The 230686-nt window shown below is 73.0% G+C and carries 203 protein-coding genes, 1 tRNA gene, 2 pseudogenes and 1 riboswitch (2 of these 207 cut by a window edge); of the genes and pseudogenes, 123 read left to right on the forward strand and 83 right to left on the reverse strand.

Annotated elements, in window-relative coordinates:
- A protein-coding gene (locus ABZY20_RS01590) for an aminotransferase class V-fold PLP-dependent enzyme (protein WP_356434997.1) crosses the window boundary here: on the forward strand, positions 1-1116 show its 3' portion. It extends 252 nt beyond the left edge of the window; 1116 of the gene's 1368 nt are visible here — the last part of the coding sequence; the start codon falls outside the window, past its left edge; it ends in the stop codon at positions 1114-1116.
- Here the strand turns inward: ABZY20_RS01590 and ABZY20_RS01595 are convergent.
- The 7 genes from ABZY20_RS01595 to ABZY20_RS01625 form a co-directional block, all read right to left on the reverse strand.
- A complete protein-coding gene (locus tag ABZY20_RS01595) occupies positions 1071-2279 on the reverse strand; it encodes a glycerate kinase (RefSeq protein ID WP_356434999.1) in 1209 nt (402 codons plus the stop codon). The genes ABZY20_RS01590 and ABZY20_RS01595 overlap by 46 nt on opposite strands.
- A gap of 16 nt (positions 2280-2295) precedes the next feature.
- Entirely contained in the window at positions 2296-3711 is a 1416-nt protein-coding gene (locus tag ABZY20_RS01600; protein ID WP_356435002.1) for an SLC13 family permease, read from the reverse strand.
- Positions 3712-3768: 57 nt separating this feature from the next.
- Positions 3769-4434, reverse strand: a complete 666-nt coding sequence (locus ABZY20_RS01605) for a response regulator transcription factor (RefSeq protein ID WP_356435005.1) — start codon at positions 4432-4434, stop codon at positions 3769-3771.
- A complete protein-coding gene (locus ABZY20_RS01610; protein ID WP_356435007.1) occupies positions 4431-5948 on the reverse strand; it encodes an ATP-binding protein in 1518 nt (505 codons plus the stop codon). Before ABZY20_RS01610 ends, ABZY20_RS01605 begins: the two co-directional genes overlap by 4 nt.
- A complete protein-coding gene (locus ABZY20_RS01615) occupies positions 5872-6201 on the reverse strand; it encodes a small secreted hydrophilic protein (RefSeq protein WP_356435009.1) in 330 nt (109 codons plus the stop codon). The genes ABZY20_RS01610 and ABZY20_RS01615 overlap by 77 nt, the downstream gene beginning before the upstream one ends.
- Before the next feature lie 87 nt (positions 6202-6288).
- Positions 6289-6570: an Lrp/AsnC ligand binding domain-containing protein gene (locus ABZY20_RS01620; protein ID WP_030848030.1), complete on the reverse strand. Its 282-nt coding sequence runs from the start codon at positions 6568-6570 to the stop codon at positions 6289-6291.
- Positions 6567-7328 carry a rhomboid family intramembrane serine protease gene (locus tag ABZY20_RS01625; RefSeq protein ID WP_356435011.1) on the reverse strand — a complete coding sequence of 254 codons (762 nt, stop codon included), beginning with the start codon at positions 7326-7328 and terminating at the stop codon, positions 6567-6569. The genes ABZY20_RS01620 and ABZY20_RS01625 overlap by 4 nt, the downstream gene beginning before the upstream one ends.
- Positions 7329-7487: 159 nt before the next feature.
- Between ABZY20_RS01625 and ABZY20_RS01630 the strand changes: the two genes are divergently transcribed.
- The 5 genes from ABZY20_RS01630 (at position 7488) to ABZY20_RS01650 (ending at position 12847) form a co-directional block, all read left to right on the forward strand.
- Positions 7488-7727, forward strand: coding sequence for a hypothetical protein (locus ABZY20_RS01630; protein WP_003989675.1), 240 nt, complete (start codon positions 7488-7490; stop codon positions 7725-7727).
- 37 nt (positions 7728-7764) lie between these two features.
- Complete coding sequence (locus tag ABZY20_RS01635) at positions 7765-9114, forward strand: NYN domain-containing protein (RefSeq protein WP_356435013.1); 1350 nt, start codon at positions 7765-7767, stop codon at positions 9112-9114.
- A 248-nt stretch (positions 9115-9362) separates the two neighbouring features.
- Entirely contained in the window at positions 9363-10403 is a 1041-nt protein-coding gene (locus ABZY20_RS01640) for an NlpC/P60 family protein (RefSeq protein WP_356435015.1), read from the forward strand.
- 212 nt (positions 10404-10615) lie between these two features.
- A complete protein-coding gene (locus tag ABZY20_RS01645; protein WP_356435017.1) occupies positions 10616-11629 on the forward strand; it encodes an NlpC/P60 family protein in 1014 nt (337 codons plus the stop codon).
- 33 nt (positions 11630-11662) lie between these two features.
- The gene (locus ABZY20_RS01650; protein WP_356435018.1) at positions 11663-12847 is read left to right on the forward strand and encodes a hypothetical protein; all 1185 of its coding nucleotides are present in this window, start codon (positions 11663-11665) and stop codon (positions 12845-12847) included.
- Between the two features lie 297 nt (positions 12848-13144).
- On the opposite strand, the gene ABZY20_RS01655 is transcribed toward ABZY20_RS01650, so the two are convergent.
- Positions 13145-14383 carry a glycosyltransferase family 87 protein gene (locus ABZY20_RS01655; RefSeq protein WP_356435020.1) on the reverse strand — a complete coding sequence of 413 codons (1239 nt, stop codon included), beginning with the start codon at positions 14381-14383 and terminating at the stop codon, positions 13145-13147.
- 117 nt (positions 14384-14500) lie between these two features.
- On the opposite strand from ABZY20_RS01655, the gene ABZY20_RS01660 reads away from it, so the two are divergent.
- Positions 14501-15643: a glycosyltransferase family 4 protein gene (locus tag ABZY20_RS01660; RefSeq protein ID WP_356435021.1), complete on the forward strand. Its 1143-nt coding sequence runs from the start codon at positions 14501-14503 to the stop codon at positions 15641-15643.
- Between the two features lie 236 nt (positions 15644-15879).
- On the opposite strand, the gene ABZY20_RS01665 is transcribed toward ABZY20_RS01660, so the two are convergent.
- Positions 15880-17676: an AMP-dependent synthetase/ligase gene (locus ABZY20_RS01665; RefSeq protein ID WP_356435024.1), complete on the reverse strand. Its 1797-nt coding sequence runs from the start codon at positions 17674-17676 to the stop codon at positions 15880-15882.
- 339 nt (positions 17677-18015) lie between these two features.
- On the opposite strand from ABZY20_RS01665, the gene ABZY20_RS01670 reads away from it, so the two are divergent.
- The 6 genes from ABZY20_RS01670 to ABZY20_RS01695 all read left to right on the forward strand — a co-directional run bounded on the left by ABZY20_RS01670 (position 18016) and on the right by ABZY20_RS01695 (position 23102).
- The gene (locus ABZY20_RS01670; protein WP_356435994.1) at positions 18016-18771 is read left to right on the forward strand and encodes a metallophosphoesterase; all 756 of its coding nucleotides are present in this window, start codon (positions 18016-18018) and stop codon (positions 18769-18771) included.
- 110 nt (positions 18772-18881) lie between these two features.
- Entirely contained in the window at positions 18882-19322 is a 441-nt protein-coding gene (locus tag ABZY20_RS01675) for an SRPBCC family protein (protein ID WP_356435026.1), read from the forward strand.
- Positions 19323-19377: 55 nt separating this feature from the next.
- Positions 19378-20547, forward strand: a complete 1170-nt coding sequence (locus tag ABZY20_RS01680) for an ArsA-related P-loop ATPase (RefSeq protein ID WP_356435028.1) — start codon at positions 19378-19380, stop codon at positions 20545-20547.
- 61 nt (positions 20548-20608) lie between these two features.
- Complete coding sequence (locus ABZY20_RS01685; protein ID WP_356435031.1) at positions 20609-21109, forward strand: DUF5304 domain-containing protein; 501 nt, start codon at positions 20609-20611, stop codon at positions 21107-21109.
- A gap of 174 nt (positions 21110-21283) precedes the next feature.
- Positions 21284-22237 carry an ROK family glucokinase gene (locus ABZY20_RS01690; protein ID WP_356435034.1) on the forward strand — a complete coding sequence of 318 codons (954 nt, stop codon included), beginning with the start codon at positions 21284-21286 and terminating at the stop codon, positions 22235-22237.
- Between the two features lie 106 nt (positions 22238-22343).
- On the forward strand, positions 22344-23102 hold the full coding sequence (locus ABZY20_RS01695; RefSeq protein ID WP_356435036.1) for an endonuclease/exonuclease/phosphatase family protein: 759 nt from the start codon (positions 22344-22346) through the stop codon (positions 23100-23102).
- On the opposite strand, the gene ABZY20_RS01700 is transcribed toward ABZY20_RS01695, so the two are convergent.
- Positions 23099-23749, reverse strand: a complete 651-nt coding sequence (locus ABZY20_RS01700; RefSeq protein WP_356435038.1) for a hypothetical protein — start codon at positions 23747-23749, stop codon at positions 23099-23101. The two genes, ABZY20_RS01695 and ABZY20_RS01700, sit on opposite strands and share 4 nt — an antisense overlap.
- The gene (locus ABZY20_RS01705) at positions 23742-24539 is read right to left on the reverse strand and encodes an alpha/beta fold hydrolase (RefSeq protein ID WP_356435040.1); all 798 of its coding nucleotides are present in this window, start codon (positions 24537-24539) and stop codon (positions 23742-23744) included. The genes ABZY20_RS01700 and ABZY20_RS01705 overlap by 8 nt, the downstream gene beginning before the upstream one ends.
- Positions 24540-24740: 201 nt before the next feature.
- Here ABZY20_RS01705 and ABZY20_RS01710 point away from each other — a divergent pair, with 201 nt between their 5' ends.
- The 3 genes from ABZY20_RS01710 to ABZY20_RS01720 are packed head-to-tail and all read left to right on the forward strand — an operon-like array spanning position 24741 to position 27503.
- Entirely contained in the window at positions 24741-25553 is an 813-nt protein-coding gene (locus ABZY20_RS01710) for a lysophospholipid acyltransferase family protein (RefSeq protein ID WP_356435043.1), read from the forward strand.
- 25 nt (positions 25554-25578) lie between these two features.
- Positions 25579-26814 carry a DUF5931 domain-containing protein gene (locus tag ABZY20_RS01715; RefSeq protein WP_356435046.1) on the forward strand — a complete coding sequence of 412 codons (1236 nt, stop codon included), beginning with the start codon at positions 25579-25581 and terminating at the stop codon, positions 26812-26814.
- Complete coding sequence (locus ABZY20_RS01720) at positions 26811-27503, forward strand: response regulator transcription factor (protein WP_356435048.1); 693 nt, start codon at positions 26811-26813, stop codon at positions 27501-27503. The genes ABZY20_RS01715 and ABZY20_RS01720 overlap by 4 nt, the downstream gene beginning before the upstream one ends.
- A gap of 106 nt (positions 27504-27609) precedes the next feature.
- Here the strand turns inward: ABZY20_RS01720 and ABZY20_RS01725 are convergent, their stop codons facing one another.
- Both ABZY20_RS01725 and ABZY20_RS01730 read right to left on the reverse strand, forming a co-directional pair.
- Positions 27610-29529 carry an anthranilate synthase family protein gene (locus ABZY20_RS01725; RefSeq protein ID WP_356435051.1) on the reverse strand — a complete coding sequence of 640 codons (1920 nt, stop codon included), beginning with the start codon at positions 29527-29529 and terminating at the stop codon, positions 27610-27612.
- A 95-nt stretch (positions 29530-29624) separates the two neighbouring features.
- On the reverse strand, positions 29625-29681 hold the full coding sequence (locus tag ABZY20_RS01730) for a trp operon leader peptide (RefSeq protein WP_356435997.1): 57 nt from the start codon (positions 29679-29681) through the stop codon (positions 29625-29627).
- 97 nt (positions 29682-29778) lie between these two features.
- Between ABZY20_RS01730 and ABZY20_RS01735 the strand changes: the two genes are divergently transcribed.
- Positions 29779-31131 carry a class II 3-deoxy-7-phosphoheptulonate synthase gene (locus ABZY20_RS01735; protein ID WP_356435054.1) on the forward strand — a complete coding sequence of 451 codons (1353 nt, stop codon included), beginning with the start codon at positions 29779-29781 and terminating at the stop codon, positions 31129-31131.
- Positions 31132-31279: 148 nt separating this feature from the next.
- Complete coding sequence (locus ABZY20_RS01740; RefSeq protein WP_356435057.1) at positions 31280-31513, forward strand: (2Fe-2S)-binding protein; 234 nt, start codon at positions 31280-31282, stop codon at positions 31511-31513.
- Between the two features lie 8 nt (positions 31514-31521).
- On the opposite strand, the gene bfr is transcribed toward ABZY20_RS01740, so the two are convergent.
- Positions 31522-31998, reverse strand: coding sequence for a bacterioferritin (bfr, locus tag ABZY20_RS01745; protein ID WP_356435060.1), 477 nt, complete (start codon positions 31996-31998; stop codon positions 31522-31524).
- Between the two features lie 175 nt (positions 31999-32173).
- On the opposite strand from bfr, the gene ABZY20_RS01750 reads away from it, so the two are divergent.
- Positions 32174-32824 carry a sulfite oxidase-like oxidoreductase gene (locus tag ABZY20_RS01750; RefSeq protein ID WP_356435063.1) on the forward strand — a complete coding sequence of 217 codons (651 nt, stop codon included), beginning with the start codon at positions 32174-32176 and terminating at the stop codon, positions 32822-32824.
- 33 nt (positions 32825-32857) lie between these two features.
- Here the strand turns inward: ABZY20_RS01750 and ABZY20_RS01755 are convergent, their stop codons facing one another.
- The 5 genes from ABZY20_RS01755 to thiO form a co-directional block, all read right to left on the reverse strand.
- Entirely contained in the window at positions 32858-33736 is an 879-nt protein-coding gene (locus ABZY20_RS01755) for a deoxyribonuclease IV (RefSeq protein ID WP_356435066.1), read from the reverse strand.
- Positions 33737-33788: 52 nt separating this feature from the next.
- Complete coding sequence (gene pknB, locus ABZY20_RS01760) at positions 33789-35723, reverse strand: Stk1 family PASTA domain-containing Ser/Thr kinase (RefSeq protein WP_356435068.1); 1935 nt, start codon at positions 35721-35723, stop codon at positions 33789-33791.
- 94 nt (positions 35724-35817) lie between these two features.
- Entirely contained in the window at positions 35818-36615 is a 798-nt protein-coding gene (locus ABZY20_RS01765) for a thiazole synthase (protein WP_356435071.1), read from the reverse strand.
- 2 nt (positions 36616-36617) lie between these two features.
- On the reverse strand, positions 36618-36818 hold the full coding sequence (thiS, locus tag ABZY20_RS01770; RefSeq protein WP_356435074.1) for a sulfur carrier protein ThiS: 201 nt from the start codon (positions 36816-36818) through the stop codon (positions 36618-36620).
- Positions 36815-37981: a glycine oxidase ThiO gene (thiO, locus tag ABZY20_RS01775; protein WP_356435077.1), complete on the reverse strand. Its 1167-nt coding sequence runs from the start codon at positions 37979-37981 to the stop codon at positions 36815-36817. Before thiO ends, thiS begins: the two co-directional genes overlap by 4 nt.
- A riboswitch (TPP riboswitch) is annotated at positions 37979-38090 on the reverse strand. (Overlaps the previous gene by 3 nt.)
- A 51-nt stretch (positions 38091-38141) precedes the next feature.
- Between thiO and ABZY20_RS01780 the strand changes: the two genes are divergently transcribed.
- The 6 genes from ABZY20_RS01780 to ABZY20_RS01805 all read left to right on the forward strand — a co-directional run bounded on the left by ABZY20_RS01780 (position 38142) and on the right by ABZY20_RS01805 (position 43199).
- On the forward strand, positions 38142-38492 hold the full coding sequence (locus ABZY20_RS01780; RefSeq protein ID WP_356435080.1) for a hypothetical protein: 351 nt from the start codon (positions 38142-38144) through the stop codon (positions 38490-38492).
- A gap of 32 nt (positions 38493-38524) precedes the next feature.
- On the forward strand, positions 38525-39766 hold the full coding sequence (locus tag ABZY20_RS01785; RefSeq protein WP_356435083.1) for an FAD-dependent oxidoreductase: 1242 nt from the start codon (positions 38525-38527) through the stop codon (positions 39764-39766).
- Positions 39767-39855: 89 nt separating this feature from the next.
- Positions 39856-40221, forward strand: a complete 366-nt coding sequence (locus tag ABZY20_RS01790; RefSeq protein WP_356435086.1) for an Rv2175c family DNA-binding protein — start codon at positions 39856-39858, stop codon at positions 40219-40221.
- Between the two features lie 313 nt (positions 40222-40534).
- Positions 40535-41197: a thiamine phosphate synthase gene (thiE, locus tag ABZY20_RS01795; protein ID WP_356435088.1), complete on the forward strand. Its 663-nt coding sequence runs from the start codon at positions 40535-40537 to the stop codon at positions 41195-41197.
- A 95-nt stretch (positions 41198-41292) separates the two neighbouring features.
- A complete protein-coding gene (gene metF, locus ABZY20_RS01800) occupies positions 41293-42216 on the forward strand; it encodes a methylenetetrahydrofolate reductase [NAD(P)H] (RefSeq protein WP_356435091.1) in 924 nt (307 codons plus the stop codon).
- A gap of 56 nt (positions 42217-42272) precedes the next feature.
- Positions 42273-43199 (forward strand): hypothetical protein, encoded by a 927-nt coding sequence (locus ABZY20_RS01805; RefSeq protein ID WP_356435094.1) that lies wholly within the window; start codon positions 42273-42275, stop codon positions 43197-43199.
- A 21-nt stretch (positions 43200-43220) separates the two neighbouring features.
- Here ABZY20_RS01805 and ABZY20_RS01810 read toward each other — a convergent pair whose 3' ends face one another.
- The 4 genes from ABZY20_RS01810 to ABZY20_RS01825 all read right to left on the reverse strand — a co-directional run bounded on the left by ABZY20_RS01810 (position 43221) and on the right by ABZY20_RS01825 (position 48962).
- Positions 43221-44711 (reverse strand): NAD(P)/FAD-dependent oxidoreductase, encoded by a 1491-nt coding sequence (locus ABZY20_RS01810; RefSeq protein ID WP_356435097.1) that lies wholly within the window; start codon positions 44709-44711, stop codon positions 43221-43223.
- Between the two features lie 558 nt (positions 44712-45269).
- Positions 45270-45899: a TetR/AcrR family transcriptional regulator gene (locus tag ABZY20_RS01815; RefSeq protein ID WP_356435100.1), complete on the reverse strand. Its 630-nt coding sequence runs from the start codon at positions 45897-45899 to the stop codon at positions 45270-45272.
- Positions 45900-45979: 80 nt separating this feature from the next.
- Entirely contained in the window at positions 45980-48064 is a 2085-nt protein-coding gene (locus tag ABZY20_RS01820) for a YhgE/Pip domain-containing protein (RefSeq protein WP_356435102.1), read from the reverse strand.
- Positions 48036-48962, reverse strand: a complete 927-nt coding sequence (locus ABZY20_RS01825; protein ID WP_356435105.1) for an ATP-binding cassette domain-containing protein — start codon at positions 48960-48962, stop codon at positions 48036-48038. The genes ABZY20_RS01820 and ABZY20_RS01825 overlap by 29 nt, the downstream gene beginning before the upstream one ends.
- Before the next feature lie 165 nt (positions 48963-49127).
- On the opposite strand from ABZY20_RS01825, the gene ABZY20_RS01830 reads away from it, so the two are divergent.
- From ABZY20_RS01830 to ABZY20_RS01840, 3 genes are all read left to right on the forward strand, one after another.
- Positions 49128-49691 carry an SAV_6107 family HEPN domain-containing protein gene (locus ABZY20_RS01830; protein WP_356435108.1) on the forward strand — a complete coding sequence of 188 codons (564 nt, stop codon included), beginning with the start codon at positions 49128-49130 and terminating at the stop codon, positions 49689-49691.
- A gap of 213 nt (positions 49692-49904) precedes the next feature.
- On the forward strand, positions 49905-50711 hold the full coding sequence (locus ABZY20_RS01835; RefSeq protein WP_356435110.1) for a methyltransferase: 807 nt from the start codon (positions 49905-49907) through the stop codon (positions 50709-50711).
- 277 nt (positions 50712-50988) lie between these two features.
- Complete coding sequence (locus tag ABZY20_RS01840; RefSeq protein ID WP_356435113.1) at positions 50989-51387, forward strand: DUF3040 domain-containing protein; 399 nt, start codon at positions 50989-50991, stop codon at positions 51385-51387.
- Between the two features lie 274 nt (positions 51388-51661).
- Here ABZY20_RS01840 and ABZY20_RS01845 read toward each other — a convergent pair whose 3' ends face one another.
- The 4 genes from ABZY20_RS01845 to ABZY20_RS01860 form a co-directional block, all read right to left on the reverse strand.
- The gene (locus ABZY20_RS01845; RefSeq protein WP_356435115.1) at positions 51662-54055 is read right to left on the reverse strand and encodes a DUF3488 and transglutaminase-like domain-containing protein; all 2394 of its coding nucleotides are present in this window, start codon (positions 54053-54055) and stop codon (positions 51662-51664) included.
- Complete coding sequence (locus ABZY20_RS01850; RefSeq protein ID WP_356435118.1) at positions 54055-55416, reverse strand: DUF58 domain-containing protein; 1362 nt, start codon at positions 55414-55416, stop codon at positions 54055-54057. The genes ABZY20_RS01845 and ABZY20_RS01850 overlap by 1 nt, the downstream gene beginning before the upstream one ends.
- On the reverse strand, positions 55416-56432 hold the full coding sequence (locus tag ABZY20_RS01855; protein ID WP_356435120.1) for a MoxR family ATPase: 1017 nt from the start codon (positions 56430-56432) through the stop codon (positions 55416-55418). The genes ABZY20_RS01850 and ABZY20_RS01855 overlap by 1 nt, the downstream gene beginning before the upstream one ends.
- Positions 56433-56817: 385 nt before the next feature.
- Positions 56818-57366 (reverse strand): carbonic anhydrase, encoded by a 549-nt coding sequence (locus ABZY20_RS01860; RefSeq protein ID WP_356435121.1) that lies wholly within the window; start codon positions 57364-57366, stop codon positions 56818-56820.
- A gap of 397 nt (positions 57367-57763) precedes the next feature.
- Here ABZY20_RS01860 and rsmH point away from each other — a divergent pair, with 397 nt between their 5' ends.
- The 16 genes from rsmH to ABZY20_RS01940 all read left to right on the forward strand — a co-directional run bounded on the left by rsmH (position 57764) and on the right by ABZY20_RS01940 (position 75534).
- Positions 57764-58762 carry a 16S rRNA (cytosine(1402)-N(4))-methyltransferase RsmH gene (gene rsmH / locus ABZY20_RS01865; protein ID WP_356435123.1) on the forward strand — a complete coding sequence of 333 codons (999 nt, stop codon included), beginning with the start codon at positions 57764-57766 and terminating at the stop codon, positions 58760-58762.
- Positions 58763-58797: 35 nt separating this feature from the next.
- Positions 58798-59247 carry a septum formation initiator family protein gene (locus ABZY20_RS01870; RefSeq protein ID WP_356435126.1) on the forward strand — a complete coding sequence of 150 codons (450 nt, stop codon included), beginning with the start codon at positions 58798-58800 and terminating at the stop codon, positions 59245-59247.
- A gap of 5 nt (positions 59248-59252) precedes the next feature.
- The gene (locus ABZY20_RS01875) at positions 59253-61214 is read left to right on the forward strand and encodes a penicillin-binding protein 2 (RefSeq protein WP_356435127.1); all 1962 of its coding nucleotides are present in this window, start codon (positions 59253-59255) and stop codon (positions 61212-61214) included.
- 177 nt (positions 61215-61391) lie between these two features.
- On the forward strand, positions 61392-62912 hold the full coding sequence (locus tag ABZY20_RS01880) for a UDP-N-acetylmuramoyl-L-alanyl-D-glutamate--2,6-diaminopimelate ligase (RefSeq protein ID WP_356435129.1): 1521 nt from the start codon (positions 61392-61394) through the stop codon (positions 62910-62912).
- A gap of 28 nt (positions 62913-62940) precedes the next feature.
- On the forward strand, positions 62941-64356 hold the full coding sequence (gene murF, locus ABZY20_RS01885) for a UDP-N-acetylmuramoyl-tripeptide--D-alanyl-D-alanine ligase (RefSeq protein WP_356435131.1): 1416 nt from the start codon (positions 62941-62943) through the stop codon (positions 64354-64356).
- The gene (gene mraY, locus ABZY20_RS01890; protein ID WP_356435999.1) at positions 64356-65447 is read left to right on the forward strand and encodes a phospho-N-acetylmuramoyl-pentapeptide-transferase; all 1092 of its coding nucleotides are present in this window, start codon (positions 64356-64358) and stop codon (positions 65445-65447) included. Before murF ends, mraY begins: the two co-directional genes overlap by 1 nt.
- Complete coding sequence (gene murD / locus ABZY20_RS01895; RefSeq protein ID WP_356435133.1) at positions 65429-66871, forward strand: UDP-N-acetylmuramoyl-L-alanine--D-glutamate ligase; 1443 nt, start codon at positions 65429-65431, stop codon at positions 66869-66871. The genes mraY and murD overlap by 19 nt, the downstream gene beginning before the upstream one ends.
- Before the next feature lie 134 nt (positions 66872-67005).
- A complete protein-coding gene (gene ftsW / locus ABZY20_RS01900; protein ID WP_356435135.1) occupies positions 67006-68370 on the forward strand; it encodes a putative lipid II flippase FtsW in 1365 nt (454 codons plus the stop codon).
- Between the two features lie 6 nt (positions 68371-68376).
- Complete coding sequence (gene murG, locus ABZY20_RS01905) at positions 68377-69474, forward strand: undecaprenyldiphospho-muramoylpentapeptide beta-N-acetylglucosaminyltransferase (protein WP_356435137.1); 1098 nt, start codon at positions 68377-68379, stop codon at positions 69472-69474.
- A gap of 26 nt (positions 69475-69500) precedes the next feature.
- Positions 69501-70295 carry an FtsQ-type POTRA domain-containing protein gene (locus ABZY20_RS01910; protein ID WP_356435140.1) on the forward strand — a complete coding sequence of 265 codons (795 nt, stop codon included), beginning with the start codon at positions 69501-69503 and terminating at the stop codon, positions 70293-70295.
- Positions 70296-70583: 288 nt separating this feature from the next.
- A complete protein-coding gene (gene ftsZ / locus ABZY20_RS01915) occupies positions 70584-71777 on the forward strand; it encodes a cell division protein FtsZ (RefSeq protein WP_356435142.1) in 1194 nt (397 codons plus the stop codon).
- A 10-nt stretch (positions 71778-71787) separates the two neighbouring features.
- Complete coding sequence (gene pgeF, locus ABZY20_RS01920; protein ID WP_356435144.1) at positions 71788-72519, forward strand: peptidoglycan editing factor PgeF; 732 nt, start codon at positions 71788-71790, stop codon at positions 72517-72519.
- Positions 72520-72524: 5 nt separating this feature from the next.
- Positions 72525-73244, forward strand: coding sequence for a YggS family pyridoxal phosphate-dependent enzyme (locus ABZY20_RS01925; RefSeq protein ID WP_356435146.1), 720 nt, complete (start codon positions 72525-72527; stop codon positions 73242-73244).
- A gap of 128 nt (positions 73245-73372) precedes the next feature.
- Positions 73373-74014: a cell division protein SepF gene (sepF, locus tag ABZY20_RS01930; RefSeq protein WP_102907744.1), complete on the forward strand. Its 642-nt coding sequence runs from the start codon at positions 73373-73375 to the stop codon at positions 74012-74014.
- A 60-nt stretch (positions 74015-74074) separates the two neighbouring features.
- Positions 74075-74359: a YggT family protein gene (locus ABZY20_RS01935; RefSeq protein WP_007448661.1), complete on the forward strand. Its 285-nt coding sequence runs from the start codon at positions 74075-74077 to the stop codon at positions 74357-74359.
- Between the two features lie 53 nt (positions 74360-74412).
- Entirely contained in the window at positions 74413-75534 is a 1122-nt protein-coding gene (locus tag ABZY20_RS01940) for a DivIVA domain-containing protein (RefSeq protein ID WP_356435149.1), read from the forward strand.
- A gap of 196 nt (positions 75535-75730) precedes the next feature.
- Here ABZY20_RS01940 and ileS read toward each other — a convergent pair whose 3' ends face one another.
- Positions 75731-78874, reverse strand: coding sequence for an isoleucine--tRNA ligase (gene ileS, locus ABZY20_RS01945; RefSeq protein ID WP_356435152.1), 3144 nt, complete (start codon positions 78872-78874; stop codon positions 75731-75733).
- Positions 78875-79480: 606 nt separating this feature from the next.
- Here ileS and ABZY20_RS01950 point away from each other — a divergent pair.
- The 5 genes from ABZY20_RS01950 (at position 79481) to ABZY20_RS01970 (ending at position 84658) form a co-directional block, all read left to right on the forward strand.
- On the forward strand, positions 79481-80725 hold the full coding sequence (locus tag ABZY20_RS01950; RefSeq protein ID WP_356435154.1) for a TraR/DksA family transcriptional regulator: 1245 nt from the start codon (positions 79481-79483) through the stop codon (positions 80723-80725).
- An 89-nt stretch (positions 80726-80814) separates the two neighbouring features.
- The gene (gene lspA, locus ABZY20_RS01955) at positions 80815-81471 is read left to right on the forward strand and encodes a signal peptidase II (protein WP_356435156.1); all 657 of its coding nucleotides are present in this window, start codon (positions 80815-80817) and stop codon (positions 81469-81471) included.
- Positions 81472-81533: 62 nt separating this feature from the next.
- The gene (locus tag ABZY20_RS01960; RefSeq protein WP_356435159.1) at positions 81534-82478 is read left to right on the forward strand and encodes an RluA family pseudouridine synthase; all 945 of its coding nucleotides are present in this window, start codon (positions 81534-81536) and stop codon (positions 82476-82478) included.
- Complete coding sequence (locus tag ABZY20_RS01965; protein WP_356435162.1) at positions 82475-82945, forward strand: GNAT family N-acetyltransferase; 471 nt, start codon at positions 82475-82477, stop codon at positions 82943-82945. Before ABZY20_RS01960 ends, ABZY20_RS01965 begins: the two co-directional genes overlap by 4 nt.
- A 126-nt stretch (positions 82946-83071) precedes the next feature.
- Complete coding sequence (locus ABZY20_RS01970) at positions 83072-84658, forward strand: Na+/H+ antiporter (protein WP_356435165.1); 1587 nt, start codon at positions 83072-83074, stop codon at positions 84656-84658.
- A 124-nt stretch (positions 84659-84782) separates the two neighbouring features.
- On the opposite strand, the gene ABZY20_RS01975 is transcribed toward ABZY20_RS01970, so the two are convergent.
- Positions 84783-85943: a mechanosensitive ion channel domain-containing protein gene (locus tag ABZY20_RS01975; protein WP_356435168.1), complete on the reverse strand. Its 1161-nt coding sequence runs from the start codon at positions 85941-85943 to the stop codon at positions 84783-84785.
- A 107-nt stretch (positions 85944-86050) separates the two neighbouring features.
- On the opposite strand from ABZY20_RS01975, the gene ABZY20_RS01980 reads away from it, so the two are divergent.
- Complete coding sequence (locus ABZY20_RS01980) at positions 86051-86620, forward strand: dienelactone hydrolase family protein (protein WP_356435170.1); 570 nt, start codon at positions 86051-86053, stop codon at positions 86618-86620.
- 13 nt (positions 86621-86633) lie between these two features.
- On the opposite strand, the gene ABZY20_RS01985 is transcribed toward ABZY20_RS01980, so the two are convergent.
- The 4 genes from ABZY20_RS01985 to ABZY20_RS02000 all read right to left on the reverse strand — a co-directional run bounded on the left by ABZY20_RS01985 (position 86634) and on the right by ABZY20_RS02000 (position 91402).
- Entirely contained in the window at positions 86634-88304 is a 1671-nt protein-coding gene (locus ABZY20_RS01985) for an alkaline phosphatase D family protein (RefSeq protein ID WP_356435173.1), read from the reverse strand.
- An 85-nt stretch (positions 88305-88389) separates the two neighbouring features.
- Positions 88390-89214: a thioredoxin domain-containing protein gene (locus ABZY20_RS01990; protein ID WP_356435175.1), complete on the reverse strand. Its 825-nt coding sequence runs from the start codon at positions 89212-89214 to the stop codon at positions 88390-88392.
- Between the two features lie 94 nt (positions 89215-89308).
- Positions 89309-90004 carry a hypothetical protein gene (locus tag ABZY20_RS01995; protein WP_356436002.1) on the reverse strand — a complete coding sequence of 232 codons (696 nt, stop codon included), beginning with the start codon at positions 90002-90004 and terminating at the stop codon, positions 89309-89311.
- 69 nt (positions 90005-90073) lie between these two features.
- Positions 90074-91402 carry a DUF2252 domain-containing protein gene (locus tag ABZY20_RS02000; protein WP_356435177.1) on the reverse strand — a complete coding sequence of 443 codons (1329 nt, stop codon included), beginning with the start codon at positions 91400-91402 and terminating at the stop codon, positions 90074-90076.
- 216 nt (positions 91403-91618) lie between these two features.
- Between ABZY20_RS02000 and dnaE the strand changes: the two genes are divergently transcribed.
- Positions 91619-95158: a DNA polymerase III subunit alpha gene (dnaE, locus tag ABZY20_RS02005; RefSeq protein WP_356435178.1), complete on the forward strand. Its 3540-nt coding sequence runs from the start codon at positions 91619-91621 to the stop codon at positions 95156-95158.
- A gap of 103 nt (positions 95159-95261) precedes the next feature.
- Here dnaE and ABZY20_RS02010 read toward each other — a convergent pair whose 3' ends face one another.
- The gene (locus tag ABZY20_RS02010) at positions 95262-95426 is read right to left on the reverse strand and encodes a hypothetical protein (protein ID WP_356435181.1); all 165 of its coding nucleotides are present in this window, start codon (positions 95424-95426) and stop codon (positions 95262-95264) included.
- Between the two features lie 222 nt (positions 95427-95648).
- Between ABZY20_RS02010 and ABZY20_RS02015 the strand changes: the two genes are divergently transcribed.
- From ABZY20_RS02015 to ABZY20_RS02030, 4 genes are all read left to right on the forward strand, one after another.
- A complete protein-coding gene (locus tag ABZY20_RS02015) occupies positions 95649-96860 on the forward strand; it encodes an NYN domain-containing protein (protein ID WP_356435183.1) in 1212 nt (403 codons plus the stop codon).
- A gap of 122 nt (positions 96861-96982) precedes the next feature.
- Positions 96983-97957: an ABC transporter ATP-binding protein gene (locus ABZY20_RS02020; protein WP_356436005.1), complete on the forward strand. Its 975-nt coding sequence runs from the start codon at positions 96983-96985 to the stop codon at positions 97955-97957.
- A gap of 91 nt (positions 97958-98048) precedes the next feature.
- The gene (locus ABZY20_RS02025; RefSeq protein ID WP_356435186.1) at positions 98049-98870 is read left to right on the forward strand and encodes an ABC transporter permease; all 822 of its coding nucleotides are present in this window, start codon (positions 98049-98051) and stop codon (positions 98868-98870) included.
- 56 nt (positions 98871-98926) lie between these two features.
- Positions 98927-99628, forward strand: coding sequence for an AAA family ATPase (locus tag ABZY20_RS02030; RefSeq protein WP_356435188.1), 702 nt, complete (start codon positions 98927-98929; stop codon positions 99626-99628).
- Between the two features lie 102 nt (positions 99629-99730).
- Here the strand turns inward: ABZY20_RS02030 and ybaK are convergent, their stop codons facing one another.
- The 4 genes from ybaK to ABZY20_RS02050 form a co-directional block, all read right to left on the reverse strand.
- On the reverse strand, positions 99731-100234 hold the full coding sequence (gene ybaK / locus ABZY20_RS02035) for a Cys-tRNA(Pro) deacylase (RefSeq protein WP_356435190.1): 504 nt from the start codon (positions 100232-100234) through the stop codon (positions 99731-99733).
- 10 nt (positions 100235-100244) lie between these two features.
- Positions 100245-100985 (reverse strand): LON peptidase substrate-binding domain-containing protein, encoded by a 741-nt coding sequence (locus tag ABZY20_RS02040; RefSeq protein WP_356435193.1) that lies wholly within the window; start codon positions 100983-100985, stop codon positions 100245-100247.
- Between the two features lie 11 nt (positions 100986-100996).
- Positions 100997-102031, reverse strand: a complete 1035-nt coding sequence (locus tag ABZY20_RS02045) for a hypothetical protein (protein WP_356435195.1) — start codon at positions 102029-102031, stop codon at positions 100997-100999.
- 121 nt (positions 102032-102152) lie between these two features.
- Positions 102153-103730: an oxidoreductase gene (locus tag ABZY20_RS02050; RefSeq protein ID WP_356435198.1), complete on the reverse strand. Its 1578-nt coding sequence runs from the start codon at positions 103728-103730 to the stop codon at positions 102153-102155.
- A gap of 201 nt (positions 103731-103931) precedes the next feature.
- On the opposite strand from ABZY20_RS02050, the gene hisD reads away from it, so the two are divergent.
- From hisD to ABZY20_RS02100, 10 genes are all read left to right on the forward strand, one after another.
- Positions 103932-105257, forward strand: coding sequence for a histidinol dehydrogenase (gene hisD / locus ABZY20_RS02055; RefSeq protein ID WP_356435201.1), 1326 nt, complete (start codon positions 103932-103934; stop codon positions 105255-105257).
- Positions 105254-106360 (forward strand): histidinol-phosphate transaminase, encoded by a 1107-nt coding sequence (locus ABZY20_RS02060; RefSeq protein WP_356435204.1) that lies wholly within the window; start codon positions 105254-105256, stop codon positions 106358-106360. Before hisD ends, ABZY20_RS02060 begins: the two co-directional genes overlap by 4 nt.
- Positions 106357-106950 carry an imidazoleglycerol-phosphate dehydratase HisB gene (gene hisB / locus ABZY20_RS02065; RefSeq protein WP_030248649.1) on the forward strand — a complete coding sequence of 198 codons (594 nt, stop codon included), beginning with the start codon at positions 106357-106359 and terminating at the stop codon, positions 106948-106950. Before ABZY20_RS02060 ends, hisB begins: the two co-directional genes overlap by 4 nt.
- A complete protein-coding gene (locus ABZY20_RS02070; protein WP_356435206.1) occupies positions 106947-107111 on the forward strand; it encodes a hypothetical protein in 165 nt (54 codons plus the stop codon). Before hisB ends, ABZY20_RS02070 begins: the two co-directional genes overlap by 4 nt.
- Positions 107102-107752, forward strand: a complete 651-nt coding sequence (gene hisH / locus ABZY20_RS02075; RefSeq protein WP_356435208.1) for an imidazole glycerol phosphate synthase subunit HisH — start codon at positions 107102-107104, stop codon at positions 107750-107752. The genes ABZY20_RS02070 and hisH overlap by 10 nt, the downstream gene beginning before the upstream one ends.
- On the forward strand, positions 107749-108474 hold the full coding sequence (gene priA / locus ABZY20_RS02080; protein WP_356435210.1) for a bifunctional 1-(5-phosphoribosyl)-5-((5-phosphoribosylamino)methylideneamino)imidazole-4-carboxamide isomerase/phosphoribosylanthranilate isomerase PriA: 726 nt from the start codon (positions 107749-107751) through the stop codon (positions 108472-108474). Before hisH ends, priA begins: the two co-directional genes overlap by 4 nt.
- A complete protein-coding gene (locus tag ABZY20_RS02085; RefSeq protein ID WP_356435213.1) occupies positions 108471-108875 on the forward strand; it encodes a RidA family protein in 405 nt (134 codons plus the stop codon). The genes priA and ABZY20_RS02085 overlap by 4 nt, the downstream gene beginning before the upstream one ends.
- A complete protein-coding gene (gene hisF / locus ABZY20_RS02090) occupies positions 108872-109627 on the forward strand; it encodes an imidazole glycerol phosphate synthase subunit HisF (protein WP_356435215.1) in 756 nt (251 codons plus the stop codon). The genes ABZY20_RS02085 and hisF overlap by 4 nt, the downstream gene beginning before the upstream one ends.
- A gap of 120 nt (positions 109628-109747) precedes the next feature.
- On the forward strand, positions 109748-110374 hold the full coding sequence (locus tag ABZY20_RS02095; RefSeq protein ID WP_356435218.1) for a helix-turn-helix domain-containing protein: 627 nt from the start codon (positions 109748-109750) through the stop codon (positions 110372-110374).
- The gene (locus ABZY20_RS02100) at positions 110352-111581 is read left to right on the forward strand and encodes an MFS transporter (RefSeq protein WP_356435221.1); all 1230 of its coding nucleotides are present in this window, start codon (positions 110352-110354) and stop codon (positions 111579-111581) included. Before ABZY20_RS02095 ends, ABZY20_RS02100 begins: the two co-directional genes overlap by 23 nt.
- 28 nt (positions 111582-111609) lie before the next feature.
- Here the strand turns inward: ABZY20_RS02100 and ABZY20_RS02105 are convergent, their stop codons facing one another.
- Positions 111610-112245 carry a TIGR03085 family metal-binding protein gene (locus ABZY20_RS02105; protein WP_356435223.1) on the reverse strand — a complete coding sequence of 212 codons (636 nt, stop codon included), beginning with the start codon at positions 112243-112245 and terminating at the stop codon, positions 111610-111612.
- Positions 112246-112367: 122 nt separating this feature from the next.
- On the opposite strand from ABZY20_RS02105, the gene hisI reads away from it, so the two are divergent.
- The 11 genes from hisI (at position 112368) to lgt (ending at position 121087) form a co-directional block, all read left to right on the forward strand.
- Entirely contained in the window at positions 112368-112763 is a 396-nt protein-coding gene (gene hisI, locus ABZY20_RS02110) for a phosphoribosyl-AMP cyclohydrolase (protein WP_356435225.1), read from the forward strand.
- Between the two features lie 11 nt (positions 112764-112774).
- Entirely contained in the window at positions 112775-114256 is a 1482-nt protein-coding gene (locus tag ABZY20_RS02115; RefSeq protein ID WP_356435226.1) for an anthranilate synthase component I, read from the forward strand.
- A gap of 41 nt (positions 114257-114297) precedes the next feature.
- Complete coding sequence (locus ABZY20_RS02120; protein ID WP_356435229.1) at positions 114298-114939, forward strand: TIGR02234 family membrane protein; 642 nt, start codon at positions 114298-114300, stop codon at positions 114937-114939.
- Positions 114940-115050: 111 nt separating this feature from the next.
- Positions 115051-115302, forward strand: a complete 252-nt coding sequence (locus ABZY20_RS02125) for an HGxxPAAW family protein (protein ID WP_356435231.1) — start codon at positions 115051-115053, stop codon at positions 115300-115302.
- Positions 115303-115381: 79 nt separating this feature from the next.
- Positions 115382-115816 (forward strand): DUF2752 domain-containing protein, encoded by a 435-nt coding sequence (locus ABZY20_RS02130; protein WP_356435234.1) that lies wholly within the window; start codon positions 115382-115384, stop codon positions 115814-115816.
- A 139-nt stretch (positions 115817-115955) separates the two neighbouring features.
- On the forward strand, positions 115956-116765 hold the full coding sequence (gene trpC / locus ABZY20_RS02135) for an indole-3-glycerol phosphate synthase TrpC (protein WP_356435237.1): 810 nt from the start codon (positions 115956-115958) through the stop codon (positions 116763-116765).
- A gap of 21 nt (positions 116766-116786) precedes the next feature.
- Complete coding sequence (locus ABZY20_RS02140) at positions 116787-117002, forward strand: tryptophan synthase subunit(beta) (protein ID WP_356435239.1); 216 nt, start codon at positions 116787-116789, stop codon at positions 117000-117002.
- A gap of 57 nt (positions 117003-117059) precedes the next feature.
- Entirely contained in the window at positions 117060-118343 is a 1284-nt protein-coding gene (gene trpB, locus ABZY20_RS02145; RefSeq protein ID WP_356435242.1) for a tryptophan synthase subunit beta, read from the forward strand.
- The gene (trpA, locus tag ABZY20_RS02150; protein WP_356435245.1) at positions 118340-119158 is read left to right on the forward strand and encodes a tryptophan synthase subunit alpha; all 819 of its coding nucleotides are present in this window, start codon (positions 118340-118342) and stop codon (positions 119156-119158) included. Before trpB ends, trpA begins: the two co-directional genes overlap by 4 nt.
- 86 nt (positions 119159-119244) lie before the next feature.
- Positions 119245-120021 carry a thioredoxin domain-containing protein gene (locus ABZY20_RS02155; protein WP_356435248.1) on the forward strand — a complete coding sequence of 259 codons (777 nt, stop codon included), beginning with the start codon at positions 119245-119247 and terminating at the stop codon, positions 120019-120021.
- A gap of 82 nt (positions 120022-120103) precedes the next feature.
- Positions 120104-121087, forward strand: coding sequence for a prolipoprotein diacylglyceryl transferase (gene lgt, locus ABZY20_RS02160; protein ID WP_356435250.1), 984 nt, complete (start codon positions 120104-120106; stop codon positions 121085-121087).
- Between the two features lie 74 nt (positions 121088-121161).
- Here the strand turns inward: lgt and ABZY20_RS02165 are convergent, their stop codons facing one another.
- The 6 genes from ABZY20_RS02165 to ABZY20_RS02190 are packed head-to-tail and all read right to left on the reverse strand — an operon-like array spanning position 121162 to position 128091.
- Positions 121162-121974, reverse strand: coding sequence for a CoA ester lyase (locus ABZY20_RS02165; RefSeq protein WP_356435252.1), 813 nt, complete (start codon positions 121972-121974; stop codon positions 121162-121164).
- A complete protein-coding gene (locus ABZY20_RS02170) occupies positions 121971-123191 on the reverse strand; it encodes a CoA transferase (protein ID WP_356435254.1) in 1221 nt (406 codons plus the stop codon). Before ABZY20_RS02170 ends, ABZY20_RS02165 begins: the two co-directional genes overlap by 4 nt.
- On the reverse strand, positions 123188-124570 hold the full coding sequence (locus ABZY20_RS02175) for an ADP-ribosylglycohydrolase family protein (RefSeq protein ID WP_356435256.1): 1383 nt from the start codon (positions 124568-124570) through the stop codon (positions 123188-123190). The genes ABZY20_RS02170 and ABZY20_RS02175 overlap by 4 nt, the downstream gene beginning before the upstream one ends.
- Positions 124558-125727, reverse strand: a complete 1170-nt coding sequence (locus ABZY20_RS02180) for an ADP-ribosylglycohydrolase family protein (protein WP_356435258.1) — start codon at positions 125725-125727, stop codon at positions 124558-124560. Before ABZY20_RS02180 ends, ABZY20_RS02175 begins: the two co-directional genes overlap by 13 nt.
- A 7-nt stretch (positions 125728-125734) precedes the next feature.
- Positions 125735-127033: an ADP-ribosylglycohydrolase family protein gene (locus tag ABZY20_RS02185; protein ID WP_356435261.1), complete on the reverse strand. Its 1299-nt coding sequence runs from the start codon at positions 127031-127033 to the stop codon at positions 125735-125737.
- Positions 127030-128091, reverse strand: a complete 1062-nt coding sequence (locus ABZY20_RS02190; protein ID WP_356435264.1) for an ADP-ribosylglycohydrolase family protein — start codon at positions 128089-128091, stop codon at positions 127030-127032. Before ABZY20_RS02190 ends, ABZY20_RS02185 begins: the two co-directional genes overlap by 4 nt.
- A gap of 248 nt (positions 128092-128339) precedes the next feature.
- On the opposite strand from ABZY20_RS02190, the gene ABZY20_RS02195 reads away from it, so the two are divergent.
- From ABZY20_RS02195 to ABZY20_RS02205, 3 genes are all read left to right on the forward strand, one after another.
- Positions 128340-129071: a VIT1/CCC1 transporter family protein gene (locus ABZY20_RS02195; protein WP_356435266.1), complete on the forward strand. Its 732-nt coding sequence runs from the start codon at positions 128340-128342 to the stop codon at positions 129069-129071.
- Between the two features lie 381 nt (positions 129072-129452).
- Positions 129453-134045 carry a glutamate synthase large subunit gene (gltB, locus tag ABZY20_RS02200; protein WP_356435268.1) on the forward strand — a complete coding sequence of 1531 codons (4593 nt, stop codon included), beginning with the start codon at positions 129453-129455 and terminating at the stop codon, positions 134043-134045.
- Positions 134038-135501, forward strand: a complete 1464-nt coding sequence (locus ABZY20_RS02205) for a glutamate synthase subunit beta (RefSeq protein WP_356435270.1) — start codon at positions 134038-134040, stop codon at positions 135499-135501. The genes gltB and ABZY20_RS02205 overlap by 8 nt, the downstream gene beginning before the upstream one ends.
- Positions 135502-135633: 132 nt before the next feature.
- On the opposite strand, the gene ABZY20_RS02210 is transcribed toward ABZY20_RS02205, so the two are convergent.
- The 4 genes from ABZY20_RS02210 to ABZY20_RS02225 all read right to left on the reverse strand — a co-directional run bounded on the left by ABZY20_RS02210 (position 135634) and on the right by ABZY20_RS02225 (position 143878).
- A complete protein-coding gene (locus ABZY20_RS02210; protein ID WP_356436007.1) occupies positions 135634-136530 on the reverse strand; it encodes a chitosanase in 897 nt (298 codons plus the stop codon).
- Positions 136531-136840: 310 nt separating this feature from the next.
- Complete coding sequence (locus ABZY20_RS02215) at positions 136841-137824, reverse strand: ABC transporter ATP-binding protein (RefSeq protein ID WP_356435271.1); 984 nt, start codon at positions 137822-137824, stop codon at positions 136841-136843.
- On the reverse strand, positions 137821-140550 hold the full coding sequence (locus ABZY20_RS02220; protein WP_356435273.1) for an ABC transporter permease: 2730 nt from the start codon (positions 140548-140550) through the stop codon (positions 137821-137823). The genes ABZY20_RS02215 and ABZY20_RS02220 overlap by 4 nt, the downstream gene beginning before the upstream one ends.
- Before the next feature lies 1 nt (position 140551).
- Positions 140552-143878, reverse strand: a complete 3327-nt coding sequence (locus ABZY20_RS02225; RefSeq protein ID WP_356435276.1) for an FtsX-like permease family protein — start codon at positions 143876-143878, stop codon at positions 140552-140554.
- A 139-nt stretch (positions 143879-144017) separates the two neighbouring features.
- On the opposite strand from ABZY20_RS02225, the gene ABZY20_RS02230 reads away from it, so the two are divergent.
- The 3 genes from ABZY20_RS02230 (at position 144018) to ABZY20_RS02240 (ending at position 147270) form a co-directional block, all read left to right on the forward strand.
- Positions 144018-144749, forward strand: coding sequence for an ABC transporter ATP-binding protein (locus tag ABZY20_RS02230; protein ID WP_356435279.1), 732 nt, complete (start codon positions 144018-144020; stop codon positions 144747-144749).
- Positions 144750-144761: 12 nt separating this feature from the next.
- Positions 144762-145496, forward strand: coding sequence for a VWA domain-containing protein (locus tag ABZY20_RS02235; protein ID WP_356435282.1), 735 nt, complete (start codon positions 144762-144764; stop codon positions 145494-145496).
- Positions 145497-145614: 118 nt separating this feature from the next.
- Positions 145615-147270 (forward strand): cytochrome bc complex cytochrome b subunit, encoded by a 1656-nt coding sequence (locus ABZY20_RS02240; RefSeq protein WP_356435285.1) that lies wholly within the window; start codon positions 145615-145617, stop codon positions 147268-147270.
- A gap of 156 nt (positions 147271-147426) precedes the next feature.
- Here ABZY20_RS02240 and ABZY20_RS02245 read toward each other — a convergent pair whose 3' ends face one another.
- The gene (locus ABZY20_RS02245) at positions 147427-148311 is read right to left on the reverse strand and encodes a hypothetical protein (RefSeq protein WP_356435287.1); all 885 of its coding nucleotides are present in this window, start codon (positions 148309-148311) and stop codon (positions 147427-147429) included.
- 123 nt (positions 148312-148434) lie between these two features.
- Between ABZY20_RS02245 and ABZY20_RS02250 the strand changes: the two genes are divergently transcribed.
- The 6 genes from ABZY20_RS02250 (at position 148435) to ABZY20_RS02275 (ending at position 155655) form a co-directional block, all read left to right on the forward strand.
- Entirely contained in the window at positions 148435-148887 is a 453-nt protein-coding gene (locus ABZY20_RS02250; RefSeq protein ID WP_356435290.1) for a GNAT family N-acetyltransferase, read from the forward strand.
- 45 nt (positions 148888-148932) lie between these two features.
- Positions 148933-149283: a chorismate mutase gene (locus tag ABZY20_RS02255; RefSeq protein WP_356435293.1), complete on the forward strand. Its 351-nt coding sequence runs from the start codon at positions 148933-148935 to the stop codon at positions 149281-149283.
- A gap of 126 nt (positions 149284-149409) precedes the next feature.
- Entirely contained in the window at positions 149410-149967 is a 558-nt protein-coding gene (locus ABZY20_RS02260) for a response regulator (RefSeq protein ID WP_356435296.1), read from the forward strand.
- A 67-nt stretch (positions 149968-150034) separates the two neighbouring features.
- Positions 150035-152530 (forward strand): aminopeptidase N, encoded by a 2496-nt coding sequence (pepN, locus tag ABZY20_RS02265; RefSeq protein ID WP_356435299.1) that lies wholly within the window; start codon positions 150035-150037, stop codon positions 152528-152530.
- A gap of 243 nt (positions 152531-152773) precedes the next feature.
- Positions 152774-154216, forward strand: a complete 1443-nt coding sequence (locus ABZY20_RS02270) for an aminotransferase class V-fold PLP-dependent enzyme (protein WP_356435302.1) — start codon at positions 152774-152776, stop codon at positions 154214-154216.
- Positions 154213-155655: a SidA/IucD/PvdA family monooxygenase gene (locus ABZY20_RS02275; RefSeq protein ID WP_356435305.1), complete on the forward strand. Its 1443-nt coding sequence runs from the start codon at positions 154213-154215 to the stop codon at positions 155653-155655. Before ABZY20_RS02270 ends, ABZY20_RS02275 begins: the two co-directional genes overlap by 4 nt.
- Positions 155656-155668: 13 nt before the next feature.
- Here ABZY20_RS02275 and ABZY20_RS02280 read toward each other — a convergent pair whose 3' ends face one another.
- The gene (locus ABZY20_RS02280; RefSeq protein ID WP_356435307.1) at positions 155669-157474 is read right to left on the reverse strand and encodes a 5'-nucleotidase C-terminal domain-containing protein; all 1806 of its coding nucleotides are present in this window, start codon (positions 157472-157474) and stop codon (positions 155669-155671) included.
- A 163-nt stretch (positions 157475-157637) separates the two neighbouring features.
- Here ABZY20_RS02280 and ABZY20_RS02285 point away from each other — a divergent pair, with 163 nt between their 5' ends.
- A complete protein-coding gene (locus ABZY20_RS02285) occupies positions 157638-158357 on the forward strand; it encodes an SIMPL domain-containing protein (RefSeq protein ID WP_356435310.1) in 720 nt (239 codons plus the stop codon).
- Positions 158358-158547: 190 nt separating this feature from the next.
- Positions 158548-159969 (forward strand): pyruvate kinase, encoded by a 1422-nt coding sequence (pyk, locus tag ABZY20_RS02290; protein WP_356435313.1) that lies wholly within the window; start codon positions 158548-158550, stop codon positions 159967-159969.
- Positions 159970-159976: 7 nt separating this feature from the next.
- On the opposite strand, the pseudogene ABZY20_RS02295 reads toward pyk, so the two are convergent.
- Together ABZY20_RS02295 and ABZY20_RS02300 are read right to left on the reverse strand one after the other, a co-directional pair.
- A pseudogene (locus ABZY20_RS02295) lies at positions 159977-160102 on the reverse strand (transcriptional regulator); the annotation flags it as partial.
- 100 nt (positions 160103-160202) lie between these two features.
- A tRNA-Leu gene (locus tag ABZY20_RS02300) sits at positions 160203-160277 on the reverse strand.
- A 102-nt stretch (positions 160278-160379) separates the two neighbouring features.
- Here ABZY20_RS02300 and ABZY20_RS02305 point away from each other — a divergent pair.
- Entirely contained in the window at positions 160380-161036 is a 657-nt protein-coding gene (locus ABZY20_RS02305) for a response regulator (protein ID WP_356435316.1), read from the forward strand.
- Positions 161037-161107: 71 nt separating this feature from the next.
- Here the strand turns inward: ABZY20_RS02305 and ABZY20_RS02310 are convergent, their stop codons facing one another.
- The 8 genes from ABZY20_RS02310 to ABZY20_RS02345 all read right to left on the reverse strand — a co-directional run bounded on the left by ABZY20_RS02310 (position 161108) and on the right by ABZY20_RS02345 (position 171447).
- Positions 161108-161824: an ABC transporter ATP-binding protein gene (locus tag ABZY20_RS02310; RefSeq protein WP_356435318.1), complete on the reverse strand. Its 717-nt coding sequence runs from the start codon at positions 161822-161824 to the stop codon at positions 161108-161110.
- The gene (locus tag ABZY20_RS02315) at positions 161821-162684 is read right to left on the reverse strand and encodes an ABC transporter ATP-binding protein (RefSeq protein WP_356435321.1); all 864 of its coding nucleotides are present in this window, start codon (positions 162682-162684) and stop codon (positions 161821-161823) included. Before ABZY20_RS02315 ends, ABZY20_RS02310 begins: the two co-directional genes overlap by 4 nt.
- 5 nt (positions 162685-162689) lie before the next feature.
- Complete coding sequence (locus tag ABZY20_RS02320; RefSeq protein ID WP_356435324.1) at positions 162690-164504, reverse strand: branched-chain amino acid ABC transporter permease; 1815 nt, start codon at positions 164502-164504, stop codon at positions 162690-162692.
- 4 nt (positions 164505-164508) lie between these two features.
- Positions 164509-165438: a branched-chain amino acid ABC transporter permease gene (locus tag ABZY20_RS02325; protein WP_356435327.1), complete on the reverse strand. Its 930-nt coding sequence runs from the start codon at positions 165436-165438 to the stop codon at positions 164509-164511.
- A 138-nt stretch (positions 165439-165576) separates the two neighbouring features.
- A complete protein-coding gene (locus tag ABZY20_RS02330; protein ID WP_356435330.1) occupies positions 165577-166806 on the reverse strand; it encodes a branched-chain amino acid ABC transporter substrate-binding protein in 1230 nt (409 codons plus the stop codon).
- Positions 166807-167629: 823 nt separating this feature from the next.
- Positions 167630-168502, reverse strand: coding sequence for a trypsin-like serine protease (locus ABZY20_RS02335; RefSeq protein WP_356435333.1), 873 nt, complete (start codon positions 168500-168502; stop codon positions 167630-167632).
- A 119-nt stretch (positions 168503-168621) separates the two neighbouring features.
- Positions 168622-169110, reverse strand: a complete 489-nt coding sequence (locus ABZY20_RS02340) for a hotdog fold thioesterase (RefSeq protein WP_356435336.1) — start codon at positions 169108-169110, stop codon at positions 168622-168624.
- A 57-nt stretch (positions 169111-169167) separates the two neighbouring features.
- Positions 169168-171447 carry an FdhF/YdeP family oxidoreductase gene (locus ABZY20_RS02345; protein WP_356435339.1) on the reverse strand — a complete coding sequence of 760 codons (2280 nt, stop codon included), beginning with the start codon at positions 171445-171447 and terminating at the stop codon, positions 169168-169170.
- A 562-nt stretch (positions 171448-172009) separates the two neighbouring features.
- On the opposite strand from ABZY20_RS02345, the gene polA reads away from it, so the two are divergent.
- Positions 172010-174736 (forward strand): DNA polymerase I, encoded by a 2727-nt coding sequence (gene polA / locus ABZY20_RS02350; protein WP_356435341.1) that lies wholly within the window; start codon positions 172010-172012, stop codon positions 174734-174736.
- A 638-nt stretch (positions 174737-175374) separates the two neighbouring features.
- On the opposite strand, the gene ABZY20_RS02355 is transcribed toward polA, so the two are convergent.
- Positions 175375-176244, reverse strand: coding sequence for a DUF4184 family protein (locus ABZY20_RS02355; protein WP_356435344.1), 870 nt, complete (start codon positions 176242-176244; stop codon positions 175375-175377).
- A gap of 365 nt (positions 176245-176609) precedes the next feature.
- On the opposite strand from ABZY20_RS02355, the gene ABZY20_RS02360 reads away from it, so the two are divergent.
- Positions 176610-178373, forward strand: coding sequence for a lytic transglycosylase domain-containing protein (locus tag ABZY20_RS02360; RefSeq protein WP_356435346.1), 1764 nt, complete (start codon positions 176610-176612; stop codon positions 178371-178373).
- A 156-nt stretch (positions 178374-178529) separates the two neighbouring features.
- On the opposite strand, the gene hrpB is transcribed toward ABZY20_RS02360, so the two are convergent.
- Both hrpB and ABZY20_RS02370 read right to left on the reverse strand, forming a co-directional pair.
- Positions 178530-181109, reverse strand: coding sequence for an ATP-dependent helicase HrpB (gene hrpB / locus ABZY20_RS02365; protein ID WP_356435348.1), 2580 nt, complete (start codon positions 181107-181109; stop codon positions 178530-178532).
- A 105-nt stretch (positions 181110-181214) separates the two neighbouring features.
- A complete protein-coding gene (locus ABZY20_RS02370) occupies positions 181215-182090 on the reverse strand; it encodes a class I SAM-dependent methyltransferase (protein ID WP_356436009.1) in 876 nt (291 codons plus the stop codon).
- 299 nt (positions 182091-182389) lie between these two features.
- Between ABZY20_RS02370 and rpsA the strand changes: the two genes are divergently transcribed.
- The 4 genes from rpsA (at position 182390) to ABZY20_RS02390 (ending at position 186184) form a co-directional block, all read left to right on the forward strand.
- Entirely contained in the window at positions 182390-183889 is a 1500-nt protein-coding gene (rpsA, locus tag ABZY20_RS02375) for a 30S ribosomal protein S1 (RefSeq protein ID WP_030246602.1), read from the forward strand.
- A 172-nt stretch (positions 183890-184061) separates the two neighbouring features.
- On the forward strand, positions 184062-185000 hold the full coding sequence (locus ABZY20_RS02380) for a PAC2 family protein (RefSeq protein WP_356435350.1): 939 nt from the start codon (positions 184062-184064) through the stop codon (positions 184998-185000).
- A 141-nt stretch (positions 185001-185141) separates the two neighbouring features.
- Positions 185142-185753, forward strand: a complete 612-nt coding sequence (gene coaE, locus ABZY20_RS02385; RefSeq protein WP_356435352.1) for a dephospho-CoA kinase — start codon at positions 185142-185144, stop codon at positions 185751-185753.
- A 50-nt stretch (positions 185754-185803) separates the two neighbouring features.
- Positions 185804-186184 carry a tetratricopeptide repeat protein gene (locus ABZY20_RS02390; RefSeq protein WP_356435355.1) on the forward strand — a complete coding sequence of 127 codons (381 nt, stop codon included), beginning with the start codon at positions 185804-185806 and terminating at the stop codon, positions 186182-186184.
- A 118-nt stretch (positions 186185-186302) separates the two neighbouring features.
- Here ABZY20_RS02390 and ABZY20_RS02395 read toward each other — a convergent pair whose 3' ends face one another.
- Positions 186303-186563, reverse strand: a complete 261-nt coding sequence (locus ABZY20_RS02395; protein ID WP_356435358.1) for a DUF6343 family protein — start codon at positions 186561-186563, stop codon at positions 186303-186305.
- 69 nt (positions 186564-186632) lie between these two features.
- On the opposite strand from ABZY20_RS02395, the gene ABZY20_RS02400 reads away from it, so the two are divergent.
- From ABZY20_RS02400 to ABZY20_RS02410, 3 genes and pseudogenes are all read left to right on the forward strand, one after another.
- Positions 186633-187586 carry an acyltransferase domain-containing protein gene (locus ABZY20_RS02400; RefSeq protein WP_356435361.1) on the forward strand — a complete coding sequence of 318 codons (954 nt, stop codon included), beginning with the start codon at positions 186633-186635 and terminating at the stop codon, positions 187584-187586.
- Between the two features lie 211 nt (positions 187587-187797).
- Positions 187798-188481 (forward strand): annotated as a pseudogene (locus tag ABZY20_RS02405) (class I SAM-dependent methyltransferase); the annotation flags it as partial.
- Positions 188482-188600: 119 nt separating this feature from the next.
- Complete coding sequence (locus tag ABZY20_RS02410; RefSeq protein ID WP_356435363.1) at positions 188601-189119, forward strand: DoxX family protein; 519 nt, start codon at positions 188601-188603, stop codon at positions 189117-189119.
- A gap of 91 nt (positions 189120-189210) precedes the next feature.
- Here ABZY20_RS02410 and ABZY20_RS02415 read toward each other — a convergent pair whose 3' ends face one another.
- Positions 189211-189786 carry an RNA-binding S4 domain-containing protein gene (locus tag ABZY20_RS02415; RefSeq protein WP_356436012.1) on the reverse strand — a complete coding sequence of 192 codons (576 nt, stop codon included), beginning with the start codon at positions 189784-189786 and terminating at the stop codon, positions 189211-189213.
- 139 nt (positions 189787-189925) lie between these two features.
- Positions 189926-190597, reverse strand: coding sequence for a hypothetical protein (locus tag ABZY20_RS02420; protein WP_356435366.1), 672 nt, complete (start codon positions 190595-190597; stop codon positions 189926-189928).
- Between the two features lie 83 nt (positions 190598-190680).
- Here ABZY20_RS02420 and ABZY20_RS02425 point away from each other — a divergent pair, with 83 nt between their 5' ends.
- Genes ABZY20_RS02425 through ABZY20_RS02435 form a run of 3 tightly spaced genes read left to right on the forward strand, consistent with a single transcriptional unit; the run spans position 190681 to position 193474 of the window.
- Positions 190681-191421, forward strand: coding sequence for a helix-turn-helix domain-containing protein (locus ABZY20_RS02425; RefSeq protein ID WP_356435368.1), 741 nt, complete (start codon positions 190681-190683; stop codon positions 191419-191421).
- On the forward strand, positions 191418-192764 hold the full coding sequence (locus tag ABZY20_RS02430; RefSeq protein ID WP_356435370.1) for an MFS transporter: 1347 nt from the start codon (positions 191418-191420) through the stop codon (positions 192762-192764). Before ABZY20_RS02425 ends, ABZY20_RS02430 begins: the two co-directional genes overlap by 4 nt.
- On the forward strand, positions 192764-193474 hold the full coding sequence (locus ABZY20_RS02435; RefSeq protein ID WP_356435373.1) for a uracil-DNA glycosylase: 711 nt from the start codon (positions 192764-192766) through the stop codon (positions 193472-193474). Before ABZY20_RS02430 ends, ABZY20_RS02435 begins: the two co-directional genes overlap by 1 nt.
- A 126-nt stretch (positions 193475-193600) precedes the next feature.
- On the opposite strand, the gene ABZY20_RS02440 is transcribed toward ABZY20_RS02435, so the two are convergent.
- The gene (locus ABZY20_RS02440) at positions 193601-194215 is read right to left on the reverse strand and encodes a gamma carbonic anhydrase family protein (protein WP_356435376.1); all 615 of its coding nucleotides are present in this window, start codon (positions 194213-194215) and stop codon (positions 193601-193603) included.
- A 214-nt stretch (positions 194216-194429) separates the two neighbouring features.
- On the opposite strand from ABZY20_RS02440, the gene ABZY20_RS02445 reads away from it, so the two are divergent.
- Entirely contained in the window at positions 194430-195206 is a 777-nt protein-coding gene (locus ABZY20_RS02445; protein WP_356435378.1) for a nucleotidyltransferase domain-containing protein, read from the forward strand.
- Between the two features lie 119 nt (positions 195207-195325).
- On the opposite strand, the gene ABZY20_RS02450 is transcribed toward ABZY20_RS02445, so the two are convergent.
- Positions 195326-196291, reverse strand: a complete 966-nt coding sequence (locus tag ABZY20_RS02450; protein WP_356435381.1) for an expansin EXLX1 family cellulose-binding protein — start codon at positions 196289-196291, stop codon at positions 195326-195328.
- 576 nt (positions 196292-196867) lie between these two features.
- Here ABZY20_RS02450 and ABZY20_RS02455 point away from each other — a divergent pair.
- Positions 196868-198760 carry an FUSC family protein gene (locus tag ABZY20_RS02455; RefSeq protein WP_356435384.1) on the forward strand — a complete coding sequence of 631 codons (1893 nt, stop codon included), beginning with the start codon at positions 196868-196870 and terminating at the stop codon, positions 198758-198760.
- On the opposite strand, the gene ABZY20_RS02460 is transcribed toward ABZY20_RS02455, so the two are convergent.
- Positions 198728-199264: a class I SAM-dependent methyltransferase gene (locus ABZY20_RS02460; protein ID WP_356435387.1), complete on the reverse strand. Its 537-nt coding sequence runs from the start codon at positions 199262-199264 to the stop codon at positions 198728-198730. The genes ABZY20_RS02455 and ABZY20_RS02460 overlap by 33 nt on opposite strands.
- The gene (locus ABZY20_RS02465; protein ID WP_356435389.1) at positions 199261-200208 is read right to left on the reverse strand and encodes an endonuclease/exonuclease/phosphatase family protein; all 948 of its coding nucleotides are present in this window, start codon (positions 200206-200208) and stop codon (positions 199261-199263) included. The genes ABZY20_RS02460 and ABZY20_RS02465 overlap by 4 nt, the downstream gene beginning before the upstream one ends.
- A 134-nt stretch (positions 200209-200342) precedes the next feature.
- Between ABZY20_RS02465 and ABZY20_RS02470 the strand changes: the two genes are divergently transcribed.
- The 3 genes from ABZY20_RS02470 (at position 200343) to ABZY20_RS02480 (ending at position 202876) form a co-directional block, all read left to right on the forward strand.
- On the forward strand, positions 200343-201707 hold the full coding sequence (locus ABZY20_RS02470) for an amidohydrolase (RefSeq protein WP_356435392.1): 1365 nt from the start codon (positions 200343-200345) through the stop codon (positions 201705-201707).
- A 132-nt stretch (positions 201708-201839) separates the two neighbouring features.
- Entirely contained in the window at positions 201840-202538 is a 699-nt protein-coding gene (locus ABZY20_RS02475) for a DUF899 domain-containing protein (protein ID WP_356435395.1), read from the forward strand.
- Between the two features lie 155 nt (positions 202539-202693).
- Positions 202694-202876, forward strand: a complete 183-nt coding sequence (locus ABZY20_RS02480; RefSeq protein WP_311683532.1) for a hypothetical protein — start codon at positions 202694-202696, stop codon at positions 202874-202876.
- A 6-nt stretch (positions 202877-202882) separates the two neighbouring features.
- Here the strand turns inward: ABZY20_RS02480 and ABZY20_RS02485 are convergent, their stop codons facing one another.
- From ABZY20_RS02485 to ABZY20_RS02495, 3 genes are all read right to left on the reverse strand, one after another.
- The gene (locus ABZY20_RS02485) at positions 202883-204772 is read right to left on the reverse strand and encodes an ABC transporter ATP-binding protein (RefSeq protein WP_356436015.1); all 1890 of its coding nucleotides are present in this window, start codon (positions 204770-204772) and stop codon (positions 202883-202885) included.
- Positions 204773-205217: 445 nt separating this feature from the next.
- The gene (locus tag ABZY20_RS02490) at positions 205218-205646 is read right to left on the reverse strand and encodes a hypothetical protein (RefSeq protein ID WP_356435398.1); all 429 of its coding nucleotides are present in this window, start codon (positions 205644-205646) and stop codon (positions 205218-205220) included.
- Entirely contained in the window at positions 205643-206404 is a 762-nt protein-coding gene (locus ABZY20_RS02495; RefSeq protein ID WP_356435401.1) for an ATP-binding protein, read from the reverse strand. Before ABZY20_RS02495 ends, ABZY20_RS02490 begins: the two co-directional genes overlap by 4 nt.
- A gap of 243 nt (positions 206405-206647) precedes the next feature.
- Between ABZY20_RS02495 and ABZY20_RS02500 the strand changes: the two genes are divergently transcribed.
- From ABZY20_RS02500 to ABZY20_RS02510, 3 genes are all read left to right on the forward strand, one after another.
- Complete coding sequence (locus ABZY20_RS02500; RefSeq protein WP_356435404.1) at positions 206648-207508, forward strand: helix-turn-helix transcriptional regulator; 861 nt, start codon at positions 206648-206650, stop codon at positions 207506-207508.
- Complete coding sequence (locus ABZY20_RS02505; RefSeq protein ID WP_356435406.1) at positions 207509-207763, forward strand: DUF397 domain-containing protein; 255 nt, start codon at positions 207509-207511, stop codon at positions 207761-207763.
- Between the two features lie 81 nt (positions 207764-207844).
- Positions 207845-208657, forward strand: a complete 813-nt coding sequence (locus tag ABZY20_RS02510; RefSeq protein ID WP_356435409.1) for an SAM-dependent methyltransferase — start codon at positions 207845-207847, stop codon at positions 208655-208657.
- Positions 208658-208700: 43 nt separating this feature from the next.
- On the opposite strand, the gene ABZY20_RS02515 is transcribed toward ABZY20_RS02510, so the two are convergent.
- Positions 208701-210143 carry a PLP-dependent aminotransferase family protein gene (locus ABZY20_RS02515; protein ID WP_356435412.1) on the reverse strand — a complete coding sequence of 481 codons (1443 nt, stop codon included), beginning with the start codon at positions 210141-210143 and terminating at the stop codon, positions 208701-208703.
- A 47-nt stretch (positions 210144-210190) separates the two neighbouring features.
- Here ABZY20_RS02515 and ABZY20_RS02520 point away from each other — a divergent pair, with 47 nt between their 5' ends.
- Positions 210191-210685, forward strand: coding sequence for a carboxymuconolactone decarboxylase family protein (locus ABZY20_RS02520; protein ID WP_356435415.1), 495 nt, complete (start codon positions 210191-210193; stop codon positions 210683-210685).
- 207 nt (positions 210686-210892) lie between these two features.
- Here ABZY20_RS02520 and ABZY20_RS02525 read toward each other — a convergent pair whose 3' ends face one another.
- From ABZY20_RS02525 to ABZY20_RS02535, 3 genes are all read right to left on the reverse strand, one after another.
- Complete coding sequence (locus ABZY20_RS02525) at positions 210893-212383, reverse strand: glutamate synthase subunit beta (RefSeq protein WP_356435418.1); 1491 nt, start codon at positions 212381-212383, stop codon at positions 210893-210895.
- 198 nt (positions 212384-212581) lie between these two features.
- Positions 212582-213061 (reverse strand): anthrone oxygenase family protein, encoded by a 480-nt coding sequence (locus ABZY20_RS02530; RefSeq protein ID WP_356435421.1) that lies wholly within the window; start codon positions 213059-213061, stop codon positions 212582-212584.
- Between the two features lie 214 nt (positions 213062-213275).
- Positions 213276-213974 carry a DUF2293 domain-containing protein gene (locus ABZY20_RS02535; RefSeq protein ID WP_356435423.1) on the reverse strand — a complete coding sequence of 233 codons (699 nt, stop codon included), beginning with the start codon at positions 213972-213974 and terminating at the stop codon, positions 213276-213278.
- 108 nt (positions 213975-214082) lie between these two features.
- Between ABZY20_RS02535 and ABZY20_RS02540 the strand changes: the two genes are divergently transcribed.
- A complete protein-coding gene (locus ABZY20_RS02540) occupies positions 214083-214715 on the forward strand; it encodes a uridine kinase (protein ID WP_356435426.1) in 633 nt (210 codons plus the stop codon).
- A 291-nt stretch (positions 214716-215006) separates the two neighbouring features.
- A complete protein-coding gene (locus ABZY20_RS02545; RefSeq protein ID WP_356435428.1) occupies positions 215007-215435 on the forward strand; it encodes a CBS domain-containing protein in 429 nt (142 codons plus the stop codon).
- Positions 215436-215481: 46 nt separating this feature from the next.
- Here ABZY20_RS02545 and ABZY20_RS02550 read toward each other — a convergent pair whose 3' ends face one another.
- On the reverse strand, positions 215482-216609 hold the full coding sequence (locus tag ABZY20_RS02550) for a magnesium and cobalt transport protein CorA (protein WP_356435431.1): 1128 nt from the start codon (positions 216607-216609) through the stop codon (positions 215482-215484).
- A gap of 402 nt (positions 216610-217011) precedes the next feature.
- Between ABZY20_RS02550 and ABZY20_RS02555 the strand changes: the two genes are divergently transcribed.
- Positions 217012-217806, forward strand: coding sequence for a methyltransferase domain-containing protein (locus ABZY20_RS02555; protein WP_356435434.1), 795 nt, complete (start codon positions 217012-217014; stop codon positions 217804-217806).
- A 28-nt stretch (positions 217807-217834) separates the two neighbouring features.
- Here the strand turns inward: ABZY20_RS02555 and ABZY20_RS02560 are convergent, their stop codons facing one another.
- The gene (locus tag ABZY20_RS02560; protein ID WP_356435437.1) at positions 217835-218776 is read right to left on the reverse strand and encodes a sugar kinase; all 942 of its coding nucleotides are present in this window, start codon (positions 218774-218776) and stop codon (positions 217835-217837) included.
- On the reverse strand, positions 218773-219681 hold the full coding sequence (locus ABZY20_RS02565) for a pseudouridine-5'-phosphate glycosidase (protein WP_356435440.1): 909 nt from the start codon (positions 219679-219681) through the stop codon (positions 218773-218775). Before ABZY20_RS02565 ends, ABZY20_RS02560 begins: the two co-directional genes overlap by 4 nt.
- 106 nt (positions 219682-219787) lie before the next feature.
- Between ABZY20_RS02565 and ABZY20_RS02570 the strand changes: the two genes are divergently transcribed.
- Complete coding sequence (locus tag ABZY20_RS02570) at positions 219788-220216, forward strand: VOC family protein (protein ID WP_356435443.1); 429 nt, start codon at positions 219788-219790, stop codon at positions 220214-220216.
- A gap of 13 nt (positions 220217-220229) precedes the next feature.
- On the opposite strand, the gene ABZY20_RS02575 is transcribed toward ABZY20_RS02570, so the two are convergent.
- Positions 220230-220784: a methylated-DNA--[protein]-cysteine S-methyltransferase gene (locus ABZY20_RS02575; RefSeq protein ID WP_356435446.1), complete on the reverse strand. Its 555-nt coding sequence runs from the start codon at positions 220782-220784 to the stop codon at positions 220230-220232.
- Between the two features lie 52 nt (positions 220785-220836).
- Positions 220837-221715 (reverse strand): glycerophosphodiester phosphodiesterase family protein, encoded by an 879-nt coding sequence (locus tag ABZY20_RS02580; RefSeq protein WP_356435449.1) that lies wholly within the window; start codon positions 221713-221715, stop codon positions 220837-220839.
- A gap of 293 nt (positions 221716-222008) precedes the next feature.
- Here ABZY20_RS02580 and ABZY20_RS02585 point away from each other — a divergent pair, with 293 nt between their 5' ends.
- From ABZY20_RS02585 to ABZY20_RS02615, 7 genes are all read left to right on the forward strand, one after another.
- Positions 222009-222881, forward strand: coding sequence for an MHYT domain-containing protein (locus ABZY20_RS02585; RefSeq protein ID WP_356435451.1), 873 nt, complete (start codon positions 222009-222011; stop codon positions 222879-222881).
- Between the two features lie 40 nt (positions 222882-222921).
- Entirely contained in the window at positions 222922-225066 is a 2145-nt protein-coding gene (uvrB, locus tag ABZY20_RS02590; RefSeq protein ID WP_356435454.1) for an excinuclease ABC subunit UvrB, read from the forward strand.
- A 139-nt stretch (positions 225067-225205) separates the two neighbouring features.
- Entirely contained in the window at positions 225206-225784 is a 579-nt protein-coding gene (locus ABZY20_RS02595) for a TerD family protein (protein ID WP_356435457.1), read from the forward strand.
- A 76-nt stretch (positions 225785-225860) separates the two neighbouring features.
- Positions 225861-227879, forward strand: coding sequence for a TerD family protein (locus ABZY20_RS02600; RefSeq protein ID WP_356435459.1), 2019 nt, complete (start codon positions 225861-225863; stop codon positions 227877-227879).
- A gap of 222 nt (positions 227880-228101) precedes the next feature.
- The gene (locus ABZY20_RS02605; RefSeq protein WP_356435462.1) at positions 228102-229103 is read left to right on the forward strand and encodes a TerC family protein; all 1002 of its coding nucleotides are present in this window, start codon (positions 228102-228104) and stop codon (positions 229101-229103) included.
- 128 nt (positions 229104-229231) lie between these two features.
- On the forward strand, positions 229232-229534 hold the full coding sequence (locus tag ABZY20_RS02610; RefSeq protein WP_356435465.1) for a hypothetical protein: 303 nt from the start codon (positions 229232-229234) through the stop codon (positions 229532-229534).
- A 72-nt stretch (positions 229535-229606) separates the two neighbouring features.
- Positions 229607-230686 carry the 5' portion of an ionic transporter y4hA gene (locus ABZY20_RS02615; protein WP_356435467.1) on the forward strand. 21 nt of this gene lie beyond the right edge of the window, so 1080 of the gene's 1101 nt are visible here — the first part of the coding sequence; its start codon is at positions 229607-229609; the stop codon falls past the right edge of the window.

Consider the following 230686-nt stretch of genomic DNA (forward strand, 5'->3'; position numbering starts at 1 on the left):
ACCGTCGCCGACTTCCTGGACTGCCGGGACGGCGACCAGGTGGTGTTCACCAGGTCCACCACCGACTCGCTCAACCTCCTCGCCTCCGCCCTCCCGGCCGACTGCCAGGTCTTCGTCTTCGAGACCGAGCACCACGCCTCCCTGCTGCCCTGGCGCTCCGCCCGCGTCACCTGCCTGGACGCTCCGCGCAGCCCCCGCCAGGCGGTCGAGACCCTGGAGCGGGCCCTCGCCGGGCGGGAGCCGCACGGTCCGGCCCTGGTCTGCGTCACCGGCGCCTCGAACGTCACCGGCGAGCTGTGGCCCGTACGGGAACTCGCGGCCGCCGCGCACGCGCACGGCGCGCGGATCGTGCTGGACGCCGCCCAGCTGGCCCCGCACCACCCGGTGTCCGTGAAGGACCTCGACGTCGACTGGGTCGCCTTCTCCGGGCACAAGCTGTACGCGCCCTTCGGCTCCGGCGTGCTGGCCGGGCGGGCCGACTGGCTGCGGGAGGCCGAGCCGTACCTCGCGGGCGGCGGTGCCAGCCGCACGGTCAGCCGGCGCGCGGACGGGGGAGTGGACGTGGCGTGGCACGACGGCGCGGCCCGCCATGAGGCCGGGTCGCCCAACGTCATCGGCGCCTACGCCGTCGCCTCGGCCTGCAAGGCGCTGACCGAGGCCGGTTTCGACACCCTCGTCGCCCGCGAGCGGCACCTGCTCCGCACGGTGCGCGAGGGCCTCGCCGACGTGCCCGAGGTGCGGTTCCTGTCGCTGTTCGGGGACGACGCGCCACGGGTCGGGGTGCTCTCCTTCGTCGTCGAGGGCTGGAACAGCTCGCACTTCGCCGCCGCCCTGTCCGCCGAGTACGGCATCGGGGTGCGCGACGGGCTGTTCTGCGCCCATCCGCTGGTGCGCACGCTGCTCGGCAGCGACCCGCGGACGCAGGGCGCGTGCGGGTCGCCCGAGGCCGCGCCGGGGGAGAAGTCGCTCAACGCCATCCGGGTCAGCTTCGGCGCGGGCACCCCGGACGAGCACGTGGAGCGGTTCGTGCGGGCCGTCAGGGAGCTGGTGGGCAACGGGGCGCGGTGGACCTACCGCACCGTGGACGGGCGCTGCGTGCCGGACACCTCCGCCTGAGCCGCCGCGGCCGCGACCGGCAGGCGGGTGCCCAGGACGATCATCCGCAGGGCGCGTTCGGTGGCGTCGGTGAGCAGCTCGCGCGCCCGGAGCAGGGCCTCGGCCAGGTCCATCGGGGCGGGCAGGATGCCGTGGCAGGCGTCGACCCCCGGCACCTGGTGGGCGCCCTCGCCGAGCGTGCCGGCCAGGGCCAGGACCGGACGGCCGTGCAGCTTGGCCCGGCGGGCCACCTCGGCCGGGACCTTGCCGTGCGGCGTCTGGTGGTCCAGGGCGCCCTCGGCGGTGACGACCAGGTCGGCGCGGGCCAGCCGGGCGTCCAGGTCGAGGTGGCCGAGCAGCACGTCGAAGCGGGGCAGGAGCCGGGCGCCGAGGGCGGCGAGACCGGCTCCCAGGCCGCCGGAGGCGCCCGTGCCGGGGGCCGAGCGGAGATCGGTGCCGGGCACGGCGGCGTCGCGGGTGAGGACGGACGCCCAGTGCTCCAGGGCCGCCGACAGCTCCTCCACCTGAGTGGGCGTGGCACCCTTCTGCGGCCCGAAGACCCGGGCCACACCGCGCTCGCCGCACAGCACGTTGAACGGGTTGCAGGCGACCAGCAGTTCGGTGCCCCGCAGCCGGGGGTCGAGGCCGGTGGGGTCGACGCGGTGCAGCCGGGTCAGCTCCCGGCCGCCGCGGGCCAGTTCCCGGCCGTCCTCGTCCAGCAGCCGGGCCCCCAGCGCCTGCAGGGCGCCCGCGCCCCCGTCCGACGTGCCCGAGTCGCCGCAGCCGACGAGGATCCGCCGTACGCCCCTGTCGAGGGCGGCGCGGATCAGCTCGCCGACGCCGTACGTCGTCGTGGCGCCCGGGTCGCGCAGGCCGTGCGGCACGAGGGCGAGACCGGCGACCGCCGCCATCTCCACCACCGCGGTGTCCCCGCCGCCCAGCAGGGCGAAGTGCGCGGCGACGGTCTCCCCGACCGGGCCGGTCGCGGGAACGGTGACGATCCTGCCCCCGGTGGCGGCGGCCAGGGCCGCCGCGGTGCCCTCGCCGCCGTCCACCAGCGGGGCGAGGTCGATCTCGGCGCCGGGCAGCACGCGGCGCACGCCCGCCGCGATGGCGTCGGCGGCCGACTCGGCGGACAGCGACTCCTTGAAGCCGCCGGGGGCCACGAGGACACGGGTCAGCATGGAGGGCTCCTTGACGTCAGCGGGTGACGGACACGCCGAGCAGCGGCCACACCGCGACGGCGAAGAACAGCACGAGCGCGGCGGTCAGCGGCGCCAGGACGGCCGACAGCCGCAGCAGGTCGCGCGGGGTGTAGGTGGGGGTGCCGGGGATCTGCGCGAAGAGCGCGACCGGTTTGGCGGAGGCGGGCAGGGTGTGGCAGAAGCCCGCGGCGGCGGTGGAGGCGAGGGCGGCGGCGACCGGGTTGACACCGGCCCCGGCCGCGGCGGCCACCACCAGCGGCACCAGCACCGAGGAGCGGGCCGAGCGGGACTGCAGGACCAGGTGGGCCGCCGTGCTGACGGCGATGACGATCGCCAGGAACACCACCGGGGAGCGGCCCGCCGGCGCCCCGCCGACCAGCCACGCCGCCGCTCCCGAGTCGGCGAGCGCCACGCCCATCGCCATCGTCGCGGCCATGAACAGCAGCAGCGACCACGGCACGGTCCTCAGCGCGTCCTTCAGGCGCACGGTGCCGAGCGCCGGCGAGGAGGCGATGACGGCGCCGATCAGCGCGACCAGGGCGGGCGGCACCCGGTGCAGCGGCTCGCTGCACCACAGCAGGACCACGGTGGCCAGCAGCAGGACGCAGCGCTTCTCGGCCTGGCTCCAGGGGCCGGTGACCGGCTGCTCGCTGTGCTCCTGGATCTGCCCGGGGGTGATGTGCACCGGGCCGGTGCGGTCCGCCCGCCGGGTCGTCGTCAGCAGCACCAGCTCGGCGGCCAGGTGCGAGGACACCACGGCCGGCGGCAGCCCCAGCAGCAGCCACCGGGTGAAGCCGATCTGCTGCCCCGTCGTCTCCCACAGCACCGACACCGTGATCAGATGCGCGCCCGCGCCGATCAGGGTCGCCAGCGCCGACAGAAGGATCACGGTCGGGAACAGCAGCGCCAGCATCACGACCAGTCGTCTCCGGTCGGCGAGGACCTTGGCGAGGGCCAGGAACACCGGCAGCGCGAGCGCGGCCCGGCCCGAGGTGGCCGGCACCGCGAACGCCGAGACGACCAGGGCGGCCGTCGTCAGGTGCACGAGCTGCCGTACGGTCCGCGCCCCGCCGACCAGGAACACCGCCGCCCGCCCCGCGAGCCCGGTCCGGCTCACGGCCGCCGCCAGCACGAACGCGCAGATCAGCAGCCAGACCGTGGCGTCCCCGAGTGTCCCGAACAGGGTGTCGCTGCTGATCACCCCGGTCACCGTGAGCGCCAGCCCGGCGCCCAGCGCGATGTAGGTGTCGTCGATGGGCGTCCCGATCCACGCGCAGGTCGCCAGCGCGAACACGGCGAGCGTCAGCCGGGCGTCGCCGCCGAGCCCGGGCACGACGTGCGGGACCGCCAGCGGGGCGCACAGCGACAGCGCCACGCACAGGGCGGCGAGAGCTCGTGGGTTCCATGTCACGCCTTCGAGGCTCCGCCCCGGGGGTGAGCCGCCGATGAGCCGCACATGAAGGGAACTTCACCCGGCGGGCAGCCGGTACCCCATCCCGCGCACCGTCTCCACCCGCTCCGCTCCGAGCTTCCGGCGCAGCGTGCGGACGTAGACGTCCACGATGTTGGACCCGGGGTCGAAGTCGTAGCCCCACACGTGGGAGAGGATCTGCTCGCGGGAGAGCACCTGCCCCGGGTGCCGCAGGAACAGCTCCAGCAGCACGAACTCACGGGCCGTCAGGTCCACGGTCCGCTCCCCGGAGCGGGCCCGGCGGGTGCGCAGGTCGAGGCTGAGCGAGCCCGACCTGAGCACGGTCACCTCCGGCGCCCGCGCCGCCGTGCGCAGCCGCAGCCGCACCCGGGCCAGCAGCTCCTCGAAACGGAACGGCTTGGTCATCCAGTCGTCGGCGCCGCCCTCGAGGCCGGCCACGGTGTCCCGGACGGAGTCCCGCGCGGTCAGCACGATCACCGGCACCGACACCCGCGCCTCCCGCAGCTCGCGCAGGACGGTGAAACCGTCCCGGCCGGGCAGCCCGATGTCCAGCACCACCAGGTCGAAGCCGCCGGTCAGGGCGTACGCGAAGCCCGCGTCCCCGTCGGCGGCGACGGTCGTGGTGAAGCCGTTGGAGCGCAGCCCCTTCTCCACGAAGGAGGCGATGCGCTCCTCGTCCTCGACGATCAGGATGCGGTTCACGTGGGGTCCCCTTCCGGTGCCCGGTGTGCGTGCAGGACGAGGGCGAAGGTGGCGCCGCCCCCGGGCGTGGCGTGCAGCCGTACCCGCCCGCGGTGCCCCTCGGCGATCGCCTTGACGATGGACAGCCCCAGCCCGGCCCCCGAACCGCGGGTGCCGCGGCGGGCGGTGCCGCGCCGGAAGCGTTCGAAGATGACCTCGGCGTCCTGCGGCTGCACCCCCGGCCCGGAGTCGGCGACGTAGAGCTGCAGGTGCGGCCCCTCGGCGCGGGAGCCGATGCGGATGGTCTGGCCGGTGGTGGTGTGCTGCACGGCGTTCTGCGCGAGTTGCACCATGGCCTGGGTGATGCGCTGCGGATCCAGCTCGGCCTCCAGGTCGGCGACTTCCGCGAGCTGCCAGTCGCGTGTGCCGAGGGTGCGGGCCTTGACGTAGACGTCGGCGGTGAGTTCGGCGACCTGGACCGGCTCGGGCGTGACGAAGTCGGGTCGTTCCGCCTTGGCGAGCAGCAGCAGGTCCTCGACGATGCGGCTCATCCGGTCCAGCTCGTCGGTGACCAGCCGGACCGTCTCCTCGCGTTCGGCCGGGTCGTCGCCCATGACCTCCAGATGGCCGCGCACGATGGTGATGGGCGTGCGCAGTTCGTGCCCGGCGTCGTCGACGAACTCGCGCTGCGCGGCGAAGGCCCGCTCCAGCCGGTCGAGCATGCCGTTGAACGTCTCGGCGAGCGCCGCTATGTCGTCGTGGCCGTGCACCGGGATCCGGCGGGTGAGGTCCTGCTCGGTGAGGTCCGAGGCCGCGGCGCGCACCACCCGCACCGGCCTGAGGATCCGCCCGGCGACCGCCCAGGCGATGCCGGTGGTCAGCAGCAGCGCCACCCCGGAGATGCCGAGCAGCGTGCGGAACACGGTGTTCACCCGGGCCTGCTCCCGCTCCGGGTGGAAGGCCACGACGAACGCGGCGTCCGGCTCCCGGCCCGGCCGGCCCACGGTGACCTTGGCCCAGCGGATCTCGCCCTGCGGCCGCCGCAGCACGCCGGAGGAGTCCGGCGAGGCGAAGATGAGGCGCCGCGCGCCGGGGTCCCGGTGCAGGGGCAGGGCGACGGGCAGGGGATGCGGCTGGCGGATCTGCCGGGGAGCGCCGCCCGCCCCGCCGACCAGGCCGATCAGCTCCTGGTCCGTGTCCGGGTACTGCCGTTCGAGGAAGACCGTCAGCAGCCGGTCCGCGTCGGTGAACGGGCGGCCGGTCTGCGGATCCCCGCCGCGCTCCTCGAAGTTGGCGAACTCGCCGGTCTCCTGGGTGAGCAGCCCGTTGATCCGGTTGTCGACGTCGCGCAGCAGGAACGAGCGGGTGGTCATGGCGACCGAGGCGAGCGCCACCGTCATCACGAGCAGCAGCCACAGCAGGATGCGGACCCGGGCGGAGACGCGCCGGCGGCCGGTCTCAGGTGTCGGTGCCGGGGCCGTCGTCGTCGCCGGGCCCGTCGTCCGAGGTGTCCCGGCCGCGGTCGTCGTCGTCATCGTCACTCGCAGGGCTGTCGGTCACCGGGGGCCGCGAGACGACCTCGTCGCCCGGCGCGCTGCCGCCCGGCGTGGGCGTCGGGGAGGGCGCGAGCGTGGCGGAGGGCGTGGGCGGGGTGCGGTCCAGCTCCACCCGCTGGGAGGGGACCTCGGGCGGGGGAGGACCGTCCGCCAGGGCGTAGCTGGTCGCGGCGATGCCCAGCGGGATCAGCACGACCGCCGAGAGGCCGGCCATACGACGGGAGAATGCCATGGGCCCGATCCTGCGGCCGGAACCCGGACGGCGGCATGAAGCCCGGATGAAGAACCCTTCATCCGGGACGGGCCCGGACCCGGCGGCCTAGTTGTCCAGGCCGATCGAGAACGCCGCCTCCAGGTCGTGCTGCGAGTACGTGCGGAACGCCACGTGGGTGTCCGTGCCCTCGACGCCGGGGATCTTGCTGATCCGGCCGGGGATGACCTCCGCCAGGTCCTCGTGCTCCTTGACCCGGACCATCGCGATCAGGTCGTAGGTGCCGGTGACGGAGAAGACCTCGCTGACGCTGTCCAGCGCCGCGATCGACTCCGCGATCTCGGGGATCCGGTCCACGCTGGTCTTGATGAGGACGATCGCGGTGATCACGGCTGGTTCTCTCCCTCGGGGGCCGGAGCAGGGGCGGTCTTCACTCTAGTAGGGCCGGTCGGGCGGCCGTAGCGCACCGACGCGTAGCCGAAGCCCAGCCCGAAGCCGATCAGATGGGCCAGGTAGGCCACGCCCGGGCCGTCCGAGGCCCGCCCGGCCGCCAGCCACTGCAGCGCCGCCCAGAACGGCAGCACGATCCACGCCGGGAAACGCACCGGCAGGAAGAACAGGAACGGCAGGAGACTGGTCACCCGGGCCCGGGGGAACAGGTACAGGAACGCGCCGAGGACCGCCGAGATCGCCCCCGAGGCTCCGACCAGGGACTGCGCGGAGTGGGCGTTGGCGACGGCGTAGCCCAGCAGGGCCAGGTAGCCGCAGCCGACGTAGAACAGGGTGAACTGCACCCGTCCCATCCGCTCCTCGGTCATCGCCCCGAAGACGTAGAGGAAGAGCATGTTGCCGAGCAGGTGCACCCAGCTGCCGTGGACGAACAGAGCGGTCACCGGGGTCAGGGCGGAGGCCCCGGGCCCCCCGGATCCGTCGAACAGTTCTGCGGGGATCACCCCCCAGCGGCGGAAGTAGGCCCGCTGCGCGGCGAGCAGTTCGTCGCCCGAGCCGTACACCGGATTCAGGCCGGAGGCGGGCCCGAGCAGGAAGACCGCGCAGCACAGGGCGATCAGGGCGTACGTCACCGGCGCCGCCGACCCCCCGGCCGGTCTGCAGGCCCGGACGATCGACGCGCTCCACCTTCTGATCATGGACACAGAGCATGACGTAACCGGACGCAACCGCGCAGACCGCCTCGCCGCCGTGGACGGGCGGGCGGCGAGGACCCGCCAGGCCGTAGGGTTACGGACCACACGCACCGGGGAAGCCGGTGGCGTCACGGACACTAGAAGGAAAGAGAACAGGTCACGATGACGGTTCCCCTGCCGACCGCCGAGACGCGGTGGCGCTGCACCCTCTGCGGCAACCTCACGCGGTTCGACGTGACCCGCTCGTCGAAGGTCGTCGAGTACGTCCACCTCGACCTGGCCGGAGAGCCCAAGGTCGAGGAGCGCGAGGTGCTCAGTGAGACCATCGAGTCGGTGCGCTGCCGCTGGTGCAACGCGGTGGACCAGGTGGAACTCGTGGACAGGCCGGGCGCCGGCTCCTGACGGGAGCGGGCCCCGCACAGGCATTGGGGTGTGACGGATGGCGGAGACCACGGGCGGGGGGCCGGGCGACGGCGCCGCCGAGGTGCTCGACCGTCCGATGCCCGACGGCGTGCGCCGCAGGGTCGTGCAGATCGTCTCGGACGGCTTCGGCTCCCTGACGGTCGGCGAGCTGCCCGCACAGCTGCGGCAGTACGCCCGGTTCGCCCCCAACCGCCGGGCCAAGTTCGCCGGCAACGCCATGGCCGCGGCCCTGGAGACCGATCCGCTGTTCCGCCAGCGCATCGGGGAGAAGCTCAGAGAGGCCCAGCCGGAACTGGCCGGCGCCCTCGACTCAGGCTCCCCGCCCCCGGCCGCGGACCCGCTCGACGTGGCGGCCGCGGCCTACGTACTGCGGCCGCCGGGCTGGGTGAAGCTCGTGACGGCCGCGGGCGAGGAGGCCCAGCGGGCCGACGCCGAGCGCGCCGACGAGGAGAGCCGGGCGGAGCTGGAGCGGCTGCGCGCCGAGCTCGCCCGGGCCCGCGACCACACCCGCGCCGAGACCGAGCGGCTGCGCGCGGAGCTGGAAGCGGCCAAGAAGGAGACCGAGTCCCTGCACCGCAAGCTGCGCGCCGCCCTGAGCGACGTCAAGCGCGGCGAGGCGGCCCTGCGCAAGGCGCAGGGCGAGATCGAGGCCGTCCGCGCCGAGGGCCAGGCCCAGGTGTCCGCCGCCGAGAGCGAGACCCGGCGCCTGAAGGCCCGGCTGGGCGAGAGCGAGGCCGCCCTGGAGGCCGCGCGCCGGGCGGCACGCGAGGGCCGCAGCGTGGAGGACATGCGGGTACGGCTGCTGCTGGACACCCTGCTGGACGCCACCCAGGGGCTCCGCCGCGAGCTGGCCCTGCCGCCGGTGTCGGTCCGGCCCGCCGAGACCGTCGACGCCGTCGAGCCGGGCCGGATGTCCCCCAAGGACATCGCCGCCCGCGCCCTGTCCGAGAACGACCCGCAGGTCCTGGACCAGCTGCTGGCGCTGCCGCAGGCCCATCTGGTCGTCGACGGCTACAACGTCACCAAGACCGGCTATCCGCAGATGCCGCTGGAGAAGCAGCGCCTCCGGCTGCTGGGCCAGCTCTCCCAGCTCGCGGCGCAGAGCGGCGCGGAGGTGACCTGCGTCTTCGACGGCGCCGAACTGGTCGCGCCGGTGCTGCTCGCGCCGCCGCGCGGTGTCCGGGTGCTCTTCTCCAAGCCGGGCGTCACCGCCGACGAGCTCATCCGCCAGCTGGTGCGCGCCGAACCGCCGGGCCGCCCGGTCATCGTGGCCTCCACCGACCGCGAGGTCGCCGACGGCGTGGCGCGGGCGGGCGCCCGGCCCGTGGCCTCGGCGATGCTCCTCAAGCGTCTTTCGCGCGCCTAGGAACCGTAACGGGCGATGCGTAACGTCCGGGCGTGATGCCCGAATTGATGGGACCTGTGGGCCACGTTAAGTCAAGTGCGGCGCACCGCCTGTGAGTCCGGGGAAAAAGTTCGCCTCCTGTGACGCGATTTTTCATCTGAGGATTTGAACTGATCACAGGAAGGTCACTAGGGTCAGGCCCCGAACCTCCGCTCGGGTGATCACTCATCGGGAGAGACGGCGGAGGGGCCAGAAGGAGCTTTTCACCCGTGGCGTCCCACCGTCGTCCGAAGCAGCCCAGCCGCGCACGTGTGACCGTGCTGACCACCGCCGCCGCCGCTGCCGTCGCCTTCAGCTCGCAGGCCGCCAACGCGGCCCCCAGCGAGAAGCCGAGCAAGGACGAGGTCAAGGCGAAGGTCGACAAGCTCTACGAAGAGGCCGAGCACGCCACCGAGAAGTACAACGGGGCCAAGGAGAAGCAGGAGAAGCTCCAGAAGGAGATCTCCACGATCCAGGACAACGTCGCCCGCGGCCAGGAGGAGCTCAACGAGCTGCGCGACAGCCTGGGCCTCGCCGCCGCGTCGCAGTACCGCACCGGCTCCATCGACCCCTCGGTCCAGCTCTTCCTCTCCTCGGACCCGGACGACTACCTCGACAAGGCCTCCACGCTCGACCAGTTGAGCAGCCAGCAGGTCGAGGCGCTGAAGAAGGTCCAGGAGAAGCAGCGCGAACTCGCCCAGCAGCGCGCCGAGGCCTCCGAGAAGCTCAAGGACCTCGCCTCCACCCGCGCCGAACTGGGCAAGAAGAAGAAGGAAGTCCAGGGCAAGCTCTCCTCCGCGCAGCGGCTGCTCAACACCCTCACCGCCGCCGAGAAGGCGCAGCTCAAGGAAGAGGAGAACCGCGCCAGCCGGACCGCCGAGCGCGACGCCCTCACCGCCAAGACCCCGCCCGGCTCCGGCCGCGCCGCCGCCGCCTTCGCCTTCGCCCAGAGCCAGCTCGGCAAGCCCTACGTCTACGGCGCCACCGGCATGAGCTCCTACGACTGCTCCGGCCTCACCTCCCGGGCGTACGCCGCGGCCGGCGTCCAGATCCCGCGCACCTCCGAGGCCCAGACCGGGGCCGGCACCAAGATCTACTCGGTCAGCCAGCTCAAGGTCGGCGACCTGGTCTTCTTCTTCAACGACCTGCACCACGTCGGCCTCTACGCCGGCAACGGGCAGATCATCCACGCCCCGCGCACCGGCACGGTCGTCCGCTACGAGTCGATGGACACCATCGGCGGCCCCTTCATGTTCGGCGTCCGGGTCTGACCCACCCCCCCGGCCGCCCCCGCGACCGGGACGCCGTTCCGCCGATCGGGCGAATCACGGCGGCCCCGAGTGAGCCCACGCCCCGCCCTTGACCTGCGTCAGCGGCGGGGCGTCCTGCTGCGCTCCCACGGACGGTCGTTGGCGGCCCCCCGCCGCGGGGCTACTGTCTGCCGCGTTTCCACCGTCCGCCAGCGGAAGGAGAGCGGTTTCCCGTGGGGTCCCATCGCCGCCTTGCATCGCCCGGGTTCGACCGGGGCGCCAGCGCCGCCGTCAGCCTCCTGTCCGTCGCGGCCGCAGCCCTGGGCGCGGTACCGGCCCTGGCCGCGCCGCACGACGACACCCGGGCCACGGTGGACCGGCTCTACGAGCAGGCCGAGAAGGCGACCGAGGCCTACAACGCGGCCGGCGAGCGCGCCGACGCGCTGCGCCGCCAGGTCGGCACCGCCCAGGACCGGATCGCCCGGCAGCAGCAGCGCGTCAACTCCATGCGGGAGTCGCTCGGTTCGGTGGCCGGCGCCCAGTACCGGTCGGGCGGCCTCGACCCGTCCCTGGCCCTGCTGTTCTCCGACGACCCGGACGACTACCTCGACAAGGCCTCCCGCCTCGACCGCCTCACCGCCCGCCAGGCCGGCGCACTCAAGGACCTCCGGGGCGCCCTGCGCGAACTCGCCCAGGAACGCGAGGAGGCCGCGGGCAGGCTCCGGGAACTGGAGCGCAGCCGCAAGGCCGTCGCCGCCCACAAGAAGACCGTCGAGGCCAAGCTCGCCACCGCCCGGCGGCTGCTCGACTCCCTGCCCGAGGGCGAACGCGGGCCCTACGACCGGGCTTCCCGCTCCGGCCGCACGGGCCTGCCCGACCTCGGCGGCGCCACCGCAGCCTCGGGCCGCGGCGCCGCCGCCGTGGCCGCCGCCCGCAGCGCGCTCGGCAAGCCCTACGTGTGGGGCGCCAACGGTCCCACCGGCTTCGACTGTTCGGGCCTGATGCAGTGGTCGTACGCCCAGGCCGGGGTGGCCCTGCCGCGCACCTCGCAGGCCCAGCGGTACGCCGGCCGGCAGATCCCGCTGTCCGAGGCGCGCCCCGGGGACCTGGTCGTCTACCGGGCCGACGCCAGCCACGTCGGGATGTACATGGGCAACGGCCAGGTCATCCACGCGCCCTACCCGGGCGCGCCCGTGCGCTACGACCCGGTCGGGATGATGCCCGTCTCGTCGGTCACCAGGGTCTGACCGGGACCGGCCCGCGCCCGTACGATCGGGAACGTGGCTGGTCGAAGGTGGGGGTCCGCGGTGGTGGCGCTGGTGCTGCCGCTCGTCGCCCTGACGGGGTGCGGCGGGCCGACCGCGGCCGACAGCGCCACGGCCGACGTCCAGCGGCTGCTGGACCGGCGGGCGGCGGCGGTCCTCGGCCGTGACGAGCGGGCCTACGAACGGACCGGCACGGACGCCGATTTCGCCCGGCTGCGCGCGCTGCCTCTGGCCTCCTGGTCGTACCGGGTGACCGGGCTGCGCCGCACCGGCGACACGGCCACCGCCGACGCCGAACTGCGCTACCGCGTCGCCGGGTACGACCGCGCCCCCGTGACGGCCGGCCGCACCCTGCGGCTGAGCCGGGACGCGGCCGGGCACTGGTCCGTCGACGCCGACCGGCCCGCGAGGAAGTCCGCGCAGCAGCTGTGGGACCAGGGCGAGGTGCGGCTCGCCCGGGGCACGCGGAGCCTCGTCCTCGGCGTCGGGCAGTCGGCCCGGTCGCTGCGCGGCTTCGCCGGCCTGGCCGACCGTGCGGTGCCCGCCGTGTCGGAGGCGTGGGGCACGGACTGGAGCCGGCGCGTCGTCGTGCTCGTTCCGAAGTCGCTGGAGGGCATGGCCGGGCTGCTGGGCTCACCGGCCTCCTCCTACCGCGGGATCGCGGCGGTCACCACCGGCGAGACGGGCGCCCGGGACCGGTCACCCGCCGACCGGATCATCGTCAACCCGGACGCCTTCGCCCTCCTCGGCGACGTCGGCGAGCAGGTCGTCGTCACCCACGAGACGGCCCACGTCGCCACCCGCGCCCACACCACCGCCGCCACCCCGCTGTGGCTGTCCGAGGGCTACGCCGACTGGGCCGGCTACCGCGCCGCCGGCCGCACGCCACCCGAGGCCGCCCCCGAGCTGTCCCGTGCCGCCGGCCGGGGAGAACTCCCGGCCGGTCTCCCCGCGGACGAGGACTTCGGCTTCACCGGCGACGCGAGCCGCCTGGCCCGCGCCTACGAGAGCGGCTGGACGGCCTGCCTGATGATCGCCGACCGCTGGGGCGAGTCCGGGCTGCGGGACTTCTACCGGGCGGTCGGCGAGCACCGGGAGCGCTCCGGAGCCGTGGAAGAGGCGATGCGGGACGTGCTGGGCACCACCCCGGAGGACTTCACCCGGCAGTGGCGGGAGTACCTGCGGGACCGGCTGGGCTGACGGGCGCCGTCCGTGCGGGAGGGGCGGCGGGGACCGGCGCGAGCGGTCGAGCGGGTCGACGGCCTCCCGCAGCCGGGCGCGTCCCGCCTCGCCCGTCGCACGGGCGACCGCAGAGCACGGGGCGGGGCGTTCGAACGGCGGCGGCGCTGCTGCGGGTGGCCGGGTGCGGGTGGCCGGGTGCGGGACGGCCGGGTGCGGGACGGCCGTGCGGCTGGAACCCGGCCACGCGCTGAGGGGGCCGGGGCTGCCCGGTGTCCGCCTCGCGCCGGAGGGACCGCTGTTCCGGCGGGTCCCGGCTCAGGAGGAGACGGGCGTCTCGCCGGTACGGGCGGCGGGCTCAGGGTGCTCGGGGGCGGGGAGCGTGCGCGGCACCGACGCCCGCCACAGCGCCCGGGCCGCGATCAGCGAGGCGGCCACCAGCAGGCCGTTGCGCACGAACAGCAGGGTCAGACCCAGGCCGTCGCTCGCCACCACGTTCGCGAAGTACAGCGGGAACTCCAGCACCGTCACGAAGCACGCCACCAGCACCAGGGCGACCGGCAGCCGCATCCGGCTGCCCGGGAAGCACAGGCACACCGCCGCCAGCCCGACCAGCCACACCATGTACTGGGGGCTGATCACCCGGCTCGTGGTGGTGAACAGCAGCACCGCCACGAAGGCCGCGTCGGCGAGCGTGTGCTCCTCGAACCGCCGCGCCAGCAGCCGCCACAGCACCAGCCAGGCGAACGCCGCCCCGGTCAGGAACAGCGCGCCCGTGCTCACCTCGGTCACGTACGGCCCGAGGAACTCGATCGAGCCGTAGTTCAGCAGCACCTCGCCCTGCCAGCCGAAGTGCCGGGCGACGTGGAAGACCAGCGCGCCCAGCGACTCCACCTCGGTGCCCCGGTCGCGCTGGAAGGTCAGGAAGGCGAACGGTCCCGGCATGGTCAGCAGGAACAGGGCCGTCACCACGAGACCGGTGCCCAGCGCCGACACCCAGGCGCTGCGCTGCCGGGCGGCCAGCAGCAGCATCGCCGGCCAGACCTTCAGCAGGGCGCCGAAGGCCGCCAGGGCGCCGAGCGCCCTCGGGTGCCGGGCGCCCGCGAGCAGCGCCGCGACGGCCACCGCCGTGACCATCACGTCGTAGCGCGCGTACACCGTCGGCCCCAGCAGCGGCACGCCGATCACCCACACCCAGGCGCCGCGCGGCGTCCGGCCCGGGCGCCGGCCCGCCCGGGCCAGCAGCGCCAGCACGACCAGGTCGGTGACGCAGATCAGGGCGAAGAAGGCGGTCGCGTAGTCCCAGAAGGGCAGCAGGCCGGGGGAGAGGATCGCCAGCGCGGCGGCGGGCGGGTACTGCCAGGTGACGTCCTGCTGAGGGAACGTTCCGGTGCGCAGTACGTCGTACCAGCCCTGGTAGATCACGTGCACGTCGCTCGTGACGTCCGGGCCCGGGAAGACGTACACCTTCAGCACGAACAGCAGCAGCACCAGCCTCGTGAGACACCAGATCGCCGGCAGCCATGCCGTGGACCGCCTCGTGCCCGTCGTCTCCACCTGATCCCTGCCCGTTCGCGCGCCGTGTCGAAGGGCCATGATGGGCCCGCCGGCTGTGAGCGTGCCACACGAGCCGCCGCGCGGGACGCCGAGGGGCGGTTCGGTAGGGTCGTCGCCGTGCGCAAGACCCTGATCGTGACCAACGACTTCCCGCCCCGGCCCGGGGGCATCCAGGCGTTCCTGCACAACATGGCGCTGCGGCTGGATCCGCAGCGGCTCGTCGTCTACGCCTCGACCTGGAAGCACGGCAGGGAGGGCGCCGAGGCGACCGCCGCCTTCGACGCCGAGCAGCCCTTCCCCGTCGTACGGGACCGTACGACCATGCTGCTGCCGACCCCGGGCGCCACCCGGCGGGCCGTCGGGCTGCTGCGCGAGCACGGGTGCACCGCGGTGTGGTTCGGGGCGGCCGCCCCGCTCGGGCTGATGGCACCGGCCCTGCGCGCCGCCGGCGCCGAGCGGCTGGTCGCCACCACGCACGGCCACGAGGCCGGCTGGGCGCAGCTGCCCGCCGCCCGGCAACTGCTGCGCCGCATCGGCGACTCCACCGACACGATCACCTACCTCGGCGAGTACACGCGCTCGCGGATCGCCTCCGCCCTGACGCCCGGGGCGGCCGCGCGCATGGTCCAGCTGCCGCCCGGAGTCGACGAGAAGACCTTCCACCCCGGCTCGGGCGGCGACGAGGTGCGCTCCCGCCTCGGCCTGACGGACCGCCCGGTCGTGGTGTGCGTCTCCCGGCTGGTGCGGCGCAAGGGCCAGGACACCCTTATCCGGGCCATGCCCAGGATCCTCGCCGCCGAGCCGGACACCGTGCTGCTGATCGTCGGCGGCGGCCCGTACGAGAAGGACCTGCGGCGCCTCGCGCACGAGACGGGCGTCGGCTCCGCCGTGCGCTTCACCGGCGCCGTGCCCTGGTCCGAACTCCCGGCCCACTACGGCGCCGGCGACGTCTTCGCGATGCCCTGCCGGACCCGACGCGGCGGCCTGGACGTCGAGGGACTCGGCATCGTCTACCTGGAGGCCTCCGCGACCGGCCTGCCGGTCGTCGCCGGCGACTCCGGAGGCGCCCCCGACGCGGTCCTGGACGGCGAGACCGGCTGGGTGGTCAGGGGCGGCTCCCCCGAGGAGGCGGCCGACCGCGTCGTCGCCCTGCTGGGCGACGCCGAGCTGCGCCGCAGGATGGGGGAGCGGGGGCGGGCCTGGGTCGAGGAGAAGTGGCGCTGGGACCTGCTGGCGGAGCGCCTCAAGACCCTGCTGTAACGGCCGGCCCCTCAGGGGCGCGGGGAACTGCGCGACCAGCCACGACGCATACGCGGCACCCCGTGCTCAGGGGCGCGGGGAACTGCGCGACCAGCCACGACGTACCGGCACCCGCCCACGGCGCGTGCGCGGCACCCCATTGGGCGGTACCCGCCGGCCGAGGGACGACCGCGCCCGCCGAACGCACGAGGGCGCGGGTCCTCGCCGAGGACACCGCGCCCTGGGGGCCCGGAGGGTCACTTCGCGTACAGCGCCTCGATCTCGTGCGCGTAGTCCTTCGCCACCACGTTCCGCTTCAGCTTCAGCGAGGGGGTCAGATGGCCCGAGTCCTCCGTGAACTGGGAGGGCAGAACACGGAACTTCCGTACCGATTCCGCCTTCGACACCGCGGCGTTGCCGTCGTCGACCGCCGCCTGGATCGCGGCCAGCAGGTCCGGGTCGTCGCACAGCGAGGCCGCCGTCGAACCCTCCGGCTTGCCGTGGTCCGCGCACCAGCGGCCCAGGAACTCCTCGTCGACGGTGATCAGCGCGCCCACGAACGGCCGCCCGTCGCCCACGACCATGCACTCCGCGACCAGCGCGTGCGCCCGGATGCGGTCCTCGATCACCGCCGGGGCGACGTTCTTGCCGCCCGCGGTGACGATGATCTCCTTCTTGCGGCCGGTGATCCGGAGGTAGCCGTCCTCGTCCAGCGTGCCGATGTCACCGGTGTGGAACCAGCCGTCGGCCAGCGCCTCCGCGGTCGCGCCCGGGTTGTTCCAGTACTCCTTGAACAGGTGCTCGCCGTGCAGCAGCACCTCGCCGTCGTCGGCGATCCGGACCACCGAGCCGGGCAGCGGCTGCCCGACCGTGCCGATCTTCTGCCGGTCCCAGGGGTTGAACGCGGTCGCGGCACAGGACTCGGTCAGGCCGTAGCCCTCCAGGACCGTGAAGCCGATGCCGCGGAAGAAGTGCCCGAGACGCTCGCCGAGCGGGGCGCCGCCGGAGATGGCGTACTCGCCCCGGCCGCCGAGGACCGCGCGGAGCTTGCCGTAGACGAGCTTGTCGAACGCCTTGTGCTTGATCCTCAGGCCGAGGGACGGGCCCGAGGGGGTGTCCAGCGCCTTGCTGTAGGCGATCGCCGTGTCGGCCGCCTTGTCGAAGATCTTGCCCTTGCCGTCCGCCTGGGCCTTGGCGCGCGCCGAGTTGTAGACCTTCTCGAAGACGCGCGGCACACCGAGGATCAGGGTCGGGCGGAACGCGGCCAGCTCGTCGGTCAGGTTCTTGATGTCCGGGACGCAGCCGAGCTTGATCGGCGCCATCATCGGCGCGATCTGCACCAGCCGGCCGAAGACGTGCGCGAGGGGCAGGAAGAGCAGCACCGAGCACTCGCCGGTGCGGAACAGCGGACGCAGCCGCTCCACGATGTTGCCGCACTCCGCGAAGAAGCTGCGGTGGGTGAGCACGCAGCCCTTGGGCCGGCCCGTGGTGCCGCTGGTGTAGACGATGGTCGCCGGGTCGTCGGCCCGGGCGATCGAGCCGCGCTCTTCGACCGTCTCGTCCGTGACGTCCTGGCCGAGCCGGCGAAGCTCGTCCAGGCCGCCGCCCTCGATCTGCCACACGTGCTTGAGCGCCGGCAGCCGGTCGCGCACCGACTCGACGGCGGCCGCGTGGGCCTCCGACTCCACGACGCACGCGGTGGCGCCCGAGTCGCCGAGTATCCACTGCACCTGCTCCGGCGAGCTGGTCTCGTACACCGGCACGGTGACCGCTCCCGCGCTCCAGATCGCGAAGTCGAGCAGCGTCCACTCGTAGCGCGTGCGGGACATCAGGCCCACCCGGTCGCCCGGCTGGACCCCGGCGGCGATCAGGCCCTTGGCCGCCGCGTGCACCTCGGTGAGGAAGGTGGTGGCCGAGACGTCCTGCCAGCTGCCGCCGACCTTGCGGGCGATCACGGCGACGTCCGGGTGCTGCGCGGCGTTTCTGCGGACGATGTCCGTCAGGTTCCCGTCCGCGGGGACCTCGTACAGGGCCGGAAGGCTGAACTCGCGCAAGACTGCTGCTCCTCATAGGGCGCCGGCGCCACGACGTTGTGTGCTGCGACGGTGCGGTCCAAGGCTCGGGCAGGTGCTCCGGCATTCACTTGTTGAAATGCAGAGCACGACTGGACTGCCCGGACGTTACCCGCCGGTATGGCTTCTCCGACAGGGGGTCCCGTCGAGATGTTCGCTGCGTCACACAGTTGGGTATTCCTTCGCGCACAGTAGTCCACGCACGGAAACAGTGGCCAGTAACCGCAGGTAGGGCCGCCTCTGTTCACCGGCGGCGCGCCGGACCTACCCTTGATCACCATGGCACCCACACCAGCCGCAAACAGCAAAACGCGCGTGCACGTGGTCAGCGACGTACACGGCAACGCCCGTGACCTGGCGCGCGCCGGGGAGGGCGCCGACGCGCTGATCTGCCTGGGCGACCTCGTCCTCTTCCTCGACTACGCCGACCACTCGCGCGGGATCTTCCCCGACCTGTTCGGCGTCGAGAACGCCGACCGCATCGTCGCCCTGCGCACCGCCCGGCGCTTCGAGGAGGCCCGCGCGTTCGGCGCCCGGCTGTGGGCCGGCATCGGCGAGGACCGCGCCTCGGTCATCGAGAAGGCGGTCCGCAGGCAGTACGCCGAGATGTTCGCCGCCTTCCCCACGCCGACGTACGCCACCTACGGCAACGTCGACATCCCGCGCCTGTGGCAGGAGTACGCGGGTCCCGGCACGACCGTCCTCGACGGCCAGCGGGTGGAGATCGGCGGCCGGGTCTTCGGCTTCGTCGGCGGCGGCCTGCGCTCACCGATGCGCACGCCCTACGAGATCAGCGACGAGGAGTACGCGGCCAAGATCGAGGCGGTGGGCGAGGTCGACGTGCTGTGCACGCACATCCCGCCCGAGGTGCCCGAACTGGTCTACGACACCGTCGCGCGCCGCTTCGAGCGGGGCAGCCGGGCCCTGCTGGACGCCATCCACCGCACCCGCCCCCGCTACTCCCTCTTCGGACACGTGCACCAGCCGCTGGTGCGCAGGATGCGGATCGGGGCAACCGAGTGTGTGAACGTGGGGCACTTCGCGGGGACCGGCACGCCGTGGGCGCTGGAATGGTGAGGACGCCCCAGGTGGGGTGAGATCGGCCGGTCCCGTGCGCGGTAGCCTTCACGCTGCACACACCGCGCAGCACCACCTCATACCGGCCCGCATCTGGAGGAGCCACAGCGATGGCGGAACACACCAGCTCGAGCATCACCGTCGAGGCGGCCCCGGCCGATGTCATGGCGGTCATCGCCGACTTCGCGCGTTACCCGGACTGGACCGGCGAGGTGAAGGAGGCGGAGGTCCTCAAGACCGACGCCCAGGGCCGCGCCGAGCAGGTCCGCCTCGTCATGGACGCCGGCGCGATCAAGGACGACCAGGTGCTCGCCTACACCTGGACCGGTGACAACGAGGTGTCCTGGACGCTGGTGAAGTCCCAGATGCTGCGTTCCCTCGACGGCACCTACCTGCTCAAGCCGGCGGGCACGGGCGGCACGGAGGTCACCTACGCGCTGACCGTCGACGTCAAGATCCCCATGCTCGGCATGATCAAGCGCAAGGCGGAGAAGGTCATCATCGACCGGGCGCTGGCGGGGCTGAAGAAGCGCGTCGAGTCGGGCGTGTGACCGCCCCGGCGGCGACACCGGGTCCCTCGTCGCACGCCGGGTACCGTTCCGACCCATGCGCACCCTCCTGATCACCGGCCCCGGCGGCAGCGGTCGTACCACGCTCGCGGCCGCGACCGCCCTGGCCGCGGCGGCGCGGGGCACGAACACCCTCGTGCTCGGCACCGACCCCGCCGACACCCTCGGTGCCGCCCTCGGCGTGCCGACCGGCCCCGTCCCGGTCCGGGCCGCCGAGCACCTCACCGCCTGGCGCCCCGACGCCGCCCGGGACTTCCGCGAGGACCTCACCGCCCTCCAGGACCGGGCCTCCTCCGCCCTGGACCTCCTCGGCGCCTCCCGCCTCGACACGGAGGAGCTGACCGCCCTGCCCGGCGCGGAGGAACTCGCCCTGCTGCGCGCCCTGCGCGACGCCGCGCTGTCGGAGCGGCACGACCTCCTGGTCGTCGACCTGCCCCCGGTGCCGCGGGCGCTGGCCCTGCTCGCGTTGCCGGAGGAACTCCGCCGCTACCTGCGCCGCCTGCTCCCGCCCGAGCGCCAGGCGGCCCGCGCCCTGCGCCCCGTGCTGGGCCGGCTGGCCGGCGTCCCCATGCCCGCCGAGTGGCTGTACGAGACGGCCGCCCGCTGGGACACCGAACTGGCCGCCGTCGAGGCGGTCCTCGCCGACCGGGACACCGCCGTCCGGCTGGTCGCCGAGCCGGGCCCGGCCGGCGACGACGCCCTGCGCACCGCGGGCCTCGGCCTCGCCCTGCGCGGGCTGCGCACCGACGTCGTGATCGCCAACCGGGTCCTGCCGGAGGCCTCCCCCGACGCCTGGCTGGCCGGACCGGTCGCCCAGCAGCGCAAGACACTGGAGGAGTGGCGGGAGACGCACGACGTCCGCACGGTCGCCCACCTCGGCCGGGACCCGCGCGGCGCCGACGACCTCACCGCCCTCGACGTCCCCGGCGCGGCCGGGCCGGCCCCGGCCGTCGCCTGGCCCGTGACCGACCGGATCGCGGAGGAGGGCGTGCTGGTCTGGCACATCCCCCTGCCCGGGGCCATACGCGACGAACTCGACCTCGTCCGGCGCGGCGACGAACTCGTGGTGGGCGCCGGCCCGTTCCGCAGGATCGTCCCGCTGCCCTCCGCGCTGCGCCGCTGCACCGTCGACGGCGCCGCCCTGCGCGACGGCGAGCTGCGCGTCCGCTTCGCACCCGACCCGAAGCTCTGGCCGCAGGCCCGGTGACGGAGGCCGGTACGCCCGTTCGGGTAACGTCGTAGGGACGAACCGTAGTCAGGAGTCCGTCATGAGCGAAGAGCTCCCCCCGTCCGGCGACGCCCGCGAAGAGGCCGTCGACGAGGTGCGGGCCGCCGACGCCGACGCCTGGGCGACCGCGTGCGCCGAGGACCTCGAAGCGGAGAAGGCCCGCCGCCGCACCCAGTACGGCCAGCCTCCCGGCTCGGCGGCCGAGGAGCTGAAGAAGTTCGTCGACGCCGTCGCGGACAAGCTGTCCACCCTGCAGTCCCCGCTGTTCGGCGCGGTCGCCGGACCCGCGGCCCAGCAGGTCGTGCGGCAGGTCGTCCAGCAGGCCAAGGCCGCCGTGGACCCGGTCATCGAACGCAACCCGGACGTCTTCGACCACCTGGCAAGCGCCGGCAGCGAACTGCTCGCGGCCTACCGCTCCGCCGTCCAGGCCCAGGAGCGCCGCTGGACCGGCCGCGACGACCAGGACGACCCCCGCGACCAGGACGAACGACGCGACCCCGGGGACGACGCCGGTCCCGGGGAGCGCATCGACCTGGACTGAGCCCCCTCGACCTGGACTGAGCCCCCTCGGACCGGACTGAGCCCCCTCAGACCCCGGCGGGCGGACCCCGGCCCACCGCCCCCGGACGTGCCCAGCGTGCGGACGACAGGAACCCGACCCCAGGGCCTCGGGTACCGTTGCCCCTAGCGGGGCTCGACCGAAACTGAGGGATTCATGGGACTCACCATCGGCGTCGACATCGGCGGCACGAAGATCGCGGCCGGCGTGGTCGATGAGGAAGGCAACATCCTCTCGACCCACAAGGTGCCGACCCCGGGCACGCCCGAGGGCATCGTGGACGCCATCGCCTCGGCGGTGGACGGAGCGCGCGTCGGACACGACATCGTCGGCGTGGGCATCGGCGCCGCCGGCTACGTCAACCGGCAGCGCTCCGAGGTGTACTTCGCGCCCAACATCCACTGGCGCAACGAGCCGCTCAAGCAGAAGGTCGAGGCCCGTGTGGGCCTCCCGGTGGTCGTGGAGAACGACGCCAACGCCGCGGCGTGGGGCGAGTACAAGTTCGGCGCGGGCAAGGGCCACCGCAACGTCATCTGCATCACCCTCGGCACCGGCCTCGGCGGCGGCATCATCATCGGCAACAAGCTGCGCCGCGGGCACTTCGGCGTGGCCGCCGAGTTCGGCCACATCCGCATGGTGCCGGACGGCCTGCTGTGCGGCTGCGGCTCGCAGGGCTGCTGGGAGCAGTACGCCTCGGGCCGGGCGCTGGTGAGGTACGCCAAGCAGCGCGCCAACGCCACCCCGGAGAACGCCGAGACGCTGCTCAGCCTCGGCGACGGCACGCCCGACGGCATCGAGGGCAAGCACATCTCCATGGCCGCCCGCCAGGGCGACCGCGTGGCCGTCGACTCCTACCGCGAGCTGGCCCGCTGGGTCGGCGCGGGCCTCGCCGACCTCGCCTCCCTCTTCGACCCCTCGGCGTTCATCGTCGGCGGCGGCCTCTCCGACGAGGGCGAACTGGTCCTGGGCCCGATCCGCAAGTCCTACAAGCGCTGGCTGGTGGGCGGCAACTGGCGCCCGGTGGCCGAGGTCCGCGCCGCGGAACTGGGCAACAAGGCGGGCCTGGTGGGCGCGGCCGACCTGGCCAGGGAGCCCGACCCCATCATGTGACGCCCTGCTCGCGCTCCTGGGGGCGCGGGGACGCGCGACCGGCCGCACACGGCCGGTACTCGCGTACAGACCCCGCGCCCCGCGCTCTCGGGCGTAGATTGATCACATGCCGCTGCTCCCCGACTCCCGTACCGAACCCGACGGTTCCGCGGTCATCAGGGTCCTCAGCTACAACATCCGGTCGATGCGGGACGACACGGCCGCCCTGGCCCGTGTCATCAGGGCCTGCGCGCCCGACCTGGTCCTCGTCCAGGAGGCCCCCCGCTTCTTCCGCTGGCGCAAGAAACTCGCCCGGCTGGCCCGTGCGTCCGACCTGGTGGTCCTCACCGGCGGCGCCACCGCCGCGGGCCCCGCGATCCTGTGCTCCCTGCGGGCGGCCGCCGAGCGGACCGAGGACGTGCTCCTGCCCCTGACCCCGGGTCTGCACCGCCGGGGCTTCGCCACCGCCGTCGTCCGCTTCGCCGGCACCCGCCTCGGCGTCCTGAGCTGCCATCTCTCCCTGGACAAGGACGAACGCCAGGAACAGGCCGGTCTGCTCCTGGACCGGCTGGCCGGCCTGGGCGTGGAGCACGCGATCGCCGGCGGCGACCTGAACGAGCGCCCCGAGGGCCCCGCCTTTTGCCGGCTGTCCGGGCGCCTGACCGACTGCCGGGCCGCCGCGCCCTGGGGCGGCGAGCACACCTGGACCCCCGCCGACCCCTACCAGCGCATCGACGCGATCTTCGCGACCGGGGGGATCGAGGTGCTGGGCTGCGGCGTCCCGCTCGGCCATCCCGGGGTGAGCGAGGCAGACCTGAGGGCGGCCACGGACCATCTCCCGGTCCTGGCCGCCCTCAGGGTGCCGGCTTCCCGGACGGCTTCCTAGACGACCGCTCCGCGCCCCGGGTCGTCGTCCTCCTCGTCGTCCGTCCGCATCCGCATCACCAGCGTGGCGCACCCGCCGATGAAGCCGCCGATGCCCAGGGTCGCCAGCCACCAGGTCATCTCCCACCCGAGCAGCACGGCCAGCAGGAGCAGCACCGGGCCGCCGAGCACCCCGAGCCAGGCGAACTTCGCGGTGGCGTCGGCGGTCGGCAGCGGCGGGGGCTCCGGCGGCACGAAGTGCCCCTCGTCGTCCGCGTCGAAGTCGTCCTCGGTGGGTTCGGGCGCGGTGTAGTCGCGCGGGCCGACACCGGGCGCGAAGGACACCGAGCCGCCCAGCGGCCTGACCGGCTCGTCCGCCGTGGCCCCGGCGTCCTGGGCGCCTTTGGCCTCCGGACCGTCCGGCTCGCCCGGCTTGCGGGCGCCACCGGCGGCCGGTCCGGCGCCCGCGGCCGGGGCGGGCCGGTCGTCGTTGGTCGGGGACTCCAGCAGCGCGAGGTCCTCCACCGACTTGAACGGCTTGGCACCCGGCGGGTCCGGCGGCTCCTCGCCGTACCCGGCGACGATCGCCGCCCACGCGGCCTCCTCGTCGATCGGGACGCCCTTCTCGTCCGGCTCGCGGCCCTCGCGGTCGGAGTCGTGCTCAGCCACCTGCGGTCGTCCCTTCCTTGCCGAGACCGGGCTCCTTGACGAGGCCGGACGCGAGCCGGCCGATGAACGCGAGGCTCTCCTCGTGGATCCGGTCCGCGTCATGGTCCAACGTGGCGACGTGGTAGCTCTGTTCCAGCAGGACCTCCCTCACGTCCGTCGACGAGATGCGGCCGAGGATCCGGGCCGAGTCGGCCGGCGGCACCACGTGGTCCTGCGGGCTGTGCAGCAGCAGCACCGGCTGGGTGACCTGCGGCAGCTCGCCGTCGACGATCCGGAAGAACTGCCGCAGGGAGTGCGCCGCGTGCAGCGGCACCCGGTCGTAGCCGAGCTCCCTGCTGTCGGGCTTGGCGATGTCGCTGGCGATGCCCTTCGTCGCCGGGACGAAGTGGCGCACCACCGGCAGGGCGTGCGCGGCCAGGCCGTGCACCTTGTTCGCCGGGTTGACGACGACCACGCCGCTCACGGCGTCGCCGTGCTTCGCGGCCAGCCGCAGGGCGAGGGCGCCGCCCATCGACAGGCCGGCCACGAAGACCTTCTCGCGGCGCTCGAGCAGCAGGCGCAGCGCGCGGTCCACCTCCGCGTACCAGTCCTGCCAGCCCGTGATCCGCAGGTCCTCCCAGCGCGTGCCGTGCCCGGGCAGCAGCGGCAGGGAGACGGTCAGGCCGTGGTCGGCGAGGTACTCCGCCCAGGGGCGCAGTGACTGCGGGGAACCGGTGAAGCCGTGGCAGAGGAGGACGGCGACCTCCCCGCCCTCGTGGTGAAACGGCTCGGCTCCGGCGAGGACCGGCACCTTCGGCCTCCAGGTCGTGAGAAGGGACGGACACGATCACGGATGTCACGGAACGTCATGGAAGGGGTCGCACGGCGTTCGCGGGACCTTCACCGTACGCGACCGCACTGACACCGACCAGGGCCGTCGGCGCCTTTGACGGCGCTCCGGGTTAAGGTCTGACCGACACATACAGGAGGCACTCGGTTGTTGTACGGCGCGATGAAGGTCGCTGTTGGGGGACCGCTCAAGGTCGCCTTCAGGCCCTGGGTGGAAGGCCTGGAGAACGTTCCCGCCGAGGGCCCGGCGATCCTGGCGAGCAACCATCTGTCCTTCTCGGACTCGTTCTTCCTGCCCGCGGTGCTGGACCGCAAGGTCACGTTCATCGCGAAGGCCGAGTACTTCACCACGCCCGGGGTGAAGGGCCGGCTGACGGCCGCCTTCTTCAAGGGGGTCGGCCAGCTGCCCGTGGACCGCTCCGGTGCGCGCGGCGCGGGGGAGGCCGCCATCAAGAGCGGCATCGACGTGCTGGAGCGCGGTGAGCTGTTCGGGATCTACCCGGAGGGCACGCGCTCACCCGACGGCCGGCTCTACCGCGGCAAGCCGGGCGGCCTGGCGCGCGTGGCCCTCGCCACCGGCGCGCCCGTCATCCCGGTCGCCATGATCGACACGGAGAAGATCCAGCCGCCGGGGAAGGTCGTGCCCAAGCTGATGCGGCCGGGCATCCGGATCGGCAAGCCGCTGGACTTCAGCCGCTACCAGGGCATGGAGCACGACCGGTTCGTGCTGCGCGCGGTGACCGACGAGGTCATGTACGAGATCATGAAGCTCTCCGGCCAGGAGTACGTCGACATGTACGCGACGGCCATGAAGCGGCAGCTCGCGGAGGCGGCGAAGGCGGAGAGGGAAGCCGAGAAGGCGGCCCGGGCCGCGCAGGCACGGGCGGAGAAGGAACGGGCCGAGAGGGACAAGGCCGAGAAGGACAGGGCCGAGAGGGAACGGGCCGAGACGGAACAGGGGCGGACCGAGCCCTAGTCGGGCTCGGCCGGGGGTGGGGGACATGGCCAGGCGCGAGCGTGTGATGAGGATGTCGGTCGAGCAGCCGCTGTGGCGTGCCCTCACCGCCTACCGGGTGCTCACCATGCTGTACGCGGTCGGCCTGTTCGCCACCGCCCACGACGAGTTCCCCCGCCCCTGGATCGCCGTCGCCTACTACGTCGTGCTGGCCGGGTGGACCCTGGCCACCCTGCCCCGGGTCGCGAGCGCCGCCCGCTGCACCAAGCGGTTCCTCGCCGCCGACCTGACGGTCGCCCTCACCGGCATCCTCCTCACGCCGGTCGCCGACGCGCACGAGCGGGTCCAGGCGGGCGGCCCGACCCTGCCGTCGATCTGGACCGCCGGCGCCGTCCTCGCCTTCGCCATCAAGGGCGGCTGGCGCTGGGCGGCCCTCGCCTCCGGCCTGGTCGCCGTGGCCAACCTGGTCGAGCGCGGCACCCCGGCCCGCGACACCGTCCACAACGTCATCCTGGTCTGCATCGCCTCCATCGCCATCGGCTACGTCGTCGAGGTCGCCCGCGCCTCCGAGCGCACCCTCGCCCGCGCCCTGGAGATCGAGGCCGCCACCCGGGAGCGCGAGCGGCTCGCCCGGGACATCCACGACAGCGTGCTGCAGGTGCTGGCCATGGTGCAGCGCCGCGGCGCGGTGATCGGCGGCGAGGCGGCCGAGCTGGGCCGGATGGCCGGCGAGCAGGAGGTCGCGCTGCGCACCCTGGTCTCCGGCGGACTCGTGCCCGTCTCGCGGGTCTCGGAGGACGCCGCCCAGGGCGCGGTCGTCCGTGCCGTGGAGGAGGAGCCCGAGGAGGGCGGACCGGTCGACCTGCGGGCCCTGCTCGCGCCGTACGCCGGGGCCAGGGTCAGCCTCGCCGAGCCCGGCGCGCCCGTGCCGCTGGCGCCGGCCGCCGCCCGGGAGGTGGCCGCCGCGGTGGGCGCCGCCCTGGACAACGTCCGCGAGCACGCCGGGGAACAGGCGCGGGCGTGGATCCTGGTCGAGGACGAGCCGGACGAGGTGATCGTCACGGTCCGCGACGACGGCCCCGGCATCCCGGAGGGCCGGCTCGCCCAGGCCGAGGGCGAGGGCCGGCTCGGGGTCGCCCTGTCGATCCGCGGCCGGCTGCGCGACCTCGGCGGCAGCGCGGAGCTGATCTCGGTGCCGGGCCAGGGCACGGAGGTCGAGCTGAAGGTGCCGAAGGACATGAAGGACACGAAGGACGCACGGGGGAAGGCGGAGCAGCGATGACGGAGACCAGCCGGGACCGGCAGGACGGCCCGATCAAGGTCATGGTGGTCGACGACCACCCCATGTGGCGCGACGCGGTCGCCCGGGACCTGGCCGAGTCGGGCTTCGAGGTGGTCGCCACCGCGGGCGACGGCGAGCAGGCGGTGCGCCGCGCCCGGGCCGCCGGACCCGACGTCCTCGTCCTCGACCTGAACCTGCCGGGCAAGCCCGGCGTCCAGGTCTGCAAGGAGGTCGTCGCCGCCGACCCCGCCCTGCGCGTGCTGGTGCTGTCCGCCAGCGGCGAGCACGCCGACGTCCTGGAGGCCGTGAAGTCCGGGGCGACCGGCTATCTGCTGAAGTCGGCCTCCACCGAGGAACTGCGGGAGGCGGTCCGCAGCACGGCCGCCGGCGACCCCGTCTTCACCCCCGGCCTGGCGGGACTGGTCCTGGGCGAGTACCGCCGCCTGGCCTCCGAGCCCGCCCCGGCCGCCGACACCGACGAACCGAAGGCGCCCCGCCTCACCGACCGCGAGACCGAGGTGCTGCGCCTGGTCGCCAAGGGGCTGAGCTACAAGCAGATCGCCGAACGCCTGGTCATCTCCCACCGCACGGTGCAGAACCACGTCCAGAACACCCTGGGCAAGCTGCAGTTGCACAACCGCGTGGAGCTGGTGCGGTACGCGATAGAGCGCGGCCTCGACGACGAGTGAGCCGCACGCCGGGTCCGGTCGCGGTGGGACCGGCCGGGACCGCGCGACCCCGGCCGGGACCTGCCTACACCGCGGGCGTGCCCGCGAGACCCCGGCCGGGACCCGCCTACACCGCGGGCGTGCCCGCGCCCCGCAGCTGCCCCATCAACTCCCGCACGATCCGCGCCCCGTTCAGCGTCAGCACCGACTCCGGGTGGAACTGCACCCCCGCGAAGCCGGGCCCGCGCAGCGCGTGCACCTCCCCGTTCGCCGCGCGGGAGACCTCGACCCCGCGGGCCGTCAGCCCGGCCGCCGCCTCGTCGTCGCAGCGCGCCACGAAGCTGTTGTAGAAACCGACGGTCTCCCGCCGCCCGAACAGCCCGATCTCCGTCTGCGCCCCCTGGTGGGGCACGTCCTTGCGCACGATGTCCAGGCCCAGCTCTGCCGCGATCAGCTCGTGCCCGAGGCAGACGCCCAGCACGCCCTGCCTCCCGCCCCGGATCACCTCGGCCGTCAGGGCGCGCAGGAACCGCATCTTCGGATCCGCCGGGTCGGACGGATCGCCCGGCCCCGGCCCCAGCACCACCGGCCCCTCGTGCTCCAGCACCGCCTCGCGCAGCCCCGGCTCGTCGTACCGCCGCACGCTCACCTGCAGCCCGCCCGAGCGCAGCACGTGCGCGAGCATCGCCGTGAAGGTGTCCTCCCCGTCGACCACCAGGGCGTGCCCCGCCGGCTCCCCGGACGGTTCCCGCATCCGCAGCCAGAACGGCGCGAGCGAGGCGCGGCGCCCGTCCAGCGCCGCCCGGACCCGCGGGTCGTCGGCCAGCCGCGGCCGTGCGGCCCCGTCGCGCGGCCGGGAGGGGCCGACCCCCAGCGCCGCCAGCACTCCGGCCGCCTTCGCGTGGGTCTCCGCGACCTCGCCCGCCGGGTCCGAGCCGCGCACCAGGGTCGCGCCGACCGCGACCCGCAGCCGCCCGTCGGCGTCGATGTCGGCGGTGCGGATCAGGATGGGGGAGTCGAGGGTCTGGGCCCCGCCCGCGTCCCGGCCGACGAGCGCCAGCGCCCCGGAGTAGTAGCCCCGCCCGCCGGTCTCGTGCCGCTCGATCACCCGGCAGGCGTTCTGCACCGGCGAGCCCGTGACGGTCGCCGCGAACATGGTCTCCTTCAGCACCTCCCGCACGTCCAGCGAGGACCTGCCGCGCAGCTCGTACTCGGTGTGCGCGAGGTGCGCCATCTCCTTCAGCCGGGGCCCGACCACGACCCCGCCCCGGTCGCCGACGGTGCACATCATCTTGAGCTCCTCGTCGACGACCATCGACAGCTCCTCGATCTCCTTGCCGTCGGCGAGGAAGTCCAGCAGGTGCCCGGGCGTCGGCCCCTCGGCGGGATAGCGGTAGGTGCCGCTGATCGGGTTCATGACGACGGTGCCGCCGGACATCCGCACGTGCACCTCCGGGCTCGCCCCGACCAGCGTCCGCCCGCCCGTCTCCCGCCCCCGCCCTTCCGGGGAAGATCCTTCGGGCCCTTTGCGATCTCCGGTGTGCACGACGAACGTCCAGTACGCGCCCCGCTCGCCCTCCAGCAGCCGCCGGAACAGCGCCAGCGCGTCGGCCCGCCCGAACCCGGGGATCTCCCCCTGGTACGTCCGCCGGATCACGAAGTTCGCGCCCTCGCCCCGGCCGATCTCCTCCTCCAGCACCCGGCCGACGATCCGCGCGTACTCCTCGTCGGTGATGTCGAAGTGCCCGCCGTTGACGCGCACCTCGTGCGCAGGGAGCTGCTCCAGGGCGTCGGCGAGCGGGACGGTGTACGACTCCTCGGGCGTCAGCGCCAGCAGCGGCGTGCCGTCGTCGCGGACGTCGAAGCCGCGCTCGCGGATCTGCCGGAAGGGGACGAGCGCGAGGCTCTCGCCGGGCAGGTCGGCGAGCCGCTCGTGGGTGGTGACCGGGCCCACCAGGACCTCGACCAGCGCGTGGTCGTGGCCGGGGGTACGGCGGCGGAGCAGGGCGAACGGACGGGGGTCGTCCAGCAAGCCGAGCAGGTTCATGGGTCCGTGCTCCTTCTCGGGGAGAGAGGAACGGACCCCGGAAACACCGAAGGCCGCCCCTCGGGCGGCCTTCGCGAAGTCTGGGATACGCGCAGTCAGCGGGCCGCCGGATGAGCGGTCCACCACCAGGTCTGGATCGAGTGCGCGTACATGCGACGCACCCTATCCCATGTCCGAGGGGTGTACGGCGTGTCTCACTTCCTGGGCATGGGCTCGGGACGCCCGACGGGACCCCGTAGTGTTGGCGTCGTGACCGTGAACGCTAAGACCAGCACGAGTGCTGGCAACACCTGGCGAAACCTGCCCGCGGCGCAGCAGCCCGAGTACCCCGACCCCGAGGCTCTGCGCGCAGTCGTTGCGGACCTCGAGTCGTATCCGCCGCTCGTCTTCGCGGGCGAGTGCGACCAGCTGCGTGCCCGGTTGGCGGCCGTCGCCAAGGGAGAGGCGTTCCTCCTCCAGGGCGGCGACTGCGCCGAGGCGTTCGACGCGGTGTCCGCCGACCACATCCGCAACAAGCTGAAGACGCTGCTCCAGATGGGCGCCGTGCTGACGTACGCCGCCTCGGTGCCGGTCGTCAAGGTCGGCCGCATCGCCGGCCAGTACTCCAAGCCGCGCTCCAAGCCGACCGAGACCCGCGACGGCGTGACGCTGCCGACGTACCGCGGCGACTCCGTCAACGGCTTCGAGTTCACCGAGGAGGCCCGCGTCCCGGACCCGGAGCGGCTGAAGCGGATGTACCACGCCTCCGCCTCCACGCTGAACCTGGTGCGCGCCTTCACCACCGGTGGCTACGCCGACCTGCGCCAGGTGCACGCCTGGAACCAGGACTTCGTGAAGTCGTCCCCGTCGGGGCAGCGCTACGAGCAGCTGGCCCGCGAGATCGACCAGGCGCTCAACTTCATGCACGCCTGCGGGGCCGACCCGGAGGAGTTCAAGACGGTCGAGTTCTACGCCTCGCACGAGGCGCTGCTGCTCGACTACGAGTCCGCCCTGACCCGGGTCGACTCGCGCACCGGCCGGCTGTACGACGTCTCCGGTCACATGGTGTGGATCGGTGAGCGCACCCGGCAGCTGGACCACGCGCACATCGAGTTCGCCTCGAAGATCCGCAACCCCATCGGCATCAAGCTGGGTCCGACGACCACCGCCGAGGAGGCGCTGCAGTACATCGAGCGCCTCGACCCCGAGCGGGAGCCGGGCCGGCTGACCTTCATCGTCCGCATGGGCGCCGACAAGGTCCGCGACAAGCTCCCCGAGCTGGTCGAGAAGGTCACCGCCTCGGGTGCCACCGTGGCCTGGGTGACCGACCCGATGCACGGCAACACCTTCGAGGCGGCCTCCGGGCACAAGACCCGCCGCTTCGACGACGTGCTCGACGAGGTCAAGGGCTTCTTCGAGGTCCACAAGGCGCTCGGGACGCACCCGGGCGGCATCCACGTGGAGCTCACCGGCGACGACGTCACCGAGTGCGTGGGCGGCGGCGACGAGATCTTCGTCGACGACCTGCACCAGCGCTACGAGACGGCCTGCGACCCGCGGCTCAACCGCAGCCAGTCGCTGGACCTGGCGTTCCTGGTGGCGGAGATGTACCGGGACCAGTGACGGGTCCGCCCCTCACACGGGCACGGACTGGGGCGCGGATCACACGATCCGCGCCCCTCTCCACTGTTGCGGCCCCGAGCCGGCAGGTAAGGTTAGGTTAGCCTCACCGATCAACGGGGACGGCATCACAGAACGACCCCGTCGGGAGGTGGACCGCGTGTACGTCTGCAGTTGTTTCGGGATCACCGAGCAGCAGGTCAAGCAGCACGCGGACGGCGGTGCCTGCACTCCGCGCCAGATCGCCTCGGCCTGCAAGGCGGGCACGGACTGCGGGTCCTGCGTCCGCCGGATCCAGGCGATCCTCGGCAGGGGCGCCTGCCCCCGCCGCGAGGCGGCCGACCAGGGCCGGCCCGTGCTCGCGGGGCTGGAGGACGCCGCCTGACGGCGGTCTCAGCTCGGCTGCTCGATCTGCTGCGCGATGTACAGCGCCTCACCGAGCTTCTCGATCAGCTCCAGCTGGGTGTCCAGGTAGTCGATGTGGTGCTCCTCGTCCGCGAGGATCTCCTCGAAGATGTTCGCCGAGGTGATGTCGCCCTTGCTGCGCATGACCTCGATCCCGCGCTTGAGGCGGTCGATCGCCTCCACCTCGATCTGCCGGTCAGCCTGGAACATCTCGGCGACCGTCTGCCCGACCCGCACGTGGAAGAGCCGCTGGTAGTTGGGCAGGCCGTCGAGCATCAGGATGCGCTCGGTGATCCTGTCCGCGTGTTTCATCTCGTCCATGGACTCTTCACGCGTGTACTTGGCGAGCTTGGTCCAGCCTTTGTTGTCCTGGATCCGGTAGTGCAGCCAGTACTGGTTGATCGCCGTCAGTTCGCCGGTCAACTGCTCGTTCAGGAATTCGAGGACCTCGGGGTCGCCCTGCATCGCAGAGGCTCCTTCCAACGCGGGGGACTGGCAGGTTGCGCCGCATGATTCCACTGGGCGCGAAGATCGTCCAGTAAGTGTTCACTTAGTAAGTAAGGGCATGCTTAGTTCTTTTTGTCCGGCTTTGGGGTGACCCTGGTCCGGGGCATCACCCGGGGTCTGTCAGGATGGAGTCATGGGTCAGCCGCTGGGACACGAATCGGGAGAAGGGCGCGATTCGGCAGGAGCGACGCAGCCCGGGCTGCCCCCCGGACAGCGCTTGCAGCGCGGCTGGCCGGTCACGCACTACGGGCCCGTCCCCAAGTTCCGGCCCGAGCGCTGGGAGTTCCGGGTCTTCGGCGCCACCGCCGAGGGCGGCAAGCACTGCTGGACCCACGAGGAGTTCACGGCCCTGCCCCACACCACGGTCGTGGCCGACCTGCACTGCGTGACGAAGTTCAGCATGCTGGGCGCCGAGTGGGAAGGCGTTCCCGCCCGCACCATCCTCGACCTCGCCCCGCCCGCGGACGACGTCACCCATGTGATGGTCTGGGCCGAGTACGGATTCAGCTCCAACCTCCGGCTGTCCGACTTCGCCTCCGAGCACGTCCTGTTCGCCACCCACAAGGACGGCGAACTGCTCACCGCCGAGCACGGCTTCCCGCTCCGCCTGATCGTGCCGCACCTGTACGCCTGGAAGGGCCCCAAGTGGGTGCGCGGCGTGGAGTACATGACGACCGACCGGCGCGGCTTCTGGGAGGAGCGCGGCTACCACAACATCGGCGACCCGTGGCGGGAGCAGCGCTACTCCTACCAGGAGCAGCCGGGGGACGGCCCCGACCTCTGAGGCCGCCGCAGGCACCCGGAGGGCTCCGGCCGGTCAGCCGTCGCGCAGCTTCTTCAGCCGCTCCACGTCCGCGGCGTGCCCCTGCTTGCCGCCCGGCGTCTCGATGACCAGCGGCACGCCCTCGGTCGCGGGGTGGGTCATCAGGGCCCGGAACGGGTCCTCGCCGATGTGGCCGACGCCGATGTTCTCGTGCCGGTCCTTGTGGGCGCCCACCACGTCCTTGGAGTCGTTGGCGTGGATCAGCTTCAGCCGGCCCTCGCCGACCGTGTCCACCAGCAGGTCCAGTGTCCGGTGCATGCCGGCCGGTCCGGTCAGGTCGTGCCCGGCGGCGAAGACGTGGCAGGTGTCCAGGCACACGCCCAGCATCGGGTGGGCGTCCAGGGCCTCGAAGTACGGGCCGAAGTCCCAGGTCCGGCTGCACAGCGAGGAGCCCTGGCCGGCGGTCGACTCCAGCAGCAGGAACGGGTCGTCGTCGTGGGTCAGCTCCTCCAGCAGCGGCAGCAGACGCTCCCGGACCTGCCTCAGCGCCACCGCCCGCTCCCGGCCCCCGGTCGCGCTGCCGGTGTGCACGACCACGCCGCGCGCCCCGATCTCCCGCCCGCGCCGCAGCGAGTGCCGCAGCGACTCCACCGACCGCTCCACGGTCGCCTCGGTGTGCGAGCCGAAGTTGATCAGGTAGGGGGCGTGCACGTACGCCGGGATCGACCCGGCCTCGCACGCCGCGCGGAACGCCTCGTCCTCCCGGGGGTTCCCGGCCGGTGTGGCCCAGCCGCGCGGGTTGGCGACGAAGACCTGGACGGTCTCCGCCTTCAGGTCACGGGCGTACGACAGGCCGACGCGGTGGAGCCCGCCGGCCACGGGGACATGGCTGCCCACAGGGTTGCGGGACGGGCCGGACAGCTGATGGTTCACCCGTTCAGGGTGTCATGCGTCCGGCCCCGCCCCGTCCACGGGCCACTAGCCGTCACCTGATCCTGATGGTGATCGTCGAGCCCTTGGGCGCGGTCTCGCCGCCCTCGACGGACTGGCCCTTGACGGTGTCGCCGAACAGGCCGAGCAGTCCGCGGTCCTCGTCGACCTGGAATCCGGCGCCCTCCAGCGCCTGCCTGGCGTCGTCGACGCTGTCGCCGACCACGTCCGGCACCTCGACCATCTCGGGGCCCTTCGACAGCGTCAGCGTCACCGTGTCGCCCTCGGCCGCCCGGCCGCCCGGCGCCGGGGTCTGGCGGACGACCTGGCCCTTGCCGAACTCCGAGGAGTGCACCCGCTCGGTGGCGATCCTCACCTCGAGCCCGGCGTCCTGCATCTCCGACCGGGCGTCGGCCAGGTCGGATCCGGTGACGTCGGGGACGTCGACGGGGCTGCCCTTGCTGACGACGAGGGCGACGGCCGAACCCGAGCGCACCTTCGTGCCGTCCGCCGGCCGCGCCGAGATGACCGAGCCGCGCGGCACCTCCTCGCTGAACTCCCGGGTGACCATGCCCGGCTCCAGCCCGTCCTCCTTGAGCTGGGAACGGGCCTCGTCCAGCTCCCGGCCCGCCAGGGCGGGCACCCGGACCGTCTCGGGGCCGTCGGAGACGGTGATGCTCACCGCGTCGTTGCCCCTGATGCGCGCCCCGGGCTCCGGGTCGGTGCTGATGATCTGCCCGCGCTCCACGGTGTCGCTGTAGGCGTGCTCGACCGTGCCCAGCTCCAGCCCGGCGTCCGCCAGCCGGTCCTCGGCCTCCGCCTGGGTCTTCGTCAGCAGCGGGGGGACCTTGGTGAACTGGCCCGAGTTGATGTACCAGATGCCGCTGCCGAGCCCCAGCACGAGCAGCACGGCGGCGACGATCGCCATCGGGCCGCGCCCCGAGCCCGCGCGGCTCCGGGACGGGGGAGGCGGGGCCGGGGACGCGAGGCGGCTCGTGCGGTGGAGCGCCGCCCCAGGCGCCTCGTCCCCGTCCACCGGCAGGGGGCGGGGCGTGGTCAGCGCGCGCGGGATCACGCTCGTCCGGTCGTCGGCGTTGTCGTGGTCCGCCGCGAGCGCCTGGGGCGGCACCGCGTCCAGCTGCTCCTCGCTCAGCCGGCCGCGCCCGTCCCGGACCCGCGCGAGCAGGGCCACCGCGTCGTAGGGGCGGATCTCCGGGGAGCGGGCCGTCGCCGAGGCGACCATCTCGTCCAGCTCGTACGCCAGACCGGGCACGGCGGCCGAGGGCGGCGGGACGTCCTCGTGCAGGTGCTTGTAGAGGATCACGGCCGGGGAGTCGCCGTCGTGCGGCTTGTCGCCGGTGAGCATCTCGTAGAGCATCACGCCGCAGGCGTACACGTCGACGCGGGGGTCCGCGGTGCCGCTCTCTATCTGCTCCGGAGCGAGGTATGAGACCGTGCCGAGGACCGTGCCCGTGGTGTTCGTCACCGTGTCCACGGCGCGGACGAGGCCGAAGTCGGCGACCTTGACCCGGCCGTCGTCCCCGATCAGGACGTTCTCCGGCTTCATGTCGCGGTGCACGAACCCGGCCCGGTGGGCGGCGCCCAGCGCGGCCAGCACCGGCTCCAGGATGTCCAGGGCGGCGCGCGGCTGCAGCGCCCCGCGCTCGCGCAGCACGTCCCGCAGGGTGCAGCCCGCGACGTACTCCATCGCGAGGTACACGTACGCGCCGTCGGTGCCCTGGTCGAAGACCTGCACCACGTTCGGATGGGCCAGCCGGGCCACGGACTTCGCCTCGCGGATGAACCGCTCGACGAACGAGCCGTCGACCGCGAGCGAGGGGTGCATCACCTTGAGCGCGAGGACCCGGTCCAGCCGGGTGTCGACGGCCCGGTAGACCGTGGCCATCCCGCCGACCGCGATCCGCGCGTCGATGCGGTACCGGCCGTCGAGCACCTGCCCGACCAAGGGGTCCTGAAGGGTCGTGTCCACGCAGGCGAGTGTACGAGTCACCGCCGACACCCCGGTCCCGCCGCCGGAATTCGGGGCGGGACTGCAGCCGACCTGTGACGTGCCCGGCGACCGCCTACCGGAAGGCGGGCCGCTCCGGATCCAGGACGGCCATGCCCTCCGCGGGAGAGGACGCCTGGGCGAAATGCCGCCGCGGGATGCGCCCGGCCCGGTACGCCAGCCGGCCCGCCTCCACGGCGTGCCGCATCGCGTCGGCCATCAGCACCGGCTCCTGCGCCCGCGTCACCGCCGAGGCGAGCATCACCCCCGCGCACCCCAGCTCCATCGCCAGCGCCGCGTCCGACGCCGTCCCGGCCCCCGCGTCCAGGATCACCGGCACGCGCGCGTGCTCGACGATCAGCTGGAAGTTGTGCGGGTTGCGGATGCCGAGCCCCGAGCCGATCGGCGAGCCCAGCGGCATGATCGCCGCGCAGCCGGCGTCCTCCAGCTTCCGCGCCAGCACCGGGTCGTCGTTGGTGTACGGCAGGACCGTGAAACCGTCGTCCACCAGCGTCTCGGCCGCGTCCAGCAGCTCGATCGGATCCGGCAGCAGCGTGCGCTCGTCGGCGATGACCTCCAGCTTGATCAGGTCCGTGCCGAGCGCCTCGCGCGCGAGGCGGGCGGTCAGGACGGCCTCGCCGGCGGTGAAGCAGCCCGCCGTGTTGGGCAGCACCCGGATGCCGAGCCGGTCGAGGACCGACAGCACCGAGCCGTGCACGGAGGCGTCCACGCGGCGCATCGCGACCGTCGTCAGCTCCGTGCCGGAGGCCACCAGCGACCGTTCCAGCACGTCGAGGCTGGGTGCCCCGCCCGTACCCATGATCAGGCGGGACGTGAAGGACGTGCCACCGAGGACAAACGGATCGTCGGCCATGGTCAGCCTCCTTGGACGGCGGTGAGGACTTCCACGCGGTCCCCTTCGGACAGGGGCGTGGCGGGCCACTGCGCGCGCGGGACGACGGTTTCGTTGAGGGCGGCGGCCACCCCGGAGGGCGAGGCGGTGAGCGACCTCACGACGGTGTCGAGAGCGGTGCCGGGCCGGACGTCCCGGGGCTCCCCGTTGACGGAGATGTTCATACGGGCTGCTCCGTGAGTGCGGTGGCGCCGAAGCGCCGCGGGGTGAAGGGCCGGGCCTCCTCGGGCAGTTCGCCCGTGACCAGGGCGTGCGCCAGGGCGTCGCCGGTGACCGGCGTGAGCAGGACGCCGTTGCGGTAGTGCCCGGTGGCCAGCAGCAGGCCGTCCAGATCGGTCGGGCCGAGCAGCGGGGCGTTGTCCGGGGAGCCGGGCCGCAGTCCGGCCCGGGTCTCGGTGAGCGGCAGCTCGGTGATGCCCGGGACCAGCTCGTGCGCGTCGCGCAGCAGCTCGTAGACGCCGCCGGCGGTCACGGTGGTGTCCCAGCCCAGTTCCTCGGTGGTCGCCCCGATCACCAGCTCGCCGCTCTCGCGCGGCACCAGGTAGACGTGGCTGCCGCGCACCACCGCGCGCACGGTCCGGCTCAGGAACGGCCCGTGCCGCCGCGGCATGGTCAGCCGCACGACCTGCCCCTTCACCGGCCGCACGGGCGGCAGCACCTCCTGAGGGACGCCCGCGAGCCTGCCGCTCAGGCTGCCCCCGGCCAGCACGACGCGTCCGGCGGCCAGCTCGGTCCCGGCGCTCGTGACGGCGCCCGTGGCCCGGTCCCGTACGACGGTGAGCCGCTCCGCCCACTCCCGGTGGACCACCACGCCCGCCCGCTCGCACGCCTCGACCAGGGCCGTGGCCAGCCGCCGCGGGTCGATCTGGTGGTCGCCGTCGACCCGCAGCCCGCCGCGCACGCCGGGCGCGAGCATCGGCTCAAGACGGCGGCACTCCCGCCCCGACAGCCACTGCGACTCCAGCCCCGACTGCTGCTGCAGCGCGTGCAGTTCACGCAGATGGGCCCGGTCGTCGGCGTCCAGGGCCACGGCGAGCGTGCCGCAGCGGCGGTAGCCGAGGTCGCGGCCGGTCAGCTCCGCCAGCTCCGCGGCGAAGTCCGGGTAGCGGCGGGCGGAGGCCAGATTCAGACCGAGCAGGGTCTGCTCGCCGTAGTGCAGTTCCGTGACGGCGGCCAGCATCCCGGCCGCCACCTGGGCGGCGCCGCCGCCCGGCTCCGGGTCCAGCACGGCCGTTGCGAGCCCGCGCTGCGCGGCCCGCCAGGCCGTGACCAGGCCGATGATCCCGCCCCCGATGACGAGGACGTCTGAGGTCGGCGTACGCGACATGGGCGTCCAGCCCCTCCCTTCGCCGGCATGACCCGGATCAGGTTCGTACGGTCGGAGGCCGCCAGCCTCCCTCTCAGCCCGGTGCGTCCGGGCTCCCGCGAGTGCTCTACGTTGGCCACCCTAGCCCGCCCCGGTACACCGCAGTAAGGGAGCCTCGCCCATGGCCCGATCGCTCGACGGTCTCGTCCTCGCCCCGGTCGCCGACCAGGCCCCGGGCCAGGTCGGGACCCGCACCCGGTTCGCCTACCACGAGCAGGACGGGCGGATCTGGGCCGACTACGCGGGCGGTGACGTCGTACGCGGGCATCTGGTGGGTATCCGGGAAGGTGACAGGCTGGATTTCCGGTACGTCCAGCTCAAGCGGGACGGGTCCACCTCCTCGGGGCACTGCGTGTCGACGGTCGTGGAGCTGCCCGACGGGCGGGTGCGGCTGGAGGAGACCTGGGAGTGGGAGTCCCAGCAGGGCAGCGGGACGAGCATTGTGGAGCAGGTCACGGCGCACGAGCACTGACTGACGGAGTGTCAGTTGTCTATGGTGATCAGGTGAGCGAGCAGACGCAGGAACCAGGGTCCTCCGCGCCGCGGCGCGTGGTCGTGGCGGGCGCGGGCATGGCCGGGGTGCAGACCGCGGTCGCCCTGCGCGAACGGGGCTTCGCCGGCGACGTGGTCCTGATCGGCGCCGAGTCCCACCAGCCCTACGACCGGCCGCCGTTGTCCAAGGCCGTCCTGCTCGGCAAGTCCGAGGGCTCCGCCTTCGACGTCGACTTCGCGGCCCTCGGCATCGAACTGCGGCTGGGCAGCGAGGTGCTGGGCCTGCGCCCCGGCGACCACGAGCTGGACACCCGCGACGGGCCCGTGCCCTACGACGTCCTGGTCGCCGCCACCGGGGCCGAGCCGGTCCGGCTGCCCGGCTCCGAGGACATGCCGGGCGTGCACCTGCTGCGCACCCTGGACGACGCCCAGCGGCTGCGGCCGGTGCTCGCCGCGCAGGGCGGCATCGTGGTCGTCGGGGCGGGCTGGATCGGCGCGGAGTTCGCCACGGCCGCCCGGGAGGCGGGCTGCGCGGTGACCGTCGTGGAGGCCGCCGGCCGGCCGCTGGCCGGGGCGCTGCCCGCCGAGGTCGCGGCCCCGATGGCCGGCTGGTACGCCGACGCGGGCGCGGTGCTGCGGACGCACGCGCGCGTGGAGCGCGTCGAGCCCGGCGCGGTGTACCTGGACGACGGCTCGCGGCTGCCCGCGGACGCGGTCGTCGTCGGCATCGGCGCCCGTCCCGCGACGGGCTGGCTGGCCGGGTCCGGTGTCGAGCTGGGCGCGCACGGCGAGATCGTGGCCGACGAGCACCTGCGCGCGTCCGTGCCGGACGTGTACGCGGTCGGCGACTGCGCCTCCTTCCCCTCGGGCCGCTACGGCGAGCGCCTGCTGGTGCACCACTGGGACAACGCCCTGCAGGGGCCGCGCACGGTCGCCGTGAACATCGCGGGCCGGGCCACCGGGGAGACCCCGGCGGTCTACGACCCGGTGCCGTACTTCTGGTCCGAGCAGTTCGGGCGGTTCGTGCAGTACGCCGGGCACCACGCGGGTGCGGACCGGACGCTGTGGCGGGGCGACCCGTCGGGCCCGGCCTGGACGGTCTGCTGGCTGCGCGGCGCACGGCTGGTCGCCCTGCTGGCGGTGGGCCGGCCACGGGACCTGGCGCAGGGCCGGCGCCTGATCGAGTCGGGCACGCCGATGAACCCGGTGCTGCTGGCGGACCCGGCAAGACCCCTGAAGGCGGCCGCGGCGTAGGGCTGCGGAGCCCGGATCGGCCCCGCGCGTTGGCCCGAGTGGACCGGGTCGGTTTCCGACTGTCAGTGGCGGATGGCAGGCTTGTTTCCGTGACCGAGATTGACGCAAAGATCGATGCTCTCGTCCCCGCCTGGCTCACGCTCCCCGACATCGCCGAGATGCTCGGCGTCGAGGTGACGCGCGTCCGGCAGCTGGTCAAGGAGGGCCAGCTCATCGCCGTACGCCGCGGTGAGAACCGCGCGCTGCACGTCCCCGCCGCCTTCATCGACGGGGACAAGGTCGTCAAGGGCCTGTCCGGGACCCTGACGCTCCTGCGGGACGACGGCTTCACGGTCGAAGAGATGCTGGAGTGGCTCTTCACTCCCGACCCCAGCCTGCCCGGCACCCCCGCGCAGGCCCTGAGTGAGAATCGCGGCACGGAGGTGAAGCGCCGCGCCCAGGCGCTCGCTGTCTGACCCGACCTCGACGACCGACAACCGCCCGGTGCCGCGTGCGCGGAACCGGGCCCGAACGACCCCCCGGTGTGGGGCCGTGGCCCACGCGGGCCACGGCCCGGGGGCGGGCCGTGCCTTTCCCAGCCATGCCCTTTCCCGGGCCGTGCCCCGTCCGGGGAGCAGGCGTGGAGCGGGCGTAAGGTGCCCGGGGCGGCCGCAGCGGCACCGGGGCGCATCCGCGCGGCACGCCACCTGCCCGAGCGGCGCGGCCGCCGGGCATGCCGACGATCCGAGCGGGCGCACCCGTGCGCCACCGAACACCCAGGGGGACCCCATGCCCGGCACCGCCGCCACCGCCGCCCGAGCCCGCCTCGCCGACGCCCGGGTCTACCTCTGCACGGACGCCCGCAAGCGGCAGGGCGACCTCGCCGCGTTCCTGGACGCCGTGCTGGCGGGCGGGGTGGACATCGTGCAGCTGCGCGACAAGGGCATGGAGGCGGCCGAGGAGCTGGAGCACCTGGCCGTCCTCGCCGACGCCTGCGCCCGGCACGGCAAGCTGCTCGCGGTCAACGACCGCGCGGACGTCGCCCACGCCGCCGGCGCCGACGTGCTGCACCTCGGCCAGGGAGACCTGCCGGTTCCCGCGGCGCGGGCGATCCTCGGCGACGACGTCCTGATCGGCCGCTCCACCCACGCCGGGCCGGAGGCCGCCGCGGCCGCCGCCCAGGAGGGCGTGGACTACTTCTGCACCGGCCCCTGCTGGCCCACCCCCACCAAGCCCGGCCGCCACGCCCCCGGCCTGGACCTCGTCCGGTACACCGCCGCCCTCGGCACCGACCGCCCCTGGTTCGCCATCGGCGGCATCGACCTCGGCAACCTCGACCAGGTCCTGGAGGCGGGCGCCCGGCGCGTCGTCGTCGTACGGGCGATCACCGAGGCCGACGACCCCGGCGCGGCGGCGGCCGCCTTCGCCGCGCGGGTGCGGGAGGCGTCCTGACGACGGATTGTCCAAGGGGTGGACAACAAGTGGACAAACAGGGCAATTGTCGGCGCCCGGTTGGGGGACGGACCACCCCTGGCTAACCTGCCCGTATGGCCCTCGGCACCGCATCCGTCAGATCGGACCACGCGCGCACCGTCCGCGACATGCTCGCGACCGGCAAGACGACGTACTCGTTCGAGTTCTACGCCCCGAAGACCCCGAAGGGCGAGCGGATGCTGTGGAACGCGCTGCGGCGCGTGGAGGCGGTCGCGCCCGACTTCGTCTCCGTGACCTACGGCGCCGGCGGCTCCACCCGCGCGGGCACCGTCAAGGCCACCGAGGCGATCGCCTCCGACACCACCCTCACGCCGATCGCCCACCTCACCGCCGTCGACCACTCGGTGGCCGACCTGCGCAACATCATCGGCCAGTACGCCGACGCCGGGATCCGCAACATGCTCGCCCTGCGCGGCGACCCGCCCGGCGACCCGATGGGCGAGTGGGTGCCGCACCCGCGCGGCCTGGCGTACGCCGCCGAACTCGTCGAGCTGATCAAGGCCTCCGGCGACTTCTGCGTCGGCGTCGCCGCCTTCCCCGCCATGCACCCGCGGTCCACCGACTGGGACACCGACGTCCGCCACTTCGTCGACAAGTGCCGCGCGGGCGCGGACTACGCCATCACGCAGATGTTCTTCCAGCCGGAGGACTACCTGCGGCTGCGCGACCGCGTCTCGGCCGCCGGCTGCGACACCCCGATCATCCCCGAGGTCATGCCGATCGCCAGCGTGAAGACGCTGCAGCGGATCGGCTCCCTCACCAACGCCGCGTTCCCGGCCGCCCTGAAAGAGCGGATCCTCACAGCGCAGGACGATCCGGCCGCTGTACGCTCCATTGGCATCGAATTCGCCACGGAGTTCTGCGCGCGGCTGCTCGCCGAGGGAGTACCCGGCTTGCACTTCATCACGCTCAACAACTCCACGGCGACCCTGGAGATCTACGAGAACCTGGGCCTGCACCACCCACCGCAGGCCTAGACCGTTCGCACCGGTATACGACACACTGCGTAACGGCCACTGGGAGAGGGGCGTACATGGGCTGGACGGTCCTCTACATCGCGTTCGGCATCGTCGCGCTGTGGCTGCTGGGCGAGGTGCTCCTGCAGTACAAGGCGCGGCTGCGCTGGCGGCTGCTGGCCTTCGGCGGTTTCCTCGGCGTCGTCGTCGGCGTCCTGATCTCCCAGGTCGTGGTGATCGGCCTGGGCGCCGCCGCGTTCGCGGTCGGGCAGACCTACGTCACCCTCTCGTTCCGCAGCGGCTTCTCCGCGGGCTGGGCGATGAACGCGCCCGCGCTGGGCGGCAGCAAGCGCCGCCGCGCCGAGCGCGGCCGCCAGGAGCCGACACTGGAGGTCTCCGGCCTGGAGGCCGCCGACGACGGCTACGACGACGAGGGCGCGGACCACCGCCGCGACAGCGCCGGCTACGGCCAGGACGACGACTACGACCGCGACGACGTCTTCACCCCGGCGCGCCCCGGCGCGGCCGCCGAGTCCACCGCCGTCTACGCCCCGCAGCCCCTGCCCGAGGACACCGGCTCCTACGGCGTCTACGGCGACACCGGCTACCAGGGCCAGTCCCAGGACCAGTACGCCGCCCAGGGCGACCAGTCCTACGCCTACGACTACTCCGGCTACGGCCAGCAGCAGTCCTACGACGCCACGGGCCAGCAGCAGTACGCCGCCTACTCCGACCCGTACATCGGCTCGTCGGCCTACGGCGGCACCTCGTACGACACCGGCTACGGCGACCAGCAGTACTACGGCCAGCAGGGCTACCCGCAGCAGGACCAGTACGCCGGGACGTACGGCGGCGAGACCGCCCCGCCCGACGGCGTGTGGGTACCGCAGCAGCGCAGCACCGACGAGTACGGGCAGGAACTCCCGCCCGAGCAGGCCTACCCCTACCAGGGCGGTCAGCAGCAGCCGCAGGGCAACGGCTTCGACGAGCAGTACCGTTTCTGAACCGCTCCGCTCACCGGCCGGTCACTGCGAGCCCCGGAAGTCCGGGCCCTCCACGATCAGCCCCGCCACCAGCGCGCCCGACATGCCGGCGTGCGGCAGCCCGCCCCCCGGATGCGCCCAGCCGCCGACGGTGAACAGGCCGGGCACACGCGTGGTGCCGGACGGATGCAGCAGCCGCCCCCCGGCCGCGGCCAGCGCCGGTACGGGCACCGCGCCGCCCTCCGCGCCCGTGGACTCGGCGATGTCGGCGGGGGTGCGCACCTCGTGCCACAGCAGACGGTCGCGCAGGTCCGGCACGGCGCGTCCGGCGACGGCGATCACGCGGGCGGCGAGGTCGTCCCAGGGCAGGTCCGGCCGCGCGGGCACCACCGTCGACAGCGTGACCGCCTCATGGCCCTCGGGGGCCGGCCGCGGGTCGTCGGGCCGCAGCACCGTGACCGTGGGCTCGGCGCCGGGCGCCGCCGCGGAGAACAGGGCGTCCAGCTCCGCCTCGCGGTCGGGCGTGTGCACCACCGTGCGGTGCGCGGTGCCCTCGGGACGGGAGCCGCGCAGGGCGAGCAGCACCGTCAGCCGGGCGGCCGCGGCGGGCTGCGGCGGCACCTCGCCCCCGCCGCGCAGCACCTGGCCCGCCGTCAGCCGGTCCAGGGTGCCGGGTGCCACACCGGCGACCACGACGTCCGCCTCCGCGACCGCCCCGTCGGCCAGCTCGATCCCCGACACGCGGCCGTCCTTCTCCAGCACACCGGTGACGTCGGCGCCGAAGTGGAACTCGACCCTGCGGGCCAGGCACCGCTCGTACACCGCGCGCGCCAGCTCGCGCAGACCGCCGCGCACGTACCACGTGCCGAAGGCGTGCTCCATGTACGGCAGCACGGCGGCGCTCGCCGGGGCCGTCCGGGGGTCGAGGCCCCAGGCGAGGGCGTGGCTCTCCAGCAGCGCCGCCAGGCGCGGGTCGCGCAGCTCCCAGGCGCCGATCTCCGCCAGGGTGCCGGCCCGGCGCGTACGCAGCAGCCGCTTGTGGGGCACCGCCGGGTAGGGCTCGCGCTCGGCCAGCACCCGCCAGTTCGGCCAGAGCGGCTCCTCCAGCAGCGGGCGCCGGGTACGGTCCCACGCCTCGCGGGCCCGGACCAGGAAGTCGCCCCAGCGCGCGCCCGCGCCCGCGCCGAGCGCCTCGTCCAGGGCGGCGACCACGCCCGCGCGGGAGGCGTTCGGCAGCGAGACGGCGGTGCCGTCCGCGAACACGTGCCGCGACGACGGGTCCGCCTGGACCAGCTCGACGCACGCCTCCAGCGGCTCCTTGCCGGTCTTGACGAACAGGTCGCGGTAGACGGCGGGCAGCGGGAGCAGCCCCGGGCCCGTGTCGAAGGAGAACCCGTCGCGCTCGAAGCGGCGCAGCGCCCCGCCGTACGTGTCCGTCCGCTCGTACACCGCCACCCGGTGGCCCGCGACGGCCAGCCGGGCGGCGGCCGCCAGTGCGCCCATCCCGGCGCCGATCACCGCAATCCGTGCCATGCCAGGGACTTTATCCGCCGCCACCGGCAGCCCTCGCCGGGAGTCCTCGCGGGGAGGAGTCCTCGCCGGGAGGAGTCCTCGTCGGCGGTCCCCGGCGGCGGTCCTCCGAGTACGGGCGCGCAGGCGTTTCGTGACCAGGCGGCGGAGCGCTCTGGGGCCGGGTGCGCAGGACTGAGTACGTGTACCTAGTGGGGGAGTTGAGTACGCGCGCGGATGGGGCGGGACCTGCGCGAACGAGAGAGTGGAGCCACGGAGAGGGGCACGGCTCCGGCACCGGCGACACGGGGCGCCGGAACGGAGCCGGCCCGCGATCCGCTCCTTCCGCCGACGTGTCGGCGGGAGCGAGGCACGGGGGAGAAACCGGGGGACGACCGCAACGGGGGTCCTGCGGGGGTTCCACGGGGGAGCAGGAGAAAACGGGGGAGCACGGAAGGCGCCGGTTCGGGGTGGCCCGCGGGGGACGCGGCCACACCGGACCGGCGCTTTCGCCTGTGCCGCCGGTCCCGTGCCTCCGACCGCCCCGCCCCGCCCGTCTCGCGGAGCCCGCCCGCTCCGCCGTCAGCGGCAGCCGCTGACCCGTCCCTGGAGCAGCCGGGACAGGGCCGCGTGGACGTCGTCCAGGGAGCGCTCCGGCTGGAAGGACTTCCAGTCCAGCGCGGCCACCAGGACCATGCCGACCAGCGCGGACGCCGTCAGCGGGACGTCGATCTCCTCGCTGAGCTCACCGCCCGCCACGCCGTCGCGCAGCACGTCCTCCACGACCGCGACCGCCTGCTGCCGGACCACCATCAGCGTGGACTGCCAGGTCCGGTTGGTGCGCCACAGCTCGGCCACGTACAGCTGCGTGAAGGCCGGGTAGCGGTCGATGAAGACCAGGCCCGCGCGGATCATCGCGTCCAGGGCGTCGACCTTGCCGCCGCCCTCCCGGGCGGTCCGCTCGGCCGCTTCCCGCAGGGAGGCGGTGAGGAGCCCCACTCCGTGCCGCAGCAGCTCCTCGAAGAGGACGGACTTGCTCGCGAAGTTGTAGTAGACGGTGCCCTTCGCGACCCCGGCACGCTCGGCGATCTCGTCCACGGTCGTGGCGGAGAACCCCTGCTCGGCGATGAGCGTGACGGCCGCCTCGTAGAGCTTCTGCCGGGTGGCCTCGCGGCGCGTGCTGCCGCCCGACGCGGCACTGCTGCTTTCCATGGCCCCGATTGTCACAGGAACCTTTCCGGGAGAAGTGACGGACGGGCTCACAGGGACCCTTCCGCGAGGTGCGGCGGGGCTCACAGGCTCAGCTCCGGGTGCAGCCGGTCCAGCGTCCACACCTCGCGCCGGCGGGCCGCCAGGGCGGTCAGCGCCAGGGCGCCCGCGGTGAACGCCGTCAGCACCACGCACGCGTGCCACACCGGTTCCAGACCGCCGCCCGTGATGAGCCTCCTGAGGGCCTCGACGACGTAGCTCATCGGCAGGAAGGGATGCAGCGCGTTGAAGAAGCCGGGGCTGGTCTGCACCGGGTACGTGCCGCCCGCCGAGGTCAGCTGGAGCATCAGCAGCGCGAGGACGAGGATCCGCCCCGCCGCCCCGAAGCGGGCGTTCAGCCACTGCACGATCGCCGCGAAGCACGCGGTCACCAGGAACAGGAAGCCCACCGTCCCCGCCGCACGCGCCATCTCCAGACCGACCGCCCAGTGCAGCACCGACATCAGCGCCACCGTCTGCAGCACCCCGATCGCCACCACCGGCAGCCAGCCCGCCAGCGCGATCCGCCACGCCGGGGCGCCCGCGGCCAGCGCGCGCCGGTTCATCGGCGTGATCAGCATGTACGCCACCATCGCGCCCACCCACAGCGACAGCGGGATGAAGTACGGGGCGAAGCCGGTGCCGTAGTTCGGGGCCTTGTGCAGGTCGTGGGAGGCCAGCCGCACGGGGTCGGCCATGACCTGGGTGCGCCGGTCGCGCTCCTGCTCGTCGTAGTCGGGGATCTTCTCCGCCCCGTCGTGCAGGCCGCCGGCGAGCTTGCCCGAGCCGCCGACGAGCTTGAAGATGCCGCCGTTGAGGTCGTCCGCGCCCGTCTTCAGCTCACCGACGCCCTTGTTCAGGTCGATCGCACCGGTCTTCGCCTTGCCGAGTCCCACGTGCAGCTTCTTCGCGCCGGCGGCGACCTTGCCCGCCCCGTCGTTCAGCTTGTTGATCTTCTTGACGGCGTCGTCGAGGTCCTCGGAGAGGTGCGGCGCGCGGTCGGCGAGCGCCTGGGACCGCTTCTGCAGGACGGCGAGGTTCTTGTCGAGCGTCTCCAGGTCGCCGTCCTGGTCCGCGATCAGCGTGTTGAGGTCGTCGGCGATGAGCGTCACGTCGGCGGCCGCGTCCTTGGCCTTCTTCAGGTCGGCGCAGGCGGCGTCGGGCAGCACGGGGTCCGCGCAGCGCCGGGCGTGGACGTCGGCCAGCGTGCCGGACGCCGCGCGGACGTCCTTGGCGGCGGTCGGGGCCGTCTTCACCAGGGTGTCCAGGTGCTTGCGGATCACCCCGGAGGTGTCGGCGACGAGCTGGGCCGAGTCCCCGATGCTCTTCTCGTTGTCCTTCAGGAAGGGACCGACCTTGGCCGCCGTGCCGTCGACCTTGTCCGCGAGCTGCTGCGTGCCGTCCGCGACGCCCTTCGCCCCGGTCTCCAGGGCGCCCGCACCCCGGGTGAGCTTCGTCAGGACCGTGGAGAGCCTGCCGCTGCCGTCCTTGGCGTTCCGCAGGCCGTCCGCGAGGTCCTTGGAGCCCTTCTCGGCCTTCCCGATGCCGCCCTTGAGCTTGTCGGCGCCCTCGGCGGCCTCCACGGTCTTGCCGTGGATGTCGGAGAACGACACGAAGATCCTGTCCAGGAAGGACCGGGAGGTCTTCGTCGACGCGGCCTGCCGCACCTCGCCGAAGACCGTCCGCGAGATCTGCCCGACGATGTAGTTGTTCGCGTCGTTGGTGCGCACCTGCAGGGCGCCGGTCTCCGGGGACGATCCCGAGCTGGAGGCGATGCGCTCGCTGAAGTCGGCGGGCATGGTGAGCGACAGGTAGTAGGTGCCGTCCTCGACGCCCCTGCGGGCCTCGGCGGCGCTCACCTCCCGCCAGTCGAAGGTCTTGCTGTCGCGCAGCCGCTCCGTGATGTCGTCGCCCGCCGTGACCTTCTTCCCGTCGGCGGTCGCCCCCCTGTCGTCGTTCACGAGCGCCACGGGGATCCGGTCCAGCCGGCTGTACGGGTCCCAGAACGACCACAGGTACAGCGCGCCGTACAGCAGGGGCAGCACCAGCAGCGCCACCAGCGCGGCGCGCGGCAGCTTGCCCCGGCCGAAGCGGCGGAGCTCAAGCGCGGCCAGTCTCGGCGATCGCATCGGCCTTCTCCTCTCGCTGGTCGGTGGCGCCGTCGCGCTGGTCGGTGGCGCCGTCGGTGGTGGTCCGGGCGCCGGGGGCGGTCTCGCCGGGGGCTTCGCCGCCGTCGGCGGTCCGGGCGCCGCGGTCGTCCCCGCCGCCTTGACCGGTTCGGTCGCCCTCATCGCCCTGGCCGCCCTGGCCGCCCTGTGTGGACACCCGGACGGCGTCCTCGGGGGCCTCGCTGCACACGGCCACGACCGTCGTCCCGGCCCGCGCGAGGGACCTGAGCAGGGCCCACGCCTCGGTGCGCTCGCCGTCCGAGAGCTTCAGGTCGGTGTCGTCGACGCCGAGCAGCCGCGGCCTGCCGATGAGCGCCAGGGCGATCGACAGCCGCAGGGCCTCCAGCCGCTCCAGATCGCGTACGGCGGTGCGCGGCCCCTTGGGCAGCGCCTCCAGGTCGAGTCCGGCGGCGGCCAGCGCCTCGTCGACGAGCTGCCCGGACGCGGCCGCCCGCTCGGCGCGGGGCCGCAGCAGCGCGCGCAGGGAGTCCCCGAACCGGCGCTGCAGCAGAGCCCGTTCGCGCAGGTGCTCCCCGACGGTCAGGGCCGGGTCGAGGTCGGTGACCCCCGGGACGTGCGCCAGCGCGCTGATCCGCCGTACCGCCGACAGGTGTTTCGGCAGTCCGACGGCGCCCACCGTCGCCGTGCCCTCCGTGATCTTCATCCGGCCCGTCAGTGCGAGCAGCAGGCACGTCCGGCCTGAGCCGGACGGTCCCTCCACCGCGACGAGCGATCCCGGCCCGGCGTCGACGGAGATCCCGCGGACCGCCCATCCCCTGGGCCCCTTGATCCCGAGGCCCTCGGCGACGATCCGCACCCCTCCCAACGGTTCCCCCACGAGTCTCCCCTGTGTGTGCATGTGTACGGCATATTTAAACTGACTGGTCAGTGCAAAAACTACTCCGAACCTACGAGCGAGGCAAAACCGCAGGTCAGATCGGATTGTCAGTGCCATACCTCACGATGGGTCACATACGGCACTCCGTAACGGACATGCCGTCACACAGACGACAGGAGGTTCGTCATGGCCAGCTACCACGCAGCAGCCGCCCGCCGGCGCCGCGCCACCGGCCCTGCCCCCTCACTGACCGGCCCGGCGAGCGACGTCCACCCCGTGCTGCGCAGGGCGGCGGCCCCGCCCGCGGCCCTCGACCTGCTCGCCCAGGCCCGCGCGGGCCTCGACGAGGCCACCGTCCTGGAGACCCCCAACGAGCGCTACGCGACGGCCCATCTCGCCGCCCTGCGCACCGCCGCCGCCGTGCTCGCCGCCCGGGGGCGGCCGGAGACCTCGTCCCGGGCCCGGGCCAGGATCCGGAGCGCCTGGGAAGTGCTCCCCGAGATCGCGCCCGAACTGACCGAGTGGAGCGCGCTGTTCGCCGCCGGCGCCCGGCGCCGCGCCCGGGCCGAGGCGGGCATCCAGGGCGCGGCGACCAGCCGGGACGCCGACGACCTGATACGGGACGTGGCCATGTTCCTGCGCCTCGTCGAGCGCATGCTCGTCCTCCAGCCGGTCCTTCCCCAGCCGCGGGCGGACCACGACCGGCCGGAGGGGCCCGGACCGGGACGCGACATGCCGGACGCGGGCTGAGGCGCCCCGGCGGGACGGCCGCCGCTCCGGTCCGCGCCGGATGCCCGCCTGGGCGGGTGCACGGCGGGCCGGTACCGGTCATACGGGTCCGCCCGCCCGAGGCAATAGGGTGGGGGACGCCTGAAGTCTTCCCACCTCCTGCGCCAGGACCGGGAAGGCAGCCCGTTCGCTCCGCCGCGCAAGAGGCGGTGCCCCGCCGAGGAGTCAACTGCCGTGTCGGACCCGATGCGACCCCGCGCCTCACTCCGTACCGCCGTGGTCTGGGAGGTCCTCCAGGACGCCCTGGACCGCCGCGTCAAGGCCACGGGCCGGGAGTCGCTGGACGTGCTCGACACCGGAGGCGGCAGCGGCAAGTTCGCGGTGCCCGTCGCCCGGCTCGGCCACCGTGTCACCGTCGTCGACCCCAGCCCCAACGCGCTCTTCGCCCTGGAGCGCCGCGCCGCCGAGGCCGGTGTCGCCGACCGGGTCAAGGGCCTGCAGGGCGACGCCCACGGCCTCTTCGACGTGGCCGAGCGCGGCGGCTACGACGTGGTGCTCTGCCACGGCGTCCTGGAGTACGTGGACGACCCGGCCGAGGGCGTCCGCAACGCGGTGGCGGCGCTGCGCCCGGAGGGCGTCCTCAGCCTGCTCGCGGCCGGGCTCGGCGGTGCCGTGCTCTCCCGCGCCCTCGCCGGCCACTTCAAGGAGGCCCGGCACGCCCTCGACGACCCGAACGGCCGATGGGGCACGGGTGACCCCGTCCCGCGCCGCTTCACGGCCGAGCAGCTGACGGATCTGGTCGAGGGTGCGGGCCTGCGCGTCGGCGCCGTGCACGGCGTGCGGGTCTTCGCCGACCTCGTCCCCGGCGTGCTCGTGGACACCGAGCCCGGTGCCCTGGAAGCGCTGCTGAAGCTGGAGGAGGCCGCGGCCGAGCTTCCGGCCTTCCACGCGGTGGCCACCCAGCTCCACGTGCTGGGCGAGACCGGCGGGGCGTCTGGGACGCCTGGGACGAATGAGGCCGATGAGGCCTCCGGGACCTGAGCCGCTCCTGGGGCACCACCGCTGATCAGCGCCTTGGCTGCGCATGGAGTACGCCACAGGCCCCCCGAATGGGGGCTTGGCGCCGTATGATCGAGGGAGACCGTTCCGGCATGACGGGTCGGCCGCCGGGGAATGGAAGCCTCAGCGAGCCGGTGCGTCACGACGGGTTCCGGTTGGCCAATTGGCGCAGAGGGGCGGGTTTCACGGGGGCGATTCCCTGCCTATCCTGAAGAGACCCCCCGGGTCGCCCCGGCGACTGCACGATGAGGAGGACTCCGTGCCGCTCTCGGAGCACGAGCAGCGCATGCTCGAGCAGATGGAGCGAGCGCTGTACGCCGAAGATCCCAAGTTCGCGTCGGCGCTTGAGGGAAGCGGGCTGCGTACGTACACCCGGCGGCGGGTCTACCAGGCGGTCGCGGGCTTCCTCGTAGGTATTGCGCTCCTCATGGCCGGTATGGTCGCCCAGCAGGTCTGGCTCAGCGTCGTGGGCTTCCTCGTCATGCTGGGCTGTGCGGTGCTCGCCGTGACCGGCTGGCGCAAGGCCCCCAAGCCGGGCGAGCAGACAGCCGGCGGGACCGGGCCCCACGCCCGGGGCCAGGGCCGCCAGCGCCGCTCCATGATGGACCGCATCGAACAGCGCTGGCAGAAGCGCCGCGACGAGCAGGGCGGCCATTAGCCCCTCGCGCGAGCTCTCCAGGCCTGTGTGAACACGTTCGTCAGGGGGTGACCACCGACGGTGGTCACCCCCTGACGCATGCCCGCGACCACCCGTGAGCCGCCGCTCGGGCAGCCCCGGCACACTCGCCGGCGTTCTCCCCGGGACCAGCGGGCGCGGCGAAGGCCGGCCGGACGTCCCTCACGCCCGGCCGGCCACAGTCCCGCCGATCTCCCCGCCTGCCGCCGCTCGGCCGCCGCGGCGGCTCTGCCGCCCGTCTCCCGGCCGTGGGCTCTCAGCCCTGCTGCCCCGACGCCTTCCGCCACGTCGGCCGCAACGCCAGCGCCCGCTCCCGCAGCCCCGACCACCAGGCCGACACCGCCCACACCACGCGAACGGTGGAACGCGGGGCGAGCAGCGCGCGGAGCCGGGCGGTCCGGCCGGCCGCGGCGCTCAGCCCGGCCGTCGCGCGGCGGACGTCGTCCGTGAGGCCTGGCGTCAGGCGCGGAGTGGGCGCGTACAGGACCTGCTCCACCGCGTTCGCCACCCGGTGCACCGAGGCCGCCGCCGTCTCGTCGAGCCCGCCCAGGCGGACGATACGGGCCGCCGTACTCCGCGGGGTCCGGGACTCGTCCGGCGCGATGCCGAAGTCCCACGCCGTGTCGGTCAGCTCCCGCCAGACGGCCAGCGTGTGCGGTGCCGCGTCCCCCTCGCCGCGGCCGTGCGCGCCCAGCCGTACCGAGCGGGTCCGCAGCCGCCACAGCATCGGCGCCAGCGGGAGCGCCGACACGGCGAGACCGGCCAGCGCCCACGCCAGCAGCGCGTACCACTTGGGGCCGCCGTCGTCCGTGGGGAGCGCCGCCTGCGGAGACTCGCTGGCGCAGCCGCCGTCCAGCCTCTTCTGCTCCGGCGTGCAGCCCTCGCTCCGCGAAGGGGCCGCGGACGGGGCGGAGGACGCCGACTCCGAGGGACGCGCCGCCTCGGGTGCCGAGCTGTCCGGGGTGTCCGGCAGCGTGTACCGGGGCACCGAGCCGCGGTTGGGCGTCGGCTCGAAGCGGGTCCAGCCCACGCCCTCGAAGTACAGCTCGGGCCAGGCGTGCGCGTCCCGCAGCCCGACCGACACCGAGCCGTCCGCCTGCGGGGAACCGGGCGCGAAGCCCACCGCGACCCGGGCCGGTATGCCCAGGGAGCGGGCCATCGACGCCATGGCGAAGGAGAAGTGCACGCAGAAGCCCTCCTTGTCCCGCAGGAAGCGGGCGATCGCCTGCGACCCGCTGCCGACCTGCACCTGCGTGTCGTACTCGAAGCCGCCGGTCACGGCGAACCAGTCCTGCAGCTTGACCGCCTGGTCGTACGGGTTGGCGGCCCCCGAGGTGACCTGGCGGGCCGTGCGGGCCACCGCCGCCGGCAGCGAGTCGGGCAGCTCCGTGAAGTCCCGCACGACGTCCTCGGGCGGCGGCCCCGCCGAGGCAAGCTGCTTCGCCGTCGGCTGTATGTCCAGGCTCGAGACCCGGTAGGTCAGCCCGCGGGTGTTCTGGCCGTGGTCGCCGACCAGGGTCATGCCCACGGGCTCGTAGCGCCAGTTGCCCGGGATCCGCACGCCGCTCGGCGGGTACGGCATGGGCAGCCAGTCCTGGGCGTACCAGTCGGCCGCCGAGATCGTGGTGTCGACCTCCGCGCGCTTCACCTCGGGGCCGAGGCCGCCCGGGGGCGGGAACGTGCCGTCCGGGACGGCCGTGATGGAGCGGCGGGACGGCTTCCACGTGGTGCCGTCGAAGTCGTCCAGGGACACGATCCGCAGGTACAGGTCCGAGACGTCCGGCATCTTCGTCCTCACGGACAACACCTGCCGGTCCTCCTCCGCGTTGAGGTTGTCCCGCAGCGACACCAGCGGGTTCACGGCGGAGATCGTGCCGCCGCCGCCCGCGCCGGTGCCCGCGCCCGCCCCCACCGAGTCCAGCAGGCCGCCGTTCATCGCGGGCAGGCCGAGGGGCACCACCAAGGCGATGCCCAGCGCGACCACGCCGATGCGCCGGCCCGTGCGGACCGGGGCGCGCGCGCCGCCGTGCTCCCCGCCCGCCGTGCGCGGAGCACCGCCGAAGACGCGGCCCCACTGCGAGAGCCGGTCCCGTCCCTCGGCCAGCAGCAGCATCAGGTAGCCGGCCGCCGCGATCACGAACCACAGCCAGTCCGAGCCCCCGTCGGACAGTCCCGCCGCCACCGAGTACAGCGCCAGCAGCGGCAGCCCGGCCGGGGCGGCGCTGCGGAAGGTCACCGCGAGGGTGTCCACCAGCAGCCCGATGACCAGCACCCCGCCGATGAGCATCAGCCGGATGCCGTCGGACTCCAGGGGCGCCGGGATCGCGTACCGCGCTATGTCCTCCCCGCCCTGCTGCAGCAGCAGCGCGAAGCGGTCGAGAGTCTGCGGGCCGGGGACGAACCCGGCCAGGGCCTGCTCACGGGCGAACACGAACGTCAGCATCGCGACGGTGACCACGGCCTGCGCCGCCACCGTCAGCGGGCGGGCCAGCGGCACCCGGCGGGCCGCTGCGCCCACGCCGGCCTGCACGGCCAGCAGGAAGGCCGCCTGCACGATCCAGGTGGCCGGCTCGACGAGGGGCAGCAGGGCACATGCGGCCATCAGCGTGGCCGCCCAGGCGCTCAGGGTCAGTCGTACCCGCCCGCTCATCAGGCTCCCTCCCCGCCGCCCGCGGCGGCCACGCCCCTGCGCTCCCGGTCGGCGAGCCGCCACAGCTCGTCCAGCGAGGCGCCCCGCGGCACGCCGAGGGCCGTCCACCCCGCCTCGCGCAGCAGACGCAGCCGCTCCTCGCCCTCTTCCAACGGACCGGGCACATCGCTCGGTTCCCGCACCCAGGCCGCGCTGTCCAGCACGAAGGCGACCGCTCCGGAGCTGCGCCGGCGCATCCGGGCCACCACGGCCGCCTGCTCCTCGTCCAGGTCGCCGAGGAACGCCACCAGCAGCCCCTCGCCGCCGCCGCGCAGCACGTCGTAGGCCCGGGACAGCCCGGCGCCGTCGGAGTGGTCGATCACCGCGAGGGTGTCCATCATCAGCCCGGCCGCGTCGGCCGTCTCCTGGCTCGCGCCCGCGAAGCCGTCCCCGCCCTCACCGGGCACCACGGTGCCGGTGTCCGTCAACAGCCGCACCGAGAAGCCTCGTTCCAGCATGTGCACCAGTACGGACGCGGCGCCCGCGACGGCCCACTCGAAGGCCGCGTCGGGGCCCGCGCCCTGGAAGGCGATACCCCGGGTGTCGAGCAGCACCGTGCAGCGGGCCCGCTGCGGCTGCTCCTCGCGGCGCACCATCAGCTCGCCGTAGCGGGCCGTGGAGCGCCAGTGCACACGGCGCAGGTCGTCGCCGTAGCGGTAGCCGCGCGGGATCACGTCGTCCTCGCCGGCCAGCGCGAGCGAGCGCTGCCGCCCGTCGCCGTACCCCTTCGCCTCGCCGCTCAGCCGCACCGGCGCCAGCGGCTCCACGCGCGGGATCACCGTCAGGGTGTCGTACGACGAGAAGGAGCGGGTCAGCTCGCACATGCCGAACGGGTCGGTCAGGCGCAGCTGGAGCGGGCCCAGCGGGTAGCGGCCGCGCAGGTCGGAACGGACCCGGTAGGACACCTCGCGCCGGCCGCCCGCCTCCACCCGGTCGAGCACGAAGCGGGGCCGGGGGCCGAGCACGTAGGGCACCCGGTCCTGGAGCATCAGCAGGCCCGTGGGCAGCCGGGAGACGTTGTCCATCCGCAGGTGGACCCGGGCCTCGCTGCCGGCCGGCACGCGCGCGGGGGAGAGGCGGCGGCTGCCCGCGACCCGGTAGCGCGTGCGGTACAGCACCGCCGCGCACACCAGCGGCAGCACCGCCAGCAGCAGGCCCACGCGCAGCAGGTCGCTCTGTCCGAGCACGTAACTGCACACGGCGGCCGCGATGCCGGCGGCCAGGAACGAGCGTCCGCGGGTGGTCAGACCGGCCAGGGCGGTGCGGATGCCGCCCTTCTCGCCCCGGTCGGCCTCCGCCTGCCCCGCCCCCGCGGTGGTCATCACAGCCTCCGCGGCGGATGCGAGGGATACACCGGTGCCGTACGGCCCACGGCGAAGCCGCTCTGCTGTTGCTGCGGTGCCGCCGGGACCGGCGTGCTCCGCAGGATCTCCTCGACGACCTGCTCGGACGTGCGGCGGTTGAGCTGGGCCTGGGCGGTGGGCAGCAGACGGTGGGCCAGGACGGCGACGGCGAGGGCCTGGACGTCGTCCGGCAGCGCGTACTCCCGGCCGCTGAGGGCCGCGGACGCCTTGGCGGCGCGCAGCAGGTGCAGCGTCGCGCGCGGGGAGGCGCCCAGTCTGAGGTCGGGGTGCGTGCGCGTGGCGCCGACCAGGTCCACCGCGTAGCGCCGGACCGGCTCGGCCACGTGCACGCCGCGGACCTCTTCGATCAGCTTGAGGATCTCGTGCGCGTGGGCCACCGGCTGGAGGTCCTCCAGCGGTGAGACGCCGCCGTGCACGTCCAGCATCTGCAGCTCGGCCTCCGGGCTGGGGTAACCGACCGAGACCCGGGCCATGAAGCGGTCGCGCTGGGCCTCGGGCAGCGGGTAGGTGCCCTCCATCTCGACCGGGTTCTGCGTCGCCACCACCATGAACGGGCTGGGCAGCTCGTAGGTCTTGCCGTCGATGGTGACCTGGCGCTCCTCCATCGACTCCAGGAGCGCGGACTGCGTCTTGGGCGAGGCGCGGTTGATCTCGTCGCCGATCACCACCTGCGCGAAGATCGCGCCCGGCTTGAACTCGAAGTCGCGGCGCTGCTGGTCCCAGATGGACACCCCGGTGATGTCGGAGGGCAGCAGGTCGGGCGTGAACTGGATGCGCCGCACCGAGCAGTCGATGGACCGCGCGAGCGCCTTGGCCAGCATCGTCTTGCCGACGCCCGGGACGTCCTCGATCAGCAGATGTCCCTCGGCGAGCAGGACGGTCAGTGAGAGCCGGACGACCTCGGGCTTGCCCTCGATCACGCCTTCCACCGAATCCCGCACGCGCTCCACCACGGCGGTCAGATCATCCCCCACGCTCGAGAAATCTCGGGCGGGGGGACCCCCATGGCTCCCTCGATCGTCATAGGTCGTCACCCGGCCCTCCTCGGCCTTTCCCACACTCCCAGGGAGCACGGGATACCCCATTCTCCCGGGCCGACGCCGCACGACGCGGACCGGCCCACCCCGAACCACGGGCACCACGCGTGAAAAGTTCCGCGTGAGGCCACACCCGCATTCTTGCTGCCGTTACCGATTCGTGTCACTCGACTGTGGACAACTGGCCGCGATATGTCGGTCTTGCGGCCTTTCACGCGTGTGACTGACAGGATGCCGACAGCTTCAGCGGGTGGCCGCGCGGGGTGGACCGCCCACGAACTGCTGGTCAAAGGCGCGGGAGAGCCCCGGCCCGACGTCCCCCTCAGGAGGCCGGGTCGACCTCGCGCAGCAGGCCCGTCCGCACGTCGAACACGAATCCCCGCACATCGTCGGTGTGCGGCACGAACGGGGAGGTGCGCACGCGCTGCATCGACTGCCGCACGTCCTGGTCGACGTCCCGGAAGGACTCCACCGCCCACGCCGGGCGCTGGCCGACCTCGGCCTCGAGCTCGTTGCGGAAGTCCTCGGTGAGGCTCTCCAGACCGCAGCCGGTGTGGTGGATCAGGACCACGCTGCGCGTCCCCAGCTTGCGCTGGCTGATGGTGAGGGAGCGGATCACGTCGTCGGTGACCACGCCGCCCGCGTTGCGGATGGTGTGGCAGTCGCCGAGCTCCAGGCCGAGCGCGGCGTGCAGGTCGAGGCGGGCGTCCATGCAGGCCACGACGGCGACGTGCAGCACGGGACGGGCGTCCATGCCGGGGTCGGTGAAGGCCTGCGCATAACGCTGGTTCGCCTCCACGAGCCGGTCGGTGACGGTGCCGCCGGTGGTCGCGGCGTGAGGGCCAGTGGGAACCGATGCAGAAGTCGTCATAACCATGACGGTACTGGTCACGTCGCTTTTCAGCCCGCTGTGAAAGAGGACAAAGAACGACAACGGGACTTGTAGTGAGGTAACCCACAAGGGGCGTGTGCCGACGGTCGCGACGCGCAGGGCGGTTGATTGACCGGGAGACAGGGTGGACTAAAGTGACGCGAAGCGGGAGACCAGACTCCCCGCTGGACTGATTATCCTCGGAGACCCCGGCGACGACCGGCGATCTCCCCGCGTGCGCGGCGCGTACGTACGGCTCGGCCTCCTCCCGCTCCCGGTCGGCTGACGCTTCCGGCGCCGGCAGGCCTCCCCTTCACCGGGGGTCCCCCAGAAGCTGGGGGAGGGCGGGGACCCGGCGGTGCGTTCGGCCCGCCGGATCTGAGAGGGCCCGAATCACATGGGGCGCGAAGCGCATTCGGTTGAGGGCGGTGGTGGGCGAGAGGGGCAGAGCCGACATGTCCCGGTGATGCTCCAGCGGTGCCTGGACCTGCTGGCACCCGCCCTGGAGGGCCCCGACGCCGTGGTCGTCGACTGCACCCTCGGCCTCGGCGGCCACAGCGAGGCGCTGCTGGAGAGGTTCCCGGACGTCCGCCTGGTCGCGCTCGACCGCGACAAGGAGGCCCTGCGCCTGTCCGGCGAGCGCCTCGCGCCGCACGGCGAGCGCGCCACCCTCGTCCACGCCGTCTACGACGAACTCCCCGAGGTGCTCGACCGGCTCGGCATCGCGCGCGTGCAGGGCGTCCTGTTCGACCTGGGCGTCTCCTCCATGCAGCTGGACGAGGCCGACCGCGGCTTCGCCTACGCCCAGGACGCCCCGCTCGACATGCGCATGGACCAGACGACCGGCGTCAGCGCCGCCGAGGTCCTCAACACCTACCCGCCCGGCGAACTGGTGCGCATCCTGCGGGCGTACGGCGAGGAGAAGCAGGCCAAGCGGATCGTCTCCGCGATCGTGCGCGAGCGGGCCAAGGAGCCGTTCACCACCAGTGCCCGGCTGGTCGAACTCATCCGGGACGCCCTGCCGCAGGCGGCCAAGCGCACCGGCGGCAACCCCGCCAAGCGCACCTTCCAGGCCCTGCGTATCGAGGTCAACGGCGAACTGTCCGTGCTGGAACGGGCGATCCCGGCCGCCGTGAGGACCCTCGCGGTGGGCGGGCGGATCGCGGTGCTGTCCTACCACTCGCTGGAGGACCGGCTCGTCAAGCAGGTGTTCGCCGCGGGCGCCGCCACCACCGCGCCGCCCGGGCTGCCCGTGGTGCCCGAGCGCTACCAGCCGCGGCTCAAGCTCCTCACCCGCGGTGCCGAACTCCCCACCGAGGAGGAGATCGCCGAGAACCGGCGGGCGGCGCCGGCGCGGCTGCGCGGCGCCCAGCGCATCAGGGAGGACGCCGAGTGAGCCACGGGTGGCCGTCTTGGACCGAGGGAGCGTGAGTGAGCAGTAAACCCGAACTGAAGGGGAGGGCGGCCCGTCTCGCGCGGCTCTTCCCGACCGGCCCCGGGCAGGCCGCCCGCACGCCGTTCGTGCTCCTCGTGGTCCTGCTGCTCGGCGGCGGCCTGATCTGCCTCCTGGTGCTGAACTCGGCCCTCAGCGAAGGCGCGTTCAAGCTCGACGACCTCCAGCGCGAGACCAAGAACCTCACCGACGAGGAGCAGGCCCTCCAGCGCGACATCGACGCCTACTCCGCCCCCGAGGCCCTGCAGCGCCGCGCCCGCGAGCTCGGCATGGTCCCCGGCGGCGACCCCGCCTTCCTCATGCCCGACGGCACGGTCAAGGGCGTCCCCAGCCCCGCCCCGGGCGTGCGGCGGACCTCCGGCGACGTCCCCCTGGTCCTCGCCCCCGAGGCCATGCCCGACGGCCCCGTATCGACCCCCGGCAGGTGACGGAAGTGTCCGACAGGCAACCGCCGCGCCGCCGTGTGCCCGGCCCCGCCAGGCCCGCGCGCCCCGACGCCCGCCGCCGGACCGGGCCCGCCGCCCGGCCCGCCCGGCGGCCCGGACCGGGACGGCCGGCCGCACCCAAGCAGCTCCGGCTGGGCAGCCCCCGGCCCCGGCTGCGCCTGATCGGGCTCGCGCTGACCCTGGTCATGATCGCGTTCGTCATCCGGCTGTTCCAGGTGCAGGCCGTCGACGCCGGCACGTACGCCGCGAAGGCCGAGCAGAACCGGTACGTGGGGCAGGTGCTGGCCGCCGACCGGGGCGAGATCACCGACCGCTCCGGCGTGGCGCTGGCGACCAGCGAGGACGCCTACGACATCACCGCCGACCCCACCATGTTCGCCCCCGGCAAGCTGAAGACCGGCGACGGACCCGAGCAGGCGGCCGCCCTCCTCGCGCCGATCCTCGGCCAGGAGCAGGAGACCCTGGTCAAGAAGCTGCGCCCGGAGAACAAGGCGCTGCGGTACGTGAAGCTGGCCTCCCGCCAGACCCCGCAGGTCTGGAAGCAGATCAAGGACCTGAAGTCCGCGCTCGCCAAGAAGGAGGAGACGGACGAGTCCGCGCGCAACGTCCTCGCGGGCGTCTTCTCCGTCGCCACCAGCAAGCGCGTGTACCCCAACGGCGACCTCGCCGCCGGGATACTGGGCTGGGTCAACGGCGAGGGCAAGCCCGGCGGCGGCATCGAGCTGCAGTTGGACAGGCAGCTCGCCGGCAAGGACGGCAAGATCCGCTACGCCCAGTCCGGCGGCCGCCTCGTCCCCACCGCGGGGGGCGCCACCGAGACCCCCGCGGTGCCGGGCAGCGACGTCGAGCTCACCATCGACCGCGACATCCAGTGGGCCGCCCAGAAGGCCATCGCCGACCAGGTGGAGGAGTCCGCGGCCGACCGCGGCTATGTGATCGTCCAGGACACCCGCACCGGCCAGATCCTCGCCATGGCCAACTCGCCCGGCTTCGACCCCAACGACCTGTCCGACGCCGACCCGGCCGCCCTCGGCAACGCGGCCCTGCAGGACGCCTTCGAGCCCGGCTCCACCGCCAAGGTCATGTCGATGGCCGCCGTCCTGGAGGAGAACGCCGCCACCCCGATGACCCATGTCGTCGTGCCCAACCGGCTGCACCGGGGCGACCGGCTGTTCAAGGACGACATCGACCACCCGACCTGGTACCTGACGCTCAACGGCGTCCTGGCCAAGTCCAGCAACATCGGCACCATCCTCGCCACCGGCCAGCTCGGCAAGACGCAGGCCGAAGCCAACAAGGTCCTCTACGACTACCTGCGCCGGTTCGGCCTCGGCGGCTACACCGGCCTGGGCTTCCCCGGCGAGACCAAGGGCATCCTCGCGCCCCCCGACAAGTGGTCCACCTCGCAGCAGTACACGATCCCTTTCGGCCAGGGCGTGTCCATCAACGCCATGCAGGCGGCGTCCGTCTACTCGACCATCGCCAACGGCGGCGTCCGTATCGAGCCCACGCTCGTGCGCGGCGCGAAGGGGCCCGACGGACGCTTCACCCCCGCCCCGAAGCCCGAGAAGACGCGGGTCGTGAGCGCCAAGACGGCGAAGACCCTCGCCCGGATGCTGGAGTCCGTCGTGGACGACGAGGAGGGCACCGGCACCAAGGCGCGCATCCCCGGCTACCGCGTCGCGGGCAAGACGGGCACAGCGAACCGCGTGGATCCGGCCACCGGCAAGTACAGCGGCTACACGTCGTCGTTCGCCGGCTTCGCCCCCGCCGACAAGCCCCGCGTCACCGTCTACTGCGCCATCCAGAACGCCACCCGCGGCAGCTACTTCGGCGGGCAGATCTGCGGCCCCGTCTACAAGAAGGTCATGGAGTTCGCACTGAAGTCCCTCCAGGTCCCGCCGACCGGAGCCGCGCCCGCCAGGCTCCCGGTCACCTTCAAGCGCTGACCGGCCCACCCCGTCGGCACCGAACCAGCCAGGAACCACCTCGTGACAACGATCACCCCCGAGCCCGGGAACCAGAGCAGCCCCCGCCCCTCGCTTCGCCCGGAGGCGGGTACGCCCGGTACGCTCACCGCCGTGCCACACGCTGATCAGTCCCAAACCACCCAGAAGGGCCATCCCGTGACATATCCCGGGCCGCCCAGGCCGGTGCGCGTCTCCGCCACACCCCTCGCGGAACTCGCCGATCAGCTGGGTGCCGCCGCGCCGGACAGCGCCGCCGAGGTCACGGGCATCACCCATGACTCGCGCGCCGTGCGCCCCGGCGACCTGTACGCCGCCCTCCCGGGCGCCCGGCTGCACGGAGCCGACTTCGTCGACCAGGCCGTGGGCCTCGGCGCCGCCGCCGTGCTGACCGACCCGGCCGGCGCCGAGCGCGCCGCCGCGTCCGGACTGCCGGTCCTGGTCGTCGACGACCCCCGCGCGCAGATGGGCGAGCTGGCCGCCACGATCTACGGCCACCCGGGCCGGGACCTGCTCCAGATCGGCATCACCGGCACCTCGGGCAAGACCACCACGGCCTACCTGGTCGAGGGCGGGCTGAAGACGGTCCGGTCGACCGGTCTGATCGGCACGGTCGAGATGCGCATCGGCGACGAGCGCATCAAGTCCGAGCGCACCACGCCCGAAGCCACCGACCTGCAGGCGCTGTTCGCCGTCATGCGCGAGCGCGGCGTCGACGCCGTCGCCATGGAGGTCTCCAGCCACGCCCTGGTCCTCGGCCGGGTCGACGGCTGTGTCTTCGACATCGGCGTCTTCACCAACCTCAGCCCGGAACACATGGAGTTCCACTCCGACATGGAGGACTACTTCCGGGCCAAGGCGCAGCTGTTCACCCCGAAACGGGGCAGACTCGGCGTGGTCAACGTCGACGACGAGTACGGCCGCAGGCTGGCGAACGAGGCCACCGTCCCGGTCGTCACCTACTCCGCCGAGGGCCACCCCGACGCCGACTGGCGCGCCGAGGACGTGCACGTCGGCCGGCTGGACTCGACGTTCACCGTCGTCGGCCCCAAGGGCGAGCGGATCGCCGCCAGGTCGCCGCTGCCGGGCCCCTTCAACGTGGCCAACACCCTCGCCGCGATCGTCGCCCTCGCCGTCGCCGGTCTCGACCCGCAGGCCGCCGCCGACGGTGTCGCCGCCGTACCCGGTGTGCCGGGCCGTCTGGAGCGCGTGGACGCCGGCCAGCCCTACCTCGCGGTCGTCGACTACGCCCACAAGACCGACGCCGTGGAGTCCGTGCTGCGGGCCCTGCGCAAGGTCACCGAGGGCAAGCTGCACATCGTCCTCGGCTGCGGCGGCGACCGCGACACGACCAAGCGCGAGCCCATGGGCGCCGCCGCGGCGCGGCTCGCCGACACGGCCGTGCTGACCTCCGACAACCCCCGCTCCGAGGACCCCCTCGCGATCCTCGCCACGATGCTCCAGGGTGCGGCCTCCGTGCCCGCGCACCACCGCGGCGAGGTCCAGGTCTTCGAGGACCGGGCCGCCGCGATCGCCGCCGCCGTCGCCCGCGCCGAGCCCGGCGACACCGTGCTGGTGGCCGGCAAGGGCCACGAGCAGGGCCAGGACATCGCCGGGGTGGTCCGTCCCTTCGACGACCGCCAGGTGCTCCGCGAAGCCATCCAGAAGACCCAGGGATGAAAATCCAGAAGACCCAGGGGATGAACTTGTGATCGCCCTCTCCCTCGCCGAGATCGCAGAAGTCGTCGGCGGGCAGACGTACGACATACCGGATCCGTCCGTCCAGGTCACCGGCCCGGTCGTCCGGGACTCCCGCGAGGCGGTGCCCGGCAGCCTCTTCGTCGCCTTCGCCGGCGAGCGCGTGGACGGCCACGACTTCGCGGCGGCGGTCGTCGAGGCGGGCGCGGTGGCCGTGCTCGGCACCCGCCCGGTCGGCGTCCCCGCCGTCGTCGTGGACGACGTCCAGGCCGCCCTCGCGGCCCTCGCCCGGCACGTCGTGCAACGGCTCGGCGCCACCCTCGTCGCCCTCACCGGCTCGGCGGGCAAGACCAGCACCAAGGACCTCATCGCGCAGGTGCTGCAGCGCAAGGCGCCGACGGTGTTCACGCCCGGCTCGCTCAACAACGAGATCGGGCTCCCGCTGACCGCGCTCAGCGCCACCGAGGACACCCGGTTCCTCGTCCTGGAGATGGGCGCCCGCGGCATCGGGCACATCCGCTACCTGACCGGCCTCACGCCCCCGAAGGTCGGTCTGGTCCTCAACGTCGGCAGCGCCCACATCGGCGAGTTCGGCGGCCGCGAGCAGATCGCCCAGGCCAAGGGCGAACTCGTGGAGTCCCTGCCGGCCGAGGCCGAGGGCGGCATCGCGATCCTCAACGCGGACGACCCCTACGTGCGCGCCATGGCCTCCCGGACGAAGGCGAAGGTGACCTTCTTCGGAGAGTCCGGCGAAGCGGACGTTCGTGCCGAGAACGTGCGACTCACGGACACCGGACAGCCCTCGTTCAGGCTTCACACACCCTCCGGTGCAAGCGATGTGACCATGCGCCTGTACGGTGAGCACCACGTGTCGAACGCGCTCGCCGCGGCCGCCGTCGCCCACGAGTTGGGCATGTCCGCAGACGAGATCGCCGTCGCGCTCTCCGAGGCGGGCTCCCTCTCCCGCTGGCGGATGGAGGTCACCGAGCGCCCGGACGGCGTGACGGTCGTCAACGACGCCTACAACGCGAACCCCGAGTCCATGCGAGCCGCTCTGCGCGCGCTCGCGGCGATGGGCAAGGGGCGGCGGACGTGGGCGGTGCTCGGCAAGATGGCCGAGCTCGGGGACGAGGCTCTCGCCGAGCACGACGCGGTCGGACGGCTCGCCGTCCGGCTCAACGTCAGCAAGCTCGTCGCAGTCGGCGGCAGGGAAGCCGCCTGGCTGCAACTGGGCGCATATAACGAGGGTTCGTGGGGTGAGGAGTCGGTGCACGTGTCCGACGCACAGGCGGCGGTCGACCTGTTGCGCAGCGAGTTGCGCCCGGGGGACGTCGTGCTCGTGAAGGCGTCCCGTTCGGTCGGCCTCGAGAGCGTGGCCCAGGCACTGCTCGAGACCGGTGCCGAGGGTGAGGTTTCCGCCCGATGATGAAGCAGATCCTGTTCGCGGGAGTCATTGGCCTGTTCCTGACGCTGATCGGCACACCACTGCTGATCAAGCTCCTCGCGCGCAAGGGCTACGGCCAGTACATCCGCGACGACGGACCGCGCGAGCACGCCAGCAAGCGCGGTACGCCGACCATGGGCGGCATCGCCTTCATCCTGGCGACGGTCGCCGCGTACTTCCTGGCCAAGGTGATCACGGGCTACCTCGACCCGGACGTCGACGCCGCCCCGACCTTCTCGGGCCTGCTGGTGCTCGGCCTGATGGTCGGCATGGGCCTGGTCGGCTTCCTCGACGACTACATCAAGATCGTCAAGCGGCGCTCGCTCGGTCTGCGGGCCAAGGCCAAGATGGCCGGCCAGCTGATCGTCGGCATCGCCTTCGCGGTGCTGTCCCTGCAGTTCGCGGACAACCGCGGCAACACCCCGGCCTCCACGAAGCTGTCGTTCATCACGGACTTCGGCTGGACGATCGGCCCTGTGCTGTTCGTGGTCTGGGCGCTGTTCATGATCCTCGCGATGTCGAACGGCGTGAACCTGACCGACGGTCTGGACGGACTGGCCACCGGCGCCTCGGTGCTGGTCTTCGGCGCCTACACCTTCATCGGCGTCTGGCAGTTCCAGGAGTCCTGCGCCAACGCGAACTCCCTCACCAACCCCGGTGCCTGCTACGAGGTGCGCGACCCGCTCGACCTGGCCGTGGTCGCCTCCGCGCTGATGGGTGCCTGCCTCGGCTTCCTGTGGTGGAACACCTCGCCGGCCAAGATCTTCATGGGGGACACCGGTTCGCTGGCGCTCGGCGGTGTGCTCGCCGGCCTCGCGATCTGCTCGCGCACCGAGCTGCTGCTCGCCATCCTGGGCGGTCTGTTCGTCCTGATCACCATGTCCGTGGTGATCCAGGTCGGTTCGTTCCGCCTCACCGGCAAGCGCGTCTTCCGGATGGCACCACTGCAGCACCACTTCGAACTCAAGGGCTGGTCCGAAGTGCTCGTCGTGGTCCGCTTCTGGATCATCCAGGGCATTTGTGTGATCGTCGGACTCGGCCTCTTCTACGCAGGATGGGCAGCGGACAAGTGACCTCCTCGGAGCCCTTCGACTTCCAGGGCAAGCACGTCACCGTCGCCGGACTCGGCGTCTCCGGCGTCCCGGCGGCCAAGGTGCTGTACGGCCTCGGCGCGACCGTCACGGTCGTCAACGACGGCGCCGGCGAGCGCGCGCGGGCGCAGGCGGCAGAGCTGGAGGCGCTCGGCATCACCGTGCGCCTCGGCGACGGCGACACGCTGCCGGAGGGCACCGAGCTGATCGTCACCGCGCCCGGCTGGAAGCCGGACAAGCCGCTGTTCGCGGCGGCGGAGCAGGCGGGCGTCCCGGTCTGGGGCGACGTCGAACTGGCCTGGCGCCTGCGCGGCCCCGACGCCGCTGACTGGCTGGCCGTCACGGGCACCAACGGCAAGACCACCACCGTCCAGATGCTGGCGTCGATCCTGAGGGCGGCGGGCCTGCGCACCGCCGCCGTCGGGAACATCGGCGTCTCCCTGCTGGACGCGGTGCTCGGCGAGGAGAAGTACGACGTCCTGGCCGTGGAGCTGTCCAGCTACCAGCTCCACTGGGCGCCGTCCCTGCGCGCCCACTCGGCCGCGGTGCTCAACCTCGCCCCCGACCACCTCGACTGGCACGGCTCCATGGAGGCGTACGCCAAGGACAAGGGCCGCATCTACGAGGGCAATCGGGTCGCCTGCGTCTACAACGTGGCCGACAAGGCCACCGAGGACCTGGTCCGCGAGGCCGACGTGGAGGAGGGCTGCCGGGCCGTCGGCTTCACCCTCGGCACCCCCGGCCCCTCCCAACTCGGCGTCGTCGAGGGCCTCCTGGTCGACCGGGCCTTCGTGGAGAACCGGCAGAAGAACGCCCAGGAACTCGCCGAGGTCGCGGACGTCGACCCGCCGGCCCCGCACAACATCGCCAACGCCCTCGCGGCGGCGGCCCTCGCCCGCGCCTACGGCGTGCCCGCCGCGGCCGTACGGGACGGCCTGCGGGCGTTCACCCCGGACGCCCACCGCATCGCGCACGTCGCCGACGTGGACGGGGTCGCCTACGTCGACGACTCCAAGGCGACCAACACCCACGCCGCGGAAGCCTCGTTGGCGGCGTACGAACCGATCGTGTGGATCGCGGGCGGACTCGCCAAGGGTGCCAGCTTCGACGAGCTGGTCGCCAAGTCGGCGAAGCGGCTGCGCGGGGCCGTGCTGATCGGCGCGGACCGCGCGCTCATCCGCGAAGCCCTGGCGCGACACGCCCCGGAAGTACCCGTCGTCGACCTCGACCGGACCGACACTGGGGCGATGCGCGCGGCGGTCCGGGAGGCGCGGAGACTCGCTCACGCAGGTGACACGGTGCTGCTGGCTCCGGCCTGCGCCTCCATGGACATGTTCGCCGACTACAACAAGCGCGGGGACGCTTTCGCGGACGCCGTCCGCGAGCTCGGCTCCGCCGAGGGCTGACCCGGGTCCGCCTCGCCCCGGCGGCGGCGCCGGGCGCACTGGGAGGGACGCGTGACACGGATGTGGCTGGTGCCCGAGCAACGGGGAGGCGTTCACCGCGCAACGCTCCCCACCGGCAAGGCGAGGTGACGGCGATGCCCACCAGCCGCACCGGACGCCCGCCGGCCGTACGCGCTCCCAAGCGCCCCGCCCCGGCCCGGCCCCCGCGCGAGAACGGCCTCCTGGGCCTGTACGACCGGGCCCGGCGGGGCTGGGACCGCCCGCTGACCGCCTACTACCTGATCCTCGGCGGCAGCGCGCTGATCACCGTGCTGGGGCTGGTGATGGTCTACTCGGCCTCCCAGATCACCGCGCTGCAGATGTCGCTGCCGGGCTCCTACTTCTTCCGCAAGCAGCTGCTCGCGGCGGTGATCGGCGCCGGGCTGCTGTTCGCCGCCTCGCGCATGCCGGTCAGACTCCACCGCGCGCTGGCCTACCCGATCCTCGCGGGCGCCGTCTTCCTCATGGTGCTGGTGCAGGTCCCCGGGATAGGAGTCTCGGTCAACGGCAACCAGAACTGGATCGCGCTCGGCGGCTCCTTCCAGATCCAGCCCAGTGAGTTCGGCAAGCTCGCGCTCGTGCTGTGGGGCGCCGACCTGCTCGCCCGCAAGCAGGACAGGAGGCTGCTGAACCAGTGGAAGCACATGCTGGTGCCGCTGGTGCCGGCCGCCTTCATGCTGCTCGGGCTGATCATGATCGGCGGCGACATGGGCACCGCGATCATCCTCACGGCCATCCTGTTCGGCCTGCTCTGGCTGGCCGGCGCGCCCACGCGGCTGTTCGCCGGCGTGCTGTCGGTCGCGGCCGTGCTCGGCCTGATCCTCATCAAGACCAGCGCCAACCGCATGGCCCGCCTGCAGTGCCTGGGCGCCACCGAGCCCCAGTCGGGCCCGGTGGACTGCTGGCAGGCCGTGCACGGGATCTACGCCCTCGCCTCCGGCGGGATCTTCGGTTCCGGGCTGGGTGCGAGTGTGGAGAAATGGGGCCAACTCCCCGAAGCCCACACCGACTTCATCTTCGCCGTCACCGGTGAGGAACTGGGCCTGGCGGGGACGCTGTCGGTCCTCGCCCTCTTCGCGGCTCTAGGCTATGCGGGTATCCGCGTGGCCGGACGCACGGAGGACCCCTTCGTCAGGTATGCCGCGGGAGGCGTGACCACCTGGATCACGGCCCAGGCCGTGATCAACATCGGTGCGGTGCTCGGTCTGCTGCCGATCGCCGGTGTCCCCCTCCCGCTGTTCTCCTACGGGGGATCCGCCCTGCTGCCGACCATGTTCGCCATCGGGTTGCTGATCGCCTTCGCGCGCGACGAGCCCGCTGCGCGGGCGGCGCTTGCGATGCGGCAACCCCGCTTTGGTAGAAAGCGGGGGACTGGGGGAACCGGTTCGGGCCGGAGTCCCCGGAGATGGAACACGATGCGACGGCGCGCCTCGGCGGCGCGCTCGTCCGGAGAGCGGTGAATTTCGGTGCATGTCGTACTCGCCGGCGGAGGAACCGCGGGCCACATCGAGCCCGCGCTCGCCCTCGCGGACGCCCTGCGCAGGCAGGATCCGACCGTGGGCATCACGGCCCTGGGCACGGAGCGCGGCCTCGAGACAGAACTCGTACCCGCGCGTGGCTACGAACTCGCGCTGATCCCCGCCGTACCGCTGCCACGCAAGCCCACGCCGGAGCTGATCACCGTCCCGGGCCGGCTGCGCGGCACCATCAGGGCGACCGAGCAGATCCTGGAGCGCACCAAGGCGGACGCCGTGGTCGGCTTCGGCGGCTACGTGGCCCTGCCCGGCTACCTCGCCGCCAAGCGCCTGGGCGTGCCCATCGTGATCCACGAGGCCAACGCCCGCCCGGGCCTGGCCAACAAGATCGGCTCGCGGTACGCCAGCCAGGTCGCCGTCTCCACGCCGGACAGCAAGCTGCGCAACTCCCGTTACATCGGCATCCCGCTGCGCCGCTCCATCGCCACCCTGGACCGGGCCGCCGTGCGCCCCGAGGCCCGGGCCTTCTTCGGGCTGGACCCGAACCTGCCCACGCTGCTGGTGACCGGCGGCTCCCAGGGCGCCCGCCGGCTCAACGAGGTCGTGCAGGCGGTCGCTCCCTGGCTGCAGCAGGCCGGCATCCAGATCCTGCACGCGGTCGGCAAGAAGAACGAACTGCCGCAGGTCCAGCAGATGCCGGGGATGCCCCCTTATCGCCCGGTACCGTACCTGGACCGGATGGACCTCGCGTACGCCGCGGCCGACATGATGCTCTGCCGCGCGGGCGCGATGACCGTCGCCGAACTCTCCGCCGTCGGACTCCCGGCCGCCTACGTACCGCTGCCCATCGGCAACGGCGAACAGCGGCTCAACGCCCAGCCGGTGGTGAAGGCCGGCGGCGGGCTGCTGGTCGACGACGCGGAGCTGACCCCCGAGTGGGTCCAGCAGAACGTCCTGCCCGTGCTCGCCGACCCGCACCGGCTGTACCAGATGTCCCGCGCCGCCGCCGAGTTCGGCCGCCGGGACGCCGACGACCTGCTCGTCGGCATGGTGTACGAGGCGATCGCCGCCGCGCGTGCACACCGCTAGGACCGTATGACGGAAGGCAGGGGAGCGTGGCCGGATCGACCACCGCCGAGCGCGGTGAACGCCAGCGGGAGTCGTCCGGCCCGCCGCCCGTCAGGCGCCTGAGGCGGCGCCACGTTCGTGTGATCGTCATCCTGGCCCTCGCCCTGGTCTTCCTCGGCATCCCGGTCCTGTGGCTCTTCTACGGCTCCGGCTGGCTGCGCGCCGAGCAGGTCTCGGTGTCCGGCACCGAGGTCCTGACGCAGGCTCAGGTCAGGTCGGCGGCCGAGGTCCCCCTCGGGAAGCCCTTGATTTCCGTCGACACCGACGCGATCGAGACGCGACTGCGCCGGAAATTGCCCCGAATTGACGCGGTTGACGTGGTCCGTTCCTGGCCCACGGGAATCGACCTGAAAGTGGTCGAGCGGACTCCGGTTCTGATTGTCCAAAAGGGCGGAAAGTTCGTCGAAGTGGACGATGAAGGTGTCCGTTTCGCCACGGTTTCCGAGGCTCCTAAAGGCGTCCCCGCACTGGAATTGACGCTGTCCCGGTCCGGGCACGCCGCCGCGAGCCTGCGCCGCTTCGGCGAGTCCCGGCTGGTGCGCGAGGCGGTCGGTGTCGCCCGCGCGGTTCCGGCCGCCGTCGTGCGCGACACACGGACCGTCAAGGTCCGCTCCTACGACGACATCTCGCTGGTGTTGAAGGACGGCCGCACGGTCGCCTGGGGGAGCAGCGAGAAGGGCGCGGCGAAGGCCCGTTCGCTCACCGCCCTGATGAAAGCCTCGCGCGACGCGCGGCACTTCGACGTGAGCGTCCCCACCGCGCCCGCGTCATCGGGAAGTTGACGCACATCCGCGCAGGCCAGCACCCTGGTTGGGCAGCGCTATGGCTGATCACATAGGGTGAAAAGAAAAACGGGAGGTTCGGCGTGTTCGTTGAACGTGCGCCACTTGTCGACTTAGTGTCCTGTTCAGAAGACTCCAAGGAACAGACACACTGGTAACCCTAAACTTCAGGCTTAGGGTTCGGGTCGGCGATACGGACCGTCCCATTCGGCATCAGTCGTCGGGTCGCGGGGCGCAGGGCGCCACGGTGATGCGACGACACGTAACTCGAGGCGAGAGGCCTTCGACGTGGCAGCACCGCAGAACTACCTCGCAGTCATCAAAGTCATCGGTGTCGGCGGCGGTGGTGTCAATGCCATCAACCGGATGATCGAGGTCGGTCTCAAGGGCGTCGAGTTCATCGCCATCAACACCGACGCGCAAGCCCTGTTGATGAGCGACGCCGACGTCAAGCTCGACGTCGGCCGTGAACTCACCCGCGGACTCGGCGCCGGAGCCAACCCGGCCGTGGGCCGCAAGGCCGCCGAGGACCACCGTGAGGAGATCGAGGAGGTCCTCAAGGGGGCCGACATGGTCTTCGTGACAGCCGGTGAAGGCGGCGGCACCGGCACCGGCGGCGCGCCCGTCGTGGCCAACATCGCCCGCTCGCTCGGTGCCCTCACCATCGGCGTGGTCACGCGCCCGTTCACCTTCGAGGGGCGGCGCCGCGCGAACCAGGCCGAGGACGGCATCGCCGAGCTCCGCGAAGAGGTCGACACCCTCATCGTCATCCCGAACGACCGGCTGCTGTCCATCTCGGACCGCCAGGTCTCGGTGCTGGACGCCTTCAAGTCGGCCGACCAGGTCCTCCTCTCCGGTGTCCAGGGCATCACCGACCTGATCACCACCCCGGGCCTGATCAACCTCGACTTCGCCGACGTCAAGTCGGTCATGTCCGAGGCCGGCTCGGCCCTGATGGGCATCGGCTCCGCCCGCGGCGACGACCGCGCGGTGGCCGCGGCCGAGATGGCGATCTCCTCGCCGCTGCTGGAGGCGTCCATCGACGGCGCCCGCGGTGTGCTGCTCTCCATCTCCGGCGGTTCGGACCTCGGTCTGTTCGAGATCAACGAGGCCGCCCAGCTGGTGAGCGAGGCGGCCCACCCCGAGGCCAACATCATCTTCGGCGCGGTGATCGACGACGCCCTCGGTGACGAGGTCCGGGTCACCGTGATCGCCGCCGGCTTCGACGGCGGTCAGCCGCCGGCCCGCCGGGAGAACGTGATCGGCTCGTCCTCCGCCAAGCGCGAGGAGCCGGCCCCCTCCCGGCAGACCGAGAGCCGCCCGTCGTTCGGCTCGCTCGGCAGCGTGACGCCGAAGGAGGACCCGGAGCCCGCCCCGGAGCCGGTCCGCGACATCCCGGTCGCCCCGCCGGTCCCGCCGGCGCCGCGGACCTACTCGGACAGCGCGGCCGAGGAACTGGACGTACCGGACTTCCTCAAGTGATCCTTCTGACGTGATAGGACAGCGCGACAGCGTGAGCGGCGCCCACTTCGCCTTCACCGACCGGTGGGGCGGGGTGAGCGCCGCTCCGTATGAGGAGCTCAACCTCGGCGGGGCGGTCGGCGACGACCCCGACGCCGTACGCACCAACCGGGGGCTGGCCGCCAAGTCCCTGGGCGTCGAGCCGGACCGGGTGGTCTGGATGAACCAGGTGCACGGGGCGGACGTGGTGGTCGTGGACGAGCCGTGGGGATCCTCCCGGCAGATCCCCTCGGTCGACGCGATCGTCACCACGCGGCGGGGGCTCGCCCTCGCGGTGCTCACCGCCGACTGCGTGCCGGTGCTGCTCGCCGACCCGGTCGCCGGTGTCGCCGCCGCGGCCCACGCGGGCCGGCCCGGCATGATCGCCGGGGTCGTCCCGGCCGCGCTGCGCGCGATGACGGACCTCGGCGCCGACCCCTCCCGGATCGTCGCCCGCACCGGACCCAGCGTCTGCGGCCGGTGCTACGAGGTACCCGAGGCGATGCGCGCCGAGGTGTCCGCCGTCGAGCCGGCGGCGCACGCCGAGACGAGCTGGGGCACACCGGCGGTCGACGTGAGCGCCGGCGTGCACGCGCAGCTGGAACGGCTCGGGGTGCGCGACCGGGAGCAGTCGCCGGTGTGCACACTGGAGTCGCATGATCACTTCTCGTACCGCCGCGACCGCACCACCGGTCGTCTCGCGGGCTATGTGTGGCTGGACTGATGGGCATGACGGACCGTAAGGACGAAATCGCCGCAAACCTGGCGAAAGTGGAGCGTCGCATCGCCGACGCGTGCGCGGCCGCGGGGCGGGCGCGCGACGACGTCACCCTGATCGTGGTCACCAAGACCTACCCGGCCGGCGATGTGCGGATGCTCGCGGAACTCGGGGTGCGCCATGTCGCCGAGAACCGCGACCAGGACGCGGCGCCGAAGGCCGAGGCCTGCTCGGATCTGCCTCTGACGTGGCACTTCGTCGGTCAACTCCAGACCAACAAGGTGCGTTCCGTGGTCGGTTACGCGGATTTCGTGCAGTCCGTCGACCGTTCCAGGCTCGTCACCGCCCTGTCGAAGGAGGCCGGGCGGGCCGGGCGCGAGCTGGGGTGCCTGATCCAGGTCGCGCTCGACGCCGGGGCGAGCGGGCGGGGCGAGCGCGGAGGCGTCGCGCCGGACGGCGTCGGGGAGTTGGCGGACCTCGTCGCAGGCGCGCCCGGACTGCGGCTCGCCGGACTGATGACCGTCGCACCTCTGACCGGGGAGTACGCGGGTCGCGAACAGGCCGCCTTCGAGCGGTTGATGGATTTGTCGACCGACCTGCGCCGGAGTCATCCGGCTGCCACCATGGTCTCGGCAGGGATGAGTGCGGACCTCGAACAGGCCGTGGCGGCCGGAGCGACACATGTGCGCGTCGGCAGCGCGGTACTCGGAGTCCGACCCAGGCTCGGGTAACGTCGCCAAGAAGTCGGACCACAGCAGAAAATATGGTCATTGCCGCCGAAAGGCGGAACAAGGACCACGTGGATCGCGGGCACTTGGCAGTCGTCAGCCGATCCACCACAGAGCGGAGGACTCAGAGCATGGCCGGCGCGATGCGCAAGATGGCGGTCTACCTCGGCCTCGTGGAGGACGATGGGTACGACGGCCGCGGATTCGACCCCGACGACGACTTCGAACCGGAACTGGACCCGGAGCCCGAACGGGACCACCGACGGCACGAGCCGTCCCATCAGCCCCACGTCTCACATCAGCCCCAAAGGGACGAAGAGGTACGAGTCGTACAGCCGCCCGCGCCTCGCGAACCGGCCGCCCGCTCCGCTTCGCTCCCCGCTGAATCGAGCCGCCCGGCGCGCATCGCGCCCGTGGCATCCATCACACAAGAACGCGCAAGTCTGGAGAAGAACGCACCGGTGATCATGCCCAAGGTCGTGTCGGAACGAGAGCCTTACCGGATCACCACACTCCACCCGCGGACCTACAACGAGGCCCGTACCATCGGGGAACACTTCCGTGAGGGCACCCCGGTGATCATGAATCTGACTGAGATGGACGACACAGATGCGAAGCGACTTGTCGACTTTGCGGCCGGTTTGGTGTTTGGTCTTCACGGCAGTATCGAGCGGGTGACGCAGAAGGTGTTCCTGTTGTCGCCTGCTAACGTCGATGTCACGGCGGAGGACAAGGCCCGCATCGCAGAGGGCGGGTTCTTCAACCAGAGCTGAGACGCACGACCGGAAACAGCAGTACCCAGCAGGGCACAGGGGAGAGGGAAGCAACACACCATGAGCGTGGTCCTGGATGTCGTCTACATCGCGCTGATGTGCTTCCTCATCGTGCTCATCTTCCGGTTGGTCATGGACTACGTCTTCCAGTTCGCCCGCTCATGGCAACCCGGCAAGGCGATGGTGGTCGTTCTGGAGGCCACCTACACTGTCACTGATCCACCGCTCAAGCTTCTGCGGCGGTTCATTCCGCCGCTGCGTCTCGGGGGCGTGGCGCTCGACCTGTCCTTCTTCGTACTGATGATCATCGTCTACATCCTGATCTCGATCGTGAGCCGGCTGTGAGCGATGTGAACTACGGTCTTGCCGAATGCCGACGACTACGTTGAGGTGAAGAGATGCCGTTGACCCCCGAGGACGTGCGGAACAAGCAGTTCACGACCGTCCGCCTCCGAGAAGGCTATGACGAGGACGAGGTCGATGCCTTCCTCGACGAGGTCGAAGCCGAACTGACCCGCCTGCTCCGCGAGAACGAGGACCTGCGTGCCAAACTGGCCGCGGCCACGCGCGCTGCTGCCCAGAACCAGCAGAACATGCGCAAGCCGCCGGAGCAGGACCAGCAGCAACAGCAGCAGCAGGGCATGCGCGGTCCGGGTGGTCCCGTACCCGCCGGCATATCGGGCCCGCCGCAGCAGCAGATGGGTGGCCCCATGGGTGGTCCGCCCCAGCTGCCGAGCGGTGCCCCGCAGCTGCCCGCCGGTCCCGGCGGTCAGGGTGGTCCCCAGGGTCCTGGTGGTCCCGGTCCGATGGGCCAGGGTCCCGGTCCCATGGGTCAGCCCCCCATGCAGCAGCAGATGGGTGGTCCGATGGGCGGCCCCATGGGTGGTCCGATGGGCGGCCCCGGTCAGGGAGGCCCCGGTGGCGACAGCGCCGCCCGTGTCCTCTCGCTGGCCCAGCAGACCGCCGACCAGGCGATCGCCGAGGCCCGTTCCGAAGCCAACAAGATCGTCGGTGAGGCGCGTTCGCGTGCCGAGGGTCTGGAGCGTGACGCCCGTGCCAAGGCCGACGCCCTGGAGCGGGACGCGCAGGAGAAGCACCGCGTCGCGATGGGCTCCCTGGAGTCCGCCCGCGCCACGCTGGAGCGCAAGGTCGAGGACCTGCGCGGCTTCGAGCGCGAGTACCGCACGCGCCTGAAGTCGTACCTGGAGTCGCAGCTGCGCCAGCTGGAGACCCAGGCCGACGACTCGCTGGCCCCGCCGCGCACTCCGGCGACCGCCTCCCTCCCGCCGTCCCCGGCGCCTTCCATGGCTCCGGCCGGCGCGAGCGCCCCGTCCTACGGCGGCGGCAACCAGACGATGGGCGGCCCGCCCTCGCAGTCCGGTCCGTCGTACGGCGGTCAGCAGCAGATGTCCCCGGCGATGACCCAGCCGATGGCTCCGGTGCGGCCGCAAGGCCCGTCGCCGATGGGTCAGGCCCCCTCGCCCATGCGAGGCTTCCTGATCGACGAGGACGACAACTGACGGCCTGATGGCCAGTAGTACGGCATAGACGTCGGCAGCGTTCAGGGCGAGGCCCCGGGTGACCACCCGGGGCCTCGCCCTTTTGCCACACGTGTTCCCCGCCACGCACCAGCGTTCTGCGCACGCAACGCCGAAGGCCCGGTCCCGCCAAGATCTTTGGCGGGACCGGGCCTTCAGGCAGCCTCCGGGCCGGGCGTCACGCCTTGCGCAGGCGGAACGTCAGGGACAGGCCCTCGTCGGTGAACGGCTCGCCGTACGCGCCGTCCGCCTCTCCCTGGGCGAAGTCCGTGGCGAGGACCTCGTCGGCGATCAGGGCCGTGTGCTCGGTCAGCGCCTCGACCACGGCCGGGTCGGTCGCCGTCCAGCGCAGGGCGATCCGGTCGGCCACGTCCAGGCCGCTGTTCTTGCGGGCCTCCTGGATCAGGCGGATCGCGTCACGGGCGAGGCCCGCACGGCGCAGCTCCTCCGTGATCTCCAGGTCCAGGGCGACCGTCGCGCCCGAGTCCGAGGCCACCGACCAGCCCTCGCGCGGGGTCTCCGTGATGATGACCTCGTCGGGAGCGAGCGTGACGGTCTCGCCGTCGACCTCGACGGACGCGGTGCCCTCGCGCAGCGCCAGGGACAGGGCGGCCGCGTCGGCGGCGGCGACGGCCTTGGCCACGTCCTGGACGCGCTTGCCGAACCGCTTGCCCAGCGCGCGGAAGTTGGCCTTCGCCGTGGTGTCGACCAGGCTGCCGCCCACCTCGCTCAGCGAGGCGAGCGAGGAGACGTTCAGCTCCTCGGTGATCTGCGCGCGCAGCTCGGTGTCGAGCGCGCCGAAGCCCGACGCGGCGATCAGGGCGCGGGACAGCGGCTGGCGGGTCTTGACGCCCGACTCCGCGCGCGTGGCCCGGCCCAGTTCCACCAGGCGGCGCACCAGCACCATCTGCTTCGACAGCTCCGGGTCGATGGCGGACAGGTCCGCCTCCGGCCAGGACGACAGGTGGACCGACTCCGGGGCACCGGGGGTGACCGGGACGATCAGGTCCTGCCAGACCCGCTCGGTGATGAACGGGGTCAGCGGGGCCATGAGCTGCGTCACGGTCCGGACGACCTCGTGCAGGGTGCGCAGCGCCGCCTTGTCGCCCTGCCAGAAGCGGCGGCGGGAGCGGCGTACGTACCAGTTCGACAGGTCGTCGACGAACGCGGACAGCAGCTTGCCGGCGCGCTGGGTGTCGTAGGCGTCCAGCGCCTGGGTGACCTGGTCGGTGAGGGCGTGCAGTTCGGACAGCAGCCAGCGGTCCAGGACCGGGCGGTCGGCCGGGGCCGGGTCGGCCTCGGACGGGGCCCAGCCGGTCGTACGGGCGTACAGGGCCTGGAAGGCGACCGTGTTCCAGTACGTCAGGAGGGTCTTGCGGACGACCTCCTGGATGGTGTTGTGGCCGACGCGGCGGGCCGCCCAGGGGGAGCCGCCGGCCGCCATGAACCAGCGGACCGCGTCCGCGCCGTGCTGGTCCATGAGCGGGATCGGCTGCAGGATGTTGCCCAGGTGCTTGGACATCTTGCGGCCGTCCTCGGCGAGGATGTGACCGAGGCAGACCACGTTCTCGTACGAGGACTTGTCGAAGACGAGCGTGCCGACCGCCATCAGCGTGTAGAACCAGCCGCGGGTCTGGTCGATGGCCTCGCAGATGAACTGCGCGGGGTAGCGGGCCTCGAACAGCTCCTTGTTCTTGTACGGGTAGCCCCACTGCGCGAACGGCATCGAGCCCGAGTCGTACCAGGCGTCGATCACCTCGGGCACGCGCGTGGCGGTCTGGCCGCAGCCGCCCTGCGGGCAGGCGAAGGTGACCTCGTCGATGAACGGGCGGTGCGGGTCGAGGCCCGACTGGTCGGTGCCGGTCAGCTCGGTCAGCTCGGTGAGGGAGCCGACGCAGGTGAGGTGGCCGTCCTCGCAGCGCCAGATGGGCAGCGGGGTGCCCCAGTAGCGGTTGCGGGACAGCGCCCAGTCGATGTTGTTGTTCAGCCAGTCGCCGTAGCGGCCGTTCTTGACCGTGTCCGGGAACCAGTTGGTGTTCTCGTTCTCCGACAGGAGGCGGTCCTTGACGGCCGTGGTGCGGATGTACCAGGACGGCTGGGCGTAGTAGAGCAGCGCGGTGTGGCAGCGCCAGCAGTGCGGGTAGCTGTGCTCGTACGGGATGTGGCGGAAGAGCAGGCCGCGGTCGTCGAGGTCGGCGGTGAGCTTCTCGTCGGCCTTCTTGAAGAAGACGCCGCCGACGAGGGGGACGTCCTCCTCGAAGGTGCCGTCCGGGCGGACCGGGTTCACGACCGGCAGGCCGTAGGCGCGGCAGACCTTGAGGTCGTCCTCACCGAAGGCGGGGGACTGGTGGACCAGACCCGTGCCGTCCTCGGTGGTGACGTACTCGGCGTTGACGACGAAGTGCGCCGGCTCGGGGAACTCGACCAGCTCGAAGGGGCGCTGGTAGGTCCAGCGCTCCATCTCGGCGCCGGTGAAGGTCTGCCCGGTGGTCTCCCAGCCCTCGCCGAGGGCCTTGGCGAGCAGCGGCTCGGCGACGACGAGCTTCTCCTCGCCGTTCGTGGCGACGACGTAGGTGACCTCGGGGTGGGCCGCGACGGCCGTGTTGGAGACCAGCGTCCAGGGCGTGGTCGTCCACACCAGGAGCGCGGCCTCGCCGGCGAGCGGGCCGGAGGTGAGCGGGAAGCGGACGTAGACGGACGGGTCGACGACCGTCTCGTAGCCCTGGGCCAGCTCGTGGTCCGACAGGCCGGTGCCGCAGCGGGGGCACCAGGGGGCGACGCGGTGGTCCTGGACCAGCAGGCCCTTGGTGAAGATCTCCTTCAGCGACCACCAGACCGACTCGATGTACTCGGGGTCCATCGTGCGGTACGGGTCGTTGAGGTCGGTCCAGTAGCCCATGCGGGTCGTGAGCTCTTCGAAGGCGTCCGTGTGCCGGGTCACCGACTCACGGCACTTCGCGTTGAACTCCGCGATGCCGTACGCCTCGATGTCCTGCTTGCCGGAGAAGCCGAGCTCCTTCTCGACGGCGAGCTCCACCGGGAGGCCGTGGCAGTCCCAGCCGGCCTTGCGGGCCACGTGGTAGCCGCGCATGGTGCGGAAGCGGGGGAAGACGTCCTTGAAGACGCGGGCCTCGATGTGGTGGGCGCCGGGCATGCCGTTGGCGGTGGGCGGGCCCTCGTAGAACACCCACTCGGGGCGGCCCTCGGACTGCTCCAGGCTCTTGGCGAAGATCTTCTGCTCGCGCCAGAAGTCGAGCACCGCGTGCTCGAGGGCGGGCAGGTCGACCTGGGCGGGTACCTGGCGATACGTCGGCGATGTCATCAGCGGGCTTCCTCCGGCGGACTTGCTGCCTTCCGTCCGGAGGGACGAGAGCTGTGTCGTGCCTGCGCCGCCGTCGGCGCGCTCCCGCGGTACCACCCTCCTTGGCCCCCCGGCGCGGGGTGTGCGCCGACGAGGCCCCCTCATTGGGGTCGCGATGCCGGTTCTACCGCCCCCGCAGGGGTTTCTTCCGGCGGCTCCGGGGTGATCTTCACGTCGCGCTCGCCCCCGGGCTCCCACCGTCCCCGGGTCGCTCTGGGCTGCGTACGCCGCTACTCGTCCCCATCCACGCTTTTCGCTCCGCCCAGTGTACGGCGCCCGGTGGACGGCGGCCGACCGGTTTCCGGGGCCCTGAGGGGGCGGGAGACGGACGGGGTGCGATTTGGGTTTGATGACCCGAATGGAGTGGGTATACGTGTTCGGATCCCGGGGCGCCCTGTCCGGCGGATTACCGGGCGGGGAGTTGGGCACAACGGATGCAGGTTCGCCGCGCGGCGTGAGCGAGGCGGGCGAATCGGGCGGTGTGCCCCGTTGCCGCGGGACTCGAGTCGATTTATCGTCCCAGCACGATTCGCGAGCAAGATCACAATATGTGAAGGGGCCGCGGCCATGGTGGCGAAGAAGACCGCCGTACATCAGCCGGCGTCCGGCAGGTCAGCGGAGGCCTCCGGCGGTGCGGCCAAGGACGTGGGCGGCAAGAAGTCCACGCGGGGGGCCTCGGCGGGGCGGGCGGCGAAGGGGGCGGCGGAGAAGGCGGCCGAGGGGACGAAGGCGGCGGTCCGCAGGACGAAGGCCGCGGTCGAGAAGGTGACGGCGAAGACGGCCCCGGCCGCGGAGCCCGGCACCGAGGAGCCCGGCACCGGAGGGACCGGGGCCGAGGAGACCGAGGGCCGGGAGGCGGCGGCGAGGAAGACGGCCGCCGGGAAGGGCCCGGCCGGCAAGCCGGCGGCGAAGAAGACGGCCTCGAAGAAGACGGCCGCCAAGAAGACGACGGCCAGGAAGACGACCGCGAAGAAGGCGGCTGCCGGGAAGACGGCGGCCGGGAAGCCCGTCGCCAAGAAGGCCGCGGCGAAGAAGACCCCTGCGGAGGAGGCCCCGAAGGCGCCGGTCAAGAAGGCGGCCGCCAAGAAGGCAGCCGTCAAGAAGACGGCGGCGAAGAAGGCACCGGCCGGGAAGGCGCGGGCGGGGGATGCCGTCGCCGGGGAGAAGGGCGCCGGAGGCGCCGCCGGGCAGGGCGCCGCGGGCAGCAGCACCACCACCAAGGGCACCGCCGGGAAGGGCACCGCCCCGACCGGCGCGGTCACACAGGACACGGCCGGCAGCAGCACGGCCAAGAAGGCGGGTGCGGCCGAGGCCGCGACGCAGACGGGAGCGACGACGGTGGGCGCGAAGAAGACTCCTGGCGCGGCGACGGCGGCCAAGACCGCCGTTCCGAAGGCGCGGGGCGCGGCGGAGCCCGGTGAGCTCGCGGTACGCCCGGGCGAGGACCCCTGGACGGCCGAGGAGGTCGACGAGGCACGAGCGGAGCTGATGTCCGAGGAGGCGCGGCTGCGGGAGGAGATCTCCTCGTCGGAGCGGTCCCTGGTCGGCCTGATGCGGGACTCCGGGGACGGCGCCGGCCACGACGAGGCGGACACCGGCAGCAAGAACATCACCCGCGAGCACGAGCTGGCCCTGGCCGCCAACGCGCGCGAGATGCTCGTCCAGACCGAGCGCGCCCTGGAGCGCCTGGACTCCGGCACCTACGGCCTGTGCGAGAACTGCGGCAACCCCATCGGCAAGGCCCGGATGCAGGCCTTCCCGAGGGCCACGCTCTGCGTGGAGTGCAAGCAGAAGCAGGAGCGCCGGTACTGACCGGAAGACGAATGCCTCCTGAGCACGTGCGCCGCGCGGGGCGTGCCGTACCCTCGTCCTCAGTCAGGCACCTAGGTTGAGGGACTCACGTGGCAGAGGCGGAGCGCATCATCGGTACGCCGGACACCCCGGACGCGGCCGGGAGCGGGCAGGACGGGCCCGGCGAGGACGCGACGGGCGGGCGTGCCGACTCCGAGGGCACCCGGGCCGCCGGCGAGCCCGGCACCGGCCGGCCGGAGGCCGCAGCCGCGCCGCCCCGCGGCAGGCGCCGGATCGCGGTGCTGTTCGCGGTGGCCGCTTTCGCCTACGCCCTCGACCTGATCAGCAAGATGATCGTGGTGGCCAAGCTGGAGCACCACCCGCCGATCGAGATCATCGGTGACTGGCTGAAGTTCGAGGCGATCCGCAACGCCGGGGCGGCCTTCGGCTTCGGTGAGGCCTTCACCGTGATCTTCACGGTGATCGCGGCGGCGGTGATCGTGGTGATCATCCGGCTGGCCCGCAAGCTCTACAGCCTGCCCTGGGCGATCGCGCTCGGCCTGCTGCTCGGCGGCGCGCTGGGCAACCTCACCGACCGGATCTTCCGGGCGCCGGGCGTCTTCGAGGGCGCGGTCGTGGACTTCATCGCGCCCAAGCACTTCGCCGTCTTCAACCTGGCCGACTCGGCGATCGTGTGCGGCGGCATCCTGATCGTGCTGCTGTCCTTCAAGGGGCTCGACCCGGACGGGACCGTCCACAAGGACTGAGTCCGCGGGAGTTGTCCACAGGGCCGTACGGGGCTGTCCGCCCCGTCCGGCATACTCGTCGGGTGAGCACGATTCCCGAGATCCGCACCCTGCCCGTGCCCGACGGACTGGAGGGCGAGCGCGTCGACGCCGCCATCTCCCGCATGTTCGGCTTCTCCCGCACCAAGGCGGCCGAGCTGGCCGCCGCCGGGAAGGTCACGGTCGACGGATCGGTGGTCGGCAAGTCGGAGCGCGTGCACGGCGGCGCCTGGCTCGAGGTCGAGATGCCGCAGGCGCCCGCGCCGGTGCAGGTGGTGGCCGAGCCGGTCGAGGGCATGGAGATCGTGCACGACGACGACGACGTCGTGGTGATCGTCAAGCCGGTCGGCGTGGCCGCGCACCCCTCGCCGGGCTGGAGCGGCCCGACCGTCATCGGGGGCCTCGCCGCCGCCGGGTACCGGATCTCCACCTCCGGCGCCGCCGAGCGCCAGGGCATCGTCCACCGCCTCGACGTGGGCACATCGGGGCTGATGGTGGTCGCCAAGTCGGAGTACGCGTACACGTCGCTCAAGCGCCAGTTCAAGGAGCGCACGGTCGACAAGCGGTACCACACGCTCGTCCAGGGCCACCCCGACCCGACCAGCGGCACCATCGACGCGCCCATCGGCCGGCATCCGCACCACGACTACAAGTGGGCCGTCACGGCCGAGGGCAAGCCCTCCGTCACGCACTACGACCTCATCGAGGCCTTCCGTGCGGCGTCCCTGCTCGACGTGAAGCTGGAGACCGGCCGCACCCACCAGATCCGCGTCCACATGGCCGCGCACCGGCACCCCTGCGTCGGCGACCTCACGTACGGCGCCGACCCGACGCTCGCCAAGCGCCTGCACCTGACCCGCCAGTGGCTGCACGCCGTGCGGCTCGGCTTCGAGCACCCCGGGGACGGGCAGTGGGCCGAGTTCTCCTGTGACTACCCGGAGGACCTGCAGAAGGCGCTGGACCAGGTCCGGGAGGAGACGTACGCGTGAGCTCCCCGGGCTATGCGGTGCGGGTCGCCGAGGAGCCGGCCGACCGCGAGGCGTGCTTCGCGGTGCGCAAGGAGGTCTTCGTCGTCGAGCAGGGCGTGCCGGAGGACCTGGAGTACGACGCGTACGACGCCGCGGCCGTGCACCTGCTGGCGATCCGTGAGGACGGCGTGCCGCTCGGGACCGGGCGGCTGCTGGTCGGCGAAGCGGCGGTGGCGCAGACCGGCGCCGATCCGTCCGTGGGCTGCCTCGGCCGGCTGGCCGTGACCGGGGCCGCACGCGGGCTCGGCGTCGGCGCCGCCCTGGTGCGGGCCATCGAGGACGCGGCACGCGCGCGCGGCCTCACGGCCGTGGACCTGCACGCGCAGACGCACGCGCTGGGCTTCTACGAGCGGCTGGGCTACCGGGCCTACGGCCCCGAGTACCTGGAGGCGGGCCTTCCGCATCAGGGGATGCGGCGTTCCCTCTAGCCCGTCACGGCGGGTGCCATGGTGGGTGCCGAGACGGTTCGTCCCGGCCGAGGCGGTTTGTCACGGGAGTGACGTGGCAGTCTTGAGATCAGCCGTGTGACTGTCCGACCTCCCGGAGCGCTGACCGTGGATCAGTTGGCCCTGTTGTTCGTGCTGCTGCTCGGGGCCGTGATCAGTGTCCCGGTCGGGGACCGGCTCCGGGTGCCGGCACCGGTGCTGATGACCCTCCTCGGCATGGTCCTCGCGCTGCTCGAGTTCGTCCCGAACGTCGAGATCCCGCCGGAGCTGATCCTGCCGCTGCTGCTGCCGCCCCTGCTGTACGCGGCCGTGCGGCGCACGTCCTGGCGGCAGTTCGCGGCGAACAAGCGACCGATCTTCCTGCTGGCCGTGGCACTGGTCTTCGTGACCATGGCCTGTGTGGCCGCCGTGGCCGACGCGATCGTCCCGGGCCTGCCGCTCGCCGCGGCGTTCGCGCTCGGCGCGCTGGTCGCGCCGCCGGACCCGATCGCCGCGACCGCCGTCGCCGGGCAGCTGGGGCTGCCGCGCCGGCTGGTGTCGATCCTGGAGGGCGAGGGGCTGTTCAACGACGTGACGGCCATCGTCCTCTACCACGTGGCGATCGCCGCCGCCGTCAGCGGGACGTTCTCGCCCTGGCAGGCCGGGCTGGACCTGGTGCTGTCGGCCGTGGTGGCCGTCGCCGTGGGACTCGCGCTCGGCTGGGGCGCGAACAAGCTGATGGACCTGCTCGGGGACGCGACCCTGCAGATCGGTCTGACCCTGCTGGTGCCGTACGCCTCCTACGTCCTGGCCGAGGAGCTGCACGGCTCCGGGGTGCTCGCCGTGCTGACCACCGCGCTGTTCCTCGCCGAGTACGGCTCCGACGCCGACGACGTCATGACCCGGCTGGCCGGGCACACGTTCTGGAACATCGTCGACACGCTCGTCACCGGCGTCGCCTTCGGGCTCGTCGGGCTCGAGCTGCACAACGCCGTCCGCACCGCGTCCGGGCGATGGGGCGAACTGCTCGGCTGGGCGGGGATCGTGGTGTGCGTGGTCGTGCTCGTCCGGCTGCTGTGGCTGCTGCCGGCGACCTGGCTGACCAAACGGCTGCACGCGCGGCGCGACTACGACGAGGACATCCCGGTGAGCTGGCGCGAGACCGTGGTGATGTGGTGGTCGGGGATGCGGGGCGTGGCCTCGGTGGCGCTGGTGCTGGCCATTCCGCTGGAGACGGACGCGGGCGGTCCGTTCCCCAGCCGGGACGAGATCATCTTCATCGCGTTCGGGGTGATCGTGGCCACGCTGGTGGTGCAGGGGCTGACCCTGCCGTGGCTAGTGCGGTGGCTCGGGGTGCGGGCCGACACGGACCGGGAGAGGGAACTCGCGAAGGACCTGGCCGTCCGGGCGTCGAAGGCGGCGAAGCGGCGGCTGCGGGAGATCGAGGAGAGCGAGCACCTGCCGGAGGAACTGTCCGAGCAGATGCTGCGGCGGGCGCTCGACATCGGGGTGCGCATCAGCCCCGAACTGGCGGAGGACGAGCGGCGGGAGGCGTACCGGGAGGGCGCGCGGCGGGTGAAGCGGGTGCGCCGGATCCAGCAGGAGATGCTGAGCGCGGCGCGGCACGAGGTGCTGGCGGCGCGGAGCGAGCCCGGGGCGGACCCGGAGGTGGTGGACCGGGTGCTGCGCCATCTCGACGTGCGCAGTCTGCGATGAACCGGGCCCCTCACCCGCGAGGACGGCCGCCCGCGCCGCGGGCAGCCGTCCTCGTCCCTCCGTCTCGGCGGTCCGGCCCCCGTCTCGGCGGTCCGGCCTCCGTCTCAGCGGTCCGGCCTCCGTCTCAGCGGTCCGGACGGGCGGGACTGTGGCCGTGGTAGCGCCGTTGCTGGGCCGGGACGCCGTCCGGTGAGGTGCGCTCGGGGCGCTCCCCGTTCCGGGACGGACGGTCGCCGTTGCGGGACGGCGGCAGCACCGCGTCGGCCGTGTTGACCCGGGGCAGGGCGTAGGGGTGCTCCTCCGCCAGCCAGGCGATCATCTCCTCGCGGACCGCGACCCGCACGGTCCAGATGTCGTCCGCGTCCTTCGCCGTCACCAGGGCCCGCACCTCCATGGTGCTGGGGGTGCTGTCCGTCACGACCAGGTTGTAGGCGCGGCCGTCCCAGGCCGGGCACTCGCGCAGGATGTCGCGGAGCTTGTCGCGCATCGCCTCCACGGGCGCCGAGTGGTCGACGTGCCAGAACACGGTGCCCGTCATCTGCGGGGTGCCGCGCGACCAGTTCTCGAACGCCTTGGACGTGAAGTACGACACGGGCATGGTGATCCGCCGCTCGTCCCAGGTGCGCACGGTCAGGAAGGTCAGCGTGATCTCCTCCACCGTGCCCCACTCGCCGTCCACGACCACGGTGTCCCCGATGCGCACCATGTCGCCGAAGGCGATCTGCAGCCCGGCGAACATGTTGCCCAGCGTGGACTGCGCGGCGACACCGGCGACGATGCCGAGGATGCCGGCCGAGGCCAGCAGCGACGCGCCCGCGGCCTTGAACGCCGGGAACGTCAGCAGCATCGACGCCACGGCGACCACGCACACGATCGCGGAGACCACCCGCATGATCAGCGTGACCTGGGTGCGGACCCGGCGTACCCGGGCCGGGTCGCGCTGGGCATGGGCGTTGGCGTAGCGGCTGTAGGAGGACTCCACGATCGCGGCCGCGATCCGGATGACCAGCCAGGCGGCCGATCCGATCAGCAGCAGCGTCAGCGCCTGGCCGAGGGCCTCACGGCGTTCCTCCAGCAGTTGTGCCTCGTCGTAGGAGCCTCTGAGCAGGGCCGCGAAGAGGACGAGCTGGTAGGGGATGCGGCCACGGCGGAGCCGCCCCCACAGCGGGGTCTCGTGATGTCGTTCGTCGGCCTTGCGCAGCAAGAAGTCGGTGGCCCAGCCGATCAGCAGCGTGAGCACGACCGAGCCACCGACCACGATCAGCGGTCGTAGCAGGTTCTCCATGCCCCCGAACCTAACCGGCCTCCGGCGGGCATGAACATGTGACTTCTGCTGCGTCCTGGGTAGTGCCGCGAAGCCGGCAGGTCACACCCGGCTGGCACCATGGCCTCATGAACATCATGCTCTTTCACTCGGCCCACGGGTTGCGGCCCGCCGTGCGGCAGGCCGCCGACCGGCTGCGCTCGGCCGGTCACGAGGTGTGGACGCCCGACCTCTACGAGGGGCGCACGTTCGAGACCGTCGAGGAGGGCATGGAGCGCAAGGAGAAGATCGGCAAGGAGGAGCTGCTGAAGCGGGCCGTGCTGGCCGCCGCACCCTACTCGGAGCGCGGGCTCGTGTACGCCGGGTTCTCGCTCGGCGCCTCCATCGCCCAGACCCTCGCCCTCGGCGACGACAAGGCGCGCGGCCTGCTGCTCCTGCACGGCACCTCGGACATCGCGCCGGGCGCCACGGCACCGGACCTCCCCGTCCAGCTGCACGTGGCGGAGCCGGACCCCTTCGAGACGGACGACTGGCTCAGCGCCTGGTACCTGCAGATGCGCCGCACCGGCGCCGACGTCGAGGTGTACCGGTACGCGGGGGCGGGTCACCTGTACACCGACCCCGACCTGCCGGACTACGACGCGGAGGCCGCCGAGGCCACCTGGCGGGTGGCGCTCGGCTTCCTCGACTCCCTGTAGCGCCGCCGCGCGTCTACACCGGGTCGTACACGCGCTCGATCTTCTGTGTGCCGCTGCGGGTGCGGTAGGAGCGGGCCCACCTGGCGGTGGCGTCGCGCCGGGCGCGCCCGGAGACCACGTAGTAGTCCATCTGCGCGCGCTCGGCGGTGATGTCCAGGACGCCGAAGCCGTGGCGGTCGGTGTCGACCCAGTGCACGTGCCGGTTGGCGGCGCGGATGACCGGCGCGGCGACCGCGGAGACCGAGCCCTCGGGGACCTTGACGATGTCGTCGAGGTTGTCCGAGGTGACCGAGGTGACGACGAACTCCGTGGCGGCGGACGGGGAGAGCGGATACGTGCCGGCGTCGACCGGGACGTCGTTGGCCCACGCCATGTGGATGTCGCCGGTGAGGAAGACGGTGTTGCGGATCGCGTTCGTCCGCAGGTGCGCCAGGATCTCCCGGCGGTCGTCCGTGTAGCCGTCCCACTGGTCGGTGTTGAGGGCGAGGCCCTCCTGCGGCAGGCCGAGCAGCTTGGCGAGCGGCTTCAGCAGGTCGGCGGAGAGCGAGCCGATGGCGAACGGCGAGATCATCACGGAGTTGCCGACCAGCCGCCAGGTGGTGTCGGAGGACGCCAGGCCCGACTTGAGCCAGTCGAGCTGGGCGCGGCCGGTGAGCGTGCGGTCCGGGTCGTCGACCTCCCCGTTGCCCACCTTGACCTGCTGGGAGCGGAAGGAGCGCAGGTCGAGCAGCGAGAGGTCGGCCAGCTGGCCGAAGCGCAGCCTGCGGTAGGTGGTGCCCGCGATGGCCGGCCGTACCGGCATCCACTCGAAGTAGGCCTGCTTGGCGGCGGCCTGGCGGGCGGACCAGCCGCCCTCGGCGCCCTCCGTGTGGTTCTCGGCGCCGCCCGACCAGGTGTCGTTGGCGAACTCGTGGTCGTCCCAGATGGCCACGACCGGGGCGGCCGCGTGCAGGGCCTGCAGGTCCGGGTCGGTCTTGTACGTCGCGTGCCGCAGACGGTAGTCGGCGAGCGTGACGATCTCGTGGGCCGGTGCGTGCGGCCGGACGACCGTGCCGCGGGTGCCGTACTCGCCGGTGCCGTACTCGTAGATGTAGTCGCCCAGGTGCAGCCAGGCGTCCAGGTCGCCGCGGGAGGCGAGATGGCGGTACGGGGAGAAGAAGCCGGCCTCCCAGTTGGCGCACGAGACCACGCCGAAGCGGAGGCCGGACACCGCCGCGCCGGGCGCCGGGGCGGTACGGGTGCGGGCGGCGGGGGACACGGTGTCGCCGGCGGAGAAGCGGAACCAGTAGTCGGTGGCCGGTTCCAGGCCGCGTATGTCGGCCTTCACGGTGTGGTCGGACGCGGCGGTGGCGGTGGTGGAGCCCCGCGCGACGACGGTCGTGAACGCCTTGTCCCGGGCGACGACCCAGCTCACTTCCGTGTCCGGGCCGAGTCCGGACCCCGGCGCCGCCTCCGGTACCGGGGTCACGCGGGTCCACAGCAGGACGCCGTCCGGCAGCGGGTCGCCGGAGGCCACGCCGTGCAGGAAGGCGGGCGCCTGGCCGGCGGCGCGCGCGGGCAGGGACGCCGCCAGCGGGCCGCCCAGGACAGCGGTCGCCGCCGCGGCCTTGACGACCGTACGGCGGCGCGGTGTGAGGGAGTTGGGGCCCTCGGACGTGTTCGATGATCTGTGTCGACTGGTCACGACCGATCAGGTTACTGATCGGTATGAACGGGAGCGGGCGAACTGGGAAAGTCCGCCCGCTCTTTGCCGGTCGGGCCCGCGTGGGCTACCCCTTGAGCGCGGCGGTGATGGCCGTGTTGAAGTCGGCAACGGTCATCGGGGCGCTCTTGCCGTCGCTGCCGGTGACCTTCTTGCCGTCCATGAGCAGCGTCGGCGTGCCCTGGAAGTCGTACTTCTTGCCGTCGCTGTCGAACTTCTCGCTCATGACCAGCGCCCACTTGTCGTAGGTGCCGTCCTTCACGGCCGTCTGGAACTTCTTGTTGTCCTTCAGGCCGTCCACGGAGTCCGCCACCTTGATCAGGTAGTCGTCGTCCTTGAACTTGTCCTCGGTCTCGCTGGGGTGGTACTCCGCCGAGTACAGCGCGTTCTTGTAGTCGAGGAAGGCCTCGGGGCTGACGTTCAGGGCGGCGCCCAGCGCGCTGAGAGCGTTCTTGGAGCCCACTCCGGGAACGTTGTTGTCGATGAAGGTCGCGCCGACGAACTGGACCTTGTACTTGCCGTCCTCGACGTCCTTGTCGACGGTCGAGCCGACGGTCTGCTCGAACTGGGCGCAGGCCGGGCAGCGCGGGTCCTCGTACATGACGAGGGTCTTCTCGGCGCTGTCCTTGCCGATGACGACCGTCGTGCCGTCCTTGCCCGAGGTGTTGGCCGGCTTGACGAGCTTGGCCTTCGCCGCTGCCTCCCAGCCGTCGGGCTTGTTGGCCTGGACGACCGCGTAGCCGATGCCGCCGGCTATCGCCAGGACGCCGACGACCGAGCAGGCGACGATGACCTGCCGCCTGGTCTTCGCCCGCTTCGCCTCGCGCTCGCGCTCGGCGCGCAGCCGCTCGCGGGCCGCCGTCTTCGCCGCCTGGCTGTTCCGCTTGCTCATGGTGGTGTTCTCCGTGGGGGACGCGCACACGTGGTGTGCGAAGAGGTAAGGGGGGACTGCTCGTGCTCGAAGTGCCGCGCGGGGCGGCCGGGCCTCAGACGAGGGCGGGCGAGCACGGCGGGCCACGCCGCCCCAGGGAGTACGCGAGGACCAGGCCGCGGGCGAAGGGTGTACGGCCGGGGGCGCGCGCCGGCAGCCGGAGACCGGCCGGGGCCCGCTCCACCGTCACCGCGGCGACGGCCAGCAGCAGCGGCCGGAACGTGGTCGCCGTCACGGCCCGCAGCAGCTGGGCCAGGGCCCGCTCGCCGCGGCGCAGCCAGAGGGCGGCGGCGAGGCCGACGCCGATGTGCGCGCCGAGCAGCAGCCAGACCGTGGCCGGGTCGGCGTGCGCCACCGCGGCCGCCAGCCGCTCCGTGCCCGTGGCCCCGGCCATCCGGGCCAGCGGGGCGCCGAACGCGCCGCCGCCGCACAGCACGTCCAGGCCGACCGACCGCAGGGGCCCGGTGACCGGGCCGCCCGCCCGGCCGTAGCAAGTGTGCTGCCCGGTCGTGAACACCGTGTCGGCGGCCAGCTCCAGCGGGATCAGCAGGGCCGCGATCCGCCCGAAGGACCGCTCGCGGCCCGCCAGCGCGTACGCCAGGGCGAACACGGCGGCGGCGACCGCGGCCACCGTGCCCACCGGGAGCGGCGCCCGGGACAGCAGCACGTGCGACGCGGTGCTGAGCGTCACGACCACGGCCGTGAACAGCGCCGCGCGCACGGCCCTGAGCTGGATCCCGGATATGTCCATAGCGATAGAAGAGTGTGTCATGCGGTCCTGTAAGGGACCCCTAAAGGATGCCGGTGCGAGCCGCTTCCGTCACAGACCCGGAATCCGGCCGTTGCGGAACAGGTCGACGAAGGTCTGGTGATCGGCACGCGCGCGGGCGCCGTACTCGTGCGCGAAGTCGACCAGCAGGGGCGCGAAGCCCTCCTCGTCGGCCGCGATCGCCGCGTCGATGGCCCGCTCCGTGGAGAACGGCACCAGCGACTCGCCGGACTGCTCGTCCGCCGCCGAGTGCATCGTGGCCGTCGCCCGGCCGAGGTCGGCGACCACCTGGGCGATCTCCTCCGCGTCGTCGATGTCGCTCCAGTCGAGGTCCACCGCGTACGGCGAGACCTCCGCGACCAGCTGGCCCGCGCCGTCCAGCTCCGTCCAGCCCAGCCACGGGTCGGCGTGCTGCTGCAGGGCCCGCTGCGAGAGCACCGTGCGGTGGCCCTCGTGCTGGAAGTAGCCGCGGACCGCCGGGTCGGTGATGTGCCGGGAGACGGCCGGGGTCTGGGCCTGCTTGATGTAGATCACCACGTCGTTCTCGAGGGCGTCGGTGTGGCCCTCCAGCAGGATGTTGTACGACGGCAGCCCGGCCGAGCCGATGCCGATCCCGCGCCGGCCCACCACGTCCTTGACGCGGTAGGAGTCCGGGCGCGACAGGGACGCCTCCGGCAGGGTCTCCAGATAGCCGTCGAAGGCCGCGAGGACCTTGTAGCGGGTGGCCGCGTCCAGCTCGACGGAGCCGCCGCCGGGCGCGAAGCGGCGCTCGAAGTCGCGGATCTCCGTCATCGACTCCAGCAGCCCGAAGCGGGTCAGCGAACGCGCGTCGCGCAGCGCGTCCAGCAGCGGGCCCTGGGCCGTGTCGAGTGTGAACGGCGGCACCTCGTCGCTCTTCGCGCCCGTCGCCAGGGCGTGGATCCGCTCGCGGTAGGCGATCGCGTAGATCCGCACCAGCTCGCTGATCTGCTCGTCGCTGAGCGCCTTGGCGTACCCGATCAGCGCGATGGACGCGGCGAAGCGCTGCAGGTCCCAGGTGAAGGGGCCGACGTAGGCCTCGTCGAAGTCGTTGACGTTGAAGATCAGGCGGCCGGTCGCGTCCATGTACGTGCCGAAGTTCTCCGCGTGCAGGTCGCCGTGGATCCACACGCGCGAGGTGCGCTCGTCCAGGTACGGGCCGGCGCCGCCGCCCCGGCGTTCGAGATCGTGGTAGAAGAGGCACGCCGTGCCCCGGTAGAAGGCGAAGGCGGAGGCCGCCATCTTCCGGAACTTCACGCGGAACGCGGCCGGGTCGGCGGCCAGCAGCGCGCCGAAGGCGGTGTCGAAGACGGCGAGGATCTCCTCACCGCGGTGCTCGTCCTCGAGCTGCGGGAACGACATCGCTGGGTGCCTCCTGGTGCATGCGCTTCGGGGCGGCGGGTCCGCCCCCTGGCCAACGTGCGGCGGGTCACGCGAGTGCCCGCGACCCCCGCCCGAAGGTACGTGGGTCAGGCCCCGGAGTGTCAGTGCCGAGGCATAGACTTCGACGCTGTCCCCCCAGACTGCCCGCAGCCTGTCGGACCCTATTCGCCCTATGTTTTCCCTGGAGGCCGCCGCATGTCGAAGCCGCCGTTCACGCACCTGCACGTCCACACCCAGTACTCGCTGCTGGACGGTGCCGCGCGGCTGAAGGACATGTTCAACGCGTGCAACGAGATGGGCATGACGCACATCGCCATGTCCGACCACGGCAACCTCCACGGGGCGTACGACTTCTTCCACTCCGCGCAGAAGGCCGGGATCACCCCGATCATCGGGATCGAGGCGTATGTCGCCCCCGAGTCGCGCCGCAACAAGCGCAAGATCCAGTGGGGCCAGCCGCACCAGAAGCGGGACGACGTCTCCGGTTCCGGTGGCTACACCCACAAGACGATGTGGGCGGTGAACAAGACCGGCCTGCACAACCTCTTCCGGCTCTCCTCCGACGCCTACGCGGAGGGCTGGCTGCAGAAGTGGCCCCGGATGGACAAGGAGACCATCTCCCGGTGGTCCGAGGGCATCGTCGCCTCCACCGGCTGCCCCTCCGGGGAGGTCCAGACCCGGCTGCGCCTCGGCCAGTTCGACGAGGCCCTCAAGGCCGCCGCCGACTACCAGGACATCTTCGGCAAGGACCGCTACTTCCTGGAGCTGATGGACCACGGCATCGAGATCGAGCACCGGGTCCGCAAGGGCCTGCTGGAGATCGGCAAGAAGCTCGGCATCCCCCCGCTGGTCACCAACGACTCGCACTACACGTACGCGCACGAGGCGGGCGCCCACGACGCGCTGCTGTGCATCCAGACCGGCAAGAACCTCTCCGACCCCGACCGCTTCAAGTTCGACGGCACCGGCTACTACCTGAAGTCCACGGACGAGATGTACGCCATCGACTCCTCGGACGCCTGGCAGGAGGGCTGCGCCAACACGCGGCTGATCGCCGAGATGGTCGACACCACGGACATGTTCCAGAAGCGCGACCTCATGCCGAAGTTCGACATCCCGGAGGGGTACACGGAGGTCAGCTGGTTCCGCGAGGAGACCATGCGGGGCATGCAGCGCCGCTTCCCGGACGGCATCCCGGACGACCGCATGAAGCAGGTCGAGTACGAGATGGACACCATCATCTCGATGGGCTTCCCGGGCTACTTCCTCGTGGTCGCCGACTTCATCATGTGGGCCAAGAAGCAGGGCATCGCGGTCGGCCCCGGCCGAGGCTCCGCGGCCGGCTCGATCGTCGCCTACGCCCTCGGCATCACCGACCTCGACCCGATCCCGCACGGCCTGATCTTCGAGCGGTTCCTCAACCCCGAGCGCATCTCCATGCCCGATGTCGACATCGACTTCGACGAGCGCCGGCGCGTCGAGGTGATCCGGTACGTGACGGAGAAGTACGGCGCCGACAAGGTCGCCATGATCGGCACCTACGGCACCATCAAGGCCAAGAACGCGATCAAGGACTCCGCGCGCGTGCTGGGCTACCCGTACGCGATGGGCGACCGCATCACCAAGGCGATGCCCGCCGACGTCCTCGGCAAGGGCATCCCGCTCTCCGGCATCACGGACCCGAACCACCCGCGCTACAGCGAGGCCGGCGAGGTCCGCGGGATGTACGAGAACGAGCCGGACGTGAAGAAGGTCATCGACACCGCGCGCGGCGTGGAGGGCCTGGTCCGGCAGATGGGCGTGCACGCCGCCGGCGTGATCATGTCCAGCGAGACCATCACCGACCACGTCCCGGTCTGGGTCAGGCACACCGACGGCGTGACCATCACGCAGTGGGACTACCCGAGCTGTGAGTCGCTCGGCCTGCTGAAGATGGACTTCCTGGGCCTGCGCAACCTCACGATCATGGACGACGCCGTCAAGATGGTGAAGGCCAACAAGGGGATCGACATCGATCTCCTGAGCCTCCCGCTCGACGACCCCACGACCTTCGAACTGCTCCAGCGCGGCGACACGCTCGGCGTCTTCCAGTTCGACGGCGGCCCGATGCGCTCCCTGCTCCGGCTGATGAAGCCGGACAACTTCGAGGACATCTCCGCCGTCTCGGCCCTGTACCGCCCGGGCCCGATGGGCATGAACTCCCACACGAACTACGCGCTGCGCAAGAACGGCCAGCAGGAGATCACCCCCATCCACCCCGAGCTGGAGGAGCCGCTCAGGGAGGTCCTGGACGTCACCCACGGCCTGATCGTGTACCAGGAGCAGGTGCAGAAGGCCGCCCAGATCATCGCCGGCTACTCGCTCGGCGAGGCCGACATCCTGCGCCGCGTGATGGGCAAGAAGAAGCCGGAGGAGCTGGAGAAGAACTTCGCCATCTTCCAGGCCGGCGCCCGCAAGAACGGCTACAGCGACGAGGCGATCCAGGCGCTGTGGGACGTGCTGGTCCCCTTCGCCGGCTACGCGTTCAACAAGGCGCACTCCGCCGCGTACGGCCTGGTGTCCTACTGGACGGCCTACCTCAAGGCGAACCACCCCGCCGAGTACATGGCCGCGCTGCTGACCTCCGTCAAGGACGACAAGGACAAGTCGGCCGTCTACCTCAACGAGTGCCGCCGCATGGGCATCAAGGTGCTCCCGCCCAACGTCAACGAGTCGATGGCCAACTTCGCCGCCCAGGGCGACGACGTGATCCTCTTTGGCCTCTCCGCCGTGCGCAACGTCGGCACCAACGTGGTCGAGTCGATCATCCGGTGCCGCAAGGCCAAGGGGAAGTACACGTCCTTCCCGGACTACCTCGACAAGGTGGAGGCGGTGGTCTGCAACAAGCGCACCACCGAATCGCTGATCAAGGCCGGCGCCTTCGACTCCATGGGCCACACCCGCAAGGGCCTCACCGCCCAGTACGAGCCGATGATCGACAACGTGGTCGCGGTCAAGCGCAAGGAGGCCGAGGGGCAGTTCGACCTCTTCGGCGGCATGGGCGAGGCGGAGACCAGCGAGCCGGGCTTCGGGCTCGACGTGGAGTTCTCCACCGACGAGTGGGACAAGACCTATCTGCTCGCCCAGGAGCGGGAGATGCTCGGTCTGTACGTCTCCGACCACCCGCTGTTCGGACTGGAGCACATCCTGTCCGACAAGGCCGACGCGGGTATCTCCCAGCTGACCGGAGGTGAGCACGCGGACGGCGCGGTCGTCACCATCGGCGGCATCATCTCGGGCCTGCAGCGCAAGATGACCAAGCAGGGCAACGCCTGGGCCATCGCCACCGTCGAGGACCTCGCGGGCTCCATCGAGTGCATGTTCTTCCCCGCGACGTACCAGCTCGTCTCGACCCAACTCGTCGAGGACGCCGTGGTGTTCGTCAAGGGCCGGCTCGACAAGCGTGAGGACGTGCCGCGGCTCGTCGCGATGGAGCTGATGGTCCCGGACCTGTCCAACGCGGGCACCAACGCGCCCGTGGTCCTCACCATCCCGGCCACCCGGGTCACCCCGCCCCTGGTCAGCCGCCTCGGCGAGGTGCTCAGTCACCACAAGGGCGACAGCGAGGTCCGGATCAGGCTCCAGGGACCGACCAAGACGACCGTGCTGCGCCTGGACCGGCACCGGGTCAAGCCCGACCCGGCGCTCTTCGGCGACCTGAAGGTGCTGCTCGGCCCGTCCTGCCTGGCGGGGTGAGACGGGGCCGCACAGGGCTCTCGACGCGCGTGAGGGGCGTACCCGGTACCTGGGTACGCCCCTCACGTGGCTGCGCGGGCCTCAACAACCCGTCACACGGATGTCAGTTGTGGCCGAAGCTGCGCTTCCGCTTGCGGGTCGCCACATCGCCGGGGGTCATCTCGACGTCGGGCTGGGGCTCCGCCTCCGCCGCGGGGTGGCGGTCCGCCCGCTGGCCGCGCTCGGTGGGACGCTGCTGCTTACGGTCACGGTTCTTGTTCTTGGCCATGGTGATGCCTCCTGTGGGGGATCTAGGGGCCAGGGCCGGGACCAGATTCACATAGCCCGACAACGATCGCATGTCGGACAATTACCCTGCGTGACAGGGGGAGTCGGAGCGGGGCGCGGCGAAACGCCACGCCGAAGATCGAGTTCCGGCCGTTAACCTCCGCGCCGTCGGGCAGACTCGAAGCAAGCCCGAAACAAACCTCCAGGGAAGAGGGTGAGTCGCGTGGACCGCTGCATCGTCCTGGTGGACGCCGGGTATCTGCTGGGAGCCGCGGCGAGTCTCCTCGCCGGGGAGCCCTCACGGTCCCGCATCACCGTCGACCACACAGCCCTCATCCAGGGCCTGCGCGAACGCGCCGAGTCCGACACGCAGCAGCCCCTGCTGCGCATCTACTGGTTCGACGGCGCTCCCGACCGCGTCCCGCAGCCCGAGCACCGCAGACTGCGCGTGATGCCCCGGGTCACCGTCCGGCTCGGCGCCCTGACCCGCAGCGACGGCCGCTGGGCGCAGAAGGGCGTGGACGCCGCCATGCACGCCGAGCTCACCGAGCTGGCCCGCAACCGCGCCTGCTCCGACGTCGTCCTGGTCACCGGCGACGGCGATCTGCTGCCCGGCATGATGGCCGCCAAGGAGCACGGCGTCGCCGTCCACCTGTGGGCCGTCCAGGCCGCCGACGGCGACTACAACCAGTCCGAGGACCTGGTCGCCGAGGCCGACGAGCGACGCGTCCTGGACCGCGCGTGGATCACCAAGGCCGTCCGCGCCAAGGAGCTCACCGGCGTGTGCGCCCCGCAGCCCGCGCCCCGGCCCGAGATCGCCGCGATCCTCTCCGCGCCCCTGCCCGACTCGGCCCTCTCCGCCCCCGCCGAACGGCCTGCCCCGCAGCCCCCGCACCCGGTGCCCGGCCCCGGGCAGAACGGCGCCCAGGACCGGGTGCCCGCGCCCAAAGGGGTCCCCACGCCCAAAGACCTGGCCGCCCTGCGCGCCCCCGGCACCCAGCCCGCCCAGCCCCCCGCCTCCGCCACCCTCCGCTGGTCCTCCGACAAAGGCTGGGTCGACCGGCCCGCGGCCGAGCCCCCCGAGGCCGCCTCGATGCCGACGCTCGCCCAGCTGACCACCGCCGAGCAGCGCTGGGCCGACCGCGAGGAGGACATCACCACGGTCGGCGGCGACCCCTTCGAGGTGGGCCAGGTCTTCGCCCGGCGCTGGGTCGAGCGCCTCGGCGACCAGTCCCACCTGCAGAAACTGTCCGGCATGTACCCGCGCATCCCGCACCGCGTCGACGGCGAGCTGCTGCGCTACGCCGCCCGCTTCGGCCTGCTCGCCCACAAGGACGACCAGATCGACGAGCGGGACCGCTACGCCATCCGGGCGGGATTCTGGAAGGAGATCGACCTCCGCACGGGCGTGGAGCACGCCCCCGTCGGCGACTGAGACCCCCGCGGCGGAATTTCCCGCGGGGACCGCCCCGAGAGCGGACCGGGGCGGCCGACCCCGTAGTCTCGTCCCTTGTGAGTAAGCGCGCGGCACAGGCATTTCGGCACGACGGTGACGTCGTGTGCGCGGTGCGCGGGCTGACCAAGACCTATCCGGCCGTACGGGGCCGGCGCGGCACCCCCGCCGCACCCGAGGTCCGGGCCACGGACGACGTGACGCTGGACATCCGCCGCGGCGAGATCTTCGGCCTGCTCGGGCCGAACGGCGCCGGCAAGTCCACCCTCGTACGGCAGCTCACCGGGCTGATGCGGCCCGACCGCGGCAGCGTGGAGATCCTCGGGCACGACATCGTGCGCCACCCGGAGCGCGCCTCGCGCATCCTCGCCTACCTGGGCCAGGAGTCGACCGCCCTCGACGAACTGACCGTGTCGCTCGCCGCCGAGACCACGGGGCGGCTGCGCGGCCTGGAGGTGCGGCGGGCGCGGGCCGAGCGGGACGAGGTCCTCGACGAACTGGGGCTCACGCCGCTCGCCGGCCGGCCGCTGAAGAGGCTCTCCGGGGGCCAGCGGCGCCTGGCCTGCTTCGCCGCGGCCCTGGTGGGGGAGCGGCCGCTGCTGGTGCTCGACGAGCCGACCACCGGCATGGACCCGGTGGCCCGGCGGGCCGTGTGGTCCGCCGTCGACCGGCGGCGGGCCGAGCGCGGGACGACCGTGCTGCTCGTCACCCACAACGTCATCGAGGCCGAGACCGTGCTGGACCGGGTCGCCGTCCTCGATCGAGGGCGGGTGATCGCCTGCGACACGCCCGGCGGGCTGAAGGAGCAGGTCGCGGGCGAGGTGCGGGTCGAGCTGATGTGGCGCGACGCGGCGCCGCTGCACGTGCCCGAGGTGGCCGTGCTGCGGGACCGGGCCGTGGAGTCGGGCCGCCGCTGGACCCTCCGGCTCGGGCCCGAGGAGGCCCGCGCGGTGGTCGCCACCGTGACCGGAGGCGCCGCCTTCGCCGCCCTGGACGACTTCACGCTGGCCACGCCGAGCCTGGAGGACGTCTACCTCGCCCTGGGCGGTGCCGCGCAGCAGGGGCTGGTGAAGGCGTGAGCGTCACCGGGGCCCTGAGCGCGGGGGCCGTCGCGTCCGTACCGAACAGGACGACTGCCGCAGTGGACCCGACGAAGGGGAGCAGCGCGACGTGAGTGTCGTACCCGCCGATGTCCTGCCGGGCGGTGCCCTGGCCGCACAGGAGCCCGCCACGGGCGCGGCCGAGCTCGGTCCCCGGGCGCGGCTGTGGCCGTCGCTGGCGGCCGTGTACCGGGCGCAGCTGTCCCGGGCGCGGGTCGCGCGGATCCCGCTGCTGTTCGTGGCGACCTTCCAGTCGATCGGCATCATGATCCTGATGCGCGGGGTCGTGGACGACGGGGCCGAGGCGCAGGCGGTCGTCGCCGGCTCCTCGGTCCTGGTGGTCGCCTTCGTCGCGCTGAACCTGCTCGCCCAGTACTTCGGGCAGCTGCGGGCCAGCGGCGGGCTCGACCACTACGCGACCCTGCCGGTGCCGCCCGCCGCGGTGGTGCTGGGCGCGGCGGGCGCGTACGCGTCCTTCACCGTGCCGGGGACGGTCGTGACGGCGGTCTTCGGCTGTGTGCTGTTCGGGCTGCCGATGGCCCATCTGTGGATCCTGCTGGCGGTGATCCCGCTCGCGGGCGCCGCGCTCGCCGGGCTCGGGGCGGCGCTCGGGCTGCTCGCGCCCCGGCCCGAACTCGCCACGCTGCTCGGCCAGCTGGGCATGTCGGCGGCGCTGCTGCTGGGTGTGCTGCCGGCGGACCGGATGCCGGAGGCCGTGCGCCTCGCGCGGGACCTGCTGCCGTCGACGTACGGCGTGGAGGCGTTCGCGCGCACGTTCGGACCGGACCCCGACTGGGCCTTCGTGCTCGGCGACCTCGCTGTCTGCGGGGGCGTGGGCGTCGTCTCGCTGGCGGTGGCGACCTGGGCGTACCGCAGGGCGGCCGTCCGGTGAACGGGCAGGCGCCGTCCGGTGACGCGGGACACAGGCGGGCCTGGCACGATGGCAGGGTGACCGCACCACTGACTCCGCCACCGCCGCCGCACGAACGTTCCCCTCAGGGCTCGTGGCAGCCTCCGGCCGCGGGGCCCGCGGCGCCCGGGGCCCAGCACGCCGAGTACGCCGACCAGGCCGGGCCCGGCTGGTACGGACAGGACGGGCCCGGGATGAGGACGGAACTGCGGGAGGCGGGCGTGGCCGCCCTGGCCGTGGCGCTGGGCGGGGTGCTCCTGGGCGTGCTGTGGTGGTGGCTCGCGCCGCACGTGCCGCTGGTCGGTGACGTGACCGACGGGAACTGGGTGGTCTACCTCAAGGACACCGAGGGGGAGCAGGCCGTGGGCGTGGACGGGACGTTCACGCTGCTCGCCCTGGGCTTCGGCGTCGTGAGCGCGCTGGTGGTCTTCCTGCTGCGGCGGCGCGGCGGGGTGCCGCTGGTGGTCGGGCTGGCGGTCGGGGGGCTGCTCGGGTCGCTGCTCGCCTGGCGGGTCGGGGTGTGGCTCGGACCCGCCGAGGACGTGATCGCCCGGGCGCGCGAGGTGGGGCGGGGCGTGACCTTCTCCGCGCCGCTGAAGCTGGGCGCGAAGGGCGCGCTGCTGGCCTGGCCGCTCGCCGCGCTCGTCCTGCACCTCGGGCTGACGGCGCTGTTCGGCCCCCGGGACCCCGAGCCGGAGTTCCCGGGCGGGCCGTACCGGCAACCGCCCGCAGCCGACTAGCTCCGGGGCTCGGCAGCGAGCCCCTCAGGCTCGGCAGCCCCGCAGGCCCGATGGTCCGCGGCCGGGGGCTGCCCCACGGCCCGCTGGATCTGCGCGGCTCCGCTACCCGGGGCGGCCGACGGGGGCCAGGACCGCGTCCGTGAGCTTCCGCAGGTCCTCCGGCGCCAGCTCCACCTCCAGGCCCCTGCGTCCGGCCGACACGCAGATGGTCGTGTGCGCCGACGCCGAGGCGTCGAGGACCGTCGGCAGCTTCCTGCGCTGGCCCAGCGGGGAGATGCCGCCCCGGACGTACCCCGTGGTGCGCTCCGCCAGGGCCGGGTCGGCCATCGTGGCCCGCTTGCCGCCCACCGCCGCGGCCAGGGCCTTCAGGTCCAGCTGGCCCGCCACCGGGACCACCGCGACCGTCAGGGCGCCGTCGACGTCCGCGACGAGGGTCTTGAAGACGCGGTCCGGTGAGACGCCCATCGCCTCCGCCGCCTCCTCGCCGTAGGACGGGTGGGAGGGGTCGTGGTCGTAGGAGTGGACCGTGAACGGCGCTCCGGCGGCGGTCAGGGCCACCGTCGCGGGCGTGCCGCCCTGCTGCTGCTTCCTGGTCTTCTTGGCCATGCGGATCCGCTCAGTTCAGGCTCGTCGGGCCGCGCGTCAGGTCGGACGACGGCAACGACGGCAGACTACGGATGATGGCCGTCTCGGTGCGCAGGATTTTCAGCTCGTCCCGCAGGCGGGAGGCGGTGTCGGGGGCCTGGAGCAGGCGCTGCTTGGTGGGGGTGTCCAGCATCATCGCCGCCGCGACGAGGTACGACACCACGCCCGGCTCGTCCGGCAGGTCCGCGCCGGTCGTCAGGGAGCGTTCGCGCGCGCCCGCCAGGCGCTTCTGGTACTGCCGGAAGGACCGCAGCACCCCCTCGGCGAGCGGGGCCGCCTCGTCGCCGGGTTCCTCCGCCAGCGGCTCCAGCTCGGCCGTCAGGAACGGGCCGGACGCCTCGACCGACAGCAGCTTCACACGCGTCGTGCCCGTCGCCAGCACCTCGAAGGAGCCGTCGGTGCGCTCGCGGATCGTCGCCGCGTCCGCGATGCAGCCCACCTTGTGGAACGCCTTGACCGGGTCCGGGCCGAAGCCGGCCAGGGGTCCCTTCTCGGGCAGGGCCGTCGGGTCGGGCATGCCGGGCACGCTCGGGGCCACCTCGTGGCCGTCGCGGATCGCCACGACGGCGAACCGGCGCGACTCGTCCTCCGGCGTCTTCAGCAGCTCGCGCATCATGGCGCGATACCGCTCCTCGAAGACGTTGAGAGGGAGCACGAGCCCCGGGAACAGCACCGAGTTCAGGGGGAAGAGGGGGAGCCGGACGGTGGTCACGACGCAAAAGCCTAATGGTCGCCGGTGCGGTCCCGTCCGCCCCGTTCACCTGGTGGATGCCAGGAGGGGTCCCCGGCCGCCCCGGCCCGGATCCGGTCGCGCACGTCGAGGAAGTGGCCGAGCGGGTCGTCGGACACCTGGTCCCAGGGGAACGAGGTGGCGTACGGGCCGTTCAGCCGCAGCTGGTCGCGGGCGTTCTCCCAGCGCTCCAGGCGCACCAGGACGAAGAGCAGCAGGTTGCGCATCGGGGCGGGCCAGGGGTCGGCCGCCGGCAGGCGGGGGGAGAGGGCAAGGGCCCGGGCGGCGGCCGCGTCCAGCCGCGCGCGCGGCACCTCGGGACCGCAGCCGTCGGTGAGGTAGCCGAAGGCCGCCCGCAGCGGCAGGGCCTGCACGAGCGCGCCGGCGGGCGCGTCCTGCGCGGCCCGGTCGGCGAAGTCGAAGCACTCGTGGTGCGAGCCGTGCCAGTGGGTGGCCAGGTAGCGCAGGGCCGCCACATGGCAGCCGTGGTGGTGCGGGGCGCGGCGCACGGCCGCCGCCCACAGCTCCTCGAAGTACGTGTGGCCGGCCCGCGCGCCCCGGGCGTGGTCGAGCGCGAGCCGCCACGGCACCGGGTCGCGCTGGTCGCCCCGGGCCGCCGCCGTGATCAGTGGGCTCAGCTCGCGCAGCAGCTCGGCCCGGGCCGGCGACCGCCAGGCGCGGTCCACCGCCAGCTGGGCGCCCACCAGCAGCGCGTCCGGGTCCTGCGGGGAGGTGGCGAGCCAGGCGTCCAGCCACTCGGGCCGGGAGCGGGCGAAGGCCGCCAGGCGGGTCACGTACCGGTCGCGCCGCTCCCACTCGGCGGCCGCGCGCGTGGCGAGGAGCAGCGCGGCGGCCGGGCCGTGGTCGCCCCGGGCGGCGGCGACCAGCGCCGGGCTCAGCCGCGCGTCGGGCGCGTCGAGCAGCACCTCGTCGTCGGTGCCCGGCCCGCTGGGGACGGGGCGGGGGGCGGTCCTTGTCGTCCGGCTCGGCCGGAGGAACGGCAGCATCATGGCCATGGTGTCGACCATTGAAAGACCGCTGGTCACAGCGGCGCCAGATCGTTCCGGGAACTTGCGGAAAGTTGTACGCCGGTTGGTCAAGAGAAGGTAAAGGTGTGGCAGTTCGGCAACTGTGGTCACACCGGCAACATCAGTTGCGCCGCAGCAGCCTCGTCGCCCCCGCCGCCACCGTCGTCGCCAGCACCCAGCCCAGCAGGATCATCACCGCGGCCAGCCACTGCCAGCCCCCGCGCAACTGCCAGAAACCCACCTGCCCCAGGTCGATGACCGGCAGCAGCAGGTCGAGGCTGAACAGCGCCGGGTTCCACTCGGGGTGCTCACCCCGCTTCATCGGCGGGTGGCCGGCCTGCGCGAAGGCGAACGCGCCGGCCGCCCACAGCACCGCCATCCACACCGCCGCCCGGCCCGGCCGGTACCCGTAGGCGACCGTCCAGTCCTGCGCGTAGCCCCACAGCTTGGCGGCGAGCGGCAGGCTCTCGCGGTGGCGGCGCTGCTTGGCGAGCAGCACCTCGCGGGCCGCCTCGTCCTCCCCGCCGGCCCGCAGGACGGCCGCGAGCCGCTCGTACGGCTCCGGGTTGTACTCGGCGGTCGCCGCCGCCACCCAGTCCAGCCGCTCGTCCAGCGGGAACGGCCCGCGCGGCACCAGGTTCTCGTAGGCGAAACCGCCCATGTGCAGCCGCCCCGGGCCGGGCCAGGCGTCCGCGCGGTCCATCAGGTTGACCACCTTCGCCCCCGACAGCACCACCCGCCCGCGGTCCGGCCGCTCCCCGAGGAACCGCAGCTCGGGCGTCTGCATCCGGCGCAGCGACAGCTCCTGCTCGTCCGTCAGGGTGAACCGGGCCAGCTCGAAGTCGACGGCGTCGCCGAAACGGCCGTCGTCCAGGCGGATCCCGCCCTCGCACTGGAACCGCTGGATGCGCGTCCCCTCGGCCGGGGTCATGCCGCTCATCGCCTGGGCGCCGACACCGGCCGGGGTCAGGTACAGGCTGCGCTCGACGGTCAGCTGCGGGGCGTTCAGCGCGAGCCGGGCGAAGGGATGGGCCAGGCGCGCGCCGCGCAGGCTCAGCGACACCCCGATGGTGGCGGCGCGCAGGCTCAGCTCGCCGTACGACTCCATCAGCTCAGCCTGTAAGTCCTGGCCGACCGTCAGACCGTCCGCCGCCAGCGACCTGCCGCTGCGGTCGCCGTGCACCACGGCCTGGTTGAGCATCAGGTCGGTGCCTATCTGGGCGTCCGTGAGCCGGATGCCGCGGTGGAAGCGGCAGCGCGGCAGGTGCAGATCGCCCTCCGTGTGCAGCCGGGCCGCCTCCAGCCGCGGAACGGAGCAGTCCACCAGCCGCACGGTCGTGAAACGGGCCTCCGGCAGCAGCACGTCCTGCTCGAAACGGCACTGGCGCATCTCGACGTACGGCAGCACCGTGCCGCCCGCGAGGTCCAGCGAGCCGCTGATGTGCACACCGGCCAGCTTCAGCGACGACACGCGGCCGGCCAGGGCGGGCGGGCCGTCGAGAAGCAGCCAGCACACGATCCGGGCCCGGACCGTGCGCTCCTCGCCCCACGGGTGGCCGCCGTGCGGATCGTCCTCCAGCGGATCGCCGCTGCTCAGGTCGTACACGCTGCCGTTGCGGAAGGCCTGCCACATGCCGGCCTCGGCCGCGGTCAGGTCGTCGGGCAGTTCCCCGGCACGCAGGCCGGCCCCCTCGGTCACAGCTCTTCCTTCCTCCCCAGGTACTCGCCGGTTGGTCCCTTCGTACAACCGTTCATGCCCGCTGCGTGACGATCTGAAAGCAGAAAGTGACGGCGATCTGCCGGGGTTCCGCTGCGCCGTACGGCGCGGACCCGCGACACTCTGTATCAGCCATTGATACGCGCGCACGACGCGTCACGCGGGTCTGAGAGAATTGAGCACGTGATCTCCCGAATCGATCTGCGCGGCGACGCCCTTCCCGAGGGCCCCGCCCTGCGTGACCTGCTGCCCCGAGCCGACTTCGACGTGTCGGTCGCCCTGGAGAAGGTGCGTCCGATCTGCGAGGACGTGCATCATCGCGGCGACGCGGCGCTGATCGACGCCGCCGAGCGGTTCGACGGGGTGCGGCTGGACCAGGTGCGGGTGCCGGCCGCCGCGCTCACCCGCGCGCTGCGGGAGCTCGACCCGGCCGTGCGCGCCGCCCTGGAGGAGTCCATCCGGCGCGCCCGGATCGTCCACCGCGAGCAGCGCCGCGGCACCCACACCACCCAGGTCGTGCCCGGCGGCACCGTGACCGAGAAGTGGGTTCCGGTCCAGCGCGTCGGGCTGTACGCGCCCGGCGGCCGGTCGGTCTACCCGTCCTCCGTGATCATGAACGTGGTGCCCGCGCAGGAGGCCGGCGTCGAGTCCATCGCGCTCGCCTCGCCCGCCCAGGCCGAGTCCGGCGGACTGCCGCACCCCACGATCCTCGCCGCCTGCGCCCTGCTCGGCGTCGACGAGGTGTACGCGGCCGGCGGCGCCACGGCCGTCGCGATGTTCGCCTACGGCACCGAGTCCTGCGCGCCCGCCGACATGGTCACCGGCCCCGGCAACATCTGGGTCGCCGCCGCCAAGCGCTACTTCACCGGCCGCATCGGCATCGACGCCGAGGCCGGCCCGACCGAGATCGCGGTCCTGGCCGACGACACGGCCGACCCGGCGCACGTCGCCTCCGACCTGATCAGCCAGGCCGAGCACGACCCGCTGGCCGCCGCCGTCCTGGTCACCGACTCCGCGGACCTCGCGGACGCGGTGGAGAAGGAGCTGCAGCCGCAGGTCGCGGCCAGCAAGCACGTCGACGACCGGATCGTCCCGGCCCTGTCCGGCAAGCAGTCCGCGATCGTCCTGGTCGACGGCATCGACGAGGGCCTCAAGGTGGTCGACGCCTACGGCGCGGAGCACCTGGAGATCCAGACGGCCGACGCCGTCGCCGTGGCCGACCGCGTGAAGAACGCGGGCGCGATCTTCATCGGCCCCTGGGCCCCGGTCTCCCTCGGCGACTACGCGGCCGGCTCCAACCACGTCCTGCCCACCGGCGGCTGCGCCTGCCACTCCTCCGGCCTGTCCGTCCAGTCCTTCCTGCGCGGCATCCACATCGTCGACTACACCAAGGACGCGCTGGCCGAGGTCGCGCACCACGTGGTCACGCTGGCCGAGGCGGAGGACCTGCCCGCGCACGGCGCGGCGATCAAGGCACGGTTCGACTGGAAGGTTCCCCAGGGCAAGTGACAGGCATCGACGATCTTCCCGTACGGGACGAGCTGCGCGGCAAGTCCCCCTACGGCGCACCCCAGCTGGACGTCCCCGTACGGCTGAACACCAACGAGAACCCCTACCCGCTGCCCGAGCCCCTGGTCGAGCGCATCGCCGAGCGCGTCCGCGAGGCGGCCCGCACCCTCAACCGCTACCCCGACCGGGACGCGGTCGAGCTGCGCACCAAGCTCGCCGAGTACCTGACGACCACGTCCGGGTACGAGGTCGGACCGGCCAACGTCTGGGCCGCCAACGGCTCCAACGAGGTCATCCAGCAGCTGCTGCAGACCTTCGGCGGGCCGGGCCGCACGGCCATCGGCTTCGAGCCGTCGTACTCGATGCACGCGCTGATCGCGCGGGGCACCGGCACGGGCTGGATCTCCGGGCCGCGGGGCGAGGACTTCGGAATCGACCTGGCGGCGGCCGAGCGGGCCGTCGCCGAGCACCGGCCGGACGTCGTCTTCGTCACCACCCCCAACAACCCCACGGGCAACGCGGTGCCGCCCCGCACGGTCCTCGCGCTGTACGAGGCCGCGCAGGCGGCCAAGCCGTCGATGGTGATCGTCGACGAGGCGTACATCGAGTTCAGCCACGGCGACTCGCTGCTGCCGCTGCTCCAGGGGCGCCCCAACCTCGTCATCTCCCGGACGATGTCGAAGGCGTTCGGCGCGGCGGGCCTGCGCCTCGGCTACCTCGCCGCGGACCCGGCCGTCGTCGACGCCGTCCAGCTCGTCCGGCTGCCGTACCACCTGTCCGCCGTCACCCAGGCGACCGCCCTGGCCGCCCTGGAGCACACCGGCACGCTGCTCGGCTACGTCGAGCAGCTCAAGGCCGAGCGGGACCGCCTGGTCACCGAGCTGCGCGCGATCGGCTTCGACGTCGTCGACTCCGACGCCAACTTCGTGCAGTTCGGCCGGTTCGAGGACGCGCACACCGCCTGGCAGAAGATCCTCGACCAGGGCGTCCTGGTCCGGGACAACGGCATCCCCGGCTGGCTGCGGGTGTCCGCCGGCACCCCCGAAGAGAACGACGCGTTCCTCGACGCGGTCCGTGCATGGAAGAAGGAGCAGAGTTCATGAGCCGCACCGGACGCGTGGAGCGGACGACCAAGGAGACCACGGTCCTCGTCGAGATAGACCTCGACGGCACCGGCAAGACGGAGATCTCCACCGGCGTTGGCTTCTACGACCACATGCTCGACCAGCTCGGCCGGCACGGTCTGTTCGACCTGACCGTGAAGACCGAGGGCGATCTGCACATCGACTCCCACCACACCATCGAGGACACCGCCCTCGCCCTGGGCGCCGCCTTCAAGCAGGCCCTCGGCGACAAGGTGGGCATCTACCGCTTCGGCAACTGCACGGTCCCGCTGGACGAGTCGCTCGCCCAGGTCACCGTCGACCTCTCGGGCCGCCCCTACCTCGTGCACACCGAGCCCGAGAAGATGGCGCCGATGATCGGCGAGTACGACACCACCATGACCCGGCACATCCTGGAGTCCTTCGTGGCCCAGGCGCAGATCGCGCTGCACGTGCACGTGCCCTACGGGCGCAACGCGCACCACATCGTGGAGTGCCAGTTCAAGGCGCTGGCCCGGGCCCTGCGCTACGCCTCCGAGCGCGACCCGCGCGCGGCCGGCATCCTCCCGTCCACGAAGGGCGCGCTGTGAACGGCATCTCGACCCTGCTGATCGTCGTCGGCCTGTTCCTCGTCGGCGGCATCTACTCCTTCGCGAAGCAGAAGATGCCCAAGGGCCTGATCGTGCTGCTGTCGATCGGCGCCGCGATGTGCCTGACGGCCGGTGTCGTGCGGCTGGAGGTGTGGAATTGAGCGCCCCCCGCAAGAGCGTCGTCGTCTTCGACTACGGCTTCGGCAACGTCCGGTCCGCCGAGCGCGCCCTCGCCCGCGCCGGCGCGGACGTCGAGATCACCCGTGACTACGACAAGGCCATGAACGCCGACGGGCTGCTCGTGCCGGGCGTCGGCGCCTTCGCCTCGTGCATGACCGGCCTGCGCGAGGCGCGCGGCGACTGGATCGTGGACCGCCGGCTCTCCGGCGGCCGCCCGGTCATGGGCATCTGCGTCGGCATGCAGATCCTCTTCGCGCGCGGCATCGAGCACGGTGTGGAGTCCGAGGGCCTCGACGAGTGGCCCGGCTCGGTCGAGCCGCTCCAGGCCGAGGTCGTGCCCCACATGGGCTGGAACACGGTGGAGGCGGCGCCCGGTTCGCGGCTCTTCGCCGGCCTGGACGCGGACGCGCGCTTCTACTTCGTGCACTCCTACGCCGTCCACGACTGGTCCCTGGAGACGCACAACCCGGCGATGGAGGCCCCCAAGGTCTCCTGGTCCACGCACGGCAAGCCGTTCGTCGCGGCCGTCGAGAACGGCGCCCTGTGGGCCACGCAGTTCCACCCCGAGAAGTCCGGCGACGCCGGAGCCCAGCTCCTCACCAACTGGATCGGAACACTGTGAGCAAGCTCGAACTCCTCCCCGCCGTGGACGTGCGCGACGGCCAGGCGGTCCGCCTGGTGCACGGCGAGTCCGGCACCGAGACCTCCTACGGCTCCCCGCTGGAGGCCGCCCTGGCCTGGCAGCGCTCCGGCGCCGAGTGGCTGCACCTGGTCGACCTGGACGCCGCGTTCGGCACCGGGGACAACCGCGAGCTGATCGCCGAGGTCGCCAAGGCGATGGACATCAAGGTGGAGCTGTCCGGCGGCATCCGCGACGACGACACCCTCGCCGCCGCCCTCGCCACCGGCTGCACCCGCGTCAACCTGGGCACGGCCGCGCTGGAGACCCCCGAGTGGGTCGCCAAGGTCATCGCCGAGCACGGCGACAAGATCGCGGTCGGCCTTGACGTCCGCGGCACCACCCTGCGCGGCCGCGGCTGGACCCGCGACGGCGGCGACCTCTACGAGACGCTGGAGCGCCTCAACCAGGAGGGCTGCGCCCGCTACGTCGTCACCGACATCGCCAAGGACGGCACCCTCCAGGGCCCCAACCTGGAGCTGCTGAAGAACGTCTGCGCGGCCACCGACCGCCCGGTCGTGGCCTCCGGCGGCGTCTCCTCGCTGGACGACCTGCGGGCCATCGCCGGCCTCGTACCGCTCGGTGTCGAGGGCGCGATCGTAGGGAAGGCGCTGTACGCGAAGGCGTTCACCCTGGAAGAGGCCCTGGAGGCAGTGTCGTCATGACGTCCGAAGCCGTGCGGCGGGTGCAGAGCGGAAACCCCTGGGAAGAGTCCTTCGGTTTTGCACGCGCCGTGGCGGCGGGCGACACCGTGCTGGTGGCGGGCACCACGTCCTTCAAGGGCAGCGTGCTGTACGGGGAGGGCGACCCGTACGAGCAGGCGAAGGTGGCCTTCACCAGCGCGGTCGAGGCGATCGCGGAGTTCGGGCTCGGCGTCGGGTCGGTGACCCGTACGCGGATGTACCTGGCGCACGCGCGTGACCTCGACGAGGTGGGCCGCGCCCACAAGGAGCTGTTCGACACCGTGCGCCCGGCCGCGACCTTCCTGGTCGTGGACGGCTTCGTCGACCCGCGCGTACTGGTGTCCGTGGAGATGGAAGCATTCAGAGGAGCCGTGGATTCATGACCCTGGCGGTCCGAGTCATCCCCTGCCTGGACGTGGACAACGGCCGGGTCGTCAAGGGCGTCAACTTCCAGAACCTGCGCGACGCGGGCGACCCGGTCGAGATGGCCAAGGTGTACGACGCCGAGGGCGCCGACGAGCTGACGTTCCTGGACATCACCGCCTCGTCGGGCAACCGCGAGACGACGTACGACGTGGTGCGCCGCACGGCCGAGCAGGTGTTCATCCCGCTCACGGTCGGCGGCGGCGTCCGCGCCGCCGAGGACGTGGACAAGCTGCTGCGGGCCGGTGCGGACAAGGTCGGCGTCAACACGGCCGCGATCGCCCGCCCCGAGCTGATCCGCGAGATCGCCGAGCGCTTCGGCCGCCAGGTCCTGGTCCTGTCGGTCGACGCCCGCCGCACCGAGTCGGGCTCCTTCGAGGTGACCACCCACGGCGGCCGCCGCGGCACCGGCATCGACGCCGTCGAATGGGCCCACCGGGCGGCCGAACTGGGCGCGGGCGAGATCCTGCTCAACTCCATGGACGCGGACGGCACCAAGGACGGCTACGACCTGGAGATGATCCGGGCCGTCCGCAAGCACGTCACGGTCCCGGTCATCGCCTCGGGCGGCGCCGGCCGGCTGTCGGACTTCCCCCCGGCCGTCGAAGCGGGCGCGGACGCGGTCCTGGCCGCGTCGGTCTTCCACTTCGGCGACCTGCGCATCGGCGAGGTCAAGCAGACCCTACGAGAGGCGGGCCACCCGGTGCGGTGACGCCCTGCCCTCCGGGCCCCGGTCGCGTGGTGGCGGCCGGGGCTGTCTTTCCACGAGATGCGAAAGAGAAGTTGCGCAAAATAAATTGCGCAAGATTTCCTTCCTTTCTAGGGTCGGGGCATGGCAGGCAACGCAGGAGGCCAAGGCTCGTCCGGAGACCAGCCCAAGGAGAGGGACCGGCGCATCACGGACGTGGGCACGCTCAAGGCGCTGGCCCATCCGCTCCGGGCGCGGCTCATGCGCGCTCTGACACTCGCCCGCGCCGCCACCGCCTCCCAGCTGGCCGAACAGGTCGACGAGGCCGTCTCGCTGGTCAGCTACCACCTGCGCAAGCTCGCCGAGCACGGCCTGATCGAAGAGGCGGAGCCGCGGAGTGCGGACGGGCGGGAGCGGTGGTGGCAACCGGCCTCGGACGGCCTGAGCATCCACGACGAGGACTTCCGTGACGCTCCCGAGAAGGCCGCCGCCCACGCCGCGGCCAGCCGTCTCTTCTTCGACCAGCGGTCCGGCATGTACCGGCGCTACCTCGACGAGCGGGCGCACTGGAGCCCGGAGTGGACCACCGCTGCCGAGTCCTCCGAGTCGGTCCTGCGGCTCACCGCCGCCGAACTCGCCGAACTCACCGCGGAGTTGCGGGCCCTGGCCCGGAGGTACCAGGAACTGGGACGCGCGGCCGACGCGGCCGGGGACACCGAGGGGCGCGAGAACGTCGCGCTGCACACGGATGCCTTCCCCTTCCGCACCTGAGGCCGCCGCGCACCGCGACCCCAACGTGCTGCGCTGGCTGGGGGCCTACACCGCGTCCGCGGTCGGGGACACCGTCTACTTCGTCGCGCTGTCCTGGACGGCCGTCCAGGCGGGGACCCCGGCCCAGGCCGGGGTGGTGACGGCGGTCGCCGCCGTGCCGCGCGCCCTGCTGATGCTGGGCGGGGGAGTACTCACCGACCGGTACGGGCCGCGCCCGGTGGTGCTCGGCAGCAGCGCCCTGCGCTGCCTGATCGTCGTCGTGGCGGCCGGAATGCTGCTCGTGACCAGCCCGGGGCTGTGGGCACTGGGCGCGGTGGCGCTGCTGTTCGGGACCGTCGACGCGGTCTTCCTGCCCGCCGCGGGCGCGCTGCCCGCGCGGATCACCGCACCGGCGCAGCTGGCCCGCGTCCACGGCATGCGGGGACTGGCCACCCGCCTCGCCACGGTCCTCGGCGGGCCGCTCGGCGGCCTCGGCATCGCCCTCGGCGGCACGGCCGGAGCGTTCGGCCTCGCGGCGCTGCTGATCGGCGGGTCGGTGCCCGTGCTGTGGGCCGTGCGGGTCGCCGAAGCCCCCGCCGGGACGCCGCGGCCGCCCGATGCCGTGCTGTCCGGCCTGCGTGACGGCCTGCGCCACATCGCCCGGCACCGCGTCCTGCGGCCGCTGGTGCTCGCCACGGCCCTGGGCGATCTGGGGTTCGTCGGACCGATGAACCTCGGACTGACCCTGCTGGCCCGGGAGCAGGGATGGGGAGCGGCCGGCATGGGCTGGGTGCTCGCCGGATTCGGAGCCGGGGCCGGCGCCGCGTCGCTGCTGCTCGCCCTGCGCGGCCGCGTCCCCAGGGCCGGCCTCGTCATCGCGGCGGGCGAACTCGTCGGCTGCCTGGCGATCGCCGGGCTCGCCCACGCGCCGTCCGTGGTCCTGGCGACCGCGGTGGCCCTGGTCATCGGCCTGGCGGCCGGACTCGGCGGCGCCCTGCGCGGAGCCCTGCTCCAGGTCACGGCGGACCCGGCCTATGTCGGCCGGGTCACCTCCGTCGCCGCCCTGGCCGGCTTCGGGCTCGCGCCGCTCACCTTTCCGCTGGTCGGTGCGGCCGTCGAGCGCTGGTCGGCCGGGCCGGTCTTCGCGGTGTGCGCGGCGCTGTGCGGTCTGGGCGTGCTCGTCACGCTCGGCTCGGGGCCGCTCCGCCGTGCCGAACTGCCGCGCTGACCGGCCCGCCGACCGGGCGGCGCGCTCCTCAGATCCCGAGCTGTTTGGACTCGTGCAGCTTCGCGATCGCGTTCTCGTCGCCGTCCAGCTCGACCTTGGACGCGCTCTGGCGGCCGTAGGTGAACAGCACCAGCTCGGACGGTTCGCCCGTCACGGTGACCACGGGGGCGCCCCGGTGGGCGACGACCGTCTGGCCGTCGGGGCGGCGCAGGACCAGGCCCGTGGGGACGCCGCGGCCCATGAGGCGGGCGGTGCGTTCCAGGCGGGACCACAGGGCGTCCTGGAAGACCGGGTCCAGTTCGCGCGGGGACCAGTCCGGCTGGGCGCGGCGGACGTCCTCCGTGTGGACGTAGAACTCGATGATGTTCGACGCCTCGTCGACCGGCTTGAGGGAGAAGGGGGAGAAGCGCGGCGGGCCGGTACGGATCAGCTGGATCAGCTCCTCGTACGGCTTGTCCGTGTACTCGGCCATCACCCGGTCCAGGCGCGGCGCGAGCTGCTTGATCAGTATCCCGCCGGCGGCGTCGGGGCGGCGCTCGCGGACCACCACGTGCGCGGCCAGGTCCCGGGTGGTCCAGCCCTCGCACAGGGTGGGCGCGTCCGGGCCCGCGGTCTCCAACAGGTCGGCGAGGAGAAGTCGTTCACGCTTGGCATGGGTCGACATGCCGCCAGCCTACGACCGCCCTCCCGGTCCGCCCAGCGGACGTGCCGTTCCGGGCCGCCGGACCGGTCCGCCCAGTGGACGCCGTGCCGGATCCGCCCGTGGCGCGCGGCACAATGGTCGTCATGACCAGCACGTCCCCCCGGCCCAGCCGTCTCGCCCCGGAGATCGCCGCCCGCCTCAAGCGCAGCGCCGACGGACTCCTGCCCGCCATCGCCCAGCAGTACGACACCAAAGAGGTGCTCATGCTCGGCTGGATGGACGACCAGGCGCTGCACCGCACCCTGACCACCGGCCGGTGCACCTACTGGTCCCGCAGCCGCCAGGAGTACTGGGTCAAGGGCGACACCTCCGGCCACGTCCAGCGGGTGAAGTCCGTCGCGCTGGACTGCGACGCCGACACGATCCTGGTGACGGTCGACCAGGTCGGCGCCGCCTGCCACACCGGCGCCCGCACCTGCTTCGACGAGGACGTCCTCCTCGCGCACGGCGGCTCCGGCACCCCCGCCACGGATCAGTAAGGTCAGCCGCCATGGACCTCGAGACGTTCCGCAAGCTCGCCACCGACCGACGGGTCATCCCGGTCACCCGCAAGCTCCTCGCCGACGGCGACACCCCGGTCGCGCTCTACCGCAAACTCGCCGCCGAACGCCCCGGCACCTTCCTGCTGGAGTCCGCGGAGAACGGCCGCTCCTGGTCCCGCTACTCCTTCGTCGGGGTGCGCAGCGCCGCCACCCTGACCGAGCGCGACGGCCAGGCCCACTGGCTCGGCGCCCCGCCCGTCGGCGTCCCCGCCGACGGCGACCCGCTCGCCGCGCTGCGCGCCACCATCGAGGCCCTGCACACGCCCCACCAGGAGGGCCTGCCGCCCTTCACCGGCGGCATGGTCGGCTACCTCGGCTACGACATCGTCCGCCGCCTGGAGAAGATCGGCCCCGGCGAGCGCGACGACCTGCAGCTGCCCGAGCTGACCATGCTCCTCACCAGCGACCTCGCCGTCATGGACCACTGGGAGGGCTCGGTCCTGCTGATCGCCAACGCGATCAACCACAACGACCTGGAGACGGGCGTCGACGAGGCCTACGCCGACGCCGTCGCCCGCCTCGACGCCATGCAGGCGGACCTGACCCGGCCCGTCGCCCAGCCCCCGGCCGTGCTCCCGCCCTCCGAGCTGCCCGCGTACACCGCGCTGTGGGGCGGCCCCGACTTCCAGGAGGCCGTCGAGGACATCAAGGAGCGCATCCGCGCAGGCGAGGCCTTCCAGGTCGTCCCCTCCCAGCGCTTCGAGACGCCCTGCACGGCGAGCGCGCTGGACGTCTACCGGGTCCTCAGGGCGACCAACCCGTCGCCGTACATGTACCTGTTCCGCTTCGACGGCTTCGACGTCGTCGGCTCCTCGCCCGAGGCCCTGGTCAAGGTCGAGGACGGCCGGGCGATGGTCCACCCCATCGCCGGCACCCGCTGGCGCGGCGCCACCCCGCAGGAGGACCAGGCCCTCGCCGACGAGCTGCTCGCCGACCCCAAGGAACGCGCCGAGCACCTCATGCTCGTCGACCTCGGGCGCAACGACCTGGGGCGGGTCTGCGAGCCCGGCTCGGTCGAGGTCGTCGACTTCATGTCCATCGAGCGGTACTCGCACGTGATGCACATCGTCTCCACGGTGACGGGCCGCGTCGCCGCCGGGCGCACCGCCTTCGACGTGCTGACCGCCTGCTTCCCGGCCGGCACCCTCTCCGGCGCGCCGAAGCCCCGCGCCATGCAGATCATCGACGAACTCGAGCCCTCCAGGCGCGGCCTGTACGGCGGCTGCGTCGGCTACCTCGACTTCGCCGGCGACTCCGACACCGCCATCGCCATCCGCACCGCCCTGCTGCGCGACGGCACCGCGTACGTGCAGGCCGGGGCGGGCGTCGTCGCCGACTCCGACCCGGTCGCCGAGGACACCGAGTGCCGCAACAAGGCGGCGGCGGTCCTGCGGGCCGTGCACACGGCGAACCGGCTGGGAAAGGCCTGAGATGAACCCCGGGTGACGGTTCGCCCGGGGTTCAGGCGATAGTGGGGTACGTGACTGCTGTACCTCACCCCCGTTCCGAAGCCGCCCGCCCCGCCCGGGCCGGCCGTCTGAGCCTCGCCGTCGCGCTGCTGTGCGGCGCGCTCGGTGCGGCCGTGACCCTGCTCGCCACCCGGCAGCAGTGGTCGCAGGGCACCGCGACGGTGGCCGGCGGCTCCTTCCCCCTGACCGCCAAGGGCAGCGACGTCACCGGCGTACCCGCGGCCCTGGCCATAGTGGGCCTCGCCGCGCTCGTCGCCGTCTTCGCCGTCCGCCGCGCCGGCCGCTTCGTCGTGGCCGGGCTGCTGGCGCTGTCCGGCGCGGGCACCGTCGTCGCCGCCCTGCTCGGCGCCTCCGACAGCTCCGCGCTCGACGAGCAGGCCGCCCGGGCCTCCGGCGACACCTCGGCCTCCGTCGGCGCCCTCAGCCACACCGCCTGGCCGTACGCCGCGGTCGCCGGCGGTGTCCTGATCCTCCTGGCCGGGCTGCTCGCGCTGCGCTACGGCCGGCTGTGGCCCGGCATGTCCGGCCGCTACGAGCGCGGCGGCGCGCCCCGCCCGCGCCGCACGGCCCGCGCCGCCGACCCCGACCGGCCCGAGGACCTGTGGAAGGCGCTCGACCGGGGCGAGGACCCGACCGGGGCCTGAGCCGCGCGGGGGCGGGCCGGAAGGCACCCCCGCTCACTTCCCGCCCGCGCGTGCGGGACAATGACCCCGAGCGTCCTGCTCAGACACGCACACAGCAACGAGGAGCAAGCAATGGCGGGCAGCAGCCACGGTCACACCCCGGCCGCCTGGACCGGTGTCATGATCGCCTTCATCGGGTTCTGCGTCGCGGGCGCCTTCATGGTGATGAACCAGCCGGCGGGCTTCTGGGCGGGCATGGTGATCGTGCTGCTCGGCGGTGTCGTCGGCGGTGTCATGCGGATGATGGGCATGGGCCAGCCCAAGGACCTGCACCAGCCGCACCGGATGACCGGCGACCGCGAGCCGGCGGCCGCCGAGCGCTGATCCCCGGAAGACAGCCGCACGAGGGGCGGTCCGCGGCACCGGGGTGCCGGGACCGCCCCTCGGCCGTGTGCGGGGCACAATGACTGCCGTGAACGCCGACAGCCCGAGGGTGACGAGCGGCCTGCCGGGCCGCCTGGCCGTCCCGGCCGGAGTGCTCGCGGCCGCCGTCGCCGCCTTCGCCTACGTGGGCGCGGTGGACCCGAACGAACCCGGCCACTACCCCGCCTGCCCGCTGCTGCGCCTCACCGGCCTGTACTGCCCCGGCTGCGGCGGGCTGCGCAGCGCCCACGCGTTCGTCCACGGCGACGTGGTCACCGCCCTGCAGGCCAACGCGCCGGCCGTCCTCGGCTATCTGGCCTTCGCCGTGCTGTGGACCGTATGGGTGGTCCACGCCGTCCGCGGGCGCCCTCTGCGGATCGACCCGCGGCCGGGGCTGGTGTGGGGCCTGGGCGTGTTGCTGCTGGTCTTCTCGGTTGTCCGGAACCTGCCCTTCGGTGGCTGGCTGCATCCTTGATCAACACGCGGACGTCCAGGTAGTGGGACCGGCGTCGACCGGATGCGGGGCCTGCGCCCCGCTGCGGATACCATCGCAGTGACCATCGGTTTCCGATCGGTCGCTGGAACTGTCAAGAGTCTGGAAGGGGGCCGCTCGCGTGAGTGTGCTCGACGAGATCATCGACGGAGTCCGTGCCGACCTCGCGGAACGGCAGGCGCGCGTCAGCCTCGACGAGCTCAAGGAGCGCGCGGCGAAGGCTCCCGCGGCCAAGGACGGCGCGGCCGCCCTGCGCGGCGACGGCGTGAAGGTCATCTGCGAGGTCAAGCGGTCCAGCCCCTCCAAGGGCGCGCTCGCCGCGATCGCCGACCCGGCCGGCCTCGCCGCGGACTACGAGGCGGGCGGCGCGGCCGTCATCTCCGTCCTGACCGAGCAGCGCCGCTTCGGCGGCTCGCTCGCCGACCTGGAGGCGGTCCGCGCCCGCGTGGACATCCCGGTCCTGCGCAAGGACTTCATCGTCACCTCGTACCAGCTGTGGGAGGCCCGCGCCTACGGCGCCGACGTCGCCCTGCTGATCGTCGCCGCCCTGGACCAGCCGGCCCTGGAGTCCCTCATCGAGCGCGCCGAGTCCATCGGGCTCACGCCGCTGGTCGAGGTGCACGACGAGGACGAGGTGGAGCGCGCGGTCGACGCGGGCGCCCGCGTGATCGGTGTCAACGCCCGCAACCTCAAGACCCTCGAGGTCGACCGCAACACCTTCGAGCGCGTGGCGCCCGAGATCCCCGACCACATCATCAAGATCGCCGAGTCCGGCGTCCGCGGCCCGCACGACCTCATCGCCTACGCCAACGCCGGCGCCGACGCCGTCCTGGTCGGCGAGTCCCTCGTCACCGGCAAGGACCCCAAGACGGCGGTGGCCGACCTGGTGGCGGCGGGCGAGCACCCCGCGCTCCGGCACGGCCGGAGCTGATCACCCGCTAGGCTTGACCCGATGACTGCCACCCTGACGACCGTGGACCGGTACGCCCGCCTCGCGCGCGGCTGCCGCCCCCGCGGCTGCCGTGCCCCGGCGCGCCGCGTACACGGCCGCCGCGTGCGGTACGTCATCGGTGACGAGCCGGGCCAGGTGAACGGCATGCGATGGCAGCGCCCCCTCGGGGGCGCGGGGAGCTGCGCGACCGGCCCCGACGGGCCCGCGGCCCACTGACCCTCCCCGCCCCCACGGCGACCAGTGATCCACACACACTCACCGTGAGGTATCCGCATGCCCAGCCAGTTCTTCATCCCCGACCCCGAGGGCCGAACCCCCGACCCCGAGGGCTACTTCGGCGCGTTCGGCGGCAAGTTCATCCCCGAGGCCCTCGTCGCCGCCGTGGACGAGGTGGCCGTCGAGTACGACAAGGCCAAGCACGACCCCGAGTTCGCCAGGGAGCTCGACGACCTCCTGGTCAACTACACCGGCCGCCCGTCGGCGCTGACCGAGGTGCCCCGCTTCGCCGAACACGCCGGCGGCGCCCGGGTGTTCCTCAAGCGCGAGGACCTCAACCACACCGGCTCGCACAAGATCAACAACGTGCTCGGGCAGGCCCTGCTCACCAAGCGCATGGGCAAGACCCGCGTCATCGCCGAGACCGGCGCCGGCCAGCACGGCGTCGCCACCGCCACCGCCTGCGCCCTCTTCGGCCTCGACTGCACGATCTACATGGGCGAGATCGACACCCGGCGCCAGGCGCTCAACGTGGCCCGCATGCGCATGCTCGGCGCCGAGGTCATCGCCGTGAAGTCCGGCAGCCGCACGCTGAAGGACGCCATCAACGAGGCGTTCCGCGACTGGGTCGCCAACGTCGACCGCACCCACTACCTCTTCGGCACGGTCGCCGGCCCCCACCCCTTCCCGGCCATGGTCCGCGACTTCCACCGCGTCATCGGCGTCGAGGCCCGCCGCCAGCTCCTGGAGCGCGCCGGGCGCCTGCCCGACGCCGCGATCGCCTGCGTCGGCGGCGGCTCCAACGCCATCGGCCTGTTCCACGCCTTCATCCCTGACGCCTCCGTCCGCCTCATCGGCTGCGAGCCCGCCGGGCACGGCGTCGACAGCGGCGAGCACGCCGCGACCCTGACCGCGGGCGAGCCCGGCATCCTGCACGGCTCGCGCTCCTACGTCCTGCAGGACGACGAGGGCCAGATCACCGAGCCGTACTCGATCTCCGCCGGACTGGACTACCCGGGCATCGGCCCGGAGCACTCCTACCTGAAGGACTCCGGCCGCGGTGAATACCGCGCGGTCACCGACGACGCGGCCATGCAGGCCCTGCGCCTGCTGTCCCGCACCGAGGGCATCATCCCGGCCATCGAGAGCGCCCACGCCCTGGCGGGCGCCCTGGAGGTCGGCAAGGAACTGGGCAAGGACGGGCTGATCGTGGTCAACCTGTCCGGCCGCGGCGACAAGGACATGGACACCGCCGCGCGCTACTTCGGGCTGTACGACACCGACGCCGAGGTCGCCGAGGACGCCTCCGGCACCGCCGAGATCGAGGGGGACGCCAAGTGAGCGGCAACATCCAGCTGTTGAGCGACACCCTCGCCACCGCCCGGTCGGAAGGGCGCTCGGCGCTCATCGCCTACCTGCCGGCCGGCTTCCCGACCGTCGACGGCGGCATCGAGGCGGTCAAGGCCGTCATCGACGGCGGCGCCGACGTCGTCGAGGTGGGCCTGCCGCACAGCGACCCCGTCCTCGACGGCCCCGTCATCCAGACCGCCGACGACATCGCCCTGCGCGGCGGCGTGAAGATCGCCGACGTGATGCGCACGGTCCGCGAGGCGCACGCCGCCACCGGCAAGCCGATCCTGGTGATGACGTACTGGAACCCCATCGACCGCTACGGCGTGGAGCGGTTCACCGCGGAGCTGGCCGAGGCGGGCGGCGCGGGCTGCATCCTGCCCGACCTGCCCGTGCAGGAGTCGGCGCTGTGGAGGGAGCACGCGGACAAGCACGGCCTCGCCACCGTCTTCGTCGTCGCCCCCAGCAGCAAGGACGCACGGCTCGCGCAGATCACCGCGGCCGGCAGCGGCTTCGTCTACGCCGCCTCCCTCATGGGCGTCACCGGCACCCGCGCCAGCGTCAGCTCACAGGCCCAGGACCTGGTGGAACGCACCCGGGCCACGGGGACGGACCTGCCGGTCTGCGTCGGGCTCGGCGTCTCGAACCCCGCCCAGGCCGCTGAGGTCGCGGGCTTCGCCGACGGCGTGATCGTCGGCTCGGCGTTCGTCAAGGCCATGCTGGACGCCCCGGACGACGCGGCCGGCGTCGAGGCCGTGCGCGCGCTCGCGGGTGACCTGGCGCGAGGCGTGCGCGGACAGGCGTAGAAAAACGGGAAGTCGTACAGGTCCCTCGTACGGGTGGACCTGGGTCCGGGGAGGCGCGGTGCGCCTCCCCGGTTCGTTTCCGGGGTGTGAGCGACAAGAACCGTGAGGGAAAGCGCACCGCCCGCGAACGACTGGCGGTGGAGCGCGAGAAGCAGAGGTCCGCGGACAAGCGCCGGCGCGCGCTGATCGTGGGCGGGGCCGTCGTCGCCGTCCTCGGACTCGCGGCGGTGATCGGCGTCGTCGCGGCCAACGCCGGCAAGGACGACGACAGCGAGGCGTCCGGCCCGGTCGTGGCCCCCTCGGGAGCCCAGGGCAAGGACGGCCTGGCCATCCCGGTCGGCAAGGACAGCGCCAAGTCCACGCTCACGGTGTGGGAGGACTTCCGCTGCCCGGCCTGCAAGTCCTTCGAGACGGCGTACCGGCCGGTCATCCACGAGCTGACGAACGCCGGCCAGCTGAAGGTCGAGTACCACCTCGTCACCCTCATCGACGGCAACATGCGCGGCAGCGGCTCGCGCAACGCGGCCAACGCCGCCGCCTGCGCCCAGGACGCCGGGAAGTTCCCCGCGTACCACGACGTGCTCTTCGACAACCAGCCCCCGGAGGTCGACGACGCCTACGCCAGCAACGCCAGGCTGATCGAGCTGGCCGGCAAGGTCGACGGCCTGGACACCCCGGCGTTCCGCTCGTGCGTCGAGAAGGGCACGCACAACGGCTGGATCGCCAAGTCGCACGAGGCCTTCAACAAGGGCGGCTTCTCCGGCACGCCCACCGTGCTCTTCGACGGCAAGAACATCTACCAGGACCGGACGATGACCCCGGCGAAGCTGAAGCAGATGGTCCAGGAGGCGAACCAGGGCTGAGGGGATTCCCATCCCCTGTTATGGACCCGTAGCCGGGCCGCCCGCCCCGGGCCCGGTCCGGCACGGTAGCGTCGACCTTGCCATGGAACTTGCCTTCATTCCCAGCCCTTCGCGCGGGGTGCTGTACCTCGGCCCCATTCCGCTGCGCGGCTACGCGTTCTGCATCATCATCGGCGTCTTCGTTGCCGTCTGGCTCGGCAACAGGCGGTGGATCGCCCGGGGCGGGCGGGCCGGCACGGTGGCCGACATCGCTGTCTGGGCCGTGCCCTTCGGCCTGATCGGCGGCCGGCTGTACCACGTGATCACGGACTACCAGCTGTACTTCAGCGAGGGCCGTGACTGGGTGGACGCCTTCAAGATCTGGGAGGGCGGCCTCGGCATCTGGGGCGCGATCGCCTTCGGCGCGCTGGGCGCCTGGATCGGCTGCCGGCGCCGGGGCATCCCGCTGCCCGCCTACGCCGACGCCGTGGCGCCGGGCATCGCCTTCGCGCAGGCGATCGGCCGCTGGGGCAACTGGTTCAACCAGGAGCTGTACGGCAAGCCCACCGACCTGCCGTGGGCCCTGGAGATCACCTCCTCGGCGGACGGACGCGTCCCGGGCACCTACCACCCGACGTTCCTCTACGAGTCCCTGTGGTGCATCGGTGTCGCGCTGCTGGTCATCTGGGCCGACCGCCGTTTCCGCCTCGGGCACGGGCGGGCGTTCGCGCTGTACGTCGCCGCGTACTGCGCGGGCCGGGGCTGGATCGAGTACATGCGCGTCGACGACGCCCACCACGTCCTGGGCCTGCGGCTGAACGTGTGGACCGCGATCCTGGTCTTCCTGCTGGCGGTGGCCTATCTGGTGGTCTCGTCGAGGACGCGGCCGGGCCGCGAGGACGTGGTGGAGCCGGGCGCGGCGGCCCCCGAAGGCGGCAGCGGCAGCGACGAGAAGAGCAGCGAGGCCGCCGCGGACGAGGAGCCCGCGGACGAGGGGCCCGCGGACGAGGGGCCCGCGGACGAGGCCGACGCCGACGCGGCCGGGGACGAGGCCAGGAACGGGGCGGGGTCGGGGAAGAAGTCCTGACGGCCTGCCGCACCTGACGTTGGAAGGCGCCCGGAGGTGTTCCGGGCGCCTTCGGCGTGTCAGCGGTCGGCGTGTCAGCGGCGGCGGGCCAGGGCCAGGGTCCGCCGGGCCGCCGCCACCACCGCCGCGTCGACGAAACGGCCGTCGGGGAGGGCCTGGGCGCCTGGTTCCGCTGCGGCTGCCTTGAGGACCGTCTCGGCCTGCTCGATCTCCTCCTCGGTGGGCAGGTAGGCGCGCTCGATGACCGGGAGCTGGCGCGGGTGGATCGCGGCGCGGCCGAGGAAGCCCAGGGCGCGGCCCCGGGCGCAGCTCGCCGCCAGCCCTTCCAGGTCGCGGACGTCGGGGTGGACCGACTGCGCCGGCGGGGGCAGACCGGCGGCCCGGGCCGCCACGATCACCCGGGAGCGCGACCAGTCGAGCCCTGCGTCGTCGCCCGCGCCCAGGTCGCCCCGCAGGTCCGCCTCGCCGAGGGAGATGCCCCGCAGGGCCGGGTGGGCCGTGGCGATGGCGTAGGCCTGTTCCACCGCGAGGGCCGACTCCAGCAGGGCGTACAGGTCCGCGGTGGTGCGGTGGGCGACGGGGACGATCCCGGCCGGTGAGGTCACCTTGGGCAGGCGCAGCCCGGACAGGCCGGGGGCCTGCGCGAGGGCGGCGATGTCCTGCTCGGCCCACGGGCTGTCCAGGGCGTTGAGCCGGACGTGGACCGGCACCGGCGGCGGGTCGGCGAGCAGGTCGGCGGTGGCGGCGCGGGCGTACGCCTTGCGCTCCGGGGCGACCGCGTCCTCCAGGTCCACCACGACGACGTCGGCACCGAGGGTGAGGGCCTTCGCCACCACGTGCGGGCGGTCACCCGGGGCGTAGAGCCAGGTGAGCGGGGACTCCGTCACAGGGCGCCCTCGGCGCGCAGTGCCGTGAGGTCGGCGGGGGACAGGCCCAGTTCGGTGAGGACCTCGTCGGTGTCGGCGCCGTGCGGGCGGCCGGCCCAGCGGATCGCGCCGGGGGTCGCCGAGAGGCGGAAGAGGACGTTCTGCATGCGCAGCGGCCCCAGTTCGGGGTCGTCGACGGTGGTCAGGGTGTTCAGGGCCCGGTACTGCGGGTCGGCCATCACGTCCCGGACGTCCTGGACGGGGGCCACCGCCGCCTCCGCCTTCTCGAAGGCGGCCAGGACGTCGGTGCGGTCGCGCGCGGCGATCCAGGAGCCGACCGCCTCGTCGAGGACGTCGGCGTGGCGGGCGCGGTCGGCGCCGGTGGCGAACCAGGGCTCGTCGACGAGCTCCGGGCGGCCCACCAGGCGCATCACGCGTTCGGCGACCGACTGGGCCGAGGTGGACACGGCGACCCAGGTGCCGTCGGCGGTGCGGTAGACACCGCGCGGGGCGTTGTTCGGGGAGCGGTTGCCGGTGCGGGGCTGCACGTGGCCGAGCTGGTCGAACCACAGGGGCTGGGGGCCGAGGGCGGCCAGGATCGGCTCGATCAGGGCCAGGTCGACGACCTGGCCCTCGCCGGTGCGGTCCCGGGCGGCGAGGGCCGTCATCACCGCGTACGCCGTCGTCAGGCCCGCGATGGCGTCGGCCAGTCCGAACGGCGGGAGGGTCGGGGGCGCGTCCGGTTCGCCGGTGATCGCGGCGAAGCCGCTCATCGCCTCGGCGAGGGTGCCGAAACCGGGGCGGTGGGCGTAGGGGCCGAACTGGCCGAAGCCGGTGACGCGGGCCAGCACCAGACGGGGGTTGGCGGCCGACAGCTCGGCGGGGCCCAGGTCCCACTTCTCCAGGGTGCCGGGGCGGAAGTTCTCGATGACGACGTCGGCCGTGGCGGCGAGGCGGAGCAGGGTGGTGCGGCCGCCGGGTTTCGACAGGTCGAGGGTGATCGTGCGCTTGTTGCGGCCGAGCATCTTCCACCACAGCCCGACGCCGTTCTTCGACGGGCCGTGGCCGCGGGAGGGGTCGGGCTTGCCGGGGTGCTCGATCTTGATGACCTCCGCGCCGAAGTCGCCGAGCAGGGTGGCGGCCATCGGCCCGGCGAACAGGGTGGCGAGGTCGAGGACGCGCAGGCCGGTGAGCGGCGGGTCGCCGGCCGTGACGGGGGGAGTGCCGGTGCTGGTCATGGGCGGGTGGCCTCCAGGTGCGTGAGGTGGGCCAGGGTGTCGAAGCCGATGCCGTGGAAGTCGCCGAGGGAGGTGGCCAGGCGGTTCTTCAGGGGAGCCGTCCAGCGGTCGGGGAGTGCCGCGGGGTCACCGGCCAGCAGGCCCGCGATGCTGCCGGCCGTCGCGCCGTTGGAGTCGGTGTCCCAGCCGCCGCTGACGGCCCGGCAGACGGATCCGGTGAAGTCGCCGTCCGCGTGGGTGAGGGCGGCGGCGATCAGGGCGGTGTTGGGGACGGCGTGCACCCAGTGGTGGGTGGCGGCGTGGGCGGCGTGGAGTTCGTCGACGACCGTGTCGAAGTCCTCGTGGCGGCGGGCCAGTTCGACGGCGTGCCGGACGGCCCGGGCGAGACGCGAGCGCGGGGGGACGACCGTGAGGCCGGTGCGCAGGCAGGCGTGGACGTCGTGGTCGCCGGTCGCGGCCGTCGCGATGGCGGCCGCCGTGAACATCGCCGCGTAGACGCCGTTGGCGGTGTGGGTGAGGGTGGCGTCCCGGTGGGCCTGTCCGGCGGCGGCGGCCGGGTCGCCGGGGTTGGTCCAGCCGTGGACGTCGGCGCGGATCAGGGCGCCGATCCATTCGCGGAACGGGTTGCGGTGGCGGGCGGTGTGCGGGGGTTCCACGCCGCTGAGGAGGTTGCGGCAGGCGACGCGCTCGGCGGTGAAGGTGCGCCCGGCGGGGAGCTCGTCGAGCCAGGTGGCGGCCACGTCCGTGGTGGTGAACCGCCTGCCGTGGCGCTGGAGGAGGACGAGGTTGAGCAGGGGGTAGTTGAGGTCGTCGTCCTCGGGCATGCCGTCGATGTTCTCGGCGAGGGAGGTGGCGGCCGAGCGGCGGTTCCAGGGGTGCCGGCGCAGGAGGTCCTCGGGGACGCCCCTGGCGGTGAAGTAGGTGGTGAGGGGCCAGTTGCCGGTGGAGCGGGCCAGCCGGCGAATGGCGTCGAGGGGGAGATTCTCGACCGGTTTGCCCAGCAGGCAGCCGGCGGCCCGGCCCAGCCAGGCCGCTTCGAGGCGCGGCTCGGCGGCGGGGGTGGGTGCCGTCCCCGTGGTGGAACTGCCCGCGGGCTCCGGCCAGTTCGGGCAGAGCGACCGGATGCGGGTCAGGTCCGTCGGCTCGTCGTCGGCGAGGGCGCTGGGCAGGTCCGCCAGTTCGTCCAGGAGGTCCGTCGCCAGCCTGCGGAGGTAGGGGGAGGCCGGGGTGGGGGAGGCCCCTGCCGTGGCGGGGGCCTCCGGGCCGCCCGCCGCTCTCCAGCGGGAGGCGATCGCCGACGGTTCGCGGCCGTCCAGGGCGGCCTGGCGGAGCTCGTGGCCGAGCAGGTCCTCCGGCTGGACCCAGGTCAGTCGGAGCATTCCGGGCCCCCGAGGGAGGTGAAGGCCGCCTCGCGGGCGCGGTGGCGGGACACGTCCCGGGCGAAGATCTCGCGGGTCACGGCGGCGAGGGTGGTGGCCGGTTCCCACAGGTCCAGGCGGCTGGCCTCGGCGACGGTCTTCGCCCACTCCTCGGGGACCGGCGAGCCCAGGGCGCCGGCCAGGGCGCCCGCCATCGTGGCGATGGAGTCGCAGTCCCGGCCGTAGTTGACGGCACCGAGCACGGCGTGCCGGTAGTCGCCCCGGGCCACGAGCAACATGCCCAGGGCGATGGGCAGTTCCTCGATCGAGTGGAGGCGGGACGGGCGGCGGGCGCCCAGGGAGGGCGCCCGGTAGTCGGGGCCCACGGTGTCGAAGGGGGTCACCGCCTCGCGCAGCGGGCGCAGCGCCGACTCGAAGTCCGTGTGGCGGCTCGCCTCCTCGCAGACCCGCTCCACGGCGGCCCGCGTGCCGTCCTTCGCCAGTGACAGGCACGCCGAGACGACCGAGTCCGGGGTCGCCCCCGGGCTGCACGCCGCCGCGACCGCGGCGGCCAGGACGCCCGCGGCCTCCCGGCCGTAGGACGACTGGTGGGCGCCGGCGATGTCCAGGGCCTCGGCGTAGGCCGCGCGGGGGTCGGCCGCGTTGACCAGGCCGACCGGGGCCATGTACATCGCCGCGCCGCAGTTGACGATGTTGCCGGTGCCGGCCTCGCGCGGGTCGGCGTGGCCGTAGTGGAGCCGGGCGACGAGCCACTTCTCGGCGAGGAAGATCCGCTGGAGGGGGAGGGCCTCGGTCTCCAGCTCCGGGATCCAGCGCGGTTCGGTCATCAGGTCGGGGACCAGGTGGTCGGCGATCGCGTAGGCGTCGAGGTGGTCGCGGACCCGGGCGTAGACGCGGACCAGGGCGTGCGTCATCAGGGTGTCGTCGGTGACGTGGCCGTCGCCCTTGTGGTACGGGGCGAGGGGGCGGGCGGTGCGCCAGTCGTCGCCGTGCCAGGGGCCGACGACGCCGTGGACGCGGCCGCCGTGGCGTTCGAGGATCTGCTCGGGCGCGTAGCCCTCGACGGGGCCGCCGAGGGCGTCCCCGACGGCGGCTCCGACCAGGGCTCCGGTGATCCGCTCGTCCAGCGGGGCGTTTTGGTGGGGTTTGGGCTGCATGGCCGCATCATCCACCCGGGCGGGCCGGATGCGCGGCTTCCAGGAGTCCGGCGAGTTCCACGAGGTCCGTGCCGGTGAGGCGGGGGAGGACGCAGCCGGAGAGGGTGCGGCAGGTCCGCCGCCAGGAGGCCGGGACGGACGCGCCGCCGCCCAGTGCTCCGGTGAGGGCTCCCGCCAGGGCCGGGGCGGAGTCCGCGACGCGGGAGAGGCAGGCCGCGGCCGGGACCGCTTCCGCGATCCGGCCGCGGGCTGCGGTGGCCAGCGCGAGGGCGACCGGGACCGTTTCGGCGGCGGCGATGCCGTAGCTGTAGACGTGGTCGACGATCTGGTGTTCCAGGAGAGGCACCAGGGCGAAGGCGCTGTCCGCGTCGGCGGCGAGGCGCAGGGCGTGGCGGGCGTTGCGGCCGATCTCCGTCTCCTCGGGGAGTTCGGCGAGGGCGGCGGTGACACAGGCGCCGAGGTCCGCGCCGGCCAGGGCGAGGGCGAGGGCCGCCGCCATGGCGCGGGCGCCGTGGACGCCGTCGCCGTCCTGGGTGTAGCGGGCGTCGAACTCGGCGAGGGCGGCGGCGCGGCCGGGGTCGCCGGTGTGCGCCACGGCCAGGACGCAGGCGCGCACGCAGGCCGCGTCGTCGAAGTAGTGCGGGTTGTCGTGGCCGGTGGCGGGCGGGCGCAGGCCGGCGGCGAGGTTGCCGAGTCCGGCGCGTACGGAGATGCGGGCGCGCAGGGGGAGGACGGCGGACTCGACCTCCGGGGCGCGGTCCGCCGCGGCGGCGACCTCGCTCGCGACGGCGTTCCAGGTGAGGTCGATGGCGGCTCGGGTGCGGCGCTCCCGGCTGAGGTCGTGCAGCACGGAGTCGTCGCCGGCGAGGAGGAGGGCCTCCGCGGCGAAGGCCGCCCATTCCGCGTCGTCGGAGGGGCCGAGGCGGAGGGGTTCGGGGGGCTGGTTCAGGGCGATGGGGACGGGCAGGGTGGTGGTCGCGTTGTGCTCGGCGAAGGTGTCGAGTTCGCGGGTGAGGCGGCGGGTCCAGTCGGGCATGCGGGCGGCTCTGTGGCGGGCGGCGGGCCAGCCGGCGGCGTCGCCTGCGGCGAGGCCGAGCAGGAGGCCTTCGGTCCGTCCACCGGCCTCGGCTTCGCCTTCGGTCCGTCCACCGGCCTCGGCTTCGCCTTCGGTCCGTCCACCGGCCTCGGCTTCGCCTTCGGCCGTCGTGTCTCCCACCCGCGCACCGCCCGTGACTGTCACCCGAGGGGTCCTGGTCTCCCGTGGGGCGACCGCGCCGTCGGCGGCTGCGGGTTCGTGTGGCGTCATCGGGGGGACTCCGTCTTCTCGCCCGCCGCCAGGGCGAAGGCCGTCGCCGACGGGGGTTCGTCGTCCGGCGGGGTCAGCAGGTCCGCCACGTCCAGGACGTGGTAGCCCGCCATCGCCGGGAGGCAGCGGCCGCGGACCGGGCCGATGGGGGTGGCCCACGCCGGCGGGATCGCCGAGACGCCCCGGGTCGCGCCCGCCAGCGCTCCCGCCACCGCCGCCGTCGTGTCCGCGTCGCGGCCCATGTTCACCGCCGTCAGCACGGACTGCGCGAAGTCGCCGTCGGCCGCCGCGTACGCGCCGAACGCCAGGGCCACCGCCTCGGGGGCCAGGTCCGTCCAGGGGTAGCCGCCGATGACGACCGCCGAGCGGACCGCGCGTTCGCCGCGGTGGGCGGCCGTCACCGCGCGGCGCAGGCTGCGGGCCGTCCAGGAGTCGTCGGGGACGACCGCGAGCGCCGCGGCCACCACGGCGATGGGCGGGGCGCCCGCCATCGCCGCCGCGACTCCGGCCGCCACCGCCTGGCCGCCGTAGATCCCCTCGCCGTCGTGGCTGACCGAGCCGTCGATCGCGGCCAGCCGGGCCGCCTCGGCGGGACGGCCCGCCGCGAACACCCCGAAGGGGGCCGCGCGCATGGCCAGGCCGTCGCTCCAGGCGTGCCGGTGCTGGGCGGAGATGGGCGCCGCCAGGCCCCGGCGGAGGTTCTCCAGCGTGCCGCGTTCGCTGAAGCCGGCGCCCCGGAAGGGACCTTCGTCGCGGTCGGCGATCCACTCGTGCCAGGCGGCTTCCACATGGGCCGGGGTGAGGGCGGAGCCGTGCCGGGCCAGCAGCAGGCCCGAGAAGATCGCGTACTCGGTGTCGTCCGTGCCCGCCGGTTCCTCGGCGACGTATCCGGTGATGCGGCCCCACCGGGCGCGGATCTCGGAGGGCTTCAGGTTCTCGGCCGGGGCCCCGAGGGCGTCGCCGACGGCCAGGCCGAGCAGGGCGCCCCGGGCCCGGGCGCGCGGTCCGGTGGCGTCGCCGGGCGCCGGCAGGGAGGGGATGCAGGCGATCGATGCCATACGGGATGTGTCCCACCCCGGCGGCGGCGCCGAGCGTCGGGGCCCTCAGCATCACCCGGTCGACATATGGGCAGACTATTGATCAATTGAGCGCACAGCGGCAAAAGCGCAGGTTAGCGCAGCCTTTCCTTGCTGGCGGGAAGGGAATGCGGGGCGTAGTTTGAGGGTTGTAAAAATCTGGAACGAGTCCAAAAGGCCCGGTTCGGCGGCGGCGCGCCGTGTCCGGTGGCGGGGAGTGGGGATCATTCATGTCGATCATCGACACCGAGGCGGCGCTGCACGAGGCGCACCGGGACAACCACACGCACCGGGACGTGAACGGCGGCTGGCTGCGCCCCGCGGTGTTCGGCGCGATGGACGGCCTGGTCTCCAACCTGGCCCTGATGACCGGTGTCGCGGGCGGGGCGGTCGGTCAGCAGACCGTCGTCCTCAGCGGACTCGCGGGCCTGGCGGCCGGCGCCTTCTCCATGGCCGCCGGAGAGTACACCTCCGTCGCCTCGCAGCGCGAGCTCGTCGAGGCCGAGCTGGCCGTGGAGCGGCGCGAGCTGCGCAAGCACCCGAAGGACGAGGAGGCCGAGCTGGCCGCGCTCTACGAGGCGAGGGGCGTCGAGCCGCGCCTGGCCCGGGAGGTCGCCCGGCAGCTGTCCAAGGATCCGGAGCAGGCGCTGGAGATCCACGCCCGTGAGGAGCTGGGCATCGACCCCGGCGATCTGCCCTCGCCCACCGTCGCCGCGGTGTCGAGCTTCGGCTCCTTCGCGCTGGGCGCCCTGGTCCCCGTCCTGCCCTACCTGCTCGGCGCGAGCAGCCTCTGGCCCGCCGTGCTGCTGGCGCTGCTCGGGCTCTTCCTGTGCGGTGCGGTGGTGGCGCGGGTGACCGCGCGGAGCTGGTGGTACAGCGGACTGCGGCAGCTTCTGCTGGGCGGCGCGGCGGCCGGTGTGACGTACGCCCTGGGCAGCTTCTTCGGAACGGCCGTAGGATGACCCGGCTTGCACTTATGCGCTGAGCCGTATAAATAGCCGTTACCCGCTGGTTTCAGTTGCATGACCACCGGGCATGAGCCGTAAGCGCTGTGGGCAATGAGGCTCGCCGCGCACCGCAGCGGGGCGGGCGACGACGCCTGTCCCGCTCCCGGACCGACGGACATCGATCTGACCCGATCGTCCCGTGCGGGTCCCCCATAGCTTCCACTGCTGGCGCGGAACCCCCGCCGCGAACCACGCAGTGTCCGCATGCTGGAACGGAGTATCCCGGTTCCCGAGAACCGCTCCATCATGTAACCTGCACGAAATTTTGCGATCACGCGAGGGCCAACGTCGTCCCTCGGCACCTGCACATGCCACCTGACGACGACGGGAGAGCCGATGCGTACGCCGCGCCAGCCGTCCCAGCATTCCGCGAATGGCCAGAACTGGTCCTTCATGGATGCTCGCCCTGCTGCGCAGGGTATGTACGACCCCCGCAACGAGCACGACGCCTGCGGCGTCGGCTTCGTCGCCACCCTCACCGGCGAGGCGTCCCACACCCTGGTCGAGCAGGCTCTGACCGTCCTGCGCAACCTGGAGCACCGCGGCGCCACCGGCTCCGAGCCCGACTCCGGTGACGGCGCCGGCATCCTGTCGCAGGTCCCGGACGCGTTCTTCCGTGACGAGGCCGGATTCGAGCTGCCCGAGGCCGGCGCCTACGCCGTCGGCATCGCCTTCCTGCCGGAGGACTCCACCGCCGAGGCCGTCTCGCAGATCGAGACGATCGCCGCCGACGAGGGCCTGACCGTCCTCGGCTGGCGCGAGGTGCCGGTCGCTCCCCAGCTGCTGGGTGCCACCGCCCGCTCGACCATGCCGGTCTTCCGCCAGATCTTCGTCAGCGACGGCACCTCGGAGGGCATCGCCCTCGACCGCAAGGCCTTCGTGCTGCGCAAGCGCGCCGAGCGCGAGGCCGGCGTCTACTTCCCGTCGCTGTCCGCGCGGACCATCGTCTACAAGGGCATGCTGACCACCGGCCAGCTGGAGCCCTTCTTCCCGGACCTGTCCGACCGCCGCTTCGCCTCCGCGATCGCGCTCGTGCACTCCCGGTTCTCGACGAACACCTTCCCGTCCTGGCCGCTGGCACACCCCTACCGCTTCGTCGCGCACAACGGTGAGATCAACACCGTCAAGGGCAACCGCAACTGGATGGTGGCCCGCGAGTCGCAGCTGCTCTCCGACCTCTTCGGCGACCGGAGCCTGGAGCGGATCTTCCCGGTCTGCACCCCGGACGCCTCCGACTCCGCCTCCTTCGACGAGGTCCTGGAGCTGCTGCACCTGGGCGGCCGCTCCCTGCCGCACTCCGTGCTGATGATGATCCCGGAGGCGTGGGAGAACCACGACTCCATGGACCCGGCACGGCGCGCCTTCTACCAGTTCCACTCCACGATGATGGAGCCCTGGGACGGCCCGGCCTGCGTCACCTTCACCGACGGCACCCAGGTCGGCGCGGTCCTCGACCGCAACGGCCTGCGCCCCGGCCGCTACTGGGTCACCGACGACGGCCTGGTCGTCCTCGGCTCCGAGGTCGGCGTGCTGGACATCGACCCGGCCAAGGTCGTCCGCAAGGGCCGCCTGCAGCCCGGCCGCATGTTCCTCGTGGACACCGCCGAGCACCGCATCATCGAGGACGACGAGATCAAGGCCGAGCTCGCCGCCGAGAACCCCTACCAGGAGTGGGTGGAAGCCGGCGAGATCGAGCTGTCCGACCTGCCCGAGCGCGAGCACATCGTCCACACCCACGCCTCGGTCACCCGCCGCCAGCAGACCTTCGGCTACACCGAGGAGGAGCTGCGCGTCATCCTCGCGCCGATGGCCAAGGCCGGTGCCGAGCCGATCGGCTCCATGGGCACCGACTCGCCGATCGCCGCCCTTTCGGACCGCCCGCGGCTGCTCTTCGACTACTTCACCCAGCTGTTCGCGCAGGTCACCAACCCGCCGCTGGACGCGATCCGCGAGGAGCTGGTCACCTCCCTGCGCTCGTCGCTGGGCCCGCAGGGCAACCTGCTCGACCCGAACGCGGCCTCCTGCCGCAGCGTCCTGTTGCCCTTCCCGGTCATCGACAACGACGAGCTGGCCAAGCTCATCCACATCAACGCCGACGGCGACATGCCCGGCTTCAAGGCCGCGACCCTGTCCGGCCTGTACCGGGTGCACGGCGGCGGGGACGCGCTGGCCGCGCGGATCGAGGAGATCTGCGCCGAGGCCGACGCCGCCATCGAGAACGGCGCCCGCCTGATCGTCCTGTCGGACCGGCACTCCGACGCCGAGCACGCGCCGATCCCGTCGCTGCTGCTCACCGCGGCCGTCCACCACCACCTCATCCGCACCAAGCAGCGCACCCAGGTGGGCCTGCTGGTCGAGGCCGGCGACGTCCGCGAGGTCCACCACGTCGCCCTGCTCATCGGCTACGGCGCCGCCGCCGTCAACCCGTACCTGGCGATGGAGTCCGTCGAGGACCTGGTCCGCGCCGGCACCTTCCTGCCCGGCATCGAGCCCGAGCAGGCCATCCGCAACCTCATCTACGCCCTCGGCAAGGGCGTGCTGAAGGTCATGTCCAAGATGGGCATCTCGACCGTCGCCTCCTACCGCGGAGCCCAGGTCTTCGAGGCCGTCGGTCTCGACGAGGCCTTCGTCGCGAAGTACTTCAACGGCACGGCCACCAAGATCGGCGGCGTCGGCATCGACGTCATCGCCAAGGAGGTCGCCGCCCGGCACGCCAAGGCCTACCCGGCCTCCGGCATCGCCCCGGCGCACCGCGCGCTCGACATAGGCGGCGAGTACCAGTGGCGCCGCGAGGGCGAGCCGCACCTGTTCGACCCGGAGACGGTCTTCCGCCTCCAGCACTCCACGCGCTCCGGCCGCTACGACATCTTCAAGAAGTACACCGAGCGCGTGAACGAGCAGTCCGAGCGCCTGATGACGCTGCGCGGCCTGTTCGGCTTCAAGTCCGACCGGAAGCCCATCTCCATCGACGAGGTCGAGCCGGTCTCCGAGATCGTCAAGCGGTTCTCCACCGGCGCCATGTCGTACGGCTCCATCTCGCAGGAGGCGCACGAGACCCTCGCCATCGCCATGAACCAGCTGGGCGGCAAGTCCAACACCGGTGAGGGCGGCGAGGACCCGGAGCGCCTGTACGACCCGGCGCGCCGCTCCAGCATCAAGCAGGTGGCGTCCGGCCGGTTCGGCGTGACGAGCGAGTACCTCGTCAACTCCGACGACATCCAGATCAAGATGGCCCAGGGCGCCAAGCCCGGCGAGGGCGGCCAGCTGCCCGGCCACAAGGTCTACCCGTGGGTCGCCAAGACGCGGCACTCGACGCCCGGCGTCGGCCTCATCTCGCCGCCGCCGCACCACGACATCTACTCCATCGAGGACCTGGCCCAGCTGATCCACGACCTGAAGAACGCGAACCCGCAGGCGCGGATCCACGTCAAGCTGGTCTCCGAGGTCGGCGTCGGCACGGTCGCCGCGGGTGTCTCCAAGGCGCACGCGGACGTGGTGCTCATCTCCGGCCACGACGGCGGCACCGGCGCCTCCCCGCTCACCTCGCTGAAGCACGCGGGCGGCCCCTGGGAGCTGGGCCTGGCCGAGACCCAGCAGACGCTGCTGCTCAACGGCCTGCGCGACCGCATCGTCGTGCAGACCGACGGCCAGCTGAAGACCGGCCGCGACGTCGTCATCGCCGCGCTGCTCGGCGCCGAGGAGTTCGGTTTCGCGACCGCGCCGCTCGTCGTCTCCGGCTGCGTCATGATGCGCGTCTGCCACCTGGACACCTGCCCGGTCGGCATCGCCACGCAGAACCCGGTGCTGCGCGAGCGGTACAACGGCAAGGCCGAGTACGTCGTCAACTTCTTCCAGTACATCGCCCAGGAGGTCCGCGAGATCCTGGCCGAGCTGGGCTTCCGCTCCATCGAGGAGGCCGTCGGCCACGCCGAGGCCCTCGACGTCACCCGCGCGGTGAACCACTGGAAGGCGCAGGGCCTGAACCTGGAGCCGCTGTTCCACGTGCCGGCGTTGCCCGAGGGCGCGGTGCGCCACCAGGTCGTCGCGCAGGACCACGGCCTGGAGAAGGCGCTCGACAACGAGCTGATCAAGCTCGCCGCGGACGCCCTGGCCGCCACGGACGCCACCGAGGCCCAGCCGGTGCGCGCCCAGGTGCAGATCCGCAACATCAACCGCACGGTCGGCACCATGCTCGGCCACGAGGTGACCAAGAAGTTCGGTGGCGCGGGCCTGCCCGACGACACCATCGACATCACCTTCACCGGCTCCGCCGGCCAGTCCTTCGGCGCGTTCGTGCCGCGCGGCGTGACGCTGCGCCTGGAGGGCGACGCCAACGACTACGTCGGCAAGGGCCTCTCGGGCGGCCGGATCATCGTCCGCCCGGACCGCGCGGCCGACCACCTCGCCGAGTACAGCGTCATCGCCGGCAACACCATCGGCTACGGCGCCACCGGCGGCGAGATGTTCCTGCGCGGCAAGACCGGTGAGCGGTTCTGCGTCCGCAACTCCGGCGCGACGGTCGTCTCCGAGGGCGTGGGCGACCACGGCTGCGAGTACATGACCGGCGGTCACGCGGTGGTGCTCGGCGAGACCGGCCGCAACTTCGCGGCCGGCATGTCCGGCGGCATCGCCTACGTCATCGACCTCGACCGGGACAACGTCAACGCCGGCAACCTGGACGCCGTCCAGGCGCTGGACGACGCCGACAAGCAGTGGCTGCACGACGTGGTCCGCCGCCACCAGGAGGAGACGGGCTCCACCGTCGCCGAGAAGCTCCTGGCCGAGTGGGACACCGCCGTCGAGCGCTTCAGCAAGATCATCCCCAGCACGTACCAGGCAGTGCTCGCCGCCAAGGACGCCGCCGAGCGAGCCGGTCTCTCCGAGACCGAGACCCACGAGAAGATGATGGAGGCGGCGATCAATGGCTGACCCGAAGGGCTTCCTGAACCACGGGCGCGAGGTCGCCAAGTCCCGCCCCGTCGAGGAGCGCGTCCGCGACTGGAACGAGGTCTACGTCCCCGGCTCCCTGCTGCCGATCATCAGCAAGCAGGCCAGCCGCTGCATGGACTGCGGCATCCCGTTCTGCCACAACGGCTGCCCGCTGGGGAACCTGATCCCCGAGTGGAACGACTACGCCTACCGCGAGGACTGGGCGGCGGCCTCCGAGCGCCTGCACGCGACGAACAACTTCCCGGAGTTCACCGGCCGCCTGTGCCCCGCTCCGTGCGAGTCGGCGTGCGTGCTCGGCATCAACCAGCCGCCGGTCACCATCAAGAACGTCGAGGTCTCGATCATCGACAAGGCGTGGGAGACCGGGGACGTCGCCCCGCAGATCCCGGAGCGCCTGTCGGGCAAGACCGTCGCGGTCGTCGGCTCGGGCCCGGCGGGTCTGGCCGCCGCCCAGCAGCTGACCCGGGCCGGACACACCGTCGCCGTCTACGAGCGCGCGGACCGCGTCGGAGGTCTCCTCCGGTACGGCATCCCCGAGTTCAAGATGGAGAAGCGGCACATCAACCGCCGTATCGAGCAGATGCGCGCGGAGGGCACCCGCTTCCGCACGGGCGTCGAGATCGGCCGCGACCTGAAGGCCACGGACCTGAAGAAGCGCTACGACGCGGTCGTCCTGGCCGTCGGCGCGACCACGGCCCGCGACCTGCCGGTGCCCGGCCGCGAGCTCAAGGGCATCTACCAGGCCATGGAGTACCTGCCGCTGGCCAACAAGGTGCAGGAGGGCGACTTCGTGGCGCCCCCGATCTCGGCCGAGGGCAAGCACGTCGTGGTCATCGGCGGCGGCGACACCGGAGCGGACTGCGTGGGCACCGCCCACCGCCAGGGCGCGGCCTCCGTCACGCAGCTGGAGATCATGCCCCGCCCGAACGACGAGCGGCACCCGATCGACCAGCCCTGGCCGACCTTCCCCATGCTGTACAAGGTCACCTCGGCCCACGAGGAGGGCGGCGAGCGCGTCTACTCGGTCTCGACGACCCACTTCGAGGGCGACGCGGACGGCAACGTCCAGTGGCTGCACCTCACCGAGGTGGAGTTCGTGGACGGCAGGCTGACCCAGAAGCCGGGCACGGAGCGCAAGATCCCCGCCCAGCTGGTCACCCTCGCCATGGGCTTCACCGGCACCGACCGCGACAACGGCCTGGTCGAGCAGTTCGGCCTGGAGCTCGACGAGCGGGGCAACATCGCCCGCGACGCCGACTTCCAGACCAACGTGCCGGGCGTGTTCGTCGCCGGTGACGCCGGCCGCGGCCAGTCGCTCATCGTCTGGGCGATCGCGGAGGGCCGCTCGGCCGCCCGCGGGGTGGACCGCCACCTCACCGGCGCCAGCGAGCTGCCGGCGCCGATCCGCCCGACGGACCGTGCGCTGATGGTCTGACCGCACTCACAAGACGTCCCGCACAAAGGCGTGCGGAACACTGACGGCGCCTGCCCATCAGTCCCCGACCGGACGACAGGGCAGGCGCCGTCGCCTTCCCCGGCCGGGCACGACGCCCCGTACGGGCCCTGGTCAGGGCACCTTGTACGTGTCCCCGTAGACGGCCCACTCCAGCGGCGTCTCGAGACGCAGGTTGCCCTCGTCAAGGAAGCGGCGCTGGGCGGTGTCGACACGGCTCGTGTCCATGCGCTCGGTGGCCATGGCGGCGCGGCGGGTGTCGAGGAAGGCATCCAGGTACGCCTTCTCACTGCCGCCCTCGGCCGGTGTGTCCGCCACGCGCAGCGCGCGTTCGCGCAGGCCGTAGAAACCCTTGGGGCCGGCGTCGGGGCCGTGGAAGATCAGAGCGTCGTAGTAGACGAACTGGCCGAGCGTGCCCAGGCCGTCCAGCTTGGCGAGGCGGACCGCCGGGTCGAAGGAGACACGGTCACGGTGCTCGTCCTGGGCCCCGCGGAAGGCCGGGAGCTTCGCCTCCGCCTTCCAGGCCGCGGTGAAGCCGGGGTCCAGGCCCTCGTGGGAGTCCGTGCCGTCGACCTCGCGGAGGGCCGGCAGATAGCGGGCCAGGCCGTTGTCCGGGTGGGCTTCGGTGTAGCGCTCGACAAGGGCGAGCAGGTCGTGGGTGCCGGTGCAGAAGCCGGCGATCCCGGCGGTGTAGCCCCGCCCGTCCTCCAGGTCCTCGATGGAGCCGTAGAGGGTGCGCCAGTTCAGCGTCGACCGGTGGGCGCTCGCCACGATCCGCTGCGCCAGTTCCTTCTTCTCCGGGGCGGCCAGGCCCGCGGGCAGCCCGGCGATCACCTTGTCGTCCTCCGCCCGCTCCTTCTCGGCCCGGTCCTTGGCCTCTTCCCGGGCCGCCTGGGCGGGGGACACGGAGGGTATCGCCACGGGCTCGGCGGAGTCCGCCGGCACGAGGAAGAAGGCCGCCGTGGCGACCACGGGAACGGCGACGAGGAACGCCACACCGGCACGCTTCACTGGGATCACTCCGCCTGTCAGCTCCGTCACGTTCCCCGCCGTCCCGGCCGCCTGGAGCACCGGCGGCCCGACACATGTCCCTCCCGGCACCGGCGCGCGACGCCGGTCCACGGGCGCGCAAGCGTACGCCGGCGTCCGCGCGCGTCCACCGGCAGGTCGCCGGGGCACAGCGGGCCGCACCCGCGCCGGTCGGCCTCTGCGGGCGCCGGGAGGGGCCTCGCGCAGCACGGCCGCGACGGGCCGAGAGCCGCGGTCCACCTCCATGGGGAAGACCTGCTGCCACCCGGCGATGGACGCCCGGTCGCTGTCCTCAGCCGTTCCCGCTCCCGCTCCCGTTCCCGCTCCCGGTGTCCGGCCACACCTGGATGTGGTCCTCCGCCAGCTCCAGCAGCACCCGGTCCGCCATGCCCAGGGCCGCCGTGTACTCGGAGGGCAGCTGGAGGCGGCCCGCACGGTCGAGCATCGCGAACTCACGCGCCACCAAGGACTCCCGGCCCCTGTCGTCGACCTCCGTGCGGCGCAGCACCTCCGTGGAGGTGCGGCCGTCGCGGATGGCGACCGTACGGCGGACCTCCCCGGCGACGGCCTGGTCGTGCGTCACGATGACGATCGTGGTGCCCAGTTCCTCGTTGGCCCGGCGGAACGCCGCGAAGACCTGCTGCCCCGTCGCCGAGTCCAGTTCGCCGGTCGGCTCGTCGGCGAGCAGCACCGCGGGGGAGTTGGCGAGGGCGACGGCGATCGCGACGCGCTGCTGCTGACCGCCGGACATCTGCTGCGGACGCCGGTCCCGGCAGTCGGCGACGCCGAGCAGCGCCAGCAGTTCCTCCGCCCGCCCGGCGCGGCCGCGCCGCGGGCGGCCCGCCAGCCGCATCGGCAGGGCCACGTTCTGCACGGCCGTCAGATAGGGCAGCAGGTTGCGTGCCGTCTGCTGCCAGACGAAGCCGACCACCTCACGCCGGTACCGCAGCCGCGCCTTCGCGTCCATCGCCAGCAGATCGCGGCCCGCGACCCGCGCCGCGCCCGCGGTGGGGACGTCCAGGCCCGCGAGGATGTTCATCAACGTCGACTTGCCGCTGCCGGACGCCCCCACCAGGGCCATCAACTCGCCCTCGCGCACCAGCAGATCGAGTCCCTGGAGCGCCTGCACCTCCATGGCGTCACCGCCGCCGCGCCCGGAGAAGATCCGCACCAGCCGGTCGCAGGCGATCAGGGCGTCGTGCCCGTACACGGGCCGGTCGCGGTGCCGTGCCGCCCGCCGCTCCAGCTCCGCCAGCGACTCGGTCGTCGTGTTCATCGCGTGTCTCCCGCCCTGAGGTGAGTGATCGGTGTCCGGCGGCCCGCCCACCAGGCCTGGGCGAGGGCCGCCGCCCCCGCCAGCAGCACCGCGCCCGCGGCGGGCAGTGCCAGCGACCACCCGTCGGGCCGCAGCACGGCACGGACAGGGACCTCGCCGCCGGCCGCACCGGCCAGGGCGAGCCCGTCCAGGTCGACGCCGGGGGCGAGCAGCCGGACCGTGACCCAGCCGACGGCCGTGCCCCCGCCGGCCGCGAGCAGCGCCAGGGGCAGCGCCTCCAGGGCGAGCAGGTGACGCCCCTGACGGGCCGTCAGGCCCAGGGTGCGCAGCCCGGCCAGCAGCGCGGCCCGTTCCGGGGCGGTCCGCAGCATGCCGAGGACCAGGGCGAGCAGGGCGTACCCGGCACTCGCGGCGACGGCCCAGACGTAGATCCGTCCGGCGCCCGTCTGCAGCGGCGAGTCGGACAGCGCCGCGCGCTCCTCGGTGCGCAGGGCGGCCGAGAGACCGGACCCGGCGCCGCGCACGGCCGCCCGCAGCGCCTTCGCGTCGAGCCCGCCGCCGGCCACCAGCAGGGTCGAGGGACCGCGGAAGTCCTTCAGCCCGGCCGCGTCGACCAGCAGGAACTCGCCGTCGGGGACGGCCGGGGTGCGCGGACGCACGGCGGTGATCCGTACCCTGACGGGCCCCGAGTCCGTCGCGATCCGGCGCGGCGCCCGCCCCAGCCGCTCGGCGACGCCGGGCGACGCGACGGCGCCCAGCACCCCGCCGCCGCCGTCCAGCCGGCCGGCCGCGAATCCGCCGAGCCCCGTCCGCCGGGCCAGCCCCGCGTACGACTCCGGATCGACGCCGACCACCCTCAGTGACCGCGCCTCGCCGGAGGCACGCTCCGAGGCCAGCCCGAAGCCCACCGCCGTCACCTGCCGTACGCCTTCCACGTCCCGCACCGCCCGGGCCAGCCCCGCCGGGAGCGGGGAGCCGTCGGTCGAGTCGATCCGGGCGTCCGCGCCCGTCCGGAGCAGCGCGGCCCGATCCCGCGCGTCCGCCACGCCCGCCAGCACCGACCCGCCGAACGCGGCCGTCGTCAGGGCCGTCAGCAGGGCGAGCAGCGGCAGGGTGGCGACCGCCGCCGGTGAGCGGCCCGCGCGGGCCAGCGCCAGGAACCCGACCGCGCCGCGCAGCCGCCCGGCCGGACGGGCGGCCCAGCGCAGGGGCGGCGGGTACAGCCGTACCAGGACCAGCGCGGCGGCCAGCCCGACGAGCACCGGGGCGACGCTCACCAGTGGATCGCCCACCTCTCCCGTGCCGCGCCTGCGCAGCGCGACCACCGCCCCGACGGTCAGCACCAGCAAGGTCAGTTCCGCGACCGTGCGGCGCCCGCCGGGCCTGGCGAGGGCGACGTCGTCGCGCTCCCGGTGCGCCCGCGGCCGGCGGTGCGCCACGGCCGCGCGCACCGGCAGCGCGGCACACGCGAAGAGGGTGACGGCTCCTGCCCCGAGCAGGGAGGGCAGCGGCCGGGCCCCGTCCACCGCGAGCACGGCGAGCAGCAGGCCGCAGGCCCCCGCGGGGAGCGCGGGCACCGCGCTCTCGGCCAGCAGCCGCCCGGCGATGCCGCCCAGGGAGCCGCCCCGCGCCCGCAGCAGGGCGAACTCGGCGTCGCGGCGGGCGGCCGCCAGACCACTGCTCATGACCAGGACGACGAAGGCCACCGCGGCGATCCCGAAGGCGGCGACGGCGACCACGGGCGCGATCGCGTCACGGGTCTGCTCGTGGGCGCCGACGACCTCCTCCAGAGCGGTGGACAGCTGCGCCGTCGGGCCGGCCGCCCCGCGCATCCGCACCAGCCCCGGCCCGTCCTCGACCGACGCGACCGCCTCGACGAGCGCCGCGGTGTCCGCCCCGGTCAGCCGCCCGGTCGCGGGGGCCATGCGCCAGTACTTCTCCGGCTCGGCCTGCCCGCCGAGCAGTGCCGGAGCGGCCCCGGGCGCCAGCAGGACGGCCGCCTCCCAGTAGAACTGCGGCGGGCGGCCGCCGTTGCCGTTCAGGGCCGGTGCGCGCAGCACCGGTTCCGCGGACCAGTAGGTGCCGCGCGGATGCCGGGGGTCGAGCACGCCGGTGATCCGCACGGTCAGCGGCCGGTCCGGGAAGCCGGCCAGGGTGAGCGTGGAGCCGGCCCGCAGCCGCAGGGTGCGGGCGGTCTCGGCGGTCACGGCGCCCTCGACCGTCCTGGTGTCCTCGGTGACCGTTCCCGCGGTGGGCAGCCGGCCCTGCCGCACGCCGGCGTGGGCGGCCACCCCGGACTGCGCGAGCAGCGTGAACCGGGGCGGCAGCCCGTCGGGCCGGGGCAGAGAGGCGTCCAGCGCCGCCAGGCTCTTGCCGGTGCGCACCCCGTACGCCGACTCGGCCGGAGACGCCTCCAGCGGCGCCGGCAGCAGCGCCCGCACGCGGCCGTCGACCTCCGCGAGCGCCCGCGGCCCCACCTCGGCCGCGCGGGACTCGCCCGGCCGTCCGAAGACGGGCTGCGGCGTCTTCAGCTCCAGCACGGTGGACGCGGGGGCGGCGGTGGCCACGGCCGCGCGCAGCCCGTCCGTCCCGTACGCCTCGACCGCCCGGGGCAGGACGGCCGCGAGGAACGCCGTGACCAGCACCAGCACCCCGAAGGCGGCGGTGGACCAGGGCGCCGTCCGCAGCCGGGTCCGCACCCAGGGGGCGCCGTGTGCGCGCGGCATCTCAGTCCTCTCCCTGATGGCGGAGCGTGACCGCCGGCTCGGCGCGGCGCAGCGCCGACGCGGCCGTGATCAGCAGAAGCGGGGCGGCCACCGCCGCCAGGAGCAGGGCCACGTCGGGCAGCGGGAGTTCGACCAGGACGGGTGGGACCGGCCGGGCGGCACCGGAGGTCAGCACGATCAACGGCACGACGGCCCGTGCGAGGAGGGCGCCCAGGCCGAGTCCGGCGAGCAGCCCGACGCCGACGAGCAGGCTCCGTTCCGCCGCGACCAGCCGGGCCAGGTCACGCCGGGGCGTGCCGAGGGCGCGCAGCACCGCGAACTCGGCGGACCGCTCCCGCCGCGCGCCGGCGGCGCTCACCGCGAATCCCCCGGCGGCGAGGGCCACGGCGGCCGCCGCCACCGCCGTCAGCGCCGAGCGCGGCCCTGCCCCCAGCGGGTCCCGCAGCAGCTCGGCCGCGGTCTCGTCGCGCACCAGTACCTGCTGTGGCGGGAGGTCGGGGCGCGCCCGCAGCGCCGCGGCGACCTCGTCCGTCCTGCCGGGTGCCGGGCTCACCCACCACTCGGTGGGGGTGAGCGGTGCGGCGGCCCGGTGCGCGAGCAGGGCGTCGACGGCCCGCAGGTCGAGCAGCAGCGCCCCGCCGGTCATAGCCTGTCCGGACGGATCCGTGGCGGTGGTGGGCAGCGCGTCGACCGCTCGCACGATCCGCACCCGCAGCTGCTCCCCGGACAGGGTCACGTCGACGGTGTCACCCACCCCGGCCCCCGACGCCCGCAGGAAGTCCCGGGTGGCGACGGCGCCGAGGCGGCCCGGCGCCCCGGCCCCGGCGGAGCCGAGGCGCACGGTGAAGACCGGAGCCGCCTCCCACCCCTCGTCGCCGCCGGCGCCCGTGCCGTACGACACGGTCAGCGGTGCGTCCCCCGCCCGGGTGGCTCTCGCGGCCGTGCGGCTGACGACCTCGCCGTTCTTCGTCACGGTCCGGTCCCCTCGCCACCGGGTCCCGGCGGGCACCGAAACGGTCCGCGCGGGGCCGTCGCGGCCGGTGGCGAGCAGCCGTTCGACGGTGAACCGGTGCTGTTCGGGGCCGCCGGCGGGGGAGGCGTCGTCGAGCTGCAGCCCGGTCAGCCGCAACGGCCCGGCCGGGGCGGCGCGGCGGCCGGTCGCCGTCACGTCCAGGTCGAGCGCGGCACGGTGGACCCGGCCGTCCACCGGGATGCTCCCGGCGCCGAGCCGGTAGGCGATGCCGTACCGGTCCTCGACGACCACCGTGAGCAGGGGGGCGCGGTTCGACGGGGAGCGGCCCGCCCGGGCCCGCAGGTCGGTGATCCGCACGTCGAGGGCGAGTCTCCGGGTGCCGTCGGGAAGCCGTACCGCCCGGTTCCCCTCCGGCGCGGGCGGCGCCAGGGACCGCAGCAGCTTCGCCGGGGGCTCGTCGGCGAGGTCGGGGCGCATCAGCATCCCGTCCACGGCGTGGGCCGTGTCCAGGGCGAGGACCGTGGCCTGCCGGCCGCCCGAGAGATCCAGCATGGCGCGGTGCGCGGGGGCGGCGTCCCGGACGCCGGGCAGCGCGGCGTACAGACCGGTCTGCCCGGGGGTGCCCAGCCGGGGGTCGAGGATCCGCACCGGTGCGCCCGTCGCGAAGTCGGCCTGGTCGCCCTGCGAGCGGTCCCAGGACGCGCGGTGCCCGATCGCCAGCATCCCGGTCGCCACGGCGACGACCAGCAACAGCACCGGGCCCGCACCGCGCAACGGCCGCCGGCTGAACTGCCATCCCGCCAGGGCCGCCGGCAGGCCCCGCCCGCGCGCGGACCACCGCTCCGCGGACCGGGCCGCGAACGGCAGCAGACGCAGCGTCAGCACCGTGCCCGCCAGCAGCGCCAGCGCGGGCGCCGCGACCAGCAGCGGATCGATGCCCAGCCGCCCTGCCCGGTCCCGGCTCAGCACCCCGCCGCCGGTCCCGGTGGTCTGCCGCCGGAGCTGCCAGTACGCCACCCCCGCGATCAGCAGCAGCCCGACGTCGGCCCCCGCCCGTACGGGCGCGGCCGACGGCCGGCCCCGCGTCCGCCGCGGCCGTACGGGCGTGCCCGCCAGCGCGGGCGCCACGACCGCCACCGCGCACCCCAGCGCCACCCCGCCCGCGACCAGCCAGACCTGCCCCGCGGGGACGCTGTCGAGCCGCAGCCCGATCCGGTCGAGGGAGGACCAGCGGGCGAGCAGCCGCGCCAGCGGGCCGGACAGCAGCGCGGCACAGGCCGCGGCGGGTAATGCCATCGACAGCGCCTCCAGCGCGGCGAGCGCGGCGATCCGGCCGCGCGATCCGCCCCGGGCCCGCAGCAGCTCCCTCTCGCCCGCCCGCTCGGCGTCCAGCAGCCGGGCCACCAGCAGCAGCGCGTACCCCGTGAGCAGCACCAGCTGCACCGAGACGATCATCAGGGTGGACCGGGACACCAGCAGCGCCCGCTCGGTCCGGTCGAGCAGCTCGGGCAGCCCGGTGCGCACCTCCGCGTGGCCCCCGAGTGCCGGATCCTCGCGCAGGGCCCCGGCGGCGCGCACGGCCGCCGCACGCAGCGCGCCGGTGTCCGCGGCGGTCAGGGTCCGGTGGTCGGCCGTCGCCACCCAGCCGGTACCGCCCGCGGAGGCCCGGCCGGAGGCGAGCACCGAGGCGTCGGCCAGCAGCGGCCCGTACGTGGTGAAGGCGACGGTGCGCACGCCGTGGCCGCCGAGGGTGTCGGCCTGCCAGTAGGGATCCGAGGTGTCGGCCGCCCGGTACACGCCGGTCACCGAGACCCGCAGCGGTGCGCCGCCCAGCCGGTCGGTCAGCGTCAGGCGCGCCCCGGGCCGCAGCCGCAACCGCTGGGCCGCCGCCTCGGACAGCGCGGCGGGCACGGTGGCGGTCCGGGACACCGGGGCCGGGCCCGGCAGCGTGCCCGAGACGAGCCTGATCCGCGAGCGGTCGAGGGCCGCGAGATGGGTGAGGCCGGGTTCCCCGGCACGGGCGTCGGCGCTCCGCAGGGACCGCGGCAGCGCGTACGGCCCGGACCGCTCCAGCCTGCGCACGGTCACCGGCAGCCCGCCGAACGCCTTCCCCGCCTCGCGCACCACCGCCCGCTGCGCCGCGTCCCGCCGCTCCCGGGGCACGTCCGCCTCGACGACGAGGGAGGCGGAGGCCGCCGCACGGCCGCCCAGGGCGCCGCGCAGCGCGGCGTCCCCGACGGAACCGGAGAACGCCGTGAGCGCGGCCAGCACCGAGGTGGTGAGCAGGACTGCGAGCAGGGCGGCCGTGAGGAGCAGCCGATGCGCGCGCAGCCGCAGCAGCAGTAAGCCCGTCACTCGTCCCCCACCCCGTCGGCCGAGCCGCTCCGTCCCCAACGCGCCATGGATATCACGGAGTCGACGGTCAGGGACACGCGTTCGAACACGGGTCGTCGCGCTCTTGACCGTCCGGATCGGTTCCGTATGGGATGCGGTGATGACCGAGAACACCCGCCCGGGATCCGGTGCCGCCCTCGCCGCCGGCGCCGTCGAGGAGCCGATGCTGCGCGTGGAGGACCTGCACCACTCCTACGGCACCGGCGCCGCCGCCGTGCACGCGTTGCGCGGAGCCTCCTTCACCGTCCGGCGCGGTGAACTGGTCGCCTTGAAGGGCCGCTCGGGCTCCGGCAAGACGACGCTGCTCCACATGATCGGGGGCCTCGACGTGCCGCGCGGCGGCCGGGTCGTCCTGGACGGCACCGACCTGTCGGCGCTGAGCGAGAGCGAGCTGCTGGAACTGCGCCGGGACCGGATCGGTTTCGTCTTCCAGTCCTTCGGGCTCATCCCCATCCTCAGCGCCGCCGAGAACGTCGGCGTGCCGCTGCGGCTGCGCCGGGCCGAGCCGCGCGCACGCGACGAGCGGGTGGCGTTGCTGCTGGCCCTGGTGGGGCTCACCGGGCACGAGGCGCAACGGCCCGCCGAGCTGTCCGGCGGGCAGCAGCAGCGGGTCGCCATCGCCCGGGCCCTCGCCAACCGCCCGGCCCTGCTGCTCGCCGACGAGCCGACCGGGCAGCTCGACGCCGCCACCGGCCTGGCCGTGATGGAACTGCTGCGCGCGGTCGTCCGCAGCGAGGGCGTCACGGCCCTCGTCGCCACCCACGACCCCCAACTCCTCGACCTGGCCGACCGGATGCTGGAACTGCGCGACGGAGTGGTGGCCCCGGGGTGAGAGGGTGGGGCCATGACCGCGATCAGTCTGCGCAAGGTCGAAGAGACCGCCCCCGCGCTGGTGAACCTCTACAAGACCGCCGGCGTCTCCCTCACGAAGCACGGCCTCGACGGACTCCGGGCCGCGGTCTACCTCGTGGTCGACTACTCCGGCTCGATGAAGCCCTACTACAAGGACGGCAGCGTGCAGGCGCTCGCCGACCGGGTGCTCGGGCTGTCGGCGCACCTCGACGACGACGGCACCGTGCCCGTGGTGTTCTTCTCCACGGACGTCGACGCCGAGACGGAGATCGCCCTGGCCGGCCACCAGGGGCGCATCGAGCGGATCGTCGCCGGGCTCGGGCACATGGGCAGGACCAGCTACCACCTGGCCATGGACGCCGTCATCGACCACTACCTCGACAGCGGCACGGCCGAGCCCGCCCTGGTCGTCTTCCAGACCGACGGCGGCCCGATCAACAAGCTCGCCGCGGAACGCTACCTCTGCAAGGCCGCCCGGCTCCCCCTGTTCTGGCAGTTCGTCGGCTTCGGCGACCCGCACAGCAAGCAGTTCGACTTCCTGCGCAGGCTCGACGAACTGCCCGTGCCCGGCAAGCGCGTCGTCGACAACGCCGGGTTCTTCCACGCGGGCGAGGACCCGCGGCGGGTCCCGGACGCGGAGCTGTACGACCGGCTGGTGGGGGAGTTCCCGACGTGGCTCGCCGCCGCCAGGGCCGAGGGCATCGTCCGGGATCCCGGCAGCCGCTGAGGCGCTCGCCCCCGCGGCCCAACCGTCCCGCCCCTTGGCCCAGCGGTCCCCCCGCCCCGTTTGCGCGGCCGCCGCACCGTGCCACGCTGGGAAGGATCCGACGGGGAGGCGACGACGCATGGGCGACGACGGCGCACGACGGGTGTACGGGGCGGCCTCCGCGCGCCGGGGGCCGGCCGCCGGCAAGGGCGAGAGGCTCGCCGACTGGGCGGACGGACGGCTCGGGCTCTACGCCCTGGCCAAGGCCAACATGCGCAAGGTCTTCCCGGACCACTGGTCGTTCATGCTGGGCGAGATCACGCTCTACAGCTTCGTCGTCCTGATCCTCACCGGGGTCTACCTCACCCTGTTCTTCGAACCGAGCATGCAGGAAGTCGTCTACAACGGCTCCTACACCGAACTCAACGGCGTGCTCATGTCCCGGGCGTTCGAGTCCACCCTGGACATCAGCTTCGACGTGCGCGGCGGGCTGCTGATCCGGCAGATCCACCACTGGGCGGCGCTGGTCTTCGTCACCGGCATGCTGGTGCACATGATGCGGGTGTTCTTCACGGGCGCCTTCCGCAAGCCGCGCGAGCTCAACTGGGTGTTCGGCTGGACCCTGCTGATGCTCGGCATCATCACCGGCCTGACCGGCTACTCCCTCCCCGACGACCTGCTGTCCGGCACCGGCATCCGCTTCGCGCACGGCGCGATCCTGTCGATCCCCCTCGTCGGGACGTACCTGGCGTTCTTCCTCTTCGGCGGGGAGTTCCCGGGCGACGACATCGTCTCGCGGCTCTTCCCGGTCCACGTGCTGCTGCTGCCCGGGATCATGCTCGGCCTGGTCGCCGCCCACCTGATCCTGGTCTTCTACCACAAGCACACCCAGTTCCCCGGCCCCGGCCGCAAGGAGCGCTCCGTCGTCGGCATGCCGTTCCTGCCGGTCTACATGGCCAAGGCAGGCGGGTTCTTCTTCCTCGTCTTCGGCCTCCTGACGATCATGGGCGCCATCGCCCAGATCAACCCCGTGTGGGCCTTCGGCCCCTACCGGCCCGACCTGGTCACCACCGGCGCCCAGCCCGACTGGTACCTCGGTTTCTCCGAGGGCCTGATCCGGGTGATGCCGGGATGGGAGATCAACCTGTGGGGCCACACCCTCGTGCTCGGCGTGTTCATCCCCTTCGCCCTCTTCCCGCTGATCCTGCTCGCCCTCGGCGTCTACCCCTTCGTCGAGGCGTGGATCACCGGCGACAAACGCGAGCACCACATCCTGGACCGGCCGCGCAACGCACCCGTGCGCACCGGCCTGGGCGTGGCCTGGCTGACCCTGTACGCGGTGCTGCTGATCGGCGGCGGCAACGACATCGTCGCCACCCATCTGCACCTGTCCATCAACGTGATCACCTGGTTCGTGCGGATCGGCGTCTTCGTGCTGCCGGTCGCCGCGTTCATCGTCACCAAGAAGATCTGCATGGGCCTGCAGCGCCGCGACCGGGCCAAGGTGCTGCACGGCAGGGAGACGGGCACCGTCAGACGGCTGCCCGACGGCGAGTACGTCGAGGTGCACGAGCCCCTCCCGCAGGCGCAGCTGTTCACCCTCACCCAGCACGAGCAGCCCCCGCCGTACCGGCTCGGGCCCGAGACCGACGCGCGGGGCGTCCGCCGCAGGGTCAAGCGGTCCGAACGGCTGCGCGCCCGCCTCGCGCACGCCATGTACGGGCCCGACGCGCGCATCGAGAAGCCGACGGTGGAGGAGTACCGGGAGATCACCAGCGGCGATCACCCCCACTGAGGCCCCGGGGCCGGCCGGAACACGCCCCGGACACACGGCCCGGCACCGCACCGGCACACGGCCCGGCGCCGCCCCGGACACACGGCCCGGCGCCGCACCGGCACACGCACCAGGCACACGGCCCGGCACCGCACCGGCACACGCCCCGGCGCCGCCCTACGTGTCGCACTCCAGCACGCTCCGGCACAGCGCGCACCGCGCCCGCACCCGCCCGCGCACCGGCACCCGGATCCGCTGATGGCACGTGGGGCAGGGGAACGACACCCGCAGCCCGTCCCCGTCCGGCGAGAACGCGTACCGCACCCCCGGCTGCGGCGGCCCCGCCACGGCGTGCCGCCGGTCCCGGGCGTACCGGCGCCGCCCCGCCCACCCCGCCGCCGTCAGCGGCGGCTGCTGCGCGTCCCGCCGGGCCAGCTCCCTGCCCTCGACGTACGCCGTGTACGCCTGCGGGCTGGTGAACCACGCCGACGGGTCCTCCCCGAACACCAGCGCCCGCTTGGCCAGCACGTACCCGAACTCCTCCGGCGTGAGGTACCCCAGCTTCTGCGACGACACCGCGTCCTGGCGGAAGGCGTCCAGCAGCAGCCACCCCGCGCCCAGGTACGCCGCCGCCGTGTCGGTGAGGATCTCGTTGTCCGGCACGCCCGGGAACGACAGGTCCAGACGGTGCAGGTACACATGGGTCACCTCATGGGCGAGCGCCGCCCCGATGTCCCGCCGATGCGTACGGAACCGGTCGTTCAGCTCCACGAAGTACTCCGGCCCGGCGGCGAGCTCCACGTTCGCCGCGTGCCGCATCCGGCGGAAGCCCACGATCAGCCGGGCGTCGGGCAGCCGGTAGTGCCGCACCAGCTCGTGCGCCACCCGCTGCGCCCCCAGATACAGGTCGTCCGTGTCGCAGAAGGCCACGTCGGCGGGGAGCACACTGACCGGGAACGTGTGGATCGTGTCGTACGACAGCCGCCTGTACAGCGCCGTGATGGCGGCCCGCACCGTCTCCAGATGCGGGAAGCCGTGCTCGACCGGCCCGTCGTTCGCCACGCGTCACCCCCAGGACGCCCTGAACCCGCTTCCACTGTACGAGCGCCTGGCCCACGGCGGACGGCCCCGGACGCGGCGAAAAGCGGTCGCCGGTGCCCGCGGGCGCTGGCACAATCCGGGCCCGTGACCGGTGAACCAGGCCCCGCCGCCGCCTCACTGCGGGTGGGCGGCCGCGACGACGACCTCGACCGGCGGCTCGACGACGAGCTGACCGCGTACAACACCGCCGCCGCCGGCGGCGCCACCCCCGAGCCCCTCTCGGTCCGCGTCACCGACGAGGCGGGCGAACTGCTGGGCGGGCTCACCGCATGGACCTGGGGCACCCTGTGCTCGGTCGACATGCTGTGGGTGCGCGGCGACCAGCGGCACGCCGGCTGGGGCAGCCGCCTGATGCGCGCCGCCGAGGACGAGGCCCTCCGGCGCGGCTGCACCGACATGATCGTCTCCACGTACACCTTCCAGGCGCCCGGTTTCTACCCGCGGCTCGGCTACCGGGAACGGGCCCGCATCCAGGGCGTGCCCGGCGGGCACGAGGACGTGTACTTCCACAAGCGGCTCGGTTCGGCCGAGGTGTGAGACGGCCCCCTGCCGGCCGCCCCGACCCCCGTAGGCTGACGCCCCATGACCACCAGCAACACCGGTACCGACGACGTCGCCCCCGCCGTCCGCGAGGAGCTCGCCCGGCTGCGCGACAGCATCGACAACATCGACGCGGCCGTCGTCCACATGCTCGCCGAGCGCTTCAAGTGCACCCAGCAGGTCGGCCACCTCAAGGCCGAGCACCAGCTGCCGCCCGCCGACCCGGCCCGCGAGGCCCGCCAGATCGCCCGGCTGCGCGCGCTCGCCGAGAACGCCAAACTCGACCCGGCGTTCGCGGAGAAGTTCCTCAACTTCATCGTGGCCGAGGTCATCCGCCACCACGAGCGCATCGCCGACCGGACACTGGGCGGCACCGCGGCCGACAGCGGCTGACCACGGGGGAGTGACACGGCGGCCCGCGCGCGGCATGCTGCGCTGAGCACAGCATGTCAGCTGACGAGCACTGCGCGTCAGCGTCCCGGACTACTCTGGTCCTCCACGAGGGAGGGGCGTCGGGCCATGCCGTCGGATACCAGGATCCTCATCGTCGACGACCACGAGGACACGCTGTACGCACTGGAGAGCGCCCTGGCCCCGCTGGGCCACCGGATCGACCGGGCCACCAGCGGAGACCAGGCGCTCAAACAGCTCCTGCGCGGGCAGGTCGGCCTGCTCCTGCTCGACGTGCGCATGCCCGGCGTCAGCGGCCTGGAGGTCGTGCGCTACATGCGGCGCGTCGAACAGACCCAGCACATTCCGGTCATCCTGCTGACCGGTTTCGGTGCCGACCACGACCTGACCACCGCCGCCTTCCGCCTCGGCGTCGCCGACCTCCTGCTGAAACCCGTGGACCCCTGGGCGCTGCGCACCAAGGTCCGCTACCTCTTCGACGCCCACCGCCGCCGCCTCGCCCTGGAGCAGGAGGTGCGCCGGCTGCGCGCCCTCGTCCGCGAACGGGAGCACGCCGAGACCGCCGCACACCCCCCGCGCCCCGCGCTGCCGCACCCGGACGCGCACGTGCCGGCCCAGCGCCCCGCGGGGGCGCACGCCGGGGAGCTCGAAAAGGACCGCACCTAGGGCGGACATTGCGCACGTACCGATCCGCCTCTGTGCCTTGCCGACACCATCAGGCAGCATGTCACGCATGTCCGTACTGACGCGCGACGAAGCGCAGACCCGAGCACAGCTCATCGACGTCCACCGCTACGCCATCGAACTCGACCTGACCGGCGGTGACGAGACCTTCGACTCCCGCACCCTGATCAGGTTCGGCGCCCGCACGGACGGCGACACCTTCGTCGAGGTCAAGCCCGCCGAGCTGCGCTCCGTCACCCTCGACGGACAGCCCCTGGACCCGGACACCCTCGACGGCAACCGGCTGCCGCTCACCCACCTCACCGCCGGCGAGCACGAACTGCGCGTGCACGCCCGGATGCGCTACTCCCGCACCGGCGAGGGCATGCACCGCTTCACCGACCCCACCGACGGCGAGACCTACGTCTACACCCAGCTGTTCCTGGACGACGTGCAGCGCGTCTTCGCCGCCTTCGACCAGCCCGACCTCAAAGCCGTCTTCGAGCTGTCCGTGAAGGCACCGGCCGGCTGGACCGTCCTCGCCAACGGCATCACCGAGCACACCGGGGACGGCCTGTGGAAGGCCGCCGAGACCCCCCTGATCCCCACCTACCTCGTCGCCGTCGCCGCCGGCCCCTGGCACTCCGTGCGCACCGAGCACCGCGGCCTGCCCTTCGGCCTGCACTGCCGCCGCTCCCTCGCGCCCCACCTCGACGCGGACGCCGAGGAACTCCTCGACATCATGCGCGCCTGCTTCGACCGCTACCACGAGAAGTTCGACGAGCCCTACCCGTTCGACTCCTACGACCAGGCCTTCGTCCCCGAGTTCAACGCGGGCGCCATGGAGAACCCCGGACTGGTCACCTTCCGCGACGAGTTCGTCTACCGCTCCGCCGTCACCGACACCGAGCGGCAGACCCGCGCCATGGTCATCGCCCACGAGATGGCCCACATGTGGTTCGGCGACCTCGTCACCCTGCGGTGGTGGGACGACATCTGGCTCAACGAGTCCTTCGCCGAGTACATGGGCTACCAGACCCTCACCGAAGCCACCCGCTTCACCGACACCTGGACCGACTTCGGCGTCACCCGCAAAGCCTGGGGCTACGACGCCGACCAGCGCCCCTCCACCCACCCCGTCGCCCCCGAGGCCGTCGACGACACCGCCTCCGCGCTGCTCAACTTCGACGGCATCTCCTACGCCAAGGGCGCCAGCGCCCTGCGCCAGCTCGTGGCCTGGCTCGGCGAGAAGGACTTCCTCGCCGGCATCAACACCCACTTCACCCGGCACAAGTTCGCCAACGCCACCCTCGCCGACTTCATCGACTCCCTCGCCGCCGCCACCGACCGCGACGTCCACGCCTGGGCCGAGGCCTGGCTGCGCACCACAGGCGTCGACACCCTCACCCCGCACCTCGCCCCCGGCGAGCACGGCATCTGCGCCCTCACCGTCGACCGCGCCGGCAGCCGCCCGCACCGCATCGCCGTCGGCCTCTACGACCGCGACCTCGGCGACGACGGCGGCCAGCTCGTGCTGCGCGACCGCGTCCACCTGGACCTGCCGCAGGACGGCTCCCAGCCCGTCGGCAAGCGCCCGGCCCTGCTCCTCCTCAACGACGGCGACCTCAGCTACGCCAAGGTCCGCTTCGACCCCGAGTCCTTCGAGACCGTCCGCAAGGACCTGTCCGGCCTGCCCGCGCCGCTCACCCGCGCGGTCGTCTGGAACGCCCTGCGCGACGCCGTCCGCGACGGTGAACTCGCCCCCGGCGCCTACCTGGAGACCGCCCGGGCCCATCTGCCGCTGGAGACGGACCTCGCCGTCGTCCAGGGCGTGCTCGCCTTCGCGTCCGCCCAGATCGCCGGCCGGTACACCGTCCCCGAGGAGCGGCCCGCCGCCCTGGCCACCCTCACCGAGCTGTGCCGCGACCTGATCCGCCGCACCGAGGACGGCGACCACCCCGGCCTGCGGCTGATCGCCGTACGCCACCGCATCGACGCCGCCGCCCACCCCGACACCATCGCCGCCTGGCTCGCCGACGGCACCGTGCCCGGCGGCCCGGAGCTCGACCCCGAGCTGCGCTGGCGCGTCCTCGCCCGGCTCGCCGTCCTCGGCGCGACCGACGAGGCCGCCATCGCCGCCGAACTGGAACGCGACCCGAGCGCCACCGGCCAGGAGGGCGCCGCCCGCTGCCGGGCCGCCCTGCCCGACCCGGAGGCCAAGGCACGCGCCTGGGAGGCCATGTTCGTCTCCGACGAGCTGTCCAACTACCTCTTCACCGCCACCGCCCGGGGCTTCTGGCAGCCCGAGCAGGCCGACCTGGTCCGCGCGTACGTGCCGCGCTACTTCGCCGACGCGGTCGCCGTCGCCGCCCGGCGCGGCCCCGCCATCGCCGAGGCGGCCGGCACCTGGGCCTTCCCCGCCCACGCCGTCGACACCGGCACCCTCCGCCTCGGCCGGGAGTGCCTGCGCGACGCCGACCCGATCCCCGCGCTGCGCCGCAGGCTCGTCGATCAACTGGACGATCTGGAAAGGGCGTTGCGGGTCCAGGGGGCCGGGGAGGAGTAGGGCGCACGGGCGGCCTCGGGGCGGTTTGAGAGGGACTGCGGGGCGGGCTGAGGGGGACTTCAGGGTGGCCTGAGCGGGACTTCCTGGCGGCCTGAGGGGGCCGGGGTCCGAAGGGCTCCGCCGGGGAGGAAGGGGAGGGCGGAGCAGGCGACCCCGGCCGGATTCCCCGGACGGAGGTACCTCCGTCCCCCTCCGGTCGTTGGGCTGTTCGGGCGTACCGCCCCGCGCCCCGGAGGTCAGCCCATGAGCACACCGCCCCTCGCCTCAGGTCCCGAAGGCCCGCGCGCCCTGCGGCCGTTGCTCGACGCCGTGCTCGAAGCGCTGGAGGCCGGCGCCCGGGCCCGCGGCGGGCCGCTGCCGGCGGGCGGGCCGGACGCGGTCGCCGCGCGGCTGCGCGAGGCGGCCGGGGAGATCCTCCCCGACCTCGGCCACCCGCACGCCGTACGCACCCTGGTCCGGGCCTTCGCCGAAGGCGCCGCCGACCCGGCCGACCCCCTGTGCGCGGCCCACCTGCACTGCCCGCCCCTGGCCGTCGCCACCGCCGCCGACCTGGCGGCCTCCGCCCTCAACCCGTCCCTCGACTCCTGGGACCAGGCGCCGGCCGCGTCGGAACTGGAGGCGATGGTCGCGGCGGCGCTGGCCCGGGAGATCTACGGCCCCGGGGCGGCGCACCCGCCCGCGCCCCCCGCACCTACCGCCGCCCCCGGCCCGCTCGCCCCCGACTGCCTCGTCACCACCGGCGGCACCGAGGCCAACCAACTCGCCCTGCTCCTCGCCCGGGAGGCGCACGGCGGCACCGTCCGGCTCGTCGTCGGGGCCAACGCCCACCACTCGCTGCCGCGCGCCGCCTGGCTGCTCGGTCTGCCCCAGCCCGCCGTCGTACCCGCCCCGCGCGGCACACTCGACCCCGCCGCGCTCGACGAGACCCTCACCCGCCTGACCGGCCCCCTCCTCGTCGCCGCCACCGCGGGCACCACCGACGCCGGGCTCATCGACCCACTGCCCGCGATCGCCGCCCGCTGCGCGGCCCACGGCACCCGGCTGCACATCGACGCCGCCTACGGCGGAGGCCTCCTGTTCAGCGACCGGCACCGCACCCTGCTCACCGGACTCGACGCCGCCGACACCGTCACCCTCGACCTGCACAAACTCGGATGGCAGCCGGTCGCCGCCGGTCTCCTCGCGGTCAGGGACCCCCGCGACCTCACCGCCCTGCGGCAGCGCGCCGACTACCTCAACGCCGCCGACGACACCGAAGCCGGCCTGCCGGACCTGCTCGGCCGGTCCCTGCGCACCACCCGCCGCCCCGACGTCCTCAAACTCGCCGTCACCCTCAAGACCCTCGGCCGCCGGGGACTCGGCGCGCTCGTCGACCGGGTCTGCGCCCACGCCCGGCAGTTCGCCGCCCTCGTCCGCGAACACCCCGGCTTCGACCTGTACGCCCCGCCCGTGATCAGCACGGTCCTGTTCCGGCCCGCGGGCGCCACCGACGCCGCCGTGGCCGCCGTACGCCGCGCGCTCCTCACCGACGGGCGAGCCGTCCTCGGCCGGGCCCGCCCCGACGGCCGGCTCTGGCTCAAGGCCACCCTCCTCAACCCCGCCACCGACCCCGACGACCTGGCCGCCCTGCTGCACCTCGTGGCAGCGCGCCGAGCGACACTCGTGGAAGGACACACCCCCCGATGAACCACGCCCCCACACCCGGCCGCACCCCCGCCCCCCACCCGCACCACGAGCCCGACGCCCCGCGCGACCTCGTCGGCGTCGGCATCGGCCCCGCCAACCTCTCCCTCGCCGCGCTCGCCCAGCCCCTCGGCGACCTCGACGCCGTCTTCTACGACCAGCGCCCCGCCTTCGGCTGGCACAGCGGCCTGCTCATCGAGGGCGCCACCCTCCAGGTCCCCTTCCTCGCCGACCTGGTGACCCTAGCCGACCCCGCCAGCCCGTGGACCTTCCTCAACTACCTCAGGTCCCGCGAGCGGCTCTTCCCGTTCTACTTCGCCGAGCGCTTCCACATCCAGCGCGCCGAGTACGACGCCTACTGCCGCTGGGTCTCCGAGAGCCTCCCCGGCCTCCACTACGGCCACCAGATCGACGCCGTCCGCTGGAACCCCGAACGCGACGTCTTCGAGGTCGACTTCACCCAGCTCGACGCCGACGGCGAAGCCGAGGCCCTCGGCCGGACCCACACCCGCAACGTCGTCCTCGGCATCGGCACCGAGCCGTACGTCCCCGACCCCCTCAGGCCCCTCGCCGAGGCACCCGGCGTGCCCGTCGTGCACGCCGCCGACTACCTCGACCACCGCGCCGCCCTGCTCACCGCAGGGCACGTCACCGTCGTCGGCATCGGGCAGTCCGGCGCCGAGATCTTCCTCGACCTGCTGCGCAACCGGCCCGCCGGACGCGAGAAACTGCACTGGCTGGGCCGCACGGAGGCGTTCGCGCCCATGGAGTACTCCAAGCTCGGCCTGGAGCACTTCACCCCCGACCACACCCGCTACTTCCACGCCCTGCCCGAGTCCGCCCGCGACCGGCTCGTCGCCGGGCAGTGGCAGCTCCACAAGGGCATCGACGCCGGCACCATCGCCGCCATCCACGACGAGCTCTACCGCCGCACCCTGCACGGCGGCTGGCCCGACGCCGTCCTCACCCCCGGCGTCCACGTCCGCACGGCCGGCCGGATCGCCACGACCCAGGTGGAACTGCACCTGGAACACGGCCGGCAGGACAGCCGCTCCCGCCTCACCACCGACGCCGTCGTCCTCGCCACCGGCTACCGCGAACGGCCCCTGGACCGGATCCTCGCCGGCCTCGACCCCTACATGCGCCGCGACAACAGCGAACGCCCCCGCATCGACGAGGACTACCGGCTCGTCCTGGACCCGTCCGTCAGCGGCTCGGTGTACGTCCAGAACGCCGAGACCCACACCCACGGTGTCGGCGCCCCCGACCTCGGCCTCGCCGCCTGGCGCAGCGCGATCATCCTCAACTCCCTGACCGGCAGGGAGGCGTACGGACTCCCGCGCCGCACCGCCTTCACCACCTTCGGCCTCACCCGGCGGCCGCACGTGCCGGCACCCCGTGAGGCACCGGCACTGACCCCGCTCGTCGACGACCGCAGGTGACGGGACCCGCGCCTCAGAAGACCGGCGTGCCCTCCCGCGTGAGCCTCCAGTCCACCGCGGCGAACTCGGCCGGGTCGATCGCCCCCTTCGCCGTCACCCAGGCGATCATGGTGTTGCGGATCTCGTCCGAGTTCGACCACAGCAGCGGGGCGGCGGCGACGTGCGGGAAGTTGCCGCCCCCGTTGGCCCGGTAGTTGTTCACCGCGAACACGAACCGCGCGTCGTCCGCGAGCGGCTGCCCCTCGAACCGCACGTCCGTCACCCGCGACCCGGCCGGCTTCGCGATGTCGATCTCGTACGACAGTCCGCTCACCACGTCGTAGTTGTAGTCCGGCGTGCCGCCCGCGTTGGTCAGCTTCGCCGGGTCCACCGGCGCGCCCGGCGCGGTCTGCACGAAGTAGTTCGCCGAGAACTCCAGGTACGCCTTCATCTGGGCACCCGTCATCAGACGCGCCTCCAGCGTGTTCTCGAAGACGTACAGACCCGCCACGTCCCGGATCGTCACCTCGCCCGCCGGGATCCGGGCACTGCGCGAGAAGCACGCCGCCTGCGACAGCACCGGCAGCGCGGCGTGCTCGGTGCCGGCCAGGGCCTGCTTCACCGTGTCCGCCTGGATGTGGTTGATCAGGTCGATGATCGGCACGTCCTTGTAGGGCGCCTCGGCCGACGTCATCTCCGCCGCGTTCGTGCCGATCACCTGGTTGACGTACGCCACGACCTTCTCGTGCTCGTCCGAGAGCAGCCGGGTGATCTTCGGGTCCTCGTCCACCGTGTTGGAGTTCAGGACCTTCGCGCCGACCTTGTCGACCTTCCAGCAGCCCTTCTCCCAGACCAGCTCGAAGTCGAACAGCGTCAGCCGCTGCCCCCACTTCAGCGGCTCCGACAGCACGACCTGCTTGCCGGTCTCCTTGTTCGTGACGAAGTACTCGGGGATCTCCGTGTGCGCGTGCCCGACCAGGATCGCGTCGATGCCCGGCACCTGCTCGGCCACCAGACCCGCCGCGTTCTCGATGTACGGCAGCTGGTCACCGTAGGACGACGTGCCCGACGAGCCGCTGTGCGCCGAGACGATGACGACGTCCGCGCCCATCGACCGCAGCTTCGGCACCCACTTCGCCGCCTGCTCCTCCAGGCCCGGGAACGTCATCTTCCCCTGCACGTTCGCCTTGTCCCAGATCGCGATGCCCGGGTTGGTCAGCCCCAGCACCGCCACCTTCACGTCCCGCCCGAACGGCGTGCGCAGCCGGTGCATGCTGTACGGCGCGAACGCCGGGCGCAGCGTCTTCGCGTCCAGCGCGTTGGCGCCCAGCAGCGGGAAACGGCACTGCTGCTCGAACTTGCGCAGCACCGGGATGCCGTAGTTGAACTCGTGGTTGCCGAGCGCCGCCGCGTCGTAGTCCATCGCGTTCATCGCCTGCGCCATCGGGTGCACCGGGCCGCCCTCGGCGGTGATCGGGTCGACCTTGGCGTAGTAGTACGACAGCTGCGTGCCCTGGATCGTGTCGCCCGCGTCGATGAGCAGCGTGTTGCGGCGGCCCTTCTCCTCGCGCACCCGGTTCACCAGGGTCGAGACCTTCGCCAGGCCGACGTCGTTGTGGGCCTTGTCGTCGAACTCCTTGTCCGTGAAGTAGTCCCAGTTGAAGACGTTGCCGTGCAGGTCCGTCGTCCCCATCACGGTGAACGCGTACCGCTTCGCGGGCCGCTGCCCGCCCCGCGCCTCGGCCGCCTCGGCACCCGGCGCCCCGACCGCACCGGCCAGCGCCACCCCCGCCCCGGTCACGGCGGACTTCTCCAGGAACTTCCGGCGGTTCAACGGCATGTCGGGCTCTCCTCGCGGAATCTGTGAACGACGCGCGTAGATAACGCGCGTAGATTCTGACCCGGTCATGACCGGCCGCAACAGACCCGGCAGGTTGCGATCTGATGACTCGAACCCCCAACTCCGCATCCCGCGACGGCCAAGAGCTGACAGAGTGGGGCGTATGACCGCGCCCTCCGCAGACCCCTCCCCGCCCGCCGTCCCCTACGGCACCCCCGACGCCCCCCGCATAGCCGTCCGCGGCGAGGCCCGCCTCGAAGTCGACCCCGAGATCGCCCGCATCGGCATCACCGTCACCGCCCGCGGCCGCGACCGCCGCTCCGCCCTCGACGACCTCACCCGCCGCAACGCCGGCGTCCTCGACCTGGTCAAGTCCTACGGCGACGCCGTCGAACGCCTGGAGACCGGCGCCTTCTCCATCACCCCCGAACTCACCAAACACGGCCGGGGCGAACGCGTCCGCACCTACCACGGCAGTGTCCACGTCACCGCCGAACTCACCGACTTCACCAGCCTCGGCGAACTCACCACCCGCCTCGCCGACCTCGACCTCACCCGCGTCGACGGCCCCTGGTGGGCCCTGCGCCCCGACTCGCCCGCCCACCGCGAAGCCCGCAAGAAGGCCGTGCACGAAGCCGTCCAGCGCGCCCGCGAATACGCCGACGCCCTCGGCACCACCCTCTCCGCCCTGGTCGAACTCGCCGACATCGGCGCCGAGAACAGCCCACCGCTCCACCCCCAGGCCCCCGGCCGTGCCCGCTCCCTGTCCTACGCCGGAGCCCCCGCCGAGACCATCGCCGCCCCCCTCGACCTCGAACCCCAGCGCCAGCGCGTCCACGCCCAGGTCAACGCCCGCTTCACGATGGTGCCGCCGCGGCTGTGAACCCCGTGCGGTGAAATCCGCGCGGTGACGTTCGCGCGGCGCATTCCGAAAACGCGACCGAATTCCCAGGTGCTCATCGGAGCGCGCCACCGCACAATTCAACACTTGTCCATAACGCTTCACCGAAAGTCTGTCGAGCGGTCACGCCCGGCCAATTCCCTACCCATCGGTAACTCATAGGCTCGGACTTATGCGCCGAGCAAAGATCGTCTGCACACTGGGGCCCGCCACCGAGACGTACGACCAGATCAAAGGCCTGGTCGACGCCGGAATGGACGTCGCCCGATTCAACCTCAGCCACGGCGGCCACGCCGAACACGAGGAGCGTTACCACCGGGTCCGGAAAGCCGCCGACGAGACCGGCCGCAGCGTCGGCACCCTCGCCGACCTCCAAGGCCCGAAAATCAGACTCGGCCGCTTCACCGAAGGACCCGTACTCCTCGAACGCGGCGACACCTTCACCCTCACCGTCGAAGAAGGCGTCGAAGGCGACCACGGCATCTGCGGCACCACCTACGCCGGCCTCGCCGACGACGTCACCACCGGCGAACGCATCCTCGTCGACGACGGCAAGGTCTGCCTCGAAGTCACCGCCGTCGACGGCCCCCGCGTCCACACCACCGTCGTCGAGGGCGGCGTCGTCTCCGACCACAAGGGCCTCAACCTCCCCGGAGCCGCCGTCTCCGTCCCCGCCCTGTCCAAGAAGGACGAGGACGACCTCCGCTGGGCCCTGCGCACCGGCTTCGACGTCATCGCCCTGTCCTTCGTCCGCACCGGCCGCGACATCCAGGACGTCCACCGCATCATGGACGAGGAGGGCCGCCGCCTCCCTGTCATCGCCAAGGTCGAAAAACCCCAGGCCGTCGAGAACATCGACGACATCGTCGCCGCGTTCGACGGCATCATGGTCGCCCGCGGGGACCTAGGCGTCGAAATGCCGCTGGAGCAGGTCCCCCTCGTCCAGAAGCGCGCGATCACCCTCGCCAGGCGCAACGCCAAACCGGTCATCGTCGCCACCCAGATGCTCGACTCGATGATCGACAACGCCCGGCCCACCCGCGCGGAGGCCTCCGACGTCGCCAACGCCGTCATCGACGGCACGGACGCGGTGATGCTCTCCGGCGAGACGAGCGTCGGCAAACACCCGACCGAGACGGTCCGCACCATGGCGCGCATCGTCGCGGCGGCGGAGGAGGACGTCCTGGCCAAGGGCCTGCCGCCGCTGACCGCACGCAACAAGCCCCGCACCCAGGGCGGAGCGGTGGCCCGGGCCGCCGCCGAGATCGGCGACTTCCTCGGCGCCCGCTTCCTGGTCGCCTTCACCCAGTCCGGCGACACCGCCCGCCGCCTGTCCCGCTACCGCTCGCCCATCCCGCTGCTGGCCTTCACCCCCGACCAGGCCACCCGCTCCCAGCTCGCCCTGACCTGGGGCGTGGAGACGTTCCTGGGCCCGTGCGTCGACTCCACGGACGCGATGGTCGGCCAGGTCGACGAACTGCTGCTCCGCCTCGGCCGCTGCGAGCCGGGCGACACGGTCGTCATCACCGCGGGCTCCCCACCCGGCGTCTCCGGCTCCACGAACATGGTCCGCGTCCACCGCATCGGCGAGTAGAACGCCATCAGTACTTGGGACCGACGTGGGCGTCCATGAGGGCCACGGAGGCTTTGCGGGCGATGGAGACGTTGCGTGCGTTCGCCTTCCTCCATTCGACGCCCACCCGGTCGAGTGCTGCGGTGAAGAGACGTCACTGGGAAAGCGCGTTCACGGCCACACAGCAGAAAGCGGATGCTCACGAGAACGTGGACATCCGCTGCGGAAGTGTGACCTTGGAAACCAAGGAAAAGTGCCCCGGGTCGGACTCGAACCGACACTGTATGGGTTTTGAATCCATTGCCTGCTGCCAATTGGGCTACCGGGGCCCGGTGAATCCAAGGTTGACCTCGACCCACTGCCTGACCACCATACCGCAGCTAGGTACGCTCTTGGGAGCAGTACCGGCCTGCCCCTACCAAGGAGCCCACGTGAGCGCCCCCGAGTCGCCCCAGCCTGTTGACGTGCCTGATGAGGACAAGTCGCACGTGCCTCCGATGACGACGCGGGTCGTCATCGCCGAGGACGAGGCGCTGATCCGGCTCGATCTCAAAGAGATGCTGGAGGAGGAGGGGTACACCGTCGTCGGTGAGGCCGGTGACGGTGAGCAGGCCGTGGAGCTGGCCCGTGAGCACCGCCCCGATCTGGTGATCCTGGACGTGAAGATGCCGAAGCTCGACGGCATCTCCGCGGCCGAGAAGATCGCCGAGGAGAGCATCGCGCCGGTGCTGATGCTGACCGCCTTCTCGCAGCGCGATCTGGTGGAGCGCGCCCGGGACGCCGGTGCCATGGCGTATCTGGTGAAGCCGTTCAGCAAGAGCGATGTGGTGCCGGCCATCGAGATGGCGGTTTCGCGGTTCACGGAGCTGAAGGAGCTGGAGAAGGAGGTCGCCGACCTCACGCTGCGGCTGGAGACGCGCAAGCTGGTGGACCGGGCGAAGTCGATCCTGCAGACGGAGTACGGTCTGACCGAGCCGGCCGCGTTCCGGTGGATCCAGAAGACGTCGATGGACCGCCGGATGTCGATGCAGCAGGTGGCCGAGGCGGTCATCCAGGACGCCGAGGAGAAGAAGGCCGGCAAGGGCTGACCCGTGACATGACCGAGGCCCGCGTCCCCCCGAGGGACGCGGGCCTCGCTCGTGTGCCGGGGTGAGGTGCCTCAGTCCTCGCCCAGGTACGCCTTGCGCACGGACTCGTCGTGCAGCAGGTCCTGCCCGGTCCCGGACAGCACGACGTTGCCGACCTCCATGACGTGGCCCTGGTCGGCGAGGGACAGCGCGGCCTGGGCGTTCTGCTCGACGAGGAGGATCGTCGTGCCCTGGGACTTCAGCTCCGAGATGGTCGCCATGATCTTCTGCATCATGATCGGGGAGAGGCCCATGGAGGGCTCGTCGAGCATGAGCAGCTTGGGCTGGGACATCAGGGCGCGGCCCATGGCGAGCATCTGCTGCTCGCCGCCGGAGAGGGTTCCGGCGGCCTGCTTGCGGCGTTCCCCGAGGATGGGGAAGAGGTCGTAGGCGCGCTGGATGTCCTTCTCGATGCCGTCCTTGTCCTTGCGGAGGAACGCTCCGAGCTGGAGGTTCTCCGCGATGGTGAGGCGGGGGAAGATGTGCCGGCCCTCGGGGGAGTGGGCGAGGCCGAGGGAGACGATCTTGTGGGCGGGGACGCCGTTGAGCGGCTTGCCGTCGAAGAGGATCTTCCCGGACGACGGCTTGAGCAGGCCCGACAGGGTGCGCAGTGTGGTCGTCTTGCCGGCGCCGTTGGTGCCGATGAGGGTGACGACCTGGCCGGCCTCGACGCTGAAGGAGATGCCCTTGACGGCTTCGATCTTGCCGTAGGCGACCCGGAGGTCTTCGACCTCGAGGAGTGCGGTCACTTGGCTTCTCCCTTGGTGCTGCTGGTGGTGCTGGGCGCTTCCGCGGCGGCTTCGGCGGCCTCGACCTCGGCGGCTTCGGCCTCGCCGGGGTCGCCTTCGAAGGGTTCGCCGAGGTAGGCGGCGACGACGCGCTCGTCGGCCTGGACGACGTCGGGGGTGCCCTCGACGAGCTTCTCGCCCTGGACGAGGACGGCGACGCGGTCGGAGAGGTTGAAGACGAAGCGCATGTCGTGCTCGATGAGCAGGACGGCGATGCCCTTGTCGCGGATGGCGAAGACGAGTTCCTCGGTGGCCCGGGTCTCCTGCGGGTTCATGCCGGCGGTGGGCTCGTCGAGGAGGAGCAGGCCGGGCTCGGAGGCCATGGCGCGTGCGATCTCGAGCTTGCGCTGCTCGCCGTAGGGGAGGTTGCGTGCGAGGTGGTCGCGCTTGTGGGCGAGGCCGATGAACTCGAGGAGTTCCATGGCGCGTTCCTCGCTGGCGCGTTCGGCCTTCTTGAAGCCGGGGCCGCGCAGGAGGGCCGACCAGAGGCCTTCCTTGGTGCGGGTGTGGCGGCCGACGAGCACGTTCTCCAGGACCGTCATGTTGGCGAACAGGCGGATGTTCTGGAAGGTGCGGGCGATGCCGGCCTGGGTGACCAGGTGGGGCTTGGGCGGGAGCACGGTGCCCTTGTAGGAGACGGTGCCCTCGGTGGGGACGTACAGGCCGGTCAGGCAGTTGAAGAAGGTGGTCTTGCCGGCGCCGTTGGGGCCGATGAGGCCGACGATCTCGCCGGCGTTGACCGTGAAGTCGACGGAGCGGACGGCGGTGAGGCCGCCGAAGCGCATCGTGACGTCGCGGGCTTCGAGTACAGGTGTCGTCATGGTGGTTACGCCCCCGCCTTGGTGACGGCCGGTTCGTCGGTCAGCGTGGTCTGTTTCGGTACGTCGAGTTGGCCGGTCTCGTGGAATTCGAGCTGGCGCCGGCGGTTGGCGATGATGCCTTCGGGGCGGAAGCGCATCAGCAGGATGAGCGCGATGCCGAAGGCGAGGAGCGACTTCTCCTGGAGGAAGACGAGCTTCTCGGGGAGGAGGTAGAGCAGGGCGGCGCCGAGGAGCGGGCCCGCGACCGTGCCCATGCCGCCGAGGACGACCGCGGCGAGCAGGAACGCGGAGTTGGGCGGGGTGGAGCCGGCGAACTGGTACGGCGTGGGGACCACGCTGTAGGTGACGTGGGCGCTGACGGTGCCGGCGAGGCCGGCGAGGGCGGCGCCGAGGGCGAAGGCGATGAGCTTGACGCGGAAGCCGTTGATGCCCATGGCGGTGGCGGCGGTCTCGTCCTCGCGGATGGCGATCCAGGAGCGGCCGATGCGGGAGTCGGCGGCGCGGGTGTAGACCAGGACCACGATGGCCATGATCAGGACCATCAGCAGGTAGTAGTTGGCGAAGCGGCCGAGGGTGAATCCGCCGATGTCGTGGGCCTGTCCGAAGTTGAACCCGAAGAGGTTCAGGTCGGGGATGGAGGGGATGCCGTTGGGGCCGTTGGTGACGTCGGGTCCGGACTGGCCGTCCATGTTGTTGACGGCGATGCGGAAGATCTCACCGAAGCCGAGGGTGACGATGGCGAGGTAGTCGCCGCGCAGCCGCAGGGTCGGTGCGCCGATGAGGACGCCGAACACCAGGGAGGCGGCGGCGCCTGCCAGGGCGGAGGCCCAGAAGGGCAGGTGGACGCCGGAGATGGTGGAGAACTCGGAGCCGGAGACGAGGGCGGCGGTGTAGGCGCCGACGCCGAGGAAGGCGACGTATCCGAGGTCGAGGAGTCCGGCGAGTCCGACGACGATGTTGAGGCCGAGGGCCACGGTCCCGAAGATCAGGATGTTGACGCCGATGTTGGCGTAGTGGTCGTCGGTCTGGGTGAAGGGGAAGGCGATGGCCGCGGCGAAGCCCATGGCGAGGGTGAAGCTGCGGTTGGCGGCGACGAGCGCGGAGAAGCGGTCGAGGAGGCCGGCGGTGTGCAGGGCCCAGAGGGCGAAGGCGACGACGAAGAGGTAGCCGACGAAGAGTTCGCCGTACTCGGTGTCGATGCCGTAGGTGAAGACGCCGAGGCCGATGATCGTCACGACGGTGATGACGGCCCGCTGGACCCAGGGCGCGATGGCCTGGGCGGCGGGGATGCGGTCGGGCTTGGCGACGTAGGCCTTGAGGGCTTCCTTGGTGCCGTCGGCGCCGGTGCGGTCCTGGGGGAGGGCGAAGGCGCCGAGGACGGGCAGCAGGGAGGCGACGGCCGCGATCCAGCCGCCCGGTTCGAGGTTGACGACTCCGCCGAGCTCGGTGCTGATGGCGATGACGGTGAACCAGGTGACGGTGAATCCGCCGAGCGCGGTCAGCACGAGGGGTGCGTTGTTGCGGGCGGGCAGCAGCCAGCCGAGGCCGCGGATGCCGTAGGCCGCGAGGATGAACAGCGTGGTGAGGAGGCCGGCGGTGAAGGTCAGCCACTGCAGGCCGCCGGGGTAGCCGTTGATGGTGAGGTCGCCGGGGAACTGGGCGGTCCAGGTCCAGGCGAGGAACGCGGAGGCGGCGGTGGCGATGCCGCCGGCGAGCAGCAGGGCGCGGGCGGCCGCCTCGGGCAGCGGTACGAGGCCGCGGTGTGCGGGCGTCGGGGTGGGGACGGCGTCCGGCACGGGGGTCTTGGTCGTCTCGGTCATGTGATCACGCCCTGTCCGCGACGCGCTCGCCGAGCAGGCCCTGTGGCCTGAAGAGGAGCACGAGGATGAGGAGGCAGAAGGCCCACACGTTGGCCCAGCTCTGTCCGCCGAGCTGTTCCATGCCGGGGATCTCGTCGATGTAGGCGGAGGCGAGCGTCTCGGCGATGCCGAGGACGACGCCGCCGAGCATGGCGCCGTAGATGTTGCCGATGCCGCCGAGGACGGCCGCGGTGAAGGCCTTGAGGCCCATCAGGAAGCCCATGCGGTAGTCGACGTTGCCGTACTTGAGTCCGTAGGCGACGGCCGCGACGGCGGCGAAGAAGCCGCCGATGGCGAAGGCGATGACGATGATGCGGTTGGTGTCGATGCCCATCAGCTGCGCGGTGTCGGGGTCCTGCGCGGTGGCCTGCATGGCGCGGCCGGTGCGGCTGCGGCGCACGAAGAAGGCGAGGGCGGCCATGCAGGTGACGGCGGCCAGGATGAGGAAGATGTCGGCGTCCTTGATGGTGACGGAGCCGATCTCGTGGGTGGCGTCGAGGCCGGGGAAGGCGCGGGCGCGGTCGGCGCCGGGGTAGAAGTTGCGCACGACCTCCTGGAGGGCCAGGGAGAGGCCGATGGCGGTGATGAGCGGTGCCAGGCGTGGTGCTCCGCGCAGGGGCCGGTAGGCGAACCGTTCCGCTCCGACGGCGAAGAGGATCGCCACGAGGGCGCCGCCGATGAGCATCAGGGGGACGGCGAGAGCCATCGAGGTGCCGTTGGGCAGGATGTAGAAGTAGACCGTGAGGGCGCCGAAGGCCCCGGTCATGAAGATCTCGCCGTGCGCGAAGTTGATGAGCTGGACGATGCCGTACACCATCGTGTAGCCGATGGCGATCAGCCCGTACATCGAGCCGAGAAGCAGCCCGTTGGCCAGCTGCTGCGGCAGGGTGTTCACCGCATGGCCTCCATGTCGCTGGTGGTCGTGTGCACTGGATGCGTGCGTGGTCGCGTGCTGTGTGGGGGTGTGAAAACGGGCCGCGCGGTCGGGGTCGTCCTCCCGCGCGGCCCGGGGTGCGGCTGGTGGGGGGCCGGACTACTTGAGGTCGGCGGTGCCGGTCTCGACGTCCTTCCAGGCACCCTTTTCGACCTGGTACACCGTGAGCTGCTTGTTGGTGGTGTCGCCGTACTCGTCGAAGGAGATCTTGCCGGTGAGGCCTTCGAAGTCGGACTTCTGGACGCCGTCGACGACCTTGGAGCGCAGGTCGTTGATGTCGGTGGGCACCTTGCCGCCGTTGGCGTCGGCCGCGGCCTTCACGGCCTTGATGATGGCGGTGGTGGCGTCGTAGGCGTACGCGCCGTAGGCGCCGTAGTCGCCCTTGTAGCCCTTGTCCTTGTAGGTCTGGATGAACTGCTTGGCCGCGGGCAGGGTGTCGGCCGGGACACCGATCGCGGTGGCGAGGTCACCCTCGGAGGACTTGCCGGCGGCCTCGATGTAGGTGGAGGCGAACATGCCGTCGCCGCCGAACAGCGGGATCTTGACGCCGGCGTCCTTGAGCTGCTTGGTGAGCAGCGCGGACTCGTCGTACTGGCCGCCGTAGTAGAGCAGGTCGGCGCCGGAGTTCTTGATCTTCGTGACGAGGGAGCCGAAGTCCTTGTCACCGGTGTTGACGTGGTCGGTGCCGACGACCTTGCCGCCGTTCTTCTTGTACTGCTCGGCGAAGATCTTGGCGAGGCCGGCGCCGTAGGTCTGCTTGTCGTCGACGACGAAGGCCTTCTTCTTCTTGAGGCCGTTGTACGCGTAGCCGGCGGCGAAGCTGCCCTGCAGCTCGTCGGTGGTGGCGGTGCGGAAGTACGTCTTGTAGGGACGCTTCTTGTCCGTCTGCCAGTTCTTGCCCTGGGTCAGCTCGGGGTTGGTGTTCGCCGGGGAGATCTGGACCATGTTGGCCGAGGCGAAGACCTGCTGCATCGTCTGGGCGACGCCGGAGTTCAGCGGGCCGACGGCGCCGACGGCGGTCTTGTCGCCGACGATGTTGGTGGCGTTGGACTGGCCGGTGGCGGGCTGCGCCTTGTCGTCCAGTGCCTTGAGCTTGAATTTGACGCCGGGGACCCAGTTGTTCTTGTTGGCGTCGTCGATGGCTATCTGGGCGCCGTACTGGATGCCGAGGCCGGTGGTGGAGTTCTCACCGGACAGGGGGGCGTCGACACCGATGGTCAGGGTCGTGCCGCTCCCGCTGTCTCCGCCCTTGTCGCCGCTGTCGTCTCGGGAACCGCAGGCGGTGAGAGTCAGAGCTCCGGTCGTGAGAACGGAGGTAAGAATCACCAAGGAACGCTGTCGCACAATCAGTCCTTTCACAGGCAGGCCCCGCCCTGGTCGGGGGGTGAGTGCCGCGCTGGTACCGAACTCCCGATGGAGCGGTGACTGGCGGTGACTCTAAGCCCGGGGTCAGGGCAGGGTCAGTGGTGCGGGCCCGCTTGTGACTTTCTTGTTATGACGTGGTGGATGGCCGGTCCCGGCGGCGGACCCTCTCGGCGGGTTTGGTGGATTTTCTTCGAGGTCCGCATTCTGAGAACGCGCACTTCCGGTTGGCCATGGCTGAGATCATGCGGTGGCCGGGGCGCGGACGGCGCGGACAAGATCGGAAAGGCTCCGGGGGCGGGCGCGGCCGGACGGCGAAACGGTGGTGCTGTATTGCGCGCGCGTTACACAGCGTTACGCCGAAAAGGATGATCCGTTTCCAGCGGGAGTTCCATATACCCGGAAACGTCTCTTCTCACAGTGGGCGTCGCGGGCGGTGAGTCCGGCGCAAAAGGGACCGGCCGGGCGGAGCGGGGACGGCGGGGCCGCGGGCGCGCGTCGCCGGGCGTGCCGGAACGGGTTGTCCCTCCGGGGAGTTGCTCCACCGAGTGTGCGGATGCCGGGCGGGGGACCGACGTTGACGGGGCGTGGCAAGTCGGTGCCGACCGCATCGAAACTGCCTTATGCGTTCTGTGTGTTGGCGGCCCCAGTCGGCGGGGAGCGCCGTCCCGGGCGATGGTGCGGGCCGGGGGACATGCGGAGCCCCGCCGCGGGCGTGGCCGGTGCGGCGGGGCTGACGGTCGTGTGGAGCGGCCGGAGGCGAGGGGGTGGGAGGCGGTCGTCCGCCGGGCTACGGCAGCCGGGTGAACGGTGCCAGGAAGGCGCGGGCGCCGGGGGCGTCCAGGCGGTAGGTCACGTTCGTCGCGTAGCAGGGGGAGTCGCCGGTGATGGTGGTGGAGGCGAGGATGCGCTTGCCGTCGATCACCGCGAAGTTGGGGCCGCCGGAGTCGCCGTAGCAGGCGCCTCCGTTGCCCTGCGGGGCGGTCATGGCCAGCCGGATCCAGGAGTTGTTGAGGGCGTCGAAGGTGACGGGCGCCTTCATGCGGACGCCGCCGCCGGGGTGGGTGTGGCCGCCGGGGCCGTTGACGGCCTCCTGGGTGCCGTAGCCGGCGACGGTCCAGTCGGCGGCGTCCAGCCCGCGCGGGCCGAGGGCGCCGAGCTGGCCGGCCGTGGGCAGGGTGGCCGGGGTGAAGCTCCAGCGGGCCGCGACCTTGGCGGCGGGCAGCTGGACCACCGAGATGTCACGGGTGTCGGAGGCGGGGCCCGGGTAGCCGGGGTGGGAGTGGGCGGTGCCCTCGACGGCGACGGCGGCCGCCTGCGCCGCCGGGTCGCCGGGGTGCGCGGCGGCCGCCGCGTCGAGACCGGCCTGCACGTCCTGGTCGAGGGACACGTAGAACCGCACGTTGTCCGGCCAGTCGGTGGTGCAGTGCGCGGCGGTCAGGAAGGTGTCCGCGTCGATCATGGTGCCGGAGCAGACCCAGTCGACGCGGTCCGGGGTGGCCGGGTCGTCGTCGTTGTCCCAGGTGGCCACGAGCGCGCCGACCTCGGTGCGTTCCGGGGCGGGTGCGGCGTTGTAGGAGTTGATGGCCGAGGACGGCAGCGCGGTGGCGAGCACGGCGGCGCAGGCCGCGGCGGTCACGGTGAGGGCGCGTACGGAGGTCAAGAGAAACCCTTCTGGGGGTGGGACGGGCCTTCTCCTGTGGGGGTGGAGCGTCAGTGAAGCGCCCGGGGGCGGCCACGACAAGAGCGCACCCGCCCCTCCAGGGTTTTCCCTACGTCCGCTCAGCCCGTGCCGCGGACTATCTCCTCGTCGCCCGGCCGCACGTCGCGCAGCAGGCAGGTCAGCCGCGCGGTGCACACCCGCTTGTCGTGCTCGTCGGTGATGACGATCTCGTACGTGGCCGTCGAGCGGCCCCGGTGCACCGGGGTGGCCACGCCGGTGACCAGGCCGGAGCGGACGCCGCGGTGGTGGGTGCAGTTCAGGTCCACGCCGACGGCGATCTTGGAGCTGCCGCCGTGCAGCATCGACCCGATCGAGCCCAGCGTCTCGGCCAGTACCGCGGAGGCCCCGCCGTGCAGCAGTCCGTAGGGCTGGGTGTTGCCCTCCACCGGCATCGTCCCGACGACCCGCTCCGGAGACGCCTCGGAGATCTGCACGCCCATCCTCGTCCCGAGGTGGCCCGCGGAGAACAGGGCCTGGAGGTCCACGCCGAGCGCGGCGTACTCGTCGATGACCTCTTGCGGGAACTTCACATGCTGCTGCTCACCCATGGGGCCGGGCTCCGTTCGTCCTGATCGCTACGGCTACCTCTGTGACTGAGCGAACGCTCAGTCGGTCGCCGATTGTTCCAGACGCACCACCACGGACTTGCTGGCCGGGGTGTTGCTGGTGTCCGCGGTGGCGTCGAGCGGCACCAGCACGTTGGTCTCCGGGTAGTACGCGGCGGCACAGCCCCGGGCCGTCGGGTAGTGCACGACCCGGAAGCCGGGCGCCCTGCGCTCCACGCCGTCCTTCCACTCGCTCACCAGGTCGGCGTAGGACCCGTCCGCCAGGCCCAGAGCCCGCGCGTCCGCGGGGTTGACCAGCACCACCCGGCGGCCGCCCCGGATGCCCCGGTAGCGGTCGTCGAGGCCGTAGACCGTGGTGTTGTACTGGTCGTGCGAGCGCAGCGTCTGCAGCAGCAGCCGGCCCTCGGGCAGCTCGGGGAACTCCACGGGCGCGGCCGTGAAGTTGGCCTTGCCGGTGGCCGTCGGGAAGCGGCGCTCGTCGCGCGGGGCGTGGGGGAGCGTGAAGCCGCCGGGGCGGGCCACGCGCGCGTTGAAGTCCTCGAAGCCGGGGACCACGCGCGCGATGCGGTCCCGGATCGCGGCGTAGTCCTTCTCGAACTCCTCCCACGGTGTCGCGCTGTTCCCGCCCAGCACGCGGCGGGCCAGCCGGCACACGATGGCCGGCTCCGACAGCAGGTGCGGGCTCGCGGGCTCCAGGCGGCCCCGGGAGGCGTGCACCATGCCCATCGAGTCCTCGACCGTCACGAACTGCTCGCCGCCGGCTTGCACATCGCGCTCGGTGCGGCCCAGCGTCGGCAGGATCAGCGCCCGCGCGCCGGTGACCGCGTGCGAGCGGTTCAGCTTCGTCGACACGTGCACGGTCAGCCGGGCCCGCCGCATCGCCGCCTCGGTGACCTCCGTGTCGGGCGACGCCGAGACGAAGTTGCCGCCCATGGCGAAGAAGACCTTCGCCTCGCCGTCGCGCAGGGCGCGGATCGCGCGGACGACGTCGTAGCCGTGCTTCCGCGGCGGGGCGAAGCCGAACTCCCTCTCCAGGGCGTCCAGGAACGCCGGGGCCGGGCGCTCGAAGATGCCCATCGTGCGGTCGCCCTGCACGTTCGAATGGCCGCGCACCGGGCACACGCCCGCGCCCGGACGGCCGATGTTGCCGCGCAGCAGCAGGAAGTTGACGACCTCGCGGATCGTGGGGACGGAGTGCTTGTGCTGGGTGAGGCCCATCGCCCAGCACACGATGGTCCGTTCGGAGGCGAGGACCATGCGCAGGGCCTGGTCGATGTCCTGGCGGGTCAGGCCGGTCGCCGTCAGCGTCTCGTCCCAGTCGGCGGCGCGGGCGGCCTCGGCGAACTCCTCGAAGCCGTGCGTGTGCTCGCGCACGAACGCCTCGTCGACCGCGCCCTCGGTCTCCAGGATCAGCTTGTTGAGGAGGCGGAACAGGGCCTGGTCGCCGCCGATGCGGATCTGCAGGAACAGGTCCGTGAGCGCGGCGCCCTTGATCATGCCCTGCGGGGTCTGCGGGTTCTTGAAGCGCTCCAGACCCGCCTCGGGCAGCGGGTTGACGCTGATGATCCGCGCCCCGCCGGCCTTGGCCTTCTCCAGGGCGGTGAGCATCCGCGGGTGGTTCGTCCCCGGGTTCTGCCCGGCCACGATGATCAGGTCGGCCTGGTGAAGGTCCTCCAGCAGGACGCTGCCCTTGCCGATGCCGATCGTCTCCGACAGGGCCGAGCCGGACGACTCGTGGCACATGTTCGAGCAGTCGGGCAGGTTGTTCGTGCCGAGTTCGCGGGCGAAGAGCTGGTAGAGGAACGCCGCCTCGTTGCTGGTGCGGCCGGAGGTGTAGAAGACGGCCTCGTCGGGGGAGCCGAGGGCGGCGATCTCCTCCGCGACGATGTCGAAGGCGCGCTCCCAGGTGACCGGCTCGTAGTGCGTGCCGCCCTCGGGCAGGTACACGGGGTGGGTGAGACGGCCCTGCTGGCCCAGCCAGTAGCCGCTGCGGCCGGCCAGGTCGGCGACCGGGTGCGCGGCGAAGAACTCGGGCGTCACCCGGCGCAGCGTGGCCTCCTCGGCGACGGCCTTCGCGCCGTTCTCGCAGAACTCCGCCGTGTGCCGGTGCTCCGGCTCCGGCCAGGCGCAGCCCGGGCAGTCGAAGCCGTCCTTCTGGTTGACGCTCAGCAGCGTCAGCGCCGTGCGCCGCACGCCCATCTGCCGCTGGGCGACGCGCAGCGTGTGCCCGATCGCGGGGAGCCCGGCGGCCGCGTGCTGCGGCCCGGCGACCCGCGGCGCGTCCTGGACCGGATCACTCTTGGGCGGCTTCGACGCCATCGCACGCTCCCCTTCCACTGCGCTGTGAGGTACGTCTCCGATCCTCGCACGGCACGGTGACAGCGGGTGAGGGCGGGCTCGCCCGTGGTCTCCGCCTCGCGGCGGGCCTGTGCGCCGTTCGCCGCGCGGCTGTGCGCTGCTTAGCTGCACGGCTGTGCGCCGCTTCGCCGCGGGCCCGTGCGCTGCTTCGCCGCGCCCGTGCCTGCCCCCGCCGTATGTCTGTGCGCTGCCCACTGTCTCAGCGCCGCGTGTGCAGCCCTGCCTCGTACCCTGCGTGCACTCTGCAGGGCGTGCCGCCGCCTTCGCCCTGGCTCCCGCCTGTCTGGTGCCCATGCCCGTCCTGTCGCGCGCCGTGCGTCCTGTCCCGTCTCGCGCTTGCGTGGCCCGTCCTGTCGCGCGCCGTGCGTCCTGTCCCGTCTCGCGCTTGCGTGGCCCGTCCTGTCGCGCGCCGTGCGTGCCGCTCTGCCGCACACCCTGCGTGCCGTCCTGCCCCGCGCCCCGCGCGGTCGGCGGCTCGTGGGGGCGGGGCCGAGTGTCAGTGGGGCGTGGCAGGATCGGGGGCGTGGCAGAGACAGCATCGAAGACGACCGACAAGACCTCCGGCGGAACCCGTCCGCGACTGATGCTCATGGACGGGCACTCGCTGGCCTACCGCGCGTTCTTCGCGCTGCCCGCGGAGAACTTCACCACCGCGACGGGCCAGCCCACGAACGCGATCTACGGCTTCGCGTCGATGCTGGCCAACACCCTGCGCGACGAGGCGCCGACGCACTTCGCGGTGGCCTTCGACGTCTCCCGCAAGACCTGGCGCTCCCAGGAGTTCACGGAGTACAAGGCGAACCGCTCCAAGACGCCAGACGAGTTCAAGGGCCAGGTCGAGCTGATCTGCGAGCTCCTCGACGCGATGGGCGCGGCCCGCTTCGCGGTGGACGGCTTCGAGGCGGACGACGTCATCGCCACGCTCGCCACCCAGGCCGAGGCCGAGGGCTTCGAGGTGCTGATCGTCACCGGCGACCGGGACTCGTTCCAGCTGGTCAGCGAGCACACCACGGTGCTGTACCCGACCAAGGGCGTCTCCGAGCTGACCCGCTTCACCCCGGAGAAGGTCTTCGAGAAGTACGGGCTGACGCCCTCGCAGTACCCGGACTTCGCCGCCCTGCGCGGCGACCCCTCCGACAACCTCCCCGGCATCCCCGGCGTCGGCGAGAAGACCGCCGCGAAGTGGATCAACCAGTTCGGCTCCTTCGCCGAGCTCGTCGAGCGCGTGGACGAGGTCAAGGGCAAGGCCGGCCAGAACCTCCGCGACCACCTGGAAGCCGTCAAGCTCAACCGCCGGCTCACCGAGCTGGAGCGCCGGGTCGAACTCCCCAAGGGCGTCACCGAGCTGGAGCGGGCCCCGTACGACCGCAAGGCCGTCGCGATGGTCCTGGACACCCTGGAGATCCGCAACCCCTCGCTGCGCGAGCGGCTCTTCGCCGTCGACCCCGGCGGCGAGGAGGCCGAGACGACGCCGATCAGCACCGAGGGCGTGCAGCTGGACGGCGCGGTGCTCGGCACGGGCGAGCTGGCCGGCTGGCTCACCGAGCACGGCACCCAGCCCTTGGGCGTCGCCACGGTCGACACCTGGGCGCTCGGCACGGGCTCCGTCGCCGAGGTCGCCCTCGCCGCGCCCGGCGGCCCGGCCGCCTGGTTCGACCCCTCCCAGCTGGACGAGGCCGACGAGACGGCCTTCGCGGCCTGGCTCGCCGACGCCGGCCGGCCCAAGATCTTCCACAACGCCAAGGGCGCCATGCGCGTCTTCGCCGAGCACGGCTGGAGCGTCGAGGGCGTCACCATGGACACCGCCCTGGCCGCGTACCTGGTCAAGCCGGGCCGCCGCTCCTTCGACCTGGACGCGCTGTCCCTGGAGTACCTGCACCGGGAGCTGGCCCCCGCCGCCGCGGCCGACGGCCAGCTGGCCTTCGGCGCGGACGACGCCGCCGAGGCCGAGGCCCTGATGATCCAGGCCCGGGCCGTCCTCGACCTGGGCGAGGCCTTCGAGAGCCGCCTCGAGGACGTGGGCGCCGCCGACCTGCTGCGCGACATGGAGCTGCCCACGTCCGCGCTGCTCGCCCGCATGGAGCGGCACGGCATCGCGGCCGACCGGGCCCACCTGGAGGCCATGGAACAGATGTTCGCCGGCGCCGTCCAGCAGGCGGTGAAGGAGGCCCACGCGGCCGCCGGGCACGAGTTCAACCTCGGCTCGCCCAAGCAGCTCCAAGAGGTCCTCTTCGGCGAGCTGGCCCTGCCCAAGACCAAGCGGACCAAGACCGGCTACACCACGGACGCGGACGCGCTGGCCTGGCTCGCCGGGCAGACGGACAACGAGCTTCCGGTGATCATGCTGCGCCACCGCGAGCAGGCCAAGCTCCGCGTGACCGTCGAGGGCCTGATCAAGACGATCGCCGCGGACGGCCGCATCCACACCACGTTCAACCAGACGGTCGCCGCCACTGGCCGCCTCTCCTCGACGGACCCGAACCTGCAGAACATTCCGGTCCGCACCGACGAGGGCCGGGCGATCCGCCGCGGTTTCGTCGTCGGCGAGGGCTTCGAGTCGCTCATGACGGCCGACTACAGCCAGATCGAGCTGCGCGTGATGGCGCACCTCTCCGAGGACGAGGGCCTGATCGAGGCCTTCACCTCCGGCGAGGACCTGCACACCACGGCCGCCTCCCAGGTCTTCGCGGTCGAACCGGGCGCGGTGGACGCCGAGATGCGCCGCAAGATCAAGGCCATGTCGTACGGCCTGGCCTACGGACTGTCCGCCTTCGGCCTCTCCCAGCAGCTGAACATCGAGGCGGCGGAGGCCCGCGCCCTGATGGACGCCTACTTCGAGCGGTTCGGCGGCGTACGGGACTATCTGCGCCGGGCGGTCGACGAGGCCCGGGCCACGGGGTACACGGCGACGCTCTTCGGCCGCCGCCGTTACCTCCCCGACCTCAACAGCGACAACCGCCAGCGCCGCGAGGCCGCCGAGCGGATGGCCCTCAACGCGCCCATCCAGGGCACGGCGGCGGACATCGTCAAGATCGCCATGCTCAAGGTGGACAACGCCCTGAGGGACGCCGGGCTCGCCTCCCGCATGCTCCTCCAGGTCCACGACGAAATCGTCCTGGAGATCGCCCCCGGCGAGCGCGAGACTGCGGAGGAGCTGGTCCGCCGCGAGATGTCCAGCGCCGTCGACCTCCGGGTCCCCCTGGGCGTCTCGGTGGGCGCGGGCCCGGACTGGGAGTCGGCGGCGCACTAGCCGCGCGGGGGGCGGGGCGAGGGCTGAGAGCTGGACAGGGGGTGCCCGCGTGCCCGGCCCCGCCCCGCCCGCGTGCCCGGCCCGGCGGGGTTCGCCCTCACCCCCCAGGCCCAGCCCTTGCCCGTCCGCCGGCTCGGCTTTGCCCTCCCGTCCCACCCGTCACCCGCGTGGCCCCCGACAAAGCGCCCCCGCTCACGCCCCTGGCAAAGATGCGGGCATGGGTATACGCACGCTCCTCAGCCGCACGGCGTCAGGCGTGGCACCTCGGACGGTTCCGGTCTTCGCGGACGACGCGAGCACGATCCGCGTCCCCGGCACTCTCACCACCGGCCTGCGCCGCGTGACGGCGGACCTCCGGTCGCGGCTTCCTCACCGCGAGCGCCCGGCCGGCCCCACCGTCACCGGCCCCACCGCCACTGGCCCCCCAGTCACCGCATCCACCGCCACCGGCCTCACTCGGGGCGCAGCCCCGTCCGGCGCCGTCGATCCGGCTCGCGCCTCCGTCATGACCCGCAACCCGGGCAAGCCGTGGGCCGACCTCGCCCGCGGCTGCCTGACCCTCGTCCTCACCCTGCTGCCACGGCCCCGCCCCGCGCACACCACCATCACCGTGTACATCGCGACGAGCTTCGACGCCCTCAGCGGACCGCTGAACGGCTCGGCTCCTCACCGACGCGACGGCCGGGACCACCGGGGACCGGAGCCGGACGCCACAGCCTGACCCCCACGGCGTACAGCAGCAGCGCCGGCCCGAGCCCCGCGCCCGCGCCGAAGCACACCGTCGGGATGATCTCCCAGGGCTTGGCGGCCGACCCCCAGAAGGCCCACCACCGCGACGCCCGCTGCACGGCCCCGACGAGTACGAAGCCCCCGATCACGGCCGCGGCCGCCCACCGGTCCCGCACCGACAGCGCCGGTACCCCCGGCGCTTCCGCCACCGGCCCCCGCTCCGCCACCCGCCGCAGCCCCCGCGCCACGAACACGGCGATCACCACCGCGGCCACCGCCGAACCGCCGTACTGCAGGTACCAGTACAGCGGCGACCCCGCGATCTCCCGCCCCAGTACGGGAAACAGCCGCATCCCCCACCGGTCGAGATGCGTGAACGCGTCCCACACGACATGGGTCAGCGCTCCCAGAACCGCGGACACGTACCACCACGCCACCAGCGACGGCCGCGGTCGCGCGCGCGGCGCACCGCACCGCAGCAGCGCGGCCACCCGCCCCTGACGCGCCCGGGGCAGCAGCGCCACCAGCGGCTCGCGCAGCAGCAGCCACAGCCCCACCAGCGCCCAGGCGATCAGGACGTCGACCGTGAACACGCCGGGCATCGAGTGCGTGACGTCACCGAACTCCATCGCCCCGGACAGCGCACTCGCCGCGTAATAGGTCATGTCAGGAGCAAAGGACCCCGCCACCAGCACGGCGGGCACCAGCCGTCCCCGGCCCGTTCCGTCGGTGCGGACGGCGGGCAGGACGGCCGCCGCGTGGCTCAGCGTGAACGGCAACTCGGCTCCTCGTGCGGGTCGTTGAGCCAGGCCACGAGCGGCCCGGCGGTCAGTGGCCCAGTATGCGCGATGCCGTCGCGCCGCCGCCGTCACCACCGTAAGTGACCAACTGGTGAAAAGCGGACGCGAACGGGTGCCCGAGCAAAGGAAGTTGTCGTAGGGTCACCAGGGTCGCCGTGCCGGGGACGCGTCGAACGCGTGAACAGGGTGCGGAGCGGGACGCGAACGGAAGACAACAGAACAGAGATGTGCCCGCCAGGGGGCAACCACCCGGGCGGGTCGATCGTCACAACAGGACGAACACACGACACAGAGCGCGTCAGACACAGACGGGCGCTCGGGCGTCCAGGGGAGGGGCTCACTCTATGGCGGCGCAATTCGGCAGGAGGCTGCGCAAGGGGGCGGCGACGACCGCCGTGGCCGCGGTGGCGGTCGCGGCCCTGTCCGCCTCCCAGGCTCCGGGCGTGAACGACCACGGCAGACAGGCCGCCGCGGACGCCACCCCCTCACCCGAAGCGAGCGCCTCCGACGGCAGCGCCACCGGCAACTCGCCGTACTACACGGACCTGCCGCCGCTCAAGAGCCCGAACCCGTCCCCGACCACCGGCCCGACCCCGAGCGGCCAGGCCGAGAGCGAGTCGGGCATCCCCGCGACCGTCCTCGACGCCTACAAGAAGGCCGAGGCCGCACTGCGCGAGTCCAAGCCCGGCTGCAACCTGCCCTGGCAACTCCTCGCCGCCATCGGCAGGGTCGAGTCCGGACAGGCCCGCGGCGGCCGGGTCAAGGCCGACGGCACCACCATCTCGCCGATCCTCGGCCCGCAGCTCGACGGCAACGGCTTCGCCCTCATCAAGGACACCGACGACGGCGCCTACGACGGCAACAGCACGTACGACCAGGCCGTCGGCCCCATGCAGTTCATCCCGTCCACCTGGGCGTGGGCGGGCCGTGACGCCAACGGCGACGGCAAGAAGGACCCCAACAACATCTACGACGCCGCGCTCGCCGCCGGCCACTACCTCTGCCGCAACAACTGGGACCTGTCCGACCAGAGCCACCTCGACCGGGCGATCCTCAGCTACAACAACTCGCGGGACTACCTGAACCTCGTCATGAGGTGGTTCGAGTACTACCGCAAGGGCGCGCACGAGGTCCCGGACGGCACCGGCACGCTGCCCGGCAACCGCAGCGACGGCGGGGCCGGGGCCGGCGCCGGTTCCTCCACCCCGAAGACGCCGGCGTCGCCGACGACCCCCGGCCGGGAATCCTCGAAGCCGCAGCCCGGCCCGAAGCCGAACAAGCCGGGCAGTCCGGGCAAGCCGGGTGACGCCCCGGCCACCCCGAAGCCGCCCACGACCCCGCCCGCCCCGCCCAGCACGCCGCCCTCGACGCCCCCCACGCCCACCGACACGGTGGACCACCTGGAGGACGCCGGGACCGCCAAGCTCACCGCCATGGCCGGCGACGCGTTCGCCCAGCGCATCAGCACCCGCGCCGAGACCGAGGCGGGCAAGGCCGTCGGCAAGGTCCGCATCCGCTTCACGATCGTCGGCGACACGGACACCACCTTCACCGGCGGCGAGAGCGTGGCCACCGTCGCCACCGACAGCTCCGGCGTGGCCGTGGCGCCCGCCCTGCGGGCGGGGGAGAAGACCGGGACCGTCACCGTCCGCGCCACGGTCGTCGGCCGCACACTCGCGGGTCTCGACTACAAGGCCACCGTGACCGAGCGCGCCGCCGACAAGCTCGTCCGCACCGGCGACACCGCCCTGACCTGTGTTCCGGGCGGCGAGTTCGCCGACCAGGTCGAGGTGAAGGCCACGTACCGGGGCGCCGTCGCCGACGGCGTCGCGGCGACCGCCACCCTGCTCGCCTCGGCGGACAGCACCACCGCCAACGACAAGGGCCCCTACTTCAAGGACGCCGACGGCAAGCCCGTCCGCACCCTGACGGGCCTGACGACGGACGCGAAGGGACTGCTGAAGCTGCCCAGGCTCTACGCGGACGACACCACCGGCACGTTCCTGCTCCGCGTCACCACCGCGGGCGGGGCGACCCTCACCGTCGAACTCACGGTGGCGGCGGCCGAGACGTCCGCGCCGAGCCCGTCGGCCGGCCCCAGCGCGTAGCCCCGGTCGCCGAGACACCGGAGGAACAGCGCTCCTCTTCCCGGCGAGAGGGGCGCTGTCTCCCGCTGCCGGGGCCTCGCCGGGTGCGCAGCGCCTTACCGTGTGCGCAGCCCCCGGCGACCGTGAGCAGGGCACCGCGGGGGAAGCCGTCGTGGGTCAGCGCCTGAGCCGGGCGCTGGTGTACCGGGTCGGCTCCGCCCCGGCCGGATCCTCGGGCCACGGATGCTTCGGATACCGGCCGCGCAGCTCCGCCCGCACACCCCGGTAACCGTCCCTCCAGAACGACGCCAGATCCGCGGTGACCGCGGCCGGACGCCCCGCCGGGGACAGCAGATGCACGAGCAGCGGCACCCCGGCGACCCGGGGCGACTCCTGCAGCCCGAACATCTCCTGCAGCTTCACCGCCAGCACCGGCTGCTCCGGCCGCGCGTAGTCGATCCGGATCCGCGACCCGCTCGGCACGGTCATCCGCTCCGGCGCCAGCTCGTCCAGCCGCCCCGCCTCCCCGGAAGCCCAGGGCAGCAGCCGCGTGAGGGCCTGCCCGGCGTCGATCCGCGCCAGATCCGCCCGCCGCCGCGCCCGGCTCAGCTCCGGCTCCAGCCACTCGTCCACGCGCGCGTGGAGCGCGTCGTCGCAGACGTCCGGCCAGGGCTCCCCGAGGTGCAGCCGCAGGAACGCCAGCCGCTGCCGCAGGACGGTGGCGTCCGCGGACCACCGCAGCAGCCCGAACGCCTCCCGCCGCAGCCCCTCCAGCAGCGCACCGCGCACCAGCCCCGGATCGGCGTCCCCGAGCCCCCGCACCGCCAGCTCCACGGCTCCCAGCCGCTCCACCCGCCGGGCCACGACGTCCCCGCCGTCCCAGCGCACCTCGTCCCGCTCCCGCAGCAGCGCGCCCGCCGCCAGCCGCGCCACGTCCTCGTCGACCACGGCCCCCAGCTGCACGCGCGCGTGCCCCTTGCCCACGGGCCGGTCGGCGACCGCCACGGCGATCCAGGCAGCACCCCGCAGCGCGCTCCCGTCACCAGTCTCGGCACGGGTCCCGGACACCATCAGGTACGACCCGCCGTCGCTCCGGGCGACGCGCTCAGGGAAGGCGAGAGCGGCGACGACACCGACCTGCCGCTCTTCCGGGGAGTGCCTCCAAACCCCCGCACCGGCATCCTGCGGGCGGCCACCGGCATCCTGGCGGCCACCGGCACCCTGCGAGCGGTCACCGGCGGGAGGGCGGGAGACGCCGGAAAGGACGGTCCGCAGCCGCCGGACCTCACTCCGCCACCGTGAGGAGTAGGCGTCACCGCCCCGCCGTGCCCGCCGCAACGCACCCGCCAGATCGTCCCCGTACTCCCGCGGCGCCTCCTCACTCAGCAGCGCGACCACCTCCGCGGCCCGCTCCACCCCCACGAACGGCACGGAGTCCACCAGGGCCCGGCCCAACCGCGGATGCAGCCCCAGCCGCGCCAGGGCGACACCCCGCTCAGTGGCCCGCCCGGCCGCGTCCACCGCCCCCACGACCTCCAGCACCTCACGGGCCGCCGCCATCGCTCCCGAGGGCGGCGCGTCCAGCAGGGCCAGTCCGGCCGCGTCCGGATCCCCCCAGCAGGCCACCTGCAGCGCGAACGCCGTCAGGTCGGCCACCTTGATCTCAGGAGCCGGGAACCGCGGCAGCCGCGCGTCCTCGGCCTCCGCCCAGCACCGGTACACCGCCCCCGGCGCCTCACGCCCGGCACGCCCCGCCCGCTGCCGCCCCGCCGCCTGCGACGCCCGCACGGTCGTCAGCGCGCTCAGCCCGCGCGCGTGATCGACCCGCGGCTCCCGCGCCAGCCCCGAGTCCACGACGGCCCGCACTCCCGGCACCGTCAGCGACGACTCCGCGACGGACGTGGCCAGCACCACGCGCCGCCGTTCCGCGGGCGCCAGCACCGCGTCCTGCACGGCGGCCGGCGCCCGCCCGTGCACCTGCAGCACCTCCACGTCGCCCAGCCCCGCGAGCTGCCCGGCGACCCGGGCGATCTCGCCCACGCCGGGCAGGAAGCACAGCACGTCCCCGTCCCGCTCGGCCAGCGCCCGCCGCACCACCGAGGCCACGTGCGCCAGCAGCGCCGGATCGACCCGCATCCCGTGCGGCGGCCGGACCGGACGCGCCGGCGGCGCCCACACCACCTCCACCGGGTACGCCGCACCCCGCGCCTCGACCACCGGCGCCCCGCCCAGCAGCCCGGCCCACCCCTGCGCGTCGGTCGTCGCCGACGCGGCCACCAGCCGCAGCTCCGGCCGCAGGGTCTCCCGGACGTCCCACAGGAACGCCGCCACCGTGTCGGCGTCCAGATGCCGCTCATGGCACTCGTCGAGCACCACCGCGTCCACACCGGCCAGCTCCGGGTCGCGCTGGAGCCGCTGCAGCAGCACACCGGTCGTCACGACCTCCACGCGCGCGTGGGGCCCCACGACCCGCTCCCCGCGCACGGTGTAGCCGACGCTCCCGCCGGGCTTCTCGCCCAGCAGCCACGCCATCCGCCGCGCGGCCGCCCGGACCGCGATCCGGCGCGGCTCCGCCACGACCATGCGCCGCGCGGGCCCGTCGCCCAGCAGCCCCGCGAGCGCCAGCGGCACCAGCGTCGTCTTGCCGGTGCCGGGCGGCGCCACGAGGACGGCGGTGCCGTGCCTCTCCAGGGCGTCGCCCAGAGCGGGCAGGGCATCGCGTACGGGCAGGGCGTCCAGCGCGTCGTAACGGATCACGTTCTCAGTGTCGTACGGGCGGCGGGACGGCCCGCACGCACGTGTGCGACGGCCCGCACGCGCGTGTGCGGGGAGGAGGGGCACGCCCCTGCGCGGGCGGGTCCGTCAGTCGCGCTCGCAGACGAAGATCGCCGTCCCGGGGATCAGGTGCCCGCGCAGGGGCGACCAGCCGCCCCACTCGGAGCTGTTCCAGTCCGGCCACTCCGGCTCCACCAGGTCGACCAGCCGGAAGCCCGAGGCCACCACGTCCCGGACCCGGTCGCCGAGGGTGCGGTGGTGCTCGACGTAGACCGCGCGGCCCTCGTCGTCCTGCTCCACGTACGGCGTGCGGTCGAAGTACGAGGCCGACACCGACAGGCCCTCGGGGCCCGGCTCGTCCGGGAAGGCCCAGCGCACCGGATGCGTCAGGGAGAAGACGAGACGGCCGCCGGGCCGCAGCACCCGCCGCACCTCGCGCAGCACCAGACGCGGATCGGCCACGAAGGGCAGCGCCCCGTACGCCGAGCAGGCCAGGTCGAAGGAGCCGTCCGCGAAGGGGAGCGCACCGGCGTCGGCGCACACCAGCGGGAACGATCCGCCGATGCGCAGCGCGTGCTGCAGCTGCCGGTGCGAGATGTCCAGGGCGACCGGGCGGGCGCCCTGGGCGGCCAGCCAGCGCGAGCACTGCGCGGCGCCGGCGCCGAGCTCCAGGACGTCCCGGCCCTTCAGGTCCTCCGGCGGGCCGAGCAGCTCCGCCTCGATCTCGTCGAGCCCCTCGGGCCCCCACACGAAGCGGTCGTCGCCGAGGAACGTGCCGTGCTCGCTCTGGTACTCGTCCGCGTTGCGGTCCCACCAGCCACGGTTGGCGCGGGAGCTCTCCGTGGCACCGGCGGCACGCCGGGTGGCCTCGGGTTCGGACGCTACGGGCTCTTGGATGATCGGCTCCCTCGTCGTACTCTTCCGTCCAGCCGGTCGCGGTCGCTCACCCGAGGGGCGTCGCACGGCCAGCGTGGCCTCGGAGGACACGACTTGTGCCGGTTATGCGGCGTTCTGCCCCGCGTGGGCGGCTTCGCGCATTGACCCTGCCCGGCTGCCCCCGTATGCTACAAGTTGCGCTGCGGGCCTGCGCACCTCAGACGTAGCAGGCTGCGCTCGCATCTGTATGTATGTCCCCTCGGTTGTCGAGGCGTCACCGGATTTCACGTGACGCTTCCTTGGCTGTCCGGCTTCTGCAGAGCGAAACGGGCTCCCGGCGTAGCAGTACCTACGACTTCAATGTCCGTACCGGAGCCCTTTCCCACATGACGAGCAGCACCGAGACCACCGCCACCACCCCGCAGGTAGCGGTCAACGACATCGGTAACGAGGAAGCCTTCCTCGCCGCGATCGACGAGACGATCAAGTACTTCAACGACGGCGACATCGTCGACGGCGTCATCGTGAAGGTCGACCGGGACGAGGTCCTGCTCGACATCGGTTACAAGACCGAAGGTGTGATCCCGAGCCGCGAGCTCTCGATCAAGCACGACGTCGACCCGAACGAGGTCGTCGCCGTCGGTGACGAGATCGAGGCCCTCGTCCTCCAGAAGGAGGACAAGGAAGGCCGCCTGATCCTCTCGAAGAAGCGCGCCCAGTACGAGCGTGCCTGGGGCACCATCGAGAAGATCAAGGAAGAGGACGGGATCGTCACCGGTACCGTCATCGAGGTCGTCAAGGGTGGTCTCATCCTCGACATCGGCCTCCGTGGCTTCCTCCCGGCCTCCCTGGTCGAGATGCGCCGCGTTCGCGACCTCCAGCCCTACGTGGGCAAGGAGCTCGAGGCCAAGATCATCGAGCTGGACAAGAACCGCAACAACGTGGTCCTCTCCCGCCGTGCCTGGCTCGAGCAGACCCAGTCCGAGGTCCGCCAGACGTTCCTCACGACCCTCCAGAAGGGTCAGGTCCGTTCCGGCGTCGTCTCCTCGATCGTCAACTTCGGTGCCTTCGTGGACCTGGGTGGCGTCGACGGCCTGGTCCACGTCTCCGAGCTGTCCTGGAAGCACATCGACCACCCGTCCGAGGTCGTCGAGGTCGGCCAGGAGGTCACCGTCGAGGTCCTCGACGTGGACATGGACCGCGAGCGCGTCTCCCTGTCGCTGAAGGCGACCCAGGAAGACCCGTGGCAGCAGTTCGCCCGCACCCACCAGATCGGCCAGGTCGTGCCCGGCAAGGTCACGAAGCTGGTTCCGTTCGGTGCGTTCGTCCGCGTGGACGAGGGCATCGAGGGTCTGGTCCACATCTCCGAGCTGGCCGAGCGCCACGTGGAGATCCCGGAGCAGGTCGTCCAGGTCAACGACGAGATCTTCGTCAAGGTCATCGACATCGACCTCGAGCGCCGTCGCATCAGCCTCTCGCTGAAGCAGGCCAACGAGTCCTTCGGTGCCGACCCGTCGGCGGTCGAGTTCGACCCGACCCTGTACGGCATGGCCGCGTCCTACGACGACCAGGGCAACTACATCTACCCCGAGGGCTTCGACCCCGAGACCAACGACTGGCTCGAGGGGTACGAGAAGCAGCGCGAGGAGTGGGAGCGCCAGTACGCCGAGGCGCAGCAGCGCTTCGAGCAGCACCAGGCGCAGGTCATCAAGTCCCGCGAGGCCGACGCCCAGGCCGAGGCCGAGGGTGCCGGCTCCGCCGGTGCGGCTCCGGCCGCGTCCGGTGGCGGTTCGTACTCCTCCGAGGGCCCGGACAACTCCGGCGCGCTGGCCTCGGACGAGGCGCTGGCCGCGCTTCGCGAGAAGCTCGCCGGTGGCCAGAGCTGAACGCTCACTGAGCAGTAGCTCCTGACCGAGGGGCCGTACCTTCCGAGGTGCGGCCCCTCGGTGCTGTCCGGGCGGTTCCCTCCAGCCGTCAAGATCGATCGTTCCCTCCGCCGGGGAATGCCCGTGCCCGCGACGACGTTGTCACGTACGGACACGAGGAGGAGCGGTCACTGTGCTTGATCCGCAGGGTTTGTACGCATGGGAGCCGAAGGGACTGGCCGTCGTCGACATGGCGCTCGCCCAGGATTCGGCCGGACTTGTCATGCTCTACCACTTCGACGGATACATCGACGCGGGCGAGACGGGCGACCAGATCGTCGACCGGCTGCTCGACTCGCTGCCCCACCAGGTCGTCGCCCGCTTCGACCACGACCGGCTCGTGGACTACCGCGCCCGCCGACCCCTGCTGACCTTCAAGCGCGACCGCTGGAGCGACTACGAGGACCCCGCCCTGGAGGTCCGGCTCGTCCAGGACGCCACCGGTGCGCCCTTCCTGCTGCTGTCCGGCCCCGAGCCGGACGTGGAGTGGGAGCGCTTCGCCGCCGCCGTACGGCAGATCGTGGAGCGGCTCGGCGTCCGCCTGTCCGTGAACTTCCACGGCATCCCCATGGGCGTCCCGCACACCCGCCCCGTCGGCCTCACCCCGCACGGCAACCGCACCGACCTCGTCCCGGGCCACACCAGCCCCTTCGAGGAGGCGCAGGTGCCCGGCAGCGCCGAGTCCCTCGTCGAGTACCGCCTGATGCAGGCCGGGCACGACGTCCTGGGGGTCGCCGCCCACGTCCCGCACTACATCGCCCGCTCGCCCTACCCCGACTCGGCCCTCACCGTCCTGGAGTCCATCACCGCCGCGACCGGACTGGTTCTGCCCGGCGTCGCCCACGCCCTGCGCTCCGAGGCGCACCGCACCCAGACCGAGATCGACCGGCAGATCCGCGAGGGCGACGAGGAGCTCACCGCGCTCGTGGAGGGTCTGGAGCACCAGTACGACGCCGTGGCCGGCGCCGAGACCCGCGGCAACATGCTCGCCGAGCCGGTGGACATCCCCTCGGCGGACGAGATCGGCCGGGAGTTCGAGAAGTTCCTGGCGGAACGAGAAGGCGAAGGATGACAGGCTTCCCCGCCGCCCCCACAGGGGCGCGGGGAACCGCGCCACCGGCCGCCCCACGACCGCACGCTGAGGACGACGTTCATCCCGCCCCGACGTGCCCCTCCGACCGGCTCCCCCAGCGGAGCGTCTAGGCTGCGGCACATGCTGAAGGTGGGCCTGACCGGTGGCATCGGCGCCGGCAAGAGTGAGGTGTCACGGCTGCTCGTCGAGTGCGGCGCCGTGCTGATCGACGCGGACCGCATCGCCCGGGAGGTCGTCGAACCGGGGACGCCGGGGCTCGCCGCGGTCGTGGAGGCCTTCGGCGAGGAGATCCTCACTGAGGACGGCAGCCTGGACCGTCCCAGGCTCGGCTCGATCGTCTTCGCCGACCCGGCGAAGCTCGCCACGCTCAACTCGATCGTCCATCCCCTGGTGGGCGCCCGCTCCCGCGAGCTGGAGGAGGCCGCCGACCAGGACGCGGTCGTCGTCCACGACGTGCCGCTCCTGACGGAGAACGGCCTGGCGCCGCTGTACGACCTCGTGATCGTCGTCGACGCCGGCCCCGAGACCCAGCTCGACCGGCTCGTACGGCTGCGCGGCATGACCGAGGAGGACGCACGCGCGCGGATGGCCGCCCAGGCGACACGGGAGCAGCGCCGGGAGATCGCGGACATCGTGATCGACAACGACGTCCCGCTGGAGGAGCTGGAACGCCGTGTCCAGGACGTGTGGGCGGAGCTGGTGCGCAGGTCCCGGGCGTCCTCCCGGGAATAGCGGTGCCGCGAGGGGGCGTTGAACCCCACCAGTGAGGGAAGGACTCAGCCGTGCCCGAGACCAGCGGTTCCACCGGACGTACCCCGGAGACGCACGTCATCGACTTCCGCGCCGCCGAGCAACTGCTCGCGGCCCGGGACCCGCGGGGCGCGGTGAAGCTGCTCGACGAGGTCATCGCCGCGCACCCGGAGAACACCGCAGCACGACTGCTCCGCGCGCGGGCCTTCTTCGCCGCGGCCCAGCTCAGGCCGGCGGAGCTGGAGTTCTCCATCGTCCTGGAGCGCGAGCCGGACAACGCCTTCGCGCACTTCGCGCTCGCCCGCACCTACGAGCGGCAGGGCCGCCCCGAGCAGGCCAAGCGCCACTTCCGCCTCGCCGCCGCGCTCGACCCGAACCCGGAGTTCCTGAAGGCGGCGCGCTTCGACTCCTGAGGCCGCGGTCCTCGCGGTCCTCGCAAGGCCTCTTCGTCCTCGCGGGCCGCGCCGTCCTCGCGGACCTCGCGGTCTTCGCGGTTCTCGCGGACCTCGCGGTTCTCGCGGCCCGATACGCCTAGCTGTCGCCGGGAGGCCGGTAGGGCGGGACGTCGGGGCCCGGCTGGTAGTGCGGGCCCTGGCGGATGTGCCTGAGGACGACGACGAGGTCGGTGGCGACGATCAGGAGCAGCACGCCGCAGGCGACGGCCCAGCCGGTCCGCCCGACGATCACGAACGCGACCGTCCCGAAGAGCGCCCAGACCAGCCCCCACAGGCTCAGCCAGAAGCGCGCCCGCAGGGCACTGCGCGCTGTCGCCGGTTCACTGCCTGTACGCATCGATCACCACTCCTGTCTGCAACGTACTCTCGTGGCGGGTGTTCACCAAGGTCACCGAGGGAGCCGCGCATGCTGCCGGACGCCGACGCGTTACCCGAGATCCTGCTCGACCTGGCCGTGCCCCACGAGGACATCAACGACGTGGTCGCCGCGCGGCGGACGCTCACCGCGGACGCCGGAGCCATGGCACTCCTGGAGGAGTGCGTCGAGGACCTGGTACAGGACCTCGGGGAGGCGGGGGTCGCGGTGCCGCTCGACGAACGGCTCGCCCGGGCACCGGCAGAGCTGAGTCCTTACTTCGCCGTGTACGTGTTCGTGGCGGCGCTGCCGCACACCCTGGCGTACCACCGCGCCCGGGGCATCCCCGCCGACATCAGCCGCCGCACCCTCGCCGACCTCGGACGGAACATGGCGTTCCATCGGCGGCAGCACGGCAGGGCCGGGGTGCAGGTCCCGCGGTGGCTCACGCGCCACTTCCGCGGCGAGCTGTACCAACTGGGGCGGCTGCAGTTCGAGCGGGCACGCCTCGGGCAGCGGACTGGACGGGCGGTGGCCGCGGCCGGACTGGACTTGGCGCCGCAGGAGCCCTGCCTCCATCTGCACATCCCGGACTTCCTCGGGCCGCTGTCACCGGCTGCCTGCGACCGCTCCCTGGCGCTGGCGCGGGAGTTCTTCGCCCGGCACTTCCCGCAGGAGCGGTACCGGGTGGCTGCCTGCCGTTCCTGGCTGCTCGACCCGCAGCTGAGGCGCTACCTCGACCCGGAGTCCAACATCATCCGCTTCCAGGCGCGCTTCGAGGCCGCCAGTGACGCCGGGGAGGCCGGCCGTGACGCCGTGAAGGCCGCCAGCGACGCCGGGGAGGAGCCCGAACCGGCGGACACCGAGCCGGTCCGGTTCGTCTTCGGGGATCCGGACCTTCCGGTGGAGAGCCTGCCGCGGCGCACGTCGGTGGAGCGGGCGGTCGGGGACCATCTGCGGGCGGGTGGCCACTGGTACACGGGGCACGGCTGGTTCGCGCTGTAGTCGCTGTTGCTGTTGCTGTTGCTGTTGCTGTTGCTGTCGCTGTCGCTGTGGCTGTCTCTGCTGCCGTCTCTGGTGCCGTTGCTGCTGCCGTCGCTGTGTTGATGCGGGTGCCTGTGAGCGTTGTCTTTCGTACGGCGTCGGCTCGTTCACTCGGTCGGGTGAAGGGGGTGAGGAGGGGAACGGGCGTGCGGGGGCGGGCCGTTGGACGGGCATGGAGCTGAAAATGCGTGAGGGGTACGAGGGGACGGGTCCTGGGGCCATCACCCCGGACGGCTGCGCGGTCGAGTTCTACGCCCGGCTGCCCGTGGGGGACGAGCCGGACGTCATCGCCGCTGCGGTACCCGAGGGCGCGCGGATCCTGGAGCTGGGCAGCGGAGTGGGGCGTGTGACCCACGCCCTGACCGAGCGGGGCTTCTCGGTCACGGCGGTGGACGAGTCGCCCGAGATGCTGGAGCGCGTGCGCGGGGCGCGGACGATATGCAGCCCGATCGAGGCCCTTGAGCTGGACGAGACGTTCGACGTGGTGCTGCTCGCCTCCTTCCTCGTGCACGCAGGGGACCCCGAGGTGCGGCGAGGGCTGCTGCGGACGTGTCTGCGCCATGTCGCGGAGAGCGGCTGCGTGCTGATCCAGCGGGAGGGCGAGGACTACCACGCGAACGTGCCGCGCGAGCGCGTGGACCCCAGCGGCTTCACCGTACGGATCGTCTCGTCGGACCCGGTGGGCGACGGGGTCCATTCGGTGCGCGCCGAGTACGAGTTCCCCGACGCGGTCTGGACGCAGACCTTCCGTACCCGGCCGCTCACCCAACGGCAGTTCGAAGAGGCGCTGGCGGAGTCGGGCCTCGAAGTGGACCGGTATCTGACGCGGGATCGGATATGGGTGCGGGCGCTGCCGAAGGATCGCCGGCAGTTCCCGATCGTGCAAGGACCGTTACCCGGGCGGCGTGAGTTCGCCGGCGAAGGGCGGTCTACCTCCGCGACACCAGCACGGACCGCTTCCCGCAGGAGACCTCCATGACCGAGACCACCGCTTCCGCCACTGCCACAGCCACCGGCAACGCCACCGGCACTGCCTCCCTGCCCACCCGGACTGGCGGCGTCATCACCGAGTCCGCCACCGCTCGTGGACGGCGGGCCCGCATCGCCCTGCGCGGGCTCCAGGTGCTGCTTGCCCTCTTCTACGCGGTCGCGAGCGCCCTGCCGAAGCTCATCGGGCACGAGTCGGCCGCCGAGTCGTTCGACCGGCTCGGTTGGGGCAGTGCCGGGATGTACACCATCGGCGCCCTCGAACTGGCCGGAGGGATCGCCTTGTTGATCCCGGTCCTGCAGTCCGTGGCGGCGATGGCGCTGAGCGCGTTGATGGTGGGCGCGTTCGTCGTGCAGATAGCCGTCTTCGACGGGCAGTACGCGGCCACGCCGCTCATCCTGCTCGTGCCCCTCGCCCTCGTGGCGTGGGCACGGCGGGGGAGCAACGCGGAGCTGGGGCGGTTGCTGGGACGGATGGCGGGGTGGATGGCGAGGCGCGGGGCCTGATCCTCGACCGGGACGTGAGGCCGGTGGTGCGGCGTGTCGGAGGAGGGCGCACCGCTGCAGGAACAGAGTCGGCGCAAGCTCCCCTTTCCGCTCACGGCCTCGGCTTGCCGGTCCCGCTGCCGTAGCCGCCCGCCGGGCCCGGTCCGGTCATGCCGGGGCCGCCCATGCCGCGCAGGCGTTCCAGCTCGCGGCGGTCCCGCTTCGTCGGGCGGCCGGCTCCTCGGTCGCGGATGCCCGCGGGGGCGACGGCCTCGCGGGGCGGGGGCGGCGGGGAGTTGTCGACGTAGCACTGGGTGGCCACGGGCGCGCCGACCCGCTTGCGGATCAGCCGGGTGACGACGACGACCCGCTCCCGGCCGTCGTGCCGCAGCCGCACCTCGTCGCCGACCCGCACGGCGTGGGCCGGCTTCACGCGCTCGCCGTTGACACGCACGTGGCCGCCCCGGCAGGCGGTGGCTCCCATGGAGCGGGTCTTGACGAGGCGCACGGACCAGATCCAGCTGTCGACGCGGACGGTCTCACCGCGCTGCGGCCCCGCGGCCTCGGCGGCGGCGATCGCAGCCGCGACCTTCGGGTCGAGGGCGGCCTCGGCGTCGCCGGCCCCGTTCTCCGAGGTGCCCGTGCCGGCGTCCTGGCCGGGGGCGGTGCGCGCGGACGGCGCGTCCATGGACGCCTCGTTCGTGGGCGGCGTGGTCATGGACACCTTGTCGGACATCTGGTCCGTGGACGCGGGCTGTCCGGGCGCCGCGTCCTCGGTCCCGCTCGTCCTGTCGTACTCCGCACCTCGAGAAGCCATGTTTCCGACCTTAGTCCTCCGGATCGCCCCGGCGTGCGGGGATTTCCACGGGCGGCGCGACCTGGATGATCGTCGCCGTGCCGACAGCGGGGGTGCCCTCGTGCATGGTGATCACGTCGCCGGGAGCCAGATGCCGCCAGCGACTGGGACTGAGGGGTGCCAGCCGGACCGTCGCGCTCTCTCCCGGGGCCGGCCGGGCTGCGTCCTCCACCCAGAGGCGTGCGACGCGGAGCTCCGGCTCACCACCCGGACCGTACCTGTCTCGGAGAGCTTCGCCCCGAAGGGATTCGTCCGTGGCGACCTTGCTCCCGGCGGCGGCGATGTTCCACAGCGGCCGGAGCTGCCCCTGCGCGGAGAACGCGGTCCGGCGTCCGCCGTCCCCCGTGCGCAGCAGGTCGAGCCGGGCGCGGATGACACCGTCGCGGACCTCGCCCGCCCGCCAGTCGCACCAGCGCGCCGTCCCGTCGAGCATCAGCAAGCGGGCCGCCGCCGCGAGGAGCGACCAGAACTCGCCGGACAGGGGGTGCTCGTCGCCGAACTCCAGCAGCAGGTCGAGCACGAACGCCCAGTCCTGTCGCCGTTCGTGGTCGTGGACGTCCTCGACCGTCGCGCCGATCGCGATGTGAGCGTCGTGGGGGAGCAGACCGGTGGCCCGCCGCAGCAGGCTGAAGGCGTCGTCCATGGACGGCATTCTCGCCCAGTTTCCCAAAGCTATTTTTGCAAAAACTCTTTTGCCGACCGGGGGTGGCGGCCTAATCTCCCCGCATGGACAGCGACGAGCACAAACGCGTACTCGACCCCGAGCACGACACCGCCGCGCTCAAGGCGCTCACCCACCCCTTGCGGATCCAGCTCCTCGGGCTGCTGCGGCAGGACGGACCGGCCACGGCGAGCGAGCTGGCGGCGCGGACGGGGGAGTCGTCGGCGTCGACCAGTTACCACCTGCGGGTGCTGGCGAAGTACGCGTTCATCGGCGAGGCGGAGCACCGGGACGGGCGCGAGCGGCGGTGGCGGGCGCTGCACACCGTGACGTCCTGGAGCAACGAGTCCATGGAGTCCTCAGCGGCGGGCCGGGCCTTCGTGAGTCTGTCGCGGCGACGGCAGATCGAGCATCTGGAGCGGTCCCTGGCGCGGTACGAGGCGGACATGGCCGCAGGGCGGTTCGGCCCGGAGTGGGTCGAGCCGTCCGGGATCAGCGACCTCATGCCCCGGCTGACGCCCGAGTCGCTCACCGAGCTCTGGGAGACGCTCGCCGGGAAGCTGGAGGAGCTGACCGCCCGGGACGCGGACGACCCGCGTGCCGCGCACGTCGTGCTCCTCACGGCCGGACTGCCCATCGCCCGCTACGACCGCGACGACACCGGCGGGGAAGACGCGGCTGAGGACGGCCCCACCCGGCCGGACACCGACCGCCCCGGCGCCACCGGCCACGAGCACGCCGGTCAGCAGGACACCCGTCACGAGGACACCCGTCGCGAGGACGCCGGTCGCGAGGGCGCCTCGTGATCGACACGGGGCGCGAGTCCCCCGGCCTACGGACCGCCGGCCGCCGTTACGTCACCGTCTGCGTGCTGCTGTGGCTGCCGCCGGGGCTCGGCATGGCCTGCACGGTCCTGCTGTTCAGCGAGCGCGGTCTGTCCCTCGCCGCGGTCGCGGGACTCTTCGCCGTCCACTCGCTGACCGTGGCCGCCCTGGAACTGCCCACCGGCGGGCTCTCCGACGTCCTCGGCCGCCGGCCGGTGCTGGCCCTGGCCGGGGCGCTCAACGTCGTCGCGTTCGCCCTGGTCGGCCTCGGTACCACCGTCTGGGTCCTCACCGCCGGCATGGTCCTCATGGGCGCGGCCCGGGCCCTGGCCAGCGGCACCGCGGAGGCCTGGTACGTGGACACGGTGCACGACTGCTCCGGCCCCGGTGCCGAGCTGCGCACCGGGCTGGCCCGGGGCGGTTCCGCGACCGCCGCCGCCCTCGCGGCCGGTCTCCTGATCGGCGGAGCGCTGCCCTGGCTGCTCGGTCTGGTCCCGGGCCTGGGGGCGTGGTTGAGCGCGGCGACCTCAGGGGTGGTGCTGCCGCTGTCCGTCCCGTTGCTGCTGGGCGCCGCCAGCCGGATCGTCTTCGTCTGCTACGTGCTGACCGCGCTGCGGGAGCCGCCGCGCCCGCCGGTCACTCCGCGCTCCGTGCTGCGCGGCGTCCCGGTCACCGTCCTCGACGGGCTGCGGCTCGGCGGCCGGGACGCGCTGGTCCGCCGGGTGCTGCTCACGGCCGCGTCCGTCGGCAGCGCCCTGGCCGCCATCGAACTGCTCGTACCGGGCCGGGCCGTGGAACTGACCGGGGCGAGCGGCTCCGGCGCGATGGTCTACGCGGCACTGTCCTGCGCCGGATTCGTCTGCAGCGGCGTGGGCAGTCATCTCGCGCCGCTCACCGCCCGGATCGCGGGCAGCGGCGAGCGGGCCGTGCGGGTGGGACTGGGGACCGGGGCATGCGGCCTGCTGCTGCTCGGCGTCACCGCCTCGTCGCCGCACCCGATGGCGGCGGCGCTCGCGGTCGCCGGCTTCGGCCTGGTCCACCTCGGTCTCGGCGCCGCGTCCCCGAACGAGAAGGAGCTGCTGCACCGCCGCGTCCCCCGGGCCGGCCGCGCCACCGCCCTGTCCGTCCAGTCCCTCGCCCAGCAACTGGTCGGCGCGCTCACCGGGCTGGTCGTCGGGGCCCTGCCGCCGGGCCCGCTGCCGTGGCTGCTGACGGCCGCCGCGCTGCTGGCCGGTGCCCTGCTCTGGCTCCGCCGCCCCGGCGAGCGCGAGAAGCCGGACAGGGGCAGGCGACCGGTACCTTGCGCGGCCCCTACGGTGGAGTGATGGACATCAGTGGTCTCCCCGGCCTCGACCGGCGCATCGCGGGCTGCCGGGCCTGCCCGCGGCTGGTCTCCTGGCGGGAGGAGACGGCTCGTGCCAAGCGGGCCGCCTACGCGGACTGGACGTACTGGGGGCGGCCGGTGCCCGGGTTCGGGCCCGCGGACGCCCGGTTGCTGATCGTGGGACTGGCCCCCGCCGCCCACGGCGGCAACCGGACCGGCCGGATGTTCACCGGGGACCGTTCCGGTGACGTGCTGTACGAGGCGCTGTACGACGTCGGCCTCGCCTCGCAGCCCACCGCGGTGCACGCCCACGACGGACTGGAGCTGTACGGCGCACGCGTCACCTCGCCCGTGCACTGCGCCCCGCCCGCCAACAAGCCCACCCCCGAGGAGCGCGACACCTGCAGGCCCTGGCTGGTGCAGGAACTGCGGCTGCTGCGTCCCACACTGCGGTCCGTGGTCGTGCTCGGCGCCTTCGGCTGGCAGGCCGCGCTGCCCGCCTTCGCCGAGGCGGGCTGGCCCGTGCCGCGGCCCCGCCCGGTCTTCGCGCACGGTGCCCGGTACTTGCTCGACGGCCTGGAGCTCTTCGGCTGCTTCCACGTCAGCCAGCGCAACACCTTCACCGGCCGCCTGACCCCCGCGATGCTGCGCGACGTCCTGCGGGCGGCCGCGCGGGCGGCGGAACTCCCGGTGACCGAGGAGAAGGGCTGAGGGACTCCCGGACCGGCGGACGCCGCACGGTGGCGCGATGACCGGTTGGTACGGACCGCGGCTCGCGGGTCCGGCCGGGCGGCGTCCGAGGTGATTGCCTCGTACGGCGCCTCGTAGGGCACGAGGTCAGTGCGCGCCGCCGGTGTCGTCGAGCGTGACGTCGTCGCGATGGGCCCCGTACAGCGCCGTCTGGCGGGCCATGATCTCCCGCATGGAGGTGCCGCGCGGCATGCCGTACACCGTGCCGGGGAAGTCCAGGGCCTCCTGGATCTGCCACAGCTCGTCGTGCTCGGCGGGTGCGAAGAGCCGCGCCCGGGGGGCTCCCGCCGCGATCCAGCCGATGGGCAGGACGGTGCCGGGCGGCAGTACGGAGTTGACGTGCAGCACGCTGTGGATCCGCAGCTCCGCGCCGGTGCCCGCGACGGCCCCCGGGAAGACGCAGGCACCGGTGGCCAGGAAGACCTCGTCCTCCAGGGTGGCCCCGTTGACGTGGGCGTGCGGACCGACGAGCACCGCGTCACCGATCACGGCGGGATGCCGGGCCCGCCCCCGCACCAGCGCGTTCTCCATCACCACGACGTCCGAGCCGACCCGGACCTCGCCGTCCTCGGCGGTGAGCACCGCCCCGTGCAGCACACGGCTGCGCTCGCCGAGGACGACGGCCCCGCACAGGACGGCCGTCGGGGCGACGTACGCGGACTCGGGGACGACGGGGCGCCGCCCGCGGTGTTCGATCAACATGGCGGTCCTCGGCTGCTCGGGAACGACGGCTGTCGCCGTAATCTCCACCGGCTGCCCCGGGTACCCGGGCACGCCACGCCGAGCGGCGTCGGGCGGACGGTCTGCCGCTCGTACGCGGCCCGTTGCGCGGGCGCCCGTATTTCGCTTCACCCCGGGCGGAGCGCTCCCCTACGCTGCCCGGGCCCGCGCCCCCGCCGACCCCGGAGCAGCAGACGTGCCCACCGTCCCGGACGACGTCTTCCTCGACACCACCGCCGACCGCCTCGCCGCCCTCCCCACCGTCGAGGCCGTGACCCTCGGCGGCTCCCGGGCCCAGGGCACCGAACGCCCCGACAGCGACTGGGACCTGGCGGTCTACTACCGCGGCCCCTTCGACCCGGCCGAGCTGCGCGCCGTCGGCTGGCAGGGCGAGGTCTGCGAGATCGGCGCGTGGGGCGGCGGCGTCTTCAACGGGGGCGCCTGGCTGACGATCGAGGGCCGGAGGGTGGACGTCCACTACCGCGACCTGGACGTCGTCGAACACCAGCTCGCGGAGGCGGAGCAGGGGCGCTTCCGGGTGGAGCCGCTGATGTTCCACCTGGCGGGCATCCCGACGTACCTGCTCGTCGCGGAGCTGGCCGTCAACAGGGTGCTGCGGGGCCGACTGCCGCGCCCCGTCGCCTATCTGCCGGCCCTGCGCGCGTCGGCCCCCGCCCACTGGCACGGCATGGCCGCGGCCACCCTGGCCTACGCCCGGGCAGGACACGCGCCCAGGCGCGCGGTCGCCCAGGTCGCGGGAGCGATCGCCCTCGCGGCGACGCAGACGGCGCACGCGGTGCTGGCTGCGCGCGGGGAGTGGGTGACCAACGAGAAGGGGCTGGTGGCCCGGGCGGGACTGCGGGAGGCCGACGCGCTCGTGGAGAACCTGACCGGAGAGCCGGCCGCCCTCGCCCGGGCGCTCACCGAGGCGGAGACCACTTTCGCCCGGGCTGTGGAACGGGCCCGTTCCTGAGGCGGATCCGTCCTGTTCCGGAGGCGGATCCGTCCCGTTCCTGAGGCGGATCCGTCCTGTTCCGGAGTCGGCCGCTCCTGACCCGCTCCGGCATCCGTCGCTCCACCGACGACCGCTGCTCAATGCCGCGCGAACTGCACCCGTGTGCGCTGTACGGCGTCCGGGCGCAGTGCCACGCCGTCGACCGTGAGCCGCTCGCCGTGCAGGTCGGTGAGCCGGAGCGGGCCGCCGCAGCCGGTGCCGTCGGGGGAGAGGAAGTAGTTGTAGGCGGTGCGGGTCAGCGCGCGCCAGCCGGTGCCGGAGCGGACCTCGAGCCGGGCCAGCGGGTTGCGGTGCCCGAGAGCCTGGACGCCGCACCAGTGGCGGCTGGAGCCGGTCTTGTAGCGGACCGAGATCGTGTCGGACGTGCCCGGGCTCAGCAGGGTCCAGGTGATCGGTATGCGGCCCGCGGAGAGACCGGCGAGTTTCGCGAAGGCCTCCTTGCTGAGGTCGAGCTGCCCAGGGGCGCAGGGCAGCGGGCACTCGTTGGTGACGCGGACCGTGACGGAGGCGCCGTTCGCCGCGCGGACGGAGAGGTACGCCCCGCACGCCTTGGCGGTCTCGTAGTCGGTGTGGTTCATCGCGGCGACCATCAGGTCGGGGCTGGGGCCGTAGAGGCAGGCGCCGTCGCCGTCCCCGGCGTCGTAGTGGGTGGCGACGCCGCGGTACGTGGTGCCGGGCTCGATGCGTCCGGCCGACGGTGCCGTGCCGCCGGACGCCGCGCGCGGTGAGGCCGCCGGGGTGGGGGTGGGGGAGGGCCGCGCCGAGGCGCCGGTCGCGGTGGCGCTCGGGGTCGGGGTCGGCGTCGGGGAGGCCGTGCCGGGCTCGGGGGCCGGGGTCGATCGACGCTCCGTGTGCCGGTCGCCGGGCCGGGCGTCCGCCGTGGGCCCGTCCGCCGCCCGTACGGTGTCCGGCGCGCTGTCGGGGCGGAGCGCGGTCAGCAGGAGCACCAGACAGACCAGGAGGGCACCGGCCGCCGCGGCGGCAGCGGAGACCAGGGCCGTGCGCCGCCTGCGGGAGGGGCGGCGGTGGGAGGGGGAAGCCACGGATGAGTCCTTCGCGTCCATGCACGGTCCGTGCGCGTCCGGGAACGCGCGCTTGCTGCTCATCAGTGGCCGCCGGGCCGCGAAAGGTTGCCAGGGGAGCGCGAAAGGTTGCCGGGGGCCGCGAAAGCGCTGCCGGGGGGGCGAAATGCTGCCGGGGCATCGCGAGACCTTGCCGTGGGACCGCGGAGGACCTGAAGGCGGGCGGCGAGCCGGCCCCCGCCCGGGGAGGTCGCCGTGCACCCCGGCTGAGGTCCGCCCGGGGAGGTCGCCGTGCACCCCGGCTGAGGTCCGCCCGGGGAGGTCACCGCCCACCCCGGCCCAGGCCCGCCCGGGAGGTCACCGCGCCGGCGCCCCGGCCCAGGCCCGCCCCAGAGGTCACCGCGCCGGCGCCCCGGCCGTGCCCGCCACCGCGGCCTCCGGTGACGTTGCGTTCATAAAGAACCCGGCTCACAAGCGGTCCGTCACGTTCCGGAAACCTGTCCTCCAGGAACTCCGCTTACCGTGGACACCCACACCCCGCCCCGGCCACCGTCGCCCGAAGGCTCACCCCTGCCTCGCCGAGACGACAGGAGCCCCGTGTTCCGCCCCACCGCACCGCACCTTCCGCCCTGGCTCGCGCACACCCTGCGCGCTCAGCGGGAACCCGTGCCCTGGAGCGCGGTGACGCGGGGAGCCCTGTCCGCCGGGCCGCTGCTGCTCGTGGCCGTCCGGGCCGGGCACACCTCGCTCGGCGTCGTGGCCGCCATCGCCGCCATGCTCGCCGGGATCAACGACCGGCCCGGGAGCCGCCGGGCCTCGGTCAAGCGGCTCGGGCTGCCCGCGCTGGCCGGGGCGCTGGGGCTGCTGGCCGGGACGTACGCCGGGGAACGGACCGGGGCGGTCGTGCTGACCGTCGTGCTCACCCTGGTGGGGCTCGTCGCCGGAGGGATCAGCGCCGTCGGGCCCGTCGCCTCCGCCGCCGGGACGCAACTGCTCGTCGGGTCCGCGGTCGGCGCGGGCATGCCGCTGCCGGACCCGGGCTGGGAACGCGCGCTCGCGTTCCTCGCCGGCGCCGGATGGCTGCTCCTGCTCCGCCTCGCCCTGCCCACGCCCGGATCGCTCACCGGGGACTTCCGCTTCGACGGGGAGCGCGAGGCCGTCGCGGGTGTGTACGACGCCGTCGCCGAACTCCTCGACGCCGTCGGCGGGCCCGACGCCATCCGCCGCCGGGCCGCCCTGACCGCCGCCCTCGACCACGCCCAGGACGCGCTGGCCGGGCCCCGGCTGCGGCGCTACGCCTCCTCCTCCGCCGAGCGGCGGCTGCACGCGCAGTACGCCGCCGCCCTGCCCCTCGCCGAGGCCGCCACCGCGCTCGCCTGGGCCGGGGAGACCCTCTCCGCACGGGCCTCCGAGGGACCCCGGCGGCTCGCCGCCGCCGTCCGCGGCAACAACCACACCGGTCCGCTGCCCGCCCCCTCCCGCTCGATGCCCGCGCTGCGCGCCCTCGACGACGCCCTGCTGCACGCCGCCGAGGCCTTCGACCAGGGCCGGGGCGGCGACCTGCACACCCGGCAGCGCGGGGCCGGCGACCGGCTGCGCGCCGCCCTCGGCGCGGCCGGGCGCGAGTACGGGCTGCGCGTCGCCCTGTGCTTCGGGGCCAGCGCGGCCATCGCCCAGGCCCTGCACCGCAGCCAGTGGTACGGGACGCACGAGCACTGGTACTGGCTGCCCGCCACCGCCGTCTTCCTCGTCAAGCCCGACCTGGGACCGCTGGTGTCGCGCGTGCTGAACCGGGCCGCCGGCACGGTCCTCGGGGCGCTGCTCTTCGCCGGGCTCGCCGCCGTCCTGCCCCGGCCCGAGGGGCTCGTCGCGCTCGTCGCCCTCAGCGGCGCGCTCATCCCCGTCGCCACCCGGCACTTCGCCGCCCAGACCGCCGTCGTCACCGTGCTCGTACTCGCCCTGGTGATGGTCGGCGGCGAACCGCAGGCCTCCGCGGGACGCATCGGCGAGACCCTGCTGGCCTGCGCGATCGTGCTGATCGTCGGGCACCTGACCATGCCGGGCCAGCGCGGCGGCGGCGTACGGGGCCGGCTCACGGCGGCGAGCGCGGCCGCGTACGCCTACCTCACCCATGTGCTCGACGAGTCCGACGCCCCGCGCATCGGCGGCTCCGGCACCCCCTCCGGCCACCGCGCCACCCGCTGGACCCTGCGGCGCGAGGCCTACCGCACCCTCGCCGAGGCCCGCTCGGCCATCACCCTCGCCGCGCACGAACTGCCCGCCCTCGCCCGGCACACCGAGGGCGCGGACGAGGTCGCCCTCCTCCTCGAACGCCTCGTCGACACGACGACGGCCTGTGCCGTGCACCTCGACGACACCGGCGAGATCGGCACCCGCCACCGGGAGCGCCTCGCGGCCCTCCTCACCGAACTCCGGGGCCCGGGGGAGCGGCTGGGGCTACGGCTGCCCCGCACGCCCCTGGCCGGGTAGCGCGCCCAGCACCGCCACCAGGACGCCGTCGCGCACGACCGTCGTCTCGAAGCCGTGCTCCTCGACCGCCCGCCCCACCGTCCCGGCGATGTCCCCGGCCCGTCCGCCGTCCGGCGGCTCCCAGCACAGGCACAGCAGGCCGCCCGGTGTCAGCCAGCGGCGCAGCGCCGTCAGTTCCGCGTCCGCCGCGCCGGTCCAGAAGAGGTTCACGTTCACCGCGAGGACCCTGTCGAAGGACCCCGCGGTGAAGTCCGCGTCGGCCAGGGACCGCACGTGGAAGACGGCCCTGCCGTCCGCGACCGCCGCGTGGTGGCGCCGCCGCGCCGCCTCCACGGCCGTGGCGGAACGGTCCACCGCCGTGACGGTGCCCGTGGTGAGGCGGCCGAGGAGCAGCGAGACCGCGACCCCGCGGCCGCAGCCGATCTCCAGCACCCGGTCGCCGGGGGCGGGATCGAGGAGCTCCACCGCCCACGTCAGGCGCTTGGGGACACCGTTGGCCGTCATCCGTCGATCCTCACCCACACCGGCGCGTGGTCCGACCCGGGCGTGCCCTGCCGCTCCGCCGGGTCCGGGCCGACCGACGGCAGCCCGGGCGGGCCCTCGCCTGGCAGGCCCGTGCCCGCCGCCGTCGCCCGGTGCACCAGACGGTGGCTCAGCAGCACGTGGTCGATCAGCTCGCGCCGCCCGGAGTGCACACGGGAGTAGCGCTGTGCCGCCGGGATGAGCGGCGCCACGTTCCACAGCCGCGCCGCGTCGCCCCGGTCGGGCCGGTCGTAGCCCTCGGTGCCGATCTCCGAGCCGGGCGGGCCGAGCAGGATCTGAGTGGTCGCGGCCTGCACCTCGTCGTTCAGGTCGCCCAGGACGGCCACGTCCCGGGCCCGGCCGTCACCGTCCAGCAGGGCGTCCGCGAGGGCGCGCAGAGCGGTCGCCTCCGCCGCCCTGCGGTACAGGGCGTAGGCGCCGTAGCGGGCCCGTTCGCCCTCGTCGCGGGGCTGGAACCGGCCGCCCGGGTACGACAGCAGCTTCGACTTCAGGTGACAGACGGCCACCGTCAGCGACCCGTCCCCGGCCCGCACCGCCAGGAAGCCCCGCCCCGCCCGGGCCGCCGTCGCCCCCTCGTCGTCCGCCTGCACCGGCCGCAGCGGATCCGGGAACGCCATGCTGTCGGCCACCACCGACAGCTCCGTACGGCTCAGGAACCCCACCCGTATGCCCCGGCTGTCGGGGTGGGCGGACAGGGCGAGGTGCCAGTCGTCGTCCAGCATCCCGGCCAGGTCCTCCAGGGCCTCCGGGTCGCCGACCTCCTGCACGCCGAGCAGCGCCGGGTCCAGCTCCGTGATCACGGCGGCGAGGGCGGCGAGCTTCGCCTCGTACGCGGCCTGGTCCTCCGGGCCGTACGGGCCGCCGGGCCGGTAGAGGTTCTCCAGGTTCCAGGTGCCGAGGAGCATGCCGGGCTCCCTTCCGAAGCCGACAGGCGGGTGCGCAAGGCCAGGGTGCTCGCCCGGCCCGCCCCGCGACAGAGCCGCGACAGGATGTGCGGTTCGGCTCATGCCGCCCTACGACCCCGTCGTACGTTGGCGTGATGACGCCTTCTGCCGCGGACAGTCCCGTCGACCTCATCATCAGCGCATGTACCGTCCTCGTGCACGACGATCAAGAAGGCGTCGGGTTCGCGGAGGACGCCGCCATCGTCGTGCGCGGCGGGGTCGTCGAGGCGGTGACGACGACCGCGGCGGTCGCGGACCTGCCCGCCGTCGAGCGCATCGAGGCCCACGGCCAGGTCGCCCTGCCCGGACTGATCAACTGTCACACGCACGCGCCGATGGTCGTGCTGCGCGGCCTCGCCGAGGACCTGCCGACCGAGGAGTGGTTCAACGACGTCGTCTGGCCGGCCGAGTCCAACCTGACCGAGCGGGACGTCGAGTTGGGGGCGCGGCTCGCCTGCGCCGAGATGATCCGCGGCGGCGTCACCTGCTTCGCCGACCACTACTTCGCCATGGACGCGGTGGCGCGCGTGGTCGCGGAGTGCGGCATGCGCGCGCTCCTGGGCGAGGCGTTCTTCTCCTCGCAGGGGCCCGAAGGGCGGGAGCGGTCACTGGAGTTCGCGCTGCGGCACCGCGGGGCGGCCGGCGGGCGCATCACCACCGCGCTCGCGCCCCACGCCCCCTACACGGTCGACGACGCCGACCTCGCCGCCACCGCCGGGGCGGCCCGCGAGCACGGCCTGCCCGTGCACCTGCACGCCGCCGAGAACCGCGACCAGACCGACGCCGGCCTGGCCCGCCACGGAGTCACCCCGATCGAGGTCCTGCAGCGCACCGGCATCCTCGACACCGACGTGCTCATCGCCCACGGCACCGGCATCACCGACGGGGACCTGCCCCTGCTGGAACGGGCGGCCGGGCGGACGGCCGTCGCCTGCGCGCCCCGCGGCTACCTCAAGTTCGCCTGGCCCGGCACCACGCCCGTGCGCGCCCTGCGCGACATCGGCGTCGACGTCGGGCTCGCCACCGACGGGGCCGCCTCCAACAACTCCCTCGACATGTGGGAGTCCATGGCCCTCACCTCGCTCGTGCAGAAGTCGGCCGAGGGCGACCCGCGCTGGCTGACCTCCCGCCAGGCCCTGCACCACGCCACCGCGCAGAGCGCCCGGGCCGTGGGACTCGGCGACACGATCGGCAGCATCGCGCCGGGCCGCCGCGCCGACCTCGTCCTGGTCGACCTCACCGGACCGCACACCCGGCCCGTCCACGACCTCGCCGCCACCCTCGTGCACAGCGCCCGCTCCGCCGACGTCCGCACCACCATCGTCGACGGACGGATCCTGATGCGCGAGCGGCACCTGCTGACCATCGACGTCCCGGACGTGGTGAGGGAACTGGAGGAGCGGCTGCCGGCCCTCACCGACCGCGGCCACGGCCGGCGCGTCCAGCGCTACGACCCCTGAGCCCCGCCCCCGCCCCTGAGCCCCGCCCCCGCCCCGGAGGGCGCCGCGGAGAAAGTCCCCTCGCGGGCGGCGATGAGTTCTGCCCCCGCCGTCGGTCACCACCACGGACGGACCGTTGTCACAGGAGGGCCCATGTCGCTTCCGGAGATCGTCTCGCGCGAGCAGTGGCGCGCGGCGCGCGCGGAACTGCTGGTCAAGGAGAAGGCCGCCACCCGCGCGCGGGACGCGCTCAACGCCGAGCGGCGCGGACTGCCCATGGTGGAGGTCGGCGAGGAGTACGTGTTCGAGGGCGGGGACGGCAAGACCACCCTGCTCGATCTGTTCGACGGCCGGCACCAGCTCGTCGTCCACCACTTCATGTTCGCGCCCGAGTGGGACGCGGGCTGCCACGGCTGCTCCGCCTTCCTCGACCAAATCGGGCATCTCGCCCATCTCCGTGCGCGCGGCACGTCGTTCGCGGTCGTCTCCCGGGCGCCGTACCCGAAGCTCCTGCCGTTCAAGGCGCGGATGGGCTGGGTCCTGCCCTGGTACTCGTCGTACGGCGGCGACTTCAACCGCGACTTCGAGGCGACCCTCGAACGCGACGGCGAGCTGGTCGAGCGGCCCGGCCTGAGCTGCTTCCTGCGCGACCGCGACCGGGTCTTCCACACGTACTCCACGTACGGGCGCGGTCTCGACGGGCTCGGCTCGACCACCAGCCTGCTCGACCTCACCGCCCTGGGCCGGCAGGAGGAGTGGGAGGAGCCCAGGGGGCGCGCGTCGGCTCTCGGGGCGCCTGCGGGAGGCGAGCGCATCCGCTATCACGACGAGTACGACGAGTACGTCGACTGACACCCAAAGTGAGGAAATAAGCCAAGCGGCTGAGAGTTTGCTCACACTTGACGGTGAACGCGTGTCAACTACGTCTCAGAACCGTCACTTCGCGAGCCGTTCACCCCATGGTTGGCGTTTAACTCTACGAGTACAGCGCTACATGGAGGTGCAGGGTGAACGGGCGAACGGTGCTCGAACGCTTTCCCGCCGGCGGGCCGCGCGGCTCCTGGCCTGCGGAGGAGTTCGCGCAGGCGCGGCGTCTGGAAGGCCTGCCCGCCGAGGTCGTCATGGATCTCGCCTCGGACATGTTCCTGGTGATCGTGCGCAGCGGGGACGGTGCCGACGCCACAGCCTGAGCCGCCTCAGCCCGCCTTCGGGGCGGGCACCTCCGGGATGGCCGTCACCTGCCCGGGGGGCCGGGCGAACTGCTCCGCCTGGAGCGCGTACAGCTCGGCGTAGAGCCCGCCGGCCACCAGCAGCTCGTCCGGCGTCCCGGACTCCACCACTCGCCCCTGGTCCAGCACGTGCACCAGGTCCGCGTGGCGCACGGACGCCAGCCGGTGCGTGATGAGCACGACCGTCTGGCCGCTGTCGGCCAGGGCGCGGATCCGCTCGAAGACCTCCAGCTCGGCCCGGGCGTCCAGGGCCGCCGTCGGTTCGTCCACGATGAGGATGCTGCCGCGGCGGTAGGCCGCCCGGGCGATGCCCAGCCGCTGCCACTGGCCGCCCGACAGCTCGTGCCCGCCGCTGAAGTTGCGGGCGAGCAGCGTGTCCAGCCCGCGCGGCAGGTCCGCGACCACCGTCTCCGCGCCGGCCTCGGCGATCGAGGCGGCCAGCCGCTCCTCGCAGACCGGCGCCGAGGGCCGCCCCAGGGCGACGTTCACCCGGGCCGTGAACGGCCACCGCTTGAAGTCCTGCGCGACCATCGCGATCCGCTCGGCCAGCTCGTGCCGGTCGGCGCCGGCCGCGTCCACCCCGTCCCACAGGATCCGCCCCCGTTGCGGGGTGTAGAGCCCGGCGAGCAGTTTGACCAGGGTCGTCTTGCCCGAGCCGTTCTCGCCGACCAGGGCGACGATCCGGCCCAGCGGCAGGGTCAGCGTCACGTCGTCCAGGGCCGGGCGGATCCCGTCGCCCGGGTAGCGGAACGTGACGTTCTCGAAGCGGATCTCGCGCGGATCCTCCGGGAGCGGCCGGCCGCCCACCGGGATCGCCCGCTGCGCCGCCTCCGAGTGCAGCCGCTGCAGGTCGCCCACGAAGAGCGCCTCCTCGTGCAGCGCGTTGACCTCCACCACGAGCGTGTCCAGGCTCTGCGAGCCGGTGCGGATCGCGATCACGGCCGTCCCGGCCACCGACAGGGCCATCGCCCCGGCCAGCAGCAGCCCGCCGAGCGTCGCGTACGTCGCCACCGTCGCCAGGCCCGTCAACGCCGCCGCGATCAGCCCCGTGCGGGCGGCGAGCCGGGCGAGCCGGGCCTGCTCCGCCTCCGCCGTCTCCGACATGGCCCGGAAGTGCCGCAGCAGGAAGGAGCCGACCCCGTGCACGCGGATCTCCGGGGCCGCCTCCGGCTCGATCAGCAGACTGCCCAGCAGCCGGCCCGCCCGGGCGTGCTGCACCCAGGCGTGGAAGGACTCGTAGCGCCGCCGGGCGACGGTCAGCGCGCTCCACGCGCTCGGCAGGGTCATCGTGACCAGCAGCGGCAGCAGGGCCGGGTGCAGCACGGTCAGCACGCCCGCCGCGGCGACCAGCGAGATCATCGCGTTGATCACACGCGTCCCGTAGGAGATCATCCGGCGCGCGGAGGCGGCACCGTACTGCGCGGTGTCCAGCAGCTTGTGGAAGGCGTGGTCCTCGATCGCGGACAGCTCCACGGCCGCCGCACGCTCCAGGTACCGCTCGGTCGCCACCCGCTCGACCTTGGGCTCCAGGCGCCCGGTGGCGTACGTGCTCGCCGCTCGCAGCAGCGCCGCCAGCAGCATCACGACGGCCACGGTGACCAGGGCGGGAACGGCTCCGCGCAGCCGTTCGTCGATGGTGCCGCCGCCCATCAGCCGGGCCAGCACGCTGTTCACCGCGAGCAGGCTCACCGCCTGGGCCGCACCGCGGCCGACCTCGGCCGACAGCACGACCCGTGCGGCGCCCCGGTCGGCTTGCCGGGCGAGCCGGAGGCAGGAGGCCAGCAGGGACGGCAGCCGGGTGATCATGGCCCGGAAGTTCAGCTCCAGGAACGCGTCGGCGTGCTGGCTCCAGCCCATGTCGTAGCGCAGCGGACCGCCGAAGAGCAGCCGCTCCGACTCGGACACCTCCGGCGCGGTCCGCTTCTTCGCCACCGTCGACCGACCTCCCCGTCCCGGGCCCCGCTCATGGATGAACGGTCACTATCGCGGGGCGCGGCCCGCCCGGGCAGGGCGCAGCCCGGGGCGCCGGATGCGTGCGGGCGCACGCTGTGACGCGCGGAGGCTCGCCGGAGGTGTGGGGTGCGGGGCGCGGCGAGGCGCGGGGCGTGGCGAGTCGCGGGGTGCGGAGAGGTGCGGAGTGGCGGTGGGCGCTGCTCGGGCGCGTGCTCGGGCGCGTGCGCACGCGCGGGCGTATGCGTCTGCGTGCCTCTGCGTCTGCTGCGCCTCTGCGCTCTGTGCCTGAGTGACTTTGTGCCCCCCGTGCCTGTGACCGTGCGCCGGCGCTGGGCGGCCCGGGCGTGTCCTACGCGCTGACCGGTCGGGACCAGGTGGGCACCGTCCCGGTCAGGCGGCACAGGGCCAGGTAGAGGGGGATCGGCGGGGTGTAAGGCAGTGTGCCGTCCGGGCGGTGGATCAGGGCCGGCAGGGCGGGGACGTCCGGGACGACCGCGCCGGTGACGTACCGGGCCGGGGCGGGCCACTCCAGGGCGTGGTCGGAGTCGGACGGCACCAGCAACCACCAGTGCGTGGCGTCGGCGTAGACGCAGCCCACGCGGGGCAGCCGGGGCATGACCAGGGGGCCGTAGTGGGCGGGCATCGCGACCGCGTCGCAGCCCAGCGGTGCCGTCATGCCGTCGGGCACGGGCAGGCGCAGGGCCGGTGCGGGAGTGTGCAGTCCGCGCCGGAGGCGGACCAGGGTGTCCAGGCTGAGGACGCGGCCCCCGGGGTTCATGCCGGGCCCCGCTCTCGGTGGGCCGCCTGGTGCGGGGCGGCCTGCGGGGCGCCCGGCGTGTGGCGTGCCTGGTGGCTGCCGTCGCGGTCCGGGTCGCCCGGCTCGCCGGACGGGCCCGGCTTCGGGCGCGTGCCCCAGCCGAGGTCGTTGCGGGGCACGGCCTGGCCCGGAACGGTGGGGTGGTCCGCCTCGTCGTGGGGCTCGCCCGGGGCGGGATCGGCCGGGGGGACGTCCCAGGCCGGGTCGTTCCAGGGGTCCCCCGCCTCGGGGTCGTCCGCGCGGCGCGGCAGCTCGGCCCAGACCAGCAGTCCGGGGCCGTGCTCGTGGGCACCCCAGGCGCGGCAGAGGGTGTCGACGAGGAGCAGTCCCCTCCCGTGCTCCTCCTCGGGCCGCGTCCGGCTGGCGGCATGGGGCTGACCCGGGGCGCAGCCCTCGTCACGCACGGCTATCCGCACCAGGTCGGCGCCGTCCTGCAGCTCGCACACTATGTGGGTGCTCGCCGTGTGCACGATGGCGTTGGTGACCAGCTCGGAGACCACCAGGGCCGCGCTGTCGCAGGTGTCCTCGCACACCGCCCAGCCGGTCAGCCGGGACCGTGTCAGGCGTCTGGCCTGCGCGGGAGAGCCCGGATGTGCGGCCAGCTCGAAGCGGAACCGGCGTTCGGCCGCGGCCCCGAGGGGAGCCGCTCCGGCACCGAGGCCGGCAAGGCCTGCGGCGGCGTCTGTTCCTAAGGGCGCGGACGGAATCACGCTTGCCACTATCGCCTCGCCGTGAACACTTGGCAAGTGTCACTCTGAAAATTGCAGAGTGCTGTGTGACGGTCTGGAAGGCCGTGGCACACTGCTCGCAACAGCACCCCGCGCGGCGCCAGTTGAGATCCTCGAAGATCCGTTCGAAGTCCGAGTCCGGATCATTTCCTCGAAAGGATCTTCGAATGGCGCCGCAGGGCTGTCAGCGTTCTTCTGTGGCCGGCTCGTCAGAACTCTTCGTGGAGGTGGAGCGTGAGCGAACCGCGGTCCGCGCCGACGGTCGGCCAGGTCGTCCTGGGCCGGCGCCTGTTGGACCTGCGGGAACGCGCCGGGATGAAGCGTGAGGAAGCCGCCCGCATCCTGCGCGTCGCCCCCGCCACCGTCCGCCGGATGGAGATGGCCGAGGTCGGGCTGAAGATCCCGTACCTCCAACTGCTGCTGAAGGCCTACGGCATCTGCGACGAGGAGGCCGACGCCTTCGTCCAGCTCGCCGAGGAAGCCAACAAGCCCGGCTGGTGGCAGCGCTTCCACGACATCCTGCCCGGCTGGTTCTCGATGTACGTCAGCCTGGAGGGCGCGGCGAGCGTCATCCGCAGCTACGAACCCCACTTCGTCCCCGGCCTGTTGCAGACCGAGGACTACGCACGCGGAGTGCTGCGCTCGGGCGCCATAGGCCAGACCCGGCCCGAGGGCATCGAGCGCCACGTCGCCCTGCGCAGGCAACGCCAGGCGCTGCTCACCCGCGAGGACGCTCCCCGGCTGTGGGTCGTGATGGACGAGACCGCGCTGCGGCGCCCGGTCGGCGGCCCGGAGGTGATGCGCGCCCAGATCGACCGGCTGCTCGAGGCCACGACGCTGCCCAACGTCACGTTGCAGGTCGCCCCGTTCTCGAACGGCCCGCACCCGGGCACGTACGGGCCGTTCGTGCTGTTCCGATTCGCCATGCCCGAACTCCCGGACATGGTCTACAGCGAGTACCTGACCGGCGCGGTCTACCTCGACGCGCGCGCCGAGGTGGCGACCCACCTCGAGGTCATGGACCGCATGGCGGCGCAGGCCGCTACGGCACATCGCACGAAGGAGATCCTCCGGGACCTCCGCAAGGAGCTGTGAATGGAACGCATCAAGCCGCGCAAACACGTCTACAACGGCATGCCCGCGCGCGACTTGGGCAGCGAAGGCTGGCACAAGCCGTGGAGCGGCGGAAACGGAGGCAACTGCCTGGAGGCGATGAAGCTCGCCGACGGCCGGATAGCCGTCCGCCAGTCCACCGACCCGGACGGTCCGGCGCTGATCTACACCAGCGCCGAGATGACGGCCTTCATCGAGGGCGCCAAGGCGGGAGAGGCGGACTTCCTGCTTTCCTGATCCGATTGCCCTTTTCTGTCGCTCGACTTTTTCTCACGCTGGTGCTGAATTGACCACTCTCTGTGTCTTACGGAGTACTTCATGACCGGGCAGGACCCCACGTCGGCCGTCCAGATCGACACGACCCGACCCCACCCCGCGCGGATGTACGACTGGTACCTCGGCGGCAAGGACAACTACCCGGTCGACGAGGAGATGGGCCGGCAGATGCTCACCCTCGACCCGAGGGTGCCGGTGATGGCGCGGGTCAACCGCGCCTTCATGCACCGGGCCACGCGCTGGCTCGCCGGGAACGGCGTCCGGCAGTTCCTGGACATCGGCACGGGCATACCGACCGAACCCAACCTGCACCAGGTCGCCCAGGAGATCGCCCCGGACGCCCGGGTCGTCTACTGCGACAACGACCCCATCGTGCTCGCCCACGCGGCGGCCCTGCTGCGCGGCACGGACCAGGGCGCGACCGAGTACCTCCAGGCCGACGTCCGCGACCCGGACGCCATCCTGGAGGGCGCGCGCAAGGTCCTGGACTTCTCCCGGCCCGTGGCGCTGTCCCTGATCGCGCTGCTGCACTTCGTCTCCGACGAGGACGGCGCGCACGACCTGGTCCGCAGGCTGTTCGCCGAACTGCCCTCCGGCAGCCATCTGGTGATCACCCACGCGACCGCCGACTTCACGCCGGAGGAGTCGGAGGCGGCCACCGCGAAGCTCCGCGCCGCCGGGGTCACGCTGGCCCTGCGCTCCCGCGAGGAGTTCACCCGCTTCTTCGACGGACTCGACCTCGTCGAGCCGGGCGTCGAGGTGCCCCACCACTGGCACCCCGAGCTCGGCGAGCCCGTGCCCGGGCAGGACGACGGGGTGATCCCCGGGTACGGGGCGGTGGCCCGCAAGCCGTAGCGCGGGCGACGGTCCGGTGTCCCCGGACCGCGTGACGGGCCGGTCACGGCGGCGGCAGTGCTCTGCACAGCGCCTCCAGGGCCGGCCCGTAGGCGTGCTCGGAGGGAGTCGCGTACCCCACGACCAGGCCGTCGCTCACCGGCATGTCCGTCTCCGGGTGCCGGAACGCGGCGAGACCGTCCAAGGCGACGCCCTGCCACGCGGCGGCCTTGACCGCGGACGCCTCGGTGCCCGGCGGCAGCCGCAGCACCGCGTGCAGCCCGGCCGCGACGCCGGTGACCCCGATGTGCGGCGCGTGCCCGGCGAGCGCCGCGACCAGACGGTCCCGGCGGCCGCGGTAGCGCTGCCGCATCCGCCGCACATGCCGGTCGTACGACCCCGACGCGACGAAGTCCGCCAGGCACAGCTGGTCGAGGACGCTCGCCCACCCTTCCCGCTCGCCCTTGGCGGCGATCACGGCGCCGGCGTACCGCTCCGGCAGCACCATCCAGCCCAGCCGCACGGCCGGCGACAGGCTCTTGCTGACCGAGCCGAGGTGGATCACCCGCTCGGGGTCGAGCCCCTGAACGGCCCCGACCGGTTTGCGGTCGTAGCGGAACTCCCCGTCGTAGTCGTCCTCCAGCACCAGCCCGCCCCGCGCGCGGGCCCAGTCCACCACGGCGGCCCGGCGCTCGGGATGCAGCGGGCCGCCGGTCGGGAACTGGTGCGCCGGCGTGAGCAGAACGGCCCGCTCGCGCCCCAACCGCTCCACCCGCGCGCCGTGTTCGTCGAGCGGGAGCGGCACGGTCCGCACCCCGGCCGCCGCCAGCACCTCCCGGTGGAACCCCAGCCCGTACGCCTCCACCGCCAGCGGCCCGCGCAGCACACCGCCCCCGAACAGCAGCCGCAGCGCGTGCGCGAACCCGGAGCAGATCACGATCCTGCCCGGATCGGTCCGCACCCCGCGCGCGCGTGCCAGGTACTCCGCCAGAGCCTCCCGCAGTTCGATCCGCCCGGCGGGATCACCCGGGCCGAACACCTCGTGGGGCGCCCGCTGCAGCGCCCGCCGGTAGGAGGCGAGCCAGGCCGTGCGGGGGAACGCCGAGGCGTCCGGCGTGCCCTGCCGCAGGTCGTGGCGCGGCCCACGCGCGCGTGCGGGCGCCGCCTTCGGCACGCGCGGCCCGGCGCTGTCCCCTCGCCCGGAGGCCAGGGACGGCACCCCCGTCGCGACCCGGGTGCCCGAGCCCTGCCGGGCGGTGAGCCAGCCCTCCGCGACCAGCTCCGCGTACGCGTCCGCCACCGTGTTGCGGGCGAAGCCGAGGTCGGCGGCGAGCGAACGGTACGGCGGCAGCCGGGTCCCCGGGGCGAGCCGCCCGCTGCGCACGGCCTCGCGCAGCGCCCGGATCAGCGCCGCACGCCGGCCGCCCGGGCCCGACAGCTCCAGATGCAGGTCCGAACCGATCCGCCGCGCCGGGCCGACCCAGGAATTGACCCGTGATTCCGCCATGGAAATGCACCTTACCGGGGGTCTTTCGGGCTCGTAGGTTGAAGCGCATGACGACGAACACGAGCACCCGCGTGACCACGAGCAGCCCGGTGAAGCCGCCCCGGCTGGAGTTCGCCCAGTCCGCCCCGAAGGCCTTCCGGGCCCTCGTCGCCTTCGACGCCGCCGCCCGCGAGGGCCTCGACCCCGCCCTCGTCGAACTGATCCAGATCCGCGCCTCGCACCTCAACCACTGCGCGTACTGCCTCCACATGCACACCAACGACGCCCGCAAGGCCGGCGAGAGCGAGGACCGGCTGCACATGGTCGCCGTGTGGCGCGAGGCCCGCCACTTCTTCACCGAGCGCGAGCAGGCGGCACTCGCCCTCACGGAGGCGATGACGCTCGTGGCGGACGCCGGCGTCCCGGACGACGTCTACGCGACGGCCGCCGAGCAGTTCGAGGAGCGGGAACTCGCCCAGGTCCTCGCGCTGATCTGTGCGATCAACACGTGGAACCGGGTGGCGCTGTCGACGGGGAAGGTGGCGGGGACGGACGAGCGGTGACCGTCTCCCCGGCCGGGGCCGGGGGCCGGGGGAGCGGGGCCGAGGGCTGGGGCCGGGGGCCGGGAGCCGGTGCGCGGAGGCGAGGGCCGGGGGTCAGGCAACCGGGGGTCGGAGGCCGGAGCGCGGGGCCGAGGGCCGGAGCGCGTAGCCGAGGGACGGGGGCCGAGGGCCGGGGAACCGGGGTCGGGGGCCAGGCGGCCGGGCCGGCTACACCACCATGGGCCGGTCGTACGGCCCGATCGGCGCCGGCAGCCGCGAACTGCCCGTCAGATGACGGTCGACGGCCGCCGCCACCGCCCGCCCCTCGGCGATCGCCCAGACGATGAGCGACTGCCCCCGGGCGGCGTCCCCCGCGGCGAACACACCGGGCACGTTCGTGGCGAAGCCGGCGTCCCGCGCGATCGTGCCGCGGGGCTCCAGTACCAGGCCCAGCTGGTCGACGAGCCCGTCCGTCCGGTCCGGCCCGGAGAAGCCGAGGGCCAGCAGCACGAGGTCGGCGGGGAGCGTCCGCCCGGTGCCGTCCACCGGGCGGCGCCGGGCGTCCACCTCGACCAGGTGCAGCGAGCGCACATGCCCGTCCGCGTCGCCGTCCAGGCGCAGCGTGGACGCCGCGAACAGCCGCGCGTCCGCGTCCGCGACCGGGGCGGTCCGCAGGTCACGGGCCTCCTCGTGCGCGGCGGACAGCCGGTAGACGCGCACCGGGTACGTCGGCCAGGGCTCGGTGTCCTCGTCCCGCCGGTCCTCCGGCAGCGCGTAGATGTCCAGCTGCGTGACCGAGGCGGCGCCCTCCCGGACGGCCGTGCCCAGGCAGTCCGCCCCGGTGTCGCCGCCGCCGACGATCACGACGTGCTTCCCGGCGGCCGACAGCGGGGACACCTCCAGATCGCCCTCGCAGACCCGGTCGGCCAGCGGCAGGTACTCCATGGCCTGGTGCACACCCGTCAGCTCCCGCCCCGGCACCGTCAGCTCACGCCACGCCGTCGCCCCCGTCGCGACCACCACGGCGTCGTAGCGGGTCCGCAGCTCGTCGGCCCCGACGTCCCGGCCCACCACCGTCGACGTGCGGAACTTGGTGCCCTCGGCCCGCATCTGCTCCAGGCGCCGCTCCAGATGGCGCTTCTCCATCTTGAACGCGGGGATGCCGTACCGCATCAGGCCGCCCGGCCGGTCGTCCTTCTCGTACACCGCGACCGTGTGCCCCGCCCGCGTCAGCTGCTGGGCCGCCGCCAGTCCGGTGGGGCCCGAGCCGATCACCGCGACCGTCTTGCCGGACAGCCGCTCCGGCGGCCTCGGCGGCGCGAAGCCCTCCTCCCACGCCCGGTCGGCGATCGCGCACTCCACGTTCTTGATGGTGACGGCCGGCTGGTTGATGGCCAGCACGCACCCGGCCTCGCACGGCGCCGGGCACAACCGGCCGGTGAACTCCGGGAAGTTGTTGGTGGCGTGCAGCCGGTCGGCGGCCGCTCGCCAGTCCTCCCGCGACACCAGGTCGTTCCACTCCGGGATGAGGTTGCCCAGCGGGCAGGCTTCGTGGCAGAAGGGGACACCGCAGTCCATGCAGCGGTCGGCCTGCTTGCTGATGATCGGCAGCAGGGCCCCCGGGACGTACACCTCGTTCCAGTCCCGCACCCGCTCCTCGACCGGACGGCGCGGCCAGTCCTGGCGGGGCGTGGTCAGGAAACCCTTGGGATCGGCCATGGCCGTCTTCCTTGCGTGCGCGTGTGACAGGCCCTGCGTAGTCGGTCGTCGGTCGTCGGTCATCGGGCGGCAGGGCACGTGCGACCGCCGCCGCGACTCCTCCCGCCACCATACGACCGTGCGCCGGAGGGTGCCTGTCGCCGCGGAGCCACAGGTCAGGGCCGCCTCGGGTGAGGACCCCGTCGGGTGGAGGCCGCCTCAGGTCAGGGCCAGCAGATACGCCAGTGCCGCTCCGGCCGAGGCCACCGTGCGGACGTGGTTCCACAGCGTCCATCCCCGCACGTACACCGGCCAGTACGCGGCCGCCTCCGGCGTGCCCGGCTCCAGCTCGGCCAGCGCGTCGTTGCGCGGCACGTTCGCGACCATCGTGACGCCGAACGTGCCGAACAGATACAGCCCGCTGCCCACCAGCAACGCCACCGTCCCGTCGTCCGGCCACAGCACGAACGTCACCACGGCGATCACGGCGCACAGCACCGCCGACCCCAGGAACAGCACCATGAAGGGCGTGGTCACCGCGGCCACGTTGACCGCCCTCATCGCGGCGACGCCCTGCGCGGGCGGCAGCAGGGCCAGGCCCCGCATGACGAAGGTCGAGAAGCCGCAGAACACCCCGGCCACCAGGCCCGTGCCCAGCACGCCCAGCACCGTGAGCACGAAATACGGTCCGTCGATCATGTCAGCCCCTCCGCCGGCCGAACCGGGTCCCGCCCGGCACCCGTCCTCGCCCTCAGTGAAATCCCGTACCGGCAAGGTGACCATGGCCGAACGGCGCGAGGCCATACGCCAACGTCCACGCCCCGCCGGACCGTCCCGCCAGACCGTTCGCCCCGCTGTCGCGCCCGCCGGACCGACCCGCCGGACCGTCTCGCCCCGCTGTCGCGCCCGCCCGTCACGCCGTGGAACCGAGCCCCGACTCGCTCCACCCCCGCAGCACCGTCTCCACCGCCGCCGTGATCCGCCGCCGTGCCTCGTGCCGCGGCACACCGCTCATCAGCAGCCGGTCGTACGGCGTGTCCAGATGCCGCACGGACGCCACGACCGCCGAGACCACCGCGTCCTCGGACAGCGCCCGCCCCGCCGCGCTGCGGCCCACTCGTCCGCTGCCCCGCTCCGCGGCGTGCGCTGCGACGGCCCGCGCCCGCCCGGGCGGGCAGCCGGGGAACAGCCGGAGTATCTCCGCCGCGAACGCCTGGACGAACAGCGCGTCCTGAGCCGCCCGCCGCCGCGCGTCCCGCACCCGGCGCCGCTCCCTGGCCTCCGCGTCCGCCAGGCACCTGTGCTCGGCCCTGGCGAGCGCCGCCTCCTCGACCAGGACGCCCTGCCGTTCGTACCGGTTCTTGCGCCGGTTGAACCGCACCACCACCGCCGACAGCGTGCTCTCCTCCCGCGATCTGCGGGTCAGCGCGGTGTCGCCGCTCGGCAGGTACACCAGATGCCCCAGGTCGGCGCAGTCGAGGCAGCGCGGGGCGCCGTCCTCCAGGACGAGCAGCGGCAGCGGTCCGCGCCGGCACTCGGCGCAGTACCGCCGCTTGAGGGGCTCGAAGACGAGAGGTCCGGTGTGGGACGGGAGCGTGACGCGCGGGGACATACAGGGTTCATTCCCCCTCACGGGCTTGCGAATTACCGCTCTCGCCCCTCTCCCGGAGCGTCCGGCGGCGCCACACGTCCCGCCGCCGGCTGACGCATCATGGGCCCTGTGCGACTCGAAGCGATCACCTGGGACCGGCTCGGCGACCTGCTCGCGGAGCGCCTGCTCGACCTGAAGCCCGCCGACGGCAGCCCCTGGCCGCGCGTCGCCTTCGACGGCGCCCCCGCCGCCCGCCCGGGAGACCTCGCCCACCGTGTCAGCGAGGCACTTCGCGTCCGCGGCCGCTCCTCGCTGGTCGTCGGCACGGAGGGTTTCCTGCGGCCCGCCTCCGTGCGGCTGGAGTACGGCCACCGGGACGTGGAGTCCTACTACAGCGGCTGGTACGACACCGGCGCGCTGTGGCGTGAGGTGTTCGGCCCCCTCGAAGCCGGCGGTGACGGCCGCGTCCTGCCCGACCTGTGGGATGCGGAGGCCGATCGCGCCACCCGCAGCCCTTATGTCCAACTCCCGCCCGGCGGGCTGTTGCTGATGCACGGTCCTCTCCTTCTGCGGCACTGGTTCCCCTTCGATCTGAGCGTCCACCTCCTCCTCTCGTCCGGTGCCCTGGGCCGCCGCACACCCGAGGACGAGCACTGGACCCTCCCGGCCTTCGAGCGCTACGAGCAGGAGACCGACCCGGCCGGCACGGCCGACGTCCTGGTGCGGGCGGACGACCCGCGCCACCCCGCGTGGAGCGGCTGACCACCCTGCGGCTCCGGGGGAGCGGGGAGCGGCACCGGGAGAGCGAGCGACGGACGGCGGCACGGGAGCCGCCAGGTCACGGGCGCCCCGCCGCCACTGGAGCCATCCGCCACCGAAGCCGCGCCGCTAGGGGCGCCGCGCCGCTACGGGCGCCGCTCCGCGTGCGGGGCGCGTTCGGTGTGCGGGTCGCGCTCCGTGTGCGGGCTCGCGGTGACGCGGCGAGAATGAAGGGCGCCGGGACTAGCGGTGCGTCCTGCGCCGCGCCGGCCGTCCGGCACCGGGAGGTACCACATGACCACCGCCGGAGACATCATGCACCGCGGCGCCCAGTGGATCCCTGCTCACGAGACCCTGGACCGCGCCGCCCAGCTCATGCGGGAGCTGAACGTCGGCGCCCTGCCCATCAGCGACGAGAACGAACGGCTCTGCGGCATCCTCACCGACCGCGACATCGTCGTCGGCTGCGTCGCCATGGGACACGACCCCGCCCGCGTCACCGCCGGTGAGATGGCCAAGGGCACGCCCCGCTGGATCGACGCGGACGCCGACGTCAGCGAGGTGCTCCAGGAGATGCGCCGGCACCAGATCCGCCGACTGCCCGTCATCCAGGACAAGCGCCTGGTGGGCATGATCAGCGAAGCCGACCTCGCCCGGCATCTGGCCGACGACCAGATCGCCTCCTGGGCCGAGAGCGTCTACGCCAGGACCCCTTCGACCTGACCTCCCGGCCCACCCGCCGTCACACTGCCGCCGGCGGCGGCCCGCGTCACAGCCAGCCGGTGCGCCGGAACGCCCGGTGGAGCGCCACGCAGGCGACGGATATGACGCCGATGACCATGCCGTAGCCGTACCTCCAGTGCAGCTCCGGCATGTGGTCGAAGTTCATCCCGTACACACCGCAGACCATCGTCGGCACGGCGATGATCGCTGCCCAGGCCGTGATCTTCCGCATGTCCTCGTTCTGCGCGACCGTCACCTGCGCCAGGTGCGCCTGCAGGATGGAGTTGAGGAGTTCGTCGAAGGCGGCGATCTGCTCCTTGGCCCGCAGCAGATGGTCCGCGACATCGCGGAAGTACGCCTGTATCTCCGGGTCGACCGCCCGGATCGGCCGGGTGGCGAGCTCCTCCAGCGGGCGGCTGAGCGGCACCACCGCCCGCTTCAGCTCGAGCAGTTCACGCTTGAGCTGGTAGATGCGGCCGGGGTCGACCCGCGCGCCCGTCTCCGCGAACACGTCCGTCTCGACCTGGTCGATGTCCAGGTGCACCGAGTCCGTGACGGTCAGGTAGTCGTCGACCACGTGGTCCGCGATGGCGTGCAGCACCGCCGAAGGGCCCTTGGCCAGCTGCCCGGGGTCGGACTCCAGCTCCTCACGCAGCGGACCCAGGGAGCCGTGCCGGCCGTGCCGCACCGTGATCACGAAGTCGTGGCCGGTGAACACCATGATCTCCCCGGTGTTCACCACCTCGCTGGTGGCCGTGAGTTCCTCGTGCTCGACGTAGCAGACCGTCTTGAACACGGCGAAGAGCGTCTCACCGTAGCGCTCCAGCTTGGGGCGCTGGTGGGCCTCCACGGCGTCCTCGACGGCCAGCGGGTGCAGGTCGAACAGCTCCGCGATGCCCGCGAACTCCTGGTCCGTCGGCTCGTGCAGCCCGAGCCAGACGAAGCCGTCCCGGTCCTCGCGCACCTGCTGCACGACGTCCACCAGCTCGCCGCGCGCGGGGGTGCGGACGCCGTCCCGGTACGTCACGCAGTTCACCACCGAGGAGCCCAGCGGGGACCGGGCCGGGTGGCTGAGGTCGACACGGGGACGCCGCCGGGCCAGCCGGGCCACCTTGCGCAGACCGCCGACCCCGCCGAGGCTCGTGACCTTCCGCAGATTGCCTGCCATGGACATCCGGATCTCCTTGCGTGGAACTCCTCGCGCCGTCCCTGCGCCTTGGCGCGCCAGTCTGCCAGGCCCGTGTGAGCTGCGCGTGAGCCTGTGGAAACGGCCCGCTCCGCTTTGTTCCCGGCTGTGGACGAACGACTCCCGACGCCGACTCCCGCCCCCTCCCGACGCCGTCTCCCCGACGCCGACTCCCGCCCCCTCCCGACACCGCCTCCCCGACGCCGACTCCCGCCCCCTCCCGACACCGCCTCCCCGACCTTGTCTTCCCGATGCCGACTCCCGGCACCGCCTCCCCGACAGAGCGACGCGCGCCGGCGCCGTGCGGTTCTCCGGACCGGGGGAGTGGCGCGGTCCCGGCACCGGAGCGTCGGCTGTTACGACAAGTCGTACAAATGGAATGATCGCGGCATGACGCATACCGATGGGCACCTGCTCGACACCCGGCAGACCGAGACGGCCGAGCGATTCAGCGCTTTCGCCGCACTCTTCGACCCCACGACCTTCCGGCACCTCGAAGCGCTCGGTGTCGGATCCGGCTGGCGGTGCTGGGAGGTCGGAGCCGGCGCCACCTCCGTGGTGGCCTGGCTGGCGAAGAGGGTCGGCCCGACCGGCCGCGTCCTCGCGACCGACTCCGACGCCGCACGGCTCGCCCCGGCCACCCGGCCGCCGGTCCAGGTGCGCGTCCACGACCTCTCCGCGCAGGACCCGCCGGAGGAGGGCTTCGACCTGGTCCACGCCCGCCTCGCCCTCGTCCACGTGCCCGACCGGGTGCGGGCGTTGCGGTCGATGGCAAGGGCACTGCGTCCCGGCGGCCGTCTGCTGGTGGAGGACGCCGACCCCGGCCTCCAGCCGCTGCTGTGCCCCGACGAGTACGGCCCCGAGCAGCAGCTCGCGAACCGGCTGCGGCAGGGTTTCCGCAGCCTGCTCGCCGACCGCGGCACCGAACTCCCCTGCGGGCGCACCCTCCCGCGCCTGCTCCGCGAGTCCGGTCTGACCCGCGTCGAGGCCGACGCCTACTTCCCCCTCGCCTCACCCGCCTGCGCGGCACTGGAAGCCGTCACGATCCGTCAGGTCCGCGACCAGCTGGTCGGCGCGGGCCTCGCCACGAACCAGGACATCGACCGCCACCTCGTGAACGTCACCTCCGGCGCGCTCGATCTGACGACGGCACCCATGATCTCGGCGTGGGGACGCAAGCCGTAACGGCACCGGCCCGGGCCGGTCGTCGGCGTCAGCCCGGAGAAGGCGGTCTGCCCCCCACCCGTTCCACCGCCCGCGCCCCCGCCCGGCAGCCCGCCACCGCGGCGTCCTCCGGCTCCGCGCCCGAGAGCAGGGCGGCGAGAAAGGCGCCCGTGAAGGCGTCCCCGGCACCCGTGGTGTCCCGCGGTGCGGCCGGTGCGGCCGGAACGCGGGCGCACACCTTCCCCGCGCGGGCCACCAGCGCTCCCTCGCACCCCTGCTTGGCGACCACGAGCGGCACGCGCAGGCTCAGCTCGGCCGCCGCCTCGGCCGCCTCCGGCAGTCCTGTCAGCAGCCACGCCTCGTCGCGGCTCGGCAGCAGCACGTCCACGCCATCGACGAGCGCCAGGAACCGCTCGGCGCCGAGCGTCCGCAGGAAACCGGCCGAGGCCGGGTCGAGACTCGCCCGCACTCCCCGCGCGCGTGCCGTTTCCAGGGCCACCGCCACCAGCGCGCGACTCGACTCCGAGAACAGCAGATAGCCCGACAGGTGGAGCCACGCGACCCCGTCGAGGAGTGACTCCGACCAGTCGTCCGGCCCGAGCCGCAGCGACGCGCCGCTGTCCGTGAGGAACGTACGCTCCGCCGCGGCGCTCTCGTCCACCAGGCAGATCACCGTGCCGGTGGGCGCCTGCGCATCGACGACGAGCAGCGGACGCACCCCCTGGGCCGTCAGCTCCCGCTCGTGCCAGACGGCCGCCTCCGTTCCCACCCGCCCGAGCAGCCGCACGTCCGCCGCGCCCTCGTGTGCCGCCCAGCACGCCACGTTGGCGCCCGCCCCGCCCGGCACCGTCCGTATGGACGCGGCCGTGTCCGTGCCGGCGGTGAGCGGCCCGCGATGCCGCGCCACCACGTCGGTGACGACGTCCCCGACGACGAGCAGCGCCCGCCCGCCGGCCCCGCCGGTCCCGGGGGAACCGCCCGCCGCGGTCATCCCCGGGCCCAGGCCGCCGCGATCCGCGCCGCCAGCCGTACGTTGCCCCGGACGGCCGCCAGGTTGGCGCTCAGCGAGGCCCCGTCGGTGTGCCGCACCAGGTAGTCGAGAAGGAACGGCGTGACCGACTGGCCGGTGATCCCCTCCGCCTCGCACGCCCGCAGCGCGTCCGCGAGCACGCGCGCGTGCAGCCCGGGATCGAGCTGTTCCGCCTCCGGCACCGGGTTGGCGACGATCAGAGCCGACTCCGGGCCGGCGAGCGCGTCCTGCGCCCGCATCACGTCGGCCACCTGCTCCGGCGTCCCGAGCGTCCAGTCCACCGGATGGCCCGAGTCGGAGAGATGGAAGCCGGGGAACCGGCCGGTGCCGTACCCGGCCACCGCGACCCCCAGCGTCTCCAGCCGCTGCAGGGTCGCCGGCACGTCCAGGATCGACTTCACCCCGGCGCACACCACCGTGATCCGCGTCCGTGCCAGCAGCCCCAGGTCGGCCGACTCGTCCTGCGTCGCCGTCCACTCCCGGTGCACCCCGCCAAGGCCGCCGGTCGCGAAGACCCGCACACCCGCCAGCGCGGCCAGCAGCGCCGTCGCCGACACCGTGGTCGCCCCGCTGGCGGCGGAGGCCACCGCGAGCGGCAGGTCGCGGTGACCGAGCTTGCGGATCCCGTCCTCGTTCGCAACCCGCTCCAGCTGCTCCTTGTCCAGCCCGACGTGCGGCCGCCCGTCCAGCACGGCGATCGTCGCGGGCACCGCGCCCTCCTGCCGCACGGCCGCCTCCAGCTCCAGCGCCACCTGGAGGTTGCGCGGCCGCGGCAGCCCGTGGGCGATGATCGTGGACTCCAGGGCCACCACGGGCCGGCGCGCGTCGATCGCCTCCCGCACTTCTTCGGACACCACCAGCACCACGGGCCTGCCTCCTGTCAGCCGGTCAGTCGGTCTTCCCTCATCTCTGGCGGGCGGCGCACCGGGCCAAACCCTTGCGGGCCACCGGTGCCGCATCGAGCCTGGAGGTATGACGGACAACACAACGCGTCTCGACCACGTCGTCCTCTGGGTCCGCGACCCGATCGCCGCCGCCGAGTTCTACGAGGAGGCCGTCGGTCTGGAGTCCCTCAGACTCGCCGAGTTCGCCGTCGGCCAGGTGCCCTTCCCCTCCGTGCGCGTCAACGACGAGACGCTCCTCGACCTCATGCCGACGAACTTCGCGGAACGCATGACGATGGTGCCCGGCGCCGCCGCCAGCGCGGGGCACCCGGTCAACCACGTCTGCCTGTCCCTGACCCGCGCTGACTTCGACGCCCTCCTCAGCCGCCTGGCGGACCACTCCGTGCCGGTGTCGGACCTCTCGCACGACGCCTTCGGAGCCCGCGGCCCGGCCACGCGCAGCTTCTACTTCCGCGACCCGGACGGCAACGTCCTCGAGGCGCGGCACTACGACTGACCCGGCCCGGCGCTCAGAACAGCGGCTCGGGGAGCACCCCTTCCAGGGCGAGCAGCCTCCGCTTGGTCTCCAGCCCGCCCCCGAAGCCGCCGATGCCGCCGCCGCTCTCCACGACCCGGTGGCAGGGCACCACCACGGGCAGCGGATTGGCGCCCATCGCCATGCCCACGGCCTGCGCGGCGCCCGGCTGGCCGACCCGCCCGGCCAGCTCGCCGTACCCCACGACCGAGCCGTACGGCACCCCCTCGGCCAGCTCGCGCAGGACCTCCCGGTGGAAGCCGGAGATCAGCGACCAGTCCAGCGGCAGGTCGAAGTCCCGCCGCTCACCCGCGAAGTACGCCCCGACCTGCCGTATCGCCTCGGCCAGCAGCGGCGACGCGGGCGCCTCGACGGGCTCGGCGCCGAACCGCGCCGCCAGCCGCTCGACCGCCCGGTCCCGCACCGGGTCCGTGGCGTGGAACACCACGTTGACCAGGCCGTCCCGGGTGGCGGCCAGCAGCAGCGGGCCGATCTCCGTCCGCACGACGGCCCACACGACCCGCCCGCCGTCCTGCCCCTGACTGTCCATGCGCCCACCGTACGACCCGCCACTGACAACGCCGTCCCGCCAGGACGGACGCTCAGCCGCCCACGGCCTCCCGGACCACGTCCGGCCGGTTGGTGATGATCCCGTCGACGCCGTATCCGGCGGCCCGCCGGGCCGTCTCCGCGTCGTCGATGGTCCACGCGAACACCTCCAGCGGCCTGCCGTGCGGTCCGGTGAACGCCTGCACGGACGCGACGTACGCCATGCTGAGCGAACCGTGCGAGGGGTTGATCTGGTCGGCGTACTCCGCGTGGTCCAGCAGTTCCGACACCGGCGGTGTCCCCAGCAGGCCGGTCTTCACGCCGGGCTTCAGCTCGTGCACGGTGCGCACGGTGTCCGCGCTGAAGCTCTGCACGATCAGCCGCCCCGCCAGATGCGACCGGTCCAGCCAGCCCTCGTTGGCGAGGACCTTCAGCGTCTGCCGCTCGATGCCCGGATACAGCTCCGGGTTCTTGATCTCCAGCAGGAGTTTCTGGTGGTGGCGCTCGACGCGGTGCAGGAACTGCCGCAGCGTCGGCACGCGCGCGCCCGCGTACGCGGGGCCGAACCAGCTGCCCGCGTCCAGCCGGGCGATCTCGGCGGCGGTGAAGTCACGCACCTTCCACGGGGCCCGGCCGGGGAAGACCTCCTCGGCGTCGGTGGTGCGCCGCAGGTTGTCGTCATGGAGGACGACCAACTCGCCGTCCCGGGTCCGCTGCACGTCGTTCTCCACCCAGCGGACGCCCAGCCGCGCCGCCTCGTCCACGGCGGCCAGCGTGTTCTCGGGCGCGTACGCGGAGGCCCCCCGGTGCGCGACGGCCAGCGGCGCCCAGCCGCCGTCCGCGCCGGCGGCCCGCGCGGGGGAGACCGGGAACAGGAGGGCTGCGGTCCCCAGGAGTGCGGTGGTCGAGGCGGCGACAGCGCGCGCGTGCATGCGTACTCCTCGCGTCTAACGATCAACGGCGTCATCACGGACAGTTCAACTGTGACAGCAGAGGGTCAACGCGAGAGGGGTGCGGGATGGCCGCAGGTTGAACGGAAACGGCCCAACTCCGCTCACTGGTAGCGCACAACTGGGGCGGGGTCGTGTTTCTTTGCCGGAAAGTCGTTCGACCATTCCGGTGGGGGTCATACTCTCTTCCGTCAGCCCTGACCGCTCCTGCGGTCCTGGGAGGGGGGCGCACAACCGGAATTCCGGGACGCAAAGGGCGGGAAGGGCAGCCGCGCATGCAGGGCACGGTCGACGGATTCAGCTACGGCCTGGTCACACCCCTCGTGGCCTACTTCATGGCCTGCCTCGGCGGGGCCCTGGGGCTGCGCTGCACCACCAGATCCATGCTCGTGGCCCGGTCCTGGCGTCCCGGATGGCTCGCCCTGGGCTCCGCCGCGATCGGCTCCGGGATATGGACCATGCACTTCGTCGCGATGATGGGGTTCACCGTCCGCGGGGCCCCGATCCACTACGACGGCTCGATGACCTTCGCCAGCCTGGCCGTCGCGATCGTGATGGTCGGCGTGGGGATCTTCATCGTCGGCTACAGGGGAGCCAGGGGAACCGCCCTGTTCACCGGAGGCACCCTCACGGGCCTCGGCATCGCCTCGATGCACTACCTCGGCATGGCCGGCATGCGTCTCGACGGGACGCTGGAGTACGACGTCCTCACCGTCGCGCTCTCCGTCCTGATCGCCATGTGCGCCGCCACCGCCGCCCTGTGGGCGGCCGGCCAGGTCCGTGGATTCCTCTGGAGCGTCGGCGCCGGCCTCGTCATGGGACTCGCCGTCAGCGGCATGCACTACACCGGCATGGCCGGCCTCAGCGTCCACCTGCACGGCACGGCCGAGCCCACCTCGGGAGTGTCCGCCGCCTCCCTGCTCGCCCCGATGCTGATCGGCCCGCTCGCCTTCCTGCTGCTCGCGGGCGTCGTGGTGATGTTCGACCCGCTGATGGTCAGGGGGAAGCCCGCGGTCCCACCCGCCGAGCCCCGGCCCGGCATCCCCGCCCGCACCCACAGCGCCGCCCACCACAACCCGCGGCGCCTGCGGCTGCGCCCCCGCCGCACCGTGGCCCACAGCCGCTCCCGCACCCCGCAGAACCGCTGACCGGAGCCGGTTGTCAGTGCGGAGTCGTACGGTGGAACCCATGCGGCCCGTTTCCCAGATCGAACGCTCGGTGGCGCCCTTCGAGGTCGTCAGCCCCTACCAGCCCAACGGCGACCAGCCGACCGCCATCGCCGACCTCGCCCGGCGCATCCAGGCCGGCGAGAAGGACGTCGTCCTGCTCGGCGCGACCGGCACCGGCAAATCGGCCACCACCGCGTGGATGATCGAGAAGCTCCAGCGCCCCACGCTCGTGATGGCGCCGAACAAGACGCTGGCCGCGCAGCTGGCGAACGAGTTCCGCGAGCTGCTCCCGAACAACGCCGTCGAGTACTTCGTCTCGTACTACGACTACTACCAGCCCGAGGCCTACGTCCCGCAGTCGGACACCTACATCGAGAAGGACTCCTCGATCAACGAGGAGGTCGAGCGGCTGCGCCACTCCGCGACCAACTCGCTGCTCACCCGCCGCGACGTCGTCGTGGTCGCCTCGGTCTCCTGCATCTACGGCCTGGGCACCCCGCAGGAGTACGTGGACCGCATGGTCCCGCTCCGGGTCGGCGAGGAGGTCGACCGCGACGAGCTGCTGCGCCGCTTCGTGGACATCCAGTACACACGCAACGACATGGCGTTCTCCCGCGGCACCTTCCGCGTCCGCGGCGACACCATCGAGATCTTCCCGGTCTACGAGGAGCTCGCCGTCCGCATCGAGATGTTCGGCGACGAGATCGAGGCGCTCTCCACCCTGCACCCGCTCACCGGCGAGATCATCAGCGACGACCAGCAGCTCTACGTCTTCCCGGCCTCCCACTACGTCGCCGGCCCCGAGCGCATGGAGCGGGCCGTCAACGACATCGAGAAGGAGCTCGCCGAGCGCCTGGCGGAGCTGGAGAAGCAGGGCAAGCTCCTGGAGGCCCAGCGCCTGCGGATGCGCACGACGTACGACCTCGAGATGCTCCGCCAGATCGGCACCTGCTCCGGCGTGGAGAACTACTCGATGCACTTCGACGGCCGCCTCCCCGGCTCCCCGCCGAACACGCTGCTCGACTACTTCCCGGACGACTTCCTCCTCGTCATCGACGAGTCGCACGTCACGGTCCCGCAGATCGGCGCCATGTACGAGGGCGACGCCTCCCGCAAGCGCACCCTCGTCGACCACGGCTTCCGCCTGCCCTCCGCCCTGGACAACCGCCCGCTGAAGTGGGAGGAGTTCCAGGAGCGCGTCGGCCAGACGGTCTACCTGTCGGCGACCCCGGGCACCTACGAGCTCTCCCGCTCCGACGGCGTCGTCGAGCAGATCATCCGCCCCACCGGCCTCGTCGACCCGGAAGTCGTCGTCAAGCCCACCGAGGGCCAGATCGACGACCTGGTGCACGAGATCCGGCAGCGCACCGAGAAGGACGAGCGCGTCCTGGTCACCACGCTCACCAAGAAGATGGCCGAGGACCTCACGGACTACTTCCTCGAGCTGGGCATCCAGGTGCGCTACCTGCACAGCGACGTCGACACCCTGCGCCGTGTCGAGCTGCTCCGCGAGCTGCGCTCCGGCGAGTACGACGTGCTCGTCGGCATCAACCTCCTGCGGGAGGGTCTCGACCTGCCCGAGGTGTCGCTCGTGGCGATCCTGGACGCCGACAAGGAGGGCTTCCTGCGCTCCGGCACCTCCCTGATCCAGACCATCGGCCGTGCCGCGCGCAACGTCTCCGGCCAGGTCCACATGTACGCCGACAAGATCACCCCGGCGATGGCGAAGGCCATCGACGAGACCAACCGCCGCCGCGAGAAGCAGATCGCGTACAACAAGGAGAAGGGCATCGACCCCCAGCCCTTGCGCAAGAAGATCAACGACATCGTCGCCCAGATCGCCCGCGAGGACATCGACACCGAGCAGCTGCTCGGCTCGGGCTACCGCAAGGCCCGCAAGGACGGCGGCGGCACCAAGGCGCCCGTGCCCTCCCTCGGCCGGGGTGCCGACGGCACCAAGCCCGCCAAGGCCAAGGGCAAGGCCAAGGAGACGGTGCCCACCGACCGCCCCGCGGCCGAACTCGCCGGGCAGATCGAGGAACTCACCGCGCGCATGCGGGCCGCCGCGGCCGAGCTCCAGTTCGAGATCGCGGCCCGGCTGCGCGACGAGGTCTCCGAGATGAAGAAGGAGCTGCGCCAGATGAAGGAGGCGGGTCTGGCCTGACGGCGCACCGCGCACGCGCAGTGTTGCAAGACCGACACAAAGTGCGGACCGGGGTACGTCGCTGTCAGTGCCCCTGCGTAAGGTGCTGGTCAACCGCGATCGCGCGGCAACAGGGGACGTTCGAGAGGGGAATCAGCGCGTGACCGTCAACATGACCAAGGGTCAGGCCATCAGTCTGCAGAAGAACGACGGAGGCAGCCTGACCGCGGTGCGCATGGGTCTCGGCTGGCAGGCGGCTCCCCGGCGCGGCCTCTTCGGCTCGCGCACGAGGGAGATCGACCTGGACGCCTCCGCCGTCCTGTTCGCCGACAAGCAGCCGGTCGACGTCGTCTTCTTCCGCCACCTGGTGAGCGACGACGGCTCCGTGCGCCACACCGGTGACAACCTCGTCGGCGGTGTCGGCCAGGGCGGCGACGACGAGGCGATCCTCGTCGACCTCGCGCGCGTCCCGGTCCACATCGACCAGATCGTCTTCACCGTGAACTCCTTCACGGGCCAGACGTTCCAGGAGGTGCAGAACGCGTTCTGCCGCCTGGTCGACGAGACCAACGGCCAGGAGCTCGCCCGCTACACGCTCGCCGGCGGCGGCCAGTACACGGCCCAGATCATGGCCAAGGTGCACCGCACGGGCGCGGGCTGGACCATGACGGCCCTGGGCAACCCGGCCAACGGCCGCACCTTCCAGGACCTGATGCCGGCGATCCTGCCGGTGCTCTGAGAGCACCCGGGACCCGGACCGGCGGGCCCGGCGAGCGGCACACGACACCACACAACGACACAGGGGGACGAAGGCGATGACGGCCGAGCTGGTGCGGGGGCAGAATCACCCGCTCTCCCAGGCCCGTCTCGAGATCCGGGTCTCGGCCGGCACACCGGTCGTGGCGGCGGCCGCGCTCAGCGACGAGAACGGCCGGATCGACGGTGTGGAGTGGGTGGCCCACCCGGGCGCGCCCACCCAGCCGGGTCTCGAGGTCTCCCGGCAGGCCGCCGCCGACCACCGCCTCGCGGTGGACCTGGACGCCATGCCGGAGGCCGTCCACCGGGTCAGTGTGCTGCTCGCCCTGCCCACCGGCGGTGCGGGCCCGCTCCGGTTCGGGTCCGTGGCCGCCCCCTTCGTCGCCGTCACCGGACTCGACGGCGGTGAGCTCGCCAACTACACCCTCACCGGCCTGGACGCCGAGTCGGCCGTCGTCGCCCTGGAGCTCTACCGCCGGCATGGCGCCTGGAAGGTGCGCGCCGTCGGCCAGGGCTACGCCGGCGGACTCGCCGAACTCCTCGCCGACCAGGGCCTGGAACAGGCCCGGCAGCTCGCCGGGAGCATCAACGACGCCGTCGCCCAGGGGCTCGCCCGATCGGTGCAGGCGCCCCCGCCGCGCACGGCGGACGGCGACCGCTCCCGCCAGGCGGCGGCTCCGGCCCTCGGCCCGGAGCAGAGCGGCATCGCGCCCCAGCCCGGCCCGGTGCCCCCGACGTCCCCCTACGGCGGCCACACCCCGGCCGGACCGGGCCAACCGGCCCCGCAGCCGCCGTCGTACCCCGGCTCCGGCCCGGAGCCCGACGCCGTCACCGCGCAGTCCGCGCCCACCGCGGGCGGCCCGATCGACTACAGCCACCCGCGCCGGCAGAACGCCGCCCCGCCCCCGCCGCCTCCCACCGCGCCCCCCGCCGCACCCGGGCAGCCCGCACAGCCCGTCGCCGGCGACGCGACGGGCTGGTCCATGGACGAGCGGCTCTACAACCAGGTGTGGGGCATGTTCGAGGACCTCGCCCGCACCACCGCGGCCTACCGCAGCGCGGTCGACTTCGCCGAGTCCCGCATGGACAAGGAGCTGGAGCAGGTCCTGTCCGACCCGCGCAGCCGGATCGGCGGGCAGGGCGACGCCGCCCGGGAGGCGGCCCGCGCCCGGCACGCCCGGCTCGTCGACCAGGCCCGCGAAGCTCTCGACCGCGACCTCGCCCAGCTCGTGGCCGAGGCAGAGGTCGTGGAACCGGCCCTGCCGCCGGCCTACGCCCGCTGGGACAGCCCCGCCTGGCACGCCTACCGGGTGCCGATGGAGATCCCCATGGCCCTGCGCCTGGGTGACCTCCACCTTCCCGAGGCCGACCGCGTCCGCATCCCGATGCTGGTCCGGCTGCCGCTGGAGCGGGGCCTGTGGATCGACAGCGGACGAACCGCCTCGTCCGACGACTCCTTCGCCGACGCGCACGCCCTGGGACGGCTCGCCATGGAGACGGCCGTCGCGCACGCGGCCCGGCTGCTCGCCGTCTATCCGGCGGGCGAGTTCACCGTCCACGTCATCGACCCGGCGGGTTCGGGCGCGCAGGCGCTGGCGCCCCTGGTGCAGACCGGCGTGCTCGCGGCCCCGCCCGCGCTCGGCGCCGCCGGGGTGACGGACGTGCTGACCCGGCTCACCCAGCGGGTCGACCTGGTGCAGATGGCGGTCCGGGGCGGTGCCGCCGACGCCCTCCCGCCCGGCTTCGACACCTCCCAGCAACTGCTGATCGTCAACGACTTCCCGCACGGCTTCGACGACCGTGCCGTGAACCAGCTGCGCTACCTCGCCGACGAGGGGCCCTCCTTCGGCGTCCACCTGATGATGGTCGCGGACCGTGAGGAGTCCTCCGCCTACGGTCCTCTGCTGGACCCGCTGTGGCGTTCACTCCTCAGGCTGACGCCGGTGCCCGACGACCACCTCGCCGACCCGTGGGTGGGTCACGCCTGGACGTACGAGCCGTCGCTCGTGCCGCCCGGAAGCCAGGTCCTCCAGCAGGTGCTCGCCCAGGTCGCGGCTGCGCGCACCAAGTTCCTGTAAAGCTCCCTGACCAGCGGTTTTGATCTTTCTTTTGCCAAGCGCTTTACCTGTTCTTGGTGATTGGGTACTGTTGTGGGCACGGAGGGGAGTACTCCCTGTCTGCTGCGGCGTTCCCGTCAATACGGATCAGGCCTGGTCCCGGGGCGTCGGCCCATCCTTGGGTGGAAGAGACCTCCGGCAGCGACGACGCTGACACTTGCCGTTACGACTGCCGGAGGCGCAGTGGATGTTTCCGTGACCCTATGGGTCCTGACGATCGTGGGTCTCGCCGCCCTGATCGCCGTCGATTTCTTCATCGGCCGCAAGCCGCACGACGTGTCGATCAAGGAAGCCGGGATCTGGACGGTCGTCTGGATCGCTCTGGCCGTGCTCTTCGGGCTCGGCCTGCTGATGTTCGGCGGCGGGCAGCCGGCCGGTGAGTTCTTCGCGGGCTTCATCACCGAGAAGTCCCTCAGCGTGGACAACCTCTTCGTCTTCGTCCTGATCATGGCGAAGTTCGCGGTTCCCTCGCAGTACCAGCAGCGTGTGCTGCTCATCGGTGTCCTGATAGCCCTGGTCCTGCGGGCGATCTTCATCGCGGCCGGTGCGGCGATCCTCGCCAGCTTCTCGTGGGTGTTCTACCTCTTCGGTGCCTTCCTCATCTGGACCGCCTGGAAGCTCATCCAGGAGGCCCGGGCGGACGAGGACGACGAGGAGTACGAGGAGAACAAGCTGCTCAAGGCCGCCGAGCGCCGCTTCGGTGTGGCCGACCGCTACCACGGCACCAAGCTGTGGATCCAGGAGAACGGCAAGCGGGTCATGACCCCGATGCTGGTCGTGATGCTCGCGATCGGCACCACGGACGTGCTGTTCGCGCTGGACTCCATCCCCGCGATCTTCGGCCTGACGCAGGACCCGTACATCGTCTTCACGGCCAACGCCTTCGCCCTGATGGGACTGCGCCAGCTGTACTTCCTCATCGGCGGCCTGCTGAGGAAGCTGGTCCACCTCTCCTACGGCCTGTCGATCATCCTGGGCTTCATCGGCGTGAAGCTCGTGCTGCACGCGCTGCACGAGTCGGGCATGCACGTCCCCGAGATCAGCATTCCGGTCTCGCTGGGCGTCATCTGCTCCGTCCTGATCGTCACCACGATCACCAGCCTCCGTGCCTCCAAGAAGCAGGCGGCGGCCGAGGCGGAGCAGGACCAGAGCGGCAACACCCCGAAGGACAGCATCGACGTCTGACCCCCTCGGACACAGGAACAACCAACACCGGGACCGGTGGCCGGCGAATTGCCGACCACCGGTCCCGGTGCTTGCTTGGACCTGAGCGCGTTCCCCGGCCGGGGGCGCCGTGGCCGGCTGGAGGTGCCATGAAGTTCGTCCAGATCATCGACTTCGAGACCGAGCGCCTGGAGGAGATGCGGCAGTTGGTCGCGGAGGGGGGGCAGCGCTCCGCCGGCCACGCGGGCGGCCCCACCCACAGCATGCTGCTCAAGGACCGGGACAAGCCCGACCGCTACCTGGCAGTGATCGAGTTCGAGTCGTACGAGGACGCCACGCGCAACAGCGACGACCCGGAGACCAGCAGGATGGCGGAGCGGCTGGACGCGCTGAGCACCGGCGACCGGGTGTTCACCAACTGCGACGTCGTGGACGCGCGTGACCTGGCATAGTCCCGCACCGCGGGGAACGGGGCCCGTCACGACCGGAGTGCGGGCCCTCGTCACCTCTGCGACGATCACTGCATGATCGCTCGGCGCAGGCCGGTCACGGCGCAGTGGACGACCCTGGTGCCGCTGCTCGCCGCCGTGCTGCTGGTCCTCACCTGGGGACGCGATCTGCCGGCCGTCGTCGTCGCCGTGGTGACCCTGGTGCTCGCGGGAGCCGTCCTGGCCGCCGTGCACCACGCGGAGGTCGTCGCCCACCGGGTCGGCGAACCCTTCGGCTCCCTCGTCCTCGCCGTCGCCGTCACGATCATCGAGGTCGCCCTCATCGTCACCCTGATGGCCGACGGCGGGGACAAGAGCGCGACCCTGGCCCGCGACACCGTCTTCGCGGCGGTGATGATCACCTGCAACGGCATCGTCGGGCTCTGTCTCCTGGTCGCCTCGCTGCGGCACGGCACCGCCGTCTTCAACCCCGAGGGCACCGGCGCCGCCCTCGCGACCGTCGCCACCCTGGCCACGCTCAGCCTGGTCCTGCCGACCTTCACGACCAGCAAGCCGGGCCCGGAGTTCTCCACCGTCCAGCTGACCTTCGCGGCACTGTCCTCACTCGTCCTGTACGGGCTGTTCGTGGCCACGCAGACGGTGCGGCATCGGGACTACTTCCTGCCGATCACCCGGCACGGCGAAGTGATCACCGCCGAGGAGCACGCCGAGGCGCCGACCGCCCGTACGGCTCTGATCAGCCTCGGACTGCTGGGCCTGGCCCTGATCGGCGTGGTCGGACTGGCCAAGGGGGTCTCACCCACCATCGAGTCGGGGGTGGAGGCGGCCGGGCTGCACCAAGCCGTCGTCGGTGTGATCATCGCGCTGCTGGTGCTGCTCCCGGAAACCATCGCGGCGCTGCGCTCCGCCCGCCGCGACCGCGTGCAGACCAGCCTGAACCTCGCCCTCGGCTCGGCGATGGCCAGCATCGGGCTGACCATCCCCGCCGTCGCGCTCGCCTCCCTGTGGCTCTCCGGCCCTCTGGTCCTGGGCCTCGGCGCCACCCACATGGTGCTGCTCGCCCTGACCGTGGTGGTCGCCTCCCTGACCGTGGTGCCGGGCCGGGCCACGCCGCTGCAGGGCGGGGTCCACCTGGTGCTCTTCGCGGCGTACCTG

Origin of the sequence: Streptomyces sp. NPDC006624 (assembly GCF_040611555.1) — a bacterium.
GTDB lineage: Bacteria > Actinomycetota > Actinomycetes > Streptomycetales > Streptomycetaceae > Streptomyces.

Excerpts from the sequence above, each read along its gene's own strand:
- ABZY20_RS01685 (WP_356435031.1), top strand. The coding sequence starts at position 20,609 with ATGAGCGAAGAGCTCCCCCCGTCCGGCGACGCCCGCGAAGAGGCCGTC.
- ABZY20_RS01990 (WP_356435175.1), bottom strand. The coding sequence starts at position 89,214 with ATGAGCAAGCGGAACAGCCAGGCGGCGAAGACGGCGGCCCGCGAGCGG.
- ABZY20_RS02465 (WP_356435389.1), bottom strand. The coding sequence starts at position 200,208 with ATGCTCCTCGGCACCTGGAACCTGGAGAACCTCTACCGGCCCGGCGGC.
- ABZY20_RS02085 (WP_356435213.1), top strand. The coding sequence starts at position 108,471 with ATGACGTCCGAAGCCGTGCGGCGGGTGCAGAGCGGAAACCCCTGGGAA.
- ABZY20_RS02470 (WP_356435392.1), top strand. The coding sequence starts at position 200,343 with ATGACGCCTTCTGCCGCGGACAGTCCCGTCGACCTCATCATCAGCGCA.
- ABZY20_RS01780 (WP_356435080.1), top strand. The coding sequence starts at position 38,142 with ATGGCCCGATCGCTCGACGGTCTCGTCCTCGCCCCGGTCGCCGACCAG.
- pepN (WP_356435299.1), top strand. The coding sequence starts at position 150,035 with ATGTCCGTACTGACGCGCGACGAAGCGCAGACCCGAGCACAGCTCATC.
- ABZY20_RS02600 (WP_356435459.1), top strand. The coding sequence starts at position 225,861 with ATGACGGCCGAGCTGGTGCGGGGGCAGAATCACCCGCTCTCCCAGGCC.
- ABZY20_RS01820 (WP_356435102.1), bottom strand. The coding sequence starts at position 48,064 with ATGCGATCGCCGAGACTGGCCGCGCTTGAGCTCCGCCGCTTCGGCCGG.
- ABZY20_RS02505 (WP_356435406.1), top strand. The coding sequence starts at position 207,509 with ATGGAACGCATCAAGCCGCGCAAACACGTCTACAACGGCATGCCCGCG.
- ABZY20_RS01635 (WP_356435013.1), top strand. The coding sequence starts at position 7,765 with ATGGCGGAGACCACGGGCGGGGGGCCGGGCGACGGCGCCGCCGAGGTG.
- ABZY20_RS01980 (WP_356435170.1), top strand. The coding sequence starts at position 86,051 with ATGAACATCATGCTCTTTCACTCGGCCCACGGGTTGCGGCCCGCCGTG.
- ftsW (WP_356435135.1), top strand. The coding sequence starts at position 67,006 with ATGCCCACCAGCCGCACCGGACGCCCGCCGGCCGTACGCGCTCCCAAG.
- ABZY20_RS02190 (WP_356435264.1), bottom strand. The coding sequence starts at position 128,091 with ATGGCATCGATCGCCTGCATCCCCTCCCTGCCGGCGCCCGGCGACGCC.
- ABZY20_RS02180 (WP_356435258.1), bottom strand. The coding sequence starts at position 125,727 with ATGCAGCCCAAACCCCACCAAAACGCCCCGCTGGACGAGCGGATCACC.
- ABZY20_RS01610 (WP_356435007.1), bottom strand. The coding sequence starts at position 5,948 with ATGACGACGACGACCGCGGCCGGGACACCTCGGACGACGGGCCCGGCG.
- ABZY20_RS01595 (WP_356434999.1), bottom strand. The coding sequence starts at position 2,279 with ATGCTGACCCGTGTCCTCGTGGCCCCCGGCGGCTTCAAGGAGTCGCTG.
- ABZY20_RS01690 (WP_356435034.1), top strand. The coding sequence starts at position 21,284 with ATGGGACTCACCATCGGCGTCGACATCGGCGGCACGAAGATCGCGGCC.
- ABZY20_RS02585 (WP_356435451.1), top strand. The coding sequence starts at position 222,009 with ATGCAGGGCACGGTCGACGGATTCAGCTACGGCCTGGTCACACCCCTC.
- ybaK (WP_356435190.1), bottom strand. The coding sequence starts at position 100,234 with ATGGCCAAGAAGACCAGGAAGCAGCAGCAGGGCGGCACGCCCGCGACG.
- ABZY20_RS02275 (WP_356435305.1), top strand. The coding sequence starts at position 154,213 with ATGAACCACGCCCCCACACCCGGCCGCACCCCCGCCCCCCACCCGCAC.
- bfr (WP_356435060.1), bottom strand. The coding sequence starts at position 31,998 with ATGCAGGGCGACCCCGAGGTCCTCGAATTCCTGAACGAGCAGTTGACC.
- ABZY20_RS02515 (WP_356435412.1), bottom strand. The coding sequence starts at position 210,143 with ATGGCGGAATCACGGGTCAATTCCTGGGTCGGCCCGGCGCGGCGGATC.
- ABZY20_RS01975 (WP_356435168.1), bottom strand. The coding sequence starts at position 85,943 with ATGGAGAACCTGCTACGACCGCTGATCGTGGTCGGTGGCTCGGTCGTG.
- coaE (WP_356435352.1), top strand. The coding sequence starts at position 185,142 with ATGCTGAAGGTGGGCCTGACCGGTGGCATCGGCGCCGGCAAGAGTGAG.
- ABZY20_RS01845 (WP_356435115.1), bottom strand. The coding sequence starts at position 54,055 with ATGAGCGGGCGGGTACGACTGACCCTGAGCGCCTGGGCGGCCACGCTG.
- ABZY20_RS02420 (WP_356435366.1), bottom strand. The coding sequence starts at position 190,597 with ATGGACGACGCCTTCAGCCTGCTGCGGCGGGCCACCGGTCTGCTCCCC.
- ABZY20_RS02520 (WP_356435415.1), top strand. The coding sequence starts at position 210,191 with ATGACGACGAACACGAGCACCCGCGTGACCACGAGCAGCCCGGTGAAG.
- ABZY20_RS01765 (WP_356435071.1), bottom strand. The coding sequence starts at position 36,615 with ATGGCCGACGATCCGTTTGTCCTCGGTGGCACGTCCTTCACGTCCCGC.
- ABZY20_RS01805 (WP_356435094.1), top strand. The coding sequence starts at position 42,273 with ATGGGCTGGACGGTCCTCTACATCGCGTTCGGCATCGTCGCGCTGTGG.
- ABZY20_RS02570 (WP_356435443.1), top strand. The coding sequence starts at position 219,788 with ATGACGGACAACACAACGCGTCTCGACCACGTCGTCCTCTGGGTCCGC.
- ABZY20_RS02460 (WP_356435387.1), bottom strand. The coding sequence starts at position 199,264 with ATGACGGCCAACGGTGTCCCCAAGCGCCTGACGTGGGCGGTGGAGCTC.
- ABZY20_RS02255 (WP_356435293.1), top strand. The coding sequence starts at position 148,933 with ATGACCACCAGCAACACCGGTACCGACGACGTCGCCCCCGCCGTCCGC.
- metF (WP_356435091.1), top strand. The coding sequence starts at position 41,293 with ATGGCCCTCGGCACCGCATCCGTCAGATCGGACCACGCGCGCACCGTC.
- ABZY20_RS02485 (WP_356436015.1), bottom strand. The coding sequence starts at position 204,772 with ATGGGCTGGAGCCAGCACGCCGACGCGTTCCTGGAGCTGAACTTCCGG.
- ABZY20_RS02490 (WP_356435398.1), bottom strand. The coding sequence starts at position 205,646 with ATGAACCCCGGGGGCCGCGTCCTCAGCCTGGACACCCTGGTCCGCCTC.
- ABZY20_RS02235 (WP_356435282.1), top strand. The coding sequence starts at position 144,762 with ATGACCGCGATCAGTCTGCGCAAGGTCGAAGAGACCGCCCCCGCGCTG.
- ABZY20_RS01935 (WP_007448661.1), top strand. The coding sequence starts at position 74,075 with ATGAGCGTGGTCCTGGATGTCGTCTACATCGCGCTGATGTGCTTCCTC.
- ABZY20_RS01630 (WP_003989675.1), top strand. The coding sequence starts at position 7,488 with ATGACGGTTCCCCTGCCGACCGCCGAGACGCGGTGGCGCTGCACCCTC.
- ABZY20_RS02240 (WP_356435285.1), top strand. The coding sequence starts at position 145,615 with ATGGGCGACGACGGCGCACGACGGGTGTACGGGGCGGCCTCCGCGCGC.
- ABZY20_RS02535 (WP_356435423.1), bottom strand. The coding sequence starts at position 213,974 with ATGTCCCCGCGCGTCACGCTCCCGTCCCACACCGGACCTCTCGTCTTC.
- ABZY20_RS01815 (WP_356435100.1), bottom strand. The coding sequence starts at position 45,899 with ATGGAAAGCAGCAGTGCCGCGTCGGGCGGCAGCACGCGCCGCGAGGCC.
- ABZY20_RS02270 (WP_356435302.1), top strand. The coding sequence starts at position 152,774 with ATGAGCACACCGCCCCTCGCCTCAGGTCCCGAAGGCCCGCGCGCCCTG.
- ABZY20_RS02395 (WP_356435358.1), bottom strand. The coding sequence starts at position 186,563 with ATGCGTACAGGCAGTGAACCGGCGACAGCGCGCAGTGCCCTGCGGGCG.
- ileS (WP_356435152.1), bottom strand. The coding sequence starts at position 78,874 with ATGACATCGCCGACGTATCGCCAGGTACCCGCCCAGGTCGACCTGCCC.
- pyk (WP_356435313.1), top strand. The coding sequence starts at position 158,548 with ATGCGCCGAGCAAAGATCGTCTGCACACTGGGGCCCGCCACCGAGACG.
- rpsA (WP_030246602.1), top strand. The coding sequence starts at position 182,390 with ATGACGAGCAGCACCGAGACCACCGCCACCACCCCGCAGGTAGCGGTC.
- ABZY20_RS02530 (WP_356435421.1), bottom strand. The coding sequence starts at position 213,061 with ATGATCGACGGACCGTATTTCGTGCTCACGGTGCTGGGCGTGCTGGGC.
- sepF (WP_102907744.1), top strand. The coding sequence starts at position 73,373 with ATGGCCGGCGCGATGCGCAAGATGGCGGTCTACCTCGGCCTCGTGGAG.
- ABZY20_RS01925 (WP_356435146.1), top strand. The coding sequence starts at position 72,525 with ATGACGGACCGTAAGGACGAAATCGCCGCAAACCTGGCGAAAGTGGAG.
- dnaE (WP_356435178.1), top strand. The coding sequence starts at position 91,619 with ATGTCGAAGCCGCCGTTCACGCACCTGCACGTCCACACCCAGTACTCG.
- trpB (WP_356435242.1), top strand. The coding sequence starts at position 117,060 with ATGCCCAGCCAGTTCTTCATCCCCGACCCCGAGGGCCGAACCCCCGAC.
- ABZY20_RS02045 (WP_356435195.1), bottom strand. The coding sequence starts at position 102,031 with ATGGTCGACACCATGGCCATGATGCTGCCGTTCCTCCGGCCGAGCCGG.
- gltB (WP_356435268.1), top strand. The coding sequence starts at position 129,453 with ATGCGTACGCCGCGCCAGCCGTCCCAGCATTCCGCGAATGGCCAGAAC.
- ABZY20_RS01860 (WP_356435121.1), bottom strand. The coding sequence starts at position 57,366 with ATGACGACTTCTGCATCGGTTCCCACTGGCCCTCACGCCGCGACCACC.
- ABZY20_RS02170 (WP_356435254.1), bottom strand. The coding sequence starts at position 123,191 with ATGACCAGCACCGGCACTCCCCCCGTCACGGCCGGCGACCCGCCGCTC.
- ABZY20_RS01810 (WP_356435097.1), bottom strand. The coding sequence starts at position 44,711 with ATGGCACGGATTGCGGTGATCGGCGCCGGGATGGGCGCACTGGCGGCC.
- ABZY20_RS02555 (WP_356435434.1), top strand. The coding sequence starts at position 217,012 with ATGACGCATACCGATGGGCACCTGCTCGACACCCGGCAGACCGAGACG.
- ABZY20_RS02100 (WP_356435221.1), top strand. The coding sequence starts at position 110,352 with ATGCCTTCCCCTTCCGCACCTGAGGCCGCCGCGCACCGCGACCCCAAC.
- ABZY20_RS01995 (WP_356436002.1), bottom strand. The coding sequence starts at position 90,004 with ATGGACATATCCGGGATCCAGCTCAGGGCCGTGCGCGCGGCGCTGTTC.
- ABZY20_RS01615 (WP_356435009.1), bottom strand. The coding sequence starts at position 6,201 with ATGGCATTCTCCCGTCGTATGGCCGGCCTCTCGGCGGTCGTGCTGATC.
- ABZY20_RS01720 (WP_356435048.1), top strand. The coding sequence starts at position 26,811 with ATGACGGAGACCAGCCGGGACCGGCAGGACGGCCCGATCAAGGTCATG.
- ABZY20_RS01750 (WP_356435063.1), top strand. The coding sequence starts at position 32,174 with ATGGGTCAGCCGCTGGGACACGAATCGGGAGAAGGGCGCGATTCGGCA.
- ABZY20_RS02545 (WP_356435428.1), top strand. The coding sequence starts at position 215,007 with ATGACCACCGCCGGAGACATCATGCACCGCGGCGCCCAGTGGATCCCT.
- ABZY20_RS02175 (WP_356435256.1), bottom strand. The coding sequence starts at position 124,570 with ATGCTCCGACTGACCTGGGTCCAGCCGGAGGACCTGCTCGGCCACGAG.
- ABZY20_RS02320 (WP_356435324.1), bottom strand. The coding sequence starts at position 164,504 with ATGACCGAGACGACCAAGACCCCCGTGCCGGACGCCGTCCCCACCCCG.
- ABZY20_RS01695 (WP_356435036.1), top strand. The coding sequence starts at position 22,344 with ATGCCGCTGCTCCCCGACTCCCGTACCGAACCCGACGGTTCCGCGGTC.
- thiS (WP_356435074.1), bottom strand. The coding sequence starts at position 36,818 with ATGAACATCTCCGTCAACGGGGAGCCCCGGGACGTCCGGCCCGGCACC.
- ABZY20_RS02415 (WP_356436012.1), bottom strand. The coding sequence starts at position 189,786 with ATGGACGCGCCGTCCGCGCGCACCGCCCCCGGCCAGGACGCCGGCACG.
- ABZY20_RS02410 (WP_356435363.1), top strand. The coding sequence starts at position 188,601 with ATGACCGAGACCACCGCTTCCGCCACTGCCACAGCCACCGGCAACGCC.
- mraY (WP_356435999.1), top strand. The coding sequence starts at position 64,356 with ATGAAGCAGATCCTGTTCGCGGGAGTCATTGGCCTGTTCCTGACGCTG.
- ABZY20_RS02580 (WP_356435449.1), bottom strand. The coding sequence starts at position 221,715 with ATGCACGCGCGCGCTGTCGCCGCCTCGACCACCGCACTCCTGGGGACC.
- ABZY20_RS02435 (WP_356435373.1), top strand. The coding sequence starts at position 192,764 with ATGGACATCAGTGGTCTCCCCGGCCTCGACCGGCGCATCGCGGGCTGC.
- ABZY20_RS02095 (WP_356435218.1), top strand. The coding sequence starts at position 109,748 with ATGGCAGGCAACGCAGGAGGCCAAGGCTCGTCCGGAGACCAGCCCAAG.
- ABZY20_RS02205 (WP_356435270.1), top strand. The coding sequence starts at position 134,038 with ATGGCTGACCCGAAGGGCTTCCTGAACCACGGGCGCGAGGTCGCCAAG.
- ABZY20_RS02105 (WP_356435223.1), bottom strand. The coding sequence starts at position 112,245 with ATGTCGACCCATGCCAAGCGTGAACGACTTCTCCTCGCCGACCTGTTG.
- ABZY20_RS02575 (WP_356435446.1), bottom strand. The coding sequence starts at position 220,784 with ATGGACAGTCAGGGGCAGGACGGCGGGCGGGTCGTGTGGGCCGTCGTG.
- ABZY20_RS02510 (WP_356435409.1), top strand. The coding sequence starts at position 207,845 with ATGACCGGGCAGGACCCCACGTCGGCCGTCCAGATCGACACGACCCGA.
- ABZY20_RS02195 (WP_356435266.1), top strand. The coding sequence starts at position 128,340 with ATGTCGATCATCGACACCGAGGCGGCGCTGCACGAGGCGCACCGGGAC.
- hisI (WP_356435225.1), top strand. The coding sequence starts at position 112,368 with ATGACCAGCACGTCCCCCCGGCCCAGCCGTCTCGCCCCGGAGATCGCC.
- thiE (WP_356435088.1), top strand. The coding sequence starts at position 40,535 with ATGCCCGGCACCGCCGCCACCGCCGCCCGAGCCCGCCTCGCCGACGCC.
- ABZY20_RS02440 (WP_356435376.1), bottom strand. The coding sequence starts at position 194,215 with ATGTTGATCGAACACCGCGGGCGGCGCCCCGTCGTCCCCGAGTCCGCG.
- ABZY20_RS01830 (WP_356435108.1), top strand. The coding sequence starts at position 49,128 with ATGGCCAGCTACCACGCAGCAGCCGCCCGCCGGCGCCGCGCCACCGGC.
- ABZY20_RS02315 (WP_356435321.1), bottom strand. The coding sequence starts at position 162,684 with ATGACGACACCTGTACTCGAAGCCCGCGACGTCACGATGCGCTTCGGC.
- ABZY20_RS02280 (WP_356435307.1), bottom strand. The coding sequence starts at position 157,474 with ATGCCGTTGAACCGCCGGAAGTTCCTGGAGAAGTCCGCCGTGACCGGG.
- ABZY20_RS02425 (WP_356435368.1), top strand. The coding sequence starts at position 190,681 with ATGGACAGCGACGAGCACAAACGCGTACTCGACCCCGAGCACGACACC.
- ABZY20_RS02525 (WP_356435418.1), bottom strand. The coding sequence starts at position 212,383 with ATGGCCGATCCCAAGGGTTTCCTGACCACGCCCCGCCAGGACTGGCCG.
- ABZY20_RS02115 (WP_356435226.1), top strand. The coding sequence starts at position 112,775 with ATGGACCTCGAGACGTTCCGCAAGCTCGCCACCGACCGACGGGTCATC.
- ABZY20_RS02220 (WP_356435273.1), bottom strand. The coding sequence starts at position 140,550 with ATGCCGCGCGCACACGGCGCCCCCTGGGTGCGGACCCGGCTGCGGACG.
- ABZY20_RS02340 (WP_356435336.1), bottom strand. The coding sequence starts at position 169,110 with ATGGGTGAGCAGCAGCATGTGAAGTTCCCGCAAGAGGTCATCGACGAG.
- ABZY20_RS02130 (WP_356435234.1), top strand. The coding sequence starts at position 115,382 with ATGACTGCCGTGAACGCCGACAGCCCGAGGGTGACGAGCGGCCTGCCG.
- ABZY20_RS02360 (WP_356435346.1), top strand. The coding sequence starts at position 176,610 with ATGGCGGCGCAATTCGGCAGGAGGCTGCGCAAGGGGGCGGCGACGACC.
- murD (WP_356435133.1), top strand. The coding sequence starts at position 65,429 with ATGGGCAGCGGACAAGTGACCTCCTCGGAGCCCTTCGACTTCCAGGGC.
- ABZY20_RS01715 (WP_356435046.1), top strand. The coding sequence starts at position 25,579 with ATGGCCAGGCGCGAGCGTGTGATGAGGATGTCGGTCGAGCAGCCGCTG.
- lgt (WP_356435250.1), top strand. The coding sequence starts at position 120,104 with ATGGAACTTGCCTTCATTCCCAGCCCTTCGCGCGGGGTGCTGTACCTC.
- ABZY20_RS02000 (WP_356435177.1), bottom strand. The coding sequence starts at position 91,402 with ATGTCGTTCCCGCAGCTCGAGGACGAGCACCGCGGTGAGGAGATCCTC.
- ABZY20_RS02230 (WP_356435279.1), top strand. The coding sequence starts at position 144,018 with ATGACCGAGAACACCCGCCCGGGATCCGGTGCCGCCCTCGCCGCCGGC.
- ABZY20_RS02185 (WP_356435261.1), bottom strand. The coding sequence starts at position 127,033 with ATGACGCCACACGAACCCGCAGCCGCCGACGGCGCGGTCGCCCCACGG.
- ABZY20_RS02550 (WP_356435431.1), bottom strand. The coding sequence starts at position 216,609 with ATGTCCATGGCAGGCAATCTGCGGAAGGTCACGAGCCTCGGCGGGGTC.
- ABZY20_RS01850 (WP_356435118.1), bottom strand. The coding sequence starts at position 55,416 with ATGACCACCGCGGGGGCGGGGCAGGCGGAGGCCGACCGGGGCGAGAAG.
- ABZY20_RS01675 (WP_356435026.1), top strand. The coding sequence starts at position 18,882 with ATGGCGGAACACACCAGCTCGAGCATCACCGTCGAGGCGGCCCCGGCC.
- ABZY20_RS02400 (WP_356435361.1), top strand. The coding sequence starts at position 186,633 with ATGCTGCCGGACGCCGACGCGTTACCCGAGATCCTGCTCGACCTGGCC.
- ABZY20_RS02010 (WP_356435181.1), bottom strand. The coding sequence starts at position 95,426 with ATGGCCAAGAACAAGAACCGTGACCGTAAGCAGCAGCGTCCCACCGAG.
- ABZY20_RS01825 (WP_356435105.1), bottom strand. The coding sequence starts at position 48,962 with ATGCACACACAGGGGAGACTCGTGGGGGAACCGTTGGGAGGGGTGCGG.
- ABZY20_RS02610 (WP_356435465.1), top strand. The coding sequence starts at position 229,232 with ATGAAGTTCGTCCAGATCATCGACTTCGAGACCGAGCGCCTGGAGGAG.
- ABZY20_RS02215 (WP_356435271.1), bottom strand. The coding sequence starts at position 137,824 with ATGAACACGACGACCGAGTCGCTGGCGGAGCTGGAGCGGCGGGCGGCA.
- ABZY20_RS01680 (WP_356435028.1), top strand. The coding sequence starts at position 19,378 with ATGCGCACCCTCCTGATCACCGGCCCCGGCGGCAGCGGTCGTACCACG.
- thiO (WP_356435077.1), bottom strand. The coding sequence starts at position 37,981 with ATGTCGCGTACGCCGACCTCAGACGTCCTCGTCATCGGGGGCGGGATC.
- hisF (WP_356435215.1), top strand. The coding sequence starts at position 108,872 with ATGACCCTGGCGGTCCGAGTCATCCCCTGCCTGGACGTGGACAACGGC.
- ABZY20_RS01710 (WP_356435043.1), top strand. The coding sequence starts at position 24,741 with ATGAAGGTCGCTGTTGGGGGACCGCTCAAGGTCGCCTTCAGGCCCTGG.
- ABZY20_RS02125 (WP_356435231.1), top strand. The coding sequence starts at position 115,051 with ATGGCGGGCAGCAGCCACGGTCACACCCCGGCCGCCTGGACCGGTGTC.
- ABZY20_RS01725 (WP_356435051.1), bottom strand. The coding sequence starts at position 29,529 with ATGAACCTGCTCGGCTTGCTGGACGACCCCCGTCCGTTCGCCCTGCTC.
- rsmH (WP_356435123.1), top strand. The coding sequence starts at position 57,764 with ATGGGGCGCGAAGCGCATTCGGTTGAGGGCGGTGGTGGGCGAGAGGGG.
- ABZY20_RS02475 (WP_356435395.1), top strand. The coding sequence starts at position 201,840 with ATGTCGCTTCCGGAGATCGTCTCGCGCGAGCAGTGGCGCGCGGCGCGC.
- ABZY20_RS01950 (WP_356435154.1), top strand. The coding sequence starts at position 79,481 with ATGGTGGCGAAGAAGACCGCCGTACATCAGCCGGCGTCCGGCAGGTCA.
- ABZY20_RS01625 (WP_356435011.1), bottom strand. The coding sequence starts at position 7,328 with ATGATCAGAAGGTGGAGCGCGTCGATCGTCCGGGCCTGCAGACCGGCC.
- ABZY20_RS02345 (WP_356435339.1), bottom strand. The coding sequence starts at position 171,447 with ATGGCGTCGAAGCCGCCCAAGAGTGATCCGGTCCAGGACGCGCCGCGG.
- ABZY20_RS02285 (WP_356435310.1), top strand. The coding sequence starts at position 157,638 with ATGACCGCGCCCTCCGCAGACCCCTCCCCGCCCGCCGTCCCCTACGGC.
- uvrB (WP_356435454.1), top strand. The coding sequence starts at position 222,922 with ATGCGGCCCGTTTCCCAGATCGAACGCTCGGTGGCGCCCTTCGAGGTC.
- ABZY20_RS02140 (WP_356435239.1), top strand. The coding sequence starts at position 116,787 with ATGACTGCCACCCTGACGACCGTGGACCGGTACGCCCGCCTCGCGCGC.
- ABZY20_RS01940 (WP_356435149.1), top strand. The coding sequence starts at position 74,413 with ATGCCGTTGACCCCCGAGGACGTGCGGAACAAGCAGTTCACGACCGTC.
- ABZY20_RS02260 (WP_356435296.1), top strand. The coding sequence starts at position 149,410 with ATGCCGTCGGATACCAGGATCCTCATCGTCGACGACCACGAGGACACG.
- ABZY20_RS02560 (WP_356435437.1), bottom strand. The coding sequence starts at position 218,776 with ATGACCGCGGCGGGCGGTTCCCCCGGGACCGGCGGGGCCGGCGGGCGG.
- hisB (WP_030248649.1), top strand. The coding sequence starts at position 106,357 with ATGAGCCGCACCGGACGCGTGGAGCGGACGACCAAGGAGACCACGGTC.